Source organism: Photorhabdus sp. HUG-39, from assembly GCF_963878365.1.
In the GTDB taxonomy this organism is placed as follows: Bacteria; Pseudomonadota; Gammaproteobacteria; order Enterobacterales; family Enterobacteriaceae; genus Photorhabdus; species Photorhabdus kayaii.
Map to the genome: position 1 here is coordinate 1 of NZ_CAWNWY010000006.1, position 165,151 is coordinate 165,151.

Annotated in this window: 117 protein-coding genes, 1 tRNA gene, 1 other RNA gene and 5 pseudogenes; 23 read left to right on the forward strand and 101 right to left on the reverse strand. The window is 42.2% G+C overall.

All coding sequences use genetic code 11. The annotated features are described in order from the left end of the window. On the forward strand, nucleotides 1-218 hold a 218-nt coding region (locus AAC155_RS05975), incomplete at its 5' end, for an ogr/Delta-like zinc finger family protein (protein ID WP_113041401.1). A 25-nt stretch (nucleotides 219-243) separates the two neighbouring features. Here AAC155_RS05975 and AAC155_RS05980 read toward each other — a convergent pair. From AAC155_RS05980 to AAC155_RS06015, 8 genes and pseudogenes are all read right to left on the reverse strand, one after another. Continuing rightward, a complete protein-coding gene (locus AAC155_RS05980; protein ID WP_113041402.1) occupies nucleotides 244-429 on the reverse strand; it encodes a hypothetical protein in 186 nt (61 codons plus the stop codon). An 85-nt stretch (nucleotides 430-514) separates the two neighbouring features. Then, nucleotides 515-2,737: a replication endonuclease gene (locus tag AAC155_RS05985; protein ID WP_240002818.1), complete on the reverse strand. Its 2,223-nt coding sequence runs from the start codon at nucleotides 2,735-2,737 to the stop codon at nucleotides 515-517. Nucleotides 2,738-2,796: 59 nt separating this feature from the next. After that, nucleotides 2,797-3,595, reverse strand: a pseudogene (locus tag AAC155_RS05990) (DNA cytosine methyltransferase). A gap of 36 nt (nucleotides 3,596-3,631) precedes the next feature. Next, complete coding sequence (locus AAC155_RS05995) at nucleotides 3,632-3,910, reverse strand: DUF3850 domain-containing protein (protein ID WP_146748062.1); 279 nt, start codon at nucleotides 3,908-3,910, stop codon at nucleotides 3,632-3,634. A 44-nt stretch (nucleotides 3,911-3,954) separates the two neighbouring features. After that, nucleotides 3,955-4,158, reverse strand: a complete 204-nt coding sequence (locus tag AAC155_RS06000; RefSeq protein ID WP_113041404.1) for a DUF2732 family protein — start codon at nucleotides 4,156-4,158, stop codon at nucleotides 3,955-3,957. Nucleotides 4,159-4,236: 78 nt separating this feature from the next. Beyond that, the gene (locus AAC155_RS06005) at nucleotides 4,237-4,590 is read right to left on the reverse strand and encodes a DUF5347 family protein (RefSeq protein WP_113041405.1); all 354 of its coding nucleotides are present in this window, start codon (nucleotides 4,588-4,590) and stop codon (nucleotides 4,237-4,239) included. 146 nt (nucleotides 4,591-4,736) lie between these two features. Continuing rightward, nucleotides 4,737-5,247: pseudogene (locus tag AAC155_RS06010) on the reverse strand (phage regulatory CII family protein). Nucleotides 5,248-5,313: 66 nt separating this feature from the next. Then, entirely contained in the window at nucleotides 5,314-5,499 is a 186-nt protein-coding gene (locus AAC155_RS06015; RefSeq protein WP_113041406.1) for a hypothetical protein, read from the reverse strand. Between the two features lie 152 nt (nucleotides 5,500-5,651). Between AAC155_RS06015 and AAC155_RS06020 the strand changes: the two genes are divergently transcribed. The 4 genes from AAC155_RS06020 to AAC155_RS06035 all read left to right on the forward strand — a co-directional run bounded on the left by AAC155_RS06020 (nucleotide 5,652) and on the right by AAC155_RS06035 (nucleotide 8,370). Next, nucleotides 5,652-6,212 carry a phage repressor protein CI gene (locus AAC155_RS06020; protein WP_113041407.1) on the forward strand — a complete coding sequence of 187 codons (561 nt, stop codon included), beginning with the start codon at nucleotides 5,652-5,654 and terminating at the stop codon, nucleotides 6,210-6,212. Continuing rightward, nucleotides 6,212-7,237 (forward strand): site-specific integrase, encoded by a 1,026-nt coding sequence (locus tag AAC155_RS06025; protein WP_113041408.1) that lies wholly within the window; start codon nucleotides 6,212-6,214, stop codon nucleotides 7,235-7,237. The genes AAC155_RS06020 and AAC155_RS06025 overlap by 1 nt, the downstream gene beginning before the upstream one ends. Nucleotides 7,238-7,757: 520 nt before the next feature. Continuing rightward, nucleotides 7,758-7,943: a helix-turn-helix transcriptional regulator gene (locus AAC155_RS06030; RefSeq protein ID WP_046395821.1), complete on the forward strand. Its 186-nt coding sequence runs from the start codon at nucleotides 7,758-7,760 to the stop codon at nucleotides 7,941-7,943. A gap of 142 nt (nucleotides 7,944-8,085) precedes the next feature. Next, complete coding sequence (locus AAC155_RS06035; protein WP_113041409.1) at nucleotides 8,086-8,370, forward strand: SymE family type I addiction module toxin; 285 nt, start codon at nucleotides 8,086-8,088, stop codon at nucleotides 8,368-8,370. Nucleotides 8,371-8,517: 147 nt separating this feature from the next. Here the strand turns inward: AAC155_RS06035 and AAC155_RS06040 are convergent, their stop codons facing one another. From AAC155_RS06040 to AAC155_RS06095, 12 genes are all read right to left on the reverse strand, one after another. After that, nucleotides 8,518-8,964: a tail fiber assembly protein gene (locus AAC155_RS06040; protein ID WP_113041410.1), complete on the reverse strand. Its 447-nt coding sequence runs from the start codon at nucleotides 8,962-8,964 to the stop codon at nucleotides 8,518-8,520. After that, nucleotides 8,965-10,308 (reverse strand): phage tail protein, encoded by a 1,344-nt coding sequence (locus AAC155_RS24395; protein ID WP_387491872.1) that lies wholly within the window; start codon nucleotides 10,306-10,308, stop codon nucleotides 8,965-8,967. It lies immediately after the preceding gene. Next, a complete protein-coding gene (locus AAC155_RS06050; protein WP_036770749.1) occupies nucleotides 10,295-10,900 on the reverse strand; it encodes a DUF2612 domain-containing protein in 606 nt (201 codons plus the stop codon). Before AAC155_RS06050 ends, AAC155_RS24395 begins: the two co-directional genes overlap by 14 nt. After that, entirely contained in the window at nucleotides 10,901-12,142 is a 1,242-nt protein-coding gene (locus AAC155_RS06055; RefSeq protein WP_113041411.1) for a baseplate J/gp47 family protein, read from the reverse strand. It lies immediately after the preceding gene. Beyond that, nucleotides 12,142-12,498, reverse strand: a complete 357-nt coding sequence (locus AAC155_RS06060) for a hypothetical protein (protein WP_046973718.1) — start codon at nucleotides 12,496-12,498, stop codon at nucleotides 12,142-12,144. The genes AAC155_RS06055 and AAC155_RS06060 overlap by 1 nt, the downstream gene beginning before the upstream one ends. Nucleotides 12,499-12,596: 98 nt before the next feature. Then, on the reverse strand, nucleotides 12,597-12,770 hold the full coding sequence (locus AAC155_RS06065) for a hypothetical protein (protein ID WP_158536502.1): 174 nt from the start codon (nucleotides 12,768-12,770) through the stop codon (nucleotides 12,597-12,599). Between the two features lie 1,061 nt (nucleotides 12,771-13,831). Continuing rightward, entirely contained in the window at nucleotides 13,832-14,218 is a 387-nt protein-coding gene (locus tag AAC155_RS06070; protein ID WP_205068533.1) for a Fic/DOC family protein, read from the reverse strand. A gap of 50 nt (nucleotides 14,219-14,268) precedes the next feature. Further along, nucleotides 14,269-14,541: a hypothetical protein gene (locus AAC155_RS06075; protein WP_229015796.1), complete on the reverse strand. Its 273-nt coding sequence runs from the start codon at nucleotides 14,539-14,541 to the stop codon at nucleotides 14,269-14,271. Nucleotides 14,542-14,548: 7 nt separating this feature from the next. Further along, nucleotides 14,549-15,031 carry a YhfG family protein gene (locus tag AAC155_RS06080; protein WP_113041413.1) on the reverse strand — a complete coding sequence of 161 codons (483 nt, stop codon included), beginning with the start codon at nucleotides 15,029-15,031 and terminating at the stop codon, nucleotides 14,549-14,551. A 79-nt stretch (nucleotides 15,032-15,110) separates the two neighbouring features. Beyond that, nucleotides 15,111-15,647 carry a GNAT family N-acetyltransferase gene (locus AAC155_RS06085; RefSeq protein ID WP_113041414.1) on the reverse strand — a complete coding sequence of 179 codons (537 nt, stop codon included), beginning with the start codon at nucleotides 15,645-15,647 and terminating at the stop codon, nucleotides 15,111-15,113. A 145-nt stretch (nucleotides 15,648-15,792) separates the two neighbouring features. After that, nucleotides 15,793-16,278 carry a bactofilin family protein gene (locus AAC155_RS06090; protein WP_229015797.1) on the reverse strand — a complete coding sequence of 162 codons (486 nt, stop codon included), beginning with the start codon at nucleotides 16,276-16,278 and terminating at the stop codon, nucleotides 15,793-15,795. A 1,721-nt stretch (nucleotides 16,279-17,999) separates the two neighbouring features. Then, the gene (locus AAC155_RS06095) at nucleotides 18,000-18,143 is read right to left on the reverse strand and encodes a hypothetical protein (protein ID WP_158536503.1); all 144 of its coding nucleotides are present in this window, start codon (nucleotides 18,141-18,143) and stop codon (nucleotides 18,000-18,002) included. 89 nt (nucleotides 18,144-18,232) lie between these two features. Here AAC155_RS06095 and AAC155_RS06100 point away from each other — a divergent pair, with 89 nt between their 5' ends. Together AAC155_RS06100 and AAC155_RS06105 are read left to right on the forward strand one after the other, a co-directional pair. Beyond that, complete coding sequence (locus tag AAC155_RS06100; protein WP_112876683.1) at nucleotides 18,233-18,508, forward strand: FaeA/PapI family transcriptional regulator; 276 nt, start codon at nucleotides 18,233-18,235, stop codon at nucleotides 18,506-18,508. Nucleotides 18,509-18,715: 207 nt separating this feature from the next. Next, nucleotides 18,716-19,153, forward strand: a pseudogene (locus AAC155_RS06105) (GNAT family N-acetyltransferase); the annotation flags it as partial. A 259-nt stretch (nucleotides 19,154-19,412) separates the two neighbouring features. On the opposite strand, the gene AAC155_RS06110 reads toward AAC155_RS06105, so the two are convergent. The 7 genes from AAC155_RS06110 to AAC155_RS06140 form a co-directional block, all read right to left on the reverse strand. Next, complete coding sequence (locus AAC155_RS06110) at nucleotides 19,413-21,362, reverse strand: autotransporter outer membrane beta-barrel domain-containing protein (protein ID WP_113041417.1); 1,950 nt, start codon at nucleotides 21,360-21,362, stop codon at nucleotides 19,413-19,415. A gap of 685 nt (nucleotides 21,363-22,047) precedes the next feature. Beyond that, entirely contained in the window at nucleotides 22,048-22,872 is an 825-nt protein-coding gene (locus AAC155_RS06115) for an energy transducer TonB (protein WP_113041418.1), read from the reverse strand. Nucleotides 22,873-22,953: 81 nt separating this feature from the next. Continuing rightward, nucleotides 22,954-25,956, reverse strand: a complete 3,003-nt coding sequence (locus AAC155_RS06120) for a TonB-dependent receptor domain-containing protein (RefSeq protein WP_113041419.1) — start codon at nucleotides 25,954-25,956, stop codon at nucleotides 22,954-22,956. 45 nt (nucleotides 25,957-26,001) lie between these two features. Next, nucleotides 26,002-26,136, reverse strand: coding sequence for a hypothetical protein (locus tag AAC155_RS06125; RefSeq protein WP_262405120.1), 135 nt, complete (start codon nucleotides 26,134-26,136; stop codon nucleotides 26,002-26,004). Next, complete coding sequence (locus tag AAC155_RS06130) at nucleotides 26,133-27,620, reverse strand: surface lipoprotein assembly modifier (protein WP_113041420.1); 1,488 nt, start codon at nucleotides 27,618-27,620, stop codon at nucleotides 26,133-26,135. The genes AAC155_RS06125 and AAC155_RS06130 overlap by 4 nt, the downstream gene beginning before the upstream one ends. 85 nt (nucleotides 27,621-27,705) lie before the next feature. Further along, nucleotides 27,706-28,452 carry a Slam-dependent surface lipoprotein gene (locus AAC155_RS06135; protein WP_113041421.1) on the reverse strand — a complete coding sequence of 249 codons (747 nt, stop codon included), beginning with the start codon at nucleotides 28,450-28,452 and terminating at the stop codon, nucleotides 27,706-27,708. A 676-nt stretch (nucleotides 28,453-29,128) separates the two neighbouring features. Further along, nucleotides 29,129-30,487 carry an MATE family efflux transporter gene (locus tag AAC155_RS06140; RefSeq protein WP_113041422.1) on the reverse strand — a complete coding sequence of 453 codons (1,359 nt, stop codon included), beginning with the start codon at nucleotides 30,485-30,487 and terminating at the stop codon, nucleotides 29,129-29,131. A 527-nt stretch (nucleotides 30,488-31,014) separates the two neighbouring features. Here AAC155_RS06140 and AAC155_RS06145 point away from each other — a divergent pair. Both AAC155_RS06145 and AAC155_RS06150 read left to right on the forward strand, forming a co-directional pair. Then, on the forward strand, nucleotides 31,015-32,289 hold the full coding sequence (locus AAC155_RS06145; protein ID WP_113041423.1) for a bifunctional O-acetylhomoserine aminocarboxypropyltransferase/cysteine synthase: 1,275 nt from the start codon (nucleotides 31,015-31,017) through the stop codon (nucleotides 32,287-32,289). A 65-nt stretch (nucleotides 32,290-32,354) separates the two neighbouring features. Next, the gene (locus tag AAC155_RS06150) at nucleotides 32,355-32,705 is read left to right on the forward strand and encodes a glycoside hydrolase family 16 protein (protein ID WP_262977623.1); all 351 of its coding nucleotides are present in this window, start codon (nucleotides 32,355-32,357) and stop codon (nucleotides 32,703-32,705) included. 144 nt (nucleotides 32,706-32,849) lie between these two features. Here AAC155_RS06150 and AAC155_RS06155 read toward each other — a convergent pair whose 3' ends face one another. The 24 genes from AAC155_RS06155 to prpB form a co-directional block, all read right to left on the reverse strand. Beyond that, nucleotides 32,850-34,940 carry a TonB-dependent copper receptor gene (locus tag AAC155_RS06155; RefSeq protein WP_113041425.1) on the reverse strand — a complete coding sequence of 697 codons (2,091 nt, stop codon included), beginning with the start codon at nucleotides 34,938-34,940 and terminating at the stop codon, nucleotides 32,850-32,852. Between the two features lie 148 nt (nucleotides 34,941-35,088). Beyond that, nucleotides 35,089-35,568 carry a DUF2946 domain-containing protein gene (locus AAC155_RS06160; protein ID WP_058588903.1) on the reverse strand — a complete coding sequence of 160 codons (480 nt, stop codon included), beginning with the start codon at nucleotides 35,566-35,568 and terminating at the stop codon, nucleotides 35,089-35,091. A gap of 386 nt (nucleotides 35,569-35,954) precedes the next feature. Then, the gene (locus AAC155_RS06165) at nucleotides 35,955-37,220 is read right to left on the reverse strand and encodes a hypothetical protein (RefSeq protein WP_113041426.1); all 1,266 of its coding nucleotides are present in this window, start codon (nucleotides 37,218-37,220) and stop codon (nucleotides 35,955-35,957) included. 2 nt (nucleotides 37,221-37,222) lie between these two features. Then, entirely contained in the window at nucleotides 37,223-37,774 is a 552-nt protein-coding gene (locus AAC155_RS06170) for a hypothetical protein (RefSeq protein WP_113041427.1), read from the reverse strand. Next, nucleotides 37,743-38,606 carry a multinuclear nonheme iron-dependent oxidase gene (locus AAC155_RS06175; RefSeq protein ID WP_113041428.1) on the reverse strand — a complete coding sequence of 288 codons (864 nt, stop codon included), beginning with the start codon at nucleotides 38,604-38,606 and terminating at the stop codon, nucleotides 37,743-37,745. The genes AAC155_RS06170 and AAC155_RS06175 overlap by 32 nt, the downstream gene beginning before the upstream one ends. Nucleotides 38,607-38,646: 40 nt before the next feature. Next, entirely contained in the window at nucleotides 38,647-40,413 is a 1,767-nt protein-coding gene (locus AAC155_RS06180; RefSeq protein ID WP_158536505.1) for a B12-binding domain-containing radical SAM protein, read from the reverse strand. Between the two features lie 258 nt (nucleotides 40,414-40,671). Continuing rightward, complete coding sequence (locus tag AAC155_RS06185) at nucleotides 40,672-40,794, reverse strand: hypothetical protein (RefSeq protein WP_262405121.1); 123 nt, start codon at nucleotides 40,792-40,794, stop codon at nucleotides 40,672-40,674. Between the two features lie 672 nt (nucleotides 40,795-41,466). Then, the gene (locus tag AAC155_RS06190) at nucleotides 41,467-42,300 is read right to left on the reverse strand and encodes a cupin-like domain-containing protein (RefSeq protein ID WP_191214772.1); all 834 of its coding nucleotides are present in this window, start codon (nucleotides 42,298-42,300) and stop codon (nucleotides 41,467-41,469) included. Between the two features lie 123 nt (nucleotides 42,301-42,423). Next, nucleotides 42,424-44,847 (reverse strand): acylase, encoded by a 2,424-nt coding sequence (locus AAC155_RS06195; RefSeq protein WP_113041431.1) that lies wholly within the window; start codon nucleotides 44,845-44,847, stop codon nucleotides 42,424-42,426. Nucleotides 44,848-44,849: 2 nt separating this feature from the next. After that, the gene (locus tag AAC155_RS06200) at nucleotides 44,850-45,806 is read right to left on the reverse strand and encodes a TauD/TfdA family dioxygenase (protein ID WP_228899654.1); all 957 of its coding nucleotides are present in this window, start codon (nucleotides 45,804-45,806) and stop codon (nucleotides 44,850-44,852) included. A 60-nt stretch (nucleotides 45,807-45,866) separates the two neighbouring features. Next, complete coding sequence (locus AAC155_RS06205; RefSeq protein ID WP_112894430.1) at nucleotides 45,867-46,610, reverse strand: aspartyl/asparaginyl beta-hydroxylase domain-containing protein; 744 nt, start codon at nucleotides 46,608-46,610, stop codon at nucleotides 45,867-45,869. A gap of 112 nt (nucleotides 46,611-46,722) precedes the next feature. Further along, nucleotides 46,723-48,390 (reverse strand): cyclic peptide export ABC transporter, encoded by a 1,668-nt coding sequence (locus AAC155_RS06210; protein WP_113041432.1) that lies wholly within the window; start codon nucleotides 48,388-48,390, stop codon nucleotides 46,723-46,725. A gap of 40 nt (nucleotides 48,391-48,430) precedes the next feature. Continuing rightward, nucleotides 48,431-50,308: a thioesterase domain-containing protein gene (locus tag AAC155_RS06215; RefSeq protein WP_113041433.1), complete on the reverse strand. Its 1,878-nt coding sequence runs from the start codon at nucleotides 50,306-50,308 to the stop codon at nucleotides 48,431-48,433. Continuing rightward, a complete protein-coding gene (locus AAC155_RS06220) occupies nucleotides 50,305-60,117 on the reverse strand; it encodes a non-ribosomal peptide synthetase (RefSeq protein ID WP_113041434.1) in 9,813 nt (3,270 codons plus the stop codon). The genes AAC155_RS06215 and AAC155_RS06220 overlap by 4 nt, the downstream gene beginning before the upstream one ends. Next, complete coding sequence (locus AAC155_RS06225) at nucleotides 60,114-63,518, reverse strand: non-ribosomal peptide synthetase (RefSeq protein WP_223121395.1); 3,405 nt, start codon at nucleotides 63,516-63,518, stop codon at nucleotides 60,114-60,116. The genes AAC155_RS06220 and AAC155_RS06225 overlap by 4 nt, the downstream gene beginning before the upstream one ends. Nucleotides 63,519-63,520: 2 nt before the next feature. After that, nucleotides 63,521-73,345 (reverse strand): non-ribosomal peptide synthetase, encoded by a 9,825-nt coding sequence (locus AAC155_RS06230; protein WP_229015561.1) that lies wholly within the window; start codon nucleotides 73,343-73,345, stop codon nucleotides 63,521-63,523. Beyond that, nucleotides 73,342-83,184 carry a non-ribosomal peptide synthetase gene (locus AAC155_RS06235; RefSeq protein ID WP_113041436.1) on the reverse strand — a complete coding sequence of 3,281 codons (9,843 nt, stop codon included), beginning with the start codon at nucleotides 83,182-83,184 and terminating at the stop codon, nucleotides 73,342-73,344. Before AAC155_RS06235 ends, AAC155_RS06230 begins: the two co-directional genes overlap by 4 nt. A 59-nt stretch (nucleotides 83,185-83,243) precedes the next feature. Next, a complete protein-coding gene (locus tag AAC155_RS06240) occupies nucleotides 83,244-83,699 on the reverse strand; it encodes a GNAT family N-acetyltransferase (protein WP_113041437.1) in 456 nt (151 codons plus the stop codon). A gap of 18 nt (nucleotides 83,700-83,717) precedes the next feature. Continuing rightward, entirely contained in the window at nucleotides 83,718-84,566 is an 849-nt protein-coding gene (locus tag AAC155_RS06245; protein ID WP_113041438.1) for a cupin-like domain-containing protein, read from the reverse strand. Nucleotides 84,567-84,582: 16 nt separating this feature from the next. Then, on the reverse strand, nucleotides 84,583-85,893 hold the full coding sequence (ectB, locus tag AAC155_RS06250; RefSeq protein ID WP_191214776.1) for a diaminobutyrate--2-oxoglutarate transaminase: 1,311 nt from the start codon (nucleotides 85,891-85,893) through the stop codon (nucleotides 84,583-84,585). A 38-nt stretch (nucleotides 85,894-85,931) separates the two neighbouring features. After that, a complete protein-coding gene (locus AAC155_RS06255) occupies nucleotides 85,932-86,057 on the reverse strand; it encodes a hypothetical protein (protein WP_262405122.1) in 126 nt (41 codons plus the stop codon). A 732-nt stretch (nucleotides 86,058-86,789) separates the two neighbouring features. After that, entirely contained in the window at nucleotides 86,790-88,241 is a 1,452-nt protein-coding gene (locus tag AAC155_RS06260; RefSeq protein WP_113041439.1) for a bifunctional 2-methylcitrate dehydratase/aconitate hydratase, read from the reverse strand. Nucleotides 88,242-88,296: 55 nt separating this feature from the next. Then, nucleotides 88,297-89,463, reverse strand: coding sequence for a bifunctional 2-methylcitrate synthase/citrate synthase (prpC, locus tag AAC155_RS06265; RefSeq protein WP_113041440.1), 1,167 nt, complete (start codon nucleotides 89,461-89,463; stop codon nucleotides 88,297-88,299). A gap of 60 nt (nucleotides 89,464-89,523) precedes the next feature. Then, a complete protein-coding gene (gene prpB, locus AAC155_RS06270) occupies nucleotides 89,524-90,414 on the reverse strand; it encodes a methylisocitrate lyase (RefSeq protein ID WP_113041441.1) in 891 nt (296 codons plus the stop codon). Between the two features lie 337 nt (nucleotides 90,415-90,751). Between prpB and prpR the strand changes: the two genes are divergently transcribed. Beyond that, the gene (gene prpR, locus AAC155_RS06275; protein WP_113041442.1) at nucleotides 90,752-92,416 is read left to right on the forward strand and encodes a propionate catabolism operon regulatory protein PrpR; all 1,665 of its coding nucleotides are present in this window, start codon (nucleotides 90,752-90,754) and stop codon (nucleotides 92,414-92,416) included. Here the strand turns inward: prpR and AAC155_RS06280 are convergent, their stop codons facing one another. Further along, nucleotides 92,417-93,388, reverse strand: coding sequence for a GlxA family transcriptional regulator (locus AAC155_RS06280; RefSeq protein WP_113041443.1), 972 nt, complete (start codon nucleotides 93,386-93,388; stop codon nucleotides 92,417-92,419). Nucleotides 93,389-93,689: 301 nt separating this feature from the next. Between AAC155_RS06280 and AAC155_RS06285 the strand changes: the two genes are divergently transcribed. After that, complete coding sequence (locus AAC155_RS06285; RefSeq protein ID WP_113041444.1) at nucleotides 93,690-94,457, forward strand: DJ-1/PfpI family protein; 768 nt, start codon at nucleotides 93,690-93,692, stop codon at nucleotides 94,455-94,457. A gap of 400 nt (nucleotides 94,458-94,857) precedes the next feature. Here AAC155_RS06285 and AAC155_RS06290 read toward each other — a convergent pair whose 3' ends face one another. The 9 genes from AAC155_RS06290 to xerD form a co-directional block, all read right to left on the reverse strand. Further along, nucleotides 94,858-95,091: a hypothetical protein gene (locus AAC155_RS06290; protein WP_113041445.1), complete on the reverse strand. Its 234-nt coding sequence runs from the start codon at nucleotides 95,089-95,091 to the stop codon at nucleotides 94,858-94,860. Nucleotides 95,092-95,193: 102 nt separating this feature from the next. Continuing rightward, the gene (locus tag AAC155_RS06295) at nucleotides 95,194-96,189 is read right to left on the reverse strand and encodes an Rpn family recombination-promoting nuclease/putative transposase (RefSeq protein ID WP_113041446.1); all 996 of its coding nucleotides are present in this window, start codon (nucleotides 96,187-96,189) and stop codon (nucleotides 95,194-95,196) included. A 198-nt stretch (nucleotides 96,190-96,387) separates the two neighbouring features. Continuing rightward, nucleotides 96,388-97,011 carry a CatB-related O-acetyltransferase gene (locus AAC155_RS06300; protein WP_113041447.1) on the reverse strand — a complete coding sequence of 208 codons (624 nt, stop codon included), beginning with the start codon at nucleotides 97,009-97,011 and terminating at the stop codon, nucleotides 96,388-96,390. A gap of 614 nt (nucleotides 97,012-97,625) precedes the next feature. Continuing rightward, a tRNA-Gly gene (locus AAC155_RS06305) sits at nucleotides 97,626-97,699 on the reverse strand. A 150-nt stretch (nucleotides 97,700-97,849) separates the two neighbouring features. Continuing rightward, complete coding sequence (lysS, locus tag AAC155_RS06310; RefSeq protein ID WP_113041448.1) at nucleotides 97,850-99,364, reverse strand: lysine--tRNA ligase; 1,515 nt, start codon at nucleotides 99,362-99,364, stop codon at nucleotides 97,850-97,852. Between the two features lie 9 nt (nucleotides 99,365-99,373). Then, nucleotides 99,374-100,472 (reverse strand): peptide chain release factor 2 gene (prfB, locus tag AAC155_RS06315; RefSeq protein WP_112894413.1). Its coding sequence is split into 2 segments (ribosomal slippage): nucleotides 99,374-100,396 and nucleotides 100,398-100,472, totalling 1,098 coding nucleotides; the frame shifts between segments, so codons are not numbered across the junction. Between the two features lie 157 nt (nucleotides 100,473-100,629). After that, a complete protein-coding gene (gene recJ / locus AAC155_RS06320) occupies nucleotides 100,630-102,363 on the reverse strand; it encodes a single-stranded-DNA-specific exonuclease RecJ (protein ID WP_113041449.1) in 1,734 nt (577 codons plus the stop codon). Between the two features lie 5 nt (nucleotides 102,364-102,368). Beyond that, complete coding sequence (gene dsbC / locus AAC155_RS06325; RefSeq protein WP_113041450.1) at nucleotides 102,369-103,070, reverse strand: bifunctional protein-disulfide isomerase/oxidoreductase DsbC; 702 nt, start codon at nucleotides 103,068-103,070, stop codon at nucleotides 102,369-102,371. A gap of 23 nt (nucleotides 103,071-103,093) precedes the next feature. After that, nucleotides 103,094-104,005: a site-specific tyrosine recombinase XerD gene (xerD, locus tag AAC155_RS06330; protein WP_011147732.1), complete on the reverse strand. Its 912-nt coding sequence runs from the start codon at nucleotides 104,003-104,005 to the stop codon at nucleotides 103,094-103,096. A 108-nt stretch (nucleotides 104,006-104,113) separates the two neighbouring features. Between xerD and AAC155_RS06335 the strand changes: the two genes are divergently transcribed. Next, complete coding sequence (locus AAC155_RS06335) at nucleotides 104,114-104,317, forward strand: hypothetical protein (protein WP_146748063.1); 204 nt, start codon at nucleotides 104,114-104,116, stop codon at nucleotides 104,315-104,317. Next, a complete protein-coding gene (fldB, locus tag AAC155_RS06340; RefSeq protein WP_113041451.1) occupies nucleotides 104,238-104,756 on the forward strand; it encodes a flavodoxin FldB in 519 nt (172 codons plus the stop codon). Before AAC155_RS06335 ends, fldB begins: the two co-directional genes overlap by 80 nt. A gap of 21 nt (nucleotides 104,757-104,777) precedes the next feature. Here the strand turns inward: fldB and AAC155_RS06345 are convergent, their stop codons facing one another. Both AAC155_RS06345 and sdhE read right to left on the reverse strand, forming a co-directional pair. Beyond that, entirely contained in the window at nucleotides 104,778-105,194 is a 417-nt protein-coding gene (locus tag AAC155_RS06345; RefSeq protein WP_113041452.1) for a protein YgfX, read from the reverse strand. Further along, nucleotides 105,175-105,441, reverse strand: a complete 267-nt coding sequence (gene sdhE / locus AAC155_RS06350; protein ID WP_112876720.1) for an FAD assembly factor SdhE — start codon at nucleotides 105,439-105,441, stop codon at nucleotides 105,175-105,177. Before sdhE ends, AAC155_RS06345 begins: the two co-directional genes overlap by 20 nt. Nucleotides 105,442-105,618: 177 nt before the next feature. On the opposite strand from sdhE, the gene ygfZ reads away from it, so the two are divergent. Both ygfZ and AAC155_RS06360 read left to right on the forward strand, forming a co-directional pair. After that, nucleotides 105,619-106,608, forward strand: a complete 990-nt coding sequence (gene ygfZ, locus AAC155_RS06355; RefSeq protein ID WP_113041453.1) for a tRNA-modifying protein YgfZ — start codon at nucleotides 105,619-105,621, stop codon at nucleotides 106,606-106,608. 14 nt (nucleotides 106,609-106,622) lie between these two features. Continuing rightward, nucleotides 106,623-107,228: an HD domain-containing protein gene (locus AAC155_RS06360; protein ID WP_113041454.1), complete on the forward strand. Its 606-nt coding sequence runs from the start codon at nucleotides 106,623-106,625 to the stop codon at nucleotides 107,226-107,228. Between the two features lie 130 nt (nucleotides 107,229-107,358). Here the strand turns inward: AAC155_RS06360 and AAC155_RS06365 are convergent, their stop codons facing one another. The 12 genes from AAC155_RS06365 to AAC155_RS06420 all read right to left on the reverse strand — a co-directional run bounded on the left by AAC155_RS06365 (nucleotide 107,359) and on the right by AAC155_RS06420 (nucleotide 124,152). Next, entirely contained in the window at nucleotides 107,359-108,732 is a 1,374-nt protein-coding gene (locus tag AAC155_RS06365) for a hypothetical protein (protein ID WP_158536506.1), read from the reverse strand. A 709-nt stretch (nucleotides 108,733-109,441) separates the two neighbouring features. After that, on the reverse strand, nucleotides 109,442-110,767 hold the full coding sequence (locus tag AAC155_RS06370) for a collagen-like protein (protein WP_113041457.1): 1,326 nt from the start codon (nucleotides 110,765-110,767) through the stop codon (nucleotides 109,442-109,444). Between the two features lie 972 nt (nucleotides 110,768-111,739). Then, nucleotides 111,740-113,053 (reverse strand): hypothetical protein, encoded by a 1,314-nt coding sequence (locus AAC155_RS06375; protein ID WP_113041458.1) that lies wholly within the window; start codon nucleotides 113,051-113,053, stop codon nucleotides 111,740-111,742. A 91-nt stretch (nucleotides 113,054-113,144) separates the two neighbouring features. Continuing rightward, complete coding sequence (locus AAC155_RS06380; RefSeq protein WP_158536507.1) at nucleotides 113,145-113,291, reverse strand: hypothetical protein; 147 nt, start codon at nucleotides 113,289-113,291, stop codon at nucleotides 113,145-113,147. Nucleotides 113,292-113,730: 439 nt separating this feature from the next. Further along, nucleotides 113,731-115,026, reverse strand: coding sequence for a hypothetical protein (locus AAC155_RS06385; RefSeq protein ID WP_113041459.1), 1,296 nt, complete (start codon nucleotides 115,024-115,026; stop codon nucleotides 113,731-113,733). 661 nt (nucleotides 115,027-115,687) lie between these two features. Next, complete coding sequence (locus AAC155_RS06390; protein ID WP_113041460.1) at nucleotides 115,688-117,220, reverse strand: MFS transporter; 1,533 nt, start codon at nucleotides 117,218-117,220, stop codon at nucleotides 115,688-115,690. 20 nt (nucleotides 117,221-117,240) lie between these two features. Then, nucleotides 117,241-118,128: a prephenate dehydrogenase dimerization domain-containing protein gene (locus AAC155_RS06395; protein ID WP_113041461.1), complete on the reverse strand. Its 888-nt coding sequence runs from the start codon at nucleotides 118,126-118,128 to the stop codon at nucleotides 117,241-117,243. After that, the gene (gene pabB, locus AAC155_RS06400) at nucleotides 118,125-120,197 is read right to left on the reverse strand and encodes an aminodeoxychorismate synthase component I (protein WP_113041462.1); all 2,073 of its coding nucleotides are present in this window, start codon (nucleotides 120,195-120,197) and stop codon (nucleotides 118,125-118,127) included. The genes AAC155_RS06395 and pabB overlap by 4 nt, the downstream gene beginning before the upstream one ends. Then, on the reverse strand, nucleotides 120,178-120,537 hold the full coding sequence (locus tag AAC155_RS06405; protein ID WP_113041463.1) for a chorismate mutase: 360 nt from the start codon (nucleotides 120,535-120,537) through the stop codon (nucleotides 120,178-120,180). The genes pabB and AAC155_RS06405 overlap by 20 nt, the downstream gene beginning before the upstream one ends. A 34-nt stretch (nucleotides 120,538-120,571) precedes the next feature. Next, nucleotides 120,572-121,846, reverse strand: a complete 1,275-nt coding sequence (locus AAC155_RS06410; RefSeq protein ID WP_113041464.1) for an 8-amino-7-oxononanoate synthase family protein — start codon at nucleotides 121,844-121,846, stop codon at nucleotides 120,572-120,574. A gap of 24 nt (nucleotides 121,847-121,870) precedes the next feature. Beyond that, nucleotides 121,871-122,722, reverse strand: a complete 852-nt coding sequence (locus tag AAC155_RS06415; RefSeq protein ID WP_113041465.1) for a HemK/PrmC family methyltransferase — start codon at nucleotides 122,720-122,722, stop codon at nucleotides 121,871-121,873. After that, entirely contained in the window at nucleotides 122,719-124,152 is a 1,434-nt protein-coding gene (locus tag AAC155_RS06420; protein WP_113041466.1) for an NAD(P)/FAD-dependent oxidoreductase, read from the reverse strand. Before AAC155_RS06420 ends, AAC155_RS06415 begins: the two co-directional genes overlap by 4 nt. 1,769 nt (nucleotides 124,153-125,921) lie before the next feature. Between AAC155_RS06420 and AAC155_RS06425 the strand changes: the two genes are divergently transcribed. After that, entirely contained in the window at nucleotides 125,922-126,257 is a 336-nt protein-coding gene (locus AAC155_RS06425) for a hypothetical protein (RefSeq protein WP_113041467.1), read from the forward strand. 737 nt (nucleotides 126,258-126,994) lie between these two features. On the opposite strand, the gene AAC155_RS06430 is transcribed toward AAC155_RS06425, so the two are convergent. Beyond that, the gene (locus tag AAC155_RS06430; RefSeq protein ID WP_113041468.1) at nucleotides 126,995-127,285 is read right to left on the reverse strand and encodes a hypothetical protein; all 291 of its coding nucleotides are present in this window, start codon (nucleotides 127,283-127,285) and stop codon (nucleotides 126,995-126,997) included. Between the two features lie 374 nt (nucleotides 127,286-127,659). Between AAC155_RS06430 and AAC155_RS06435 the strand changes: the two genes are divergently transcribed. After that, on the forward strand, nucleotides 127,660-128,208 hold the full coding sequence (locus AAC155_RS06435; protein WP_113041469.1) for an RNA 2'-phosphotransferase: 549 nt from the start codon (nucleotides 127,660-127,662) through the stop codon (nucleotides 128,206-128,208). Here the strand turns inward: AAC155_RS06435 and AAC155_RS24400 are convergent. The 16 genes and pseudogenes from AAC155_RS24400 to AAC155_RS06515 all read right to left on the reverse strand — a co-directional run bounded on the left by AAC155_RS24400 (nucleotide 128,189) and on the right by AAC155_RS06515 (nucleotide 154,114). Further along, complete coding sequence (locus AAC155_RS24400; RefSeq protein WP_113041470.1) at nucleotides 128,189-128,587, reverse strand: DUF6960 family protein; 399 nt, start codon at nucleotides 128,585-128,587, stop codon at nucleotides 128,189-128,191. The two genes, AAC155_RS06435 and AAC155_RS24400, sit on opposite strands and share 20 nt — an antisense overlap. A 1,188-nt stretch (nucleotides 128,588-129,775) precedes the next feature. Beyond that, a complete protein-coding gene (locus AAC155_RS06445; protein WP_113041472.1) occupies nucleotides 129,776-130,279 on the reverse strand; it encodes a hypothetical protein in 504 nt (167 codons plus the stop codon). Then, nucleotides 130,279-131,646: pseudogene (locus AAC155_RS06450) on the reverse strand (DUF637 domain-containing protein); the annotation flags it as partial. The pseudogene AAC155_RS06450 and the gene AAC155_RS06445, both read right to left, overlap by 1 nt. Before the next feature lie 88 nt (nucleotides 131,647-131,734). Beyond that, nucleotides 131,735-132,031, reverse strand: a complete 297-nt coding sequence (locus AAC155_RS06455) for a barstar family protein (protein WP_113041474.1) — start codon at nucleotides 132,029-132,031, stop codon at nucleotides 131,735-131,737. Further along, nucleotides 132,028-133,851 (reverse strand): DUF637 domain-containing protein, encoded by a 1,824-nt coding sequence (locus tag AAC155_RS06460; RefSeq protein ID WP_205068535.1) that lies wholly within the window; start codon nucleotides 133,849-133,851, stop codon nucleotides 132,028-132,030. Before AAC155_RS06460 ends, AAC155_RS06455 begins: the two co-directional genes overlap by 4 nt. A 17-nt stretch (nucleotides 133,852-133,868) precedes the next feature. Then, nucleotides 133,869-134,369, reverse strand: a complete 501-nt coding sequence (locus AAC155_RS06465) for an Imm70 family immunity protein (protein ID WP_113041475.1) — start codon at nucleotides 134,367-134,369, stop codon at nucleotides 133,869-133,871. Then, nucleotides 134,366-134,980 carry a hypothetical protein gene (locus AAC155_RS06470; protein WP_113041476.1) on the reverse strand — a complete coding sequence of 205 codons (615 nt, stop codon included), beginning with the start codon at nucleotides 134,978-134,980 and terminating at the stop codon, nucleotides 134,366-134,368. The genes AAC155_RS06465 and AAC155_RS06470 overlap by 4 nt, the downstream gene beginning before the upstream one ends. 58 nt (nucleotides 134,981-135,038) lie before the next feature. Continuing rightward, complete coding sequence (locus AAC155_RS06475) at nucleotides 135,039-135,452, reverse strand: hypothetical protein (protein ID WP_036782101.1); 414 nt, start codon at nucleotides 135,450-135,452, stop codon at nucleotides 135,039-135,041. Nucleotides 135,453-135,457: 5 nt separating this feature from the next. Next, nucleotides 135,458-144,289 carry a two-partner secretion domain-containing protein gene (locus AAC155_RS06480; protein ID WP_229015614.1) on the reverse strand — a complete coding sequence of 2,944 codons (8,832 nt, stop codon included), beginning with the start codon at nucleotides 144,287-144,289 and terminating at the stop codon, nucleotides 135,458-135,460. 371 nt (nucleotides 144,290-144,660) lie between these two features. Continuing rightward, nucleotides 144,661-147,537 carry an aminomethyl-transferring glycine dehydrogenase gene (gene gcvP, locus AAC155_RS06485; protein ID WP_113041477.1) on the reverse strand — a complete coding sequence of 959 codons (2,877 nt, stop codon included), beginning with the start codon at nucleotides 147,535-147,537 and terminating at the stop codon, nucleotides 144,661-144,663. A gap of 87 nt (nucleotides 147,538-147,624) precedes the next feature. Next, nucleotides 147,625-148,017, reverse strand: a complete 393-nt coding sequence (gcvH, locus tag AAC155_RS06490; protein ID WP_112894392.1) for a glycine cleavage system protein GcvH — start codon at nucleotides 148,015-148,017, stop codon at nucleotides 147,625-147,627. Between the two features lie 121 nt (nucleotides 148,018-148,138). Further along, complete coding sequence (gene gcvT / locus AAC155_RS06495) at nucleotides 148,139-149,233, reverse strand: glycine cleavage system aminomethyltransferase GcvT (protein WP_113041478.1); 1,095 nt, start codon at nucleotides 149,231-149,233, stop codon at nucleotides 148,139-148,141. A 358-nt stretch (nucleotides 149,234-149,591) separates the two neighbouring features. Further along, a complete protein-coding gene (gene ubiI / locus AAC155_RS06500) occupies nucleotides 149,592-150,824 on the reverse strand; it encodes an FAD-dependent 2-octaprenylphenol hydroxylase (RefSeq protein WP_113041479.1) in 1,233 nt (410 codons plus the stop codon). Nucleotides 150,825-150,862: 38 nt separating this feature from the next. Beyond that, nucleotides 150,863-152,041 (reverse strand): 2-octaprenyl-6-methoxyphenyl hydroxylase, encoded by a 1,179-nt coding sequence (gene ubiH, locus AAC155_RS06505; RefSeq protein WP_113041480.1) that lies wholly within the window; start codon nucleotides 152,039-152,041, stop codon nucleotides 150,863-150,865. Between the two features lie 7 nt (nucleotides 152,042-152,048). After that, nucleotides 152,049-153,365, reverse strand: coding sequence for a Xaa-Pro aminopeptidase (gene pepP, locus AAC155_RS06510; RefSeq protein WP_113041481.1), 1,317 nt, complete (start codon nucleotides 153,363-153,365; stop codon nucleotides 152,049-152,051). 173 nt (nucleotides 153,366-153,538) lie between these two features. After that, nucleotides 153,539-154,114: a YecA/YgfB family protein gene (locus AAC155_RS06515; protein ID WP_113041482.1), complete on the reverse strand. Its 576-nt coding sequence runs from the start codon at nucleotides 154,112-154,114 to the stop codon at nucleotides 153,539-153,541. 186 nt (nucleotides 154,115-154,300) lie between these two features. Here AAC155_RS06515 and zapA point away from each other — a divergent pair, with 186 nt between their 5' ends. From zapA to AAC155_RS06530, 3 genes are all read left to right on the forward strand, one after another. Then, on the forward strand, nucleotides 154,301-154,630 hold the full coding sequence (gene zapA / locus AAC155_RS06520) for a cell division protein ZapA (RefSeq protein WP_112876745.1): 330 nt from the start codon (nucleotides 154,301-154,303) through the stop codon (nucleotides 154,628-154,630). A 111-nt stretch (nucleotides 154,631-154,741) separates the two neighbouring features. After that, nucleotides 154,742-154,928: non-coding RNA, 6S RNA (gene ssrS / locus AAC155_RS06525), on the forward strand. Between the two features lie 37 nt (nucleotides 154,929-154,965). Further along, nucleotides 154,966-155,562, forward strand: a complete 597-nt coding sequence (locus AAC155_RS06530; protein ID WP_113041483.1) for a 5-formyltetrahydrofolate cyclo-ligase — start codon at nucleotides 154,966-154,968, stop codon at nucleotides 155,560-155,562. A 48-nt stretch (nucleotides 155,563-155,610) separates the two neighbouring features. On the opposite strand, the gene serA is transcribed toward AAC155_RS06530, so the two are convergent. The 5 genes from serA to AAC155_RS06555 all read right to left on the reverse strand — a co-directional run bounded on the left by serA (nucleotide 155,611) and on the right by AAC155_RS06555 (nucleotide 158,939). Continuing rightward, a complete protein-coding gene (serA, locus tag AAC155_RS06535) occupies nucleotides 155,611-156,852 on the reverse strand; it encodes a phosphoglycerate dehydrogenase (protein ID WP_113041484.1) in 1,242 nt (413 codons plus the stop codon). A gap of 271 nt (nucleotides 156,853-157,123) precedes the next feature. After that, a complete protein-coding gene (gene rpiA / locus AAC155_RS06540) occupies nucleotides 157,124-157,783 on the reverse strand; it encodes a ribose-5-phosphate isomerase RpiA (RefSeq protein WP_109791769.1) in 660 nt (219 codons plus the stop codon). Nucleotides 157,784-157,862: 79 nt separating this feature from the next. Then, entirely contained in the window at nucleotides 157,863-158,009 is a 147-nt protein-coding gene (locus AAC155_RS06545; RefSeq protein WP_158536508.1) for a hypothetical protein, read from the reverse strand. A 64-nt stretch (nucleotides 158,010-158,073) separates the two neighbouring features. Continuing rightward, nucleotides 158,074-158,235: a hypothetical protein gene (locus AAC155_RS06550; RefSeq protein ID WP_191214778.1), complete on the reverse strand. Its 162-nt coding sequence runs from the start codon at nucleotides 158,233-158,235 to the stop codon at nucleotides 158,074-158,076. Between the two features lie 149 nt (nucleotides 158,236-158,384). Continuing rightward, entirely contained in the window at nucleotides 158,385-158,939 is a 555-nt protein-coding gene (locus tag AAC155_RS06555; RefSeq protein ID WP_113041485.1) for a hypothetical protein, read from the reverse strand. 380 nt (nucleotides 158,940-159,319) lie between these two features. On the opposite strand from AAC155_RS06555, the gene AAC155_RS06560 reads away from it, so the two are divergent. Further along, nucleotides 159,320-160,222 carry a LysR family transcriptional regulator ArgP gene (locus AAC155_RS06560; RefSeq protein WP_113041486.1) on the forward strand — a complete coding sequence of 301 codons (903 nt, stop codon included), beginning with the start codon at nucleotides 159,320-159,322 and terminating at the stop codon, nucleotides 160,220-160,222. Here the strand turns inward: AAC155_RS06560 and AAC155_RS06565 are convergent. Continuing rightward, nucleotides 160,219-160,941 (reverse strand): oxidative stress defense protein, encoded by a 723-nt coding sequence (locus AAC155_RS06565; protein WP_113041487.1) that lies wholly within the window; start codon nucleotides 160,939-160,941, stop codon nucleotides 160,219-160,221. The two genes, AAC155_RS06560 and AAC155_RS06565, sit on opposite strands and share 4 nt — an antisense overlap. A 113-nt stretch (nucleotides 160,942-161,054) precedes the next feature. Further along, nucleotides 161,055-161,678 (reverse strand): arginine exporter ArgO, encoded by a 624-nt coding sequence (gene argO, locus AAC155_RS06570; RefSeq protein WP_112876752.1) that lies wholly within the window; start codon nucleotides 161,676-161,678, stop codon nucleotides 161,055-161,057. A 236-nt stretch (nucleotides 161,679-161,914) separates the two neighbouring features. Between argO and AAC155_RS06575 the strand changes: the two genes are divergently transcribed. Further along, nucleotides 161,915-162,295, forward strand: coding sequence for a hypothetical protein (locus AAC155_RS06575; protein ID WP_146748065.1), 381 nt, complete (start codon nucleotides 161,915-161,917; stop codon nucleotides 162,293-162,295). 110 nt (nucleotides 162,296-162,405) lie between these two features. Here the strand turns inward: AAC155_RS06575 and mscS are convergent, their stop codons facing one another. Continuing rightward, nucleotides 162,406-163,278, reverse strand: a complete 873-nt coding sequence (gene mscS / locus AAC155_RS06580) for a small-conductance mechanosensitive channel MscS (protein WP_112876754.1) — start codon at nucleotides 163,276-163,278, stop codon at nucleotides 162,406-162,408. 135 nt (nucleotides 163,279-163,413) lie between these two features. After that, nucleotides 163,414-163,785, reverse strand: a complete 372-nt coding sequence (locus AAC155_RS06585; protein ID WP_112876755.1) for a YacL family protein — start codon at nucleotides 163,783-163,785, stop codon at nucleotides 163,414-163,416. A gap of 327 nt (nucleotides 163,786-164,112) precedes the next feature. Here AAC155_RS06585 and AAC155_RS24405 point away from each other — a divergent pair. Beyond that, a pseudogene (locus tag AAC155_RS24405) lies at nucleotides 164,113-164,247 on the forward strand (Dabb family protein); the annotation flags it as partial. Between the last annotated feature and the right edge of the window lie 904 nt (nucleotides 164,248-165,151).

Genomic DNA, 165,151 nt, shown 5'->3' on the forward strand with positions numbered 1-165,151 from the left:
TTCGCAAGACGAATCGGAAGCACCGTGAAATTGCTGATCTGTACTGCGCGTGTTCCAGTGTTGAATGTGGTTATACATTTGTTATGAATTTGACGTTTTCGCACACGCTAAGTCCCAGTGCAAAAACAGGTGATCAACTGTTGCAGACCGTGATTAACAACCTCAACCCGCAACAGCGTCAAATGGCATTGGATTTATTGCAAACTAGCGCTGCCTAATTCAAGCTTTGAGCCAAGCCACTATCTAGCTAGTGGCTTTTTTAACTCTCACCCCATTTTCATCAAATTGCTTAATTAATTGAGTAGTCAATTCTGAACACCAAATAAGAGCTTGATAACGCTCATCATTACTGCAACCTCTATTAGTAGCCAAGCGTAACAGCAAATCAACTCGTTCCAATGAAATTGACTCAGCAAAAAAATCTACCATCCTCTTAATCCCACAATACTGTATTTTTATACAGTATATATAAATATAATTAACAAGTGAAGTAATTATGTTATGAAATAGTGTGTTATGTGACTTCTATCGTTTCTGATTCCATTTTCTTCAACATGTTCAGATAATGGCCTTTTGGGTCACGAATAATTTCATTAGTATCAATCTGGATACCCAATTTTTCACTTAACCTACTCATTATCATTTTTGTTGTTTCAGTATGCGTTTTTTTAACTTTATGTAGATGACCGAACATAGATAAACAATAACGCTGTCCATCTATGGTCATACTCCCCCCCTCCAGTAACGAACGTGCCAGCACATCACTCATCGCCAAACTCTGTAATTTTGCCGATTCATGAACTCGCTGTATTTTTTCCTTCTCACTCATTTGATGCCAACCGTAATAGAATTCATCTAAATACAGATCACTTCCTTGACTAACCGTATTTCGTGCCTCCGTACAGTTATTGACAGAACTCCTAGGCGGTGCGGGCGCACCGCTAAAACCAGCCTCCGCTGACGCTTCGGCTAACTTCGGCACAATCTTCCAGCTCTTGAACCGGGTTAAGATAGGGGTATCCATCCCCACCAAGGGCGAAAAGACACCCTTGATGCGGATCACATCCTCACCGTGGGTGTTAGTTTCCGGTTGTGTTTCATACCACAGACGCGCTACCAAATCGTCACGACGCACAAACGGGCCACCCTGTGCATTGATATAGTTTGCCCAGTCGCCGTTATCCGCCGCATCATGCACAATAGCAAATTCAACGCTTAATCCCATCGCAGTATCATGGTCTGCCATGCGGCGTAATTCACGGTAAACCGTCACGGGTGCACCACCCACAAACTGAAACTGACGGATATGCCAACGCGCCGCCCACGTGCTCGCAGCCACAGCAGCTTCTTTCATGGGGCGATCGCTTTCATCATCCAGCTCATCGTCCATAGCGTAGCCATCAATGTTTTTAGAAATGTACTTCGCCACATAACCCGTTGCTGATCCTTTTTCGGGATCAATCTTCTCGGCATGAAACCGGGCTTTCAGGGCTTTTTCAGTCCGCAGTTCGTGGCGATCCTCCTGCAAGGCATACTCACGGATAATATCGCACACCTGATCCGCTTGGTCTGGCTGCATAAAAAACAGCATATGCCAATGAGGTGTACCATCGTGATGGGGTTCAGCCACCCGGATACCAAAGATACGCAAATTATTACGATGGAGTTTGGCTCTGATTTTTGCCCAAAGACCGCTTAAATATTGTTGTGTATCTGCCGGACTGCATCCGTTCCACTTACGGTTACGGTGTCCGTGTCGGGTTGTGGCGTGGTATTTAGAGGGCGCGGTCAGTGTGTAAAACTCAGCCACATAGCCCAGTTCATTACAGATATTTTCAAATCCCCGGATACGCACCATCATTTCGGTACGACGGATCGCCGGGTTCGCCACACTGCCATAATATTTATCAATCAGGCTGACGCGGTTGCCCTCTTCATCTTCCAGTTCCATCGACTTGATAAATTCTTTCGTGCGGTGCTTCTGCTCTTTCCACTCAGAAATAGCCGTTTTGCTGGCGTAGATACTGGTCTTTTTGCTGACGCGATTGATTGAAATCTGCAAATGCTCACGCCATTCCGCCGCCAGACGGCGCAACCGTCCCAACCACCATTTATCTGAGGTCATGCGAGAAATGGCGGCAATAGCCTCCGTCTCACCAAAGAAGCGACCAGTCAGCTTAGCCCAGTAAGGCGCATCTTGACGATAGGCTTTCGTGATCGCTGCCGCCCTCATATACAAGACATGCGCCCGTTTCAGCGCTCCTTCTTCTGGCCTCTCTTCGGCGGCTGTCTCCAGCTTCTGAAAAACAAACTGAGAAATATCATTTGCCAGTAACTCGATATCTTCCCGTGACATATCAGGAATGCGGTTAAACCGCGCCATATAAAGCGCATTATCCGCCTCGATTTCCTGAATCTGGTAACGCTCGGTCACCAAATTGACCCTAGGTAAGATGTGGTCGACGAATGTCTTAGACAAAAAAGCCTCGGCGCGTTGCGTCCCTTGCTCTTTTTCTAAAACATTAACCCGGTACTGAACATCCAAACGGACAACAAAAGGTTGCTTTTTTAATAACTGCTGAACGTAAGCACGTTCTTTGATCACCTTTGCAATCGTCCGGTGCTCTTCTTCTTTCTGGTACTGTTCAGCATAAGTCGGGAACGGTCTGACTATCGACTGGATAGGTTTATCCCAAGGCAAAGAAACGCACGCAGCCAGAACTGCGCTGTGTGGCATCTCTGGCTGGAATTTGCTGTATTGGCGGCGCATTGGTGATTGTGCGCCGTTGTTATGTTCTACCGTATTAGCTTGCATTCTTTCTCGGATTCTATATATGCACTAATGAATGTTTCTGCGACCGGCGCAACGATGGCATTTCCATAGGCGCGGAGTCGTCCCACTCGATTGGCAATCCCATTAGCCAGCGGGAATGTGCCGGATTCAACTGGCCTTTGCTTTCCATCCCGACAAGAGATCCAGTCAGCATTTCGCCAGCTATTCCCTGCTCTGTTGCATAAGTCAGTTTGTTGAACATCCGATTTCTGCCATCTTTTCGGATGACCGTTGAACCACTCCCCCGATGATCGCTTGCTTGTTGGCGTTGGCCACCCAATAAAGTCGCTGTCTGATGTGCGGAGCACCGACGCCCGCAGCGCAAATATCAACCGCTGCTGAGGCGTAATTCGCTCCCGCCAGGTCAGTTTGTACAAGTTCGAGCCAACCGAGGCCGTCTTTGCTCGCAACTTGTTCACCAAACACAATGTCAGGTCTGCATTGCTCAATGAGATGGAAGAATGCAGGCCATAAGTGCCGCTCGTCAGTAAACCCAGTTCCTTTGCCTGCCGTACTGAAAGGCTGACACGGGCAGGAACCTGTCCAGACTGGTTTATCGTCCGACCATCCCACACGCCGGAGGGCATAACTCCAGACTCCAATTCCAGCGAAAAAATGGCATTGTGTGTAATTACAGAGTTCATCAGGTTTAATATCCTCTATTGAACGCTCATCAACATCACCTGGCGCTATATGACCAGCAGCAATTAAATTTCTCAGCCATTGAGCTGCATAGGGATCAATTTCGTTGTAATACGTCATATTAAATTATGAACTGCATTGAGATTTTTAATGGTTTTACTCATGGCTATTATTCCCATACTGAAAAAAATCAACGGGATTAATTCTTTCAAATCGCAATAAGGCATGGGATGTTTTTTCGGGGTCATCGTGGATTAGGATTATTTTTGACAGAAGATTTCTACCCGTGAACCGATTATTGTCATAATCATATTCACGAATAATTAAAACATCGCCAACGGTATATTTCACATTCAGCCAGCCACCGACGATATTAAATGAGACAGCGACATCAAAAAATGAAGTTCCTATCCTAATGGTATAAAGTTTTTCCATATCACACATTCCGATAATGTTTCTGTTGCAATTCAAAACCAGTTTCAAATGTAATTCCATTCCTGCGCCTGGCGGTCGATGTTCTCAGATTCACTTTTCAAAAGCGCAGCACTGACGGCATATTCCATTTTGTTTTTCAAAACATGTGCGGACAACTTTTCTAAACGGGATGAATACCAATCAGCATAATGTTTACGCTCATCCTCCCGAACCTGCTTGATTAACTTTTCAATATTTGTATATTCCATTCTTTATTTCCTGTTTTAAGATAAAAAGAATCCCTGACGTGTTGACGCCAATAAAATTAAATCGGTAATTTTTATTATTTAATTCGGTAATGATAAGTTATTTGGCAATAATGCACTCGCGGCCTTGATAAGATTTATTGCTCGTATCAAATTAGTCATTTCTTCACTAGTTAATTCACTCAATGCCAGCTCATGCTTATCGGTTGGTATACGTGCTATGTAGAAAATGGCAGCTAACACGCGTTTATTATCCACATAGTTTTCGCTACGTTTATCTCTCATCTCATTAATAAAGACACTTAACTCTTTATTATCAGATTTGAAATATTGTGCCCTGACTTGAGCAACTTTATTTAATCCATTAACCCGCGTTTCAAAAGATATTGAGAATGCACGTTGTTCGCTTGATTCAAATTGATATTCCGTGTTCATATAAGCCTCATCGAATCAGGAACAGAATAAAATAAGCAAAAGCACATAGAACGATTGGATAGATAAACCTATCTTTTTGAGGTTTAAATGATTCACCAGTCAATTTATATTGGTGTTCTTGTTGCTTTAATGCGTTCATGCTGACCTCACACTAACAATGCTCCAATACCTACAACAACATCAACCACCGAACTAGACGCAGGCATTAGAATGCAATCTTGATGAAATGGTAATACCCACTAAAGTTAATAGTCTGATCGCATTATTAACTGCCTTCTTAAACTCAGCCACACGGGTATGGTTGAAATGACCTCCTGAAACAACAGTGCTTGCCAATTTTCCCACTTCTGCCGTTGCACCTAACAAATAACTCGACATGTTGGAATCACAAATCTCATTCACCGGCACCGATGGTTGACACTGCAATTGCTCCAGTAATCCATCCAAAATAGATGCATCTTGCGTTGCATCGGTTAACTTCATCAAGTCAACACAAGTCAGCATATGGGGCTGCTCAGGGTTCAGCTTGTTGCGCAGCATTTGCGGATTCATTCCGATAACTCCCGAAATTTGAGCTAAGTTGCCCCTATGAGCGTTGGCGAATACCCAGCAAGCATGATCAAAGTGTACTTGTTTGAAAACTTGATAATCAAACATTGTTATTTACCTTTTTATTCACATAATGTGAACGTTAAGACCAAACGAGAACGATTATTGGGAAACCTAATCCTTACACCAATCCCACCAATCAATGAAAACACGCTCATTTGATTTTTTCTTAGGCTTAATTTTTAGCCTACCAGTAGCAACATAATATTTAGCCGTTCTCTTGCAAACGCCTGATAATTCACAAAATCTATCATACGTAACCCAACGTGATTGAGCTTGTATTGAATTAACAATCTGCATAGTACATATTCTCCTTTTGTGTTCCATGTTCTAAACTTTTTGTGATTGTATTACCTTGCACTTCAAAGTACTACATTGAAGTACCTTACAGCTGAGATATTACGATCGCCATATAAGTACGTAAACTAAAAAAGTCCGCCTTTGGTGAAAAAATGCAACAGTACGCAAATGCAAGAGAAACGATAGATAGAATCTGTTTGGCATATAAGTTTAAATCATATAGCCAATTGGCTAATTATTTGTCGATCAGCAAGGGATCTTTAGGGAATCGTATAACAAGAGATAATTTTCCTTACGATATCGTCTTACGGTGTGCCTTAGAAACTGGAGCTTCCATTGAGTGGCTTTCATTTGGTATAGGAAACATGAACAGCACCATAGCTGAAACAGTGAAATTAACCACATTCGAGCTCGTTGATGAAAAACTCCAACAATCTAGTTCCCTCACCTTTGATAAAGACATCCTTCCTAAAAACTATGGTGATATTGAAGCAATCAAGTATGGCGAAAATATTTATTTCATTGATAGAAAACAAAAAAATACCAATGATGGAAAATGGTTAATCGAATTCTCAGGAAAATATCAATTCAAGGAATTGGAATTGATCCCCGGCAATAAAATACGTATGGATGGCGGTAAATATCCTATCGACTGCGATATAGATGATATTACTGTCCTAGGTAAAGTTATTTCTATTTATACGGCCTTATAATGTCTATCAAAAAAATTGATTCTGGTGAATGGCTCTGTGATCTACGGCCCAATGGCGTGAAGGGTAAACGTATTCGTAAGAAATTTGCAACTAAAGGCGAAGCTGTTGCTTATGAGCGTTATATCTTGGGTGAAATGGAAGATAAACCCTGGATAGCAGAGAAAGAAGATAACAGAAAACTATCTGAGTTAATTTCACTCTGGCATTCACTCTATGGCCGAACATTAGCAGACCCCGCCAGATTACTGTCAAAACTGACAGCCATCTGTAATGGGCTAGGTGATCCTACGGCTAATCAGCTTACTGCCGCTGACTTTAGTAAATACAGAGAACAGCGGTTAATGGGTTTATTACCTGATTCAAAAGGTAGAATCATGGCAGTGAAACCAATCACAGTAAACCTTGAACACCGTAATTTATCGTCTGTCTTTGGTACTCTAAGAAAACTTGGGCATATTAGCTATCCTAACCCATTATCAGGTTTGCCAACATTCAAGATTCAAGAAAATGAACTGGCCTTTTTATATCCTGATGAAATTATCTATTTACTGGATGCCTGCAAGGAATCCAAAAGCAAAGACTTACTTTTAATTACCAAAATCTGTTTAGCTACAGGTGCACGCTGGAGCGAAGCGGAAGAATTAGAAGGTAATCAAGTAACCCCGCATCGAATTACATTTATCAAAACTAAAGGCAAACGTAACAGAACCGTACCTATTTCCGAATCACTATATAATCAGATTCCCAAGAAACGAGGTAAATTATTTACCCCATGCCGCAAATCTTTTGAACGGGCGGTAAAACGAGCGGGAATTGACTTACCAGAAGGTCAATGTACTCACGTCTTACGGCACACATTCGCCAGTCATTTTATGATGAACGGAGGCAACATATTGGTATTGCAACGAATTCTAGGCCATACAGACATCAAAATGACTATGATTTATGCGCACTTCTCCCCTGATCATTTAGAAGATGCAATAACAAAGAATCCTCTTACACAATTGGAGTTAGAGAACCAATAAGATCCACATTGTGTCCACTCAGCTCAAAAATCAGTGTTCTGAATTGTTTCTTATTGCACAGTAATATATTGAAAAATAACATAATTATATGTTTTATATATATCTATAGGAAACTGTAGGAATTTCGGACGCGGGTTCAACTCCCGCCAGCTCCACCAATTTAGTAAGGACAGTGACAGGACAACAGCTTTAAAAACAGTAAGTTAGCAAAGTTGATTGGACACTGACCGGACAACGAAGGGACACAAAAGGATACGCAAAGGAGCCGCGGAGCTTTTGGAAAAACCAACCACAATTAGGTTGGTTTTTTTATGTCTATAGCATAGTAACTACCTCTATTTTATAATGCATAGTGCAAAATAAAATGCCTCACCAGATCTCTGCCTCATAGGGCATTATTCATAAATCCAGCACTTGATACCGTCAGTTTTTGCGGTCATTTTATTTACTAATGTCACCCTACCGGCGAAATGGCTATACTATGATGTGTCAATAAATAGTTTATATTTGTGGAGTAATTTTGAAACGTATACCGCCAGAATTGTTTAAGTCTGAAATGAAACGAAAAGGCTGGACGCGCCGCGAACTGGCTATACGGTGGGGCAAATCAGAAACATGGATCAGCAAAATAGTGAATAATATAGAACGGGATCAACACTGGAATGACGCCCTCAATGGACTGCCTGAAAACGAAAAGCCCAGATAAACTATAGGTCACATTTTTATTGCATAAAAGTGACCTATAGTTCATAATTCGACATTGAGAGACTATTTTCACTGACGCAGAGCTACCGGGCTGGCACCCGATAACCCTGCTTACCACAACTAACTATACGAGGTAGTTAATTATGGCTAAACGCGATAATAAAACAATTCAGCGAATTTCCCAAGCTGAACGTTTTGGCAAGGTAGCTAAAAACGGCATTTCTTTAAAAGGAAAATGGTTACAGGAGGCGGGATTTACCTTCGGAATGCCACTAAAAATCCGGGTGATGCCGGACTGTATTGTTATTACCACCCAGAACACCCAGGAACTCTGGCAATGCCTGGAAGGACTGAGTATTGAGCCATTTAACCCCAATGCTGCTATTGACTGGATTAAGTATTATCCTGGTGGGTTGATGATTATCTAATAGATTAAAGCATAAATGGACTACACCTTTAAATGTTGGATGGTTATCCAACATTTAAAGGGCGATTCAGTCAGAGTAGTGCAAAAAAGCCATTTTTGATTAGACTTATCTAACTATTGGGGGTCGGTTCAATTGGCCCTGATTCCATTATTCTAAGGGTTTTTCGGGCCAGTTAATATCTGACGCTGAATTAACATCAACACGGTTCAATAATACTCTATATTTTTTTAACTCTGCTAACAGCGATTTTTCCTCATCACTCGACATCCCCAAATCTACAGCATCTTGTAACGGAGCGATCTGTTTACTTACAGTGAACATAAGTTGCTGTTTCTTATGTTCTGCTTGTTGCTGCTGTTCCCGTCTAAGCTTTATTTTATCACTTTCTGATATTATCCACTTTTCACTATCCCATTTGTGATAAACAGACGGTGCTTGCTTTGTAAGAATTGGATAACCCTCTTTACCTCTGACGATAGCAAAGCCGCGTGATTGACCGTCAAGCAATTCATTGTGTTTTTCTACTGTTATTTCAACACACTCTTCATGAGCTTCATTATAAAAAGCACATTCTTTTCTGGAAAAATAGACCATTTATACCCCCCAAAATAATATATGTACAACTTTGCCTGGGTTCTCATTATTGTTGGGAGTACCTACTTGATATTCAAATGTCGATAATGTTGCATTACGTACTAATGTGTGACCAGTTGATGTATTTATACTCGACATGCTTGCAGTATAACCAAAAAACTTATTTTTAAAAGAAATTGGATAATTTACTTTTATCCATGATTGCTGACCTGATGCAACCTTAACCCATTGAATAATAATCCCCGTATCTCCACATTGCCACCAGCCATTTTCGGATTTTATGGCTGCATTTTGTAATGCAAGAGTACCACTTCTCTCAGGTATTAATATATTGTAACGCCGCTGATTCCTGGTATCGTTAGAATAGATATGCAACAATTTCCCTTCTGAACCGTTAATCCCCAATACATACCCATCTTTCGATTTGAAACGCAATTCAGGAAATGGCGTTTTACTATCAATCAGTAAACTGCCAATTGTTGCGGTTTTATCGCTAGAAATGCGCAAGAAAGTATTATCGCTCTCAGATTTAGCATAACTTCCCACATCCCCAGCATTCAAACTAATATCCCCGGCCAACAGCTTCCCGTTAATTTTCCGGCTATTCGGCACCGCCCCTTTAGCCAACTCCATCGTTTCCGATAAACCGATATTTTTTACAAATTCAGTTTTATTGAAGATGTCAGCGCCATTTTGATTTTTAGCGAGCTTATTATTGGCATTATCATTCACATCAGAAACAAGTTTCTGAGTTGCTGCAAGGGTATTACTGTTACCTGTCTTGTCTGTAAGTTGGGTGATGCCTTTTTCTGTGAGTGTGGCGTCAGGAATAAAATCTTGAGTTGCAATCTCTCCCAGTCCCAAATTATTACGCGCTGTCGCTTTGTTATTAATATCAGATAAGTTATTAGCTTTCTGTAGAAATAACCCATTAGGATCTGCTAGTAGATTTTTCCAACCGGAAACTGATGTACTATCCGGATCTGTATTGTTATCTTCTACCCCATTCCACCAAATTTTACTTCCATCAAAACTGGCAACAATGGCTCCTTTAGGATAACCATCAATGGCAGCACTAAAGTCAGCATTATACGAATACAAGCCACCAGACATTGAATAACGTATTGCGGTAGTAATATCATTCAATATCCCGTTCATATCCTTGCCAGATGGAGGAATTCCACCAGCAGATATTGCTGTCATCGTTAACGGGGGAAAACCGCTCAGATACGTAGCTACGCCTTTTGCCAAGCTGCTTTCAGTTGATTTTGTTGCAATCTCGTTATAGTCTCCGGCGCTCGCAAACGGAACAGCAATAAGATTAGGTTTTTCAGTTGATTTCATTTGTTGGTATCCTTTGAACGATTGCGACACTGACACCAACCGGGTAAGGCAGTGCTCCCGATGTTTGAACAATTGCTAATTCTGCTGTTGATAGCTGAAATTCAAATACATAACTCATCTTCATATTTCCATCATCAGTGATATATGCACGTCCACTATCGCTAAACATATAAACAAGCATTCTGTTGATGTTTGGTATAGTACAGTCAGATATATTTGACATGGCTTTCATCATAATTAGCTTTCGGTACATCTGATCTGATAGCTCAATAGTTTTTGTTTTTGACTCCCCGGAATAAAATGGTGCTTGGTCAAATGGATTTGGATCTGTCGTTGTCGGAACATTCAGTAAAGCTTCACCAAAACCTATATATTTTACATTTTCATTAACAGTAAGCCGCCTGCTGACATTCACTATTTTTCCCCACACATCCAGTCCGTAAGTATTTGCTGTGTCAATGTTCCAAATCAGATCGTAAAATGTATTAATAAATTCAGCAGAGGAAACAGCGGCATTGAAGCTTCGAATAAGTGAGTTGAGTTTTGGACTAGCGGCATACTGAGCAAGAATAGTTGCTCCCACATTTTCCATTTATGAACCTACTAATTTCACAGATATATTATCAACGTCAAGCGTTGGGATTTCATCAATACCAAAACTAATTGATGTTGAATAAGTAATACCGTCACGGCTAAGCGTAATATTGTAAATATCAACACTCGATGTATCTATGTTATAAACGCCTGAATAATATCTACCAGCAAATAATGTAGATGCTATTCTTGCTCGCGTTCCACCGTCTTCTCCGTTAAATGCTTGCGCTATAGCTGACTTAACCTGTGTTTCAATATCAGCAGGAAGGTAATCGCTATTCGCAAGTGAGACGTCAACATAGACACGAATGGGCGCGGGTATCACATATTTAATTTCATATTCGGGGTAAGGCTGAACATAGTTTTCATCATCCACAATTGTGTGAGTTGTATTTCCGTTCGTAGGAATACCTGGAGGCTTTTTCTTCCAGATTGCTCTAGCGACATCCTCAGTTTTTCCCCCATACACAGCACTATAAATAGAGTTCGGCGCTATTCTGTATTTTGATACCCCGACCGTTTTTACTACCGAAGTATCATTTGAAATAACGTATGCGTCTGCCACGCCATTTACTTCTAATACTGCGGCATAAATGGCATGTAATGAGTTTGTCGCATTTTTAGCAACAGATTGTTTACGACGATACTCAAAATTAGCGCGGGTTTCCTCATCTGCGCCAGGTACGCCAGCATTCGCATTACTGATACCAGACCAGCCGGGCGCCGAGCTATAAATCGTGTTCAAGTCATCAATTTGGCATGCTAACGGCCCTGATGTTGAGTTTTGGAAAACAACATCAACAGAGCCGCTGCCCGGGATCTTAACCTCTGTTAGTGAATGATAAAGATACCCTTTTTTATCTTGAGCAATACTACCAATTGGAATAACTGTATTAACTAACCCAGTGCATGTTGCTGTTACCGTTGTTCCCGATGCTGGAATTCGATCTAAAAAATAAATTCGTCCGATAGCATCTTGAAAACGTCCGGTTGCATAATCCGGATTAATTTGATTGACGATAGCAAGTAACTGATCGTTCTTGTCAGCAATGATAGCCGCATCACTCATGGCTATTTGACCTTGCGGTGTTGTTAAGCTCGTACTCATTGCACCACCCATTGCTGTAGCCAAATCATTTAGCCGCCCATTTAAAATATCAACCTCGTCGGGCACAGTTAGACCCGTCTTTGTAAAGGTTACACCTGGAACACTTGTTGTCAGTACTACAGAGTTAGTCATCAGAAATTTACCACCGTTGATTGATTGTTCATGTCCGTTATTGTCATCATGCCCGCAATAGTTCTCTCCTTTCCATTTATAACTTTACAAGTGGCAGACTGAACATAAGGTAACTTCATTGCTTCTTGTTGCATTTTGCTGTTGATTAGCTGAGTTCCCGGCCAATATCCCAAAATTCGCTGGTAATAAGGAATACCCAATGCTGTGTCATACCAGCACTCACCCAGATATGTACTACAGGCACAAGCGACATCCTGCGCTACAGAATAGGGATTATCAGTAATGGCGATATTTCCAGAATCATCTAACGTTAAATCCCATGACTCGGTATCAAGAAGAAATGAACGAGTTTGCATTTTCGATTCCTATGGAAATAAAAAAACCGCAATTAAGCGGTGTAGATATGAAAAAACCCGCACTGTAGGCAGGTTTATTGATGACTACTCAAAAAATTTTAAGCAGCTTGGTGATGATTCTTACGCTTTCCCTGAAGCTCAACTTTTGGCTTATGCTCAAACATTTTTGGGGCAGCTTTTATCAACAAGTCAATAGCCCCACCCACAGCAGTATACACCTGCTGCGTATCAAATTTTTTGATATCTTTAATGGCTGCTTTCTGCTTTGACATAATGACTCCTAAGAGATTTTCTCTCCAAGAGCTTTGAGCTCATAAGGGGTGTTCACATTTATCACCAAACATATTATTAATGATAACACTAAAATTACAGTTTTTTATTTCTTCAGGAATATAATTTTTAAATAAAAAAACAAACCATATAACACCAGTTTTATTGACACATTCTAATATTAGAAAATCGTCATGCTCTTTTATCATCAATGAGTCAAATCTGACATATTTATCTCCGTTGAACAACCCCATATCAAAACCATATTTTTTATTTTCATACGTAATATCAATAGGTATTTTAATGTCTGGAAACTTTATAAAGTTTTCATTAATTAAAAATTTAGCGCCTTTGATTTTTTTAGTATCGCATATTCAAGCATAACAACCCTAGCCTACTTATTGGTAAAGAAAAATAATTTTATAGTATGATCTTAATTAAATTAAATAAGTCAGTTAAAACAAACACTAAAGCGTATATTATTTCTACTCAAAATACCAGCAGCTAAAAAATCATTAAAGTCCATACTTAACTTCAACAGATTTTCAACAATACAACAAAAAATTATACGAAAAGAGAACTTATTACCTATTCTTGAACAATAATTAGTAGCTAGGATAAATTATTTTACTCTACATAATCCCCTGATGAGGTACCAACCATGAAAAAGCTATCAATTTGTTTTTTAGTATTGAGCATTACCGCTTTCTCGCCTAACTTCGCGTCGGCAAATTTATGTTATTACAATGAGAAATCTCTGAGTAAATGCGCTAAGACATGTACGCCAGTAATGATTATTAGCCTTTTCTTTTGGACAATTTGCCTTTAAATCAATTGATAATAATATATTTAATAACAAAGTGACAAGGATAGTTTTGTTCTTGTCGCTTTCATTGTACGGTTCTATTTATTTTATATTTTTTAAACCGTCAATCACTTTAAATAAATTCAATCAAAATTAAGTGGAATGCTTAATCGGCAAGCTCATAAGTTGAAATCACCAGAAATCTTAGATAAAAAATACCAGTAAATAATTTATTATATCATCTCAAAATTATATAATTTAAGAGACACAATTTTCAAAAATCCTTATTAATGGCTGATAGTTACATTGATAAGCAGAAATATTAGCTTCAATCCACTGTTTAGCATCTATAGATTCAAAAGAGATTTTATATCCACAGTTTATAACAATATATTCAAATAATAGTCGCTGTGTTCGCCCATTTCCTTCTCTAAAAGGATGAATCACATTTAATTCTGCATAATATTCAGCAAGTTTTCTAATAAGTTTCTGATAGTTTAATCCTACAAGATAATGTTCATTCTCTAGCATATCAAATATCCTATTCCCTTCTATCTCAATACATTTAGCATGACAGAAGCGGGTATCCCCTTTAGATTTATCAATTATCCTTAGCTGACCAGCCCAATCATATATACCTGTCATCTTTCAAGTTGCCACTTTGTTGGCTGCACTCACTCACCCCGGTCACATAGTTATCTATGCTCCCGGGGATTCGCTCCCTTGCCGCCGCGATCCATCTTGAAATCCATAGGGTATAAATCAGAAAATATCTGTTTATGGAGTTGACGCCAAAAGAGCAAATGGTAAGGTGGTTCCTGGAATGAAATATTCAATATAGCAAGTTCAGTGAGTTCCCTTTCTGCCTGCTCAAGAACAACAGGATCACGAATAGCTAATTTATTGATAAGTGTATCTATGCCCGGATATGTATAGGGATCTTGCCCTGTTCCATATTTATCTACCATAACTACCTCATTGTAAACTATATTTTCTAATTAGTTTATCTTTAAGATTTTTTTGCTCTTTCGGTGTTTCAGGCAAACTATTCGTAACAATATTCATCCCTTCAAGACGCATACTATCTCTATAGTTTTTTAATTTCACACGGTCAAAATAATGTTTTTTTTCACTATAAGTTGTCATTATTGTTTTTCTATTCTTTTGGCTTCTAATATCTTTCTCTTGCTGACGGGAATATTTAAACTTAGCCAGATCCAAATCGCTCAATTTACAGTTAATTGCCTGACCACTTTCAAATATTCCCCAAGAAATAACTTCAAAATAACTGATCTTCCCATTTCTAATACGGTTAATCTTTACCTCTAAGTCTTGTTGCAATATTTGCAAAACCTGTTGCACCTTACGTTCAGATATCCCTGTCGCTTCTACAATTGAACGGGTATTAGGATGATCTAGTTTAGTCAAGGCCGCCATAACAGCTAATTCATATTTCATTTGAATTTCCAAGATACAATCTATGCAACAATAGTATAAAACATCAAAGTAACGAAAACCAGAAAAGAGAATAGCGCTATTATTGACGAATCCGGTAAAGCACATGTTCATGAAGCGGATGCCCATTCGGTAATGAAGGATGCAAGAAAGTATTTTCATCTTTCACCATGTCAAGCCGCTTCATAACTTTTTGAGATCGCAAATTGGAAATTGTCGTAAATGCAACTATTTCCTCAAGTTTTAATTGGGTGAAAGCAAAATCCAATGCTTTACGTGCGGCTTCACTAGCGTAACCTTTACCCCAAAATGGCTTATCAAGACGCCATCCAATTTCGATACAAGGTGAAAACGGTAATTCCGCCACAGGAATATTCAAACCGACAAAACCAATAAAATCCCCGGTCTCTTTCAGCTCTACAGCCCATAATCCCCAACCACCCTGCTGCTCAAATCTTTGGATAATCCTATCCACCATAGTATTACTCTGTTCCACCGTCAAAGTGGCAGGAAAATATTCCATAACTTCTGCGTTACTATTCAAATGATAAAATGGTAATCTGTCCTCTTCTCTCCATGAACGCATAATTAATCTGTCTGTTTCCAACACCACAACCATATTCTTCTCCTCCCAATATTAATTAACAAATAGGATACCTAACCATATACTTTAATCAGAGGAAATAGAACAACATGATTTAAACTAAAAAGGAAGTGGCCCGTGCCAAAAGTCTCTGAATCAGATGTCACACGGGCCTGGTTTATCAGGCACTTGTTTTTACCGTGGCCTTATCTTTAGATTTATCATTATTGGTATCTTTTATTGGTACAACACGTTCAGATGCTGTTTTGTTTTCAACCTGTTCCGATTGCCCAAAAAACAGGCCTCCGCGCTTGATAGACATACTGCCACAACGACTGATTCCACGCAGCTCACCATGTTCAAGAATATCCAACGTTGCTGCACAGCAAGTCCCCACAACGTCACCATCAATAATGATTTCTGGCGCGCTAAGTTCACCTTCAACCCGTCCAGCATGCATAATGCGGATCGCACCCTCTTTCACCCGGATATTGCCAATCACTTTGCCCCAGATTTGTATATCACCTTCTACATCAATATCGCCCTTAAATACCGAGCTTTTGGCAACAATAGTACAACGACGAGCCTCTGCACCGGCGTTCTTTTTATCATCAACAAATTGAGATACCGGCTCAACAGCCGCTGCCTCTGCTTTTTTTCCAAACATAGTTTTTAATCTCGACCTCATGTGAATAAAGCAAAATATTAGAGCCAAAAAAGAGAGAATCGCTGTCACTGCACAGCCAAAAAAATTACCAGCCAGATAGAATCCCAGAGCAATGCTCCACATGATCCATATACAGCTCAAAAAAATGTTGTCCGAAAAACGATGTTTTGCCATGTTTGTTCACGTTTTTGTTATTTTTCATGCTTTTTTCGTTAGAAAATACAAAACCAAAATCACTATTTTAACAGAACAGATAACAATCAATGCTAAAGGAAAGCCGGTATTTACAACGTTATTAAACGGTTAAAAGCCTATATCCGTCATCTTTCAAGTTGCCTCTTTGTTGGCTGCACTCACTCACCCCGGTCACATCGTTATCTATGCTCCCGGGGATTCGCTCCCTTGCCGTCGCGATGCATCTTGAAATCCATTGGGTATATATTTATTCTTCGATAACAATTAACAAGGAAAAATTAACATTAAAATAGATGCTTTATATTTATTATTGTTAACATAAATCAACAATAAAATCACGTTATTAATGTTTAATTTTGTTTACAAATGATCTATTGCAAGAATATTTCTCAATTAATATTTACTGATATTTATCTAACAAACATATTACTTATTTATACAATAGAATTAATTCATTAAAAATATCAATATTGTTACTCAAGCAATATACAACTAATATCCAATAAATTAATTACTTTTATAAATAAATGATTCAATTGCAAACTTATAAGATTAATTATAGATTGATATGAAAATAATTTAATATTGAGAGATATCATGAATAAATAAATTATATAGTGAGGATAACTTAAACACCAAAATTTTATTGAAAATAATCAAACCTCAACTGTCTCATAATCAAGAAATAGCTATTAAAAAGTAAAATTTATCATTAATCTGAATATATGAAGCTTCTTTCGCTGGCACAACTTCGGAGATTTATCCGTCTTATTAGCCACCCAAGGTAAAGCCAGCAATATTTTCAATGTTGCCCGGGATAATAACTGATGAACTACTGGTTGTAATCTGCAATTTACCAAATGGTTCTCAAGACTTTTATGGGTTGAAGCTCTCGCCTTTTTCAATATTACGTTGGAAATTTTCCCAGGATTTACAGTCTTACCCAAAAGATCCTGTCCGGTAGAATAAGGTATAGCAATAATAGCGCCATTAAAGGTCACTGTGATATAACTTCGATCAGCTTTATGTGCTATAAATGCAATAGACACAACACCCAATATTAACATGGCCGATATTATAATTTTATTCATTTTCATTTCAAATTATTACGATTATCTAATAACGATCAATACCGGCATAGAACAACAATATATTTTAAATAAATAATTTTATTATCAATCCTATTTTAATCTTATGAAGATTAGAAAAATTTGTGCCAGTAATAAATCATAAAAAATATTTATATATGAACCATGACCCTATCAACCTTTCAAGTATTACAGAATAATTCAATTAATAAAAACAAAAAATACAAATTCAAATAATTTCACAACAAAATACTTAGATAACATTTCAATACGATCATTTGCGATCTATAGTGTCGCAAATTATATCTATATAAGAATAAAATACTTTATGCAATTTGTTTTTCAAATTAAAAGATCTAAAATTTCAATTTTTCGATATAATCATTCTGCATCGTATAAAAACCAACCTTGACCAAACAGGATATACCCGGCAATTCTTTATGACTGAATATACCCGTCATCTTTCAAGTTGCCTCTTTGTTGGCTGCACTCACTCACCCCGGTCACATAGTTATCTATGCTCCCGGGGATTCGCTCCCTTGCCGTCGCGATACATCTTGAAATCCATAGGGTATAAAGCATTCAGATTGCCCTCATGTGTTGAAATTAACCGTTGGATTATCCTAATTACTCAAGATATCCAACTGGGTTCAATAAAGCCTGGAGTTAATATGGAAAACCGGAAAGATTCGACTCAACCTTCCCAGACGGATCAAATACTCAATGTCATATCCGAATTATGTACTATTCGTAAAATGCAAGCGGCTCCCCCACCAGAATCATGGCCTAGTACGCGTGATGTAGCGGAACAATGCGATTTCACCATCTACAAAGCACGTTATCTGTTATTGAAACTGGCTAACAAAGGATTAGTTATGGTAACTCCGTCTCCCATTAAGAATTCTCTCCGATGGTATATACCGGAAGACAAAATTAAGTCTATCTAATGTCAAACAATTCTGAATAAATGGATGTCTGTTCTGTACAAAAGGGCCTGTCTATATAGTCGAAAATTTGAAGAAGCAACATACGGCCCTATGGCATTATTCATTCAAATCGCTATATTCTTTCCATGATAAAAGTCTCGGCAAAACATTTAAGCACAGAGATATCATAACCCATTATTATCATTTTATCTTAAGAGGAAGCTTGGCATGGAAAAATTGCATCGTTGGGAAAAGGATGGATATGTTGTCACTACAGATAAAAATAAATTAGATATTATGATCATACAGCAGTTTTTAACGAAATCCATTTGGGCAGAAGGAATTGACAAGGAAACAGTTAAGTTGTCGATCGAAAATAGCTTGAACTTTGGTCTATATAAAAATACTCAGCAAATAGGATTTGCTCGTATCGTGACTGACTTCACAACCTTTGGTTATCTTAGTGATGTTTTTATTTTAGACGACTATCGAGGATTGGGATTAGGGCGCTGGCTAATGACATGTTGCCTGGAACATCCCCAAATAGCACAGCTTCGTCATATTATGCTCGTCACTTCGATGGCACCGTGGCTGTATGAAAAAATGGGTTATTCCCCAGTGAACGAGGAAAACTTTGTTTGGCAAATTGTCCGGCCGGATATTTATACCCTATGGATTTCAAGATGCATCGCGACGGCAAGGGAGCGAATCCCCGGGAGCATAGCGAACTATGTGACCGGGGTGAGTGAGTGCAGCCAACAAAGAGGCAACTTGAAAGATGACGGGTATATAAACAACCCAAGATATAAGGCAATCATCACGAAAAATGCCCGATCACGTTGTCGGGCATTACTACGATAATAGCCACACTATTACGACAAGCAGAGAGCTACTGTTTTATCAACGTGTATCTTTTAACCAGAAATTAGAAACTGGCGTTAACACCTAAGCTGAAAGCATAAGTGTGATTCTGAACATCACCATCATTGCGCGATATTGACGCAAAAGCGCCCCAATCTTTTGTAATAGCAGCATTCATACCGATAACGTATTCACGCCAGTTAGTGTCTTGCTTTTGGCTTTTACTAACGAAAGATGTCTCAGTTGAGTTAATGGCACTACTAATCTGATAATGCCTATCGCCGAACTGATGGTTAAACCGAACTTCGGCATAAGGGTTAAAACGACTAAAATTAGTGTCCAGACGCCAGCCTAATGTTCCGACCTGAGAATCGTAACGTTGATCACCGAAATGCATAGCCGTACTGCTATTACCTGATTCACGATAACCTTTAACATAACTCTTATCCCAAGCGTACTGGATAATCGGGCTGGTCATCACCGTAGATGTCAGCGGAATATCCCAACCCGCGGTAATGCGTCCTCCCCACTGATGACCGGTTGTCGAAGCATGCTCCTTGCGCAGCCACTCATTGAGCACGATACCGCGCGTAATATCCTCATATTTCATGTCCAAATAGTGAAGATCGCCGCTAATCCAACCTTTATCGTAGTAACGCCATAAGCCATAAGTGGTGAATAGATAACCACGGCCATCAGCGCGGAAATGATTAACTGAGCGCTTATCCTGATAACGCGAGATCATCCCGCCTAACAGAATATTATCCGTGAGTTGATAGTCACTACCCAGTGTCAATGTACTGTTGTGATTTCCACTATAACCACCGAATACGCCTATTTTACTCTGCTCGTTACCCACGCTGCGCAGCTGCTGCAAACGGTTGTCAAGAGAGGCAAGCGCTCCTTTCACCGGCACATTGTTGGTATTCGTCAGTGACATAACCTGATGTGGAGCATTAAGGATTGAAATAGTGTACTGACCGACCATACGCTGTGCGTCTGGAGTTGGATGAAAATCGTCAGAGAACAAAAAGGATTTACTGGCATCAAAACCGGTATCATCAGAACTACAAATATTAGCATCCCTATCCCGAACACAAGCATAGCCTAAGGTATTGGAAAAACCGTAGCGTAAAGGATTATTAATGACTTCATGCAAAAGTGCATTAACATCAACCCGAACAATATTGCCGCCCTTCTTGCTAAGTGCGGTATCTTCTAATTTATTGTACTCGTTAACCAATCCTGAGGCTTTGCTGCTTATTTCGTTATACTTATCAAGTAATTGTCGCTTATATTCTTCCGCTGTTTTAGCATCTCCCTTTGAAGCCTTGGCCGCAAGATTTTCAAAGATCCCTTGGATAATTTGAGAGCGAGTATCTTCATTTATCGTTGGATATGCATTAGTGCTCGCACGGATCATATCCTTTAATTCCTCAACCTGGTCAGGAGTGAGAGAAATCGGGAGCTTAGTGAGTCCCTGAGAAACGACGGCTTTCATAATCATTGGTGTTTTACCGATATCAGGAACAGTAGGTACAATAACGATCCCAGCTCCCGCATCAAGAAGCTTATGCACCTGTGCCGAGGCTTCCATCGCGCTACTTCCAACAATTCTCGGATCTCCCCCTAACATGACAGCTTTAAGATCATTACCACCAATCCAGTGAATATACATGCCATTAGGATCAGCACGACCACCGTGGCTTGCCAAATAATTATCTACTTGATTTTGAGTATTGTTATCTTTGTTCACATCAGGAACAGCAGTCGATCCACCCACGGCGTAATTAGTCCCACCTTCATCGAAAGGCTCCAGTTTAGTCCCTAAATGTTGAGCAATAAGATCATTATACAACTTATTAGTTTTACCATTTATCATGTATCGATGACCTTTTCTACCATCACTCAAGCTATCACCAAAAACATATAGATGGTCATAAGCGTGTGCATTCGAAATTGCACTTATCGAAAGTGCTAACATGCCTGGTGTAAATATAAATGCCCTTTTCATTAATATGATCCTCAAGAAGTTATTTTATATTTATCATTGAACTAACCGTCCAACTGAAATGATCAATCCAAATCGAAACTACGTTAATGAGATATGACGCAATCCCCTTTCTGATTAACCAATACCTCATTATAGTTAGTAATAGAGAGAATTCCGCATTGTTTTTTTAGGTTTTAAAGTTTAGTGTTGCTTGATTGTTCAATTAATCAAATTGGTTAAATTTCAACTATCTATAAAAAGTAATATTAGACCAAATAGATTGAATTCTCTCCTTTGTTTCATGAAATAGATCACAAAACAGACAGCATAAGATTCTGATAAGAATAATGGATAGGAATAACGGCTAAGCCTGAGTAATATCTGAAGCGATCCATCACAACAAATGTGATAGTGTTAATTCATCATCGGTTTAGAGAAATAAAAGATTAAGAAGAATGAATATGAGGATTCAGCAAGCGATAAAGGCCGATTTCAATAAACTGATCGAAATCTGGGAAGCCTCGGTACAAGCAACACATGACTTTTTATCTGACGAACATATTAATCAACTACGCCCATTGATTCAGCATACCTATTTACCGATGCTGACGGTTTATAAAGCGATAAATGATAAACACGAAATACGCCATCCCCACATGACGCCACTATTATCAAGGCAGCGACAATCTCTTCGCTGCCCAAACCTTTATTTCAAATTAAATTCTATTGCTAAAGTAAGCTCCCTTGGCAAACCGGCCGGTTTTAGCCCTACCGACCGAGCTTGTTGGATAGCCGCAAGGGCAGCGCGGTCTAATTCATCAGCGCCTGAACTCTGCACTAATTGGTGATTCGTCAAATCACCACTATCCAGCAAGCTAAACCTGACCTGTACGATACCCTGTTGCTTCATCTTCTTAGCCCGACGCGGATAGCGTTTATGTTTTTCAATTTCACGACGTAAGGCGGACTGATAGCTTTGTAACTCATCAGCTCCAACGCCAGTGATCGGTTGACTGGTCGTCGCCTGACGAGCGCCAGCTTGTGAATCCACAGCATCTCTCCCTGCTAACTGAGAACTCCCCTCCGTTTGCTCTGGTTGATTTTGCTCTGCCCCTAGTTTACGCCCGCGCTCTGCTAGTTTTGGTTGAGGATCTTCTACCGGCTCTTTCTGTGGCTGAGGCTTGCTCTTCGGTTTAGCATCCGCATGTTTTTCTGGCGGTGGCTCCGGGCGTTCTTGTTTCCGTGGCTTATCCGCAGGCTTATTAAGGACTATTTTTGCCTCATGTGGCGATTCCGCTACCACTATCTCTGGCGGTAACGGGGGTGGAATAGGTTCCGGTTCTACCGGTTGTTCCTGTCCGGCCGGTGCTGCCGAAGCAACCATTTCTATTGACATACTCATTATTGGCGAATTCACTAATTGATTATTCGCACTGTCATCACGCAGTAAATGCCTCGCCATAAATCCAACAAGACCCGCATGTAACAGTAAAGAAGCAAACAAACCAATATAAAAACGATTTCTCATCATAACTTCAAGCCATCTTTCCGTTCGTTATCTGTGGAGATTGCCAGCGCTCTTAACCGCAACCGGCTAATCTCCCTTAAAGAGTCAGAACCGACTGGTGACACTAAGCTTAAACGTTCGCCCAGGCGCTGGCATCATGGAACGCGTTAACGGGTCCAGATAATAGCGATCGGTTAAGTTGGTGCCAGATAATTCAACAACCACATCTGGTGTAACCTGATAATTAATATAAGCATCTACAGTCATTACCGAGTTCCAACGCATCGGATTATTATTTATCCCTTTATAAACACCGGGTATTTTTTTCATTAACCATTTTTCATCCTTATTCTCCACACTGCTGTGATATAACACTCGGCTGCCGATTTCTAAATTTTCATCTAATAACCGGCCACCAATATTCAGATTAAGAGAATAACGAGGTGGGATAGTTGTCCTTAAAAAACCACCGGGAAAACCGCCATCAATACATTCAGGAACACCAAATTGGTTTCTTGGATCTAACATAAGTGATGCGGTTTTATCGCAAACTTTATTTTTAAGATTATAAGATAGACCAAAATGGGTAAAGAAATTACCGTTATCATAACGCCCCTGTAGTTCTAAACCGGATAATTTCTGTTTATCTAATTGAGTAAATACAAAGTTACTGTCACGGTCAAAAACATTCTCAATGATGGTATTATAATAAGCGAATCTAATATCCGCATTACGTTCCGCACCCAATAACTGACTTAAATCATGCACATAACCCACTTCCACTGTTTTACTACGTTCAGGTTTAAAAGCACATGTAGGCTTATCAGTCAAACCGGAAGAAAAGCCAACGGTATCCTCAAAAATACTTGGCATACGTACTGCTTCGGCATAGCGGGTATAGATACGTGCATTATCACTCACATAGGCTGTTGCGGAAAATACCGGCGCCCAGGCATGATCTTTACGTTTAGGTTGTTTAGACCAACGCTCTTGTTCACTTTTCGCTTTATAAACACCCTTATCACTATTATTTAGTATTTCTCCAGAGTCATCAATATAACGGCTATTCTGTTGAGCAGCACTGTATTCATATTTATACACTTCTTTATTCGTTATAGGATCAATAACGCGCTCATTCATATCAAGCTCCCCATTGAAATAAGGGTTATCTTGTTTATATAACTTACCATCGTCATGATATTTCCAAAGCACATCTACCGGCGCCATAGGGCGAAGAACTGAATCCCGTTCTTTTGATTCTGTGATCTTCTTTTCTTCATATTCTAAATATTCATCTAAATCATCAAAACAGTCATCAACGCAATTACTATATTTTTTATACAACATAGCTTCCTGCTCAGTAAGTGTTCTCAGATATCGTATCCCCTGGCCAACCAATTTTTCACTGTTACTATAACCAATATCACGGGCAGCCAAACGTTCATTTAAAAAATCATCCTTAGACCAATAACTTACCCGTCTAGCGCCAGCACTTAATGCCAACCATGAGGTAGGCCGCCAGTCAAAATTAAAAGCAATATTATTCTCCTGGCGGCGTCCTTTTCTTGGGGGTGATCGAAAACTAGAAAAATTCTTCCCTTTATAATCATCATGGGAACCTAAACGTTCCTGTTGTAGGCTAGCTGACAAGGTTAAATCTAAATTTGAGGTCAATTCGAAAGCATTAGAGAGATCAACACCCCAACGGTTATTATGGGTATTGGTAGAAGCAGTATCTACCAAGCGACCATCTTTATTTGGATCTCTTTCCTTACCATTTACATCCCAAACAGCATCCCGCTCTCGCGGTTCACGTGGATATCCCCCGGCAGTATTGGTATCGCTGATAGTACGGGTAATCCAAAATTTCATATCAAAATCAACCCATTTGTTCCCGTCAGGTTTCCATTTATAATCCAAGTTAAATGCCTGCTGATGTACATTCGCTAGCGGCCACTGTGGTAAAACGTTATTTTCTGCCCGAGCCCAACCAAGCCGCGAAGGCATAATCTCCCCGTAAATCGTTTTAGTATCGCGGATACCAAACCCAATCGTCTGTTGGTTAGCCAAATACCAGTTATTTTTAAACAACCAAGATTCCATTTCACTGGAGGTATTCGGCACTTCATTTCCGGGGCGATATATACGTGCAACAAAAGGCAAATAAGGATCATACGACCGGGTACCACCATCAAGGATCTCTATATCCTTTTTATTAATGGGATCATCATAGCGATGAGCACCCCCCTTACCGGCAAAATAGTTTCCTTTACTGCGATAACTATAAGCTGCCATTAAATCAAAATATTCCTGTCGGGTACCTAACGCTAGACGTATCGCATTATCTTTTAGGCCCAATAATTTATTATCTTTTGACGTTTTTGGCGTAATTTCTAACGCAGGATCAACATAATTAAATCCCTGATTAAAACCGGGAATATCCCGATAATCTTGCCCTAATTCCAGATGCGGTACTCGTTCCTTAACCGCATTACTGCTGGTTTCCAATTTCAAGTTAATACCAAATCGTTCGTCTATTGGTACCACATCATCAATACCCAAAGTTTTGATCATTACCGCCCCACCGATCGAACCTTTTACTCCACGTGTCAGTGATGGGCCTTTTTCTATCTCAATGCTGCTGATCAAGTTAGGATCAATATAATTACGATTATTCGCACCGTTATAACCACGCCAAGTGGTAATTGCCTGCTCAGTACCATCAATGGTAACAGGAACCCGTCCCTGCCCTTGAATACCTCGAATATTAGGATCTAATGCGCCACTGTTTCGCGAATCACCACTAAATACGCCGACTGCACTTTTTAAAACATCCGCTGGTGAAGCACCCTTATAACGTTCTACCAAATCCTTACCCAAGTAAATATTGGTAATATCTTTATCATAAACCGCATCATAACCTGCCTCATCTTTTTCACTGGTCGCTGAAACGTTAATTTTACCAAGGTCAGCCTTATTTTCAGCTGGCTGTTTAGATGATTGAGCCGAGGTTATTAGTGTTTCTGCATCAGAACGATAGGGCATCATACTGTAGGCTAATGCCAGCATGAATGTTATTTTGCTATATTTATTATTTAATTTATACATAGTCATTATCTGCCATAGTGTGGATTGAAATATACCCGTTATCTTTCAAGTTGCCTCTTTGTTGGCTGCACTCCTCACCCCGGTCACATAGTTACCTATGCTCCCGGGGATTCGTTCCCTTGCCGTCGCGATGCATCTTGAAATCCATAGGGTATAACTTGTTACTTCAATCAGTATCAAAAATACTTTTCAAACTTGACTAACACTTCATTTTTATTATAGGAATAGAGCCAATCAACATTACTACTATTTTTTCTAAATCGATAAGTAATTACCGGAGTTAAACCAAAAACTTCAAATTTAGGCATACTCACAATTGCCGCATAGAATTGTTCATTATCTTTACGACGTGCATTTAGAGGTACACTGTAATCACCAAATTGCCGTTGGCGTAATGCAGTAAATACCACTGCATTAATTCCCGGATATAATTGAGTGGAAATGCCCGCTCGCACGCCTTTTTGCTGATAATCATCCGCTTTTTCAACACTGGTTTTATTAACCCAATCACCACCCGCAAAGGTAATGGTTTGATCAGTTAAATAATAAGATAAGGTAGCATAAACAGAAGTCATATTACCGTCATTATGATTATAAAGTTTATGATAACGAAACTGCTTATATTCACCTTCCAAATTTAATGCCAGGTTTTTAGATAGAATATGCATCCATTCGGTTTTCACTCCCGTAGTACGATAACGGGAATGATTACCAACATAATTAAACTCAACGACTGGCCCCATTAGGAAATCATTTTGTTGTGTTTTATAACTATATCCCAAATAAGCAGAAGTAGTATTTTCATTCTCCTCACTGTGATGACGATAGCTTTCTCCATAAGTCATCGAACGTAAAAAAACACCATGATGACCACTTAGTGGATATATCTTACGTAACGTAGCATCATAACTAATACCGTTTGCCTTCTTTGCCATAGGCAACCTACGTTCAGTTATACAACCAACATCTTTATGATATTCAGTACAAGTAGGGGGCTTATCTGGCGACATATTCGTGTTATCGTTAAAGATATATCCCACGGAGAAAGATCCACGCCAGGAATTGCGCAAATTAATCGCCTCCTGATAATTAGTTATATTCTTAATGACTGCCGGTGGTAATTTATTTTCATTATCGCGACTAACTGCTGAAATCTCATTAAATAGTAAACTGGCTTCTCTATTTTTTTGATTCTCATAATAGACCCTGGCTAACTCTAATTTAACCCGGGTAAAATCAGGTTGTTGCTGCAAGATGGCCTGATAATGCAGTTCTGCTGCTGCCAAGTCACCCTGAGAACGCGCCAGATTTGCCTGAGCAAAATGGACCAATTGGGTATCATGTCCAGGTAACTTCTGGTATATCAACAAAAAGCGCTCGACATCCTTCACTTGTTGATGATTAATGGCTAAATAGAGCGCCTGACCAATATCATTCACATTATTTTCAACACTAAACGTTTGACCATTAAGTACTATCGATAAATGATCTGTCTTTTTATTTACAGTTTCATCTGTAACCAGCGCTTTTTCTTGATCTTGCAAATTTCGCTGTACGTTATGCCACAATCTTCTACCGGTATCTTCATCTGCCAACACCAGAGATGGCTTTATAAACAAACAGCTAATGAGTAAAGCAAAACGAACAATTGGGGTATTTAACATCGTTAATATCACTGCTTAATTGTCGAACCAAAAATAAGACAAAGCCCATATGAACTTTGTCTTATCCAGTCACCACAAACTCATATTATGGGTTCTTAATTCCGCCAAAGGCAGTATCTTTACTGTGATCTGCATTAAATTTAGCCACACCAGCTAAACTAGATGCATTATCGCCAAAGAAGTGACCATTGTTTGTCCCGACAAGATTTCCAGCGGTTGCCCTACCCGTAAATGAACCATCAGCTTTAATAACGGAATTAATACCAACAGTGAGCGCACTATTTGCTATTGAACCAGTCAGTCTTTTCTGACCGAAATCCGCAGTAAATGTCCCATGCAGGGCATTGCTACCACTATATTGGTTAACTCCTTTAACCGTATAAGTTGCGATACCACCGGTAGGTAAATTAGTCGTGACATCTTTACCGGAATAATAGGCGGTATGAGTAGTATCAGTCACCTTACCGGTTTGTGACCATTCCCCAAAATAGACATCAGCATTAGCCACTTTACTGAAATTAAACACCCCCATACCATTGTGGCTACCCGATCCAGGCATAGAAATTTTATGAATGCCATTCGCATCCGCTGCGGCATAACGGGTAAGCCCTGAGAAACTAACAATTTGACCACCAGCAATGGAATGTACCCCAACTCCTGGTTCCCCTCCAGGGCTTGCATGACCAGCACCACCCGCCCTAGTCACACCTACCTTAATGCTGGATTTATTCTTATCAAAATCTTGAGTTTGCTCAAAACCTGGGGCCGCTATAGCTTGTGTAACTAATCCACATGTACCTAATACTGCAATTAACACTTTAACCTTATTCATAGCATATTCCTTATGTTAACTAATTAAATGTTAGAGTATTGCTTATTACATAGTTTTAGTACCGTCCGAAGACTGCCGCGCATATTAACGCACTTTTAATAAAAAATGAAATGATAATCATTATCATAAAATAATCTTGTCTATTTGTATAGAATGGCAATTAATACAGCTAACCATTTAATTATTAAATAAATATTCACCATAACCATAATATTATAATAGATATAATCTTAGATGAATCACCAATAATGAGTGTAAAAAAATCAATACATACCGATATATGAATGAGAAATTATTTTAAAAAGAAATTAATGCAATGATTATTATCATCATAGAAACCATTTAATCTGAAATTAACTATTTCACATTAATCAAGAAATATTTGACAATGAGAACTAAAAATCAAAAAGATATATTTCACCTAAATGATTTAAATAGAAAAAACTATTATATCGAATATATACCCAATGGATTTCAAGATGCATCGCGGCGGCAAGGGAACGAATCCCCGGGAGCATAGATAACTATGTGACCGGGGTGAGTGAGTGCAGCCAACAAAGAGGCAACTTGAAAGATGACGGGTATAGAGAATTAAATGTAGATATGATAACTATTAGGCTAATATAGGTATTATTCAGGTTCTTTATATCCTTGCTGCATCAACTATGTGGTTAAATTAAGAAATTAACCGAGAAATCATTCCTCTCTGCCTAACCTTTAATATGATAAACAGCAAAATAGCGTTCACAAAAAGCCCCAAAACCAAGCCATACCAAAATCCTATAATTCCCATTCTCTCGGTTATCCAGTCTGTCAAAGCCAAAATAAACCCTAATGGCAAACCCACTAGCCAATAACCGAATAACGGTGCGTAAAATACCGAGCGGGTATCATGAAAACCCCGTAAAATACCGGATAAAGCTGCCTGGCAAGAGTCAAAGAATTGGAACAGGCATAACAGAAAGATTATGTTAAGCGCAATTATTATGACTCCATTGTCGTTAGTATAGAGTGAAATAAATGAACCTGCGAAATAGTAGATTAAAACACCAATAACTGCGGAAATAGATAAAATTAAAGCAATTGAGATCTTTATAGTACCTGTTAATGATGTTCTATCTCTCTTACCAATATAGGAACCGACTCTCACAGTTACAGCAGCTGCAATTCCCCCAGTTATGGTATAGATGATAGAGGTAATATTAAGCATAATATTATGTGCAGCAATGACTTGCGCCCCCAAAGGAGCAGCGGTTATCGCAATCACATCCAGAAAAACCATTTCAACAAAAAGAGCCAATCCACTTGGAATACCAATATAAAAAGTTTTAATCAAAGAATTATATTTTGGTAAACTGAAATCTGGCCTATATCGCCGATATTCCTTCTTTAGCAAAAAATAGATAACCAAGCATACAGCAATGAGATTATTAATAATTGCAGTTGTAATACCCGCGCCAATGCCCCCCATTTCTGGCAAACCCAGTTTTCCATAAATAAATATGTAATTTAATGGGATATTCAATAATAAAGCACCCGCAGACAAATACATTGCGATTTTTGTGTCTTCCAATCCTTGTAGAAATGAACGAAAAACGTTAAATATCATAACACTAGGAACACCACAGGCCAGAGCAATAACATAGCCCTGTGTGATTTCTAAAATATGCTCATCGATGCCTATAAACGAAAGTAGCCAGCTAACTAATATTAATAAAAGAATTATTGGTATCGAAAGTATCACCGCCAGAAACAAGTAATTTTTAAGACTGTCTTTAATCCCTTCGTCATCATGTTGCGCTTTCTGCTTAGCTACATCTGCGGCCAGCATGATAATCGTCCCATATCCTAATACAAATATAGGAAACCAAATACTACTTCCTAATGTTACGGCTGCTAAATCAGCCGTGGCATAGTGACCAGACATCACAATATCCACAAAACTCATTGCTGTACGTGCTATCTGACTAACGATGATAGGGAAAGAGAAAAATAAAAGTTGTTTTAACTCCCGCCGGTTTGAAAACTTAGCCATAAGAATCCTATTAATTTATTGGTTAGTGCCAATATTGATCATACTAACAATAAATTACGACCAAAATCATTTAAAAAAGTTTGAAAAAATCTGAACGATGAGTATACCTTCTATTTTCATTCAGGCAACAGTGAAGAAATAAATTAAAGCAATCTAACGAAAACTAACTATTTCACAGAAATTTTTGTGATCTTTCTAAAAGATTGGATATTTATTTGTATATTTTGTTCTCATTTTTTATTTTAATAGTTAATGTTACTTGGCTGAAATCGTTGAAGGCTTTTGTGATAATATCCACATTCTTAAAAAATAAAGATGCTAGCATAGCTAAATCAGATAATTAGTAACTTTTTCAAATTATTTCTTTAATTAATAAAGAATTATCGGAAATATATCCTATGGATTTCAAGATACATCGCGACGGCAAGGGAGTGAATCCCCAGGAGCATAGAAAACTATGTAACCGGGGTGAGCGAGTGTAGCCAACAAAGATATATGTCATCTTACCGTAAAAGAAGAGATCGAAAATGAAACCAGAAACTCTTGCTATCCACGGCGGATATTCCCCTGATCCAACAACTAAAGCCGTTGCCGTTCCTATCTATCAAACAACATCCTATGCGTTTGACGATACTCAACATGGTGCCGATCTGTTTGATTTAAAGGTTGAAGGCAACATCTATTCCCGCATTATGAACCCAACCAATGATGTATTGGAAAAACGGGTTGCTCTACTTGAAGGAGGAATAGCCGCTTTGGCCGTTGCATCTGGCATGGCGGCCGTCACTTGTGCGATTCAATCCATTGCTAGCGCTGGAGATAACATTATATCTGTTGCTAAGTTATATGGCGGCACTTATAACCTGCTAGCTCACACATTGCCGCGATTCGGTATTGAAACACGATTTGCTGAACACGATGATATTGCAGCATTGGAGTCACTGATTGATGATCGTACCAAGGCGGTATTTTGTGAATCTATTGGTAATCCAGCCGGTAATATTGTTGATCTGAAAAAATTTGCCGAAGTGGCTCATCGTCATGGCGTCCCCTTAATTGTTGATAACACTGTCGCTACTCCTGTGCTTTGCCGCCCCTTCGAGCATGGCGCTGATATTGTGATTCACTCTTTAACCAAATATATGGGAGGGCATGGTAACTCTATTGGCGGCATCATTGTCGATTCCGGCAATTTCCCCTGGAAAAAATATAAGCAACGGTTTGCTATATTGACTACCCCAGATCCCTCCTACCATAACGTCGTTTATACCGAGCAATTTGGCAAGGCTGCATTTATCGGGCATTGCCGCGTTGTACCGCTACGTAATATGGGCGCTGCACTGTCACCTTTTAATGCTTTCCTTATTCTACAAGGATTGGAAACACTGGCATTAAGAATGGAACGTCATACAGAAAATGCACTGAAAGTCGCTCATTATCTGCAAGAGCATCCTCAAGTTAGTTGGGTGAAATATGCAGGGTTGTCAGACCACCCGGAACATAAACTGGCTCAACAGTATGTGAATGGGAAACCGTCAGCTATCCTCTCTTTCGGTATTAAAGGCGGTCAGCAATCCGGCGCACGATTTATTGACGCACTAAAATTGATTGTGCGACTGGTTAACATTGGCGACGCTAAATCACTTGCCTGTCATCCAGCGTCAACAACGCATAGCCAATTAAATGATGAGGAGTTAATTAAAGCCGGCGTATCTCAGGATATGATTCGCTTGTCAATCGGCATTGAACATATCGATGATATTATTGCCGATCTTGCTCAAGCTCTGGATGCATCGAAATAATGTAAATCTGTCATATTCCCCGTTCCAATGAACGGGGTTCTATTCATCGATCCTCACGGCTTTTCATTGAAAAGTATGGGGGTAATAAGGAGTGGTCAAAGAGATTGTCTACAAATAAACTTGCTGATGGTCAATTCCACAAATTTGCCGTGGCATGGACACCAAGTGGTTATACATTTTATATTGATGATATTCCGCAAAATCTGGCGGGGTTAGATCAAGTTCCAATTTCAATCGCCAACCAATATATTATTTTAAGCTCCGAAGTACCACGCAATTATCCAGCACAAGGTTATGGCTCGATAAATAAAACAACCGCAACATTCGATGTTGATTACGTCAAAGTCTATCCGTATATACCCAATGGATTTCAAGATGCATCGCGGCGGCAAGGGAGCGAATCCCCGGGAGCATAGCAAACTATGTGACCGGGGTGAGTGAGTGCAGCCAACAAAGAGGCAACTTGAAAGATGACGGGTATATCGGTAATAAGAAATAATCATCGATATGGAAAAGGGTAAACAAATATTGGCGTCCAATAATTGGACGCCATTTTCTCATTAAAATTTTACATCTATTTTCGCCCACACCGTCCGGCCGGGTTCATTCACTGAGGTATTCGCTGAATAACCAAAGGTGCTATTACCGGCAAGGTTAAGGTGTTCGCTATATTCTTTATCCAAGATATTGTCAATGCCAGCGCTCACTTTTACATCTTTGTTAACCTTATAGGCAACATTGGCAGAGAGTACGCCGAAACCTGAACTATTTTGAAAATCTTTGCCGACGACATTCCCCTGCCCCACGGCAATCCGATGCTGGCTGCTCACCAATCGCCACAAGCCGGTACTACTCCAATCACCACGTTCATAGGTCAAGCCGAAGCGGGCTTCCAAAGGCGGGATCTGAGGCATCGGCTTGTTATCCGTCCGGTTTTCTCCCCAAGCATAGGCAAGGCTGGCATCCGTTTTCCAATGATCTGTCAATTGATAACCAAAGCCCATTTCTCCACCCATGATATTGGCATTAACGTTATCAGCCTGGCTAATACGGGCATTTGTCGGGCTATATCTAAATAAAATGAAATCATTTACACGCCCTACATAGGCGGATACCCAACCATTAAAACGTTCCCCGGTATATTGAGCACCAATATCAAGCTGAGTGGTTTTCTCACTTTTTACCCCATCAAAAGCACTAGTACTTCCCGTCGGACCATATGTAGGCGAGAACAGTTCCCAATAATCAGGGAAACGTTCAGTGTAACCAATACCGGCATAAAACATCATAGGCATATCAGCCAAAGTATGCTCTAACCGCATAAAACCACTCGGCAAAGTATCATTACGCTCTTTTTCACTATTACCCGCAAATTTCTTTGCTCGGCTGCGATCAAGACGGGCACCGGTTATCAATTCGCTCTGTTCTGTAGCATACCAAGTTAGCTCACCAAATAGGCCATAGTTATAGAATTGGGCATCCTTTTGCCATACATTACCTGCTTTATTACGATGGGTATTGGTTTGCGTATCTGCGCCACTTTCCAATTTGAAGTCTTGCCATAGCCAGGTGCCCATGACTCGCCCTCCCACAACGCGACGATCCAGTTGCATAGACATACCGTGATTCATATTCATGTGCATACCACACATATGTTTACAACTCGAAGAAGGCATACCCATTGACATGGCGCTATTCGGAGAACGCAAAGTTATATTGTCCATAATATGGTTGGTATAGTTGTAATAAACTTGGGCTTCAACCTTATCAAGCACCTCACCGAGGTTAGATTTCTCAAAACGCACACCGAGACTTTCACGTTTGAATTGCGAACCATCCATGCTACGTCCAGCATAACGAGCTTCTCCGTCCCCTTTTCCTGCGGTCAACTCAAGCAATGTATCTTTATCCGGAGTCCACCCTAACGCCAGATCACTATTCCATTTATCCCAACGTGAAGGAACGCGATACCCACCACCATCTTTGTAGTCATTTGAACGGGATTTATTTGCCATTAAACGTAAATATCCCAATTCATTGCCAATACTGGCATCCACATTGCCATCCCAACGGTCATTTGAACCCGTCAATCCACTAGCATTGATTTTTGCTCCCGGCTCATCAAATCGCGGATGTTCACGTTCAAACCTTATGGTCCCTGCTGAAGCACCGGCCCCCCACAATACCGTTTGAGGCCCTTTAATGACTGTCAGCAAATCATAACTTTCTGGCGAAATATAGGATGAAGGAGCATCCATTCTGCCGGGACAAGCTCCTAGCATTTCTGCGCCATCAGTCAGGAGCTTAATTCTAGAACCAAACATTCCCCGAAATACTGGATCACCATTGGTGCCGCCATTACGGATTTGAGCAAATCCAGGTATGGTTTTTAAATAATCAGAGCCGTCACTTGCCGGAACCGGTTGGCGGGGGGTTTTTGGCGAGGTGACAATTGCCAAAGGAGAATACAAAGGGGCGGTTACGGTAATCACATCCCCATCATTGGTTTTTGAACCCTTTACATGGTCGTGTACATCCGCTGCGGTTTCAGCCGCATAGCCATTAAAAGTCGCTAGCAAAAAAAGTGGCATGGCCGAACGGATACAATGGGATAGCCTGTTTTTTTTATGAGGAGAATTTTTTTCGAACATCATCTTTCCTTAATGTGAATCCACCTTCCGAAGAGATATTTCTATCAACAGCGGAATACGTTATAGAATCCAACCAAATCGTTTTTGGTATGAACACACTTTTCCTGACTCAATAATGAGCAGGACAAGACATTTCATTACGTTTAAATCAATGAGATGAGATCTGTTCAGGCGGAGCACGAGGCAACGAATCAGAAAAGATGAAATGCGGCAGAAAGGAAGCTACGGTTTGAATCGGTGGTGGCCGTGCAGTCAGCGAAGTTGACCAAAATAGCGGTGTATTCGCCAAATCCAGCATAGGTATATGGATCAGAAAAACGCAGTATCCACAGGCAATATCCTCCAACATCGACATACCACTACCATGCATACTCATCTGCATGCCATCATGCTGGTTAGTAACATATGATGCGGAAGAAACGTCAGAATGAGACATATTCCAAGGCATATCACCGTCAGATGACATCACCCTATGGCAATCGACCACTTTCGATGAATGAGCCTCACCAATGCGCACATGTTCCAGTGACCGGGAGATCACTGGCGCAATGAACAACATCAGTATCGCGAAAATACCGAGCCAAGCTGGCAGGCGGCTCCGCGAGGTATAAAATTGGATCAGTGACAAACTAAGCCTATTCTGTAGAGAACACATTCAGGGACGAGATTGTACGTATTTAACGACCAAATGTTAAAACACTTTATGCAGGAATGTCGCTTTGGCGACAGAATTTGTTGTTTTTTTAAAATCTGCAGGATTATTTTCATGAACATCGAGCAAAATCACAGAGATTAACGTCACGGGCAAGGGTATTTCCCCATGTATACCCTATGGATTTCAAGATGCATCGCGACGGCAAGAGAGAGAATCCCCGGGAGCATAGCAAACTATGTGACTGGGGTGAGCGAGTGCAGCTAACAAAGAAGCAACTTGAAAGATAACGGGTATAAAAAGTTTTAAACCACATAATCTCTCCTTATGCTGAATAAGATGATAGAGCAACTTCATTTTCATTAGCTATTCTTCTCATAAGAAGAAGGCAATTTAACAAAGAAGGTGTAGATAAAATAACTCAACAAAAAAACAATAAGTCCTACGCAAAATGCCTTTATCACGCTATTCTCTTTAAAAAATAGGCTCCCTGCTATGGCAAATAATATAATGAAACCAGTAGTCATCGTTTCTACAAAGAGGAAGAAAATAACACTTTTCCTTTCATCAAACTCATAAAGGGCTGTATTGATCGCAATACGAGTCATAATAAGACCAACGGATACACCTATCAGACTAAAAAATGAAAGCGCAATAAACTGACTAGCCCCAAGAGGAGAAATTAACAATAAAGTGGATGCAAGCAATGAAACCAAGACTAATGACTGTTTTAGCTGAACACTGGTCTCGAACCGTTTAAGTCTGACCATAATTTGATTACCCATAACTGCGGAAAAAAGATAAATTACAAATGCAACAGATGAACTGCCAAGCCATGCAAGGTAATTGGGAAGATTAAGGTAAACCTGATATTTGTATAATAAACCAATGGAATACATGAGTACTATAGATTCAAATATATTTCCTGTAATAAAAAACAGGGAATTCGGAACGTTTAATTTTACTACCGATAGAAAGTCTTTGAATTTGTAAAATCCCAATACATTATTATTGTTTTTTTCTTTATGAATACAATCCAGATCCTTTTTAGATTGAAAAATCTGTATCAACCTTAATATCATGATCATAGAAAAAATTGCTATTGCGGCCACTTTCTCATTAAAAAAACCAATCAATACAATTGTTATGCCAAGAAGAACAAATGGCAATATCAATCTGATGGAAAGATAATATTTAAAAGAATTGACATAATCTGCTGGTTCTCCGATTTTAAAAATGCTCATCATATTGTATGAAGGTCTGAATGTCGTTTTTAAGCATCCTGTTCCAGCCGCATCACACACAAATGACATAATAATAATAAACCAAGCGAGATAAAAACAACCAATATAAGATAAAGCAAAACCCGCTAAAAGAAAAAATGCGGATAATAATTTCAACCCAAATCCAATTACAGTTGTTTTCGCTAACCCAAAATTAAAACTCATCAGACTGCCAGAGGCAAACTCGATAATTAACGAAATAACCAATTGGGAAATAAGTGTAAATTCTAGTGAAAAATTACCTAAATGTTCATTGGTTGCAATAAGAGCCAACTCAAGTATCGTTACACTCATAGCAACACTACTATACATAGCATCTGCTCGCGCAATAGTGAGAAGAACCATCTTTACACGCTCTCCTTGTAGATTACACCCGGCTCAGTCAGTATTGTCCTATATAAAAATGAAGGAGCAGAAGCACGAGCGTAAAACATAATACTCAAATAGAGTGACTCTAGATCATAAGGTACCAAAATATTTTTTTCATCCTTATTATCTTTACTATAAATATAATGTCTCCTTGGATGTTGATTCACATAATCTTCGTAGTCCAGTAATTCGACAAAGAGTTCATTACCTGAACTTTTTATATTGTTATAGAAAATATTACATGATGCTGTTGAAATACTATGGCTTGTAGAAGCTTTTATATGAAATTCATCAAAAACATCAATCAAAACACATTCATTAGAAAGAGAAAGAATATATTTCGAAACATAAATCCACCGTTTATGAATCGCACGAGTTATATCTAAAAACCGTCTGACTCTATCAAATAACAAGTGATTTTCTGCAATGGTTTGGTTGATATTAAACTCTACTAAAGCTCTTCCAGAATAAAGATTCGACATTCTCTCTAAGCTATCTTCATTCAGATGCAAATCTTGGTGACGTTTCATAAATAGCCTCCCAAATGCTATTAATGTTTAGTTTTTCAACTTGATGGTTAGCACCTTCTTGTTCAAGTAACGTGTTTTCTAGTCGTTTGCACCATGATTTACACTGTTTATATAACGAGATCAAATCCTCATCAAATGGATCTGAATGCTGATCTAACCACACCGATACCCCTCTCCATTTCCATTTTTTCATCCCGGAAATATGTATCGTTATAATTTTATCCCAAATTACATTATCCATATCAGGCAGAACAGTTGCATCGGACTCAAGTGTTCGGCAATACCCAATATAATGCCCTAAATCGAAAGCAAAATAAGCCTTTGATTCTTCACAAAGTTTAACATAATAATCCCAAAAGTTTATATCGCCTAATTCGCTATACACGGGTGGGTTTTCCAAAGCAATCTCTTTTTCAAAAAACTCTCGTGCAAACAAAATATTTTTTGCAGTTACCAAAATACCTTCCTCATTAAGTGCAGGATTCGTTTGATGAGGTCCTAGAAAAAGATCTCCACAACGCCATATACCAATATCCTCTTCTAGATAGGAAATAGGTAGTTTTTTTATCAATTTTTTTAAACTAAGCATTTCTTCCTTAATAAGCTTACCTGAAAAATTGATATCAACTGGATGAAAAGAGATCGTCATGTTACCCATATTAGCCATCGCGACAATTTCATCATCAAACTCATCCCATACCCTTGCCCCCAGACTAAAATGCCCAATTTTATGAAAGATGCTATTCCTATCTTTATTTTTTTCATGATAAACGAAACGAAGTTTTTCAATATCACCACTCACACCAATACACATGTCTTTTATCTCATCCATTGATTCCCCCAATCACTAATCTAATTTAAGAAAAAACTTATCATTGTGTATTATTGCCGTCCACGCTTTGTATCATCACAATTTCTCCTCTTCTTCCACCAACACCTACTGTTTCAATACCAAAATATTTTTTACTTATTCCAAAAAAACGGGTGTTCTCTTTTATGGTGTTGCTTATCACATCTGTGTAGATATTAAAATCTTTGACTGCGGAATTCATATCAGAGAGATCATTTGCATGACAAAGTTCCCACAATACTTTAAATGGAATGTGCCTCAAATATACATTCCTTAACGAAAGAGAAGAAGATAACAATTTATTTTTTCTATTGTTTCTTATTACCTCCAAATTTAATGATATCGCCTCTTCTAACTGATGAAGCCAAGGCTTAGCAAATTTATCGATGAATAAATGATAAATCTTTTTTACCCCATTATCACTAATAAGCTCTCGACTGTTAGGCAGCCTATTTAAACTGAATAATTTTCCTAGCTTTTTTTCGAGATCAATTCTAACTGGAGTACCAGGATACAACATCATTAAATTAAAATAATGATCAAGGGACTCATGTTCAGCCATACCAGATTTGATCAAAAATGTCAGATTCTCGATAATCTCAGTTTTTGTTTGATCATGGTAAAACATGATAAAATCTAATCCAATATCAATTTTATTTTCTTGTAACGCCCTAATAGCATCGATATTCTCCTGTACTGTCACACGTTTATTCATATATTTGAGTTGAGTTTGAGAACCTGATTCAACACCCATCTCAACTAACCTTAACCCCTCTTTAGCCAGAGTAGGTAATTCTTCTCGTAGACGAAGTAAATAGCGAACTGTAGAAGAAGAGCTCCATGTAATATCACCATTTCCAATCTGATGTAACCCTTTAGAAAAGGCTAATACTCTATCTTTCTTCACAAAAAAATTCGCATCCATCATATAGACATGCTGGAAATCGTACTTTTCGCATGCTTCTTTAATCCAATTAACCAAAATATCAGCATCCACAGCACGCCATCTGGGGCCTTCTGCATCTGCGGCAATAATCGCACAAAATGAACAAGTTAGTGGACAACCTCTACTACTGGTAAACGCGATAGCTTTTCTTTTTCGTCCATCCCGTCTGTCAGTAAAAATCAAATTTTGCAAGCGTTCTGAATCATATTCCATGAGAGGGTTTACCCACTCCTCTGAAGGAAGTTGGTATTTCTCAACTCTACTTACCTGCAACTGATCATTTCTGTCGAAATAGACAGCATTCACTATATTTTTTCTAAAATACTCAAAATACAAATAATTCTCTGCTGGTATTGATTCACCATACAGCTTTTTAAACTGCTGGAAAATCTCCGCCAGAATTTTTACAGAATATTCTCCCTCCCCTTTAAAAGCCACACTATAAATATCTCTCCCAGTTTGCATAAAATTTTCTGCGGCTAAACTTATATGCGGACCACCGCAAAAAAGGAGAGAGTTAGGGATTAGATTTTTAATTATTTTCCCCCAAACTAATGCTGTATCAACATGGCTGCTATAAATCGAAATCCCAACAATATCTGGTTTCCATTCAATTAAATCAGTTAATTCCTCTGTTCTGTCCTGAGTTAAATCTGAATAATCAAATATTTTTGTCTTGACAAAACTTGTATTTTTCTTGATATATGCGGAAATATTCTGAAGACCCAAAGGCATAATGACCTGCGGCCCTTCTCCATAAGGCAATGCAACTAATGCTAAGCGAATATTATTTTTACAGGACACTATATTATGGCAATGTAAATCTCTGAATACTTTGTTCATATGAAAATATTCCATCATGAGTTACTTGGCATAATATGAAAAAAAGTGGATATCTTTCAGCAAGTCGAATAGCCAAATTACTATCCTCAAAACTTTTCATAACCAATATTTTTTTTAGTTTTACCATTAATTCACCATTATGGAAAAAACAAAAACCTAGGTCTTCCAGACAGATAATATCATCCTTAACTTTTAAATACATATTTTCAAGCCCTTAGTGTAGCCTTACTCCTTATAAAAAGGAGTAAGGCTAAAAAATTAAAATTCAGGTGCTGTCTTACCCCCGATCGCTTCATAATCTACTTCAACAGCAGCTGTCTCAATATCCATATCAGAAGCAATTTCTTCAAGAATTTCTATGTTTGTTACTTGAGTGATCATAGATACATCCTCCATTGTTATTTATGTGTCATGCAAAATTGGAATTTTCATTACACATAAGTATTGTAGGTTTTTTTTGGCTGTCAAGTCGTTATTGTATTTAAATGTTAATATTCAAAATACAAATAGTCATGGTTATCATTACATGAAACTATTACTTGTAATCACCGATCATACACTGAACCTTAAGTATTAAACCTCTCAAAAATACCCTCCAACATATTGTCTTTATTGGATTTTATTTGTTGCAACTTCAACGCGTTTTCAAGCTGATTCCATTCAATCAATTCAGTTTTTAACTGAGAACTTCGTTGAAGTTACACCTGCGATTTTTCATGCCATTCCATATGGTGCTTCATTAAAAGCTGGCGATCCCGTTATTGGTACAACTGGACAACCTGCCACGTTTCTGCTCAATTCCGCTAAATGGCCAGTAATTGGAATAAAGATAAGCAGAGATAATAAATCATCGTTACACACATCAATTTATTGATATGCTGGGTTTCCATACTACATCATGGTCGTAGACGCAATATTAGGACGTTCACGACCATGTACCGGCAAGAGGAATTTATTAACCGTGTTGGGTGGATTCATTACTTATTATTTGAAAAAGAAGAAACCGTCACTGAATTTTTCCATTCGAGAGTGACGGCTTAAGCAGACTTAAGGTTAACTTAACTCAGGAATCAACATACGAATAAAATTTGCTTGTTCCGGTGATATATCATCATCGTTGTTTATGGAATGCTTAACAAGCTCCAAGTTCGTGTCATTAATAAAATTTTCAGTGATTGAAATTCCTGCCACCAAATTTTTAACTTGATGATAGTGTGTACAAGGCGTGAAAACAATATCACCAGGATTCTGTATACAATGAATTCCTTGAGCCTGAATGAAATCGGGATATAAGACCAGATCAGGGTTAAAAGCATCAACTTTGCCATAACCTATTTCCATTGCCTCTTCCGGCCCATAAAATACCCACTCTTTTCGACCACTAATCACCGCATTCCAAGCATGAGTAGAAGCAATATCCAAATGCATACGAGAGCCGCTGTTTTTAGGCCCCATATATATCCAGCGAAGTAATAGTAATGCTGCTTCATTATGCAAAATATCGTCTGAAACACGTTGACGAATTAAGCAAGAAAAATAGTCAGGGACCTCATAATCACTCACCAACGCTTTAAAATAGAGCGAAAACGGCCACGCAGAGGCGTAATAAGGATCAGGGTCTTCCACATCTTTTATATAATCAATATAGTCACCAAGAGACATATATTTATTATCTTTATTATTTGATGATCGAAATACTTTTATCAGGTGATGACCAAATTTTTGCTGAAAATAGTCCCATGTCCACTTTGTTCTTGCTACCCACTGTTCAGCGCCTCCTCGAATAATAAAAGGGACTCTATTCAGCATACAAGCAAACACATCCTCTATGGATGGCTCGGTGAACTCTACGCATTTCTGATAACCAGAATTAGAAAAATCTATCATATTTATATCGTTCCAAAGAATAAATAGTCTTTTCTATAACTGACTGAAATAACCAGCCAGTTATAATGCTTATGTTAAAAACATCAAAAAATTTCTTGTGAACCAGTGCCAAGCAATCTTAACTTAATGTTGGATAATTAATTCCGAAATAGTTGATTGCTGAACTTCTTCTAACCCATAAGGCAACGGCAATAGCTGTTTATAATGAGAATAATATCTGCTCTGATCTGCAAAATGAGGCGAATCAATATCAGAAGATTGCGAATAAGTGAGTAACCCGCGCGCATTAGGCCCTTGTTGATCAAATGCCACCAACATTATCCAACTAGAACCATAACGAATATGATATCCTTGATCAGTTAGCTCCGATTCCAATACTTCACCACTCACCACATCATTACCCACAGTATAATGATGTTTAGGAAATAGGGTTTCATCCCCATCCCATGTCGCGATCATATTAAAGCCGCCTTCTTCTTGAAATAATCCCGGCCAACTCATGCGATTACCTGCCGGTTTACCGTCAGGTGCGGTACTTTCAATAAATTGAAATTTACTTACCGGAGTATCTAAAGCCAGCCCCGTATTCTTCACATTAGCAACCGCCCGTGCTAACAAGGTAACAAGCTCTTCACTTTGTTTTAATTGGCGTGGCGTTGTTGCCGGGTGGGCTATATCAAACGGTACGGCAAAATGTTTTTGCTGATCAATTAAAAACGCTAATTCACGGAATATAATCGCGCCCCGACTATCCGCATTAAATTCACCGTTCCATTGTGATAGCAATTGACATGCCAGAGTAATATCCACCTTCATGCCATTCACCAATTTAATTAATCGGTTCTGTGTTTTATCACATAAGGAAATCACATCTTTTAATATCAGTTCAGCTAAATATGAACGCTCAGAGAATAACGCCCTCTCTAACTCCATGAGAGAAAATCGCTTATTATCACCCGCCGCATCCTCTATTAGTTGCAACCCCATACGAGTTCTGAACGACAGGGGTTTTTGTTCATTACCAAGAAGTGGAGAAAAACCTTCGAGCAAATGTTCCAGGTTCGTTGCCCAGTGAGAACCATTGGAATTTTGTACATAGGATGTTTCCACAAGTTGTGGGATCTGATCATAACCCAAGGCTTCGGTAAAAATCATTGATGATGCGTTACCCGGTAAAATAGTCACGCCATACTTCTCACGTGCCGCCGCTAGGGTTTCGTTATCATTCAATAATTGAATAGCTTCAAGAGATAATGCCGGTACAGCTCTATCACCAATAAAAATACCAACGCCTTCTTTACCGGTTAACAACGTGTTATTAAAAGCCAAGCCATTAAAATCTTTATAAGATTGTTTTGCATCGGCAAGACTATCCGCTCGATTCAACGCCAACCAATGATCAATCATATTAATATTGTAAAGATTGACATCTTTCACGACATAAAATTCAGACTCGGACCAAACAAAGTCTTCATTTTCAATAATGGGCCCAATATCAGTATAAAAATGATCTTTCGTGACAGTTTTAATACCGCTATCGGTTTTGACGTCAATATGAATTGGCTTCGACATTACCGGTTTAATAACGCCATCAATCACATAATTGAGCGGATTGTTAGCAACAGTTTGCATTTTGTAAACAATGACATGTTCAGCCGATGAATAAGTATGAGTCCAGGCAATGTTGTGATTAAATCCAATATTAACAATACCCGGGAAACCAATTAAAGACGCTCCCATAACATCAATATTTCCGTTCATGACATGATGCACTTGCCAAAAACGCATGTTGCCTTCATAAGGAAAATGGGGGTTCGCCAATAACATGCTATTGACCTCTTCAACTTTGTCACGGCCTAATGCCCAACCATTCGAACCAATGGAATAACCATCATTCCTAGATATATTTAAAGACAATTGTTTTTGATCATCTTTATTGGGATCAGCAGCATAATAATCAGCAAGAAATTGAGCAGAACCAGGAAATACCGCTATAGAAAACACATATGCCAGTACATCCTCACGTTGAATAGGTACTACCCATTCCTTATCTCGACAAGCTTTTGGTAAGGTATAACGCCCTTCCTTTACATGGGACAGGTAGGTATTATAACCTGCAACAAATCCATCAATAATTACCTGTGAATCAGTACTTAATTGCGGCCATTTTTCACGCGCCTGTTCCACCAAAGCTAAAGCTTTATAGCCGAAGTCCTGAATTAAATTCAGTGAGTCACCCACCTGATCTCTATCAGCACCAAAGAAACGCGCACGCTCCCCTCGAATGCGCACATAATTATCCGCCATAATGCATATATTATCTTGTGCCTGAGCATAAGCATTGCCAAAACTCAAGCTTCCCAAGTCTTGCGCATAAATATGAGGAACACCATAATGAGTACGAACAATTTTCGCTTCAAATGCTGTCGTCGTCTTTGCTGAATAACTTTTAAATCCGCCACAACTTATTGTCAACAAAATAGTTGACAGTAATGTGATTGTTTTAAATGATATTGTTTTAAATAATACTGTTTTAAATGATGTCATTTTTATTTTGCCCTTAATGTGCCTGTATAAAAGCAATCTCTGGCTTTGAATTTTGATTCCAATATTAATGCTCTGAGTAACCAACGATCATAACCATCGTATCGAGGTTCATATTCGCTACGCGCATGAGCGACTTTACGGTTATCAAATAGCAACATTTCTCCAGGAGATAATATAAAAGTCTCTCTATTTTCATTAATACACTGATTTAACTTTTCCAACGCGGCTTCTGCCTTTGGTGTTAAACAACGCATATAAGCTGGGTCAAATATCATTTCTGGCTCTTCATGTTGACTTAATATAGCAACACGACGGCGGCCAGCAATATTCGACACAAAGGTTGGATCGACATCGATCTCAAAGTTTGGTTCTTGCAATTCAGCAATGGTTTCAGCATCCAAATGAATATTCTTTGTTTGAAATAAGTAGGTTTCGGCATTTATATCGCCACGCAGACAATATAAAGCAACCCAGTCTGCTTTTGCATCATGGAAACCATCTTCAACATGCCATTCCAAAAACTCTTTATTTGTGCCTACTTGCATATTCTTATATTGTTCCATTGGAAAGACATCATCGATAAAATTAAAGTTCTTTTTATTGACAAACGAATAAATATACCCAATTCGAGATAAGAGCGTTGATATCAAAGTACGAACACCCGCTACCTCAGAACTATTTGTTTGTTCATAAGATAAAGGCGTTAAGCCAAGATCATCAGGGACAGGCAATCCCTTTATCAACAAATAATTTTCATTTTCTAACGCTCGAAAATCAAATAGTTTTTTCTGTAAACGCACAGGCAAATTAAATGATTGATAAAAACATTTCCAATAAAAATCTTCGAAATTATCAATGTCATATTTTAGAGAAGACTTTAAAAATGCCTGCTTTAAATATGTCTGTTCTGCTGAGTCAAGCTCAAAAATGAAGTCATCAAACTCTTGAATATCAGACACGATGCACTGCCCTTTTCTATTCATAATAGGCTGTCCTTCTTGAAATCCATTGGGTATAAACTAACCAAAAAGTTTACGAATACCGGTAATGATCAAAACCAGTGCTTCTCGTTCTGCAAATGATAAATTGGGATGCCAGATATCCATTAATAAACAAATTCTATGTTTATCTGAACGGTTATAAGCTTCATGCTGATAAGAGTAATCAAAAAGTAAACACTCTCCTTCTTTCCAACATCTGGCTTCATTCGCAACAATGATCTCACAATTGCTAGCAGGAATATCGACCGCAAAATGTAAATTAAGGGTGAAATTCCATAAATCACAATGCGGTTTAATCACCGTACCTGGTTGCAACACCGAAAAATGAACTTCCAATAGAGGACAATGCCAATCCCGTAATTCATTATTAAAAATATGCCATGTAGCAGGCAAAATATTGGCAACTGCGTTATTAGGCTGACCATTTTTAAATAAATATAATGCTTTCCAATCTTTTTGCGTTCCCAAATAGTGCTCATAATCGGTGATATATTGGGACTCACCACTGATGACTGCGTTAATTTCCTGTTTTATTTTACCCGCATTATTCATCAATGAGGTGACTAACGGTTGCAACTGCGGAAACGAATTCGTATCCAACCACGGCGTGGTAGAAAGACCGGGCATGATATATTTGGCATCTGCTTGTAATGGCGCTCTTTGTTGTAGTAAAGGATAAAACATATCCTCTACTCTTTTTAAACAGTCACTCCCATATTTTTCTCTAATTCCAGCCAATTGATCTTCAAATAGTTCTAACATGATAACCTCCTGATATTTATGCTTTATACCCATCATCTTTCAAGCTGCCTCTTTGTTGGCTGCACTCCTTTGCCGCCACGATCCATCTTGAAATCCATAGGGTATATTATGATTACATCTTAGCAATAGCGGGCTCTAAAGCAGTATTTTCTACTTTATCGGGGTGTACGTTGATTTCAATATTATCTACCAAACCATTATCCATCGTGATAACTCTGTCGGCGATATGAAAATATTTATCATCATGACTAATAACAATGATCGTTTTTCCATTGCGCTTCATTTCAGGAAGTAATTCATGATAGAAAAATTTTCTATAATTAGGGTCCTGATCGGCTGCCCATTCGTCAAACAAATAAATAGGCGCATCTTCCATATAAGAGATAACCAGCGCTAAGCGCTTACGTTGACCATGAGAAAGCTTAGTTGTGGATAATTTGCCATCTTTAACCGTGACTTTTGCTGCTAAATCCAATTTTTTCAGATATTGACGAGTTAATTCATCATCGGCAAGTTCACCTTTTCGATTAATTACCGTATCAAACAGATAAAAATCCGAATGAATAACACTGTACATATTCAGATAATTCTCTAGGTTATCTTTATTAACCACCTTATCATCTATGAAAATATCACCTTCAGATTTATTCAATAAGCCAATCAACAATTTGGCAAAAGTTGACTTACCGCTGCCATTACCGCCTTTAATAAGGATAATTTCGCCGCGCTGAATATCCAGATTAATCGGCCCAACAGAAAAACAGTTCCCTTCACCGGCATACTTAAAGCTAATGGAACGCAGGGAAATTCGAGACCATTCTTTATATTCTTCTGGGTTGGTTAACGTCGGCTCCATTGATAAGTTTTCAGAAAACCTCAAGCGATCAATCTTACGCAGAGAGATGAGCGCTTTTACTATGGTTTCCTGTGAGGACAGGATAAAATCAACAGGCCCCAGTAAAAAGGTCATAATAAAGATAAAGGTGAGAATATCGTTACTTTCCCCTATACCCCACATCACATGAGAAAATAAAATAGTACCAAGGACCAGAAATAATAGTATTTGCCCCCAATTCTCATTCAATTTCCAGAAAATTTCTGATTTAAGATCAGAGTCATTAATCTTTTCTAATGATGGTAAAACACCCCGATTAAAAAATGAATGTTTACGCTTTTCATTGTTATTAAGCTCTTTAACCCCATCCACCAGGCTTTTAAACTGCTCATGAAGATTATCATAATCATCACGATATATCTCATCATAAGCTTCGGCTTTGCGGATGAAATAACGCGAAACCAAAATCCCTAATGGCAGAATTACCAGCGTGACCATAAATAGTTCAATCGATTTGAATGCCAGAAAACCTAAACATGCAATCACTGTAATGACATGATAAATAAACTGCGGCATGGTAGAAATAGCCCTGGAAATATCACCGACATCAGATGTTAAGCTAGCCTGAACTTTATGTCCTCCGATACTATCCAAAATGGCATAAGGGGTATTCAAGATACGTTTCACTAAGGTACTACGAACTTCAAAAATAATTTTGATACTTAACTTTGTCATTAGGTAATTAGCAAAAGAGCTCACAATAAATAAACATGCTAGCCCGATAAAGAACCTAACTGTCCATGATAATAAGTCAGCACTAATCTGCTCCAATGCATCATCGGTAATCAAGGAAATTAACCAAATACTAAAGAAAGCGCTAAAAGCACCAACAATACTATTAAAAATAATTTTTAACCGATTGGCTTTAACCAAATCAGAGATCATCGAGATTAACTCCTAAATAAGATTTTATTATTGCCAGACTTTAACAATCTTTACTTTGCCATAAAGTGATATTCCATCCCCCCATAAAACCTCGGCTAACTGTTTTTGACGTTAACCAAAAACAGTGTTGATAAAGAGTATCATCACCATTAATTTGCAAAATCAACACTTTATAGCCTTTGTCATAAATATCTGTTTTTAACCGCCCTAGCAGTTGTTTAAGCTGATCATCAAAAAAACGATCAAAGTTATAAATAACCACATTGTTTTCATTAAATTGATAATTATTTACCTCGGTCTGTATTATCTCAATGTGATTTTTTTTATTTATAATGTTAATATTTTTCTGTGCAATTAACGCCAATGATTCAACAATTTCTACTCCGGTAATCTTGCTAAAATTGTAATTAGATGCACATATAATCGCCCGCCCTTTACCACATCCCAAATCGACAAATTCAAAGTCACTGTACTCGATCGGCAGAGATATTAATGCCTTATGAATCACACTGTAATGAGCAGGCATAAAGTAAGTGCCATCGTAAGAATTGATATGACATTTATCGTCAAAAGCAATTCCATCAGTTTGAACACCTAAATATTGATCTTGGCTATCTTGTTGATCAATCCAGTTAAAAATTTCATCAGGTTTCGTGATGCCAAAAATAATCCATAATAAGTGATATAGCTCTTCTCCTTGTTGTACCTGAATTTTATGATCCAATATCGCCTTAGCGATAGCGATTGCGGGTTCCTCGCTGGTTACGCACGCCATTAATAAATCCGTGCTGATTTCAATCTCACTATAAAAATCATATTGTTTATACATTGCATCATCAGCGTTGAAATCAATATGTACACGGCCATCCGCTATTTCAATAAACCAACACCCGACCTGTGATATTCTCACTCGGTGACAATGATTGATGTCATTTACAGGCCGATAAATATCGGCCCGATATTGCACAATGTCGAGCAACTCTTGATAGGTTAAATTCGATTTTTTGAATGCAGGCTCTGGCCGGTAACGTTGTCGTAATATAGCTTCGGCCAGAGATTCAACGTCACCCGGTTTTAATATTGAATAATGATCACCACTTACCATGCCACAAATAATCGGTTGTGTGACATAATCTTGTAAGGATGCAATAATTTTCTCTTTTTCTGCCCGTAGTTGTATAGAAGTTTCGCAATAAATGAATGTCATCTTGCCCTTTAACCTAGCCGATGGCACATAATTGCAAACCATCATAGAGTTGCGTTTATAAACTTCAATAAAGCTTTCTAGGGCTTCACCTTCAATGCCTTGAGCTAACTCGGCACTGACTCCATCGATCTCCTCGCGGGTATAAGGCTGTTGCTCATAGGCGGTCAGAAAACTATCAAGCGTTATCAAGTCAACCGTTTTTCCTTCATTTTCCAACAATAAAGCGACCTCGAAAGCAACACATGCCCCCACACAATCACCCATCAATCGATAATGCGCTTGAGGATAAGTTTGCAAAAGCAATACCGCATAACGTTCAGCCAATGTTTTGACAGTCACTGTTTTCCCTTCCAAGAATAGGGAAGTTGCGTCAAATACTTTGAGGCAGAAATCGTTTTTTATTTCTCGGGCTAAATCAATAAAAGATGAGACTGGAGCACCTGCGCCAGGAACCAAAAATAATGGCGTTCGGTCAGCGCCCAATGACACCAATTTAATGGCGTCATCGGGCACCAAAAAAGCAATAATTTCAGCTTTATTGGCAATCACTAGGTTTTTTAGTTCAGGGGTAAAAACGCAACCTGACATGACTTTAAAACCTAATTTGCCGTGCTCAACAAATAACTGCACCCCCGCAGCCGAAGTTTGACGAATAATATCAACGATTCGCATTATTCCACCTGATTTATCCGCGTCTATTTTTATCATCATAACCAGCCTTCTTCCGCCACAGCGTTATCTCCCTGATTGGCTAGTTCAACCTGTTGCAACTGCTTACGTTCAATGATCAGTGCCAGCATGGCTAGATCACTGGCCGTCATGATATCGGCAACGCTTACCGCTACAGCAAAAGTCTGTTGTATCTGATGTAAAAACCTTAACAAGGTTAAGGAGTTCCCTCCCAACTCGATAAAAGACGCGGTTAAATTCACCATGCTTAACGGTAATTTCAGTGCATCGGCACACAGTTGTACCAATTGTTTTTCAATTTCAGTTTCTGCAACACGCTCTAACCCACTCTTAATGCAAGGTTTTGGCTCAGGTAGGGCAGCAAAATTCACTTTACCATTAGCCGTGGTTGGTATAGCGGCTATCACGGCATATAGGGTTGGCACCATATATTCTGGTAATCGGGTTTTCAGTTGTTCTCTTATCAAGGGGATGACAACATCCGTTTCGGCGCCCTCTGGCATCACTAGCCAAGTACATAGCTGTTTTTCGCCGGTTGCATCGACTGTCACTCGCACAATACTTGTCGCCACGCTATCAATCGCTGACAGTGCTGACTCTATTTCGCGGGTTTCGATACGAAAACCTCTGATCTTGACCTGATTATCAAGACGACCGACATAAACCAGTTCACCTTCGTTATTCCAATAAACACGATCACCGGTTTTATATAAGCGTACTGTTTGTTCCGGCAAGATAGCCATTTCAATAAACTGTGCCGCATTTTGCTCTGGGTTATTCACATAACCTAAGCTTAAAGCATCACCCGCAATGTAGAGTTCACCAATAACATTTGGCGGCACCAATCCACCCTGAGAATCCAAAACATAGGTCTGACAATGCGCCAAAGGACGTCCTATCGGCACCACTGAGTTTGTTGAGGTATCGAGTTGTGTGACATCAATGGCGGTTGCCACAATGGTTGTTTCTGTCGGTCCATACGTGTTGAATAAACGGATCTTTCCGTCTGTTTTTTGTTGCCATAGCGCCAATAACTCCATTCGCATGGCTTCACCACCCACGATGCATATCTTCAAATGCTTAACCAGTTGCTCAACATCGTCGGCAGTTAACTGATACGTCCATTCATGCCATAAAGCTGTGGGTACTGAAATCAGTGTGACTTTTTGTGCATCAATGATCTGACATAACTGTTTAACGCTATACGCTGTTTTATGGCTATCCAGAACCAGACAACCACCGGAAAATACCGACAACATTAATTCTTCGATAAAAATATCAAAACCAATGTTGGCAATTTGCAATACACGGGCAGAATTTGTCGGATAACAGCGTTGAACCGCCTCATAATAGCTCAGTAAATTGTGATGACTGATCTTAATGCCTTTAGGCGTACCCGTTGAACCCGAGGTATACATGATATAAGCAACACGCTCTTGCGCTGATAATGCTACGTCTTGTGTCACAACCGCAGTATCAACCGATTCAATCTCATCAACCATAACAATACGCTGTTTATCAACAGGCAAAGTGTGGCTTTCAGAACGCTGTGAAACAATAAGCTGAATATCAGCATCATTAATAATATGGGCAATGCGTTCTGTTGGATAATCGGTTGCCAATGGCACAAACGTTGCGTTCGCCTTCAAAATAGCCAAGACACTAATCACCACCTCAGGACGACTTGATAAATAAATACCCACCGTATCATTTACCCCAATTCCCCGCGCAGCAAGGAGTGCCGCCAGCTTGTCAGCCGCTAACGCCAACTGAGCATAATTCATGCTTCCCCAAGGCCCTGACAAGGCCACTTCATCAGGTATCTGATGCACAACTCGGGCAAATAATTGCGTCAGAGATGGGCAATCATTAGCAATAGATGACGGATTATGGGCTAATTGTTGCAAGTGTTGGATTTGACCTGATGCCAGATAATCCGCATGCCCCAAGCGATGATGTTGTGAAACTAACATCGATTTTATTGCCGTTTCATAATAGGCTAATACTTGACCTGCCTGATGTGCTCCAAACACCGATTGTGTCAACGCTAATTGCAGAACCAGAAAACCGTTAGCTGAACTATGATGGCAAACAAAATCATAACCATAGTCAACTCGTTCATATTCATGATCATAAGCCTGCTCAGGCTCAACATCTTGCGTTGTCTGTAACTCATCAGACACATGAAAATCGACATAGTTAAACAAAGCGCCAGAGTAATCACACTTGAATTCCTCTTGCATCATAGCAACCGGATAATGCCGATAAGGCCAACTTGCCGTGCTATATTCGGTTAATTGCTGAATCAATGACGCCCAGGTTTGTTGATGGATATCGGCATTAACTGGCGGCGTATTTAAGAATAATCCAAGACAAGATTCAGCGCCTTCTACTTCAAGTCTCCCGTGGCTTACCACCGAACTGGTTATGGAATCAGTGCCATTGACTTTCGCCAATACATAAACATGTACCGCCAACAGCAATGTGCGCAACGGCACTTTTAAGCGCATCGCAAGTTGTTGCAAATCGTCATGTAAATAAGATAGCTCAAGGCGAACAGAATAATGTTGTGTTGACCCTTTGCTGGTCCAGTCAGGCAATACCGCAGCGTTGGCTATGTTCTGCCAATAGGCTTTGTGTTCAGGATCATCAATAGCAGCCAGTTCTTCAGCAATGTATTCACCGTAATGCGGTAAGTCAGCTCTTGGTGGAATAGAACCGCCAGACAACACCGATAAATAGTTCTCCATAAACTCAACTTTTAGGTTGGCGACACTCCAACCATCAAGAATGGCGTGTTGATGGGACAAAACCAGAGCAAATGTATTATTAGCATCAATAAATACATTAACTCGCCACATTAATTCATTTTCAGCAAAAAAGTGGCTATTTTCCTGTGCTAAACAGTGCGCTAATTGATGCTCAAATTCCTGCACGGAAAGGTGGCGACAATCATTAAGCGTAACCGGCAAAGCAATCGTTTTATGAATATATTGCAATGCTCTTCCTAATTCGAAGTTGTATGTCGCACGCAATAACTCATGGCGCTGTACTATGGCATTAAATGCCTGACGAAACGTTTGTTCACTCCATACAGCATCAATCGAGTAATGTTCTACAATGTGGTAACTTTTATCTTTTAGCTGATGATAAATAGACCCCATTTGCAAACTCGACAATGAATATGCATCATCCAATGCGGATGGCGCCTTTAATGCCGCCCGTTCGTCATCTGTGAGTAATGAAAAAGCGTGATAAGCATCTTTAGAAGAGACATTTTTGTTGTTTAAATCAGGTAACTGCTGCGTTATTTCATGAATACTTTGATAGGCCAAAATATCTTTTACATTGAGTGCCAACCCCGCCTGTTTAGCCATTGCAACAACACGCACAATTAATATTGAGTCACCACCCAAAGCAAAGAAATTATCGTAACGACTCACTTTCTCCTGCTTCAAAACAACCGCAAAAATAGAGGCTAATGTTCTTTCAACGTCATTTTGTGGCGCAACATATTCAGTACTGGTAAAAGCGCTGGCTTCCGGTGCAGGGAGTTTTTCTTTATCCACTTTTCCGGTAATCGTCATCGGGAAAACATTCAGACAGACAAATGCACTGGGGATCATGTAATGAGGTAATTGATGCCGTAGCTGTTCTCTGATCTGTTCAACCAATAACGGTTGTGGCGTTTGAAGATAAGCAATAATTTGTTTATTACCCTGCTCAATTTCCCGCACCACGGCAATAGCATTCTGCACATCAGGCAATGCACGAAGCTTGGCATCAATTTCAGCCAGTTCAATACGAAATCCACGCAGTTTTATTTGATCATCATTACGCCCTAAAAACGCCAGCGTTCCATCAGATTTTAATCTCGCTTGATCACCTGTGTGATAAATGTAACCACAACGACCAGAAAGGTTGTCTTTAACAAATTTTTGTTGCGTTAATTCGCTATTGCGGTTGTAACCTCTTGCCAAACCTGGGCCGCCTACCGCAATTTCACCCATCACGCCCATAGGCACAGGCTCGCCATAAGCATCAAGGATATAAATGTGGGTGTTGGCAAACGGCGTACCAATGGGAACATAGGCATCATCAGGCAAAGAGAGATGGGTCACATCACCGTAACTGGCATCAATCACTGATTCTGTTTGTCCATAAATATTGAAACAACGGGCATCGGTATGCATCAGTTTTTGCAAGCGGTTCAAATCACGACCATACCAAGCTTCGGAACCCACTAATATATGGCGCAGTGAATTCAATCGGCCCCTGTTTTGTTCAGCATAATCGAGTAAATTTCTCAGAATGACCGGCACAAAGTCACCAAACGTCACTTGTTGTTGTTCGATAAGCTGATACAAAGCCTCTGTGGTAATTAAATCCGACTTGCGGCAAATCACCAAGCGGCCACCGGTGGTCAAGCTCTTAACGATATCACCCAGAAAAATATCTACAGCCAAACCCGCCATTTGTAATACGGTTGGCGGCTTCTGGAATAAACCAAATACGGCATCCCAACCATACAAACGCGCAATCATCGCCGTGTGTTCAACCATCACGCCCTTGGGATGACCCGTTGTTCCTGAGGTGTAAGTCATGTAAGCCAAATTGGTCGCGGTTGAATGACTCTGCGTCACCGCAATATGGGTCTCAATCCGTGACTGGCTTAATATTTCATCCAATCTCCAGACGTTGTACGCCGAAGCCACCTCAGTAGGCAAACGCTGAATATCATCAACCACAACTAATGGCGCACCGCTATTTTGAAGAATGTATTCAATCCGCTGCAATGGCTGATCAGCATCAAATGGCACATAGGCTAAACCCGCCTTCAAGATGCCAAGTACAGTAATCACCGAGGCCGCAGTTCGCTCCATGCAAACCGCAATAAAGGAATCCGGTGTATAACCTTTGCCCAACAAAAAGTGAGCGACCTGATTCGCTTGAGCATTCACTTGCCGGTAAGTGAGATGAAGCTCGCCGTCAATAACCGCTATTTGTTCTGGACTCCGTTCCATTTGTTCTTCAAACAATTGATGAATGCACTTATCAGCCGGATAAGGCTGCCAATTGTCATTGATATCGACCAACAGATATTGTCTTTCCTGCTCAGTTAACACCGGCAGTTTCGTCAAAGGAGCCGTTTGATATTGCTCACTCACTAATGCAGACAATAAAGTCAGGAACCGTTGGCTGAATCGGGTTATTGTTGACCGTTCGAATAGTTCACAGTTGTATTCAAAACTAAAATCAAGAGTGTCCTCACTTTCACTGGCATCTAAGGTCAAATCGAACTGAGCCGTGACATGTTCGCTATCAAGGTACTCAAATTCGACGTCGCTCAATTGCAATACCTTGGATTCATTGGTATCCATCGAGAATACAATTTGGAATAGCGGCGAATAACTTGTACTCCGCTCCGGCTGCATTTTTTCAACCAACAATTCAAACGGCAGTAACTGATGCGCTTGAGCATCAATATTAACTTGGCGAATATGTGACAGATATTCAGCAAAAGTGAGATCGGCTTGGTATTGGGTGCGCAGCACGAGCATATTGACGAAAAAGCCGATAAGCGGTTCAACTTCCGCCTGCAAACGATTCGCAACCGGCGTCCCGATGACAATATCCTTGCTTTGTCCATGACGGGCAAGTAACAAGGTAAATGCCGCATGCAATACCACAAACAGGCTCGTATTATGTTGACCGGCAAGCGATTTAAGCCCAATCAAAAGAAACTTATCAGTACTAAATTCAAATAACCCACCACGGCTGCCAAGTTGTAATGGACGCGGGTAATCCAACGGTAAGTCGTGTACCGGAGGCAATTCATGAAGCTGAGTTAGCCAGTAGTTAAGATCCGTTTGTAACGTTTCACCCTGTAGTTGTTGCCGTTGCCAGACAGCATAATCTTTATATTGAATGGGTAGCGATGGCAAAGCCGGTTGCTGACTGCCTTCAAGCAGTTGGCGGTATATGTCGACAAATTCATCAGCAAGCACTTTGATTGACCAACCATCTGATGCAATATGGTGCATGTTGAAGACCATAACACATTGATCTTCGGCTATCTTCAGATAGGCCGCTCGCAGCATGACATCGTTAGCTAAATCAAATACCTGCTCCGCGTGCTGCTGAATAAATTCTTGTACCTGCTGCTGACAACTTTTTTCTCCAAGGCTTTGATAGTCAATCCGGTCGATCTTCACGATTACTTTGTCCAGCACTTCCTGCCATGCACCGGCGGTATCATGCCGATAGACAGTTCGCAGCACCTGGTGGCGTTGGACAATCATGTTTATCGCACGTTCAGCGATAGCGAGATTGAAATCCCCTTTGACGGTTAATGCCAGCGGCATATTATATTGAGGCGTTTGCCCATCTAATTGGTCAATAAACCAAAGCCGTTGCTGGGAAAACGACAATGGAAGCCGCGCCATTTCAGCGACAGGCGTAATTGGCGCTATCGCTGCATTGCCGCGAGTTGCTCTTTGTTGTTCAACGATCAATTGCGCCAGTTCCGCCAAGGTTTGGCTTTCAAAGACAACCCGAACAGAGATCGATACGGCCAAGGTTTTCTGGATCTCCGATACCAACTTAATCGCCAACAGGGAATGTCCCCCTAGCTTGAAAAAGTTATCGGTACGGCTCACTTTAGGATGGCCTAACAACTGCTGCCACATATCAGCCAGTTGTTCCTCCAGTTCTCCCTTCGGTAGGCAATAATTCTCAGGCAACGGTTCTTGCGTCTCTACACTCAGCAACGCTTTGTAATCGACTTTTCCGTTGACCGTCATTGGAATACTGGCTAGCAAAATAAAGGCATTAGGGACCATATATTCCGGCAAGGTTTGGCTGATTTGTTCCTTCAGCGCAGCTGGCTCCAGCGGCGCATCAGCAACGTAATATGCAATCAGTTGTTTGTTGCCGTTAAGCTCATCAACCGTAACAACTGCCTGCCTTACCCCCTCAATCGCAATAAGTTGGCTCTCAATCTCACCTGGCTCAATACGGAAACCTCGAATTTTTATCTGACTATCCTTGCGCCCGATATATTCAATCTCACCATGAACATTAAACCTCACCAGATCGCCGGTTCGGTAAAGCCGCTCAACCTCACCGTCGAAAAAAGCAATCTGAATAAAACTTCTCTGCTGCTCCTCAAGTCTGTTTAAGTAACCGCGGGAAACACCTTTACCGCCAACAACTAATTCACCAATGACGCCTTGTGGCACCAAATTCAAACGCTCATCAACAATATAGGCTTTAACATGACCACATACCTTGCCAATGGGAACCGATTGCTCAATCTGCAACGCAGATTCAATCAAGTAGTAACTCGCCAAGACGGTTGTTTCGGTCGGCCCATAGGTATTCATCACCGGAGGACGGTTTGCTGATGCGAACCAATGTCTGACAATTTCAGCATTAATGGCTTCACCGCCAACGATAACCAACCGTAGTGTGTCAGGCACCAAAGCGTCGCCACTACTCACCTGATGCCAAAAGGCAGTGGGTAAGCTCATTACAGTGATGTTGTGCTGATGACACTGTTGCCAAAATAGGTCAGCGCTGTTAAGCCAATCATCGTTCCTCAATACCAGAGTGGCCCCTGCACTTAGGGTGACAAAACACTCTTCAATGGAAATATCAAATGCAAATGAGGAGAACTGTAATATGTTGTCGTCAGGTTTAACGGCATACATTGCCAATGCTGCCGCCACAAAATGGCTCAACTGCGAATGCTCTACCATGACCCCTTTAGGTTTGCCCGTCGATCCGGAGGTATACATAACGTAGGCAAGTTGATCCAAACTATGGTTGATATTTGGATTATCCGATGCAGCCTCTGAAAATTGTTCCATTTCCGCAGCTAACCGCTCAACAATGACATTCAGTTCAGCAAACTTGTCTGCATATGTGTTGTTGGTCAACACGATCGCCGGCCGGCAATCCGCAATAATGTGATTAATTCGGGATTGAGGGTTGTCAACGTCAATGGGGGTGTAAGCGGCGCCTGCTTTCAGTACCGCCAATATACTGACAATCATCTCAGGGGAACGAGGTAAACATAACGCGACAATATTGCCCGGCCTAACCCCCTTTTCGATGAGGTGATGCGCCAATCGGTTAGCCCGCTGGTTTAACTCGCGATATGTCAGGGTTTGCTTTTCTCCTGCAACCTGCCATACCAAAGCAGTCGCATCGGATCTTTGTGCTGCCTGACGTTCAAATCGGCATTGCACAGATTCTGTCGTTGTTGCGATAGAAGACGGTATCGCCAATTGTTGATCTAAACGACGTTTCTCGTCTTCATCTAACAACGCTAAAGAGTCTAATGTTTTATAAGGATTTTCGGCGATATCAATCAACAAGACTTCAAATGATTTGAGTAACCTTGCAATCGTGTGTTCATGGAATAGGCTACTGTTGTATACCACTTCAAACAGAATCGTGTCACTGTCATCAATCGCATCGAGTTCCAAATCAAATTTAGAGAATGATTCACCCGAAGATACCGGCGTAAACACCACGTCATCCAATCGCGATTCACTGGCCTCAGTCGTATCCATTGTGAACATGAACTGGAATATCGGTGAATAAGCGATGTTCCGACTCACCGCCAATTTCTCCACGAGAACATCAAACGGCAAATCCTGATTCATTTGTGCTTCAATGTTGACTTGCTTTACATGCTGCATAAACTGCATGAAATCAACTTTGCCCTGATATTCGGTTCTCAGCACCAGCGTATTGACAAACAACCCTATCAGTGGCTGCAACTCTTTTTGTTTACGGTTGGTGGCCGGCGTACCAATGACAATATCTGTTTGCTGGCTATAACGAGCAATAAATACTGAGAATGCAGCGTGCAATAACATAAACAGGGTCGCACCGGCATTGCCTGCATGCTGACGCAACATTGCCGAAGGCTGCCGATCCAATCGGAATCGCACCTTAACACCATAGTTGGTCTGTTTTACCGGCCGCTGAAAATCTAATGGAAATTGGTGAACTTGCGGTATATCCGCTAATTTTTGTTGCCAATAATCAAGTTGCGCATCAAACACCCCATCAGCAATCCATGACTGCTGAGTGTAAGCATAATCTGCATATTGTACCGGCAATACTGGCAAGGATTCCGGCAGATTTTGCTTAATCGCTTGATAATGAGCGACAAATTCTTCCATCAATAGAGAGAAAGATAATCCGTCTCCCGCAATATGGTGCAAATTGATGATAAGGAATTGCCGCTGAATATCAGTGGTAAAAAAGTCGATCCGCACCATGAGATCTTTTTGTAAGTCAAACTGAGCAGAAACATACTGATAAAGTATCGCTTTCAGCTCGGCAGGTTCACATGTCAAGTGCCGAACATTGATTTTTGCCTTAACATTTGACTGAATCTCCTGCCATACCTCTCCCTGTTCTTCTCGGTAAACTGAGCGCAACACTTCATGGCGTTCGACAATTCGTTGCATGACTTTTTCAGCAATCGTTAAATCGAATGCGCCACTCACTTCCAACACCGTCGCCATATTGTAATGTTCGCTGCTGCCAAAGAGCTGGTCGATGAACCACAGGCGTTGTTGTGCAAAAGAAAGAGGTAATCGAGTCAACCCTCTGTCGACAGTCTTGATCGGTAATGGATTTGATTGTTGCCCTTGCAGATAGGCAATAATTTCTACCTTATGCGCTCTCAACTCAGTCAGTATATCTTGCGATACCGCGCCTTTAGGCGCGTTTAACTTAAGCGAATCAGATTCAAGGTATACCATAATGTCTTGCTGTTTTAAGTCAGCTAAAAATGCGGCGATATTCACAGTTCAACGACCTCCCTTTCTTCCCTACTCTGTTTCTGTTGTTCGGCAAGCTGCTGCTCAACATACTGTGCTAAAGCAAACAGCGTGTCATAGACGTAAAAATCCTTCACGGACAGTTCGATCTTCAATTCTTCGCTGATGGCACTGCCGAGTTTGACAAATTGCAGTGAGTGAATACCGAGCTGTACAAACCGAGCCCCAATATTGATTGGCGTCAACCCAAGCTCCCGATGGAACAATCCAGCTAACTGCTTTTCAGTTGCCGTTTCTGGTGATGTAAAAGGCTCCTTAGCGATATTTTCCATGCTTGGCGCAGGCAGGGCGTTACGATTAACTTTGCCATTCTCAGTCAATGGCATTTCCGGCAATAACACATAGAAGCTAGGCCACATAAACTCCGGCAAGATGCGCTCGACTTTATCGCGCTGTGCACGTATGTCGAGCATCGACGGAGCCACCAAATAAGCCACCAAGGATTGCCGCAGCTTGTCATCCTGTCTCACACAAACCACAGCATCCGTTACATCAAAATTAGCGCGGATACAGTGCTCAATTTCACCCAATTCGAGACGAAAACCGCGCAATTTCACTTGAAAATCATTTCGGCCAATGTAAGCAATTTCGCCTGTTGGCAACACTTTCACTAAATCACCGGTGCGATATAGCCGTTCGCGGTTACCTTTAGCGTCCACATGATCAATAAAACGTTCAGCCGTCAGTTCTGGACGGTTCAAATACCCTTTTGCGAGTCCGACACCACCAACATGCAGTTCTCCAACTACACCAACCGGACATTGGGAGCGATCTTTTGCCAACACATAAAGTGACACATGGGGAGCGGGACGACCAATCGTGACTGGCTCCGTCGCCTTTTCAAAAAGTTTCAACGAAGACCATACCGTGGTTTCCGTTGGCCCATATTCGTTGACAAGCGTTGCCTGAGGCTGATATTGGAAATGTTTTGTCTTTACGTTGTCCGACAAATTTTCACCGGCGCAAATCACCTTACGGAGTGAATGTCCTGCAAGGTAATCAAGCATGGCATCGTAGAAACTGGGAATAAAAAGGGCGTGGCTAATTTGTTGACTGTCTATAATCTTCGCCACATGCGATGCATCTTTCGCATCCTGAGGGGCCATTAAATGCAACGTTGCACCGCTGCCAAGCCCCCAATATATCGCCGGAACCGATGAATCAAAAGCAAATGATGAAACCAGTAAAAATTTCTCCGGCACTATCGAGTATGAATTAAACCGCCCAACAGTGGATGCTCTCAACGCCCCATGCTGGATCATCACCCCTTTAGGATTACCCGTCGAACCCGAGGTATAAATGACATAGGCGAGGGACTCCGCTGTCACACTTGAGGTCAACATCGGTTCAGTACGGGGCTGGGCAGCAATTTCAGTATCATCAAGCAAGATAGTGCAAACGCGACTCGTTGGTAAATCGACCTTATCGATACTCTCGTTATCGACGATAACCAAATCAACATTGCTGTCAGCCAAGATAAAATTTAACCGCGCCACAGAATAAGTGGAGTCCAATGGCAAATAAGCACACCCTGCTTTCAATATCGCTAGCATGCTGACAACAAAGTCAATGCCAGGCGCCATCAAAATCGCAACCAACGGGTTGTTGTCGGCACCTTTAGTCAATAATAATTGGGCGATCTGATTAGCCCTTGCATCAAGTTCAGCAAAACTGAGGCTTTGATCCTGATAGCGAATTGCCACTCGCTCAGGATATTCAGCCGCCCGCTGTTGAATAAGCCGATGCACAAAAGGTTGCTCCTCAGGCAGTTGCCAAGCTGATTGATGAGATTTGTCCAACACAGCTTGTTCCTGCTTACTGACGATCACCAATTGATTAATTGGCCTATCACCATTGACCACAATGTGCGCTAACAACAACTGCATATTTTCGGCAAAACGGGCGATGGTGTCTGAATTAAAGAGCCCTTGATTAAACTCAAAAATCAGTGACAGTTCGTCCTTATCTTCTGCTGCGGTTAAGGTCAAATCAAACTGCGTTTGTCCCCTTTGCTCCATAACCTCTTCAAATTCAACATTAGCAAGTTCTAGCTGTTGAGATTCATAATTTTGCATTGAGAAAAGCACTTGGAATAAGGGAGTAAACGCAGTGCTTTGTCCAGCTAACAACTTCTCAACCAATAATTCGAATGGAATGGCTTGATTGCTCTGTGCATCAAGGTGCACCTGCCTTGCACTCTTCAACAACTCATTGAATGTCAGCGTCGATGTACAATCCAAACGCAATACGAGCGTATTGAGGAAACAGCCAATTAGCGACTCCAGCTTCTGTACCGGTCGACTTGTAATAGGTGTCCCAATAACCACATCCGGGTTATCACTGTAGCGAGCCAGCATCACCGCAAAAGCTGTATGCAACAGCATGAATAACGTGGCATTTGAATCCACAGCTAATCGCTTAAGTTTACTCACCATCTCCATGGGTATCTTTTGCGTGTGTATTGCGCTACGCATATCCAATTTTTGAGGGCGAGCATAATCCAACGGCAATTCATGAACCAATGGCAAGTCAGCTAACTGTTGTTGCCAATATTGCAACTGCTCGTCAAACATTTGCTGAGTTTCAGCTTGATTCTGCCAGTAGGCATAGTCCGAGTATTGCAGTTCAAGCTCAGTCAACAAAGCCGGTTTACCATGAACAATTTGCTGATAAAGAAGGGTAAATTCATCAACTAATATCGCCAAAGACCAACCATCAGCAGCAATATGGTGCAAATCAAAAAACAATACGCCGGCCAACGGCTTATCAGATGTATCTGATTTTAGATCAGATGCCAGATAAGCCACTCTTAGCGGTAAATCCCTACTTAAATCAAATATTCTCTGTTTCTGTCCCTCCAGCCAATCCTCTATGTGTTGCTGTTGGTCAACATCATCGGCAAGGGTGTCTTTGTCTATCTGGAAAACATAGTCGCTCAACACGACTTGTTCGAGCATGCCCTGTGATTCCTGATAAACCGTTCGTAAAATTTCATGTCGCTTAAGAATGGCATCTATCGCCTGGCTTGCGGCTGCCAAGGAAAATTGACCATATAAATTGAACGCGGTTGAAATCTTATACTGACGTTCAATAATAGTAGAAACCTGTTCGACCAGCCAAAAACGGCGCTGTGCAAAGGATAACGGAGCCTTGGTAAGGTGCCGACGTTGTAATAACGAAAACTTCTGTTGCCCCCCGACTTCTGCATAAGAGAGAAAATCAATAATGGCTTGTTTGTTTTGTTTAATAAATTTTCCCTGTTCAGGTGTGATGGCACCCGGAGCAGACTGAGATTTTAGCGTCCCATTTTCAACAAAAAGACGAACTTCCTGCTCGGACAATCTATCAATAAAGCCTTTTAGGTTCATAATCACCACTCGGTTACCTCATATTCTTCCACTACAGCCCCAATTGACTTGTTACGTTGAATAACCATTTCTTTTTCAAGCCAATCACATAACTGTTCTAATCTTGATCTCTCAAACACGATCGCAATCGGTACGCCAACGGAAAATGCCTGTTCAATGCGAGAAATTAGCTTCATAGCTAATAAGGAATGACCACCTAAATCAAAAAAGCTGTCGGCCATGCTTACCCTGTCTTGCTGCAACAACCCCTGCCAAATTTTCGCAACGCTTTGTTCCAGTTCAGTCACTGGCGCGATGTATCTGGCTTTTACAAAGTTATCTGCTCCAGGTTGTGGAAGGCGGCTGCGATCCACTTTGCCATTGGTATTCAGCGGAAAAGCCGCCATCTGCACATACGCAGATGGCAACATGTAATCAGGTAAGCTAGCCGATAAATAGGTTTTAATTTCGGATAAATCCAATGGGTTAGCCGCGATAAAATAAGCGATAAGCTGCTTATCACCGGCTTCTGTATCAATAGCAATGACTACGGTTCCGGTTATTCCATCGAACTTACTCAATTGGGCTTCGATATCACCGAGTTCAATTCTGAACCCACGGATCTTGACCAGATGGTCGTTGCGGCCAAAGTAGTTGATTTCACCGTTTTGATGAAAGCTGGCTAAGTCCCCGGTTCGATACACTCGTTTCCCAAAAACCCAATCGCAATCAAGATAACGCTCTGCGGTAAGCTGGGGCTGCTGATAATAGCCTCTTGATAAACAGTCCCCTGCCAAATACAGTTCGCCGATGGCGCCCATCGGGACAGGCTGCAAATACTCATCCAAAATATAACCAGCCACGTTAGGCAATGATCGGCCAATCGTCGGCAAATCAGGCCATGAAGCAGGTTCTCCCTGTAATGTCTTAGACGTTACGACATGAGTCTCTGCCGGGCCATAGTGGTTCACTAACGTACAGTGACGATGTGTCGTGAAAAATTGTCTGATGGCCGCCGTGATTTTGAGCCTTTCAGCGCTCGAAACAATCACCTTTAATTCAGGGAACTGTAGCCCATTGACACCGCTATATTCAGCCAAATTCTGCAATACCACATAAGGTAAGTTCAGAACTTGAAGTTGCGCCTGCTGGATTTGCTTCGCGAGCAGCCTAATATCCAACTGAGTCGATTTATCAATAAGCTGTACTGATCCCCCGGACAACAGCGGCATGAATATGTCTTCAAAACTGAGATCAAAACCGATTGATGAGAATTGTAACCAACGGTTCGGCCCCGCAAGCGCGGGTTCAAGCTGGCTAATACCTTGTAATAAATTGCTCAGCGCCCGCTGTGGCATTTCAATCGCCTTAGGCTTACCCGTTGAACCTGAGGTATAGAGCACATAACCGAGGTCATCCAAAGAGGATTCGATAGCCAAATTACTGATTGGCTGTTTGTCCAGTATCTCTGCTGTGCAAGGGTCATCCAATAACACCATTTTCTGGCGTTTTACCGCAATCCTATCGTTCAAGGCGCACGTCGTGACTAAGATCTCGTCAGACAGATCACTAAGAATGATGTTTAAGCGTTCTGTCGGTAATGAGGTATCCAGTGGCACATAACCGGCACCCGTTTTTAAGATGGCGATAACAGTGATGACCATCTCGAAGGAGCGTTCAATAAACATCACGACGGGAGTATTCACTTTCGCCCCCCGGTTCAGGAGAGACTGCGCGAGTTGATTGGTTCGTTGATTTAACTCACAGTACGTCATCGTCTCGCCATTAAAATTCAACGCAATCTCATCGGGAGTCGCCTTAACTTGGGCTTCAAATCTATCAATCAGAGTGAGTGAGTTGTCATACGGTAATACCGTTTGATTTAACGAATGCAGCAGGAACGCTCGTTCCTCAGCATCAAGGATGTCGAGTGACAGTGCGGCAACCTGTTCCTGACTTTGTAAAGCAGCAACAAGTTGCCTGCTAGCATTGATGAGATACACCACCAAGCGTTCAGCATCAAATCGACTGTCAATTTGGGCTGCAACAGAAAAATCATCACCAAAATCGTCAATGGATAGGGTAATCGGGTAATTGGTACGTTCTTTTACATTAACTAACTCAATGCCGGTTTTTTGCCAAAGCTGGTTAAGCTCACTTGTCTCGCCACTCACTTCGGAGTGACGGTAATTCAAGATACTGTCGAATAAACGGCTAGAACCGGCCAATTTGCTACACTGTTCAGCAATCGCAGTCGGTACTTGCTCGAATTGTAGCAAGCTAACCAGTTTCTGTTGCATTTCCTGCATTAACTGATCAACGCTCAACTGACTCAAATCAACACGCAGCGGCAAGGTATTGACGAATAAACCAACGACTCGCTCAACATGATCAACCCCTTGCAAGCGACCAGATAATACAGTACCGAATATGACATCTTTAGTGCCGCTGGTTTTTGCCAGAACCAATGCCCATGCCATGTGAAAAATAAGCGCTGGGCTTATCCGCCAGGCAGAAGAAGACCGACGAATCTGTGCGGATAAATCCGCAGGCAAGCCAACTTGGATTTCAGTGAATAAGTTATTGTCAACCATTCCACTTGTGATCCCAAAGGGTGCCGTGATTTCATCAACCCCAGCCAACTGCTCGGTAAAAAACTGCCGCGCCGCTTTCGTGTCGGTTTGGCTGATAGCGTTTAGGACAAACTCCCGATAACTCAACGCTGCCGGCAGTGATTTTTCATCACCTGCCAAGATAGCCAGCAACTCTTCTTGAATAATCTCCAATGACACATGATCACTTATCAGGTGATGCTCCTGCACCATGACATAGCGCTGTTTTTGCTGGCGGTCGATAAACCGGGTTACTCTGACCAACGGTGCCTGAGTAACATCCATCCATTGTTGTGATGGTTCCATAAACTGCGCTAACTGCTGCTGGATATCAACATCATCCCTCAAATCGATGTCAACCACCGGCAATGGTGCCTCTTTGTAGATAACCTGCACCGGTTCATCAATGCCTTTCCAAAAAATTCCGGTTCGCAGCGCATCATGCCGCTGTACTATTTTATCCAATGCGCCAATAAAGCTTTCCATCGCGGTGTTTGACGGAAATGAATACAGCATCGGCGTCACATAAAGGTCAGATTGCTCACACATCATGTGATGGAACAAGATCCCTTCCTGTAATGGCGCCAAAGGATAAATGCCAACAATATTTTGCTCACCTCCCGGCGACTGAGATACGATCAAGGCCCGCTCAGTTTCTGACAGGGAAACCCTACTTTCCAGTGCTTCATGGGCTGTTAACAGCGGTGATTCCTGCTCAATTGCCTGTAGTTGTTTCGCCATATCCCGCAATTTCGGGTATTCAAATAAGGCTCGAATATCCAATCGATAACCCTGCTTTTTAAGATGGGATAGCATCTTCATGCTCAACAACGAGTGTCCACCCAACTCAAAGAAGTTGGCAACAGCACTGACTTGCACCAATCCAAACAGTGTTCGCCAAATTTCAGCTAGCAGTGTCTCCTGTTCAGTGGCCGGCGCGATATATTCAATTTCTCCCTGAGCAACAAAATCTGGTTTAGGGAGCGCTTTACGATCCACTTTACGGTTGGCGGTAAGCGGTATTTCCTCTAGCACCACAAAAGCGGCGGGGACCATATAGCTCGGTAATTGCTGACTTAATAGGTGTCGGATCTCAGCAATTTTCTGCTGACCATCAAGGGTGATATAGGCCGCCAGATACTTGTGAGCCGGTTCATCCTCCCGAGCAATGACAACCGCATCGCGAATTGTCGGCAAGCTGCGCAACCTTGTTTCTATCTCCCCTAACTCAATACGGAATCCACGGATCTTAACCTGATGGTCATCACGCCCATAATATTGAATATCCCCGGCCAGTGAGTAACGTCCCAAGTCGCCGGTTCGATAGAGCTTTGGATAGCGGCTTGTAAAAGGATTATCCATAAATCGTTCACGGGTTAATTGCTCTTTGTTGATATAGCCCCGCGCAACGCCGTCACCCGCGACACAAATTTCCCCAACAGCGCCAAAAGGCACAAGCTGTTGGTTTTTGTCCAACAAGAAGATGGCCGTATTTTGAATTGGCCGCCCAATACTGAGGGTGTCTCCCTGAAAATCGTAGGCAATGCAAGTATTGACCGTGTATTCCGTTGGCCCATAGGCATTGACTAAACGGGGTAAATGCCCCGGTCGCCGGTACCATGCAACCACTTTATCCGGCTTAATCTGCTCGCCTCCGACACTGATTTGGCGAATATGCTCAGGGACCAATACCGTCTCTTCACTGACTACTTCGTGCCAGAACGTGGTTGGCAAATTCACCGCGCTGATCTGGTATTCCCGGCATCTTTGCCAGAAAGTGGCGACATCCATCAACCAATCTTCGCCACGTAAGACTAAAGTACTGCCATTACCAAGGGCGCCAAATATCTCTTCGATAGACATATCAAAACTGAGGGCGGCAAATTGCAGTACCCGATCCTGCTTTGAATAAAGATAGGCATCCGCAAGCCCCACCACCAGATTCACCAATGCCTGATGTTCAATCATCACACCTTTCGGCATGCCCGTAGAACCTGAGGTATAGAGAACATAGGCCAAGTGGGTAGAACACAAACTTAATTCAGTGGCGGGAATATTATCGGTTGAAAGCCCGGCAAACGAGGTTGTCGTCACATCAATGCTAAATGGACTGTTTTCAGGCAATAATTTCTGGTTATGGCTGTTGGTTATCACCATCAAAGGCTGTGCATCATCAATAATATAAGCAAGCCTTTCTTGCGGATAGGCAGGATCGAGCGGTAAATAAGCACTACCCGATTTCAAGATGGCAAGTACCGACACAATCATGTCAATACTTCGCTCAATACATATCGCAATCATTGAATCCGGTTTGGCGCCCTGAACAACCAAATAATGTGCCAACTGATTGGCTCTGGCATTAAGTTGTGCATAAGTCAACTGTTGTTCACCAAAGACCAACGCAATGGCATCCGGCGTTTGTTCAGCAAACGCTTCTATCCGCTCATGGATACATTGGCTACGGTCATACTCCACTGCTGTCTGGTTCAAACGATGCAGCAGGTAATCCTGCTCTTCCGGTGGCAACAGATCCAAATTGCCAAGCTTTTCGGATGGAGAAGCCACTATGCTCATCAACAAGGTCGTAAAACGTACCACCAGCCGCTTTATTGTCTCTTCTGCAAACAAATCCGTGTTGTACTCGAAATTAAAAGTCAGACCTTCCTCTGTCTGGCTAGCATCCAGTGTCAACTCATACATCGCATTGCGGGTCTGCTCCGGCCTCGGACACAAACTGACCTCTTCCAATTGCAGCGCCACACTGTCATTCGTATTCATAGAAAACATGATTTGGAACAACGGTGAATAACTGGTGCTACGTTCCGGCTGCAACCGCTCCACTAATAACTCAAACGGGACATTTTGATGCCGCTGGGCAGACAGGTTTATCTCCCGGACCGATCTCAGGTAATCGATAAACGATCGCTCCAGCTCACATTCGCTGCGCAATACCAGCGTATTGATAAAACAGCCTATCAACGGCGTTAATGATGTCTGCAAACGGTTAGCTATCGGGGTTCCCACCACAATATCTCGTTGCCCGCTGTGACGACCGAGCAGTACCGTAAACGCCGCGTGCAACACCATAAAAAGAGTGCACCCTTGTGTCAGCGCCAGTTGCTGCAACCCTTTGCTAACCTCATTGTCCAGACTAAATTCATAACTGCGGCCATGACTGGTTTGGTTGGCTGGTCGCGCGTAATCCAGAGGCATTCCGTGTACCGGGGGTAAATCCGACAACTGTTGCTGCCAATATTCTAACCCTGCCGCTAACTGAGATTCTCCTTCTGCACTGTGTTGCCAGACCGCATAATCGGCATACTGTATCTCCAGCGCCGGTAACGGGTTAGTTCGGCCTTGACGATAAGCCCGGTACAAACTCGTAAATTCCTTAACCAATACCCCCATTGACCAGCCATCAGAAGCGATATGATGCATGTTAAATAACAGCACACCTTGCTCCATCGAGGTGATGATGTAGTGACAACGCACCATCACATCCTGTGCCAAATCAAATCGGTAGGTCATTTCATGCTGAATGGCCTGTTCAATCCGTGCGTCTTGCTCAGCTTTGCCTATATCACTGATATCCGATTGAGCTATCCCAAACGACCACTCCGGCTTGATAATCTGCCAGGTTCCATTTTCATCGCTGTGGTAAACAGTACGCAGCACTTCGTGCCGATCTATGATGGTTTGCAGAGCCCGATTCGCGGCCGCCAGTTCAAATTGACCGCTTACCGTATAGGTTGACACCATGTTGTAGGCGGTGCTATCACCGCCAAACTGCTCAATAAACCAGATCCGCTGTTGAGCATAAGATTGCGGTAATAAATTTGTCTTGCGTTCAATAATAGGAATCGTCAGATAACGCTTATCCGACGCTGCATAAGGCACTCTTTCTGCAAGTAAAGCCACTGTTGCAGCCTCAAAGATATCTCTTACCTGTAAATGGCATTGACACTGCTCATTAACCTTTGTGATCACCTTAGTCGCAATTAATGAGTGGCCTCCAGCCATAAAAAAGTTGTCATCCCGGCCTATTTGCTCAATACCGAGCATTTCGCACCAAATAGCTGCCAGTGCTTCTTCTGTCTCGCCGATAGGTGGCGTACTGGCTTTAATCGCGATATCACTGTCTTGCGGTGCCGGAAGCGCTTTGCGATCAATCTTGTTATTTAACGTCAGTGGCAATGTTTCGAGCTGAATAATTGCCCTAGGCAACATATAGGCTGGCAATTTCTGTTCAAGATGTTGACGTAGCGCATCAATATCAATTTGTTGCTCGGCGACCACATAACCCACGAGATACTGTTGTGTTTGCTGATCGTTTAGCGCAACCACAACAGAACGGGTTATTTGTGGAAACAGGTTAATAACCTGTTCAATTTCGCCAAGTTCAATTCGATGGCCCCGTAATTTCACTTGGTAATCATTTCTGCCCAGATAGACAAGTGAACCCTCGGTAGTGTAACGGGCAAGATCACCCGTTTTATAAACCTTAGCGGTTAAACCGTCAGAGAATGTCAGGTTAATGAATCGCTCAGCAGTCAGATCTGCTCGTTTAAAATAGCCTTCAGCAAGCCCATCACCGCCGATGTATAACTCTCCCACCGCCCCAAAAGGCACCGGCTTTAATTGTTCATCAAGTAAATAAATCGTGGTGTTGTTTAACGGTAACCCGATAGTAACAAGTTGCTGCTCAAGCCGTTGTGCGTCCAGTTTCTCAATGGTTGACCAAACCGTGGTTTCCGTCGGTCCGTACATATTCCAGAGCGCGTTGCCTTTGCTCAATAATGCCGTTGCTGTCGCTAATGGCAAAGCCTCGCCACCACTGATCATTTTTAACGACGAGCGCCCCTGCCAGCCCGATTCAAGCAACATATTCCACGTTGTTGGCGTGGCTTGTAACAACGAAATGTTATGTTGTTCGAGTAGCGCAATCAGCCTGGCGGGATCAGTCACATCCTGCTGCGCCGCCACTACACAAGCGGCACCAGACAGCCAAGGCAGATAGAGCTCTAACACTGCAATATCAAAGGAAATCGTCGTGATGGCTAAAATATTGTCCTGTGCCACACACTGCAAGTTATCTTGCATTGAGATCAAGAAGTTATTAACCGCAGAGTGGCTGACCATAACACCTTTGGGCTTGCCCGTAGAACCCGAGGTGTAAATCACGTAGGCCAGAGCAGATGCGGCTAAACTGATCGACTGTTTAGGAATATTTGTGGTGGGTGATTGGCTAAGATCAAGGTGATCCAGTAAGCAGGTGAGTTCCGCAAAACCGACTAATCGAGGTGCACATTCGCGGTTGCTTATAATACATTGTGGCTCCGCATCGCTCAGCATATACCGCACTCTGTCGGCAGGAAAGCTGGGATCAACCGGAACATACGCAGCGCCTGCTTTCATCACTGCCAATAGTGCGGTAACCATGTCGATGCCTCTGTGCAACAACACCGCAACTCGTCCACCCGTTGAAACGCCCTGAGCTCTTAATTGATGCGCTAACTGATTAGCGCGAGCATTGAGTTGAGCATAAGTCAACTGTTGGTTGCCAAAGATCAGCGCAATGGCATCCGGCGTTCGTTCAGCAAATGCTTCTATCCGCTCATGAATGCATTGGCTACGGTCATACTCTGCTGCGGTCTGGTTCAAATTGTGCAGCAGATAATCCTGCTCTTCCGGCGGCAACAGCGCCAAATCACCAAGCTTTTCGGTCGGAGAGGCCACTATGCCCATCAGCAAAGTCGTAAAACGCGCCGCCAGCCGCTTTATTGTCTCCTCTGCAAACAAATCCGTGTTGTACTCGAAACTAAAAGTCAGACCTTCCTCTGTTTGCTGGGCCTCTAACGTCAATTCATACATCGCATTACGGGTCTGTTCTGGCCGCGGCTGCAAACTTACCCCTTCCAGTTGCAATGCCACACGGTCATTCGTATTCATAGAAAACATGATTTGGAATAACGGTGAATAACTGGTGCTGCGTTCCGGCTGCAATCGCTCCACTAATAACTCAAATGGGACATTTTGATGCCGCTGGGCAGTCAGGTTTATCTCCCGGACCGAGCCTAGGTAATCGATGAATGATTGTTCGAGATCACACTCGCTGCGCAACACCAGCGTATTCATAAAGCAGCCTATCAACGGCGTTAATGATATCTGCAAACGGTTAGCTACTGGGGTTCCTACCACAATATCCCGTTGCCCGCCGTGGCGACCGAGCAGTACCGTAAACGCCGCATGCAATACCATAAAAAGAGTGCAACCCTGCGCCAGCGCCAGTTGCTGCAACCCTCTGCTAACCGCGTTGTTCAGGCTAAATTCATAACTGCCGCCATGACTGGTTTGATTGGTTGGTCGCGCGTAATCCAGAGGCATCCCGTGTACTGGGGGTAAATCCGACAACTGTTGCTGCCAATATGCTAACCCTGCCGCTAACTGAGCTTCTCTCTCCGGGCTGCGCTGCCAGACCGCATAATCGGCATACTGAATCTCCAGCGCCGGTAACGGGTTAAACGGGTTAGCCCGACCTTGGCGATAAGCCTGATACAAGCTCACAAACTCTTTAACCAATATCCCCATCGACCAACCATCGGAAGCAATATGATGCATGTTAAATAACAGTACGCCCTGCTTCATCGAAGTGCTGATATAGCGACAACGCACCATCACATCCTGAGCCAAATCAAATCGGTAGGTCATTTCATCCTGAATGGCCTGCTCAACCCACGCCTCTTGCCCGGCTTCGCCTATATCATGGATATCTGATTGGGCTATCTCGAATGACCACTCCGGCTTGATAACCTGCCAGGTTCCATTTTCATCGCTGTGGTAAACAGTACGCAGCACTTCGTGTCGATCTATGATGGTTTGCAAGGCCAGATTCGCCGCCGCCAATTCAAATTCACCACTTACCGTATAGGCTGACACCATGTTGTAGGCGGTACTCCCACCGCCAAACTGCTCGATAAACCAGATCCGTTGCTGTGAAGAACTTAGTGGCAACTCTTGGGTTCGAAGAGCCGGTTCAATCACCATTTCATTACCAGGGATATCCACTCTGCCTTTATCGAGAAAATCAATCAGCTCAGCTTTGTGTGCTTTAATCCTGGCTTTTAGTTCATCAGGGAAGTCAGCCCCTTTTAGCTTAAACCCTAACTTACCCTCTTTACTGAATAGCAATACACCCTGCTCATAAGCATCTTTAACTAATTTAAACATGTCCATCATAACCACCCCTCTTCACCTGCCGTTTCAAGCTCACTTTGGATTTGTCCTTGTAATTGCTGGTTGCAGATTAATTCTGCAAGCTCATGCAAGAGAGGTGTCTGGAAAACCTGCATAGCACCAAGCTCAATGACAAATGCAGCATTGATTTCCGTGACTAATTTGATTGCCAATAATGAGTGACCGCCTAGTTCAAAAAAGTTATCGTTACGCGATATTTGTTTGACATTCAGTACCCTTTGCCAAATTGCCGCCAAAGAGATTTCCGTTTCACCAACCGGTTCAATAAAATTATCGCTTTTATCATGCTCTGTATTGAGTTCAGGCAGCCTCTTACGGTCAATCTTGCCATTAGGCGTCAACGGCCATTCTTCAACCACCACCATGACTGACGGTATCATGTAGTCTGGCAAGGATTTGGCTAATGCAGATTTGATACCCTGAATAAACTGAGTTTGAGCCTGCTGCCATTCCTCTGCACGCTCCCTCTCATTCGTCAGCTTATCCGATACCTGTTTGATATAGGCAACCAGTTGTTTGTCGCCTGTCAAAGTTGTCTTGACCAGCACCAGAGACGAGTTCACTCCGGCCTGCTGATTGAGTTGATACTCAATCTCACCCAACTCTATTCTGAAACCACGGATTTTCACCTGATCATCAATACGACCAACGAACTCCAAATTACCGTCTGACAGGTAGCGCACCAAATCGCCGGTTCTATACAAACGCTCACTACTATTGATATTGGTCAGATCATGCAATGGGTTGGCAACGAAGCGTTCCTTCGTGAGTTCAGGACGATTGAGATAACCACGGGCTAAGCCCGCGCCGCCGATATAAAGCTCCCCCGTAGAGCCGTAAGGCACAAGTTGCTGCTCTTTATCCAAAATATAAGCCTGACTATTGCTAATAATCCTGCCAATAGCCGGTGTGGTGTGCACGGGAGAATCCAATTTCGCCCAAGTAGAATATGTCGTATCCTCTGACGGTCCATATAAGTTATAAACTGTTACACCTTGATTTTTCTCATATATTGCATTGACCAAATTTGCAGATAACGCCTCGCCGGCCAAATTAATAACCCGAGTCCCCTTCGGTATCGCATTTTGTTCAACCAGAGAGTTCATTGCCGAAGGTACTGTATTTATCAGAGTCACCTTGCGGTCAATGCCTTGATGTAGAACCAGAATGTCCTCAACAATACACGCCCGTGTACCCGAGACTAAAGGTAAAAACAGTTCAAATATTGATAAATCAAAGTTCAGAGACGTTGACATGAGAACACAAGCAATGTCCTCCTTGGTATATTGCGAACAAGCCCAACTGAGCATGGCAATTGTATTACTATGCTCAATCATCACCCCTTTAGGTTTACCCGTTGATCCTGAGGTGTAAATTACATAGGCCAGATGACCGGCAGTCAACGCCAATGAATGCTTATCCAGATTAGTGGTAGGGTAGTGGCGGTATGCCGTGCTGATTTGACCATTCGCACAGCCAAGGTTATCTAATATCACCCGATGACCATTGAAGCCTGATAGTACCTGCTCCAGATGTGATTGGATCAGCACCACCTCAAGCTGAGCATCTTCCAACATGTAACCCAAACGTTCCTGAGGATATCTTGGGTCCAGCGGCACATAAGCTCCCCCCGCCTTGAGGATCGCCAAAATGCCAATTACCATCTCCAGTGAACGCGCCACGCATAAACCGACTAGCGTATCCGGTTCAATAGCGTGGTGTTCCAACAGATAGTGCGCCAACTGGTTGGATTTTTCATTGAGCTGCCTGTAAGTCAATTGGCGATCACCGCACTCCAGCGCAATGTTATCGGGGTTTTCTTCGGCCTGTTGTTCAAACAGCTCATGGATACATTGGTTCTTTGGATATTCTACATAAGTATCATTGAGAGTATGCCGCAGGTACTCGATCTCCACATTTGACAGCATCGGCAAACTGGCAAGCGAAACCCGTGTATCGTCATCGGCCTTCGTCGCTTCGGCCAGCCCTACCAGTAAACGTGACAGGTGATCATTGAGCTGCTCAATATGTTCATGACTGAACACGCTGGTGTCATAGACCCAGTGCAAATGCAATCTATGTTCACTAATACTCAAGTCAATATTGAGATCAAACTTGGTTTGGATATGGTTCGGAGCTATTGAATTCAGCTTCATTCCCGGCAGGCTGAAGGTCACCTCGCCAACGTCACTAGCCAGTCCATAATCTGTATCGGTCGTCAACATGATTTGGAACAATGGCGTATATGCTGTACTCCTTGTTACTTGTAACTGTTCAACCAGTTGTTCAAACGGCACGTCTTGATTGGCCTGAGCATCCAGATGCACCTGTTTGACATGAGAAAGGTAATCACTAAGCATCGCGTGCCGAGTATCCACGCGTAATATCAAGGTGTTGACAAAGAAGCCAATAAGCGTTTCCAGCTCTGCCTGCAAACGGTTCGCCACCGGCGTACCTATCACAATGTCATGGCTGTTGCTGTGACGAGATAGTAATAATGCCAATGCAGCATGGAACAGCATGAACGGAGTCAGTTGATGCTGTCTGGCCAAACTGACAAGTGCTTGCGTCGTCTCCTCCGGCAATGAGCCTGTCACCACGGCACCTTGATGTTGTCTCACCTTCGGCCTCGGCCTGTCCAGCGGTAAACCGTGTACGGGTGGTATCTCATCCAACTGCCGCTTCCAATAGCTGATCTGCGACGCTAAATACTCACTTTGCAACCTGTCACGTTGCCAAACTGCAAAATCAGCATATTGAATATCAAGTTCCTTTATGTCGACATTATTCCCATTGCGTAAAGCATCATAATAAGCAATAAACTCATGGGTAAGAATATCTTCAGACCAGCCGTCAGACGCAATATGATGAGCATTAAATAGCAATACGCCATTATTGACTTGACGTTGAATAAAGGTGGCTCGAATCATTAAATCACGGCTTAGATCAAAAATTTGTTTAGCGTCTTTTTCCATTAATTCAGCTACATGCTGACTTTGTTGCTCCTTAGGCATACAGGTTAAATCAATATAATTAAGCGTCAGATTTCTCCCAGATAAAATTTTCTGGAACGGTTTGCCATCTTTCTTAATGTAGACCGTACGTAATATTTCATGACGCTCGATGATTTGATTAAGTGCGAGTTCAGCTACGCCAACATCAAATTCGCCCTCAACAGCAAATGCAATCGGCATATTGTATTCCGCACTACTTTGATCAATTTGGCTAAGAATCCACAAGCGTTCTTGCGCAAATGACAGAGGCAGTAACTCACCAGTTCGTGGCTGTTTGGGAATCGAATCCACTGTCGTCACCGCCCGCTGTTCAAGCATAACCGCAAGCTCGGCAAGCGTTGGATGATCAAAAATAGCTTTAACGGCAATTTCCCGTCCAAGTTCTGCACGTATTTTTGAAATGACCCGAATAACCAATAAAGAGTGGCCGCCGAGGTAGAAAAAATTGTCGTTTCGACTGACCCGGTTAACATTGAGTACTGATTGCCAAATACCGGCTAATGCTCGCTCGATCTTGTTGGCAGGTTCAACCCACTCAACGTGATGATTCACTAAACAAGGCTTCGGCAATGCATGGCGATTAATTTTATCCGCCGCATTCAATGGCATCTTATCCAGAATCTCATAGTAGCCGGGGATCATATAATCCGGTAAGTGATGGCTTAATCCCTGCTTAATGTTATTAATAATCTGCTCAACCTGAGCAACATTTGCAGTTAATACGAGATAAGCAACCAGGCAATTTTCACCCGTTCTGTCTTTATGAACGAGTACCGCAGCTTCCGCCACTTGGGGTAACTTCACCAAAGCCGACTCAACTTCCCCCAGTTCAACACGAAAACCGCGAACTTTTACCTGATTATCAATACGCCCGATGAGTTCGAGATTGCCATTGGCGTTCCAATAACCTAAATCGCCGGTGCGATAAAGCCGGGCCCCATGCCCGTTCATGGTGTGGAAGGGATTATCTTTAAAACTTTCTGCCGTTTTTTCAGGTTTATTCCAATAACCTTTGCCCACACCAACACCGGACACACATAATTCGCCAATAACATTAGTCGGCAGAATTTGCATATGTTGATCCAGAACATACATGGTCAGGTTTGGCAACGGCTTGCCTATAGGAATATTTTTAACCCGCTCTTCTAGCGGTTTGTTAATAATAAAATAGGTAATATCGTCCGATGCTTCGCTAGGCCCGTAACCATTCATCACCGGAATCTCAGGGTAATATTGCAACCAGCGATTAACCAAAGGCACAGGACAAGGTTCAGCAATAATCATTAACCATTTCAGATCCGGCAATGGCGTTGCTGCCTCACCCTGACTAAGCAAGTGTTCTAACAATATTTTCAACACGGACGGAGCGGTTTGAATCAGATGAATTTGTTCGTCTTGCAACACACGAACATATTCAGGCAAATCCATCGCATCAGGCAGAATGACTGTTTTGCCCCCACTTAACAAAGGCGCCAGAAATTGCCACACAGATACATCGGAAGAAGAAGCTGCACTTTGTAGAAAGTTACGTGATAACAGTTGGTTATCACTCCCCATAAAACCGAGAACATCAAATTCAGCATCAATATGATTCAAAGCCCCGGCATGGTGCACCAACGCACCTTTAGGTTTGCCAGTAGAACCGGAAGTATAAATCATATAAGCCAGATCATCAGGATAACACTCGATCTCCGGGTGAGTATTTGGGTAATGATCCAATGAGGGCCAGTCAACATCCAACCAAAAACGTTTCTGACCATTGAAGGTTAACCCATTTAAATGGCTTTGCGTTAAAACCACATTAACCCCAGAGTCAGCCAACATATACGACAAACGCTCAGGAGGATTAGTGGGGTCCAAAGGAACGTAAGCAGCGCCGGCTTTCATAATGCCAAGCATGGCAATGACAAACTCAATGGAACGTTCTGCATAGATAGCAACAATATGATTGCGTACCACGCCTTGTGCTATCAAGTAGTGAGCTAGCTGATTAGCACGCTGATTAAGTTCAGCATAAGTGATGCGATTTGTATTACATACAGCCGCAATGGCCGCCGGTGTTTTTACTACCTGATGTTCAAAGCGTTGATGAATCGCCACTGTTTTATCATAAGCAACGACAGGACTATTAAATTCATTAATAATCCGCTGCTGTTCGCGAATAGGCGTTATGGATAATGTCAACAATGGTGTTTGCGGAGCTTGACCAAGTGTATGAATAATCGCTTCCAATGCTGTTCTTATATACGTCAGAACATTATTCGCCCCGACTTGTGACTCAACATGAACTTGTATTATGAAATCATCATCGAGTTGCTCAACACCCATTTCTAACGGATAGTTGGTATACTCTTTAGTGTCTATCATTTCAAAATGATGGCTTTGGTTGGCAACAGCTAATTCGCTTTTATGACTGAAATTCAACAAACTGGTAAACAAGGGCGTGCCACCCGGCAAAGCGCTGTAACGCAACGCCTCGGAAAGCGGAAAATGCTCATAGTCAGCTAATTCAATGAGCTCATCATGAATCTGCTTTAATGCTTCGCTTACCGACAAATCCGCCAAATTGATGCGTATAGGCAACAAATTGATCAACATGCCCAGAATACGATCACTACCATGAATAGCTTGCTGTCGTCCTGACATCATGGAGCCAAAAACAACATCGGATTTACCGCTGCATTTGGCAACCACCAACGCCCAAGCCAAATAAAAAATATTCGCAGCGCTGATACGGTGTTGAATAGACAGGCCAATAATCTGTTGCGCTAAACGCGGACCGACCAATTCTCTGACAGTCTCTATTTTCAATCCGTCGTTATAAACATCTAATAACCCGAAAGGCGCGGTGGTTTCAGCAACATCAGACAGTTTAGCTTTAAAGTAATCAACACCGCTATTGGATTGATTAGCGCTTAACGAATAAGCAACAAACTCACGATATTGAACCGGGGTGGGCAATAATACATTTGGATCTTCAAGCAAAGCGTGCATTTCTGCAATTTGCAATAAGACAGAAATATGATCACTTAATAAATGATGTTGCTTTAATAGTAGAAAACACGCATCGGTCTTCGTATCTTTGGCCGCAATCGCTTGCATCATAGGCGCACGATCCAGCTTCATATGGTGGTGTTCAATAGCAGATAATTCCGCCAACGTTTCCAATGCTGAGAAACCTGGAGCAACAGCTTGCCATTGTAAAGGAACAGCAGCGGTTCGATGAACAACCTGAACTGGCGTGGTTAAATCATGCCAATGAATAGAGGTGCGGAAAATATCATGACGCGCCACTATCTTATCAAGCGTATGTAGAAATGCGGTCAGCTTTTGCTCATTAGTAAACTTTATCAGAATGGGAATGATATAAGTATCATGCTGTTCATTCATTCGATGGTGAAAGAAAATGCCTTCCTGCAACGGCGATAATGGGTAAATATCTTGTATGTTACTGGCGCCGCCCTCAACTTGTTGGCAAATAACTGCGATCTCTTTTTCATTCAAAATCACCATATCCAACATATCAGGCGTGATATGTTCAACATGCTCTGCAAGCTTGTTAACCGCCACCTCTTGGTGAGTTAACGTTTCCTCATCCTTACGGACACAAGATAAATGTAATGCCAGTTCTGCCAGCGTGTTAGTTCGGTAAATCGTGCGCATAGGCAGTTCATAACCACGTTGAGCCAACTCTGCTCGCATTGACATAATTAATAAAGAGTGACCGCCCAGAGCAAAAAAGTTGTCATGGCGACTGACTTTATTTAAAGCTAATAGCGACTGCCACAGTTGTGCTAATACCCGCTCAGCTTCGCCTTCAGGGGCAACAAATTCCTGCTGACTATAATCTTGTTTTTGTGGTAGCGGCAATTGCTTAAAGTCTAATTTGCCGTTTTGTGTCAGGGGTAATTTTTCTAACTGCACAACGGCAACAGGCAACATGTAATCAGCCAGTTTGTTCTTCATCGCCAGACGAATGGCATTAATATTGATGGTTCCTTCAGCAACAACGTAAGCAATTAATTGCAGTCGATCATCAGAGCCAAGCTGTCGAGGATAAACAACCGCTTCATGAATGCCGGGATAATCCATTAATTGATTGCTGATTTCTTCCGGTTCAATACGAAAACCGTTTATTTTTACTTGGTTATCATTGCGCCCAATAAATTCTAAATTACCATCGGGTAACTGACGTACGATATCTCCCGTGCGGTAAAGTCGCCCCGAACCAAAAGGATTAGCCACAAAATACTTCGCGCTATCTTGTTCACGATTAAGATAGCCACGTGTTACACCTGTTCCACCAATATATAATTCCCCCTGAAACCCTAAGGGGACACTTTTTAAATTCGTATCTAATATATAAAGCTGAGTGCCATAATTAGCTTTACCAATGGGGATCATCGCCGTGACATCAGCCAAGGATGTCATGCAGTAAGCAGACGCGGTTACGGTTGTTTCGGTCGGGCCGTATGTGTTGATAAGTTCGATAGCAGGACCACGTTCGAACCATTCGCGAGCACTAACCGATTTAACCATTTCGCCGCCTAAGATCACTAAACGTAGTGACGAATCAATAGGTTGACGACTGTAATTCACCAGTTGATGCCAAAAAGCGGTAGGTAAACTGGTCACCGAAATTTCATGATGTCGGCAAAATGCCCAAAATGCATCAAAATCGTAATGAATATCATCAGCTCGTAACACCAGAGTGCTGCCGTTACATAAGGAGCCGAAACATTCTTCCACGGAAATATCGAAGCTGACCGAAGAAAACTGCAAAAACTTATCATGTTCAGTCAGTCTATAAAACTCTGTAATGTGTGCAATAAAATGACTCAACTGTTTATGTTCAACCATCACCCCTTTGGGCTGCCCCGTTGTGCCGGAGGTATAAATCACATAAGCCAGATGTTCCAACTGTAAGCCAATATTGCTTGCAGATATGTTTGCCACAGAACGCAAAGCCAAATGTTCATTAAGCTGAGCATCATCCAGCAATAGTGTTGTGATCTCGCATGCTGCGAATCGATACGCAATGGAAGACACTGTTATGCAAACAACAGGTTCAGCATCGGTCAGCATAAACTGCAAACGAGCATCGGGATAATCAGGGTCCATAGGTACATAAGCAGCTCCGGCTTTCAGCGTCGCCAACATCGCCACGACCATCTCGCTCGAACGCGGCAAGCAAATAGCAACACGGCTATCAGGCCGAACCCCCTGCTCAATTAAATAGTTAGCTAACTGATTGGCTTTATCGTTCAATGCGGCGTAAGACATTTGTCGTTCGCCATCCTCGATAGCAATGGCATCAGGATGCCGTTTTGCATATTGCTCAATTTGCTCATGCACTAATGTGATGGTCGGACAGACAGGTTTTTCTCTTGGCACAGCCGATTGACTAAGATGCCATAACGCCTGTTCAACGTCTTTACTCACCAGATCAAGTGAAGTTAATAACGCTTCAGGCTGTGCAACCATTTGTTCAACCAAAGTCATAATGCTTTGCAATAAATGTTCAGCCTGATGTGACGAGAAATAATCATGACGATAATCTAGTTGAAGCTGAGTGCTTTGCTTGTCACCGTAATCACATAATATAACGGTGAGAGGAATATCTTCACGTCCATGGCTAAGGTAATGAGTCTCCGTATCCAAGCCACTAGCACTGAAATCAAAATCAATCTGTTGATAGTTAAAAACAATATCAAAAAGACGTTCACGACCTTGAGCACGTAAAGACAAATCCTTATATAAGGCACTCGAAGGATAAGAGCGATAACGATAGCCACTTTTTATAGTACGTGCTGTCATTGCCACTGATTCAGCCACCGACATCTGCTCATTTTGCACGCACATTACCGGTAGCATCGATATAAACGAACCAACCATATTGCGTTGAGCTGATGTAGTACGATTATGTAAAGGCGTCCCGATAAGGACCCCATCACTTTGGTTGATACGGTTTACTAGAGAAGCAATAGCTGTAATAAAAAGTGGCGATATGGGTAAATTGCACTGACTCGCCTTGGTTAAAAATGACTGATATCTATCAGGTTTGATAAAGTGTACAAGCCTGCTGTTTTTTCTTGAATCAGCAGTTCCAAAGCCTTCTTTCCTACATTGGAAAGGCACATCCGGCAAGTGATGAAGCAACTCTTTCCAGTATTTAGCTGCTTTGGCGAGTTGCTGACTATAATTCTCCGGTAACGGTTGTGCCGCAAGATCGAGAAACCGTACTCCCGTGTTTTCTTTAAGCGTATTTCCCAGTTCCAATTGCTGGTAGGCGTCGAAAATACTTCGAAACCAGTTAGCATAACCGACACCATCAATGATGATATGGTGAGAAATAAAGTATAGCCAGAAACGATTTGCAGCCAACTGAATTAAGCCGACTCGATAAAGCACATCCTGTGCTAATCTAAATGGCTCAGAGAATATCCGTTCAACAATAGCCAAAGCTTTAGATTCCGCCTCTTCTTCACCCGAAAGATCTAAATGAGACAGTTCAAAGTGATGGTCTTGAACAATATGAGCAAACTCGACTGTACCTTTTAGCGCATCCGAATCAACATGATGCGGCATTGAGTACTTATCAACTATTAAGCATCGAAGTACAGCGTGTTCTTGGATAGTGTGTTTTATGGCGCATTCGAGATTCTTTATATTAATAGACTGTTTAATCTCAACATAACCACCTATATTGAACGCTGAGGTATCCTCTCTATTTATATGATCAAGATAAATTTCCTTTTGCTGTTGATTTAGTGGAATAACAAGCTGTTCAACTTTATCTAGAAACATACTATAATCCCTTTGAAAGATGTTATTTTTAGTTTTTATTATTTACAAGCTCATTAAAATCATCCCCTAACAATAATTTCAGCCAGCATTTCCTCATATTCATCATAATAGCCCACTTCCACAAAACCAAAACGTTGATAAAATGATTTATGGCGTTCGCTAGTTTCGTCATAACAGACAGTAATCCTGTGACAATCAGGCTGCTGTTTCATTTCATCCAGTAATAACTGCATCGCCGCTCCGCCAATACCTTGGTTTTGGTAAGACTTATCAATCATCATTCGATACAGATTATATTCGTTGGGTTTGCCTTCATTAACGCAGCGCTCATACATTGCAAAACCCACCACCTCCTCGTCGTAGCAGATCACTCTTGCTCTGCAATATTCATTAAAATGTGATTCGACAATTGACTCTGAATTTGGCGCGACGAAAACTTCCTGTCCAGGTTCAACTTCAAGAGACATTACATCCTCATAGTTGTCTTTATCGACATCAATCAAAGATACTTTCATAATTAACCTACTTGCTTTCTAAGAAATATAATTAAGATACGGGCGGTACTTCTCGAAAAAATTTTCGCGCTTCATTAATCCCAAAAGTCCACATAAACTTAGCCAATTGTAATACAAATTTTCACGCGGCATTTTTTCTTTAATGCTCCTAAAACTGACAAGGGCCGAAGATCGAGTATGAAAATCGATATTAAAAGAAATGCTATCAGTCAACGTTCTTACATGATGAAGCATACCCGCTGGCATGATTAATATATCGCCTTGATGCACCTCAATCGTGGATTTGTTTATCTCACCCACATGCTGAATTTCAGGATTATACTCAAACCAGCGCCACCCTCGACGAGAACAAGCATCTCTTTCTTCCCAAGGAATAAAAGAGAATCTTTTACTTCCCTTTATCTGAAAAAATAGATTGTTCGTTCTTAAAGTATCAAAATGCAGTGGCGTTATAGCGCCGGCTGGAGACATAAAAAATTGAACAAATTTCCACCATTCATTGCGATAAAGCTTTGGCAAAATAGTTAGAGGAAAATCACTAACATCATCAAGTAACTGCTGAGCTTGTAAAAAGATAGGAATGTCATGACAATAGGGAATATCGTTACCCACCTCCCCTTTTTTATATGCATTCAGAATTTCTAAATAACGATACATTTTGTTTTGCTCAGAACGTACGCCATTTGCATCAAAAAATTTGATCACAACGTCAATTTGAGGACACTTATCTTGAAAGTATTTAGCATCCCATTGTCTTATCGCAGGCCAGTCTTGCAATAATCCTCGGTAAACAATTACGTATCCCCGAGCAAGTGTCTGATGAAATTCAAGCTGATTAAACTTAGTAAGTTCTACTACACGGCTCATAATTCTACACTCCTAGCTAATAATTGCTGCTAACCGGTAACCTTTGAACTTTACTTTCGACGTGATCACTGTTCCTCGCTTTTAAACTGGCGAGAGCCTGTTCTATAATCTTCAATCCTTTTACAAGTGTCTCTTCATCAATAGTCAAGGCAGGCATCAATTTCAACACTTCATCATTGGGGCCGCACAACTCCACAATCAAACCATTTTCAAAGCAATGCTTCACCAAATACTGTGTTAATGAGGAATCCATCATTTCTATACCTTGCATGAATCCAATCCCTTTAACTCGCAGTACAAGTTCATGATACTCTTTAGCTAAAGCGTTCAAGTGCGTTCGGATTAATTCAGCCTTATACTGAATTATTTTCTGAAAAGAGCTGTCGCCCCAATATTCATTTAACATCGCTTTTGAAGCAACAAATGCTAAGTTATTACCTCGAAATGTGCCGTTGTCTTCTGCCGGTTTCCACACATCGATATCGGGAGAAATAAGCAGTAAAGACATAGGCAGCCCAATACCGCCAATAGATTTGGAAAGACAAACGAGATCAGGTTTAATATTTGCGCGCTCAAAACTAAAGAATGTTCCGGTACGACCACAACCAGATTGAATGTCATCAACGATTAGTAGAATGTTGAACTCTTCGGTCAATTCTCTCAACGCTCTCAACCATTCAACAGAAGCAACATTTAATCCGCCTTCTCCTTGTACAGTCTCAAGAATTACCGCAGCGGGAAGATCAACCCCTGAACTGGAATCGGTAAGTAACTTTCTAAAATATCCTATATAATTAAATTCTCCATCGATATAACCATCAAATGGTAAGCGCGTAATCTGAGAATATAACCCAGGTTGGCGATGATGTTGACTACCTGTTAAACTGAGCGACACCCCCGTCATACCGTGAAAGGCGTTGGTAAAACAAACAATATTTTCTCTTTTTGTATACTTTCTTGCTAATTTTACCGCAGATTCAATGACGCTCGTACCCGTAGGACTGGTAAATTGTAAACGATATTCAAGCTGCCTTGGTTGCAAAATTTTATCAACAAATGTCGATATAAACTCCATTTTTGCTTCCGAGTACAAATCAAGCCCCATAATAATACCATCATCTTGAATATACTTAAAAATTTGTTGTTTTATGATTGTATTATTATGTCCATAGTTCAGCGCCCCAGCGCCACATAAAAAATCAATGTAACTGTTACCCTCTATATCGATTAAGGTAGAACCTATACCACTTCTAAATACTACGGGAAATCTACGGCAATATGAACGAGCTTTAGACTCATAATTATTAAATATTTCTTCTATTTCCATAATAACTCCACAGTAATTCAGATAAAAGCCAAATTGATTTAAGTCGGAGTAATCTGTTTATACCCGTCATCTTTCAAGTTGCCTCTTTGTTGGCTGCACTCGCTCACCCCGGTCACATAGTTATCTATGCTCCGGGGATTCACTCCCTTGCCGTCGCGATCCATCTTGAAATCCATAGGGTATATCACTATTTTATTCCCTAATCTATTTTTCTAAAAAATAGCCATTTCTGCTACCTGTAATTATTTCCTGTAATTATTTCCTGTAATTTCTATCTATAATTGTTGCCTTTATAATAGGTATGGATAGACTTGTATTCACATAATGGTTTTGTAAACATAGAACTCCGCATATTTCTAATATCTTTTTTATTCCATAATGTCATTTTTAAATCCACTGCGGTTATAACCCCATTCAAATTATAGCCAATTAGCTTTGTGCTATTTAATTCTCTACTTCGATATATGTTGAAAAATAATAGCCAGCCAACTTATACGAAGGCAAAAGTAAAACACATCTTGAAATAATTTTTTATATTTAAAGTACAAATGGAACATTAACATAGGCTGAACATTAACACAAACAAAACACTAATAAAAGCCAAACACTAATCAAAAAAAAACGAATATATTAGAAAGAAACCCTCGGAGTTAATTACAAGAGTTATAGTTGTGCTCAACAAACGAAATCATTCAGATATTCAAATGCCACTTTCCTCTTTAACAAAAACCTCCGTAAACCCTTGCCCAGTCACGAAGCTGAGAGACAAAATAAATCCGTGCCGGGCGGCCCACACTACCAATTTGTTTAAGGCGTTGAATAAAATAATCTCTCCTAGTGCTGCCGTAGATGATAGAGCGGCACTTGGGAGAGCGGCCGCCGATAGTATTGGAAATTCAGATAACGTATAAGTCGAGGTATTCGTTTACCGGCATGTTTTCTAGCAACGAACAGTCAAGGGAAACAGACAGGATTCTCCTCTGTTGCGTTTCAGGGAACTGACGTGCCAGGTTGGTTCTGAATTTTTTCAGCAATAATGGAATGCCTTCCTTACGGCGACGAGCATGACCGATGGGGAATTCAACTTTGACTTCATCAAGCTGGCTGCCATCTATAAACGTAACAGTTAATGCGTTAGCAATAGAGCGTTTTTCCGGATCATGATAATCATGGGTAAAATCAAGATCTTCAACACACACTATTTTTTCCCGCAGTGCATCAATGCGGGGATCTGCCGCAACGCTATCTTCATAATCCGCCGCAGTAAGATGACCAAAGATCAAAGGAATCGCAACCATGTACTGAATACAGTGGTCTCTGTCCGCAGGATTGTTTAACGGGCCTTGCTTATCGATAATCCGTATACAAGCTTCATGGGTACGAATAGTGATTTTTGTAATGTCATTGATAGTCTTACCAGCGTCTTTCAGTTGTTGATGCAGGCTCATTGCAGCTTCCACCGCAGTTTGCGCATGAAATTCTGCCGGGAAAGCGATCTTGAACAGCACGTTTTCCATCACATAAGAGCCATATGCACGCTGGAATTTGAAAGGCTGACCATTGAACGAGACATCATAGAATCCCCACGTTTTTGCGGTTAATACCGAGGGATATCCCATTTCACCCTTTTGCGCCATCAGGGCCAAGCGAACCGCGCGGGATGTTGCATCACCGGCAGCCCAAGATTTACGTGAGCCGGTATTGGGAGCATGACGGTAAGTTCGCAGTGATTGACCGTCAACCCAAGCCAATGATACCGCACTCAGGATCTCTTCTCGGTTCAACCCCAACATTTCAGCAACAACCGCCGTCGAAGCCACTTTTACCAGCACAACGTGATCTAAACCGACTTTATTGAATGCATTCTCCAGTGCAAGACATCCCTGTATTTCATGTGCTTTAACCATACCCGTCAAAACATCTTTGATCGTGAGCGGCTTTTTCCCACCAGCAACAGCATTTCTTGATAGCCAGTCAGCCACTGCCAAGATGCCACCGAGGTTATCGGATGGATGTCCCCATTCAGCGGCAAGCCATGTGTCATTGAAATCTAACCACCGGATCATCGTACCAATGTTAAATGCCGCCTGTACGGGATCGAGTTGAAACTGGGTTCCCGGTACCCGCACGCCATTGGGCACCACTGTCCCCGGCACAATCGGCCCTAGTAATTTCTTACAGGCCGGGTATTCCAGTGCCTCTAACCCACAACCCAACGTATCCAGAAAACAGTAATAAGCCGTTTCATAGGCAACGGATGATGTGATGGCGTATTCCATAACATAATCCACAATATCCGCAATGACCTGATCATATTCAGGATGATTGCTTGCAACAGAGGTAGACATAATAATTCCTTGTTAAAAAAACACCCATGCAGGAATCTCTGCATCAAAAATAGCGTTACCCACGTTTACTTATTGGCGTAAATACTCGATTTTCTGGCCCGGTATAGTTGGCTGAAGGACGAATAATTTTGTTATCAATACGTTGTTCAATGATGTGAGCAGCCCATCCTGCGGTGCGGGCAATCACAAACAACGGTGTAAACATCGCCGTTGGCACGCCCATCATGTGATAGGAAACCGCTGAGAACCAATCAAGATTTGGGAACATTTTTTTATTGGCCCACATCACCGCTTCTAGTCGATCCGCGATATCAAACATTTTGGTGGTTCCTGCCTCTTTGGAAAGTTGCAGAGCCACATTTTTAATTACTTTGTGACGCGGATCAGAGATGGTGTAAACCGGATGACCAAAACCGATAATGATCTCTTTTCTTTCCAGTCGCGCTAGGATATCCCTCTCTGCTTCATCAGGATTTTCATAGCGCTGTTGAATTTCAAAAGAGACTTCATTTGCTCCACCGTGTTTTGGCCCTCTCAGTGCACCAATCGCTCCGATGATGGCGGAGTAAATATCTGTGCCAGTTCCTGCAATAACCCGGCTGGTAAATGTCGAGGCATTAAATTCGTGTTCCGCATAAAGGATTAGCGAGGTATGCATGGTCTTTTCCCACGATTCATAGGGTTTTTTACCATGCAGAAGGTGCAGAAAATGCCCGCCTATCGACACATCATCAGTTTCCACCTCAATGCGGCGTCCATTGTGGCTATAGTGATACCAATAGAGCAACATGGAGCTGAGAGAGGCCAGTAATCTGTCAACAATATCACGCGCTCCCGCGAGGTTGTGATCGTCTTTCTCAGGCAATGTACAACCCAGAACGGAGACGCCGGTACGCATAACATCCATAGGATGGGCGGCTGCGGGTAATGTTTCCAGTGCGTCCTTTACGCTACCCGGCAAACCTCGCAGTGCGGTTAATTTCGTTTTATAGGCAGCCAATTCAGCACGGGAAGGCAATTTTTCGTGGATCAGTAGGTATGCAACTTCTTCAAATTCACACTGGGTTGCAAGATCAAGAATATCGTAACCACGGTAGTGCAGATCATTACCGGTTTTTCCAACTGTACAAAGTGCAGTGTTACCCGCACTGACGCCAGAAAGGGCTACCGATTTTTTAGGCTTAAAAGTGGTTAACTCAGTCATCGTGTTCTGTTCGCTCATGGGTATCACCTCTACGGTTTTTATGCCATATAAAACGACGAAATTAGGTGGGGATGTCCGTCATTGAGATTTTTTCTGGGAGAAAAGCACGTCCAGTTTTTGTTCAAAATCGTAGTAATTGATGCTTTCATATAACTCGTTGCGAGTCTGCATCATGCTGATCACGCTCTTCTGTGTCCCTTCTCGGCGGAGTGTGGTGTAAACCTGCTCGGCTGCCTTATTCATTGCCCGGAAAGCAGAAAGTGGATAAAGCGCAATAGAGACATCCACACTTTTCAACTCTTCTGTCGTGAAAAGTGGAGTCGCACCAAATTCAGTGATGTTGGCTAATATAGGAACCCCGGTTGTTGACGCAAATGCTTTATACATATGTAATTCGGTGATCGCCTCAGGAAACAGCATATCCGCCCCGGCTTCAATATAGGCTTTTGCCCGATCAAGCGCCGCGGCTAATCCTTCAACAGCCAAAGCATCGGTACGAGCCATAATGACAAAATTTTTATCAGTACGGGCATCGACAGCGGCCTTGATGCGATCAACCATTTCCTCTTTGGATACAATCTCTTTATTCGGACGATGACCGCAGCGCTTCGCGCCGACCTGATCTTCAATATGCAACCCCGCCGCCCCCGCTTTAATCATGGAACGCACTGTGCGAGCCACATTAAAGGCAGAAGAACCAAAACCGATATCAGCATCCACCAACAATGGCAAATCGCATACGTCCGTAATACGACGAATATCTGTTAACACATCATCCAGCGTTGAAATTCCCAGATCAGGCATACCCAACGAACCCGCCGATACACCGCCACCAGAAAGATAGATAGCTTTATAGCCCGCCTGTTTTGCCAGCAACGCATGATTCGCATTAATGGTACCGACAACCTGTAGCGGGGATTCAGCTTCTATAGCCTGACGAAATGCCAAACCGGCAGAGGAAAGAGTCATATAAGACCTCATTGTTATTATAATGAAACACGTTTGTTATCCAGCAATATACGTACCAATAAAGTCAAAAATAGCTAATGGTTTTAAAAAACAAACACAACAAAAAGTTAATGATTTGTTTTTAAATTAAAAAATAGCACTAAAAATATTTATTAGCTTGTAGGAAAGTACCATTGATAGAAAAACTCATCTGTTCCATAATGAATCAATTACGTTTTATGAAACATGAATGAAACAATTGCGAAACATTGAATTATTGTGATAGGAAAAGCGAATAAAGTTCAGCTAAGAAAAACGAAAACAGCGTACAGAAAACAGCACACAGATGAGGAATCGCATGGCAGAAGCACCATCAGCAGAACGTGATAACCGTGATAAACCGGTCATTTGGACAGTCTCTGTTTCCCGTCTTTTTGATCTCTTTCGTGATATCACACCAGAGTTCGATCATCAGGCCAATATCACGCCTATCCAACTTGGGTTTGAAAATGCGGTTCAACATATTCGTCAGCGGTTAACAACTGAATGTTGTGATGCCGTGCTCTGTGCCGGCTCTAATGGCGCCTATCTTAAAAGCCGTTTGTCAGTACCCGTCATCATTGCTAAGGCCAGCGGTTTTGATTTTATGCAGGCATTGGCCCGTGCACGACAAATCAGCTCCCGTATTGGTGTTATCACCTATCAGAATACATTACCTGCGCTAGAAGAATTTCAGCAACGGTTCAACTTGCGTATTGAACAACGCAGTTACGTAACGGAAGAAGATGCACGGGCCCAAGTCAATGCACTAAAAGCCATTGGCATTAAAGTGATTGTCGGTGCCGGGCTAATTACCGACCTCGCCTATGAAGCTGAATTGGTGGGTGTTTTTGTCTACTCTGCTGATTCTATTCGCCAGGCATTCCATGATGCACTGGATATTGCCAGAATGACCAAGCTCAGCCAAGCTTCAATTTCTGCCTATCCAACCGAGAATAGTTTACGTACCCGCCATACTCTCAATGATATCCGGGGAGATTCAGCGGTAATGGAACATGTGCGCAACACTATTATGCTATACGCCCGCTCGCCTGCCACAGTGCTAATACAAGGGGAAAGTGGTACAGGGAAGGAGCTGGTGGCACAAGCCATTCACCATGAATATGCCCTGCGGTATGGTCAGATTACAGGTAAACATCAACGGCCATTTGTCGCCGTTAACTGTGGCGCCATTGCTGAATCCTTACTGGAAGCTGAATTGTTTGGTTATGAGGAAGGCGCTTTCACCGGATCTCGGCGGGGAGGTCGTGCAGGTCTTTTTGAGGTTGCGCATCGAGGCACACTATTTTTGGATGAAATTGGTGAAATGCCACTGCCTCTTCAAACACGGCTATTGCGGGTACTGGAAGAAAAATCCGTTGTCAGAGTAGGAGGACACCGCCCTATTGCCGTTGATGTTCGGATCATCTGCGCCACACATTGCGATTTGGATACCTGGGTTCAAGAAGGGCGTTTTCGAACAGACCTGTTTTATCGCCTAAGTGTATTGCGCATCAACATTCCGGCCCTCAGGGAAAGAGGTCATGATATTGGTATATTGGCGCTGGAATATCTGCGACGAGCATTTGCTGCATTAAATTTGCCGGTATCACAATCAAGAGTGCAAGAGCTTGCTGCTTGTCAGGAGGCATTGCAAGCCTATCATTGGCCCGGTAATGTCCGGGAACTACGTAATCTTATGGAGCGGCTCACGCTATACCTTAGTGCCCATCCTGAGCATACCTTAACACCGGAATTGATATTAGCGCTTTCACCGGAGCGCCAATCTACACTCAAGCTGGCAGAACAAAGTATGAAGTCTTTCCCCTCTTTAACTCAACAATCTTCACTTGTTGCACCACTTTCAGCTCATGAAACCTTGAAACGATTTTCTGGCAATCACCATGCAACCGCGGAATATCTGGGGATTAGCCGTACTACGTTGTGGCGACGATTGAAGAAAGAGATGGCAGGGAATCAATAGCTAAAATGTTGCCTTGAAGTGCTTACGGTAGTCCTGTGGAGTGCTACTGAACGCCCGGAAGAAACTGCGGCGTAAAGTATCTTCACAGCCGAAACCGCAACGGGAGGCTATGCACTTGAGCGATAGCGTAGATTCAACCAAAAGATGACGCGCCGCTTCTAGGCGGAATCGCTCCACCGCTTTGGCTGGCGTAATCCCTGCATGTTGGCCATAGTGGCGCACGAAACTACGCTCACTCATATTGGTACGAGCAGCCAAAGCTGCCACTGAAAGGTCTCCCGCCAAATTGTTAATCATCCAAGCGTGCAGATCTGCAAATTTACTGGTACTGCTTTGTAATGCCAGTGGAGCACTAAACTGTTCCTGTCCACCAGGACGTTTGAGAAACATAACGAGATCCCGCGCAACATCCAGTGCCAGTTTATGACCGAAATCTTCCTCCAGCAATGATAGAGCCAAATCAATTCCTGCGGTGACACCAGCAGAAGTCCACACCGGACCATCCTGAATAAAGATAGGATCACATTCTACCCGCAACTTACTGTAACGCCGGGCCAGTTCGGCACAGCTATTCCAGTGCGTAACGACTCTGCGGCCATCAAGCAATCCGCAAGCAGCCAGAATGAATGCCCCGCTGCATACAGACACAATACGCCTAGCCAGCGATGCATGTCCCTTTAACCAATTACGCAATGGCGGATGGTTCGCCGCTGACTCAACGCCAATGCCCCCTGCAACAATCAGAGTATCGGCAGGAGAATCCAACTTAGGTAAAGGTTCTGCCTGCACAGTTATTCCAGCCTGCGTCATTACCTGTCCGGGATCACAAGCCACGACTTTTATGGCATAAGGCCGTTTGTGACCAGATTTCTCTGCTAGCTCATTAGCTGTGGTAAAGACCTGCAATGGCCCTGAAAGGTCCAGCAGATTTACGTTGGGGAAGATCACAAAATAGAGAGTTTTAATGTCCATAAGGCAATTATGGCACTTGGCGTAAATCGTCGCAATATTGGAATATACGCCAATTAGTTTACGGTTACAGTTGTTCTATACCCTATGGATTTCAAGATGCATCGCGACGGCAAAGGAGTGAATCCCCGGGAGCATAGCAAACTATGTGACCGGGGTGAGCGAGTGCAGCCAACAAAGAGGCAACTTGAAAGATGACGGGTATATCAATTTACTACCGGGAATACAGATGTTCAGCGATCGCTAAAAATAGCGGCATATGAATTTCAGTTCTCTTTTCAATCTCGATAAGGAAAACTTCTCCATGAAAAACACATCTAAGGAATATCCTGCGACATTATCTTCATTAATGAATACATCGTCTGGAGAAAAACCCACTCTCGCTTTTGTCATTTTCCCAGGCATGACGCCACTTGATATGATTGGTCCCGCGACAGTTCTTGAAGTAGGAGGATGGTTAAATATTGAATATGTCTGGCGCGATTTACTTCCGGTGCGTACTGAGCTGGCACATATATCATTTTCACCGAGCACTACATTTGAGCAATTAAATAAAGTGGATATTTTGTGTGTTCCCGGTACAGGAAATCCTTATGCTTTGCTTGCCGAATTAGACATGCTTGATTGGATACATAAAGTGGGAAGTAAAGCATCTTGGGTCACCAGCGTGTGTACAGGATCTATCCTGTTAGGGGCCGCAGGCTTGCTAAAAGGGTATCAGGCGGCGACTCATTGGTCGATGATAGACGATCTCAACAAATTCGATGCAATACCGGTTAATAAAAGAGTCGTTATCGATAGAAACCGGGTTACAGGAGGTGGAGTCACCGCAGGTATTGATTTCGGTTTAACATTGCTTGCTGAAATCAAAGGTGAAGAATATGCCCAAGCAGTCCAACTAGCGATACAATATAGCCCAGAACCCCCGTTCAATAGCGGCATGCCAGAATTCGCCGACAAAGAAATAACCCATGCCACACTTCAAGCTATATTTTCCAATGTGGAAAAACAGACGCCTGATTACAAAGAAATCTTAATTAAAAGCGCCAAAAGAATATCAGATATCTACTGAATCTATTTTCGTATGATGGCTTAATTAATCTGTTTTAGCTTTGCCAACAACTTAAACAGATTTATTTCAGCGATCGACCGTTTACCAATAACGGCAATACTTTCTGTTCCAAGAACGACTAATTCATAGGTGCATAAATCCAGATTTGTTTTTTTAGATTAAACGGTATAGGCAACCAATCCGGTTGCCGCTTCCAAGAGAAAATTTATCGGATTACGATGTTTCGAATATTCTATTTGAGGAATATTCTTTAATTATTAAAATACTATTTCAATTAAAAAGCTTAATACCCGACAGAAAAAGTATGATTTCAAACTTATCCAAATAATATACCGCTTATATGTAAAGTTTTGCCCACTTATTTACACGAATTTTCATGCCAATAAAGTGTCAGCATAAGTTAATCGGCTATTTGTTCAATCTTACTCCGGCTCATCACAATGATTTTAATTATCGTTTCATGGTCTATACCATTGTCTATCATTGCATACACGATTTTCACAAGCGCCAGTTTTCTACCTATCTGTAATCCTTCTTGGTATGCTTCTTGGTATGCCTCTTGGTATGCCTCTTGGTATGCTTCCTGAAATCCTTCTTGGAACGCTTTCTGCTCCAGTTTTTGCGCTATTGTCATCAATTACCTCCTCATATTTCTAGGGGACGGTCCCGTTACTCGCTGGACAAGCCCCTCTTCTAACACGAATCTTTAAATACCAATTACGGCTCTCAGCACGAATCAGTGATGTATTTGTTCAAGTTCGTTCTGGCTCAACCCTGTGTTTTTCATTATTGTTTCATGATCGATACCATTGTTCATCATTCTACAGGCGATTTCCAGAACCGCCTGTTTTTTACCTTTCTCTTCACCTTTCTTTTCACCTTTTTTTTCACCTTTCTGTAATCCTTCTTGAAGCCCTTCTTCGCGTGCTTCTTGACATTTTTGAAGCCCTTCCTTAAGCCCTTCTTGATGTCCCTTATGTTGCAACTTCTGCGCTATTGTCATCAGTACCTCCTCATACTTCGGGAACTGTTCTGCCAGTTGCCGGATAAAACCTTCTGGATCGGCGGTATCTCCCACCAGTAATATGTAGTTTAGCATGCTTTTTAGCAGCTCATATGTATAATAATCATACGCAAACAACATGGTCAGCTCTTGCTGTAACTCCGCCATATCACGTTGCCGGATATGTTTTTGTACTATTTCCAGTAATGCAACCCGTTTGTGCGTCAGGATTTCATCATCCGGGATTACCGTCACATCTACCAACGGAAACGCGCTGGAATAGATCTCTTCCGCCAGAGCCGAAGCATCGAAGCAGTCGAGCCAGTTGGTACTCCACGGATACGGCCGTATTTTTCCGTGATAAAACAACACTGGAATAACCAGCGGCAATTTTTTATGTCCCTGCTCCAGATGCCATTGCATTGCTGAAATACTGTAACGCATCAGCCGGAATGCCATCATTTTATCCGGGGAACTCTGGTGTTCAATCACGCAATACACATAACTCTCACCCTGCGTAGTTTTTAATGAATACAAGATGTCGGAATAATGTACCCGCAGATTGTCCTCAATAAACGACCCCGATTCCAATCGCAGTGTATCAAGATCACAAACTGCCCGTAATGTCGCAGGTAAGTGTATCTCTAGAAAATCTCTGGCGGTATCAATATGACTTAAAAACTTTTTAAAAATAGCATCATGTGGCGTCGGTGTATTTTTTATTTTCATAAGAGGATAGTAGCATATTTTATATTGAAGGAATATTAAATAAATACCGTTTGCGGCTCGAATGCCGAAACGGTATTTAAACTAACAATTAATGGACTTCGGTTAAATAATTCAGCAATAGAACATTTTTAAAAAACATACTTAATTAATCGAATCAAGCCTAATTAATTATTTTACGGAATTAATTAACTGTTTTTCTTAATATGATCTTACAGCAGATTTTAATGCCTTAATATCCGAAGAACAGAGATAGGGTTTTAAAGCATTAAATTTCTCTTCTGACCAATCATATATTTTTAACGCGAGTAGCTCATTGATAATGTGCGGCTCAAAGCGATATTTAACTAATTTCGCAGGCGTTCCAGCAACAATACTATATGGCTCAACATCTTTAGTGACAACGCTATTAGCAGCAACAATAGCGCCTTCTCCAATAGTAACACCAGGCATAATCATTGAACGCATACCAAGCCACACGCCATCATGAATATGCGTGTCACCTTTACCTACATATGCCTCTTCGATATATTCCATGAATGGATATAAACAGAACCAATCTGCTCTGTGTGTATTGTTTCCACCCATAAGAATGATAGTTTCAGCACCTATGCAAACATAATCGCCAATATACAATTTATCAATTGGCCACTTAGACTCCCATTGAAGACTGATCTTATCACCATACAAATAGCGAACGACAGATTCTTCAAAACCGCCACTCCAACAATCGCTATAATAGCTATGGGTTCCTTTGATGACAATACTTTGATTAGTTACAGCCTCATGCAAAAATTGGATTTTTGACCAATGTTTTTCTTTCATGGTAAATAGTCTCTATTAATTATTCATTTACCATATACCCGTCATCTTTCAAGTTGCCTCTTTGTTGGCTGCACTCACTCACCCCGGTCACATAGTTATCTATGCTCCCGGGGATTCGCTCCCTTGCCGTCGCGATGCATCTTGAAATCCATAGGGTATAGAATGCTTTCTATGGTGATGTATCCGCATTCAAAAATACATCACGCCTAGCTGATTCGGGGTTGATTTAATAACGGGATTCTTTTCATATTAGACAATGAGTTAGTTATTAACTTATATACCCGTTATCCTTCAAGCTGCCTCTTTGTTGGCTGCACTCACTCACCCCGGTCACATAGTTATCTATGCTCCCGGGGATTCGTTCCCTTGCCGTCGCGATGCATCTTGAAATCCATAGGGTATATACCCGTCATCTTTCAAGTTGCCTCTTTGTTGGCTGCACTCGCTCACCCCGGTCACATAGTTACCTATGCTCCCGGGGATTCACTCCCTTGCCGTCGCGATCCATCTTGAAATCCATTGGGTATATCAATTATCATTCGTAAATTCTTTTGATTTAATTTACATCATATCAAAAGGTATATTTTCAATGCGACAGCATTTTTTAGAAAGACTGGAGCGAGCGAAGGGAATCGAACCCTCGTATAGAGCTTGGGAAGCTCTCGTTCTGCCATTGAACTACGCTCGCTTAGGGATAACATAAATTATTATAGCGGTTTCGTTGGCATCAGCAAGTCATTATCTGTTTAAATTGTCTATATTTCAGTCAGTTGAAAATAAAAACTCCCCTGCCGGCCATGCCACAGAGGAGTTAAAATTTGAAATTTAATTCAAACTGTTATTTCTGCGGGCGCATTGCCGGGAACAGAATGACGTCACGGATAGTATGACTATCTGTCAACAACATAATCATACGGTCAATACCAATACCCAAACCGGCGGTTGGTGGCATACCGTGTTCCAAAGCCGTTATATAATCTTCATCGTAGAACATGGCTTCGTCATCACCTTCGTCTTTCTGGCGAACCTGTTCAGCAAAACGTTCAGCCTGATCTTCGGCATCATTCAATTCCGAGAAGCCATTACCAATCTCACGTCCACCAATAAAGAATTCAAAACGATCAGTGATAAACGGATTTGCATCATTACGACGCGCTAGCGGAGAAACTTCTGCCGGATATTCAGTGATAAAAGTGGGTTGAATCAGGTGGCTTTCCGCCGTTTCTTCAAAGATTTCACACTGAACACGGCCAAGGCCCCAACCTTTTTCCACTTCAATACCAAGAGATTCAGCGATAGCCACCGCTTTATCCATATCATCCAAATCAGCTATGTTGGTTTCAGGACGATATTTACAAATGGCCTCTTTCATGGTCATTTGGGCAAATGGTTTACCGAAATCAAATTCCTGCTCGCCATATTTAACCAGGGTATTCCCCAAAATATTCTGCGTCAGGGTACGGAACAGCTCTTCTATCAGAACGATCAGATCTTTGTAATCCGCATACGCCATGTAGAGTTCCATCATGGTGAACTCAGGGTTATGGCGCGGAGATACACCTTCGTTACGGAAGTTGCGGTTAATTTCAAACACACGCTCAAAACCACCAACAACCAGACGTTTCAGGTAAAGTTCCGGCGCAATACGCAGATACATATCAATATCCAGCGCATTGTGGTGAGTAATAAATGGACGTGCCGAGGCACCACCAGGAATAACCTGCATCATTGGTGTTTCCACTTCCATAAAGCCTTTACTGACCATAAAACTACGCAGAGCCAATAAGACTTGAGAGCGAATTTGGAAAGTTTTGCGCGATTCTTCATTCGCGATTAGATCCAGATAACGCTGGCGATAGCGAGTCTCCTGATCAGCCAAGCCGTGGAATTTATCCGGCAATGGACGCAGCGCTTTTGTCAGCAGACGCAATTCAGTACAGTGAATGGAAAGTTCACCGGTTTTGGTTTTAAACAGTTTGCCACGAGCCCCCAGAATGTCTCCCAGATCCCATTTTTTAAACTGTTCGTTATAAATACTTTGCGGCAGATCGTCACGGGCAACATATAACTGAATACGACCGCCCATATCCTGTAGCGTGACGAAAGAAGCCTTACCCATGATGCGGCGCGTCATCATACGACCGCCAACCGTCACTTCAATATTCAGTGCTTCCAACTCTTCCTGAGTTTTGTCGTCGTATTTCGCGTGTAGATCTTCTGAAATATTTTCACGATGGAAATCATTCGGGAATGCAATTCCATTCTCCCGTAAAGCTACGAGTTTTTCGCGGCGAGTTTGCAGTTCATTATTTAAATCGGGAGCCTGTTCCGCACCCTGTTGTTGTTGTGACATTTTAGTTCCTCATAAGCCAGCTTTAAGGCTTGCTTCAATGAATTTGTCCAGATCACCATCCAGCACCGCTTGTGTATTGCGCGTTTCAACGCCGGTGCGCAAGTCTTTGATGCGTGAATCATCCAGAACATAAGAGCGAATTTGACTACCCCAACCAATATCGGATTTATTCTCTTCCATTTCCTGTTTATTAGCGTTCTGTTTCTGCATCTCCAGTTCATACAGCTTCGCTTTTAGCTGTTTCATCGCCTGGTCTTTATTTTTATGCTGAGAACGATCATTTTGACACTGCGTCACAATGTTGGTTGGAATATGGGTAATACGCACCGCAGATTCTGTTTTGTTAACGTGCTGACCACCCGCACCGGATGCGCGGTAAACATCGATACGTAAGTCTGCTGGATTAATTTCAATATCAATATCATCATCCACTTCAGGATAGATGAAAGCAGAACTGAATGAAGTATGGCGACGACCGCCAGAATCAAATGGGCTTTTACGTACCAAACGGTGAACCCCCGTTTCAGTACGCAACCAACCATAAGCATAATCGCCCATGATCTTAATCGTCGCTGATTTCAGGCCAGCAACTTCACCGTCTGATTCTTCAATGATTTCCGTTTTAAAACCTTTGGATTCAGCCCAACGCAAATACATACGCATCAGCATACTTGCCCAATCCTGAGCCTCAGTACCACCAGAGCCTGCCTGTAAGTCAAGATAACAGTCAGCACTGTCGTACTCACCAGAAAACATGCGGCGAAATTCTAACTGACCTAGCTTTTCTTCGAGCTGTTCCAGCTCTACCACGGCTTCATTAAAAGTCTCTTCATCGTCTGCTTCTATTGCCAGTTCCAGTAAACCTTGTACATCTTCCAGACCCTGCTCAAGCTGATCGATAGTTTCGACAATCTCTTCTAATGAGGAACGCTCTTTACCCAAAGCCTGTGCCCGCTCCGGTTCATTCCAAACATCAGGCTGTTCCAATTCAGCATTAACTTCTTCTAAACGCTCTTTTTTGACATCGTAGTCAAAGATACCCCCTCAGAACCATTGTCCGTTCAGACAAGTCCTGAATGTGGTTTTTTACCGGATTAATTTCAAACATATTTTAGTGTCTTACGTTGTGTAGTCGGAGATAAATGGATAATTTTCGAACCGCGTATTGTAGCGGATTTGGCACAGGGTTTATAGCACTTCAACAGATTTGTCACGTATTCATACGAGAGTACGTGACAATGACTGACTACCTGCTGATCAAACGGTTAATAAGGCCAGAGATGTTGGATCAAAAGCTGTACATTACGGTTGCCACGAAATTCATTAACATCTAGTTTATAGGCAAGTTCTACTTCGCGGACACTGTTATCCGGCCAGCGGGTAGGATCGATATTGAACGCAATACCATCCAGCATCGGCCCACCGTTTAATGGCTCCACTATCACTTTTAAATGACGCTCTCCAACAATGCGCTGTTGCAGTAGTTTGAATTTACCGTCAAAAATAGGCTCCGGGAATGCCTGCCCCCAAGGACCGCCATCACGCAACATTTCTGCAATGTCCAATGACAGTTCATTAATTGCTAATTCCCCATCACTCCAGATAACACCTTCAAGTTGCGAAATATCTAACCAATCCGCCATTAGCGTAGAAAAGTGATACTGAAATTGTTCGAATTTATCCTGTTCAAGTGACAAACCGGCCGCCATTGCATGACCACCAAATTTAAGTATCAACCCCGGATGCAAAGTATCAAGCCGCTCAAGCGCATCACGCATATGCAATCCCTGCACTGAACGACCAGAACCTTTCAAAATACCGTCACCGGCCGGTGCAAAAGCGATAACAGGCCGATGAAAACGCTCTTTAATCCGGGAAGCCAAAATTCCAACTACCCCTTGATGCCATTCTGGATGATAGAGCGCTAGCCCATAAGGCAGTTCAGTGCTGGTACGTTCAAGTTTGTCACAGATTTGCAGTGCTTCCTGCTGCATTCCCTGCTCTATTTCACGCCGAGTCTGGTTAAGACCGTCCAGTTCACAAGCTATCTGACGCGCCTTTGTTATGTCGTCAGTTAGCAATAAAGTGACGCCAATGGACATATCATCAAGGCGACCAGCGGCATTCAGTCTTGGCCCCAGGAAAAAACCCAAATCGCTGGCTGTCAGCTTATAAGCATCACGGCTGGAAATTTCCAATAATGCACGAATCCCCACACAACAACGTCCTGCACGAATCCGGTTCAAGCCCTGATAAATCAGAATCCGGTTATTAGTATCTAAAGGTACAACATCGGCAACAGTTCCTAGCGCAACCAAATCCAACATCTCGGCCAGATTCGGCAGCGCAATTCCTTGCTTTTCAAACCACTGATCTTTCCTCAGCGCCGCCCTTAAGGCAGACATCAGATAAAATGTGACACCCACTCCGGCCAATGATTTAGACGGGAACGAACAATCGGCAAGATTAGGATTAATAATGGCATCAGCCGCCGGCAAAACGTCACCCGGCAAGTGATGATCCGTGACAATCACTTTCATACGGTGCTGATGGGCAGCCGCAACCCCTTCATGGGAAGAGATACCATTATCCACGGTAATAATCAGGTCAGCGCCTTTTTTGACGACCTCTTCTACCACCTGTGAGCTTAAACCATAACCATCGTCAAAACGATTTGGTACCAAATAATCCAGATGGCGATATCCCATCGAGCGTAATGATCGGATCGCCAATGCCGTGCTAGTTGCCCCATCAGCATCAAAATCACCGACAATAACGATACGCCAGTGTTCATGAAGTGCAGTCAACAAGAGTGCCACCGCCTGTTCCACACCACTCAGATGCTGATAATTCAATAACCCTTGGACACCACGTTCCAATTCATTAGCTTGCTGGATACCACGAATGGCATATAAGCGACGCAGTAGTGGATGAATCTGTTGTGGAAGGTGACTGTCATCCACCACCGGGCGGCGGCGGAGTTGTGTTTCAATATTCACTAAACTTATTTACCACGTTGCGCCAGTGCCGCTGCCAAAGCCTCTGGTGGCATATATCCACCTAACAGACTGCCATCCTTAAGGACAATCGCCGGCGTTCCTTGGACGCCAAACTGGAGACCCAATTTGTAATGGTTAGCAATATCCACTTTACAGCTCTTAATTGGCAAAACATCTTCATTTTTAAACGCAGCATCTAATGATTTCTGCGGTGTTGCGCTGCACCAGATAGATTGCATATCTTTAGCAGATTGGTGCTGCATACCCTGACGAGGAAACGCCAGATAGCGCACAGTAATACCCAGTTTATTGTACTCTTGCATGTTTTCATGCAATTTATGGCAATAACCACAGGTAATATCCGTGAAAACGGTAACGACATGCTTCTCTTTTGGCGCTTTGTAGATGATCATTTGATCTGTCATTGCTTCCAGCTTTTTCATCAACAATTGATTACTGACATTCACAGGAGAGCTACCACTGACATCATAAATTGGCCCTTGCAATAAATATTTCCCGTCATCAGATAGATAAATGATCCCTTGCTCGGTCACTACCGTATTTAAACCAACAATAGGTGATGGCTGGATGTTCTCTGCTTTTATCCCTAGTTTCTGCATTGTTGTATGGACAGCACCATCATCAGCAAGCGCATTTCCATTAAACCAGGCCAGCAAAAGAGGGAAACATAACACGCTTTTTTTCATTTTCGGTTCCTTTAAATCCGTGCTCACCCTCGCGGATGATGTTGTTGATGTAGCAATTTGAGCCGTTCTGTTGCTACATGAGTATATATTTGTGTTGTAGATAGATCACTATGCCCCAATAACATCTGCACAACTCGCAAATCAGCGCCATGATTTAGCAAATGCGTGGCAAATGCATGACGTAAAACATGAGGAGATAACCGTCCAGTATCGATTCCAGCCAGCAACGCATAATGTTTAATACGATACCAGAATGTCTGTCGGGTCATTTGTCGCCCTCGGTTGCTCGGAAAAAGGACATCCAACGTTGCACCATTTAGCAGCCCAACTCTCCCATATTCCAGATAATTCTCTAGCCAATAAATTGCTTCTTCCCCTAAAGGCACTAATCGTTCTTTATTCCCTTTACCAATCACTCTCACCACGCCTTGACGCAAACTGACATCGGAAAGTGTCAACCCTACTAGCTCAGATACCCGCAAACCACAGGCATAAAGCACTTCAAGCATGGCTTTATCCCTTAACTCTACCGGCTGATCTGTACAGGGCGCATTAAGTAGATCTTCTACCTGCTTTTCACTTAAATCTTTAGGCAATCGCTTTGGTAATTTCGGTGCAGACAAAAGTGCTGTCGGATCATCTTCCCGCATTTTTTCCCGATAAAAATAGAGAAACAATTGGCGCATGGCACTGAGTAAACGCGCCGAACTACTGGCTTTATATCCTCCATCCACGCGTTCTGCCAGAAAAGAGTGCAAATCTATCGTCTGGACAGATAATAAATTATGACCATGATGTATCAACCAGTTATCCAATGCCTGCAAATCCAACCGATAAGAAGCAAGCGTATTTTCCGCAAGATCATGTTCTAACCAGATAGCATCAAGAAATTGTTCTATCAGTGGATTAGTCAACTGAGTTGGTTGTTTTGACACGAAATACTTTCCTTAAATCTGTACATCTCTGCTGGCTATTATACCCTATGGATTTCAAGATGCATCGCGACGGCAAGGGAGCGAATCCCCGGGAGCATAGATAACGATGTGACCGGGGTGAGCGAGTGCAGCCAACAAAGAGGCAACTTGAAAGATGACGGGTATATGCCTGAAAAAGCCATTATTCTGTTACAATGCCAACCCAGATATTCAAAAACCATAATGATTAATGATGAAGATTGGTCTTTTTTACGGCTCCAGCACCTGCTACACCGAGATGGTAGCAGAGAAAATCCGCGATATCCTCGGTGAAGATTTGGTTGATCTCCACAATATCAAAGAGACAGCACCTGAATTAATGGAAGAGTACTCTGTACTGATTCTCGGCATCCCAACATGGGATTTTGGCGAATTGCAGGAAGATTGGCTGGTTATTTGGGATCAAATTCCTTCCCTCGATTTACAGGGGAAAATTGTCGCCATGTATGGTATGGGGGATCAAATTGATTATAGCGATTGGTTTCTTGACGCTCTCGGTATGCTATATCACCATTTACGCCCTTCAGGCGTGCATTTCATTGGCTTCTGGCCGACCGAAGGTTATGAATTTACCAGCCCGAAACCATTAACGGATAATGGCTCACAATTTGTCGGGCTGGCATTAGATGACGTAAACCAGTATGAACAAACTGATGATCGTTTATCGCAATGGTGTATGCAAATCCTGCAAGAAATGGAGCCTCTGCTTTAAGTCAGAAAAATTTCAGCTCAATCAGATATCAGGATATTGCAACAATAGTTGATTAATATGCCTCCATTCATCCTGTGACATACCATCGGATGCGACCCATAAACGGATTTTTTTCTGGTTATAAAAAGATTGAGCCGTAATTAATATGCCATAACGACACAGCCACGGTCGTCGGATAATTTGCCACTCATGCTTCTTCCATTGCAACTTATTATCACTGAGCAGAACTAAAAGCCCTTGTGATTTACGGATATTTTTCTGGCTACGCCCCCAACTGGCAATAATCAACAGTACTAAAGGAAGCCAGAAAATCCAGAAAATAGCATCATCCGCAGGCCACGGAGCAAGTAGTACGATAAGCGCTATTGCACCATGAACACAGGTAGAAATTAGCTGGGTATGCCAAGATACCCTGAGATCACATTTCCACAGGACCACGATCTTTATTTCTATTCTGAATAAGTTTAATCATGCGAAATAACTCTTCATCTTCTGGACGCCCATGATTCATTAGCCAGTTGAACAGATCAGGATCAGCACATTCAAGTAAGTGAATAAAAAGTCGTTTATCATCATCGCTGAGTGAGTCATATTCATACTTAAAAAACGGCATAATTGAAATATCCAGTTCACGCATTCCACGCCGGCATGCCCAATGAATACGTGCTTTATTATCAATATCCATGTTCAAAAGATCCCCTTTTTAATTCTCATTGTTTGTTTTAACACCATTAGCCATATAAGTCGCCCGGCAAACTGATGCATCATGCCAGCTAATAGCAATAATAACTACTTGCATTATGCTTCAGCTCTTTTACCATTATGCATCATTGGCTCAAATATCTGACTGGCAGGATGTGTCATGGCTTATAAAACTCCGTTCTCTTCACAATCTCCATTGTCTTCATCAACCCTTCCCCTGACGTTAATATCACTGGATGACTGGGGACTGGTAACCGCAACTGGACCAGATACAGAAAAATATCTACAAGGTCAGGTTACAGCAGATATTTCCGCACTTGCAACGAATCAGCATGTGCTTAGTGCGCATTGTGACGCAAAAGGCAAAATGTGGAGTAATCTGCGCCTCTTCCATCGTGGTGAAAGCCTTGCTTATATTGCGCGTCGTAGTGTGCTGGAAAATCAGCTTACAGAACTGAAAAAATATGCCGCATTCTCTAAAATTACACTAGTTCAGGATGAAAACGCGGTACTGCTCGGTGTTGCAGGTAAAAACTGCCGGGAAGCATTAAGCAGCTTCTTCCCAACTCTGCCGGATGCTGATAACGCTGTCGTTGCACATGAAACTACAACTTTGCTCCACTTTACCTTGCCGTCTGAACGTTTCCTCTTGGTAACAAACACCGCAACCGCTGAGCAGTTAACAGAAAAACTTCAAGCTCAACTTAATAACAGCGAACAGTGGTTAGCTCTGGATATTGAAGCAGGCTTCCCAGTCATTGATGCCGCAAATAGCGCACAATTTATTCCCCAAGCAACTAACCTTCAGGCATTGACAGGAGGGATATGCTTTAAAAAAGGGTGTTATACCGGTCAGGAAATGGTAGCCCGTGCTAAATACCGCGGAGCAAATAAACGTGCCATGTACTGGCTGGCTGGCAATGCCGCCAAAACTCCTATGGCTGGAGATGATTTGGAATGGCAATTAGGAGATAAGTGGCGGAGAACGGGCACCGTTTTGGCTGCCGTTAAGCTGAATGAGAATAGTGTCTGGGTACAAGTCGTCATGAATAATGATATGGAAAGTCATAGTGTATTCCGTGTCCGTGACGATGAAGGGCATTCACTCACCATTCAGCCTCTGCCTTATTCTCTCGATGAAGAAAAATAATTAATGAGGTTTATATGTCGTTAGCAGTACCTACCGTTGATTTTGGCCCTTTTACGAATGTCATCGGTTTTTTGATGGAGTTGGATAAGCTGAAAAAAGTTCAGCGGAGAACTAAGTTATTGGATAACCATCGCCAGGAAAATTCAGCCGAACATAGTTGGCATTTTGCTATCGCCGCAATGAGTTTTGCTCCCTATGTAAAAGGGGTAGATATCCAGCGGGTTATTCAAATGGCATTAATTCACGATATTGTAGAAATTGATGCGGGTGATGTAATGGTTTACGATTTGGCAGCCCGTGAAGCCATTCATGAACAGGAAATCAAAGCCGCTGACCGTCTTTTTGGTTTACTCCCTGAACCACAGAAAAATCATTTTATGTCACTTTGGCAAGAGTATGAAGCAGAAGAAAGCCAAGACGCCCGCTTTGCTCTTACACTGGATAGACTAATGCCGATGCTAATGAATCTGTACAATAAAGGGCAGAGTTGGGTAGAAGATGGTATTCGTTTCGAGCAAGTAATTAACCGCAATAAATTCATTGCCGATGTCTATCCTGAATTATGGCAATATCTGCTGCCGCAATTGGAAACCGCACAGAAGAAAGGTTGGTTGAAATAACTCTTCTCGAAAATTTTACACTATAAGTTCAGTGCACAGATTAACCATACGGTGCACTGAGTTAACTACAGACTACAGTTGTTTTGATGAAAACCTTAGATTTCACCTCGATAATCTCACTATCCCTAATCTACTTGTTTCCAAACAGTTCTTTCTCAGAAAACGGCAATATATTTTGGCTCATCTCTCTCAATTTGCCGTTGACATATACCCGCCCATCCTTTCCTTCCCCACCTAACAATCCATTCTTACCCTTTTTACCCGCCTTTCCGGAACAAGCTACATCTTGACTTACGTCTCCACCCTTACCCTGTCTGACATTACCGAGACCACCATCACCGCCTTTCCCTGCATATCCTCCCTTACCGCCAGGTGCTCCCATGCCTGGTGCTGACTGACTAATAATGGATGGGTTACCAGTAGAATAGCTAAAATCTATGTCACCCCCATCTCCACTACAACCTCCATTACCCCCATCCCCTCCATCCCCGCCATCTCCTCCGCACCCGCCAATCGCAGGCTGACACGGTGTGCCAACAGTAACATAATGACTATAATCAGCAACATTACCATAAAAACTACCATACCCCCCATTACCTCCATTACCACCATTACCGCCACGACCACCATTCCCCCCCATGCCACCATCACTACCCGCCGACCACAACTCTATCTGCCCATCCACATTATCACATACGACAGTTAGTCTCGGCCCCTCTCCACCTGGTGCGCCACCCGATCCCTGCGCTCCCGAAGAACCTTTAATTCCATCAGTACCTGATGTAGGGGAAATTAGACAGGTATGTTTATTCTGACGACCAGGTGAACCATCAACGCCATCAGTTCCGCTATTTCCAGTTGCACCAGGAGCACCAATTTCTCCATCAAGCCCTTTACTGATAAAGTGCTGTGGACCGCTTCCAACCCCTTGAATGATATTCGCTTCAATCCTACCGTTGGTGTAGCAAATAATTTTGCCTTCCGGTTCAATGGTTATCTGGTTGTACACCAAGACAACCGGTTCACCAGCGTGTTCTTTATCTTTAATAATCAATGGATTACTGTTAGTAACAGTGATATTTTCGCCACTGAATACCGCAACTTTCATCGGAAAACGCTTAGCATTAAGCATTTCTTCATAATCTTTGACCAAAGCAGAATCACCATAGATATAGGCACGAAAGGCTTTGCACAAATCAATATGATTACCTGGGACATTTGCCAGTCGTTCAGCAGAAAATGGTTCAGGTAATGGATGATATGATTCCATTTTTCCAGGGCCATACCGACTATCAGGAACACCTCCGAGTAACTTCATCTCTTGTATGGTTTGTACCGTAAAAAATGCAGGTGGCACAGTAGACGTTTTCAGATCATTAGAAAATATTACCGGCCCGTCAAAATCCGAGGTCTTAAGTTGCTTTGGCTGTCGTTCCAGACCAAACGGATGATGATTCTGATGTAATATTGCCAAAGTTTCAGCAACTGTTCTTATTTTATCCATGAAAATTCTCCTGAGTTTAAATTTATACATTTAGAATAACTTCATATATCAATTATCCATCTGACCAAGTTCCAGAATCTCTATTGCTATCCCTACTGGTATGTCACCAAATTGAATTTTACCCCTGGCTAATCACCAGATTAGCCATAGCAAAAACATCGACTTTTTCTGGCAAGAAAATATAGGTTCTTCAACAATAGGCATGCCAGAAAAATAATTCCGATGAGAATTAATTATGTAAGTATTTATTCACTTTACAGAAAAAAATTAGATGCAACATTTAAATTACGCAATTTAAAATACTAATGTAAATTCTCACTTTTTCCATTAATTATGGAGAGTTTTTCTGTGATACATCACGATCTTTCAATAGGTACTTATTAAAAATTTCAATTTTACATTTATCTCATGAGGTATTATTATAAAATACAAATAAAAAAATAAATAGGATTGTATTTTTCAAAAATTACCACAAGATAGAAACCTATAGATAATATTGAATAATAAAATCATGAACATAATATACATTTAAGCGTAAAAAAATAATTTTTCTTTACTAGAAGAATATTTTTTTACAAGGTCTAAACCAAATCGTTGCACTATTATAGTAGTCAATCTCACTATCCAATAAGCTAATGCAATACAGGCGAAACCCCGAACTCACTCATTGCCAAATAATTTGTGTTTAGGAAACAAAAATAAACTTTTTTTAATGGCAATCTTGCAACTTGCCGTTAACATATATCTGGCCCACATTTCCTGTTTGCTCTCCTGGCTCTCCTGGCCCTCCATCAATACCCGCCCGACCAAACTCTCCGGTAAGACTCAACGCATTACCTCCATTCCCAATATTAACCCATGAGGAACCACCATCACCGCCTTTCCCTCTCTTTCCGGGCATACCGCCAACTCCCGCAAAACCTAGTGATGCCAAACACTTAATGTGTGGATTGCCTTCGGAATAGCTAAAATAGATGTTCCCTCCATCTCCGCTACGACCTCCATTACCCCCATGTCCTCCATCGCCTCCATTGCCTCCGTTCCCTGCACGCCCAGACTGCTGACATAATGATCCAGTAGTAATATGACGATGATTATAGTCCATAGAATTAACATAACTACCATAACCCCCGTCTCCCCCCTTACCACCAGAGCCACCATGACCGCCATCACCACCATGACCACCATTACCCCCCGCCGACCACAAAGTTACTGTTCCACTCACGTAAGGGCACGCGATAGTGAGTTTCTCCCCCGTTTTACCGGGTTCGCCATCCGATCCATGCGCTCCCGAAGAACCTTTAGTTCCATTAGATCCTGATGAAGGGTTAACTACACAGCTATGTTTATTCTGAAGACCAGGATTACCCTTAGCGCCATCAGCTCCATTGTTTCCATCTGTACCAGTAACACCATGTTTTCCATCTTCCCCTGTACTGGTAAAGTGATATGAGCTCCCTTGAATAACATTCGCTTCAATCCTACCGTTGGTGTAACAAATAACTTTGCCTTCTGGTTCAATGGTTATCTTGTTGTACACCAAGACAACCGGTTCACCATAGCTATCTTTATCTCTAATAATCAACGGATTATCTTCGCTTATAGTGATCTCGTCTCCACTGTAGAACGCAACTTTTATCGGAAAACGCTTAGCATTAAGTATTTCTTCATAATCTTTGACCAAAGCAGAATCACCATAGATATAGGCACTAAAGGCTTTGCACAAATCAATATGATTACCCGGGACATTTGCCAGTCGTTCAGCAGAAAATGGTTCAGGCAACGGATGATGGGGTTCCATTTTTCCAGGGCCATACTGACTGTCAGGTATACCTCCGAGCGCTTTCAACTCTTGTATAGTTTGTACTGTAAAAAATGCCGGCGGCACAGTAGCGGTTTTCAGATCGTTAGAAAATATTACCGGCCCGTCAAAGTCCGAAGTCTTAAGTTGTTTTGGCTGTCGTTCCAGACCAAATGGATGATGATTCTGATGTAATATTGCCAACGTCTCAGCAACCGTTCTTATTTTATTCATAAGAATTCTCCCAAATTTAAATTTATGCATTTAGAATAACTTTATATATCAATTATCCATCTAACCAAGTTCCAAAATCTCTATTGCTATCCCTACCGGTTATGTCACTATACCCGTCATCATTCAAGTTGCCTCTTTGTTGGCTGCACTCGCTCACCCCGGTCACATCGTTATCTATGCTCCCGGGGATTCACTCCCTTGCCGTCGCGATCCATCTTGAAATCCATAGGGTATAAATTGCTAATAGTCAAAATTTTGCCTCTGGCTAATCACCAAATTAGCCATAACGAAAGCACCGATTTTTTCTGGCAAAATATACAGCTACTTCAACAACAGGTAGGCCAGAAAGATAATTCCAACGAGAATTAATTAGGTAAATATTTATTCACTTTACAGAAAGCAATTAAATACGACATTGAAATTACACAATTTAAAATATTAATGTAAATTCTCATTTTTTTCATTAATTATGGAAAATATTTCTGTGATACGTCACTACCTTTTAATAGATACTAATTTCAATTTTATACTTATCTCATGAGGTATTATTATAAAATACAAATAAAAACAATAAGTATAATTGTATTTTCAAAAATTACCATAAGATATATACCCATAGATATTATTGAATAATAAAATTATTAATATAATTTAAATCAAAAGTAGAAAATAATTCTCTTTACAAGAAGAGGATTTTTCCACGAATAAACTCAACCTTTAAATACGCTACATTCTTGACCATCACGAGTTGTGTCGTGAAGACGTTCAAGTTTGATTTTTTGTTCTGATGTAATAAATATTTTCATGGCGAGAATAATGATCTCCATTTCGGATAAAATCAAGCATCTTCAATGATTACGGGTATACAATTAAATATTGCTGGCACAGAAAAATAAGACCGCCAATTATGCAGGCTGGATTCAACTAATAAGTGAATTTTTCAGGAGAGGCGGTCAGTTGCTATACTTCAGCTTATTTATAGTCTTCAAGCCAGTCTAAAGTCTGATTATCACTATGCTGCCGTGCATTACCGTTAACATATATCTTGCCAGAAGTCCCAGCGTTGCCGGATATCCCATCATTACCCGCTTCACCAGATACTCCGGGATGACCATTAGTATTTAATCCTCTACTATTAACACCACCTACCCCACCTGCTCCGCCTATTCCTCCCTTACCACCGCCCCCTCCATTACCGCCATCACCTCTATATGACAGAGCATTAATTACTGGCTGACCCTGAGTGAAATTAATATATATGTTACCACTGTCCCCACCGTTACCCCCATTACCGCCATCCCCTCCATTACCGCCATCCCCTCCCCTTCCTCCATATCCCGCACTACATTTGTTTGTTGCAGCTCCTCCATTTCCACCATTCCCGCCATTACCGCCATTACCGCCATATCCACCCTTTCCACCCTTACCACCTATCGATGCCGCATTGACTACTCCAGTAAAAATGTCAACATTAATAATTACGTCATTTGCACTGCCACCTCTTTTGCCATCCATCCCTTGTGCTCCCGAAGAACCGCCAGTTGCATCAGTACCTGGTGTGGATTTAACAGAGCAACCATGTTTATTCTCTGAACCAATATTACCATTGCTGCCATTAACCCCATTACTTCCCTGCTCACCCTCAAAACCATCGTCTCCATCAGTGCCTTTACTGATAATGCTCTGCTTTTTATCATTATTGCTGTTCCCTACAACAGTATTAGCTTCGATCTTACCATTAGTGCGGTAAATAATTTGACCTCCCGGTTCAATGATTATCTGGTCATATACCAAGACAACGGGTTCGCCATAATCATCTTTATCTTCAACAAGCAATGGTGCATCTGCGGTAACAGTGATTCTTTCGCCAACGTATAACGCAACCTTTATCGGGAAACGCTTAGCATTAAGCATTTCCTCATAATCTTTGACTAAAGCAGAATTACTATACATATAGGCCCTAAAAGCTTTACACAAATCAATATGATAACCCGTGACATTTGCCAGTCGTTCAGCAGAAAATGGTTCAGGTAACGGATGATGAGGCTCCATTTTGCCAGGGCCATACTCACTGTCAGGTACACCGCCGAGTGCCTTCAACTCTTGTATGGTTTGTACCGTAAAAAACGCAGGTGGCACAGTCGCTGTCTTCGGATCGTTAGAAAATATGACCTTGCCGTCAAAATCCGAGGTCTTAAGTTGCTTTGGCTGCCGTTCTACACCGATCAGATGATGATTCTGATGTAATATTGCCAAAGTTTCAGCAACCGTTCTTATTTTATCCATAGATATTTTCTCCAGAGTTTAAATTTATACATTTATACCCGTCATCTTTCAAATTGCCTCTTTGTTGGCTGCACTCACCCCGGTCACATCGTTATCTATACCCGTCATCTTTCAAGTTACCTCTTTGTTGGCTGCACTCACTCACCCCAGTCACATAGTTATCTATGCTCCCGGGGATTCGCTCCCTTGCCGCCGCGATGCATCTTGAAATCCATAGGGTATATACGCATTTCAACAACGGGTATGCCAGAAAAATAATTTCTATAAGAATCAATTAGGCAAGTATTTATCCACGTTACAGAAAGCGATTGAATGCGATATTTAAATGACACAATTTAAAATATTAATGTAATTTCCCACTTTTTTCATTAATTAAAGAGAATATTTCTGTGATACATCACGACCTTTTAATACGTGCTGACTAAATGCTTCAATTTTATATTTGTCTCATTAGGTATTATTAGGAAATACAAATAAAAGATAATAATCATGATTATATTCTTCAAAAATCACATTGAGCAACAGACACTATTGCCATGCCGATAACAATCGCCATTAATTTACCCAGGAACCAATGCAAAATCGGCTTCATACTCAGCACACTTGTAAAACCTGAGTGGCAAAAAACGAAGCCAACCAGCAAGGCCGTCGTTCAAACCCGTCTGATTGCGGTACCACTAGCGATTAAGTTTCCGAGCAGATTCCCGTTCATGACCGTTGACATATATCTTACCGGTGTTACCGTCATCTCCAAATTCTCCGTTAAGACCATCTTTACCATAGGCTCCCTGAAAACCATGTATACCGAGTACTCTGGTACTATTTCCAGGTTCACCCCCTATTCCTCCCCAACCGCCCTTCCCACCTTCCCCACCAAGACCATTAATTGACACAACCTGAAGTACTGGATTACCGTCAGAGTAATTAATATATATGTTACCACTGTCCCCACCTTTACCCCCCCTGCCTCCATTCCCTCCATTCCCTCCATCTCCTCCATTTCCTGCCTCCCCAGCAGGACACCACTTGATTGTTCCATTGCCCCAATTACCTCCATTACCCCCATTACCCCCACGCCCCCCAAGACCGCCTCTTCCACCGTTACCACCGTTACCACCTATCGTTGCCGCATTTACTGTTCCAGTAAGAGATTGACTAGTAGTAATAGTCAGGTCATTCGCATTTCCAGCCGCTGCACCATCCCCCCCTAATCCTCCGACAGAACCGCTGGCTCCATCAGTACCTGATGTGGCGCTAATTAAGCAGCCATTTTTACTATCTTTACCATCTTTACCATCACTGCCATTAGCCCCTTGATTTCCTGGAGCACCATCAAGACCATCGGCACCATTACTGCCTCTATTGACAACATTCTCCTTTCCAGTATTTTCATTCCCTACAATAGTGTTAGCTTCGATTCGACCATTAGTGCGGTAAATAATTTGACCTCCCGGTTCAATGATTATCTGCTCATACACCAAGACAACCGGCTCACCATAATCATCTTTATCTTCAACAACCAATGGATTATCGGAGGAGATAGTCATTTTCTCGCCACTGTATAACGCAACCTTCATCGGGAAGCGCTTAGCATTAAGCATTTCTTCATAATCTTTGACTAAAGCAGAATTACTATAGATATAGGCCCTAAAAGCTTTGCACAGATCAATATGATTACCAGAAACATTTGCCAGTCGTTCAGCAGAAAACGGCTCCGGTAACGGATGATGGGGTTTCATTTTGCCAGGACCGTACTCACTGTCAGGTACACCGCCGAGCGCCTTCAACTCTTGTATGGTTTGTACCGTAAAAAATGCCGGTGGCACAGTCGCTGTTTCTGGATCGTTGGAGAATATTACCTTACCGTCAAAATCCGAGGTCTTTAGTTGCTTTGGCTGCCGTTCTACACCAATCAGATGATGATTCTGATGTAATATTGCCAACGTCTCAGTAACCGTTCTTATTTTATCCATAGATATTCTCCAGAATTTAAATTTATACATTTAGGATAATTTTATATATCAGTTGTTAATTTAACCAAGCTCCAAAGTATCAACTGCTATCACTACCGATTGTGACACTAAATTGCTAATAGCCAGAATATTGCCCCTGGCTAATTACCAGATTAGCCATAGCGGAGACATCGATTTTTTCTGGCAAAAGATATAAGCGATTCAGCAACGGATATGCCAGAAAAATAATTCCTGTGAGAATCAATTAGGCAAATATTTATTCACTTTACAGAAAGCAATTAAATACGACATTGAAATGACACAATTTAAAATATTAATGTAAATTCTCATTTTTTCCATTAATTATGGAAATATTTCTGTGATACGTCACTACCTTTTAATAGATACTAATTTTATACTTATCTCATGAGGTATTATTAGAAAATACAAATAAAAACAATAAGTATAATTGTATTTTCAAAAGTCACCATAAGATATAAATCCATAGATATTATTGAATAATGAAATTATGAATATAATTTAAAAGTAGAAAATAACTCTCTTTACAATAAGAAGATTTCTTACAAATAAACGCTTAAATGACCGATAAAAAAACCTAATGAAACAGGCAATAATTATCACGATGCAGTGCAGCCATTTCCAATGGCTGCACGTCAAACTATCAATACTCAAGCACCTGTTCTTTCTGCGGAGCTTTCAGCAAACGCCAAGCGAGCAATACCACTCCTGCGGTTAATACCACTGTCATCCAGCTCATCATATGAATAGCGCTGGTGAATGATTCCGCCGCCGCTGTCATCAGCTTCTGCCCCTCTGATTCAGCTAATGAATTCGCTACAACGTAAGCTCCCGCTAAAGTCTCTAAAGCTAATCCCGTCTGTTCCTGAGAGATCTCATTTGGTAATTGCAATGTCATACGATAGAAAGCAGTGACCAATCCCCCCAGAATAGTCGTGCCAAGTACAACACCCACTTCATAAGCCGTTTCGCTTATTGATGATGCCGCTCCTGCTTTAGAGGAGGGTACTGACGAAAGTACCAAATCGTTAGACACCGAAGCAATTGCTCCCACACTAATATCTAATAATGCGAAAGCAACAATCAGAGTGACTAAATCACTGCCGATACTCGCTACCAGAAGAAATGCAATACCTGCAACACTCAGCAAAATTGGCACCAGATAATGAGCAGGCACCCGTTGAGCAATAGGCACTATCGCCATACCCATAACAATTGCCATTATTTGTCCGGGAACCAATGCCAGGCTAGCCAAAATCGGCTCCATACCGAGTACAATTTGCAAGACCTGTGTGGCAAAAAAGACAAAACCAACCAGCAATGCCAAACTCAGTAAGTTAACAATAATCGAACCAGTGAACATACCATTGCGGAACAGGGAAAGATCCATCAACGGCACAGGCAGATGCTGTTGTCGGCGAACAAATAGTACGCCAGCAATAAGGCCAACCGACAGTTCGAGTATTACACTGATTTCAAACCCATCACTAGCAAGGTGTTTAATCGCGTAAACAATACCAACCATAGCAACGATCGATAACAGAACGCTATACACATCGATAATGCCCGTCTGTTTTTTATCGGACTCTGGCAATAACATCGGTCCGAAGATCAACAATGGCACTAATACCGGTACTGCCAATAGAAAAATTGAACTCCAATCGAAGAATTGTAATAGAACACCACCCACTACAGGACCTACGGCCGAACCAATAGTTAATGTTGTCGCCCAGATAGCAACAGCCAATCGACGCTGTTCACGATCCTCAAAAAGAACGCTGATCAAAGCCAAAGTTGAAGGCATCAGCATCGCACCAAAAAATCCAAGTACGGCTCGCCCTAAAATCAATTGCTCAGGTGAAGTTGACAGTGCCGTGAACACCGAAATAACCGTGAATCCCAAAGATCCAAATAACAGTAATGAACGATGACCAACACGATCACCAATACTTCCCATTGATACCAGCAAACCTGCCAATGCCAATGAATAAGCATCAATTATCCATAATTGCTGGCTTGCACTCGGTCCCAGAGCTTCAGCTATTTTTGGTAAAGCAAAACTTAAGATCGTATTGTCCACAGTCACTAGCAATACTGGTAACATCAATATCAGTAATCCCAGCCAATTTCTGAGTCCTGCCCGCCCGTTAGCCTCAGCAACTCTATTTAACGACATCCCCTCAACTCCTTTCCATATCATTCAAGCGTTGAAAAAATATGCTGGCAATCAGCAGCACTGATATCAAGCTGTTCCCCCAGTTGTTGCGCAATATCTCTGAGGTTATAACCAAATTCAGTTTGATCGCCAACCTGTACTATCGAATCTAACTGTTGTATGGCATGTAGCAACTCCCGACGCGGTTCGGCAGCCATCGGATTTTCATATTGAACGTCCCAGTACACTTCTATTGGATTGCGTAAGATCCTTGATAATAACGCCAACATTGTACGCATGGGCGGTGGCGCAATAGTTGCCAAGGTACGAATATCTAACGGACTTTTCGCCAACACCAAGCCAAAAATCAGTATCGCGGCATGGGGCAAAGCCTGACAAAGCGCCATAACCCGATCGTGTTCCTCCGGCATCATCCTACTGATACGCATATCAGCCTGCATCAATACCTGCTCAATCCAATGTTCACTAACATGACAGTTATCGAGAATGACTGCAACTGGCCTTTTTTGCTCCGGCAAAGATGGCGAGAACATCGGGTTAACACCCATGAAAGGCTGCCCGGGAGCGGCAGTTCTTAATACAGAATAGAAAGGGGCCTGAACTGAACAGGTTGACACGATCTGTACATCATCACCAATAGCAGATAACACCCAAGGCAACGCTTGTATGGCAACCGCTTCCGGTAAGGCAAAGACTACCGCCTTTGCCCCACTAAAAACCGCTTCAGCATCAACAGCCGGATTTAAGATATCAATCTGATAATAATGAGAATGATCGTGATGAGAACGCACTCCCTGCGTTCGTTTGTCAACACTGTATACAATGTGACCACAGCGAGTAAAAAGGCGCTCTAATAAAGAACCAATAGCACCTTGCCCACCAAGAATGACCACTTTATGGTTACTCACACATTTCCTCCGCCAATATGGCTAAAACTGAAATATGGCACGCTAGCTTTGACCAATGTCTCTTCAAATTCGCCATAAGGATCAGAGTGAGCAACAATTGCACCCCCAATGCCAAATTCAGCACACTCTTGATGTAACACAGCCGTACGTATCACAATGCTCAATTCCACTTCACCGCTGAAAGACAACCATCCAAGCGCGCCGGAATAAACACCACGTGCCGATGACTCCAACGTGTCAATAATCTCCATCGTGCGCTTCTTCGGCGCTCCGGTCATTGATCCTCCAGGAAAACATGCCCGGATAGCTTCCATCGATGACGTTTCTTCACATAACTCACCACGTATGGTTGAAACCAATTGATGTACAGAAGAGAAACTCTCAACTTTAAATAATTCAGGTACATGCACACTGCCTGGACGACATACCTGATTAAGATCATGGCGCACCAAGTCCACTATCATCAGATTTTCTGCTCTGTCCTTAGTGGACTGACTCAATTCCATCCGCAAACACTGATCATCCGCTGCCGTTTTTCCTCGTGGCCGGGTCCCCTTAATCGGCCTGGATTCAATATTTCTGGCCTCATCAATACGTAAAAACGTTTCTGGTGATGCGCTGAGTACAAAAAAATCTCCACAGGCTAAATAAGCGCCATAAGGTACAGGGCTGGCATGACGCATACGCCGATAAGCGTCCAATGGATGCCCTGAATAAGTCATCTTTGCCCTATTCGTCAGACAGATTTCATAGGACTCACCATCTGTGATGTATTGGAGTGATTTATGGATTCTATCCATATACTTCTCAGCGCCATATTCCAGACAAATTTTATTCTGATCGATAGCTCCGGGAATAAAATCAGGTATCACTTCACCGGTATTTTTTGCAATGGTCACTAAAAGTTCCGGTGACCAATTATGTGGCTGCCCTATCGGTGTGATAAAACATTCATAAAGTTTATTCTGCTGATGATCGAAGACAAAAAAATGCGGAGTAAATATTAAGCTGGCATCAGGATATTCTGAGCAGTATTTGTTGCTGCCAATTGTCAGCGCCTTTAATTCATATCCTAAATAGCCAACAAATCCGCCTTTAAATACAAATGGCATCGATTTTGGTGTCAAAATTTCCACCCTATCAAGCAACTCAGACATCTGTGAGAAAAAATCTCCCTGAATAACCCTCTCGCCATCAGGACCGGTTAAACGCAAACTCTCCGTCTGTACACAGTATTCAAGCCTGATAGCGCCCTGTTCATTACCGCTTCCAATAATTGAGAAGCGGGCATTGGGTCTATCAGAATTTTCACTATCAAGCCAGAAAGCATGTGTATCATTGCCATAGCGTTGAATGAACAAGGATTCAGGATCGACTATCTCCTTACACTCCCGATAATTCAGGTTAAGATATTGTCTTCCACCTACTGCAAGATAGGCATCATTGATATCAGTACATATATTCTGAGCGGTAACTTCCTGTTCGTTATTCTCTTTATACGTCTCCGCTATCCGCACGAAATTACTAAGTAGCTCACGCCCATATTCAGAATCAATCGATTCAGGATGAAATTGAACCCCCCAGATTGGCCTTTCAGTGTGCTCAATTGCCATGATTAAGCCATCATCAGTCCAGGCAGTACATTTTAGACTGTCAGGCAACCGGGTACATACCAACGAGTGATATCTGACCACTTCAAACTGTTCAGGCAAACCAAGGAATAATCCTTCTCCGGTGTTCCTGATACGACTGCGATAGCCATGTACCGGATTGGGGGCATGTTCTACAAAGCCGCCAAATGCCAGGCAAATACCCTGATGACCGAGGCAAATACCTAACAGTGGCACTTTGGCACGTGCAATAACCTCAGCACAGACCCCAAAATCACTGCTTTCAGCCGGATGTCCTGGCCCTGGAGAAAGGACTACCGCATCATATTCGTCTATCGTTAACTCTTCATAAGTCAAAGAATTGGTGACTACGGATGGCACACTGCCCGTTACTTCATACAGATATTGAGCAATGTTTTGCGTAAAGGAATCATAATTATCAATGAGCAGTATTTTCATTATTTTTTACTTTCTCGTGTAATAACTGGTCAATCAGCTCTTCTTCTCGACGGCAAGTCTCTTCGATAACTAGTTGAAATATTGATTCAATATATTCAGGCCGTAACCCAAAATCTGTTGATTTATCCCGCAACATATTCAATAACGAGGTAATACGTTGTGGCTGCATCATCGGAATATCCTGTTCCGCTTTTATCTCAGCGATTTTCATGCAAACTTTCATACGTTCAGAAAGCAGTGCCAAAATCTGCATATTAATAACATCCAGAGATTCCCTGTAAGGTTGTAATATGTCCTGTTTATTTATTATTGCTTGAGTCATATGTTTGATCTTCGTCACTGATTTATTTCATTTATCGGTAAGCTGGTGTCATTTATACCTGTGGAACTACAGCCTGTGGCTCAACCCAATTCAGTCCTTTTTCCCTTATTTCAAATAAAGTATTTGCTAGCTGCTTGATTTCACCTGCCTTATGCTCACTAGAGAAAGCAAAGCGCAACATTGCGTTGCCATCCGGGACCAGTGGATAAAATACTGGGAATAATAAGATGCCATTGTCACGCAGCAAACGAGCAGCTTCAAGCCCTTCCGCTTCATTTTCGAATAAAGCGCCGCGAACGGGAGATTGCACACCCGCATTCATCAAACTGTTCTCCATCAGAGAATCAAACAGATTGATGTTTTTCCATAACTGTTCCTGCCGGATTTCTATCTCAAGGCTGAGATGAAGTCTTGCAGAGGCAACGTTAGCGGCCAACATCGGCACCATAATCGAATGACCAAAAACCAGAGGATTCGCTAAAGTACTAATCACTTCGACATCATCGGCACCTGCAACCACCACAAAACCCCCGGCACCACCAAAGGCTTTGGATAATGAACCGGCAAGTATGAGGTTGGATGGCAAAATATGGTCAAGTGCGGCAAAAGCATAACCCGCACCATGACGTCCCATAATGGAAATACCATGAGCATCATCTACATAGACATAGCCTCCAGCAGCGGCCAATTGTCGCGTTAATTCCGCAACCGGAATTAAACCATTCATTGAACCAATACCATCAATCAGCAGGACAGGTGTACGCTGATTCTCCTTACAGTTCTGCAAAGCTTGCTGTACTGACTGTGCATCAACACTATCAACCCGCGATACTGGTCCGAACTGTTCGAGAATACCGCGTAATACCTGCATAGAGGCATGAGCAGTTTTATCCATCAACCAATGTACCGGCCGGGAAAGAGGATAGTTAGGTAGAGAGCCACTCCCCAATAACGGCAATACACCAAGATGAACATTACTGGTGGAAGTAAACACCGCAACGGCACCACCCTGATAAATCTCTTCCAGCAGTTTCTCCAATTGCCCCAAATATTGTGGGCGCATCGCACCACGGGACGATGACAAATGTATCCCTGTGCGGGACATTGCCTGATTTGCCGCTTCAATTAAGGCAGGATGATGTTCTAATCCCAAATAAGAGCAGGAAACAAATTCAGTAAAGACTTTTCCTTCCTCTGTAATAACTTGCTTACCTTGACGCTCAACTACAGTGAAACTGGTCAAACCTTCGTCGATAGCTTGCGCTAAGGCGCCGGTTGTCCGTGACCGGCGAATTGTCATCCAGTCCTGCTTGTGTTTTACATTCATTATCTAGACTCCAACTGTCTAAGTTCAAATGAGCTTACAACCAACAGTGATTACCGAACTGCCTGTTGTATCAGAAATATCTTCATCGATAATGGTTCGTACCGAGGAGAAGCCAGACGCTGAAAATAATGTTCTGACACACTCTCCCTGGTTTTCACCATGTTCAATAATTAACCAACCTTCTGATTGCAGTAGCTGTTTAGCTTGTTTGATAATCAACCGCGTTAAGTCAAGCCCATCATCTCCCGAATACACCGACGCATAAGGATGATGCTTCTCCCATTCCGGCAATATTTCCTGCTGTTCCGGCACATAAGGTGGATTAGCCACAATCAACGCCACCGATCCATTAAATTGAGAAAATGCTTGCCAATCCCGTAAATCTGCTTTTAATGCATCGGCTTTAATCGCCCAATTCGCCAACCGATAGATATTGCGTGTCAGGTATTGAAAAGCCACATCATCATATTCGACGCAAGTGACCTTTAAATCCGGGCGACGTTTAGCAATAGCTAAACCGATAGCACCACTACCGGAGCATAAATCCAGAACCACTGCCCCCGGAGGTGTTTGATATTCATTCTCCAGCCATTTATGAATAACTTGACTATGAGGGCGCGGGATAAATACCCCGGTCCCCACCGTCAGAGGCAATCCATCAAAATCCACAGTACCGACAATATGCCCAAGAGGGACCCGGTTACAGCGTTCATGAACCGCAAGCATAAATTCATCACGGGCGCGATCTTTACAACGCCTTTCCAGATAACGGTCAATCAGGCACGTGAGATCGGTTTCCACATCCCAAACGCCGGCCTCTGACAGTAACTCTCTGGCTTTATCAATAACAACTTGATCTTTCAGCGAAAAACTCATGACCATGCCTCATAATAACTACGTAACCGTTCACGCATGGATTCATAAATATGAGAGAAAGCAACCAACTCTGGCGGTGGCGTGAATTGAGGGTGAAGAGACTCAATTAAATTCTGATAATTGCGCATCATCCCTTCATTCAGCAGTGGCAGCCAGTAAGGTTTGATATCCCAACGATATTCGTAACCGGTAGCAAACATTTGTTGGGTAGTTTCTTTAGCCATCACGTCACGGGAGAAACCGACCAACGGAGGACGAACGGGATTGAAATCATCAAGATTAATGAGTGTATTTTCTACTCCCGTCAAAGCATTAGCCACATAATCCGCTAATAACGGTGATTGATGTAAGCCATCACGGTAAGTTCCGGTAGCCAACCAAAGACCATTTACGCCACATTCGCCAATCAGCGGGAACCCATCAGCAGGAATTGGCCGGTTACCAACCTGAATTGAGAGGATCTCAGCATCATGTAAGTTAATATCCAACTGATCTAACGCACAATCCAACAAGAACTGCACATCAGAAATCAATGCCTGACTGCGTGGTTTTTCAGACAGAATATTGGTGGCGCCAAGATACAGCACACCATCACCACGTGGCACACAATGCAGCCCGCAAGCAAATGCCCGGTTAGGGGTACGGATGACTGAGGTCGGCAATTCTCTGCCTTTCGGCATCTTGACCAGAATGGATACCCCATAACCGGCAAAGATTGGCGGAATTAGACGAACAACTGAAGGTATATTTGATAACAGATCCAACGAGTGTGCACCGGCAGCCACGACGACCTTATCTGCCATTAAACGTTCGCCACTGAGCAATTCGACACCAGTAGCTAACCCCTCTTCAATCAGCACACACTTAACATTCTCTTCTTTAAGACATCCACCTTCAGCCACAAATGCCGCATCCAGCTTTTCCAGCAATAAATGCGAGTTCAGCGCATGCTCATCAGGGATATACAAAGCACGCAGCGGACGCACTAAATCGTTGGGCTTTAACCACTCAATTTCACGCGGATCAACGGTTTCATAAGGCGCCGCATAATCGTTCAGGGTTTGTTCGATAGCGTCATAATTGATAGTGTCAATCTCTTCCATCCCGGCAGTGTTCAGTATCACGTGAGTGCCTTTAGCAGTGAACAGCGATCGGGTATCACCGGAAGCGTCAGCTAACCGTTGCGCCCAAGCCGGCCAAAGCTCTTTGGAAATACAATCCATATTCAATTTCAACTTACCGTGTTCACTCGCTAATAAGCCACTGGTAATTTCGCCAAAACACCCATTCATTGCACCCGCCGCTTTGGAAGCAGCATTGGTTCGATCAGTCTCTCCAACCCTACAAACCGAAAGATTTCTGCTTGCCAGCTCATAGGCGATTGAACCTGCAATTGCCCCTGAACCAACGACAATAAAGTCATATTTCACTTATTTACTCCTATATGGCCTGCGGCCAATTTATTTTAAATATGTTGTCAACAACGACGAAAAAAATAATTACCGACCTCTTATAGTGAAAATATTTTTACTGATTTACATCAATTATAAAAAAATAACTATGTATTCATCAGTAATTAAAATGACGAATCACTCTCAGATTTACACTAAATTTAAAAACAAATATGCAATAACAAATTATCACGTTAGAAATAGTTTCCATTTATTATCAATAAAATATAATCACCCATATTAATTAATTTATGAAAATTAAAATTCATAATAAAAACAACAAATTGAAAAACATCACAAAATGCTATTTATATTGAATGTATATAATAACTAAAGATATTATTATATTTGAAATAACATCCGCAAATCAGGAAAGAACAATAGTCATCAAATACAAAACTGTCAAATAAATTTAGTCTTATATTATAAACAAAAAAATCATATAAATATTTTCAGTACAAAATAAAAACAATTTATTTTTAAATTGTTACGGGGAACAATATTCTAAATGCCTTTTATTCTTCAATAAAAAAACAAAAATTCTCAAGAAAGGTGTTTTTTTAAATTTATATTTTCCATCAACGTTCACTAATATATACCCTATGGATTTCAAGATGCATCGCGACGGCAAGGGAGAGAATCCCCGGGAGCATAGATAACTATGTGACCGGGGTGAGCGAGTGCAGCCAACAAAGAGGCAACTTGAAAGATGACGGGTATAGATGAATAAACACATAAGTTATTATATCTTTATTGACTATAATATTGGTGATTATTTATGATCACCATGAACGTGCTGAACATGCACATTTCAGATTATTGACTCCAACGATCCAATTTGCTCAGGTTAAATCATATGGATTGCCATTTTTCATTCCATTTGAAAGCAAATGGTTGTAGTAGTTTTCACTCATTAAGATAATGATTAACCACATCTTTATTCCAAGGTGATAAAACAGGTGTTAAGAAAATCCGTTTTTATCTGTCAGTGTGGTTTTAAAATCAGGAAAAAAGAACAAGCACATTATGTTTTTAACATTATTCACTTTCTCTTTTTACTTTCATTTCCCTTTTTTAGCGATCGTAAACACCTTTTTGTCGACAATGATTTAACTAAGGATTAAAAAAATCAGCACATTATTAATGCCCGTTTTTAAAAGGTACAGCGTGATTTTAAAAAGCTTATCTATACCCTATGGATTTCAAGTTGCATCACGACGGCAAGGGAACGAATCCCCGGGAGCATAGATAACTATGTGACCGGGGTGAGTGAGTGCAGCCAACAAAGAGGCAGCTTGAAAGATGACGGGTATATTGTCATATTTAATATGTATCTATAGGTGATATTATTCTTCGCTTACTTTACATTTAATTAATCTGCCATGATTGTTTAAAAGTGAGAATAAAGAGGAATTAAATCTTTTATATAAAAGGTAGATTTAACTCAATAAGTAAAGTTTTTTAATAGAACAGTTAATTACATTTAATCGAAACCCATCAGTCGTTAATAGAGAGTTAAAAAGAAATCAGCAAGTAAAAGAATATTATTCATACAGTCTGATATTCAATAACTTTATTCCCATCATTTTACGCAGCAGACCATCAAAATAATGTCATAAAAAATGGGTAAAACAGGTTAATTTGGCAGAATTTAAATCCTGAAAAAAGCGTGATTATTCGAAAGAGTATCTTTACATCATCAAGCTATTTACCGGCTGATTTATAAAGATAAAAAGCGAGTGTGATTAATGTTTTTTAAACATAAAACACAATATGCCATGATGATTAAGCGTAACAAAAAAACAGGCGGAAAAAGGGTTTTACAGGTTTTACAGGTTTTACAGGTTTTACAGGTTTTACAGGTTTTACAGGTTTTACAGGTTTTACAGGTTTTACAGGTTTTACAGGTTTTACAGGTTTTACAGGTTTTACAGGTTTTACAGGTTTTACAGGTTTTACAGGTTTTACAGGTTTTACAGGTTTTACAGGTTAAAACTATCGTTAAAACTATCGTTAAAACTATCGTTAAAACTTTATACCGATTAACCCAAGAGTTAAGACAATATTTTTTAACAATGGTCTAAAACCTGCCTATTATAAAGCTATCAGTAAAAAATGAAAAACAAAATTTGATTTTATTAATGCTTATGTCTCCTGGAGAAAACGGATAAATAAAAACATGAATAGTTTAATAAAATAATCTTTTTTCCAAAAGGAATCGCCTTTAATAACGCCTTAAACCAAGGAATAAACTTTTTCATAAACCAATTAAATCATCAATCATGAAAAATCTGAATAACAACCCCCTTAAATAAATGATTTAACGGCATACGAATTAAATTACTTTCAGCGTTATTATTTTATATTTATTATACAAAACCGTGATAGTTTAAACCAGCTTTACACTGCTTTAACCCATCTAATAACATCTCTTTTTTACTGTTTGATTTAAACCATTTCTCTTTTTATACTGTCAATGTGATTTAACGCTAAAATAAATTTAATATCATTATTTTTCCGAGATATTTTCACTCGCTGTTAATGGTTAAACACCTGTCTAACCGTTATCATATTTCTGACTTATTAACCCTCAAAACTTTTAACCTTTGTTGATAGAATAAAACGTTATTAAGCATTAAAGAAAAGCTAATTAACCAATAACACGTTATTAAAGTTTTAGACGATTTAAGAATATTCTTTATTTTTATAATCAAAGCAATCGAAGCTTTACTGCCGATAGCACCACCAATAGTGAACTGTACCTTAATCAGTTGGTGTCTAACTTTTGGGGTGCAGTTAACTAACAATCAGGGATTAGTAATCATTGCTGATATACTACTTCATAGTCATTGTTCAATTCAGTTTGTAGCTTTTCTCGCAGATATTGACCTTTCTCCTTAAAGACTATTTCTGCTTCTGGGGTTGAAAATCCAGAACTTAAGGGATCATCCAAATTTAATGTTTCATCATATTGTTTAAACCAATTATTTAATTCTTCTTTAAGAGAATCACTAATTGGTAAAACATCAGGATCAATATTCCCAACCTCATCATCTGAATCAAGCCATAATGGATAATAATCGTAATCAGCCATTAATTTTATTCTTTTCATATATTATTTACTCCCTGCTGGATTAACACCAACAATAAAGCCATTACTGCCAGTAGTCACCGCTATTCGTTGTTTTTGTCCATTGATTGTAATTTCATAAATCGGACGTCCAGTACCTTTTCCTTGATAACCGACAATCTTTCCTTTAGAAACAGCATCGATAACTATATTTGGTATGATGTGGGATTTTTGGCGGCGTTGACGGCACTAGTTGCATAAAAATATTGTTTATCACCATCATTAATCGGAAAATATTTCTGGGCAGAGAACATTAAATCCCGGCGGCGTTAACCGAGAAGTTCTCCTAAGTCGATGTTAATCTGGCAATCATTCGGGGAGCAGTTTATCTGATGGATCGGGGTAAAGGAAAAAGTATGAGTAAACAATTTGATAAAACAAGTAAATTTTTAAGCTACATTTTACGGCATCAACCCGAAGCGATAAAGCTAACGCTTGAGCAAGACGGCTGGGTTAATATTGATAAACTAATATCCCATGCTAATCAACATGGTGAATCACTTAATAAGGAACTCATCGAACAAATTGTTGCTACCAGTGATAAGAAACGTTTTACGATTTCGGAAGATGGAGTAAAAATTCGCGCAGCACAAGGTCATTCAACTCAGCAAGTTCAGATTAAACATGTTGAACAGACACCGCCTGAGTTTTTATATCATGGTACAACAACACGGTTTCTTGATTCTATTAAAACTCAAGGACTGGTTACAGGCTCTCGTCATTATGTCCACTTATCCAATGACGAACAGACAGCTATATCAGTTGGTCAAAGACACGGTAAACCAGTTGTACTTAAAATAAAAGCCCTGTTGATGTCTCAACAAGGCTTTAAGTTCTATTTAGCTGACAATGGCGTTTGGCTGACGAAGGAAGTTCCTGCTGAGTTTATTCTTGAACTGGAATAAGTTCATCTTCCGCATAGCGTCTGGATGATTTTTTACCATTAAAAGATAAATAGTAGATTGGCTCATCATTTTTATGATGCCACCCTATATTTAATATAGTACCTCTTTTATCTGGCGAAGAGACAACTTTTACGTTGTCTCCCACCATAAAATAAACCTCTCTGACTGGTTTAAACAAATCAAGTTTAACTCTAAAAGAATAATCCCCATAATTTAATCGAATAAACTCCCCACATTGTTCTGAACAATAGAAAACTTTTCCATGCAAAATAAGTTTTCTTACACATTCTAAATCATCTGGGTAGATCAAATTAACATCATCCTCATCAAACCAAGGATATAGTCCCCACGTGCCTTTTAAATCTGAACTATTTATCATATACCCGTTATCTTTCAAGTTGCCTCTTTGTTGGCTGCACTCACTCACCCCGGTCACATAGTTATCTATGCTCCCGGGGATTCGCTCCCTTGCCGTCGCGATCCATCTTGAAATCCATAGGGTATATAGTTTATACCCCTGAAAATCTTTACTAAAATATTTATCTGGTAATTTACCAAAAGCATTTTTAACAGCATCTAAAGAACCTGAACTTGGTTTATAATGACCCGAAGCATTATCTATAGAGTAAATTTTACCTGCCCTAATTTCGACTATTCCAGCTCCTAAAACCAATGGATCTTTACCACCAATTAAAGTTGGATGTGGCATTCTCTCACCACTACGAGTACCAATAATTACATTCCCTTTTTGGTCAACAACATACATAAATTGACCATTCATATTTTTGCTACCAATTCTTCCTGAATCGGTTAAAAGCCCTGTTATATTCTGAGCTGTAGGATTATTTTTATAAATACCATCAACTAAAACACCACCTGCTTCATCCGCTGCTTTAGTCGCTGGATCTACTGACCATTTCTGAACCGATTGAGCCGTCGCCCCCTTTCCAGCATACAACTTCTCATTTTCGATCAAACTAGCTACGGTATCAGTATCAGATTTAGCATTTCTTAACAGCGGTTTTGAGGTATGACTCAACCCTTCTGCCAGATCCTTGGCACCTTCTTTGGTATTACCTAATACCTTTAGCGTTCCCGCAGCCAAAACGCCGGTCCCAACCGCCGCTTCTGGCGCAACCGCATCAGCGACAAAAATGCCCACGTTATTCAGGCACAGCGCCGGATTGGTTTTACAGCCTTCAAGCGCAACACGCCCTGCCGTTGCTATTTCAGCCGAACCCGCAATCAGTATCTGACCGCCATAAACCAACGCATAGCCGCCTGCCGCCACTGCGGTGACGGCAATCGCCGCATCCTGCCGCGCAATGACGCGCGCTTCCGCAGCTTTATCCCCTTTTCCTGCCGCTAAGATGTCTTTTTGATTTTCTACCGATAACTGATACAGCATATGCTCAGTCATGTTGTCTAGCTGTGTTTAGAATGACTGAGAATTAAGTCATTTAATCCCTACACGACTTAAGTATTATCCCCGTAGGTTGTAGGTTAATGTTGATGGATAAAGGACAAATAACAGCCTCGGTACAAGTCACAATAACTAGAGCAATCTTCACTCCTCAGATACAGGCTTAATCCATAAGGACATTAGTGAATCATTTCTAAGTGCCATTGCTACATTATCAGCAAACTGAATAACAGTTATTCCACCAATCAATTCATCATCACCGATACATATCCACTTTGTAGATGGATCCCTAAATGCGGGCCACAAATTTATATTTGGAATGTCCATAGCAACACCTTGAATTAACTTAGTATTGTTAAGATAAACGAAGATCTCACCAGGTAACATAGTGGGAATTATTAGTTCTCTTGATTCACAATGCTGCAATGGATATAAACCCCATGGGTAAAGTAATTTACCTGATTCAACCCCTACTTCAATTTGAAGTGTCCCAATAGTTAAAGATGTACATCCTTGATTACCTGTTTTCCTTTCAACTTCAACCTCAGAATAATCAATAAAATCTATCGAATACTCAGACTCTCTATAGATAAGTTTGCCCTGTAGAGGTTTGATACAAGGTTTCCATAAGAAATTCATGTTTTGCATTATTGACCACTTTTGAATAAGAAATGAAGCACAGTATTAGTTTTGGGATCAACAACTAACTCATAAGTTCCCTCGCTACCATTCATCATCCCAGGGACATCCCATCTTAATGCCCCTGGAACACCTCTTGGATCTGTGGATGGTAGTTTAGAATCCATAATTTCTTGCATCAATGCTCTTGAATCACCATAAGGTCTAACTCTATCCCCAGCTTTGTTAATATCAATGAGGTGTTTTTCGACGGTTTTAGTTAATTTAAGATCGTTTGCATTGATGCGTACGTTCTCATTTATGGTACCCTTCGTTCCTTTTGTAACACTCTTGGCTGCATTAACCACCACAACTTCAATTTTCGCAGCCGCCGCTTCCGTCGCAGTTTTACCCACACCTATTATGTCAGCCACACCACCCGGTGTTAATGCCTCAGCGACCTGCATACCCGCATGACTCAATCCTTCTGCCAAATCCTTGGCACCTTCTTTGGTGCTACCTAATACCTTTACCGTTCCCGCAGCCAAAACGCCGGTCCCAACCGCCGCTTCTGGCGCAACCGCATCAGCGACAAAAATGCCCACGTTATTCAGGCACAGCGCCGGATTGGTTTTACAGCCTTCAAGCGCAACACGCCCTGCCGTTGCCATTTCAGCCGAGGCAGCAATCAGTATCTGACCGCCATAAACCAGCGCGTAGCCGCCCGCCGCCACTGCGGTGACGGCAATCGCGGCATCCTGCCGTGCAATGACGCGCTCTTCCGCAGCTTTATCCCCTTTTCCTGCCGCTAAGATATCTTTTTGATTATCTACCGATAACTGATACAGCATGTGCTCAGTCATGTTATTACGATAGACAAGCTCCGCGCTGTTTGCCGCACTGTAAGCGCCTTCCGGGGTATGGCTAATCAGAGCGCCTGACAACGCCCCGATAAATTTGGCGGTCTGGGCCTTAACTTCATTACCCGTCAGCGCTTCCTGAAGTTTATGGATTTGTCGCTCGGTTTCATTCTTATACGCCGGTTCAAATAGCCTGCTTTCCATTGTGATTGCAGCTAATTCAGCCGCCAGAGCACCTACAGCCGCCCCTTTGGCATCCCCTCCGGCGATTTCAGCACTGATGCCTGCCACAACCGTATGGCTCAATATCTTGCCTGAATGGCCTAAAACCTCCCCATTATCACCAATCAGTTTGGCGCCTTCCGCATTAATCTGATTACCAATATTACTCAACAACGCGGTTTGCAGATTATCCGTAAAACTGCCGCCGTTAATCGCCGTCCCTATTGTCGAGCTCACGATGGATTGTGCCGCAACACGCTGGGCCACCTGACTCCAATTATTATCACTCAATAAAGGAAGCTGCGCTTTTATCGGATCGACAACGCCTTTTCCCTACATCTATTTTTTGAACAATAGGCTTATTAAGCAAATTTTTAGTCTCATTAACCGCTACATAGCTCAGTTACTCTAATTGATAGTCAAATTTATCAGCTAATTTAAAAGTGATGTCTTGTTCTTTGACCCGATTAAATACGGTAATAATTTTTTTAAAAGTATCGCCCAAATACTGATGAGAAGATTCAGAATTTAGCCAAATAATTGTCACTGGACGTTCAATATCACTACTTAAACGATCCCATAACGCATCAAGATTATTCCCATAATAAGGACCAAATTCTAACTGCTCAGATAATGCTTTATGAAAATCACCCTCTGAACAAATGTCTTTCCCATCTAAAATAATTTTATGATCTCTCATTTCCACTTACCTATTGAAATAGCCGTTTCGTAATGATCAACGGTGATATATAACAAACCATCATTAGAATACAGTAATCGAGTTCCTGGTTGATTACCACGAGACATCGTATTATCCAATCCTATGTCAGCCTCATGCCATATTCGACCAGGAGAGGATGGTAGTAGATTATTTGAATTCTCAAAGATATCGCCACCTAATTGACCTCCAGGTGTAGTATTATTGAGAGCCTTTCCAGGTTTCCAACCATTATCTACCGCTTGGTTCTTGGTGACATAATTTTTCGGCAACTGACCTGTAGCTTTCAGACTTTCCACTACTTCATTTGCAGCTTGAGTTGTTTTCAGATCCATCTTAAGGCCAGCGTAATTAGCTGCATTATTCATGCTTTTAGCAGTGCTCGCTACTACAATTTTCGCAGCCGCTGCTTCCGCCGCAGTTTTACCCACACCTATTATGTCAGCCACACCACCCGGTGTTAATGCCCCAGCGACCTGCATACCCGCATTATGCAACCCTTCTGCCAGATCCTTGGCACCTTCTTTGGTGCTACCTAATACTTTTACCGTGCCCGCAGCCAAAACACCGGTCCCAACCGCCGCTTCTGGCGCAACCGCATCAGCGACAAAAATGCCTACGTTATTCAGGCACAGCGCCGGATTGGTTTTACAGCCCTCAAGCGCAACACGCCCTGCCATTGCCATTTCAGCCGAGGCGGCAATCAGTATCTGACCGCCATAAACCAGCGCGTAGCCGCCCGCCGCCACTGCGGTGACTGCAATCGCGGCATCCTGCCGTGCAATGACGCGCTCTTCCGCAGCTTTATCCCCTTTTCCTGCCGCTAAGATATCTTTTTGATTATCTACCGATAACTGATACAGCATGTGCTCAGTCATGTTATTACGATAGACAAGCTCCGCGCTGTTTGCCGCACTGTAAGCGCCTTCCGGGGTATGGCTAATCAGAGCGCCTGACAACGCCCCGATAAATTTGGCGGTCTGGGCCTTAACTTCATTACCCGTCAGCGCTTCCTGAAGTTTATGGATTTGTCGCTCGGTTTCATTCTTATACGCCGGTTCAAATAGCCTGCTTTCCATTGTGATTGCAGCTAATTCAGCCGCCAGAGCACCTACAGCCGCCCCTTTGGCATCCCCTCCGGCGATTTCAGCACTGATGCCTGCCACAACCGTATGGCTCAATATCTTGCCTGAATGGCCTAAAATCTCCCCATTATCACCAATCAGCTTAGCGCCTTCCGCATTAATCTGGTTACCTATATTGCTCAACAACGCGGTTTGCAGGTTATCCGTAAAACTGCCGCCGTTAATCGCCGTCCCTATTGTCGAGCTCACGATGGATTGTGCCGCAACACGCTGGGCCACCTGACTCCAATTATTATCACTCAATAAGGGAAGCTGCGCTTTTATCGGATCGACAACGCCTTTTCCTTCCACTAATTTTCCCCAGCCCATCGTGTGGTCTAAGCCCCCTAATGCGCCACCCACGGATATTTGGGTCACGAGGGATTTGACGGCATCGCGCTTCGCTAAGGCGGCCAGTGTCTTGGTAAGATCCCCTTTATTTTCAACTAAGGCCACCGCCGCCTGTGAGGTCAACCCTATCATTCCGCCATAAGCCGCCCCATAAACCGCGCTCGCCGTGGCTCCCGTAGCGCCTGTCGCCCCCACGGCGCCACTTCCCGCCCAAGCCGCCAGGCCCGAACCTGCCGTGACCGCAGCGACCGCAATCGCAATCACCATCCCCGGTATATGAACTGCACCTTTATCAGTTGAGTATCCAACTATTGGAGTACAGTTCACAAAGCCGGGAACTTTTTTTAACGTAACCAGAATGGAGGATCGTCTGGGCCTAAAGCATCGTATTTTTCAAGGGGGCGATTAATCTCATCAATATAATATGGTGTATCAGTAAAACCTATTCTTACAGGGATATATTCGTTAAGCTCTTGATAATAAACTTCAGTACATTCTAATGCTTCAGAAAATGCACTAAAAATCCTTTTGAAAACAATTGATAGCGACTCTCCTTTCAGATTTAATTTCGTATTATTTACGTTCACTCCTAACGACATCCAATCAATACCTTTAGCTGATATCTGTGAAAATGACCTTTCTATACTGTCAAGATCTCTTTTGACACTTGATAATTCCTCATACTTCAAAGAACGCCGATAGAGATTTTCTGTGACCCAAGGGTACTTACTCCCTTTATTACGATGTTCCAATAACGTTACCACTAAATTGAAAAATCCATTTATATCAGATGCAGTGCCTATTTCAGCTAATGTCATAGCGGCATGTATACCAACATTTTTCATTCTGTTTTAAACCTGATGGATGATGAATTTATAGAACCATTTGATTTCTGCACTATTCCTTGAACTATTTGCATTTTTTGCTTGGCAGTTATTGCTTGCCCTCGAACATCAATAACTATCCGTTGTTCCATCCCCGCAGGTAGATTCTTCTGCCGTTCAATCGCCTGTTTGGCAACATTATTAATCAAGCCATTTTTGTTCGTTGCAATATTATAGTTTTTCACTTCAACACTACAAATATTGCCCTGACACCAGTCTGGACGAACACTGCCTTTAGTTCCATAGGGGACTTCCTTACCCTCTTTAAATGTAACCTGACCATTCCATCCATCCCCCAAATCTTTCCCGACATCAATTTCTGATTTTCTATGGCTAGGGCGTGAGACTGATGTAATTTCATCACTGGCCTTATTGAGCAGTTTGGAAGCTTCCCCAATATCACCTTTCTGTAAGGCTTTCTCTACCGCCTTGATAGTTTTCCCGGCGGCATCACCCGCACCCGGAATAATCGCTACTGCGGCGGCCAGATAATCTAATGCACTCTTAGCCTCTACAAAACCTTTAAAATTGAATGGTCTGAGTCCGGTAGAATTCCAAGACTCAGATATCATTAGCTGTTTAGTGTAACCTGTCCAATTTTTTGGTCAGTTCAGCATATCGAGAACTTCTTTAACGTAACCAGAATGGCGGGTCATCTGGACCTAAAGCATCGTATTGCTCAAGAGGGCGATCTCTATCTGTCATAAAATCAGGCATGTCTGTTATCACTATTCTGACTGGCTTATAAATACCCCAGTCTTCATGAAATACTTGAGCGGATTTTATACAACGCTCTATTCCTTCAAAATATTTAAAAAATCTGCATTTCTGCTCCTTTGATAATTTCTGCTGGAGTTGTGTTACTAACGAAGATGCTGTTTCTAATTCATAAAGATGAAGATACTTCTGGTAAAACTGAAACAAGATTTTTCGATCGTTAATATCGTGTATCTGTTCATTTAAAATAGAAAAAAATTGGGTCATTTCTGAAACAGAACCAAGTTCCACAATAGAACTACCACCATAAAAACCGATATGTTTCATGTTAGTTACCCTTTAAATTCGATCACTGCTGGGTCTATAATTCCATTTGATTTTTGAACAATGCCTTTAATAATTTCCCTCTCCTGTTCTAGTGACACGGTTTGCCCTCGAACATCAATAACTATCCGTTGTTCCATTCCTGCTGGCAGATTCTTCTGCCGCTCAATCGCCTGTTTGGCAACATTATTAATCAAGCCATTTTTGTTCGTTGCAATATTATAGTTTTTCACTTCAACACTACAAATATTGCCCTGACACCAGTCTGGACGAACACTGCCTTTAGTTCCATAGGGGACTTCCTTACCCTCTTTAAATGTAACCTGACCATTCCATCCATCCCCCAAATCTTTCCCGACATCAATTTCTGATTTTCTATGGCTAGGGCGTGAGACTGATGTAATTTCATCACTGGCCTTATTGAGCAGTTTGGAAGCTTCCCCAATATCACCTTTCTGTAAGGCTTTCTCTACCGCCTTGATAGTTTTCCCGGCGGCATCTCCCGCACCGGGAATAATCGCTACTGCGGCGGCCAGATAATCTAACGCGCTCTCAGCTTCAACAAAGCCTTTGATATCTCCGACAATCGGCACGAAGTCAGTACCAAAACTGATGACACCTCCGGCTTGTTTACACGCCTCCGGTGACTGCTGACAAAAAGCTTGCTTCTTTTCCTCGTAGGTTTTGAGTGTTCCCGACTTTTCTTTCTCTGCGGCGGACAGAAGATGTGCCAGTGAATTATAGACAATCACCATTTCACCGGCATTGGCGCCACTGTTGGCGCCTTCTGCGCTGTTGGTTGCAATGGCTCCCGCAGCGCCGCCGATGATTTTACCACCGGCCTGAATTGCCATCGGATCGCTAAAGGTTTTATCCAAGGTGATGGCGGCCAGTTCTGCGGCTAATGCGCCCACTGCCGCCCCTTTAGCATCTCCACCGCTAATCTCCGCCGCCAGAGCAGACACTGCTGCATGGCTAATCGCTTTACCCGGAACATCCAGAATCTGCCCCTGATCACCAATCAGTTTGGCGCCTTCCGCATTAATCTGATTACCAATATTACTCAACAACGCGGTTTGCAGATTATCCGTAAAACTGCCGCCGTTAATCGCCGTCCCTATTGTTGAACTCACGATGGATTGCGCCGCAACACGCTGGGCCACCTGACTCCAATTCTGATTACTCAATAAGGGAAGCTGCGCTTTTATTGGATCGACAACGCCTTTTCCCTCCACTAATTTTCCCCAGCCCATCGTGTGGTCTAAGCCCCCTAATGCGCCACCCACGGCGATTTGGGTAACAAGGGATTTGATTGAATCGCGTTTCGCTAAGGCGGCCAGTGTCTTGGTAAGATCCCCTTTATTTTCAACTAAGGCCACCGCCGCCTGTGAGGTCAACCCTATCATTCCGCCATAAGCCGCCCCATAAACCGCGCTCGCCGTGGCACCTGTCGCCCCCACGGCACCACTTCCCGCCCAAGCCGCCAGGCCCGAACCCGCCGTGACCGCCGCAACAGCAATCGCAATCACCGCACCCACTACGGGGTTTAAGCTTTCGCTTTTTTTGTCCCAGCTACTGTAAGCGTCCTTAACCCGATCCCACTGGACATCATTGCGGCCTTGGAGATTTTTTAACCATTCCGTACCGGGGGTGTTACCCAGTACCCCTAACGCGTCTTCCAGTAACTGCCCCTCTTTCACTTTTACATCCGCATTGATGCCTTTCGCCGCATCCACCGTCAGCGTACCGCCAACATGCACTGACGGGATTATCCAGCTCTCCTCACGGTGACCTTTATCGTGCTGCGTAATAAAAAAGCCTTTTGATGTCGTGATGGTCTGCTCAAAGTCAATATTTGGCATCGCCTTGAAGTTCACTTTCCCTGTCTGGCTGGTGATTTTCGCGTTTTTACTGGTTTCTAGCCGACTCGCTTCCAATGTCACATCATCTTTTGCCATCAGGTTAATATCACCACCGGCAGTAAATTCCGTGACTTTGTTGGTCTTATTGATTTGTACTCGATGTTCTGTTTTAGACCCAAACACTTTACACGACTTTATGGGGCCAAAACCTTTACAGCTTTTCCTCGTTTCTTCACTTTTATAGGCTTCTTCCATCGCTTGCGCATAGAGAAAACCGCCTGTTGCCGCGATATCCATCACACCCTTGGCGATTAACTCCGTCGCCTGGAATAAAATACTGCCTTGGGAGCGAATAGTTAATGCGCCACCACTATTCAGCCGGCTGGCGTGTTGCGTAAAGCGTTCAATATTCCCCTCGCGAATAAATTCTTGTCGCGATTCAAAACGAACATTTCCCCCCGCGGAAAGTTGCATATCACCGCCGGATGTCAAACGGGTTCCTGATGTCAGCAGGTTGCCTGCCGCAACTAAGGTGAGATTTTGAGCCGCGCTAACGTCGCCAGTGCCATAAAGATATTGTTTATCGCTATCATTAATCGGCGAATATTTCTGGGCAAAGAACAGTAAATCCCGGCCGGCGTTAACCGAGATATTTCCTTTAGTCGATGTTAATCTCGCGATACCCGCGATATCGCCCCCCGCGCTGAGTTGCAGATGCTCGCCCGCAGTAATTTGCGTGCCTGATTGAGATAAATCAAACCGGCGCTCTGACGCCTCCGGCGTATTGGGCCGAGAGATATCAATATCGTGACCCGCGCTGAGCATGACTTGTTGCCCCGCCCGGATACCCGCCTGCCGCAACATTAAATCATTCCCAGAAAACAGATTAATATTGCCCGCCGCGTTTAATTGACTTCGATTGGCATTCAGGTTATGACCCGCGCTTAATGTCAGATGGCGTGATTTGTCTAACTGAATACCGGAGAGATCCAGATCGTTGCCCGCTGAAATCCGCAAATGATTATCGGCCGAAATTGAGGCTAATGATTCAGCAGACTGATTCCGTCCCATTTGGATGTCGCCTTCACGCACCAGCAGCTCAACATTTTCCCCTTTTAACTCTGCCTGACGGGCAGTGATATCTTTGCCCGCAATCAGCGTCAGATTTTTATCTGCCGCTAATTTAACCCCGTCAGCCTTGATTTCATCACCCGCGTTTAACGTAATATTGTTGGCTTTATCGAACAAAATACCCTGAAGATCCAGTTTGTTACTCGCGAACATCTGCAAATTGTTGCTGGCCGAAATACGCGAATCATGCCTGCCTATTTGAATGTTGCCTTCACGCGCGAGAAGCTCAATATTTTCCCCTTTCAGCTCAGTTTGACGGGCGGTGATATCTTTGCCCGCACTGAGTGTCAGATTTTTCTGTGCGGCCAATTTAACCTGGCTGGTATCAATTTCATGACCCGCATTTAACGTTATCGTGTTTGATTTATCGAATAAAAGATCATAGAGATCCAGTTTGTGATCCGCGAACATCCGCAAATTGTTGCTGGCCGAAATACGAGAACCGTCCCCCCACATCTGGATGTCGCCTTCACGCGTAAGCAGTTCAACATTTTCGCCCTTCAACTCGACTTGAAAGGCATCAATATCTTTACCCGCAATCAAGGTCAGATTTCTCTTTGCCTCCAGTGTACTCTGGCCGGCATATATTCGACGCTCGGCGATGACGGACAGATTATTACCCGCGTTGAGGTGCCCTATGTTAATAATTTCACCGGCATGCAGCAGAATATTTTTCGCCGATATGAACGCAGTCCCGTTGAATTTATTAATAAAATCAACCACCACATTCAGATCGGCGGAGAGTTTACCGTCCATCCCACGGTTAAAATCGTGACCGGTTAAGATGAGATTTTTCTTCGCATGAAACTGACTTTCATCATTATCCAGCTTCGTTGCATGGATATAAGCGTTCATTCCCGCCGCGACGCTGGCATCCCAGGCATTATTTAACGCTTTTGCGCGAATAATGATATCGCCGTTATTGGTTTTCAGCGTCGCTGAAGTGTTGTTAATTTCAGTACTTAAATTACCGCTCGCGTCTTTTTGCAGCCAGAGATGGTTATTTGCCTGAATCAGCCCCTTATTCCGATTGTATAAATGGTCGATAAATAACCGCATGTCACCGTCTGCGATAATCTTACCGGTGTTGTTCAACGTGTTCGCGGCAAGCGTGATATCTTCCCCTGCCTGCACATGACTCTGTTCCGCCGTTTTAATGCTTTTACTGCTAACGGTGATATCCGTTTTGGCCTGTATATTGCCCAGAGTCACCTTGCCATCCGCCGTCAGACTAATGTCACCCTGCGTTGTAGTCAAATTAGCAAGGTTAACTTCCTTACCCGCCTCAGTACTCACCAGACGGATTTTATTGGCATACATTCCCCCCAATGACCCGGTATCAATCACGTTCCAAGGGGTATCACCCTCGCCCGCAATAGGGGCAATAGTCCCGCGTTTGAAATCAATCCGGTTGGGGCCTTGTGTCAATGTCAGGTTTTTCGCCTGCACTTTGCCGTTAAGTATCGTGGCCCGGCTGATAATATCGACAGCATCCTGCGCCGTTGCATCCAGCCCCTTTTCATCAAAGGTTATAATGCCTTTTTTCACTTCCAGGGCCGCTAATGCTCCCTCTTTATCAAACACCGGATTCCCGGTCGATAAGGTGACCGCCGGGGTATTGATAAAACCACAGCCATGACAAGTTATGCCGTTCGGGTTAGCGATGAAGACAGGCGCTTTTTGCCCCACCACTTCCAACAAGCCCTGTAGATTTGAGGCTAAAGTCCCCACCACTTCATTAATAATCAACTCAGCCGATTGACCGTTAAAGTAAGGGTTTGCCCCAATTTGTCCCGCCAGTACGGATTGGGTAGCTTCGGTAGCATTATTGAGCACCAGCCCGGCAGCCCCAACATTAAACTCCCGATAACGGTTATGTGAAACACCTCGGGAATTCGGTGCCGCAATATGGATAATAGGCAGGTTATTTCTCACGGCAATCCGCGCTCGGTTATCCTCAAGTTGAATCCCGGGTATTCCACCGACTATGTCTGGGATAGTGATAGCCAGTTGGGCGGCATTGCCTAATGCGAGGTCAATCAACGCAGAAGTCACCGGGGTATATTTACCGCCGGCTAAGTGCAACGCGGTGCTATTTTGGGTGACTGCGGTCGTCCCCTCTGCCGATAACGCTGTCTCCGTTATATTGCGGCGGGCAATCAGGGTTAAATTGTTGTCGGTGATGATCTTGCCAATATTAATCGAGTCACCACTGGTCAGGGTAATATCTTTCCCGGCGGTCAGGGAAATCCCATCCAAATCTATCCCCCCTCCAGCGTGAAGATCAATATTCTCATCCGCAGCCAAATGCTGATTAATACCAATCCTCTCGTTACTCGTCACAAAGATATTTTTCGCCCGGTTAATTAGCGTATCTGAAAGAGATATTCCCCGTTCAGATAGAATACGCAGCGTATTAACCGCAGAAATAATAGGTAATACCCGTGTGCCCGCCGCAGTGGAATTATCTCCTCCAGATGAAACATAAATACCACCGCTGGAGATTAAGGTAATGTCATGACCTGAAATATCCGTGTCACGTACCGTAAGACTTTTCTCTGCCTGTAGCAGAACCTGGTTCCCGGCGTTGATATTTCCCCCATCTAAAGACAAGTCTTTCGCTTTAATGGTGACATCACCGTCGGTACGCATTCGTCCCCGACTCTGCAATGTGTCGGCTGTCAATATTAGATGCTGACCGGCTTGCACATGGCTCCGTGTGCCAATTTCAATGCTTTTGCCGCGCATGTTTATGTCCGTTTTGGCCTGCACATCCCCCAGACTCACCTGCCCCTCAGCGGTCACATTGATGTCGCCTTGCGTTGCCGTCAGGTTAGTCAGGTTGATAGCCTTACCCGGCTCAGTACTCACCAGACGGATTTTATTGGCATACATTCCCCCCAATGACCCGGTATCAATCGCTTTCCAAGGGTTATAATCTTCCCCTGCGATGGGGACAAGGGTCCCGCGTTTGAAATCAATCCGGTTGGGGCCTTGTGTCAATGTCAGGTTTTTCGCCTGTAGTTTACCGTTAAGCTTAGTGGTCCGGCTGATAATATCGACATCATCCTGCGCCGTTGCGTCCAGTCCCTTTTCACCCAAGGTGATGGTACCTTTTCTCACTTCCAGAGCCGCTAACGCCCCGTCTTTATCAAACACCGGTTTACCGGTCGATAAGGTGACCGCCGGAGTATTAACAAAACGACAGCCATTACAGGTCATGCCGTTCGGGTTAACAATGAAAACATTGGCTTTTTGCCCTGCGACTTCCAACAGCCCTTGCAGATTTGAGGTTAAGGTACCCACCACTTCATTAATAATCAGCTCGGCCGATTTACCGTTGAAGTTAAGATTGGCGCCAATTTGCCCCGCCAGTAGAGACTGCGTATCATGGGTCGCGTTATTCAATACCAGTCCCGGAGTGCCAACATTAAACTCCTGATAACGGTTATGTGAAACACCCCGGGCGTTAGGTGCCGCAATATGAATAATAGGGCGATTGTTTTTCGAGGTGATCCGAGTTTGCTTATCCGCCAGTTTAATCCCCGGGACTTCCCCTTCTACTTCTGAGGAGTTTATGGTCAGTTGAGGAGCATGACTTAATGCACGTGCAATTAGCGCGGAAGTCACCGGCGTATATTTCCCTTCAACTGAGTTATACCTCCCTGACGGTGAATGCAACTCTGCGTTGTTTTTGACAATGGCAGTCACCCCTTTTGCCAATAAAGTTGCCTCAGTATCAATAATGTCACCGCCAGCATTAAGGGTTAAATTATTGCCGGCAGTGATGATACTTCTCTCTATCGGTAATTGAAGTTGTGAGTAGGATTGTTCGTCTTCCTCATCATCATCGGCATTTTCATATTCATAATGCTTTTCATAACCCTCTCCGTGTTCATTTTCATATTCATAGGGGTCATCTGCTGTTATTTTACTCACATCAAGCGTGCCGCCACTGGTCAGAGTAATATCCTTCCCCGCCGTCAAGGAAATGCTTCTCAGATCGACAATCTTTCCTGCATGGATCTCAATATTTTCATCCGCTTGCAATTGGCTGAGCTGGCGCAGACGCTGATTAATTAATTCTTGTTTAGCGCCGTCATTAAGTGGACTCTGCTCATCAATTAAATCACCCGAGGCATAAATCTCAAGCTTATCATTGGTTGCCAAAAAGATATTTTTCGCCCGGTTAATCAGGGTATCTGCAATATTAATAGGACCATCGGCGATAATGCGTAATAGGTTATCAGCAGAAAGCGTGGTTAATACCCTTATTCCTTCCGGGGTATAGTCGTCTCCAGAGATAACAGAAAGCATCCCCCGGCTGGCAAGCAAGGTCACATCACGACCGGAGATATCATAGCCATTCACATCAAGATGTGACCTTCCATCCAGCATGACATGGTTCCCGGCTTTTAAATTCCCCTGACCTAAATAGATTGTTTCTGCGTTAACGGTTAAGTTCTGTTCTGCCATCATTGACGCACGACTGGCTAAATCTCTGGCAGTGAGAGAAATATTTTCCCCGGTGATTAACGCCAGATCAGTAGGTTTCTTTCCCTCGTTAACATGTTCTTTATCAAAATTAAAACTAAATCCCTCTTTAAATACAGCCGTCAAATCCCCACCGGCACTCAGTTTACCGATGATATTCTCCTGACTGTCTTTTATTGCTTTCGCTGAAAAATTTTTGCCTGTCAGGGTGAGGTTTTGCGCCGCGCTTAACTCGCCAACATTATTTATCTCGTTAGCAGTAATGCTGTTGTTTTTACCTGCGGTAATAATAGGGTGACTTTTCTTAGTCAGGTTTACGTTATCCAGTTGAGTCGCTTTAATGGTGACATCACCACCCGCACGGATTTGTCCCTGATTTTGCAATGTTTCGGCGGTCAATATCAGATGTTGGCCCGCCTGCACATGGCTTTGTGCCGCCGTTTCAACGGCTTTGCTGTTGATGTTAATGTCTGTCTTGGCGTGTACTTCCCCCAAGATAATTTTACCCTCAGCAGTTAAACTGATAGCGTCCTGCGCTGTGGTCAGGTTGGTGAGATTAACCCCAACCCCCTCTTCAGTGGCAACCAGTCTGATTTTATTGGCATACATGCCGCCTAACGCTTTGGTATCAACCGCTAATTGCGGCTTTTCCCCTTCTCCGGCGATAGGTTTAACCGTGCCGTCTTTCAAGCTGATACGGTTGGCCCCCTGAGTCAGCGACAGGGTGTTAGCCTGAATTTTTCCATTCAACTCCGTCGCCCGGCTGATGATATCGACATAATCCGTCGTCTTGCCGTCCAGCCCTTTGCCGCCAATGGTAATCTGGCCTTTTTTCACGTCCAGCGCTTCCAGCGCACCCTGTTTATCAAATTGGGGTTTACCGGTGGTCAGGGTTGCGCCGGCGGTATTAATAAAACCACAGCCATCACAGGTAATGCCGTTAGGGTTGGCAATCATCACGTTAGCTTTATTGCCAGCAATTTCCAACTGGCCTTGCAGGTCAGAGCGGCCACTGCCGGTGACTTCGTTAATAATCAGTTCCGCCGCTTTGCCTTTCAGGTTAGGGTTCGCGTTAAGTTGCCCTGCCAGTTGTGATTGAGCCGCCTGTGTCGCGTTATTGAGTACGGCCCCCTGAGTGGTAACATTGAACTCTTGATAGGTGTTGTGGGATATCCCTGCATCATTCGGCGTGGCGATATTCACCACCGGTACATTGCCCTGATTTTGTACCTGTGTGCGGTTGTTATCCGGTGTTATGCCGACAGCTATAGCCGGGTGCAATGGCTGGATTGCCGTCAGGTAAATTAAAAGATAACTCGTAACCCTGGCCATCGAATTGTGGCGTTTATCCATCGTACTGTCCCTTTTCCTAATTTAAGTGTGACAAAGTCAGTAATGCTGACTAATAAGTGACCGCGTTATCCTCAGTCTGGCTTTGGTGATAAAATGGTCATCTTCCCACAGAGAATATTGATGATTTAATAGTGACAACATTAAACTATTCTAATGCGTAATTAATTGACTGTCTGAATATGTAGTGCAAAATGTGATCATCATTCGTTTTTTTAATCCTGATAATGGGGAATCTGTCATATTAAATGCTAGAAAATCGCGATAAGGCTGGAGATATTAAATGGCGCAGGGTATATACCCTATGGATTATGACGGGTATAAATAATAGCAACACCAGTTATTATACTGGCGTTGACTATTATATTTAGTAATTATTGATAATCACTGACAGGGGCACAAGAGCAATGCAGATTACGATCACCGTAAACATCATCAAGGCGTTTAACCGCAGGCCAATATTTATTGGCTTTGGTTTCCAAGGTTGGGAAAACCGCAGTTTCACGGCTGTAATTATGACTCCAGTCAGAAACCAGTTCAGCTTGTACGTGAGGCGCATTGACCAATGGGTTATCTTCCAATGACCATTCACCTTGCGCCACTTTGCCAATTTCAGCACGAATTGCCAACATAGCATCCACAAAGCGATCAATTTCCACTTTGCTTTCTGATTCTGTAGGTTCCACCATTAGCGTACCGGCAACCGGGAATGACATGGTTGGTGCATGGAAACCATAGTCAATCAAGCGCTTGGCAATATCCATCTCGCTGATACCAAACTCTTCTTTCAACGGTCTAATATCCAGAATACATTCATGTGCCACATAACCATTATGACCGGTATACAACACGTCATAATCATTCTTTAAGCGAGCAGCAATATAGTTAGCATTCAAAATCGCCGTCTGGCTTGCCTGTTTCAATCCTTGTGAGCCCATCATGCGGATATACATCCAGCTAATCGGCAAAATAGAAGCACTACCAAATGGCGCCGCTGAGACAGCTCTCTGTTCGGTAATGCCATCCATTTGAACTACCGAGTGCCCTGGCAAGAACGGCGCTAAATGGGCTTTTACGCCAATCGGCCCCATTCCTGGACCACCGCCGCCATGTGGGATACAGAATGTTTTATGAAGGTTGAGGTGTGAAACATCAGCACCGATAAAACCTGGCGCGGTGATGCCAACCTGCGCGTTCATATTCGCACCATCAAGGTAAACCTGACCACCATACTGATGAATGATTTCACACACCTGACGGATCGTTTCTTCATATACACCGTGGGTTGACGGGTAAGTCACCATGATGCAAGAAAGCTCACCACCGGATTTGTCCGCTTTTTCACGCAGGTCTGCCAGATCAATGTTGCCCTCTTTATCGCAACTCACCACCACAACTGTCATACCTGCCATATGAGCAGAAGCCGGGTTGGTGCCATGAGCAGAACTGGGGATTAAACAGATATGACGATGCCCTTCTCCACGACTTTCGTGGTAACGGCGAATAGCAAGCAGACCCGCATATTCACCCTGCGCACCGGAGTTTGGTTGCATACAAACGGCATCATAACCTGTCAGTTGCACCAGCCAGTGAGATAATTGGCTGATCATTTGCTGATAACCCTGTGCTTGCTCTGGCGGACAGAATGGGTGTAGTTCATTAAATTCAGGCCAAGAGATCGGTAACATTTCTGCCGCAGCATTAAGTTTCATGGTGCAAGAACCCAATGGGATCATTGCCTGATTCAGTGCTAAATCTCGGCGTTCAAGACGATGCATATAGCGCATCATATCCGTTTCACTATGATAACGGTTGAAATTTGGATGCAGAAGGATTTCATCACTGCGCAACATTGATGCAGGAATGGAGAGACTTTCCGTCATCAGCTCTTTATCCAGTGCTTCAACATCTAGCTTGTCATCCGTGCCTGTCAGCACAGAGAACAATTTGACCAGATCATCACGACCGGTAGCCTCACTTAATGTGATACCCACCGCGCCGTAAATATCGGTACGCAAATTGATTTCAGCTTTCTCTGTCCGGGCTAATACTGCTGCTTTATCAGCAACTTCAACAGTCAGAGTATCAAACCAAGTTTTGTAACGTAGAGTAAATCCAGCTTTCTGTAACCCGACCGCCAGAATGTCAGTCAGACGATGAATACGGCTCGCAATGCGTTTCAGCCCCTTCGAACCATAATATACCGCATACATCGCCGCGATATTTGCCAACAACACCTGAGCAGTACAGATGTTGGAATTCGCTTTCTCACGACGGATATGCTGCTCACGGGTTTGCATTGCCATGCGCAGTGCCGTATTACCTGCCGCATCAAGGGAAACGCCGATAATACGTCCCGGCATAGAACGTTTGAATTCATCACGGCTGGCAAAAAATGCTGCGTGGGGACCGCCATAACCCATCGGTACGCCAAAACGCTGAGCAGAACCAAACACAATGTCAGCGCCTTGTTTACCCGGCGCAGTCAGCAGCAGCAACGCCATCAAGTCAGCGGCAACACTGACAATGATTTTGCGCTGTTTCAGTTGTGTAATCAGATCAGCATAATCATGAACTTCACCTGTCGTGCCAACCTGTTGTAACAACACGCCAAATACACCGTCCAGCTCCAAGACTTTTTCTGCTTTATCTACAATCACATCAAAGCCAAAGGTTTCCGCACGGGTACGAACAACGTCTAATGTTTGCGGATGGATATCATCAGCAACAAAGAAACGGTCAGCATTTTTCAGTTTGCTGGTACGTTTTGCCATTGCCATTGCTTCAGCCGCCGCGGTAGCTTCATCCAGCAAAGAAGCAGAAGCAATATCCAAACCCGTCAAATCGATCGTCACTTGTTGGAAATTCAACAGTGATTCAAGGCGACCTTGAGAAACTTCCGGTTGATAAGGTGTATAAGCGGTATACCAGCCAGGATTTTCTAATAAATTACGCAAAATAACCGGCGGAAGTACAGCAGGCACATACCCCATACCAATATAGGATTGGTAACGTTTATTTTGGCTGGCAATCGCTTTCAGTTCAGCGAGTGCTTGCTGTTCAGTTGCACCACCGCCAACATCGGGAGGCTCTGGTAACGCGATATCACGGGGAACAATTTTCTGTGTTAAATCATTAAGGGAATTTGCCCCCACTGTCACCAGCATCTCTTTTTGCTGTTCGGCGGAAGAGCCTATATGACGGCGGATAAACTCACCCTGGTTCTCAAGTTGGCTTAATGTCTGGGTCATTTGTTACTAATTCCTGAAGCTGGCCAGAAATGGCATACAAATAAAAACGCCCTGTTCATCATGTGAGACAGGGCGGCGGTAAGCATATTATTCTTCTTCGTCCAGAAGTGCCTGATATCCTTCGGCATTCAGCAAACTCGAAAGTTCACTTTCATCAGAGGCTTTAATACGGAACAGCCAGCCTTCATTATAAGGCTCACTGTTAACCAATTCAGGCGCGTCATTTAGCGCTTCATTAACGGCAATAATTTCACCACTCAGTGGTGCATAGATATCAGAAGCCGCTTTTACTGATTCAACAACCGCACAATCATCACCAAGATTGATTTCATCACCTACTTCTGGCAAATCAACAAAGACCATATCGCCGAGCAGTTCTTGTGCATGCTCGGTAATACCTACAGTGTATTCACCATTACCTTCTGCACGAACCCACTCATGTGATTCAGCATATCTTAACTCTGCGGGTACATTACTCATTACTATCATCTCCTTCAATCCTAGAATCTACCCCTATTAGGCTATTTTGTGCTCCTGCACCAATCATGCTTACCGGGATAAATTACTATTTACTCATCAAGTTATTATTCGATAAAAATGACTATACGAGAGGTTTACCCGCCCGTACAAAGCTAGGTTTGACTACCTGAACCAGCATTTCACGATTGCGGATTTGTACAATTGCCTGTTCACCAATCCCTTGCGGCACACGGGCAAGGGCAATGCTGAATCCTAATGTTGGGGAGAACGTACCACTGGTAATAATGCCAGAGTGTAAAACCTCCATCTCATCAGTAAAACTGACCGTTAAGCCACCGCGTAACACACCTTTTTCTCTCATCACCAAACCAACCAATTGCTCAGTGCCCTTTTCACGCTGTTTTTCTAGCGCTTCACGGCCGATAAACTGGCGATCTTCGGGTTTCCAAGCGATTGTCCAGCCCATGTTAGCCGCAAGAGGAGAAATGGTTTCATCCATTTCCTGTCCATAGAGGTTCATACCGGCTTCAAGTCGCAACGTATCACGCGCACCTAATCCCGCGGGCTTAACGCCGACACTCAGTAATTTTTGCCAGAAATCCGCTGCTTGCGCTTTTGGTAATGCCACTTCATAACCCGCCTCACCGGTATAACCCGTTGTTGCGATAAACAGATCCCCCGCCTGGACACCAAAGAAAGGTTTCATTCCAGCAATAGTCTGTTGCTGTTCATCATTCAATAGAGACTGTACTTTTGCCTGAGCTTCAGGCCCCTGAACCGCAATTAATGCCAGATCATCACGAACCTGAATATCAACCGGGTAACTGGCTACATGTTCATTAATCCAAGCCAGATCTTTCTCACGAGTCGCAGAATTGACCACCAACCGATAAAAATCATTGCTAAGGTAATAAACAATCAGGTCATCAATTACACCACCAGAAGCATTAAGCATCCCGGTGTATAAGGCTTTACCCTTTTCTGTCAGTTTAGCAATGTCATTTGCCAACAAATAACGCAGGAAATCACGGCAACCAGTACCATGCAGATCCACAATCGTCATGTGGGAAACATCAAACATACCGGCATGAGTGCGGACAATATGATGTTCATCCATTTGTGAACCATAATGCAAAGGCATCATCCAGCCATGAAAATCTACCATACGTGCACCACAAGCCAGATGCTGGTCATACAATGGAGTTTGTTTTGCCATTATTTCCCTCTTTTCATTTCCTACATGAAAACATACCGCGTATTAACCGACAGATACTGTGAATCATGAACAAAAAGCGGCTAAAAAACGCGACGCAAACGATATCTTAGAATGAAAGTTATCACTGAAAACCCAAATGAACCATAAGTAAAAATAGGGTTCAATCCAGTGACCATTAAAAAACAGGTTATAAGTATGCAGAATTTTCAACTATTAAAATGAGTCATAATACTCAAAATTAACAATTAACTTTAGAAAACACTCATTTTCTGTTACAAATCAACTGAAATATGAATAAAACCACCTATTCATATTTCAGCAAGATATGAGAAAAAGTTATCGATAAGCAGAGGCTAAATTAGATTTTTTCAGCCGAATAGGATTTAGAAGAGAGCCAGTCCGGTAAGTCATTCAATCCCATTGCCTGACGAAGTAATTTAGGTTTAATTCCCGGTAAATTATCTGCCAGAGACAACCCGACATCCCGCAAAAGTTTTTTCGCCGGATTATTGCCATCAAATAATTGACGAAAACCTTGCATCCCGGCCAGCATCACAGCAGCACCATGTTTACGTCGGCGCTCATAGCGACGTAAATAAAAGTGCTGACCAATATCTTTTCCCTGACCATGCAAACGACGCAATTCGCCTATCAGCTCAGCGACATCCATGAAGCCCAAATTCACTCCCTGGCCTGCCAATGGGTGAATAGTATGGGCAGCATCTCCCAACAAGGCCAGACGATGAGCCGCAAAATTACGGGCATAGCGACCGGTCAGTGGAATCGCCAGACGCTCACTCATCAGTTCACATTGACCAAGGCGCAGATCAAAATCTACCGCCAATTGCTGGTTGAAACGCCTATGATCAAGCTGTTTGTGTTGTTCTGCGACTTCACCCGGTAGTGACCAGACGATAGAACACAAATGGGGATCGGCAAGGGGTAAAAACGCCAAAATACCATCACCATAAAAGACCTGACGGGCAACCCGGCCGTGCAGCTCTTCGGTGCGAATAGTGGCTACCAACGCATGATGTTCATAATCCCAGAATGTGAGAGGGATATCAGCATGTTGACGCAACCATGAGTGAGCGCCATCAGCGCCAACAACTAAACGAGCCGTTAACATGCGACCATCGGATAAAGTCATAAAAGCTTCATTTTCACCCCAGGCAATCTGTTGCAAAGCCGCCGGTGCCAAAATGGTCACTTCAGATAAGCTGTCTGCTTTTTTCCATAATGCTTCACGGATAACTCGGTTTTCAATGATATGACCAAGATATTCCAGCCCATATTCAGCCGCGCTGAACCGTATACGGCCAAAGCTATCCCGCTCCCAAACCTCTATTTCTTGATAAGGACTAGTACGCATATCCAGAATTTGTTGCCACACACCAAGATGCTGTAACAGGCGCTCACTGGCCGCATTAATCGCAGAAACCCGCAAAGCATACTCTTCTCCAGCAATAACGGGTTGAGTAGGCGGATAGCTCTCCACCACAGCCACCCGCAAACCACTGCCTTGTAAGCCACAAGCAAGCGCCAAACCAACCATACCGCCACCAGCGATAACCACATCAAATGATTGCATAATATAACGTCCTCTTATTTTGTCTGCTTTATCTGCGGTTATCTTTGGGCAACCCAACCCAGAGTCTGACGGGCCAACATATCCCGCACAGGAGAGAATTTTTCCATTATCATCAAGCCCAAGTTACGCCCGATTTGTAATGGGAAATAACGATTGGCAAATATCCGTATCAATCCATCAGTAATATCGATGGTATTTTCCCGATCTAAAATCCGTTGCCGCTGATAGTTGGCCAAAACCGGGTAAGTACCAATATCCTGACCAGCAGCAAAAGCCTCAGAAACAATCTGCGCCAGTGTCATAACATCTCGCATTCCAAGATTAAAACCCTGACCGGCAATTGGATGTAATGTTTGCGCGGCATTTCCCACCAGCGCCAATCGGTGACTAATTTGTTGATTTGCAGTAGATAGTGTCAATGGATAGCTGTGACGCTGGCCGGTTTCCAATATTTTCCCCAATCTCCAGCCAAATGCCCGCTGTAACTGCCTAATAAATTGCTCATTACTCCAACCCGCGATCTCCTTTCTCCGCGCCAACTGATGGCACCATACCAGCGAGCTCCACCCCCCAGACATTGGTAGCAAAGCAAGTGGACCATATTCCGTGAAACGCTCAAATGCACTGCCTCGCGGATGTTCTGAAGTCAGTACATTTGTAATCACGGCAACCTGTTCATAAGCGTGCCGTTGCCACTGAATATTACAGGCGTGACCAATGGCAGAATGGCTGCCATCAGCCGCTACCAGCAATTCACCTTGCAGTCGTTCGCCGCTGTCCAGAGTAACAGTTACCGATGATAGGGTTCTTTCAACAGCCATAACCCTGGATGGACAATACAGCGTTACACCAGGCGCATTTTTCAGTAATCCGAACAAACCCTGCCCTGCATCATACAATTCGACAACATGACCTAGAGCGGAAATGTTATATTCTTTTGCACAAAGGTTCACAAATCCTGCATGACCACGATCACTAACATGAACGTGAGTTATCGGTATCACATAATCTTCCAGAGCAGACCAAACGCCAATCTGTTGTAAACGCTGACAAGTACCGTAAGCCAGCGCTATCGCTCTGGCATCAAAACCGGGATGTTTCTGCGCAAGCTCTGCCGCTTCAATCAGGGACACATGAATCTGCCCCTTACTCAGGGAAGATATCGCCAGCGCAAGTGTCGCGCCGGTCATGCCTCCACCAACGATAATCACGTTCATTCTTAACTTAACCCTGTTTTGCTTTCACCATCAGAGCTTCAATCTCATCAGCTTCTTTAACGACACTGGCTGTCAGGTTTTCATTACCCGTTTCAGTGATCAAAATGTCATCTTCAATACGGATACCGATACCCCGATATTCCAACGGCACATCTGCATCCAGCGCAATATAAATCCCCGGTTCAACCGTCAATACCATTCCCGGTTGCAGAATACGATCGCGTTCTACACCATAATCACCGACATCGTGTACATCCAATCCTAACCAGTGACCGAGGCCATGCATAAAGAACTGACGATAAGCTTTAGTTTCGATTAAATGTTCAATTTCGCCGTGCATAATGCCCAGTTTCACCAACTCTTCCACCATAATCCGCACGACATGTTCTGTAACTTTGTTGATGCTGGTACCTGGCTTATACAATTCCAATGAAACATTTAATGTTTTCAGTACTATATTGTAAATTTCACGCTGAGCACGAGTAAACTTGCCATTGACAGGGAAAGTCCGGGTGATATCTCCGGCATACCCCAGATATTCACAACCTGCGTCAACCAACACCAAGTCACCCTCTTTCATCCTGCTTTCATTCTCGGTGTAGTGCAGAATACAGCTATTTTCACCGCTCCCTACAATCGTGTTGTAAGCAGGATGACGAGCCCCTTGATGAGTAAATTCGTGATGAATTTCAGCTTCCAGTTGATATTCAAACATTCCTGGGCGGCAAATTTTCATCGCTCGCATATGGGCCTGAGCACTGATTCTACCCGCCCGGCGCATAGCCTCAATTTCTGCCTTAGATTTGAATAACCGCATTTCATGTACCCAAGGGCGCCAATCAATTATCGATAAAGGCGCTGAAAGATTACGGCGACCGCCTTTTCTTAATATGTCCAACGCATGAAAGACAATTTCATCTGCGTAGGCAAATTCACCTTGCGCGTGATAAACCACATCCAAACCATTCAGCAACAGGTAAAGCTCTTCTTTGATATCATCAAAAGGCAAAGCACGATCAATACCCAGTTTTTCCGGTGCCGCTTCTTGCCCAAGACGACGACCAAACCAAATTTCCGCAGCCAAGTCACTCGCTCGATTAAAAAGAACACTATGATTATGCGTATCATCACTCTTAATTAATATCAGCACCGCTTCCGGTTCATTAAACCCCGTCAAATAAAGGAAATCGCTATGCTGACGATAGGGATATTCATTATCTGAATTTCGTGGCGCAGGCGGGGCAGAAAAAATAATCGCTGCGCTGGCCGGAGCCATTTTTGCCAGTAAAGCCTGACGGCGGGATAAATATTCTTGTTTGATCATACCCTCTCCTGCGACTTAGTTAATTGTACCCGTTATCTTTCAAGTTACCTCTTTGTTGGCGGCACTCGCTCACCCCGGTCACATCGTTACCTATGCTCCCGGGGATTCACTCCCTTACCGCCGCGATCCATCTTGAAATCCATAGGGTATTTCTTGCGCTCAATAAACACCAATTAATGCAATGTTGGTTTATCATTTTTTGCGATTAAAACGGCTTTAGGTTCAGTAAAAGCGATATAGCAAAGCTGCGCAGCCACCCGCACATATTCAAGGACCTCTTCCAGTGCCTGCGCCAACTCTTCTTGATCATCACCTTCTTCATAACCAAGCAGACCGATATTGCGCAAATCACCAATAATCTCATTGATCTCTTTTTTATCCGCGAACTTCGGTTGAGCAACACCTAATCCCAGCAAAAAATGGTTAACCCATCCAGCTAATGCATCTGCTCGTTCATATACATTATCTTCCTCATCTGGCAGCAATAAACCAAATGCAAAATTACTGTCATCCAATGATTCGAATGTGATTTCACGTAATTCACGCAATTGTTGAGCTAATGGATGGGAAAACGCTAGCCCATCATTAGCTAAGTCATGAACTAATATCTGCCAACTACTGTCGCGATTACCGCCGCACAGCAGGCCGCTAATCAACCCATGCATCTCCGCTGCCGTCAGTGCCACTGACTGTTGATGCAATATTTCGTCAAAAGATTGATAATCTGGTAATGAATTCTGTATAGACATGTGTATTGGTCATCGTTGACGGTGTAAGTTCATGCTATGCTACCACCAAGGGGAGTCGCTATACCAGACAACAACCTTCGCTAATCGTGAGTTGTCTGTGGGTATGGCGTTATAATGATTGGCGCCGGTTTCAATTCTATAATTCAGAATTAAAACCAAGGCGCAGCAATAAGTCAGGAAGGGGTCATGTCTGCACAACCGGTAGATATCCAGATTTTTGGGCGGTCACTACGTGTCAATTGTCCATCAGAGCAAAAAGAAGCATTGCTGGCTGCGGCTGTGGAACTTGAGCAACGTTTAGATGATTTAAAAGAGCGCACCAGAGTAACCAATACTGAACAACTGATTTTTATTGTGGCACTGAATATCTGTCACGAATTGGCGCAAGAAAAAGTGAAAACCCGTGATTATGCCTATAATATGGAACAGAAAATAAAGATGCTTCAGCAGACTATAGAACAAGCATTAGTGGAACAAGGTCGCATCACTGAGAGCACAATTGCACCAACTAAATGAATTCTATTGATAAATCATGCATTAGTGAGTGAATCATTCGAGAATTAGTTGCTTTCTGTATTTAGTTTCATACAATAGGGTCCATAAAGTTGCTTAACAAGCACTGAATAAATTTCTCTGAGATGTTCGTGAACGGGGAAAGTCCCCTGAGCCGATATTTCATACATTATAGAATGTGGTGCTCCGTAGTCTGGTGTGCATGCTCGGTTCGGCCGAGAAGCCTTAAAGCTGCGACACTATGTTCACCTTGAACCAAGGGTTCAAGGGTTACTACCTGTAACGACATCTTGGAGAATCTCAACTTTAATCGCTGCTGCTATCCACTGGCAGGTTCTATGCAATCAGAGCCCCTATTACCACTCAGACAAAGCATTAGAAAGAAAATACGCCGACAACGCCGTGAACTCACTCCTGAACAACAATCTCTTTTTGCAAGACGGGCTGCTGAGCGAGCAATCAACCACCCCAAAATTCACCAAGCCAGCAAAATCGCACTATTCCTTTCGTTTGATGGTGAACTTGATACCCGTCCACTGATTAACCAACTCTGGCAACAAAATAAACAGATCTATCTGCCGGTATTGCATCCTTTCCGTCATCACCATCTGCTATTTTTAAACTATCAACCCGATACCCCACTCATCAGAAATCGCTTCAATATAGAAGAACCACCGCTGAATGTTGAGCAGGTTTTACCATTATCAGAACTGGATATCATGATGATCCCGCTGGTTGCTTTTGACCGCACAGGGCAACGGCTTGGCATGGGTGGCGGCTTTTACGATCGTACATTGAGGCAATGGCGACAAAAAAATTTCTATCCGATAGGTCTGGCGCATAACTGTCAGTTAGTCGATACACTGCCCATAGCCGAATGGGATATCCCATTACCCGAAATCATCACACCTGAAAAAATCTGGCAATGGCAGTAAAAAATGGGCGCCTTACACAAAGCACCCATTTTTGATATATCAAAACAATCAGTAAAGCAGGCGAGAACGGATAGTACCCGGCAATGCTTTCAGTTTCTGAAATACCATTTCAGCTTGAGCAGGATTTTCAGTCACAATATCAATAACCACATAACCCATATCCCCACTGGTACGCAGATACTGAGCGGCAATATTGATATCCTGTTCAGCAAACACTTGGTTAATACTGTTCAATATACCGGGCCGATTTTCATGAATATGTAGAAACCGGTTGGTATCATCAGCATGAACAGGAAGAGACACTTCCGGGAAGTTTACTGCTGATAAGGTAGAACCATTATCAGAGTATTTCGCTAACTTTCCTGCGACTTCATAACCAATGTTTTCCTGCGCTTCTTGGGTAGAACCACCAATATGTGGGGTCAGCAACACGTTATCAAATTTACGTAACGGTGACTCAAATGGATCATTATTGGTTGCCGGTTCAACAGGGAACACATCCACAGCCGCCCCTGACAGATGTTCACTTTCCAATGCATCACATAATGCCGGGATATCCACCACCGTCCCGCGTGAAGCATTAATCAGGATAGAACCCGGTTTCATCAGGGTCAGTTCAGTTGCACCAATTATATTTTTAGTTGATGGCGTTTCTGGTACATGCAAACTAACCACATCACTCATATTGAGTAATTCTGACAAATGACGTACCTGATGAGCGTTACCTAACGGCAATTTGTTTTCAATATCGTAAAAGTAGACATCCATACCAATATTTTCAGCCAGAATACCAAGCTGAGTGCCAATATGACCGTAACCGATAATGCCCAGTTTTTTACCACGAACTTCATAGCAGCCTTTAGCCTGCTTATCCCACACTCCACGATGAGCTTTCGCATTCGCCAAAGGGATACGACGCAGCAATAACAACAACTCACCAAGGACCATTTCAGCAACAGAACGGGTATTAGAAAATGGCGCATTAAAGACAGGGATACCACGTTTTGCAGCCGCTTTCAGATCAACCTGATTGGTACCAATACAAAAACAGCCTACCGCAACCAATTTTTCAGCTGCCTGAAAAATGTCTTCGGTCAGTTGTGTGCGGGAACGGATACCAACAAAATGGGTATCACGAATTGCCTCTTTTAACTCTTTGGAATCTAATGCTCCCTTATGATATTCGATATTGCTATAACCGGCTGTTCGTAGATTTTCTACCGTGCTCTGATGCACACCTTCTAATAGCAAAAATTTAATCTTATCTTTTTCCAGAGATACCTTAACCATTTATCCTGCCTATTGTTACGCTTCGTTACATTTAAGATTCATTCTCTCAACATAACAAAAAAACGAACACAGCAATATAAACGATTGCTATTCCCGTCACATAAGTCTTAATAAAGTAGTTATTATGTGGAATAAAATGATCTGAAAAAGAACAAAATTAGGATTTAGATTAAATAACAATCAGAGATATGAAATATATCACTAAATTCTCCACCTATTTTAAAAGTGAAAAAATTTTTAAGGGCGAAAAATTCCGCCCCTGTAAATAATATTATTGAGTAATGGTTTCCACTCCATCAAGTGTTCCCATCAATACAATATCCGCACCACGGTTAGCAAATAGGCCCACAGTCACCACACCTGAGATACGATTAATTTTATTCTCTAACTCAACAGGATCGAGTATGGCTAGATTATGCACATCAAGAATCACATTGCCGTTATCAGTCACGACATTCTGACGATATTTTGGTACTCCCCCCAATTTAACCAACTCACGAGCAACATAAGCCCGAGCCATTGGAATCACTTCAACCGGCAGAGGGAATTTACCCAATACATCAACTTTTTTAGAGGCATCAACAATACAAACGAATTTTTTTGCTATTGCAGCAATGATTTTTTCACGCGTCAATGCAGCACCACCGCCTTTAATCATCTGCATATTGCCATTGATTTCATCCGCACCATCAACGTAGATATCAAGGGAATCCACTTCATTACAATCGAATACAGGAATTCCCAAACTTTTTAACTTCTCAGTAGAAGCCTCAGAGCTGGATACTGCCCCTTCAATCTGATCTTTAATGGAACCAAGGGCATCAATAAAGTGTGAAGCCGTTGAACCTGTCCCCACACCCACAACCGTTCCTGGTGTAACAAATTCGAGTGCTGCCCAACCTACTGCTTTTTTTAGTTCGTCCTGAGTCATATCAATTCATTGCCTATATCAGTTACAAGGAAAGCCTGTCGACTAGTATATACCCGTTATCTTTCAAGTTGCCTCTTTGTTAGCTGCACTCACTCACCCCGGTCACATCGTTATCTATGCTCCCGGGGATTCGTTCCCTTGCCGTCGCGATGCATCTTGAAATCCATAGGGTATAAACCTTGATAGCAACAAAGAAACCGCAATTAAGTTGAGTGAAATGAATCATGAAAAATTAAGAGTGAATGATGTGAAAAACCCGCCATACTAGCGGGCTACAAAAAGAGTGATGTCTATGCAGCCTCTTTGTTACGACGACGACCTTGCTTTTCTTGGCTTGGTGCCTGTGCATGATCTTCCAAAGCCGGACCTACTTTCATGAGAAAATCTAAGGTCTCTCCCGCTTTTTTATAAGTTTGAATGGTATCGAACATCGGTTCTTTTTGTGTTCTCATAACAACACCTCTAAAACGACTTCACATTACTGAACTGATTTAGTCATACAGGACAAAAAATTCCCGACAAAATCTCTCTGTTATGGCCATAGCAACAAATTTAGTAAGATTTCACCTTCAACAAATCCATAGGGTATAAATGCCAAATGTCAAAGAACTAACTCCTTAGACCGACTCTTCAACTTTGCCGTTAATGTCTTAATATCACATGACATTACATATCCACAACGTTCTAGCTCAAAACCAAACGAACGATAGTAAGCTATTTTATCCTTAACGGGTTCATGAATCCTGACGTCTTCACCATCAACCACATTCATGAAAATCAATGCTGCATACAGAGTATACAAAAGCATCTTTCTATGCAACGGATGATTTTCTGTATCCTTCACAAAATTTTCCAATACATGGATGTTAAAACTCTTATCGTGCAAATCATATGTAGATAAAGCGACTCCAGCCGGAGCAGATTCAATTTGGAGATTTTCCCTTGATATGACAAATTTTATACATAAGCTGAAGCAATCATGTCGATTACCGACCTCTGTAATATAATATTCCCAGTTAAGTTCACCATACGCTTTCGTTAGCGTGTTTGCATCGCTGTCAGAGATAGGACCAACCGCCAAATCTATTCCTCTCTGATCCATGTATAACTGCAAAGTATTATATGTTAATTGTGCAACATGTTTCAGTGACAGCATAAAAAGCAACCTTACTTACATTGTTATTAAATAGCCAAAAATAACGATTTTTTAACAATTTTATTGAAAGACTACACTTAAGTGAAACATGCAAACAATCTTTATCCCGATCAAAAATTCATCATTAAGCTATCAAAAACAGCTTCACCCAGTGATTTCTCCTGAGCATATCGCCTATTCAACCACGTCAACAAACTCAACCTTCAAAAATGGAACCCTCTTCCCAAAGGCGACCAGCCAACAAAAATTTATCCAAATTGGGTATAACATGCGTAATTTCTGAAAGGTAGGATTTTACGGCCCACCAGACAAATTGCCTCATACATCAGAAAAATATGGCATAGTGATATTCAGAAAAATAAATGGAGAATCTTTCTATAATGAAACGCCCTGACTACCGAACACTACAAGCTCTGGATGCGGTGATCCGAGAACGCGGCTTCGAGCGTGCTGCCCAGAAACTCTGTATCACTCAATCCGCGGTTTCTCAACGTATCAAACAGTTGGAAAATCTGTTTGGTCAGCCTCTATTAGTACGCACAGTTCCTCCGCGCCCCACCGAACAAGGCCAAAAACTACTGGCACTATTACATCAGGTAGAGTTGTTGGAAGAACAATGGCTAGGCGATGAACAGGGGACCGATACTCCATTGCTGCTTTCATTAGCAGTCAACGCTGACAGCTTAGCAACCTGGCTATTACCGGCTCTACACCCGGTACTCGCTGATTTACCTATCCGACTCAATATTCAAGTTGAAGATGAAACTCGGACTCAAGAACAGCTAAGAAGAGGTGAAGTCGTTGGCGCAGTCAGTATTCAACCACAACCTTTACCCAGTTGTCTGATTGATAAACTAGGCGCACTGGATTATCTGTTTGTCGCCTCACCAAAATTTGCTACCCGCTATTTCCCAAATGGGGTTACCCGTTCGGCGTTACTAAAAGCCCCAGCGGTTGCATTCGACCATCTGGATGATATGCATCAGGTATTTTTACAACAGAACTTCGAGTTGTCACCGGGCAGCGTTCCATGTCATATCGTCAACTCATCTGAAGCCTTTGTACAACTGGCAAAACAGGGTTCCACTTGTTGTATGATCCCACATTTACAGATTGATCAAGAATTGAAAAATGGTGAACTGATCGACCTGACACCAGGTTTATGTCAGCGCCGGATGCTCTATTGGCATCGTTTTGCACCGGAAAGCAGGACCATGAAAAAAGTGACTGACGCCCTGTTGAAACTTGGGCGTCAGATGTTAAGACAAGATGACATTAATTAAGGTTTTAGCTCAAAAACCACATCAACCTGATCACTGAAGTTGATGCTATCCTGCTGGTAAGTTTCACCCACTCCAGCAGCAGCACCTCCCGACATCATCACATCAGTATTGCGATACTTCATGTGATCAATCACCTCTGGTGCTCGGTAATTGATACTGTATATCGAACCCACTTTGCTACTAAAGCCTTTCGCCAGTGCATCAGCTTGTTCAATCGCATTCTCAATCGCTTTCTGGCGGGCTTCATCACGATATTTTTGCGGATTGTCCACACCAAACTGAACAGATACGATTTCGTTCAAACCCGCTTTTAATGCGCCATCTAGCAGATCATTAAGTTGATCTAACTTACGAACCTTCACCTCCACTGAACGGATCGCACGATAGCCTTTCAGCACCGATTTGCCGGATACATTATCGTACTCATAATCAGGCTGAGTACGCAAATTCGCTGCATCAATATCTTTCTTTTCAATACCGTGATTTTTCAGAAAATCAAAATATTTAGCAACCAGCTCATCAACCTGCTTTTTAGCCCCAGAAGCATCTTTAGCAGAAATATTGACGTTAATCATCAATGTTGCTATATCCGGTTCTGCTTTCACTACCGCATTACCTGAAGTAATAACATGAGGGACTCCGGGTAAATCAGCTGCCTGTGCAGCAAGTGGCACCCCGGCACTTAACATGGCGGCCAACCCTAATGATTTCAATTTCACACAACCTCCGAAGAAAACCTGTTACAGAAAATGTTCATCCCACGGAAAAACCGAAATATACATGGGATGAATGAAACACTAACACAGAGACTGTATGCAAAGAAGTGTTCAGCTTAATCAGAAATTAGCAATCCCTGCTTAGCAAGTTGCCATGCGATATACCACATTATGATACAAATAAACCCATTAATAATCCGTTGAGAAAGCGGCTTACTTAGCACAGGGGAAAACCATGCAGCTAGTAATGACAGAGAAAAAAACCAACTAACAGAAGCAGTTGCCGCCCCAAAAGTAAACCAAGGTCTGAGTTCTGAAGATAACTGACCACCAATACTACCCAGAACAACAATGGTATCTAAATAAACATGCGGATTTAACCAAGTGACCGCAAAGATGATCGCAATTACCCGCCAACGGTTTTTTACTGAATTATTTACCTGCGCCAGTTCAACATTGGCAAACAAAACCACACGTAAGGCCCCCCATCCATACCAGAATAAAAAAGCAACACCTCCCCAGGTGACAAATTGCAAGAGTAAAGTTGACTGACTAAGTAATGCACTACCACCAAATACACCGACACCAATCAAAAAACCATCACTGATCGCGCACAAAGTTGCACTCATTAGATGAAATTGTCTCCTGCTGCCTTGCTGCATAACAAAGGCATTTTGTGGACCAAGAGGCAAAATCATTGCGGCGCTAAGAAAAAAACCCTGCACAAATGTCGATAACATAAAAAAATTCCTCAATAATTATTCACTTTGCTATTTCAAAGTTCAGAATATTAAGAAGAATAGCTCATTAGAGGAAATAAATGCTTCTAATCGATCATAAGAAATTTTAATAACCAACCAAAAAGCAGATTTTTACAGGAAAATTATTTGATTAATTCAAAGAAAATCAAGCTAATACACACTAAAAGTATTAATGAATCTATCAATTCTATGAAAAATAAGAGGAAGGGACTATTTTGAAAAAAATTATGGGTTTCATGCTACTCGTCATCATTATTATTGCTGCTCTTACTGTCAGAAACTACTATTTGCTTCGAAATGATGTTGAAGAGACATTAAACCACCATGAAATAATTGAATACTATATTGGTACAGCCAATATTACAGATGTAGAGCTCAGTAATTATCAGCCTTTCTTATGTAAAAAAGGCTGTGAACGTTTCATTCTTAAAATACAGGGTGAAAAAGGTGATGGGATAGTCACTGCTGATATTAATTTCCATACTTCAGATGTTTCATCCGCTGTCCTTTGCTTATCAGATAACAAGAAAATAGCACTGACAGAAGATATTAACGATGATTTTATTAAAAACAACTTTAATACCTTATGTCAATAAAATAAACCTGGGGAATAGAGCGCCGCGCTATTGATAGCGCGGCGCTGATGTACTGGTAAAAATTTACGGTCTATTCACATAATCAGAAGGTTATTATCCAATCCCTCTGATTAATCACTCATTTTATTCCGCGCCATAGCTTGATTCTGATGCAAATAAACATCCATTTGTGGATAAGGAATACTGATATTGTGTTTATCCAATGTGCGTTTAAAGTTCTCCATCAAATCCCAATAAACCTCCCAAGCATCACCATTGGTGGTCCATACACGCACAATAAAATTCAGTGAAGAAGGTGCCATTTCATGCAAACGAATCGTCACGCCTTTATCATGCTGAATACGATTGTCTGCGGCAATAACATCACCTAATACTTTTTTAACTTCGTCAATATCCGCATTATACGCAACACCGACCATGATCTGGGTTCGACGATTCGGTTCACGGCTGGTATTAATAACATTATCTGCAATAATTTTCCCATTCGGGATCACGATAATTCTGTCATCTGCTGTACGCAATGTAGTAGAAAAAATCTGCACCTGAACAACGGTGCCTTCAACCGCGCCGAGAATAACATATTCACCCGCACGGATTGGACGAAAAGCCACCAGCAATACCCCTGCGGCAAAGTTGGACAAAGAACCTTGTAAAGCTAAACCAACAGCTAAACCAGCAGCACCGATAACCGCAATGACGGAAGCCGTCTGAACACCTAATTTGCCCAAAACTGCAATAATAGTGAACGCAATAATCAAATAACGAACAACAGCAGCCAGGAAATCCGATACCGTTACATCAATGCCACGCAATGACATAACTCTTTTCACGCCCTTACTAATGAGTTTCGCCGCCATTAATCCCAGAACAAGAATGAGAATAGCAGCAACAGTATTGACCAGATATTGAATGATTAAATCCTGATGATTAATGAGCCAGCTTGTCGCTTCATTAATGCCACCAGACAGATTGATATCTTCCATTAAAACCACCTTGATTCTTTAGCTACTTAACTATCATTGAGTAAAATTACTTGATGATTATCCTTCATAGCGACCATTAACAGTAAGAAAAAAGCCTATCGTGCCAGAGAATTATTTCTGTCTATATACAGCTTCTTACCAATCGTACTTTTGCAAAATAAAATCCCGATAATCGGCCAACATATCAATAAAATCCTTGGTACCGCAAAAAGCCAGGCTCTCATTATCATAATAACTCATGCCCTCCTCCATCGAATCAGTTTCAAACTCAAGCTGATTGGCACGAACCATAACTTCTTCGTCATCCATTAACAGCGTATATTCATGACCTACAAGTTGCCATTGACGTTCACTACCTTTAATTTCGGCCAACGCTGAAGCAATCTTATCTATCACCGCCAAATCACCTTTAACTTCTTCATTCAGCCACTGACCAATAGCTTCGTGATCCATTGAGAACCGGCTAGTCACCAGTCCAGTGACATCTAGCAAAAATTCGTATTCCATCATTACCTCCGGTGCGTTCTTTCCATTTTAATACTTCCTAGCAATTCCGCCCCAGAATCAGCCCACAAACGGCCAAGAAGTGGGAGGAGAGTTCAGCCTCAGTGCAAATATAAACAAATACACTATAATTAATAATATCTCAGAGAAACAAAAACAGCAAAATCGAACACACATCCACTAATTGATGAGATATATTCAAGGATCTTGCAATAGAACAATTTATTTTCTATTTCGTCAGCAAAAAAAGACACCTTTCAGGAGCCATTATGATACGCCATATTCTTTTGTTAAAATTCACATCCGAGATAAAATAACAACAAAGGTTTTACACATGCTGTCACCATGACATTTGATGATCATAAAGCTATTTCAAACTATTTGTCTCACCCAGTGCATGACAAATTAAAAGATCTCCTTATAGATTCTGTCGGCGACATCATCGTCTTTGATTATGAAGTGTAATTTTCATTTATGGGAAATAACCATCTGCCAATCAATATTCAACATAATGAATATTGCCGGCGTATCTAAGAATAATTAAATTCGCCGATTATCGGTAGAAATATGTTTATATGGATTATAATGTAAAATTTAAATATTTAATCAATAATTAAATACTATATAAAAAGCTTTTAACCTTGCTTATTTACTGATAACTTACTGTAAAATCATTATCATTTATAAAAGATAATGAGATAATGAGATAATGAGATAATGAGATAATGAGATAATGAGATAATGAGATAATGAGATAATGAGATAATAAAATGGCTGGCTTTACCTCCCATTTTAGGTCGCTAACAAACCTATTTAAAAAAGGAGAGGTGTTTTCTCATCATTTAAAACAAGTCGAAAAATTATAATGATTTGGCGAATTAAAACAGTGTAAAACCAATTTATTCAATAGCTCTTAATGCGGCTAAACGTTTTTAAATTTTTTCCACTAATTCTCTTAATGCGGCTAATATTATTATTTTATCACTTATCAATTAATTTAAAACCTATTCTTCCTGATATTTTCTCTTTTAATATCAGTTATAGAATCGAACTTTCTAGCCGCTTTAAAAAACCTTTAATCACTGTTTTTTACCTTTAATGATTAAAGTTTTTATTTGTTTTCTTCATGATACGCTTACCTTTTTTCCAGTTTTTAAAACCACACTAACGGGCAAAAAACGAATTTTCTTAACTAACACTTGTTTTATCATCACCTAAAATGGGAGGTTTTTTACCTCCCATTCAGACCGCTGACAAACCCCATTGAAAATAATGGGGTTTGTTCCTTTCATTACGAATCATAATACAACTCATTTTCCTCATTGACCCGATTCAATCGCCCGTCAGGGCGTTATTTTCGCTTCGCGGG

Excerpts from the sequence above, each read along its gene's own strand:
- AAC155_RS05980 (WP_113041402.1), bottom strand. The coding sequence starts at position 429 with ATGGTAGATTTTTTTGCTGAGTCAATTTCATTGGAACGAGTTGATTTG.
- AAC155_RS05985 (WP_240002818.1), bottom strand. The coding sequence starts at position 2,737 with ATGCCACACAGCGCAGTTCTGGCTGCGTGCGTTTCTTTGCCTTGGGAT.
- AAC155_RS05995 (WP_146748062.1), bottom strand. The coding sequence starts at position 3,910 with ATGGAAAAACTTTATACCATTAGGATAGGAACTTCATTTTTTGATGTC.
- AAC155_RS06000 (WP_113041404.1), bottom strand. The coding sequence starts at position 4,158 with ATGGAATATACAAATATTGAAAAGTTAATCAAGCAGGTTCGGGAGGAT.
- AAC155_RS06005 (WP_113041405.1), bottom strand. The coding sequence starts at position 4,590 with ATGAACACGGAATATCAATTTGAATCAAGCGAACAACGTGCATTCTCA.
- AAC155_RS06015 (WP_113041406.1), bottom strand. The coding sequence starts at position 5,499 with ATGCAGATTGTTAATTCAATACAAGCTCAATCACGTTGGGTTACGTAT.
- AAC155_RS06020 (WP_113041407.1), top strand. The coding sequence starts at position 5,652 with ATGCAACAGTACGCAAATGCAAGAGAAACGATAGATAGAATCTGTTTG.
- AAC155_RS06025 (WP_113041408.1), top strand. The coding sequence starts at position 6,212 with ATGTCTATCAAAAAAATTGATTCTGGTGAATGGCTCTGTGATCTACGG.
- AAC155_RS06035 (WP_113041409.1), top strand. The coding sequence starts at position 8,086 with ATGGCTAAACGCGATAATAAAACAATTCAGCGAATTTCCCAAGCTGAA.
- AAC155_RS06040 (WP_113041410.1), bottom strand. The coding sequence starts at position 8,964 with ATGGTCTATTTTTCCAGAAAAGAATGTGCTTTTTATAATGAAGCTCAT.
- AAC155_RS24395 (WP_387491872.1), bottom strand. The coding sequence starts at position 10,308 with ATGAAATCAACTGAAAAACCTAATCTTATTGCTGTTCCGTTTGCGAGC.
- AAC155_RS06050 (WP_036770749.1), bottom strand. The coding sequence starts at position 10,900 with ATGGAAAATGTGGGAGCAACTATTCTTGCTCAGTATGCCGCTAGTCCA.
- AAC155_RS06055 (WP_113041411.1), bottom strand. The coding sequence starts at position 12,142 with ATGACTAACTCTGTAGTACTGACAACAAGTGTTCCAGGTGTAACCTTT.
- AAC155_RS06060 (WP_046973718.1), bottom strand. The coding sequence starts at position 12,498 with ATGCAAACTCGTTCATTTCTTCTTGATACCGAGTCATGGGATTTAACG.
- AAC155_RS06065 (WP_158536502.1), bottom strand. The coding sequence starts at position 12,770 with ATGTCAAAGCAGAAAGCAGCCATTAAAGATATCAAAAAATTTGATACG.
- AAC155_RS06070 (WP_205068533.1), bottom strand. The coding sequence starts at position 14,218 with ATGACAGGTATATATGATTGGGCTGGTCAGCTAAGGATAATTGATAAA.
- AAC155_RS06075 (WP_229015796.1), bottom strand. The coding sequence starts at position 14,541 with ATGGTAGATAAATATGGAACAGGGCAAGATCCCTATACATATCCGGGC.
- AAC155_RS06080 (WP_113041413.1), bottom strand. The coding sequence starts at position 15,031 with ATGAAATATGAATTAGCTGTTATGGCGGCCTTGACTAAACTAGATCAT.
- AAC155_RS06085 (WP_113041414.1), bottom strand. The coding sequence starts at position 15,647 with ATGGTTGTGGTGTTGGAAACAGACAGATTAATTATGCGTTCATGGAGA.
- AAC155_RS06090 (WP_229015797.1), bottom strand. The coding sequence starts at position 16,278 with ATGTTTGGAAAAAAAGCAGAGGCAGCGGCTGTTGAGCCGGTATCTCAA.
- AAC155_RS06095 (WP_158536503.1), bottom strand. The coding sequence starts at position 18,143 with ATGCTTTATACCCTATGGATTTCAAGATGTATCGCGACGGCAAGGGAG.
- AAC155_RS06100 (WP_112876683.1), top strand. The coding sequence starts at position 18,233 with ATGGAAAACCGGAAAGATTCGACTCAACCTTCCCAGACGGATCAAATA.
- AAC155_RS06110 (WP_113041417.1), bottom strand. The coding sequence starts at position 21,362 with ATGAAAAGGGCATTTATATTTACACCAGGCATGTTAGCACTTTCGATA.
- AAC155_RS06115 (WP_113041418.1), bottom strand. The coding sequence starts at position 22,872 with ATGATGAGAAATCGTTTTTATATTGGTTTGTTTGCTTCTTTACTGTTA.
- AAC155_RS06120 (WP_113041419.1), bottom strand. The coding sequence starts at position 25,956 with ATGTATAAATTAAATAATAAATATAGCAAAATAACATTCATGCTGGCA.
- AAC155_RS06130 (WP_113041420.1), bottom strand. The coding sequence starts at position 27,620 with ATGTTAAATACCCCAATTGTTCGTTTTGCTTTACTCATTAGCTGTTTG.
- AAC155_RS06135 (WP_113041421.1), bottom strand. The coding sequence starts at position 28,452 with ATGAATAAGGTTAAAGTGTTAATTGCAGTATTAGGTACATGTGGATTA.
- AAC155_RS06140 (WP_113041422.1), bottom strand. The coding sequence starts at position 30,487 with ATGGCTAAGTTTTCAAACCGGCGGGAGTTAAAACAACTTTTATTTTTC.
- AAC155_RS06145 (WP_113041423.1), top strand. The coding sequence starts at position 31,015 with ATGAAACCAGAAACTCTTGCTATCCACGGCGGATATTCCCCTGATCCA.
- AAC155_RS06155 (WP_113041425.1), bottom strand. The coding sequence starts at position 34,940 with ATGTTCGAAAAAAATTCTCCTCATAAAAAAAACAGGCTATCCCATTGT.
- AAC155_RS06165 (WP_113041426.1), bottom strand. The coding sequence starts at position 37,220 with ATGGTTCTTCTCACTATTGCGCGAGCAGATGCTATGTATAGTAGTGTT.
- AAC155_RS06170 (WP_113041427.1), bottom strand. The coding sequence starts at position 37,774 with ATGAAACGTCACCAAGATTTGCATCTGAATGAAGATAGCTTAGAGAGA.
- AAC155_RS06175 (WP_113041428.1), bottom strand. The coding sequence starts at position 38,606 with ATGGATGAGATAAAAGACATGTGTATTGGTGTGAGTGGTGATATTGAA.
- AAC155_RS06180 (WP_158536505.1), bottom strand. The coding sequence starts at position 40,413 with ATGAACAAAGTATTCAGAGATTTACATTGCCATAATATAGTGTCCTGT.
- AAC155_RS06185 (WP_262405121.1), bottom strand. The coding sequence starts at position 40,794 with ATGATCACTCAAGTAACAAACATAGAAATTCTTGAAGAAATTGCTTCT.
- AAC155_RS06190 (WP_191214772.1), bottom strand. The coding sequence starts at position 42,300 with ATGATAGATTTTTCTAATTCTGGTTATCAGAAATGCGTAGAGTTCACC.
- AAC155_RS06195 (WP_113041431.1), bottom strand. The coding sequence starts at position 44,847 with ATGACATCATTTAAAACAGTATTATTTAAAACAATATCATTTAAAACA.
- AAC155_RS06205 (WP_112894430.1), bottom strand. The coding sequence starts at position 46,610 with ATGTTAGAACTATTTGAAGATCAATTGGCTGGAATTAGAGAAAAATAT.
- AAC155_RS06210 (WP_113041432.1), bottom strand. The coding sequence starts at position 48,390 with ATGATCTCTGATTTGGTTAAAGCCAATCGGTTAAAAATTATTTTTAAT.
- AAC155_RS06215 (WP_113041433.1), bottom strand. The coding sequence starts at position 50,308 with ATGATGATAAAAATAGACGCGGATAAATCAGGTGGAATAATGCGAATC.
- AAC155_RS06225 (WP_223121395.1), bottom strand. The coding sequence starts at position 63,518 with ATGAACCTAAAAGGCTTTATTGATAGATTGTCCGAGCAGGAAGTTCGT.
- AAC155_RS06230 (WP_229015561.1), bottom strand. The coding sequence starts at position 73,345 with ATGATGGACATGTTTAAATTAGTTAAAGATGCTTATGAGCAGGGTGTA.
- AAC155_RS06235 (WP_113041436.1), bottom strand. The coding sequence starts at position 83,184 with ATGTTTCTAGATAAAGTTGAACAGCTTGTTATTCCACTAAATCAACAG.
- AAC155_RS06240 (WP_113041437.1), bottom strand. The coding sequence starts at position 83,699 with ATGAAAGTATCTTTGATTGATGTCGATAAAGACAACTATGAGGATGTA.
- AAC155_RS06245 (WP_113041438.1), bottom strand. The coding sequence starts at position 84,566 with ATGAGCCGTGTAGTAGAACTTACTAAGTTTAATCAGCTTGAATTTCAT.
- ectB (WP_191214776.1), bottom strand. The coding sequence starts at position 85,893 with ATGGAAATAGAAGAAATATTTAATAATTATGAGTCTAAAGCTCGTTCA.
- AAC155_RS06255 (WP_262405122.1), bottom strand. The coding sequence starts at position 86,057 with ATGGATCGCGACGGCAAGGGAGTGAATCCCCGGAGCATAGATAACTAT.
- AAC155_RS06260 (WP_113041439.1), bottom strand. The coding sequence starts at position 88,241 with ATGTCTACCTCTGTTGCAAGCAATCATCCTGAATATGATCAGGTCATT.
- prpC (WP_113041440.1), bottom strand. The coding sequence starts at position 89,463 with ATGAGCGAACAGAACACGATGACTGAGTTAACCACTTTTAAGCCTAAA.
- prpB (WP_113041441.1), bottom strand. The coding sequence starts at position 90,414 with ATGACTCTTTCCTCTGCCGGTTTGGCATTTCGTCAGGCTATAGAAGCT.
- prpR (WP_113041442.1), top strand. The coding sequence starts at position 90,752 with ATGGCAGAAGCACCATCAGCAGAACGTGATAACCGTGATAAACCGGTC.
- AAC155_RS06280 (WP_113041443.1), bottom strand. The coding sequence starts at position 93,388 with ATGGACATTAAAACTCTCTATTTTGTGATCTTCCCCAACGTAAATCTG.
- AAC155_RS06285 (WP_113041444.1), top strand. The coding sequence starts at position 93,690 with ATGAAAAACACATCTAAGGAATATCCTGCGACATTATCTTCATTAATG.
- AAC155_RS06290 (WP_113041445.1), bottom strand. The coding sequence starts at position 95,091 with ATGACAATAGCGCAAAAACTGGAGCAGAAAGCGTTCCAAGAAGGATTT.
- AAC155_RS06295 (WP_113041446.1), bottom strand. The coding sequence starts at position 96,189 with ATGAAAATAAAAAATACACCGACGCCACATGATGCTATTTTTAAAAAG.
- AAC155_RS06300 (WP_113041447.1), bottom strand. The coding sequence starts at position 97,011 with ATGAAAGAAAAACATTGGTCAAAAATCCAATTTTTGCATGAGGCTGTA.
- lysS (WP_113041448.1), bottom strand. The coding sequence starts at position 99,364 with ATGTCACAACAACAACAGGGTGCGGAACAGGCTCCCGATTTAAATAAT.
- dsbC (WP_113041450.1), bottom strand. The coding sequence starts at position 103,070 with ATGAAAAAAAGCGTGTTATGTTTCCCTCTTTTGCTGGCCTGGTTTAAT.
- fldB (WP_113041451.1), top strand. The coding sequence starts at position 104,238 with ATGAAGATTGGTCTTTTTTACGGCTCCAGCACCTGCTACACCGAGATG.
- sdhE (WP_112876720.1), bottom strand. The coding sequence starts at position 105,441 with ATGGATATTGATAATAAAGCACGTATTCATTGGGCATGCCGGCGTGGA.
- ygfZ (WP_113041453.1), top strand. The coding sequence starts at position 105,619 with ATGGCTTATAAAACTCCGTTCTCTTCACAATCTCCATTGTCTTCATCA.
- AAC155_RS06360 (WP_113041454.1), top strand. The coding sequence starts at position 106,623 with ATGTCGTTAGCAGTACCTACCGTTGATTTTGGCCCTTTTACGAATGTC.
- AAC155_RS06365 (WP_158536506.1), bottom strand. The coding sequence starts at position 108,732 with ATGGATAAAATAAGAACAGTTGCTGAAACTTTGGCAATATTACATCAG.
- AAC155_RS06370 (WP_113041457.1), bottom strand. The coding sequence starts at position 110,767 with ATGAATAAAATAAGAACGGTTGCTGAGACGTTGGCAATATTACATCAG.
- AAC155_RS06375 (WP_113041458.1), bottom strand. The coding sequence starts at position 113,053 with ATGGATAAAATAAGAACGGTTGCTGAAACTTTGGCAATATTACATCAG.
- AAC155_RS06385 (WP_113041459.1), bottom strand. The coding sequence starts at position 115,026 with ATGGATAAAATAAGAACGGTTACTGAGACGTTGGCAATATTACATCAG.
- AAC155_RS06390 (WP_113041460.1), bottom strand. The coding sequence starts at position 117,220 with ATGTCGTTAAATAGAGTTGCTGAGGCTAACGGGCGGGCAGGACTCAGA.
- pabB (WP_113041462.1), bottom strand. The coding sequence starts at position 120,197 with ATGAAAATACTGCTCATTGATAATTATGATTCCTTTACGCAAAACATT.
- AAC155_RS06410 (WP_113041464.1), bottom strand. The coding sequence starts at position 121,846 with ATGAATGTAAAACACAAGCAGGACTGGATGACAATTCGCCGGTCACGG.
- AAC155_RS06415 (WP_113041465.1), bottom strand. The coding sequence starts at position 122,722 with ATGAGTTTTTCGCTGAAAGATCAAGTTGTTATTGATAAAGCCAGAGAG.
- AAC155_RS06425 (WP_113041467.1), top strand. The coding sequence starts at position 125,922 with ATGTTTTTTAAACATAAAACACAATATGCCATGATGATTAAGCGTAAC.
- AAC155_RS06430 (WP_113041468.1), bottom strand. The coding sequence starts at position 127,285 with ATGAAAAGAATAAAATTAATGGCTGATTACGATTATTATCCATTATGG.
- AAC155_RS06435 (WP_113041469.1), top strand. The coding sequence starts at position 127,660 with ATGAGTAAACAATTTGATAAAACAAGTAAATTTTTAAGCTACATTTTA.
- AAC155_RS24400 (WP_113041470.1), bottom strand. The coding sequence starts at position 128,587 with ATGATAAATAGTTCAGATTTAAAAGGCACGTGGGGACTATATCCTTGG.
- AAC155_RS06445 (WP_113041472.1), bottom strand. The coding sequence starts at position 130,279 with ATGCAAAACATGAATTTCTTATGGAAACCTTGTATCAAACCTCTACAG.
- AAC155_RS06455 (WP_113041474.1), bottom strand. The coding sequence starts at position 132,031 with ATGAGAGATCATAAAATTATTTTAGATGGGAAAGACATTTGTTCAGAG.
- AAC155_RS06465 (WP_113041475.1), bottom strand. The coding sequence starts at position 134,369 with ATGAAAAATGTTGGTATACATGCCGCTATGACATTAGCTGAAATAGGC.
- AAC155_RS06470 (WP_113041476.1), bottom strand. The coding sequence starts at position 134,980 with ATGATATCTGAGTCTTGGAATTCTACCGGACTCAGACCATTCAATTTT.
- AAC155_RS06475 (WP_036782101.1), bottom strand. The coding sequence starts at position 135,452 with ATGAAACATATCGGTTTTTATGGTGGTAGTTCTATTGTGGAACTTGGT.
- AAC155_RS06480 (WP_229015614.1), bottom strand. The coding sequence starts at position 144,289 with ATGGATAAACGCCACAATTCGATGGCCAGGGTTACGAGTTATCTTTTA.
- gcvP (WP_113041477.1), bottom strand. The coding sequence starts at position 147,537 with ATGACCCAGACATTAAGCCAACTTGAGAACCAGGGTGAGTTTATCCGC.
- gcvH (WP_112894392.1), bottom strand. The coding sequence starts at position 148,017 with ATGAGTAATGTACCCGCAGAGTTAAGATATGCTGAATCACATGAGTGG.
- gcvT (WP_113041478.1), bottom strand. The coding sequence starts at position 149,233 with ATGGCAAAACAAACTCCATTGTATGACCAGCATCTGGCTTGTGGTGCA.
- ubiI (WP_113041479.1), bottom strand. The coding sequence starts at position 150,824 with ATGCAATCATTTGATGTGGTTATCGCTGGTGGCGGTATGGTTGGTTTG.
- ubiH (WP_113041480.1), bottom strand. The coding sequence starts at position 152,041 with ATGAACGTGATTATCGTTGGTGGAGGCATGACCGGCGCGACACTTGCG.
- pepP (WP_113041481.1), bottom strand. The coding sequence starts at position 153,365 with ATGATCAAACAAGAATATTTATCCCGCCGTCAGGCTTTACTGGCAAAA.
- AAC155_RS06515 (WP_113041482.1), bottom strand. The coding sequence starts at position 154,114 with ATGTCTATACAGAATTCATTACCAGATTATCAATCTTTTGACGAAATA.
- zapA (WP_112876745.1), top strand. The coding sequence starts at position 154,301 with ATGTCTGCACAACCGGTAGATATCCAGATTTTTGGGCGGTCACTACGT.
- AAC155_RS06530 (WP_113041483.1), top strand. The coding sequence starts at position 154,966 with ATGCAATCAGAGCCCCTATTACCACTCAGACAAAGCATTAGAAAGAAA.
- serA (WP_113041484.1), bottom strand. The coding sequence starts at position 156,852 with ATGGTTAAGGTATCTCTGGAAAAAGATAAGATTAAATTTTTGCTATTA.
- rpiA (WP_109791769.1), bottom strand. The coding sequence starts at position 157,783 with ATGACTCAGGACGAACTAAAAAAAGCAGTAGGTTGGGCAGCACTCGAA.
- AAC155_RS06545 (WP_158536508.1), bottom strand. The coding sequence starts at position 158,009 with ATGATTCATTTCACTCAACTTAATTGCGGTTTCTTTGTTGCTATCAAG.
- AAC155_RS06550 (WP_191214778.1), bottom strand. The coding sequence starts at position 158,235 with ATGAGAACACAAAAAGAACCGATGTTCGATACCATTCAAACTTATAAA.
- AAC155_RS06555 (WP_113041485.1), bottom strand. The coding sequence starts at position 158,939 with ATGCTGTCACTGAAACATGTTGCACAATTAACATATAATACTTTGCAG.
- AAC155_RS06560 (WP_113041486.1), top strand. The coding sequence starts at position 159,320 with ATGAAACGCCCTGACTACCGAACACTACAAGCTCTGGATGCGGTGATC.
- argO (WP_112876752.1), bottom strand. The coding sequence starts at position 161,678 with ATGTTATCGACATTTGTGCAGGGTTTTTTTCTTAGCGCCGCAATGATT.
- mscS (WP_112876754.1), bottom strand. The coding sequence starts at position 163,278 with ATGGAAGATATCAATCTGTCTGGTGGCATTAATGAAGCGACAAGCTGG.
- AAC155_RS06585 (WP_112876755.1), bottom strand. The coding sequence starts at position 163,785 with ATGGAATACGAATTTTTGCTAGATGTCACTGGACTGGTGACTAGCCGG.